The sequence below is a fragment of the Streptomyces sp. HmicA12 genome, assembly GCF_000373565.1.
Classification (GTDB): Bacteria; Actinomycetota; Actinomycetes; order Streptomycetales; family Streptomycetaceae; genus Streptomyces.
In genome coordinates this window covers 1-230,686 of sequence record NZ_KB891842.1, presented here as the reverse complement: position 1 = coordinate 230,686, position 230,686 = coordinate 1, and the positions used below count along the sequence as shown (strand labels likewise).

At 71.3% G+C, this 230,686-nt stretch carries 182 protein-coding genes, 2 tRNA genes and 1 pseudogene (1 of these 185 cut by a window edge); 81 read left to right on the top strand and 104 right to left on the bottom strand.

Annotated features, from left to right (window positions below; genetic code table 11):
- The 4 genes from B072_RS0133955 to B072_RS0133940 all read right to left on the bottom strand — a co-directional run.
- Positions 1-1,101 carry the 5' portion of a 3-hydroxyacyl-CoA dehydrogenase NAD-binding domain-containing protein gene (locus B072_RS0133955; RefSeq protein ID WP_018534436.1) on the bottom strand. The gene continues 1,077 nt to the left of window position 1, outside the view, so the window shows 1,101 of its 2,178 coding nt (coding positions 1-1,101); it begins with the start codon at positions 1,099-1,101; its stop codon lies beyond the left edge, outside the window.
- A gap of 234 nt (positions 1,102-1,335) precedes the next feature.
- The gene (locus B072_RS0133950; RefSeq protein ID WP_018534435.1) at positions 1,336-2,550 is read right to left on the bottom strand and encodes an acetyl-CoA C-acetyltransferase; all 1,215 of its coding nucleotides are present in this window, start codon (positions 2,548-2,550) and stop codon (positions 1,336-1,338) included.
- A gap of 31 nt (positions 2,551-2,581) precedes the next feature.
- Positions 2,582-3,724 carry an acyl-CoA dehydrogenase family protein gene (locus B072_RS0133945; protein ID WP_018534434.1) on the bottom strand — a complete coding sequence of 381 codons (1,143 nt, stop codon included), beginning with the start codon at positions 3,722-3,724 and terminating at the stop codon, positions 2,582-2,584.
- A gap of 8 nt (positions 3,725-3,732) precedes the next feature.
- On the bottom strand, positions 3,733-4,899 hold the full coding sequence (locus B072_RS0133940) for a CaiB/BaiF CoA transferase family protein (protein WP_018534433.1): 1,167 nt from the start codon (positions 4,897-4,899) through the stop codon (positions 3,733-3,735).
- A gap of 207 nt (positions 4,900-5,106) precedes the next feature.
- On the opposite strand from B072_RS0133940, the gene B072_RS0133935 reads away from it, so the two are divergent.
- Positions 5,107-6,315, top strand: coding sequence for a saccharopine dehydrogenase family protein (locus B072_RS0133935; protein WP_018534432.1), 1,209 nt, complete (start codon positions 5,107-5,109; stop codon positions 6,313-6,315).
- On the opposite strand, the gene B072_RS0133930 is transcribed toward B072_RS0133935, so the two are convergent.
- From B072_RS0133930 to B072_RS0133905, 6 genes are all read right to left on the bottom strand, one after another.
- A complete protein-coding gene (locus B072_RS0133930; protein WP_018534431.1) occupies positions 6,312-7,001 on the bottom strand; it encodes an endonuclease V in 690 nt (229 codons plus the stop codon). The two genes, B072_RS0133935 and B072_RS0133930, sit on opposite strands and share 4 nt — an antisense overlap.
- A 21-nt stretch (positions 7,002-7,022) precedes the next feature.
- Positions 7,023-7,574 carry an MSMEG_1061 family FMN-dependent PPOX-type flavoprotein gene (locus B072_RS0133925; protein WP_018534430.1) on the bottom strand — a complete coding sequence of 184 codons (552 nt, stop codon included), beginning with the start codon at positions 7,572-7,574 and terminating at the stop codon, positions 7,023-7,025.
- 93 nt (positions 7,575-7,667) lie between these two features.
- A complete protein-coding gene (locus B072_RS0133920; protein WP_018534429.1) occupies positions 7,668-8,483 on the bottom strand; it encodes an ABC transporter permease in 816 nt (271 codons plus the stop codon).
- Between the two features lie 12 nt (positions 8,484-8,495).
- Positions 8,496-9,356 (bottom strand): ABC transporter permease, encoded by an 861-nt coding sequence (locus B072_RS0133915; RefSeq protein ID WP_018534428.1) that lies wholly within the window; start codon positions 9,354-9,356, stop codon positions 8,496-8,498.
- A 10-nt stretch (positions 9,357-9,366) separates the two neighbouring features.
- On the bottom strand, positions 9,367-10,575 hold the full coding sequence (locus B072_RS0133910) for an extracellular solute-binding protein (protein WP_026246576.1): 1,209 nt from the start codon (positions 10,573-10,575) through the stop codon (positions 9,367-9,369).
- Between the two features lie 27 nt (positions 10,576-10,602).
- A complete protein-coding gene (locus tag B072_RS0133905) occupies positions 10,603-11,652 on the bottom strand; it encodes an ABC transporter ATP-binding protein (RefSeq protein ID WP_018534426.1) in 1,050 nt (349 codons plus the stop codon).
- Positions 11,653-11,824: 172 nt separating this feature from the next.
- Between B072_RS0133905 and B072_RS44760 the strand changes: the two genes are divergently transcribed.
- The 3 genes from B072_RS44760 to B072_RS0133890 are packed head-to-tail and all read left to right on the top strand — an operon-like array spanning position 11,825 to position 16,957.
- Positions 11,825-12,823 carry an ABC transporter ATP-binding protein gene (locus B072_RS44760; RefSeq protein WP_018534425.1) on the top strand — a complete coding sequence of 333 codons (999 nt, stop codon included), beginning with the start codon at positions 11,825-11,827 and terminating at the stop codon, positions 12,821-12,823.
- Positions 12,820-14,196: an ABC transporter permease gene (locus B072_RS0133895; RefSeq protein ID WP_018534424.1), complete on the top strand. Its 1,377-nt coding sequence runs from the start codon at positions 12,820-12,822 to the stop codon at positions 14,194-14,196. The genes B072_RS44760 and B072_RS0133895 overlap by 4 nt, the downstream gene beginning before the upstream one ends.
- Before the next feature lie 4 nt (positions 14,197-14,200).
- The gene (locus B072_RS0133890; protein ID WP_018534423.1) at positions 14,201-16,957 is read left to right on the top strand and encodes an alkaline phosphatase family protein; all 2,757 of its coding nucleotides are present in this window, start codon (positions 14,201-14,203) and stop codon (positions 16,955-16,957) included.
- A gap of 64 nt (positions 16,958-17,021) precedes the next feature.
- Here the strand turns inward: B072_RS0133890 and B072_RS0133885 are convergent, their stop codons facing one another.
- Positions 17,022-18,113 carry a WD40/YVTN/BNR-like repeat-containing protein gene (locus B072_RS0133885; protein ID WP_051127344.1) on the bottom strand — a complete coding sequence of 364 codons (1,092 nt, stop codon included), beginning with the start codon at positions 18,111-18,113 and terminating at the stop codon, positions 17,022-17,024.
- 182 nt (positions 18,114-18,295) lie between these two features.
- Between B072_RS0133885 and B072_RS0133880 the strand changes: the two genes are divergently transcribed.
- The 6 genes from B072_RS0133880 (at position 18,296) to B072_RS0133855 (ending at position 23,378) form a co-directional block, all read left to right on the top strand.
- Positions 18,296-18,712, top strand: a complete 417-nt coding sequence (locus B072_RS0133880) for an SsgA family sporulation/cell division regulator (protein ID WP_018534421.1) — start codon at positions 18,296-18,298, stop codon at positions 18,710-18,712.
- 143 nt (positions 18,713-18,855) lie between these two features.
- Positions 18,856-19,785 (top strand): DUF4129 domain-containing protein, encoded by a 930-nt coding sequence (locus B072_RS0133875; RefSeq protein WP_018534420.1) that lies wholly within the window; start codon positions 18,856-18,858, stop codon positions 19,783-19,785.
- A complete protein-coding gene (locus tag B072_RS0133870) occupies positions 19,782-20,399 on the top strand; it encodes a hypothetical protein (RefSeq protein ID WP_018534419.1) in 618 nt (205 codons plus the stop codon). The genes B072_RS0133875 and B072_RS0133870 overlap by 4 nt, the downstream gene beginning before the upstream one ends.
- Positions 20,396-21,406, top strand: a complete 1,011-nt coding sequence (locus B072_RS0133865) for an AAA family ATPase (RefSeq protein WP_018534418.1) — start codon at positions 20,396-20,398, stop codon at positions 21,404-21,406. Before B072_RS0133870 ends, B072_RS0133865 begins: the two co-directional genes overlap by 4 nt.
- Before the next feature lie 65 nt (positions 21,407-21,471).
- Entirely contained in the window at positions 21,472-22,818 is a 1,347-nt protein-coding gene (locus B072_RS0133860) for a DUF58 domain-containing protein (protein ID WP_018534417.1), read from the top strand.
- Positions 22,815-23,378 carry a hypothetical protein gene (locus B072_RS0133855; RefSeq protein WP_018534416.1) on the top strand — a complete coding sequence of 188 codons (564 nt, stop codon included), beginning with the start codon at positions 22,815-22,817 and terminating at the stop codon, positions 23,376-23,378. The genes B072_RS0133860 and B072_RS0133855 overlap by 4 nt, the downstream gene beginning before the upstream one ends.
- Positions 23,379-23,390: 12 nt before the next feature.
- On the opposite strand, the gene B072_RS0133850 is transcribed toward B072_RS0133855, so the two are convergent.
- The gene (locus B072_RS0133850; RefSeq protein ID WP_018534415.1) at positions 23,391-24,047 is read right to left on the bottom strand and encodes a GOLPH3/VPS74 family protein; all 657 of its coding nucleotides are present in this window, start codon (positions 24,045-24,047) and stop codon (positions 23,391-23,393) included.
- Positions 24,048-24,331: 284 nt separating this feature from the next.
- Between B072_RS0133850 and B072_RS0133845 the strand changes: the two genes are divergently transcribed.
- The 4 genes from B072_RS0133845 to B072_RS0133830 all read left to right on the top strand — a co-directional run bounded on the left by B072_RS0133845 (position 24,332) and on the right by B072_RS0133830 (position 30,319).
- Entirely contained in the window at positions 24,332-25,936 is a 1,605-nt protein-coding gene (locus B072_RS0133845; RefSeq protein ID WP_018534414.1) for an ABC-F family ATP-binding cassette domain-containing protein, read from the top strand.
- Positions 25,937-26,058: 122 nt separating this feature from the next.
- Entirely contained in the window at positions 26,059-28,359 is a 2,301-nt protein-coding gene (locus tag B072_RS0133840) for an ATP-binding cassette domain-containing protein (protein WP_018534413.1), read from the top strand.
- A gap of 98 nt (positions 28,360-28,457) precedes the next feature.
- Positions 28,458-29,234, top strand: coding sequence for a dimethylargininase (gene ddaH, locus B072_RS0133835; RefSeq protein WP_018534412.1), 777 nt, complete (start codon positions 28,458-28,460; stop codon positions 29,232-29,234).
- 107 nt (positions 29,235-29,341) lie between these two features.
- Positions 29,342-30,319: an acyl-ACP desaturase gene (locus tag B072_RS0133830; protein WP_018534411.1), complete on the top strand. Its 978-nt coding sequence runs from the start codon at positions 29,342-29,344 to the stop codon at positions 30,317-30,319.
- Between the two features lie 149 nt (positions 30,320-30,468).
- Here the strand turns inward: B072_RS0133830 and B072_RS0133825 are convergent, their stop codons facing one another.
- On the bottom strand, positions 30,469-33,837 hold the full coding sequence (locus B072_RS0133825) for a hypothetical protein (protein WP_018534410.1): 3,369 nt from the start codon (positions 33,835-33,837) through the stop codon (positions 30,469-30,471).
- Positions 33,838-34,078: 241 nt separating this feature from the next.
- Between B072_RS0133825 and B072_RS0133820 the strand changes: the two genes are divergently transcribed.
- The gene (locus tag B072_RS0133820) at positions 34,079-34,741 is read left to right on the top strand and encodes a YceI family protein (protein ID WP_018534409.1); all 663 of its coding nucleotides are present in this window, start codon (positions 34,079-34,081) and stop codon (positions 34,739-34,741) included.
- Between the two features lie 66 nt (positions 34,742-34,807).
- Positions 34,808-37,279: a hypothetical protein gene (locus tag B072_RS0133815; protein WP_106432990.1), complete on the top strand. Its 2,472-nt coding sequence runs from the start codon at positions 34,808-34,810 to the stop codon at positions 37,277-37,279.
- Here the strand turns inward: B072_RS0133815 and B072_RS0133810 are convergent.
- Both B072_RS0133810 and B072_RS0133805 read right to left on the bottom strand, forming a co-directional pair.
- Positions 37,266-37,508 carry a WhiB family transcriptional regulator gene (locus B072_RS0133810; protein ID WP_018534407.1) on the bottom strand — a complete coding sequence of 81 codons (243 nt, stop codon included), beginning with the start codon at positions 37,506-37,508 and terminating at the stop codon, positions 37,266-37,268. The genes B072_RS0133815 and B072_RS0133810 overlap by 14 nt on opposite strands.
- Positions 37,509-37,585: 77 nt before the next feature.
- On the bottom strand, positions 37,586-38,377 hold the full coding sequence (locus B072_RS0133805; protein WP_026246574.1) for a VOC family protein: 792 nt from the start codon (positions 38,375-38,377) through the stop codon (positions 37,586-37,588).
- Positions 38,378-38,633: 256 nt separating this feature from the next.
- On the opposite strand from B072_RS0133805, the gene B072_RS0133800 reads away from it, so the two are divergent.
- The gene (locus B072_RS0133800) at positions 38,634-39,854 is read left to right on the top strand and encodes a glycoside hydrolase family 64 protein (protein ID WP_026246573.1); all 1,221 of its coding nucleotides are present in this window, start codon (positions 38,634-38,636) and stop codon (positions 39,852-39,854) included.
- Between the two features lie 156 nt (positions 39,855-40,010).
- On the opposite strand, the gene B072_RS0133795 is transcribed toward B072_RS0133800, so the two are convergent.
- Positions 40,011-41,603, bottom strand: coding sequence for a GMC family oxidoreductase (locus B072_RS0133795; protein WP_018534404.1), 1,593 nt, complete (start codon positions 41,601-41,603; stop codon positions 40,011-40,013).
- A gap of 117 nt (positions 41,604-41,720) precedes the next feature.
- Between B072_RS0133795 and B072_RS0133790 the strand changes: the two genes are divergently transcribed.
- Entirely contained in the window at positions 41,721-42,602 is an 882-nt protein-coding gene (locus tag B072_RS0133790; RefSeq protein WP_018534403.1) for a hypothetical protein, read from the top strand.
- Here B072_RS0133790 and B072_RS0133785 read toward each other — a convergent pair.
- From B072_RS0133785 to B072_RS49860, 7 genes are all read right to left on the bottom strand, one after another.
- On the bottom strand, positions 42,589-43,680 hold the full coding sequence (locus B072_RS0133785) for an LLM class flavin-dependent oxidoreductase (RefSeq protein ID WP_018534402.1): 1,092 nt from the start codon (positions 43,678-43,680) through the stop codon (positions 42,589-42,591). The genes B072_RS0133790 and B072_RS0133785 overlap by 14 nt on opposite strands.
- Positions 43,677-44,552 (bottom strand): ABC transporter substrate-binding protein, encoded by an 876-nt coding sequence (locus tag B072_RS0133780; RefSeq protein ID WP_018534401.1) that lies wholly within the window; start codon positions 44,550-44,552, stop codon positions 43,677-43,679. The genes B072_RS0133785 and B072_RS0133780 overlap by 4 nt, the downstream gene beginning before the upstream one ends.
- Complete coding sequence (locus B072_RS0133775; protein WP_018534400.1) at positions 44,549-45,283, bottom strand: ABC transporter ATP-binding protein; 735 nt, start codon at positions 45,281-45,283, stop codon at positions 44,549-44,551. Before B072_RS0133775 ends, B072_RS0133780 begins: the two co-directional genes overlap by 4 nt.
- A complete protein-coding gene (locus B072_RS0133770; RefSeq protein WP_018534399.1) occupies positions 45,280-46,134 on the bottom strand; it encodes an ABC transporter permease in 855 nt (284 codons plus the stop codon). The genes B072_RS0133775 and B072_RS0133770 overlap by 4 nt, the downstream gene beginning before the upstream one ends.
- Positions 46,131-47,126, bottom strand: coding sequence for an NrtA/SsuA/CpmA family ABC transporter substrate-binding protein (locus B072_RS0133765; RefSeq protein WP_018534398.1), 996 nt, complete (start codon positions 47,124-47,126; stop codon positions 46,131-46,133). The genes B072_RS0133770 and B072_RS0133765 overlap by 4 nt, the downstream gene beginning before the upstream one ends.
- 11 nt (positions 47,127-47,137) lie before the next feature.
- Complete coding sequence (locus B072_RS0133760) at positions 47,138-48,157, bottom strand: ABC transporter substrate-binding protein (RefSeq protein ID WP_018534397.1); 1,020 nt, start codon at positions 48,155-48,157, stop codon at positions 47,138-47,140.
- A 130-nt stretch (positions 48,158-48,287) separates the two neighbouring features.
- The gene (locus B072_RS49860) at positions 48,288-48,407 is read right to left on the bottom strand and encodes a putative leader peptide (RefSeq protein ID WP_018534396.1); all 120 of its coding nucleotides are present in this window, start codon (positions 48,405-48,407) and stop codon (positions 48,288-48,290) included.
- A gap of 248 nt (positions 48,408-48,655) precedes the next feature.
- Between B072_RS49860 and B072_RS0133750 the strand changes: the two genes are divergently transcribed.
- Positions 48,656-49,387, top strand: coding sequence for an IclR family transcriptional regulator domain-containing protein (locus B072_RS0133750; RefSeq protein WP_018534395.1), 732 nt, complete (start codon positions 48,656-48,658; stop codon positions 49,385-49,387).
- Between the two features lie 24 nt (positions 49,388-49,411).
- Here B072_RS0133750 and B072_RS0133745 read toward each other — a convergent pair whose 3' ends face one another.
- Complete coding sequence (locus tag B072_RS0133745) at positions 49,412-50,857, bottom strand: purine-cytosine permease family protein (protein ID WP_018534394.1); 1,446 nt, start codon at positions 50,855-50,857, stop codon at positions 49,412-49,414.
- 188 nt (positions 50,858-51,045) lie between these two features.
- Between B072_RS0133745 and B072_RS0133740 the strand changes: the two genes are divergently transcribed.
- Both B072_RS0133740 and B072_RS0133735 read left to right on the top strand, forming a co-directional pair.
- Positions 51,046-51,570, top strand: a complete 525-nt coding sequence (locus B072_RS0133740) for a TetR family transcriptional regulator C-terminal domain-containing protein (protein WP_018534393.1) — start codon at positions 51,046-51,048, stop codon at positions 51,568-51,570.
- A 140-nt stretch (positions 51,571-51,710) separates the two neighbouring features.
- Entirely contained in the window at positions 51,711-53,336 is a 1,626-nt protein-coding gene (locus tag B072_RS0133735; protein ID WP_018534392.1) for an amidohydrolase, read from the top strand.
- A gap of 10 nt (positions 53,337-53,346) precedes the next feature.
- Here B072_RS0133735 and B072_RS0133730 read toward each other — a convergent pair whose 3' ends face one another.
- Both B072_RS0133730 and B072_RS0133725 read right to left on the bottom strand, forming a co-directional pair.
- Complete coding sequence (locus B072_RS0133730; RefSeq protein ID WP_018534391.1) at positions 53,347-53,751, bottom strand: hypothetical protein; 405 nt, start codon at positions 53,749-53,751, stop codon at positions 53,347-53,349.
- Positions 53,752-53,791: 40 nt separating this feature from the next.
- Positions 53,792-54,739: a multicopper oxidase domain-containing protein gene (locus tag B072_RS0133725; RefSeq protein WP_026246570.1), complete on the bottom strand. Its 948-nt coding sequence runs from the start codon at positions 54,737-54,739 to the stop codon at positions 53,792-53,794.
- A gap of 260 nt (positions 54,740-54,999) precedes the next feature.
- Between B072_RS0133725 and B072_RS0133720 the strand changes: the two genes are divergently transcribed.
- Together B072_RS0133720 and B072_RS0133715 are read left to right on the top strand one after the other, a co-directional pair.
- The gene (locus B072_RS0133720) at positions 55,000-57,513 is read left to right on the top strand and encodes a ThuA domain-containing protein (protein ID WP_078506670.1); all 2,514 of its coding nucleotides are present in this window, start codon (positions 55,000-55,002) and stop codon (positions 57,511-57,513) included.
- A 93-nt stretch (positions 57,514-57,606) separates the two neighbouring features.
- A complete protein-coding gene (locus B072_RS0133715; RefSeq protein ID WP_234018991.1) occupies positions 57,607-59,757 on the top strand; it encodes an OmpL47-type beta-barrel domain-containing protein in 2,151 nt (716 codons plus the stop codon).
- Positions 59,758-59,788: 31 nt separating this feature from the next.
- Here B072_RS0133715 and ligD read toward each other — a convergent pair whose 3' ends face one another.
- Positions 59,789-60,835, bottom strand: coding sequence for a non-homologous end-joining DNA ligase (ligD, locus tag B072_RS0133710; protein WP_018534387.1), 1,047 nt, complete (start codon positions 60,833-60,835; stop codon positions 59,789-59,791).
- 73 nt (positions 60,836-60,908) lie between these two features.
- Here ligD and B072_RS0133705 point away from each other — a divergent pair, with 73 nt between their 5' ends.
- Positions 60,909-61,970, top strand: a complete 1,062-nt coding sequence (locus tag B072_RS0133705) for an ATP-dependent DNA ligase (RefSeq protein ID WP_026246568.1) — start codon at positions 60,909-60,911, stop codon at positions 61,968-61,970.
- Between the two features lie 40 nt (positions 61,971-62,010).
- Positions 62,011-62,943, top strand: a complete 933-nt coding sequence (locus tag B072_RS0133700; RefSeq protein WP_106432987.1) for a DUF3048 domain-containing protein — start codon at positions 62,011-62,013, stop codon at positions 62,941-62,943.
- 57 nt (positions 62,944-63,000) lie between these two features.
- On the opposite strand, the gene B072_RS0133695 is transcribed toward B072_RS0133700, so the two are convergent.
- Positions 63,001-63,471 carry a MarR family winged helix-turn-helix transcriptional regulator gene (locus tag B072_RS0133695; RefSeq protein WP_018534384.1) on the bottom strand — a complete coding sequence of 157 codons (471 nt, stop codon included), beginning with the start codon at positions 63,469-63,471 and terminating at the stop codon, positions 63,001-63,003.
- A 167-nt stretch (positions 63,472-63,638) separates the two neighbouring features.
- On the opposite strand from B072_RS0133695, the gene B072_RS0133690 reads away from it, so the two are divergent.
- Genes B072_RS0133690 through B072_RS0133645 form a run of 9 tightly spaced genes read left to right on the top strand, consistent with a single transcriptional unit; the run spans position 63,639 to position 73,083 of the window.
- Positions 63,639-64,403: a CoA transferase subunit A gene (locus B072_RS0133690; RefSeq protein ID WP_018534383.1), complete on the top strand. Its 765-nt coding sequence runs from the start codon at positions 63,639-63,641 to the stop codon at positions 64,401-64,403.
- A gap of 3 nt (positions 64,404-64,406) precedes the next feature.
- Entirely contained in the window at positions 64,407-65,051 is a 645-nt protein-coding gene (locus tag B072_RS0133685; RefSeq protein ID WP_026246567.1) for a CoA transferase subunit B, read from the top strand.
- A gap of 5 nt (positions 65,052-65,056) precedes the next feature.
- Positions 65,057-66,259: a thiolase family protein gene (locus B072_RS0133680; RefSeq protein WP_026246566.1), complete on the top strand. Its 1,203-nt coding sequence runs from the start codon at positions 65,057-65,059 to the stop codon at positions 66,257-66,259.
- A gap of 17 nt (positions 66,260-66,276) precedes the next feature.
- Positions 66,277-67,050 (top strand): protocatechuate 3,4-dioxygenase subunit beta, encoded by a 774-nt coding sequence (gene pcaH / locus B072_RS0133675; RefSeq protein ID WP_018534380.1) that lies wholly within the window; start codon positions 66,277-66,279, stop codon positions 67,048-67,050.
- Between the two features lie 9 nt (positions 67,051-67,059).
- Positions 67,060-67,662 (top strand): protocatechuate 3,4-dioxygenase subunit alpha, encoded by a 603-nt coding sequence (pcaG, locus tag B072_RS0133670; protein WP_018534379.1) that lies wholly within the window; start codon positions 67,060-67,062, stop codon positions 67,660-67,662.
- Complete coding sequence (gene pcaB / locus B072_RS0133665; RefSeq protein ID WP_018534378.1) at positions 67,659-68,963, top strand: 3-carboxy-cis,cis-muconate cycloisomerase; 1,305 nt, start codon at positions 67,659-67,661, stop codon at positions 68,961-68,963. The genes pcaG and pcaB overlap by 4 nt, the downstream gene beginning before the upstream one ends.
- Positions 68,964-69,014: 51 nt before the next feature.
- A complete protein-coding gene (locus B072_RS49470; protein WP_063746484.1) occupies positions 69,015-70,379 on the top strand; it encodes an alpha/beta fold hydrolase in 1,365 nt (454 codons plus the stop codon).
- Entirely contained in the window at positions 70,376-71,056 is a 681-nt protein-coding gene (locus B072_RS0133650; RefSeq protein WP_018534377.1) for a hypothetical protein, read from the top strand. Before B072_RS49470 ends, B072_RS0133650 begins: the two co-directional genes overlap by 4 nt.
- On the top strand, positions 71,053-73,083 hold the full coding sequence (locus tag B072_RS0133645; RefSeq protein WP_018534376.1) for a beta-galactosidase: 2,031 nt from the start codon (positions 71,053-71,055) through the stop codon (positions 73,081-73,083). The genes B072_RS0133650 and B072_RS0133645 overlap by 4 nt, the downstream gene beginning before the upstream one ends.
- Here B072_RS0133645 and B072_RS0133640 read toward each other — a convergent pair.
- The 4 genes from B072_RS0133640 to B072_RS44745 form a co-directional block, all read right to left on the bottom strand.
- Positions 73,077-75,068: an alpha-glucuronidase gene (locus tag B072_RS0133640; protein WP_018534375.1), complete on the bottom strand. Its 1,992-nt coding sequence runs from the start codon at positions 75,066-75,068 to the stop codon at positions 73,077-73,079. The genes B072_RS0133645 and B072_RS0133640 overlap by 7 nt on opposite strands.
- The gene (locus B072_RS0133635; RefSeq protein ID WP_018534374.1) at positions 75,065-78,181 is read right to left on the bottom strand and encodes a glycoside hydrolase family 2 TIM barrel-domain containing protein; all 3,117 of its coding nucleotides are present in this window, start codon (positions 78,179-78,181) and stop codon (positions 75,065-75,067) included. The genes B072_RS0133640 and B072_RS0133635 overlap by 4 nt, the downstream gene beginning before the upstream one ends.
- An 85-nt stretch (positions 78,182-78,266) precedes the next feature.
- Positions 78,267-78,650: an LLM class flavin-dependent oxidoreductase gene (locus tag B072_RS48845; RefSeq protein WP_018534373.1), complete on the bottom strand. Its 384-nt coding sequence runs from the start codon at positions 78,648-78,650 to the stop codon at positions 78,267-78,269.
- Positions 78,651-78,740: 90 nt separating this feature from the next.
- A complete protein-coding gene (locus B072_RS44745; RefSeq protein WP_234018975.1) occupies positions 78,741-79,802 on the bottom strand; it encodes an agmatine deiminase family protein in 1,062 nt (353 codons plus the stop codon).
- A gap of 117 nt (positions 79,803-79,919) precedes the next feature.
- On the opposite strand from B072_RS44745, the gene B072_RS0133620 reads away from it, so the two are divergent.
- Complete coding sequence (locus B072_RS0133620) at positions 79,920-80,975, top strand: lipoyl protein ligase domain-containing protein (RefSeq protein WP_018534371.1); 1,056 nt, start codon at positions 79,920-79,922, stop codon at positions 80,973-80,975.
- A gap of 34 nt (positions 80,976-81,009) precedes the next feature.
- Here the strand turns inward: B072_RS0133620 and B072_RS0133615 are convergent, their stop codons facing one another.
- The 6 genes from B072_RS0133615 to B072_RS0133590 form a co-directional block, all read right to left on the bottom strand.
- On the bottom strand, positions 81,010-81,432 hold the full coding sequence (locus B072_RS0133615; RefSeq protein WP_018534370.1) for a PPOX class F420-dependent oxidoreductase: 423 nt from the start codon (positions 81,430-81,432) through the stop codon (positions 81,010-81,012).
- 184 nt (positions 81,433-81,616) lie between these two features.
- Positions 81,617-82,498: a hypothetical protein gene (locus B072_RS44740; RefSeq protein WP_018534369.1), complete on the bottom strand. Its 882-nt coding sequence runs from the start codon at positions 82,496-82,498 to the stop codon at positions 81,617-81,619.
- Positions 82,499-82,596: 98 nt separating this feature from the next.
- Positions 82,597-83,292 carry a 2-phosphosulfolactate phosphatase gene (locus B072_RS0133605; protein ID WP_018534368.1) on the bottom strand — a complete coding sequence of 232 codons (696 nt, stop codon included), beginning with the start codon at positions 83,290-83,292 and terminating at the stop codon, positions 82,597-82,599.
- 45 nt (positions 83,293-83,337) lie between these two features.
- A complete protein-coding gene (locus tag B072_RS0133600) occupies positions 83,338-84,549 on the bottom strand; it encodes a damage-control phosphatase ARMT1 family protein (RefSeq protein ID WP_018534367.1) in 1,212 nt (403 codons plus the stop codon).
- Between the two features lie 90 nt (positions 84,550-84,639).
- Positions 84,640-85,263: an O-methyltransferase gene (locus tag B072_RS0133595; RefSeq protein ID WP_018534366.1), complete on the bottom strand. Its 624-nt coding sequence runs from the start codon at positions 85,261-85,263 to the stop codon at positions 84,640-84,642.
- Positions 85,264-85,304: 41 nt separating this feature from the next.
- Positions 85,305-86,591, bottom strand: coding sequence for a glycoside hydrolase family 27 protein (locus B072_RS0133590; protein ID WP_234018974.1), 1,287 nt, complete (start codon positions 86,589-86,591; stop codon positions 85,305-85,307).
- Positions 86,592-86,771: 180 nt separating this feature from the next.
- Here B072_RS0133590 and B072_RS44735 point away from each other — a divergent pair, with 180 nt between their 5' ends.
- Complete coding sequence (locus B072_RS44735; RefSeq protein WP_086020436.1) at positions 86,772-87,611, top strand: SIS domain-containing protein; 840 nt, start codon at positions 86,772-86,774, stop codon at positions 87,609-87,611.
- Here the strand turns inward: B072_RS44735 and B072_RS44730 are convergent.
- From B072_RS44730 to B072_RS0133555, 6 genes are all read right to left on the bottom strand, one after another.
- Positions 87,526-89,301, bottom strand: coding sequence for a heparinase II/III domain-containing protein (locus tag B072_RS44730; RefSeq protein ID WP_018534363.1), 1,776 nt, complete (start codon positions 89,299-89,301; stop codon positions 87,526-87,528). The genes B072_RS44735 and B072_RS44730 overlap by 86 nt on opposite strands.
- 13 nt (positions 89,302-89,314) lie before the next feature.
- Complete coding sequence (locus B072_RS0133575) at positions 89,315-90,094, bottom strand: hypothetical protein (RefSeq protein WP_199791120.1); 780 nt, start codon at positions 90,092-90,094, stop codon at positions 89,315-89,317.
- Positions 90,095-90,107: 13 nt separating this feature from the next.
- Entirely contained in the window at positions 90,108-91,019 is a 912-nt protein-coding gene (locus B072_RS0133570) for a carbohydrate ABC transporter permease (protein ID WP_018534361.1), read from the bottom strand.
- Positions 91,016-91,960, bottom strand: coding sequence for a carbohydrate ABC transporter permease (locus B072_RS0133565; protein ID WP_018534360.1), 945 nt, complete (start codon positions 91,958-91,960; stop codon positions 91,016-91,018). Before B072_RS0133565 ends, B072_RS0133570 begins: the two co-directional genes overlap by 4 nt.
- The gene (locus tag B072_RS0133560) at positions 91,957-93,225 is read right to left on the bottom strand and encodes an ABC transporter substrate-binding protein (protein ID WP_018534359.1); all 1,269 of its coding nucleotides are present in this window, start codon (positions 93,223-93,225) and stop codon (positions 91,957-91,959) included. Before B072_RS0133560 ends, B072_RS0133565 begins: the two co-directional genes overlap by 4 nt.
- Positions 93,226-93,310: 85 nt before the next feature.
- On the bottom strand, positions 93,311-94,330 hold the full coding sequence (locus B072_RS0133555) for a hydroxyacid dehydrogenase (protein WP_018534358.1): 1,020 nt from the start codon (positions 94,328-94,330) through the stop codon (positions 93,311-93,313).
- 206 nt (positions 94,331-94,536) lie between these two features.
- Here B072_RS0133555 and B072_RS0133550 point away from each other — a divergent pair, with 206 nt between their 5' ends.
- Positions 94,537-95,703: a substrate-binding domain-containing protein gene (locus B072_RS0133550; RefSeq protein WP_043245251.1), complete on the top strand. Its 1,167-nt coding sequence runs from the start codon at positions 94,537-94,539 to the stop codon at positions 95,701-95,703.
- A gap of 49 nt (positions 95,704-95,752) precedes the next feature.
- On the opposite strand, the gene B072_RS0133545 is transcribed toward B072_RS0133550, so the two are convergent.
- The 4 genes from B072_RS0133545 to oxc form a co-directional block, all read right to left on the bottom strand.
- Complete coding sequence (locus B072_RS0133545; RefSeq protein WP_234018973.1) at positions 95,753-98,710, bottom strand: GH59 galactosidase; 2,958 nt, start codon at positions 98,708-98,710, stop codon at positions 95,753-95,755.
- A 221-nt stretch (positions 98,711-98,931) separates the two neighbouring features.
- Positions 98,932-99,016, bottom strand: a tRNA-Leu gene (locus B072_RS0133540).
- Positions 99,017-99,187: 171 nt separating this feature from the next.
- Positions 99,188-99,272: transfer RNA gene (locus B072_RS0133535), tRNA-Leu, on the bottom strand.
- Positions 99,273-99,380: 108 nt separating this feature from the next.
- Positions 99,381-101,135, bottom strand: coding sequence for an oxalyl-CoA decarboxylase (gene oxc / locus B072_RS0133530; RefSeq protein ID WP_018534355.1), 1,755 nt, complete (start codon positions 101,133-101,135; stop codon positions 99,381-99,383).
- 259 nt (positions 101,136-101,394) lie between these two features.
- On the opposite strand from oxc, the gene B072_RS0133525 reads away from it, so the two are divergent.
- Positions 101,395-102,948 carry a FadD7 family fatty acid--CoA ligase gene (locus tag B072_RS0133525; RefSeq protein ID WP_018534354.1) on the top strand — a complete coding sequence of 518 codons (1,554 nt, stop codon included), beginning with the start codon at positions 101,395-101,397 and terminating at the stop codon, positions 102,946-102,948.
- Between the two features lie 17 nt (positions 102,949-102,965).
- Here the strand turns inward: B072_RS0133525 and B072_RS0133520 are convergent, their stop codons facing one another.
- The 7 genes from B072_RS0133520 to B072_RS0133490 form a co-directional block, all read right to left on the bottom strand.
- Positions 102,966-103,907, bottom strand: coding sequence for a LysR family transcriptional regulator (locus tag B072_RS0133520; RefSeq protein WP_018534353.1), 942 nt, complete (start codon positions 103,905-103,907; stop codon positions 102,966-102,968).
- Positions 103,908-103,986: 79 nt separating this feature from the next.
- Positions 103,987-104,958, bottom strand: coding sequence for a 2-dehydropantoate 2-reductase (locus B072_RS0133515; protein WP_018534352.1), 972 nt, complete (start codon positions 104,956-104,958; stop codon positions 103,987-103,989).
- A 189-nt stretch (positions 104,959-105,147) separates the two neighbouring features.
- Positions 105,148-105,363, bottom strand: a complete 216-nt coding sequence (locus tag B072_RS0133510) for a formate dehydrogenase subunit delta (RefSeq protein WP_018534351.1) — start codon at positions 105,361-105,363, stop codon at positions 105,148-105,150.
- A gap of 1 nt (position 105,364) precedes the next feature.
- Entirely contained in the window at positions 105,365-108,142 is a 2,778-nt protein-coding gene (gene fdhF, locus B072_RS44725) for a formate dehydrogenase subunit alpha (RefSeq protein ID WP_018534350.1), read from the bottom strand.
- On the bottom strand, positions 108,139-109,866 hold the full coding sequence (locus B072_RS0133500; protein ID WP_078506669.1) for a formate dehydrogenase beta subunit: 1,728 nt from the start codon (positions 109,864-109,866) through the stop codon (positions 108,139-108,141). The genes fdhF and B072_RS0133500 overlap by 4 nt, the downstream gene beginning before the upstream one ends.
- Positions 109,867-109,868: 2 nt before the next feature.
- The gene (locus B072_RS0133495; protein ID WP_026246561.1) at positions 109,869-110,342 is read right to left on the bottom strand and encodes an NAD(P)H-dependent oxidoreductase subunit E; all 474 of its coding nucleotides are present in this window, start codon (positions 110,340-110,342) and stop codon (positions 109,869-109,871) included.
- 144 nt (positions 110,343-110,486) lie between these two features.
- Positions 110,487-111,248 (bottom strand): acyl-CoA dehydrogenase family protein, encoded by a 762-nt coding sequence (locus B072_RS0133490; RefSeq protein ID WP_018534347.1) that lies wholly within the window; start codon positions 111,246-111,248, stop codon positions 110,487-110,489.
- A gap of 337 nt (positions 111,249-111,585) precedes the next feature.
- On the opposite strand from B072_RS0133490, the gene B072_RS0133485 reads away from it, so the two are divergent.
- Positions 111,586-113,001: an OFA family MFS transporter gene (locus B072_RS0133485; protein ID WP_018534346.1), complete on the top strand. Its 1,416-nt coding sequence runs from the start codon at positions 111,586-111,588 to the stop codon at positions 112,999-113,001.
- Between the two features lie 158 nt (positions 113,002-113,159).
- Here B072_RS0133485 and B072_RS0133480 read toward each other — a convergent pair whose 3' ends face one another.
- The 4 genes from B072_RS0133480 to sucC form a co-directional block, all read right to left on the bottom strand.
- A complete protein-coding gene (locus B072_RS0133480) occupies positions 113,160-113,846 on the bottom strand; it encodes a GntR family transcriptional regulator (RefSeq protein WP_018534345.1) in 687 nt (228 codons plus the stop codon).
- 261 nt (positions 113,847-114,107) lie between these two features.
- Positions 114,108-115,649 (bottom strand): aldehyde dehydrogenase family protein, encoded by a 1,542-nt coding sequence (locus B072_RS0133475; protein ID WP_018534344.1) that lies wholly within the window; start codon positions 115,647-115,649, stop codon positions 114,108-114,110.
- Between the two features lie 177 nt (positions 115,650-115,826).
- The gene (gene sucD, locus B072_RS0133470; RefSeq protein ID WP_018534343.1) at positions 115,827-116,711 is read right to left on the bottom strand and encodes a succinate--CoA ligase subunit alpha; all 885 of its coding nucleotides are present in this window, start codon (positions 116,709-116,711) and stop codon (positions 115,827-115,829) included.
- Positions 116,712-116,722: 11 nt separating this feature from the next.
- Positions 116,723-117,856 carry an ADP-forming succinate--CoA ligase subunit beta gene (gene sucC / locus B072_RS0133465; RefSeq protein ID WP_018534342.1) on the bottom strand — a complete coding sequence of 378 codons (1,134 nt, stop codon included), beginning with the start codon at positions 117,854-117,856 and terminating at the stop codon, positions 116,723-116,725.
- A 92-nt stretch (positions 117,857-117,948) separates the two neighbouring features.
- Here sucC and B072_RS48425 point away from each other — a divergent pair, with 92 nt between their 5' ends.
- The 5 genes from B072_RS48425 to B072_RS0133445 all read left to right on the top strand — a co-directional run bounded on the left by B072_RS48425 (position 117,949) and on the right by B072_RS0133445 (position 124,407).
- On the top strand, positions 117,949-118,110 hold the full coding sequence (locus tag B072_RS48425) for a hypothetical protein (protein ID WP_018534341.1): 162 nt from the start codon (positions 117,949-117,951) through the stop codon (positions 118,108-118,110).
- A gap of 15 nt (positions 118,111-118,125) precedes the next feature.
- Positions 118,126-119,355 carry a formyl-CoA transferase gene (gene frc / locus B072_RS0133460; RefSeq protein WP_026246560.1) on the top strand — a complete coding sequence of 410 codons (1,230 nt, stop codon included), beginning with the start codon at positions 118,126-118,128 and terminating at the stop codon, positions 119,353-119,355.
- A gap of 3 nt (positions 119,356-119,358) precedes the next feature.
- Positions 119,359-121,512: an acetate--CoA ligase family protein gene (locus B072_RS0133455; protein WP_018534339.1), complete on the top strand. Its 2,154-nt coding sequence runs from the start codon at positions 119,359-119,361 to the stop codon at positions 121,510-121,512.
- Between the two features lie 122 nt (positions 121,513-121,634).
- A complete protein-coding gene (locus B072_RS0133450; protein ID WP_018534338.1) occupies positions 121,635-123,020 on the top strand; it encodes an OFA family MFS transporter in 1,386 nt (461 codons plus the stop codon).
- A 1-nt stretch (position 123,021) separates the two neighbouring features.
- Positions 123,022-124,407 carry an OFA family MFS transporter gene (locus B072_RS0133445; protein WP_018534337.1) on the top strand — a complete coding sequence of 462 codons (1,386 nt, stop codon included), beginning with the start codon at positions 123,022-123,024 and terminating at the stop codon, positions 124,405-124,407.
- Between the two features lie 83 nt (positions 124,408-124,490).
- Here B072_RS0133445 and B072_RS0133440 read toward each other — a convergent pair whose 3' ends face one another.
- The 15 genes from B072_RS0133440 to B072_RS0133370 form a co-directional block, all read right to left on the bottom strand.
- Positions 124,491-125,648 carry a sugar phosphate isomerase/epimerase family protein gene (locus B072_RS0133440; RefSeq protein ID WP_018534336.1) on the bottom strand — a complete coding sequence of 386 codons (1,158 nt, stop codon included), beginning with the start codon at positions 125,646-125,648 and terminating at the stop codon, positions 124,491-124,493.
- A 154-nt stretch (positions 125,649-125,802) separates the two neighbouring features.
- Entirely contained in the window at positions 125,803-127,200 is a 1,398-nt protein-coding gene (locus tag B072_RS0133435) for a nucleotide pyrophosphatase/phosphodiesterase family protein (RefSeq protein ID WP_018534335.1), read from the bottom strand.
- Positions 127,197-128,369 carry a metabolite traffic protein EboE gene (gene eboE / locus B072_RS0133430; protein WP_018534334.1) on the bottom strand — a complete coding sequence of 391 codons (1,173 nt, stop codon included), beginning with the start codon at positions 128,367-128,369 and terminating at the stop codon, positions 127,197-127,199. The genes B072_RS0133435 and eboE overlap by 4 nt, the downstream gene beginning before the upstream one ends.
- A gap of 3 nt (positions 128,370-128,372) precedes the next feature.
- Positions 128,373-129,224, bottom strand: coding sequence for a TatD family hydrolase (locus B072_RS0133425; RefSeq protein ID WP_018534333.1), 852 nt, complete (start codon positions 129,222-129,224; stop codon positions 128,373-128,375).
- A complete protein-coding gene (locus B072_RS0133420; RefSeq protein WP_199791119.1) occupies positions 129,224-129,991 on the bottom strand; it encodes an EboA domain-containing protein in 768 nt (255 codons plus the stop codon). The genes B072_RS0133425 and B072_RS0133420 overlap by 1 nt, the downstream gene beginning before the upstream one ends.
- Positions 129,988-131,094 (bottom strand): sugar phosphate isomerase/epimerase family protein, encoded by a 1,107-nt coding sequence (locus tag B072_RS44720; RefSeq protein ID WP_018534331.1) that lies wholly within the window; start codon positions 131,092-131,094, stop codon positions 129,988-129,990. Before B072_RS44720 ends, B072_RS0133420 begins: the two co-directional genes overlap by 4 nt.
- Complete coding sequence (locus tag B072_RS0133410; RefSeq protein ID WP_018534330.1) at positions 131,091-132,149, bottom strand: SCO3242 family prenyltransferase; 1,059 nt, start codon at positions 132,147-132,149, stop codon at positions 131,091-131,093. The genes B072_RS44720 and B072_RS0133410 overlap by 4 nt, the downstream gene beginning before the upstream one ends.
- Positions 132,146-133,285 carry an inositol-3-phosphate synthase gene (locus B072_RS0133405; protein ID WP_018534329.1) on the bottom strand — a complete coding sequence of 380 codons (1,140 nt, stop codon included), beginning with the start codon at positions 133,283-133,285 and terminating at the stop codon, positions 132,146-132,148. The genes B072_RS0133410 and B072_RS0133405 overlap by 4 nt, the downstream gene beginning before the upstream one ends.
- Before the next feature lie 210 nt (positions 133,286-133,495).
- Entirely contained in the window at positions 133,496-137,227 is a 3,732-nt protein-coding gene (locus tag B072_RS0133400) for a ThuA domain-containing protein (protein WP_018534328.1), read from the bottom strand.
- Between the two features lie 300 nt (positions 137,228-137,527).
- Complete coding sequence (locus B072_RS0133395) at positions 137,528-138,526, bottom strand: sugar phosphate isomerase/epimerase family protein (RefSeq protein ID WP_018534327.1); 999 nt, start codon at positions 138,524-138,526, stop codon at positions 137,528-137,530.
- 12 nt (positions 138,527-138,538) lie between these two features.
- Positions 138,539-139,693 (bottom strand): Gfo/Idh/MocA family protein, encoded by a 1,155-nt coding sequence (locus tag B072_RS0133390; RefSeq protein ID WP_051127359.1) that lies wholly within the window; start codon positions 139,691-139,693, stop codon positions 138,539-138,541.
- 166 nt (positions 139,694-139,859) lie between these two features.
- Positions 139,860-140,921: a substrate-binding domain-containing protein gene (locus B072_RS0133385; protein ID WP_026246559.1), complete on the bottom strand. Its 1,062-nt coding sequence runs from the start codon at positions 140,919-140,921 to the stop codon at positions 139,860-139,862.
- Positions 140,922-140,977: 56 nt separating this feature from the next.
- The gene (locus B072_RS0133380; RefSeq protein ID WP_018534324.1) at positions 140,978-142,000 is read right to left on the bottom strand and encodes an ABC transporter permease; all 1,023 of its coding nucleotides are present in this window, start codon (positions 141,998-142,000) and stop codon (positions 140,978-140,980) included.
- A gap of 100 nt (positions 142,001-142,100) precedes the next feature.
- Positions 142,101-143,588: a sugar ABC transporter ATP-binding protein gene (locus B072_RS0133375; protein WP_018534323.1), complete on the bottom strand. Its 1,488-nt coding sequence runs from the start codon at positions 143,586-143,588 to the stop codon at positions 142,101-142,103.
- A gap of 149 nt (positions 143,589-143,737) precedes the next feature.
- Entirely contained in the window at positions 143,738-144,919 is a 1,182-nt protein-coding gene (locus B072_RS0133370; protein WP_018534322.1) for an ROK family transcriptional regulator, read from the bottom strand.
- Between the two features lie 225 nt (positions 144,920-145,144).
- On the opposite strand from B072_RS0133370, the gene B072_RS0133365 reads away from it, so the two are divergent.
- Both B072_RS0133365 and B072_RS0133360 read left to right on the top strand, forming a co-directional pair.
- Positions 145,145-146,434: a low temperature requirement protein A gene (locus B072_RS0133365; protein WP_018534321.1), complete on the top strand. Its 1,290-nt coding sequence runs from the start codon at positions 145,145-145,147 to the stop codon at positions 146,432-146,434.
- A complete protein-coding gene (locus B072_RS0133360; RefSeq protein WP_018534320.1) occupies positions 146,431-147,027 on the top strand; it encodes a TIGR03086 family metal-binding protein in 597 nt (198 codons plus the stop codon). The genes B072_RS0133365 and B072_RS0133360 overlap by 4 nt, the downstream gene beginning before the upstream one ends.
- A gap of 24 nt (positions 147,028-147,051) precedes the next feature.
- On the opposite strand, the gene B072_RS0133355 is transcribed toward B072_RS0133360, so the two are convergent.
- The 4 genes from B072_RS0133355 to B072_RS0133340 all read right to left on the bottom strand — a co-directional run bounded on the left by B072_RS0133355 (position 147,052) and on the right by B072_RS0133340 (position 150,446).
- Positions 147,052-147,729 (bottom strand): GntR family transcriptional regulator, encoded by a 678-nt coding sequence (locus tag B072_RS0133355; protein ID WP_018534319.1) that lies wholly within the window; start codon positions 147,727-147,729, stop codon positions 147,052-147,054.
- A 174-nt stretch (positions 147,730-147,903) separates the two neighbouring features.
- On the bottom strand, positions 147,904-148,851 hold the full coding sequence (locus B072_RS0133350) for a beta-ketoacyl-ACP synthase III (RefSeq protein WP_018534318.1): 948 nt from the start codon (positions 148,849-148,851) through the stop codon (positions 147,904-147,906).
- Positions 148,852-148,990: 139 nt separating this feature from the next.
- The gene (locus B072_RS48840) at positions 148,991-149,134 is read right to left on the bottom strand and encodes an MFS transporter small subunit (protein ID WP_018534317.1); all 144 of its coding nucleotides are present in this window, start codon (positions 149,132-149,134) and stop codon (positions 148,991-148,993) included.
- Complete coding sequence (locus tag B072_RS0133340; RefSeq protein ID WP_018534316.1) at positions 149,094-150,446, bottom strand: OFA family MFS transporter; 1,353 nt, start codon at positions 150,444-150,446, stop codon at positions 149,094-149,096. Before B072_RS0133340 ends, B072_RS48840 begins: the two co-directional genes overlap by 41 nt.
- A 217-nt stretch (positions 150,447-150,663) precedes the next feature.
- Here B072_RS0133340 and fdhD point away from each other — a divergent pair, with 217 nt between their 5' ends.
- The gene (gene fdhD, locus B072_RS0133335; protein ID WP_018534315.1) at positions 150,664-151,512 is read left to right on the top strand and encodes a formate dehydrogenase accessory sulfurtransferase FdhD; all 849 of its coding nucleotides are present in this window, start codon (positions 150,664-150,666) and stop codon (positions 151,510-151,512) included.
- Between the two features lie 329 nt (positions 151,513-151,841).
- Positions 151,842-153,041 (top strand): DUF4185 domain-containing protein, encoded by a 1,200-nt coding sequence (locus B072_RS0133325; RefSeq protein ID WP_018534313.1) that lies wholly within the window; start codon positions 151,842-151,844, stop codon positions 153,039-153,041.
- Here the strand turns inward: B072_RS0133325 and B072_RS0133320 are convergent.
- Positions 152,977-154,029, bottom strand: a complete 1,053-nt coding sequence (locus B072_RS0133320; RefSeq protein WP_018534312.1) for a bile acid:sodium symporter family protein — start codon at positions 154,027-154,029, stop codon at positions 152,977-152,979. The genes B072_RS0133325 and B072_RS0133320 overlap by 65 nt on opposite strands.
- A 125-nt stretch (positions 154,030-154,154) precedes the next feature.
- Between B072_RS0133320 and B072_RS0133315 the strand changes: the two genes are divergently transcribed.
- Positions 154,155-155,012, top strand: a complete 858-nt coding sequence (locus B072_RS0133315) for a LysR substrate-binding domain-containing protein (protein ID WP_018534311.1) — start codon at positions 154,155-154,157, stop codon at positions 155,010-155,012.
- 274 nt (positions 155,013-155,286) lie between these two features.
- On the opposite strand, the gene B072_RS0133310 is transcribed toward B072_RS0133315, so the two are convergent.
- Positions 155,287-156,258, bottom strand: coding sequence for an Lrp/AsnC family transcriptional regulator (locus B072_RS0133310; protein ID WP_018534310.1), 972 nt, complete (start codon positions 156,256-156,258; stop codon positions 155,287-155,289).
- Between the two features lie 153 nt (positions 156,259-156,411).
- On the opposite strand from B072_RS0133310, the gene B072_RS0133305 reads away from it, so the two are divergent.
- The 6 genes from B072_RS0133305 to B072_RS0133280 all read left to right on the top strand — a co-directional run bounded on the left by B072_RS0133305 (position 156,412) and on the right by B072_RS0133280 (position 165,751).
- Entirely contained in the window at positions 156,412-157,896 is a 1,485-nt protein-coding gene (locus tag B072_RS0133305; protein ID WP_018534309.1) for an MFS transporter, read from the top strand.
- Between the two features lie 253 nt (positions 157,897-158,149).
- On the top strand, positions 158,150-159,976 hold the full coding sequence (locus B072_RS0133300; RefSeq protein WP_018534308.1) for an AMP-dependent synthetase/ligase: 1,827 nt from the start codon (positions 158,150-158,152) through the stop codon (positions 159,974-159,976).
- Positions 159,977-160,109: 133 nt separating this feature from the next.
- Positions 160,110-161,363, top strand: coding sequence for an ABC transporter substrate-binding protein (locus tag B072_RS0133295; protein ID WP_018534307.1), 1,254 nt, complete (start codon positions 160,110-160,112; stop codon positions 161,361-161,363).
- A 22-nt stretch (positions 161,364-161,385) separates the two neighbouring features.
- Entirely contained in the window at positions 161,386-164,052 is a 2,667-nt protein-coding gene (locus B072_RS0133290; RefSeq protein WP_018534306.1) for an ABC transporter permease subunit, read from the top strand.
- Positions 164,049-164,801 (top strand): ABC transporter ATP-binding protein, encoded by a 753-nt coding sequence (locus B072_RS0133285; RefSeq protein ID WP_018534305.1) that lies wholly within the window; start codon positions 164,049-164,051, stop codon positions 164,799-164,801. Before B072_RS0133290 ends, B072_RS0133285 begins: the two co-directional genes overlap by 4 nt.
- Before the next feature lie 158 nt (positions 164,802-164,959).
- Positions 164,960-165,751 carry an aldo/keto reductase gene (locus B072_RS0133280; protein ID WP_051127357.1) on the top strand — a complete coding sequence of 264 codons (792 nt, stop codon included), beginning with the start codon at positions 164,960-164,962 and terminating at the stop codon, positions 165,749-165,751.
- A 16-nt stretch (positions 165,752-165,767) separates the two neighbouring features.
- On the opposite strand, the gene B072_RS0133275 is transcribed toward B072_RS0133280, so the two are convergent.
- Positions 165,768-169,412 carry an AAA family ATPase gene (locus B072_RS0133275; RefSeq protein ID WP_026246556.1) on the bottom strand — a complete coding sequence of 1,215 codons (3,645 nt, stop codon included), beginning with the start codon at positions 169,410-169,412 and terminating at the stop codon, positions 165,768-165,770.
- A 184-nt stretch (positions 169,413-169,596) separates the two neighbouring features.
- Between B072_RS0133275 and B072_RS44710 the strand changes: the two genes are divergently transcribed.
- Positions 169,597-170,943 carry a glycosyltransferase family 39 protein gene (locus tag B072_RS44710; RefSeq protein WP_018534302.1) on the top strand — a complete coding sequence of 449 codons (1,347 nt, stop codon included), beginning with the start codon at positions 169,597-169,599 and terminating at the stop codon, positions 170,941-170,943.
- Between the two features lie 51 nt (positions 170,944-170,994).
- On the opposite strand, the gene B072_RS0133265 is transcribed toward B072_RS44710, so the two are convergent.
- The 3 genes from B072_RS0133265 to B072_RS0133255 all read right to left on the bottom strand — a co-directional run bounded on the left by B072_RS0133265 (position 170,995) and on the right by B072_RS0133255 (position 174,597).
- Positions 170,995-171,924: a class I SAM-dependent methyltransferase gene (locus B072_RS0133265; protein WP_018534301.1), complete on the bottom strand. Its 930-nt coding sequence runs from the start codon at positions 171,922-171,924 to the stop codon at positions 170,995-170,997.
- Between the two features lie 130 nt (positions 171,925-172,054).
- Complete coding sequence (locus B072_RS44705) at positions 172,055-173,410, bottom strand: glycoside hydrolase family 6 protein (protein WP_078506667.1); 1,356 nt, start codon at positions 173,408-173,410, stop codon at positions 172,055-172,057.
- 14 nt (positions 173,411-173,424) lie between these two features.
- The gene (locus tag B072_RS0133255; protein WP_078506666.1) at positions 173,425-174,597 is read right to left on the bottom strand and encodes a cellulase family glycosylhydrolase; all 1,173 of its coding nucleotides are present in this window, start codon (positions 174,595-174,597) and stop codon (positions 173,425-173,427) included.
- Positions 174,598-174,976: 379 nt separating this feature from the next.
- Here B072_RS0133255 and B072_RS0133250 point away from each other — a divergent pair.
- Positions 174,977-176,842: pseudogene (locus tag B072_RS0133250) on the top strand (glycoside hydrolase family 48 protein); the annotation flags it as partial.
- 61 nt (positions 176,843-176,903) lie between these two features.
- Here B072_RS0133250 and B072_RS0133245 read toward each other — a convergent pair.
- Together B072_RS0133245 and B072_RS0133240 are read right to left on the bottom strand one after the other, a co-directional pair.
- Positions 176,904-178,640: a glycoside hydrolase family 6 protein gene (locus B072_RS0133245; protein WP_018534298.1), complete on the bottom strand. Its 1,737-nt coding sequence runs from the start codon at positions 178,638-178,640 to the stop codon at positions 176,904-176,906.
- Positions 178,641-178,713: 73 nt separating this feature from the next.
- Positions 178,714-180,189: a cellulose binding domain-containing protein gene (locus tag B072_RS0133240; RefSeq protein WP_018534297.1), complete on the bottom strand. Its 1,476-nt coding sequence runs from the start codon at positions 180,187-180,189 to the stop codon at positions 178,714-178,716.
- A 244-nt stretch (positions 180,190-180,433) separates the two neighbouring features.
- Between B072_RS0133240 and B072_RS0133235 the strand changes: the two genes are divergently transcribed.
- The 3 genes from B072_RS0133235 to B072_RS44700 all read left to right on the top strand — a co-directional run bounded on the left by B072_RS0133235 (position 180,434) and on the right by B072_RS44700 (position 187,137).
- Positions 180,434-183,337 (top strand): glycoside hydrolase family 48 protein, encoded by a 2,904-nt coding sequence (locus tag B072_RS0133235; RefSeq protein WP_018534296.1) that lies wholly within the window; start codon positions 180,434-180,436, stop codon positions 183,335-183,337.
- 218 nt (positions 183,338-183,555) lie between these two features.
- Positions 183,556-186,216, top strand: a complete 2,661-nt coding sequence (locus B072_RS0133230) for a cellulose-binding domain-containing protein (protein WP_018534295.1) — start codon at positions 183,556-183,558, stop codon at positions 186,214-186,216.
- A gap of 363 nt (positions 186,217-186,579) precedes the next feature.
- On the top strand, positions 186,580-187,137 hold the full coding sequence (locus tag B072_RS44700; protein ID WP_018534294.1) for a DUF6417 family protein: 558 nt from the start codon (positions 186,580-186,582) through the stop codon (positions 187,135-187,137).
- Here the strand turns inward: B072_RS44700 and B072_RS0133220 are convergent.
- Entirely contained in the window at positions 187,128-188,051 is a 924-nt protein-coding gene (locus B072_RS0133220; RefSeq protein WP_018534293.1) for an NADP-dependent oxidoreductase, read from the bottom strand. The two genes, B072_RS44700 and B072_RS0133220, sit on opposite strands and share 10 nt — an antisense overlap.
- 150 nt (positions 188,052-188,201) lie before the next feature.
- On the opposite strand from B072_RS0133220, the gene B072_RS0133215 reads away from it, so the two are divergent.
- Positions 188,202-188,591 carry a YrdB family protein gene (locus tag B072_RS0133215; RefSeq protein WP_043245246.1) on the top strand — a complete coding sequence of 130 codons (390 nt, stop codon included), beginning with the start codon at positions 188,202-188,204 and terminating at the stop codon, positions 188,589-188,591.
- A 151-nt stretch (positions 188,592-188,742) separates the two neighbouring features.
- The gene (locus tag B072_RS0133210) at positions 188,743-189,237 is read left to right on the top strand and encodes a hypothetical protein (RefSeq protein WP_018534291.1); all 495 of its coding nucleotides are present in this window, start codon (positions 188,743-188,745) and stop codon (positions 189,235-189,237) included.
- Between the two features lie 19 nt (positions 189,238-189,256).
- Here the strand turns inward: B072_RS0133210 and B072_RS0133205 are convergent, their stop codons facing one another.
- Both B072_RS0133205 and B072_RS0133200 read right to left on the bottom strand, forming a co-directional pair.
- Positions 189,257-191,128, bottom strand: a complete 1,872-nt coding sequence (locus B072_RS0133205; protein WP_018534290.1) for a rhamnogalacturonan lyase — start codon at positions 191,126-191,128, stop codon at positions 189,257-189,259.
- Between the two features lie 82 nt (positions 191,129-191,210).
- Positions 191,211-192,185 carry a helix-turn-helix transcriptional regulator gene (locus tag B072_RS0133200; protein ID WP_018534289.1) on the bottom strand — a complete coding sequence of 325 codons (975 nt, stop codon included), beginning with the start codon at positions 192,183-192,185 and terminating at the stop codon, positions 191,211-191,213.
- A 68-nt stretch (positions 192,186-192,253) separates the two neighbouring features.
- Here B072_RS0133200 and B072_RS0133195 point away from each other — a divergent pair, with 68 nt between their 5' ends.
- The 5 genes from B072_RS0133195 to B072_RS0133175 all read left to right on the top strand — a co-directional run bounded on the left by B072_RS0133195 (position 192,254) and on the right by B072_RS0133175 (position 196,370).
- Positions 192,254-192,742, top strand: coding sequence for a hypothetical protein (locus B072_RS0133195; RefSeq protein ID WP_026246554.1), 489 nt, complete (start codon positions 192,254-192,256; stop codon positions 192,740-192,742).
- Positions 192,739-193,248, top strand: coding sequence for a hypothetical protein (locus B072_RS0133190; protein ID WP_018534287.1), 510 nt, complete (start codon positions 192,739-192,741; stop codon positions 193,246-193,248). Before B072_RS0133195 ends, B072_RS0133190 begins: the two co-directional genes overlap by 4 nt.
- Positions 193,249-193,330: 82 nt before the next feature.
- On the top strand, positions 193,331-194,314 hold the full coding sequence (locus B072_RS0133185; protein WP_018534286.1) for an aldo/keto reductase: 984 nt from the start codon (positions 193,331-193,333) through the stop codon (positions 194,312-194,314).
- Positions 194,315-194,393: 79 nt separating this feature from the next.
- Positions 194,394-195,626 (top strand): serine hydrolase domain-containing protein, encoded by a 1,233-nt coding sequence (locus tag B072_RS0133180; protein WP_018534285.1) that lies wholly within the window; start codon positions 194,394-194,396, stop codon positions 195,624-195,626.
- A 39-nt stretch (positions 195,627-195,665) separates the two neighbouring features.
- Positions 195,666-196,370, top strand: coding sequence for a TetR/AcrR family transcriptional regulator (locus B072_RS0133175; protein ID WP_106432988.1), 705 nt, complete (start codon positions 195,666-195,668; stop codon positions 196,368-196,370).
- A gap of 9 nt (positions 196,371-196,379) precedes the next feature.
- On the opposite strand, the gene B072_RS0133170 is transcribed toward B072_RS0133175, so the two are convergent.
- On the bottom strand, positions 196,380-196,685 hold the full coding sequence (locus B072_RS0133170; RefSeq protein ID WP_018534283.1) for a 4a-hydroxytetrahydrobiopterin dehydratase: 306 nt from the start codon (positions 196,683-196,685) through the stop codon (positions 196,380-196,382).
- A gap of 38 nt (positions 196,686-196,723) precedes the next feature.
- Between B072_RS0133170 and B072_RS0133165 the strand changes: the two genes are divergently transcribed.
- The 6 genes from B072_RS0133165 to B072_RS0133140 all read left to right on the top strand — a co-directional run bounded on the left by B072_RS0133165 (position 196,724) and on the right by B072_RS0133140 (position 205,188).
- Positions 196,724-197,554 carry a helix-turn-helix domain-containing protein gene (locus B072_RS0133165; RefSeq protein ID WP_018534282.1) on the top strand — a complete coding sequence of 277 codons (831 nt, stop codon included), beginning with the start codon at positions 196,724-196,726 and terminating at the stop codon, positions 197,552-197,554.
- Between the two features lie 129 nt (positions 197,555-197,683).
- A complete protein-coding gene (locus tag B072_RS0133160) occupies positions 197,684-201,370 on the top strand; it encodes a nitrate reductase subunit alpha (protein ID WP_018534281.1) in 3,687 nt (1,228 codons plus the stop codon).
- A gap of 4 nt (positions 201,371-201,374) precedes the next feature.
- On the top strand, positions 201,375-202,985 hold the full coding sequence (gene narH / locus B072_RS0133155) for a nitrate reductase subunit beta (protein WP_018534280.1): 1,611 nt from the start codon (positions 201,375-201,377) through the stop codon (positions 202,983-202,985).
- Positions 202,985-203,581 carry a nitrate reductase molybdenum cofactor assembly chaperone gene (gene narJ / locus B072_RS0133150; RefSeq protein ID WP_018534279.1) on the top strand — a complete coding sequence of 199 codons (597 nt, stop codon included), beginning with the start codon at positions 202,985-202,987 and terminating at the stop codon, positions 203,579-203,581. Before narH ends, narJ begins: the two co-directional genes overlap by 1 nt.
- The gene (gene narI / locus B072_RS0133145; RefSeq protein ID WP_018534278.1) at positions 203,578-204,300 is read left to right on the top strand and encodes a respiratory nitrate reductase subunit gamma; all 723 of its coding nucleotides are present in this window, start codon (positions 203,578-203,580) and stop codon (positions 204,298-204,300) included. Before narJ ends, narI begins: the two co-directional genes overlap by 4 nt.
- Before the next feature lie 27 nt (positions 204,301-204,327).
- Positions 204,328-205,188 carry a helix-turn-helix domain-containing protein gene (locus tag B072_RS0133140; protein WP_026246553.1) on the top strand — a complete coding sequence of 287 codons (861 nt, stop codon included), beginning with the start codon at positions 204,328-204,330 and terminating at the stop codon, positions 205,186-205,188.
- 5 nt (positions 205,189-205,193) lie between these two features.
- On the opposite strand, the gene dnaK is transcribed toward B072_RS0133140, so the two are convergent.
- From dnaK to B072_RS0133110, 6 genes are all read right to left on the bottom strand, one after another.
- Positions 205,194-207,059, bottom strand: a complete 1,866-nt coding sequence (gene dnaK / locus B072_RS0133135; protein ID WP_018534276.1) for a molecular chaperone DnaK — start codon at positions 207,057-207,059, stop codon at positions 205,194-205,196.
- Between the two features lie 102 nt (positions 207,060-207,161).
- The gene (locus tag B072_RS0133130; protein WP_018534275.1) at positions 207,162-208,349 is read right to left on the bottom strand and encodes a Gfo/Idh/MocA family protein; all 1,188 of its coding nucleotides are present in this window, start codon (positions 208,347-208,349) and stop codon (positions 207,162-207,164) included.
- Complete coding sequence (locus tag B072_RS0133125) at positions 208,346-209,998, bottom strand: hypothetical protein (RefSeq protein ID WP_018534274.1); 1,653 nt, start codon at positions 209,996-209,998, stop codon at positions 208,346-208,348. The genes B072_RS0133130 and B072_RS0133125 overlap by 4 nt, the downstream gene beginning before the upstream one ends.
- 54 nt (positions 209,999-210,052) lie before the next feature.
- Positions 210,053-210,979 carry an ABC transporter permease subunit gene (locus B072_RS0133120; RefSeq protein ID WP_018534273.1) on the bottom strand — a complete coding sequence of 309 codons (927 nt, stop codon included), beginning with the start codon at positions 210,977-210,979 and terminating at the stop codon, positions 210,053-210,055.
- On the bottom strand, positions 210,976-211,995 hold the full coding sequence (locus tag B072_RS0133115; protein WP_086020434.1) for an ABC transporter permease subunit: 1,020 nt from the start codon (positions 211,993-211,995) through the stop codon (positions 210,976-210,978). The genes B072_RS0133120 and B072_RS0133115 overlap by 4 nt, the downstream gene beginning before the upstream one ends.
- 290 nt (positions 211,996-212,285) lie before the next feature.
- Entirely contained in the window at positions 212,286-212,711 is a 426-nt protein-coding gene (locus tag B072_RS0133110; protein ID WP_018534271.1) for an OsmC family protein, read from the bottom strand.
- Positions 212,712-213,001: 290 nt separating this feature from the next.
- Here B072_RS0133110 and B072_RS0133105 point away from each other — a divergent pair, with 290 nt between their 5' ends.
- Positions 213,002-214,639 (top strand): DUF6345 domain-containing protein, encoded by a 1,638-nt coding sequence (locus B072_RS0133105; RefSeq protein WP_018534270.1) that lies wholly within the window; start codon positions 213,002-213,004, stop codon positions 214,637-214,639.
- Positions 214,640-214,811: 172 nt separating this feature from the next.
- Here B072_RS0133105 and B072_RS0133100 read toward each other — a convergent pair whose 3' ends face one another.
- From B072_RS0133100 to B072_RS0133090, 3 genes are all read right to left on the bottom strand, one after another.
- On the bottom strand, positions 214,812-216,194 hold the full coding sequence (locus B072_RS0133100) for an amino acid permease (protein ID WP_018534269.1): 1,383 nt from the start codon (positions 216,192-216,194) through the stop codon (positions 214,812-214,814).
- 90 nt (positions 216,195-216,284) lie between these two features.
- Positions 216,285-218,333, bottom strand: a complete 2,049-nt coding sequence (locus B072_RS44695; protein ID WP_234018988.1) for an alkaline phosphatase family protein — start codon at positions 218,331-218,333, stop codon at positions 216,285-216,287.
- 274 nt (positions 218,334-218,607) lie between these two features.
- Positions 218,608-219,027, bottom strand: coding sequence for a hypothetical protein (locus B072_RS0133090; protein ID WP_018534267.1), 420 nt, complete (start codon positions 219,025-219,027; stop codon positions 218,608-218,610).
- A gap of 91 nt (positions 219,028-219,118) precedes the next feature.
- Here B072_RS0133090 and B072_RS0133085 point away from each other — a divergent pair, with 91 nt between their 5' ends.
- Complete coding sequence (locus B072_RS0133085; protein ID WP_018534266.1) at positions 219,119-219,895, top strand: MBL fold metallo-hydrolase; 777 nt, start codon at positions 219,119-219,121, stop codon at positions 219,893-219,895.
- The gene (locus B072_RS0133080; RefSeq protein WP_018534265.1) at positions 219,895-220,521 is read left to right on the top strand and encodes a DedA family protein; all 627 of its coding nucleotides are present in this window, start codon (positions 219,895-219,897) and stop codon (positions 220,519-220,521) included. The genes B072_RS0133085 and B072_RS0133080 overlap by 1 nt, the downstream gene beginning before the upstream one ends.
- On the opposite strand, the gene B072_RS0133075 is transcribed toward B072_RS0133080, so the two are convergent.
- From B072_RS0133075 to B072_RS0133065, 3 genes are all read right to left on the bottom strand, one after another.
- Complete coding sequence (locus B072_RS0133075; protein WP_018534264.1) at positions 220,501-221,559, bottom strand: MBL fold metallo-hydrolase; 1,059 nt, start codon at positions 221,557-221,559, stop codon at positions 220,501-220,503. The two genes, B072_RS0133080 and B072_RS0133075, sit on opposite strands and share 21 nt — an antisense overlap.
- Positions 221,556-222,860 (bottom strand): aminotransferase class I/II-fold pyridoxal phosphate-dependent enzyme, encoded by a 1,305-nt coding sequence (locus tag B072_RS0133070; protein WP_018534263.1) that lies wholly within the window; start codon positions 222,858-222,860, stop codon positions 221,556-221,558. The genes B072_RS0133075 and B072_RS0133070 overlap by 4 nt, the downstream gene beginning before the upstream one ends.
- 218 nt (positions 222,861-223,078) lie before the next feature.
- Positions 223,079-223,846 carry an ANTAR domain-containing response regulator gene (locus tag B072_RS0133065; RefSeq protein WP_018534262.1) on the bottom strand — a complete coding sequence of 256 codons (768 nt, stop codon included), beginning with the start codon at positions 223,844-223,846 and terminating at the stop codon, positions 223,079-223,081.
- Between the two features lie 75 nt (positions 223,847-223,921).
- On the opposite strand from B072_RS0133065, the gene B072_RS0133060 reads away from it, so the two are divergent.
- On the top strand, positions 223,922-225,070 hold the full coding sequence (locus tag B072_RS0133060; RefSeq protein WP_018534261.1) for a PAS domain-containing protein: 1,149 nt from the start codon (positions 223,922-223,924) through the stop codon (positions 225,068-225,070).
- Here B072_RS0133060 and B072_RS0133055 read toward each other — a convergent pair whose 3' ends face one another.
- Entirely contained in the window at positions 225,071-225,889 is an 819-nt protein-coding gene (locus B072_RS0133055) for an RNA polymerase sigma factor SigF (protein WP_018534260.1), read from the bottom strand. It abuts the gene before it with no gap.
- 392 nt (positions 225,890-226,281) lie between these two features.
- Here B072_RS0133055 and B072_RS0133050 point away from each other — a divergent pair, with 392 nt between their 5' ends.
- From B072_RS0133050 to B072_RS0133040, 3 genes are all read left to right on the top strand, one after another.
- A complete protein-coding gene (locus B072_RS0133050; protein ID WP_018534259.1) occupies positions 226,282-226,662 on the top strand; it encodes a DUF2795 domain-containing protein in 381 nt (126 codons plus the stop codon).
- Positions 226,663-226,729: 67 nt separating this feature from the next.
- On the top strand, positions 226,730-227,158 hold the full coding sequence (locus B072_RS0133045; protein ID WP_026246551.1) for a CBS domain-containing protein: 429 nt from the start codon (positions 226,730-226,732) through the stop codon (positions 227,156-227,158).
- Positions 227,159-227,224: 66 nt separating this feature from the next.
- Complete coding sequence (locus tag B072_RS0133040; RefSeq protein WP_018534257.1) at positions 227,225-227,770, top strand: type 1 glutamine amidotransferase domain-containing protein; 546 nt, start codon at positions 227,225-227,227, stop codon at positions 227,768-227,770.
- Positions 227,771-228,062: 292 nt separating this feature from the next.
- Here B072_RS0133040 and B072_RS0133035 read toward each other — a convergent pair whose 3' ends face one another.
- On the bottom strand, positions 228,063-229,040 hold the full coding sequence (locus tag B072_RS0133035; RefSeq protein WP_018534256.1) for an AraC family transcriptional regulator: 978 nt from the start codon (positions 229,038-229,040) through the stop codon (positions 228,063-228,065).
- Positions 229,041-229,355: 315 nt separating this feature from the next.
- Here B072_RS0133035 and B072_RS0133030 point away from each other — a divergent pair, with 315 nt between their 5' ends.
- Complete coding sequence (locus B072_RS0133030; protein ID WP_018534255.1) at positions 229,356-230,390, top strand: hypothetical protein; 1,035 nt, start codon at positions 229,356-229,358, stop codon at positions 230,388-230,390.
- The last annotated feature ends 296 nt before the right edge of the window (positions 230,391-230,686 follow it).

Below are 230,686 nucleotides of genomic sequence, written 5' to 3'. Positions count from 1 at the left end.
GCAGAGCTTCTCGGAGTAGGCCTTGCCCTTGGCCGCGGACTCGGCCGCCACGTCCTTCAGGACGACCTCGATGCCGGCGCGGGCGCAGGAGTAGGCGATGCCCGCGCCCATCATTCCGGCGCCGAGGACGGCGACCTTGCGCACCTTGCGGGGCTCGATTCCCTTGGGGCGGTTGGCTCCCGAGTTCACCGCCTGGAGGTCGAAGAAGAACGCCTGGATCATGTTCTTCGCGGTCTGGCCGGTGACCAGCTCGGTGAAGTAGCGGGCCTCGATGGCCTGGGCGGTCTCGAAGTCGACCTGGGAGCCCTCGACGGCGGCGGCGAGGATGTTGCGCGGCGCCGGGTAGGGCGCGCCGGCCAGCTGCTTCTTGAGGTTGGCCGGGAACGCGGGGAGGTTCGCGGCGAACTTCGGGTGGGCAGGGGTGCCGCCGGGGATGCGGTAGCCGGGCTTGTCCCAGGGCTGCTGCGACTCGGGGTTCGCGTCGATGAAGGCGCGGGCCTTCTCGATCATCTCCTCGCGGGTGGCGGCCAGTTCGTGGATGAGGCCGTTGTCCAGGGCGCGCTTCGGCGTGTATTGGGTGCCCTGGAGAAGGATCTTCAGGAGGGCGTCGGCGATGCCCATGAGGCGGACGGTGCGGGTGACGCCGCCGCCGGCCGGGAGCAGGCCGAGGGTGACCTCGGGGAGGCCGATCTTCGAGCCGGGGGCGTCGAGGGCGACGCGGTGGTGGCTGGCGAGGGCGATCTCGTAACCGCCGCCGAGGGCCGCGCCGTTGATCGCCGCGACGACCGGGACGCCGAGGGTCTCGATACGGCGCAGGCAGTTCTTGATGCCCATGCCGGTCTCGAAGACGCGCTGGGCGTCCTCGGGCCCTGCCTTGACCATGTCCTTGAGGTCGCCGCCCGCGAAGAAGGTCTTCTTGGCGGAGGTGTAGATGATGCCGCGGATCGAGTCGCGCTCGGCCTCGGCGCGGTCGGCGATCGCGGCGATGGAGTCCTTGAAACCCTGGTTCATGGTGTTCGCGGACTGGTTGGGGTCGTCGAGGACGAGGGTGACGATGCCGGTCTCGTCCTGTTCCCAGCGGATGGTTGTGCTGGCGGTCATGGTGTGTCTCCGTGAAGTCAGGTGCGGGGAGTTGGGGGCGGGTACGGGGGTGGGTTGCCGGGGTTCGTCGCCGTCCTGCGGGCCGGTGGGGGCTGGTCGCGCAGTTCCCCGCGCCCCTGAGGCGTGCGCTTCGCGCAGCCTCCCCTGAAGGCCGTAGGCCTTTCAGGGGCGCGGGGAACTGCGCGAGAAGCCCCACCGAGCCGCGGTCGGCGACGAAACGGTGGCCCTACGGCGCTACACCCGCTCCACGATGGTGGCGATGCCCATGCCGCCGCCGACACACAGCGTGGCCAGGCCGTACCGCTTGTCCTGACGCTCCAGCTCGTCGACGAGCGTGCCCAGGATCATCGCGCCGGTCGCCCCCAAGGGGTGGCCGAGCGCGATCGCGCCGCCGTTGACGTTGACCTTGTCCAGCGACAGGCCCATGTCCTTGACGAACCGGAGGACCACCGCGGCGAAGGCCTCGTTGATCTCGACGAGGTCGATGTCGTCGATGGTCAGGCCCGCCTTGGCGAGGGCCTTGCGGGTGGCGGGCGCCGGTCCGGTGAGCATGATGGTCGGCTCGGAGCCGGACACCGCGGCCGAGACGATCCGGGCCCGCGGCGTGAGCCCGTGCCGCTCCCCCACCTCGCGCGACCCGATCGCGACCAGCGACGCGCCGTCGACGATGCCCGACGAGTTGCCCGCGTGGTGCACGTGGTCGATCTTCTCGATCCAGTGGTACTTCTGCAGCGCCACCGCGTCGAAGCCGCCCAGGTCACCGATGTCGGCGAACGACGGCTTCAGCCGGGCCAGGGAGTCCGCCGTCGTCCCCGGCCGCAGGAACTCGTCGTGGTCGAGGACCGTGAGACCGCTGCGGTCCTTGACCGGGACGACCGACCGCTCGAAGCGCCCGTCCTTCACCGCGGCGGCGGCCCGCTCCTGGGACAGCGCGGCGTACTCGTCGACGTCGCGCCGCGAGAACCCCTCGATGGTGGCGATGAGGTCGGCGCCGATGCCCTGCGGCACGAACCCGGTCTCGAAGTTGGTCATCGGGTCGGCGAACCAGGCACCGCCGTCGGAGGCCATCGGCACCCGCGACATCGACTCGACACCACCGGCGAGGACGAGGTCCTCCCAGCCCGAACGGACCTTCATCGCGGCCAGGTTGACGGCCTCGAGACCCGACGCGCAGAAGCGGTTCTCCTGTACGCCCGCGACCGTGTCGGGCAGTCCGGCCGCGATGGCCGCGACCCGGGCGATGTCGGAGCCCTGGTCGCCGACCGGGCCGACGACGCCGAGGACGATGTCGTCGATGGCGGCGGGGTCGAGGTCGGGGAAGCGTGCCCGGATCTCGTGGATCAGGCCGACCACGAGGTCGATGGGCTTGGTGCCGTGCAGCGAGCCGTTGGCCTTGCCCCGGCCACGAGGGGTGCGGATCGCGTCGTAGACGTACGCGTCTGTGGTCACGGAAGTGCCTTTCGTCGAACGAGGGAGGAGGTCAGGACAGCAGCGAGCGGCCGATGATCTCCTTCATGATCTCGGTGGTGCCGCCGTAGATGGTCTGGATGCGTCCGTCGGTGAAGGCCTTCGCGACGCGGTACTCGGTCATGTAGCCGTATCCGCCGTGCAGTTGGAGGCAGCGGTCGGCGACGCGCTTCTGCAGTTCGGTGGCCCACCACTTGGCCATGGAGGCGTGCACGGCGTCGAGCGTGCCGGCGGAGTGGTCCTCGATGCAGCGGTCCAGGAACGTCCGGGTGACGGCGCACTCGGTGGCCATCTCGGCGATCTCGAACCGGATGTGCTGCAGCTTGGCGAGCGGCCGTCCGAAGGCCTCGCGCTCCTTGACGTAGGTCGTGGTGATCTCCAGCAGGTGCTCGGCGGCGGCGATGGCGGCGACGGCGATGCCCATGCGCTCCTGCGCGAGGTTCGTCATCAGGTGGATGAACGCGCCGTTGAGCTCGCCGAGCAGATTCTCCTTCGGGACGCGGACGTCGTTGAAGAACAACTCGGCCGTGTCCTGCGCCTTCTGGCCGATCTTGTCGAGGTTGCGGCCGCGCTCGAAGCCTTCCGCGCCGCGCTCGACGACGAGTAGGGACAGCCCGTGCGCGCCGCCCTCCTGCGTCGTCTTGGCGACGACGATGACGAGGTCGGCGAGGATGCCGTTGGAGATGAACGTCTTGGAGCCGTTGAGCAGCCAGTGGTCGCCCTTGTCCTCGGCGGTGGTGCGGATGCCCTGGAGGTCGGAGCCCGCGCCCGGTTCCGTCATGGCGATGGCGGTGATCAGCGAGCCGTCGCAGAAGCCGGGCAGCCAGCGCCGCTTCTGCTCCTCGGTGCCGAGCGAGGTCAGGTACGGGCCGATGATGTCGTTGTGCAGGCCGACCGCGAGCCCGGCGGCGCCGGCCCGGGTGAACTCCTCGGCGAGGACGGCGCTGTAGCGGAAGTCGGCGTTGCCGCCACCCCCGTACTCCTCCGGAACGGCGAGCCCGAGCAGGCCCTGGCGTCCGGCGGCGAGCCAGGCCTCGCGCGCGACGATGCCGTCCTGCTCCCACTGCTCGTAGTGCGGGGTCACCTCCTTGACGAGGAAGGTGCGGACGGTCTCGCGGAACGCCTCGTGCTCGGCGCTGAACAGGCGTCGTTCCATGCTCGCGATCAACTGCCTTTCTTCGGGAGGTCGGTGGGTTCGTTCAGGTCCGGTACGCCCCAGTCGCGCGCCACGTCGGCGGTGTCGGCGCCCGGCAGGGCGGGGCCCGTGCGGACGGCGGTGGGGGTACGGGTGAAGCGCGGGGCGGGGGCGGGCTGGGTGATGCCGCCGTGGTCGACGAAGGTGCCGCGGGCGGCGAGGTGCGGGTGGCGCGGGGCCTCGCCCAGCGAGAGGACCGGCGCGACACAGGCGTCGGAGCCCTCGAAGACCGCCGTCCACTCGTCTCTCGTCCGTTGCGCGAAGCGCGCGGCGACGGCCTCGCGCAACTCGCCCCAGCGGGACAGGTCCCCCCGTGCGGCAGCGACGTCCTCAAGGCCCATCAGGTGGATGAACTCGTCGTAGAACTGCTGCTCCAGGGCGCCGACCGCCATGTGCAGGCCGTCGGCCGTCTCGTACGTGCCGTAGAACGGGCAGCCGCCGTCGAGGAGGTTGGCGCCGCGGCGGTCCTGCCAGCCGCCGGCCGCGAGCATGCCGTGGATCATCGACGTGAGGTGCGCCGTGCCGTCGACGATGGCGGCGTCGACGACCTGCCCGGTGCCGGTGGCGCGGGCGTGGTGCAGGGCGGCGAGGATGCCGACGACGAGGTAGAGGGAGCCGCCCGCGTAGTCGCCGACGAGGTTGGCGGGGACGGTCGGCGGCTCGTCCGGCCTGCCGATCATGCCGAGGGTGCCGGTCGGCGCGATGTACGCGATGTCGTGCCCGGCACGCTGCGCCAGGGGGCCCTCCTGGCCCCAGCCGGTCATCCGGCCGTAGACCAGCCTGGCGTTGCGGGCGTGGCAGGTCTCGGGTCCGACGCCCAGCCGCTCGGCGACGCCCGGCCGGTAGCCCTCGATCAACACGTCGGCGCAGTCCACCAGTTGGAGCACGCGCTCGGTGCCGCTCCCGGACTTCAGGTCGACGATCACGGAGCGCTTGTTGCGGTTGGTGATGTCGTACTCGGGGTTGATCCCGAGCCCGGCGCCGCCGGGCCGGTCGACCCGTACGACGTCGGCGCCGAGGTCGGCGAGGAGCATCGCGGCGAACGGCCCCGGGCCGATCCCGGCGAGCTCGACCACGCGGACCCCGGCCAGCGGTCCCCCGTGCTGATCGCGGCTCTCCGTGCCTGCCACCGTCATCCCGCAACGCCCCCAGCCCGTCTGTGACACAACTGATGTAACACCAATGATGCTAAGAACGTGTTCCGGTGAGCACAAGCCCCTAACGAGCAAGCGCTTAGACAATCTAGGGCCGCGACGGCCCGCGGGCCCCCGGGCAGGGCGTGTTCGGCCCGCACGCTAGCCTCAGCCACCGACAACGGCGCGGGACGCACGATGAGGGGTGTCATGAACGAGGCCGAGAAGCCCGGGAAGCCCAAGAGCACGGACCGGGCTTACGACGTGGTGCTGTTCGGGGCGACGGGTTTCGTGGGGGTGCTCACGGCCGAGTACCTCGCGGCCCACGCCCCCGAGGGGCTGCGCTGGGCGATCGCGGGCCGCGACACCGCGAAGCTGGAGCGGCTGCGCGAGCGACTGACCGGGATCGATCCGGAGTGCGCCGTGCTGCCGCTGCTGCGCGCGGACGTCGCCGATCCGGCGTCGCTGCGCGAACTGGCCGCCCAGGCGCGTGTGGTGGCCTCCACCGTGGGCCCGTACCTGGAGTACGGGGAGGGGCTCGTCGCCGCGTGCGCCGACGCGGGCACGGACTACGTGGACCTCACCGGCGAGCCCGAGTTCGTGGACCTCATGTACGTGCGCCACGACGCCCGCGCGCGCGAGACGGGCGCCCGCCTGGTGCACGCCTGCGGCTTCGACTCGATCCCGCACGACCTGGGCGCGTACTTCACCGTTCGGCAACTGCCGGAGGGGGTGCCGCTGCGCGTCGACGGGTTCGTCCGGTCCAACGCCCGGTTCTCGGGCGGTACGTTCGCGTCCGCGCTGAACCAGTTCGCGCGCGGCCGGCAGATGCTGGCCGCGCAGCAGGACCGGCGGCGCCACCAGCCGCGGGTCGTCGGGCGCACCGCCTACGCGCCGACGGGGACGCCGCGGTACGCCAAGGAGGTCGGGGCGTGGGCGCTGCCGCTGCCGACGATCGACCCGCAGGTGGTGCAGCGTTCGGCGCGGGCGCTCGAACGCTACGGGCCGGACTTCCGCTACCGGCACTACGCGGCCGTGCGCTCGCTGCCGGTCGCGGTCGGCGGGGTCGCGGCCGTGGGCGTGCTGTTCGCCGCGGCTCAGGTGCCGCCCGCACGGCGCTGGTTGGGCGGGCGGCTGCTGCCCGGCGACGGCCCCGACGAGGAGCGGCGGGCCAAGAGCTGGTTCTCGGTGCGGTTCGTGGGCGAGGGCGGCGGCCGCCGGGTCTTCACCGAGGTGGCCGGAGGGGATCCCGGGTACGCGGAGACGGCGAAGATGCTGGCCGAGTCCGCGATGTGCCTCGTACGGGACGACCTGCCAATCACCGCCGGGCAGGTCACGACGGCGGTGGCCATGGGGGACGCGTTGATCGAACGGTTGCGGGGGGCCGGGATCACGTTCCGGGTGGCGGCGGAGCGCTAGCGCGCGGCGGCCAGCGCGTCCCTGCAGAGGCGGTCCGCTCTGCGGGTCGTCTCCGGTTGGCGGTACTTCGGGGTGAGGGACAGGGTGTGGGCGCAGGCGTTGTCCAGTGACACCCGGTGGCCGACCGAGACGTAGACCGGCTTGACGTGGTCACGGGTGCGCACGGCGCGGCCGACCTCCTCGGCACCGTCGAGGAGCGGGGCCGTGCTGCCGCGCTCCGGGCTCAACACGCCTTCCGCGAACACGAACGGGTTCTTGGCGACGCCCATCGTGGGAAGTCCGGTGAGCACGCCGAGGTGGCTGGCGAGGCCGAAGCGGCGCGGGTGGGCGAGGCCGTAGCCGTCGCAGATCACCAGGCCGGGATCGGTGCGCAGCGCTTCGAGCGCGCCGAGCACCGCGGGGATCTCACGGAACGCCAACAGGCCCGGCACGTAGGGGAAGGCGACGCGTCCCACGGCCGTCGCCTCCTCGATGACCTGAAGGGTGACCGGGTCCAGGACGACCGCGGCCGCGGCGACGACGTCGCGCTCGTCGTCGTAGGCGACGTCGATCCCGGTGAGGGGGCCCGCGCCGGGCGGCGGCCCGGTCTCGTGGCGCACGACCCGGTCGCGCAGCGCGTCCTGCACCGCGCGCGCCGCGGCCTCGTCGGCCGGCCAGCCGTCAGGGATCCCCGTGATCGTCGCCATGGCGCAACCCTAGGGCCTGGGTCATCGGTGGCCCTGGCCCCAGCTCTCCGGGTCCCACAGCCCGGACCGGCGCAGCGACTGCGGGCAGTGCAGATAGATCTCGTCGATGTCCAGGAGCAGGGCGAGGTGCGGCCGTTGGCCTCGCACGGTCATGGCGTCGAAGAACGGCGCGTCGGTGAGGATGCGGGCGCGGCCGTTGACCCGCAGGACGTCCGTGCCGCCGGGTATGAGGAACAGCAGGCCCGCGTGCGGGTTCTGCAGGATGTTGTGGAAGCTGTCGCCGCGGCGGTTGCCGGGGCGGTCCGGCAGGGCGAGGGTGCCCGCGTCGACGATGTGCGCGAAGCCGGGGCCGTCGCCGCGCGGCGAGACGTCGCAGTTGCCCTGCGCGTCGGACGTGGAGACCAGGCAGAACGGCGAGCGGGCGATCAGCTCCCGGTCCCGGTCGTCGAGCCGGTCGTGCACCTTGTCGATCACGATCGGCCACGGCTCGCCGAGGATCTCGCGCAGCTGGGCCGGGTCGCGCAGTTCCACGCGGCCGACGGCCGGTTCGAGGGTTTCGGTGGCGTGCGGCAAGCCGACTCCTGGGGTCGTGCGGGTGGTCACCAAGTAGATGCCGGGCACAGATTAACTGATGTTAGGTTAGCCTCCCCTTACCCCCCTCAGGGCCTAGACCCGACTCCCCGCCGTCGTGTCGGACGACAGCCGCTGGGCTACGTACACGGGGATCACGGACAGCAGGACGAGGACGACGGCGACGACGTTGACCACGGGGGCCTGTTGCGGCCGGGCCATGTTGGAGAAGATCCAGACGGGCAGTGTCTGGACGCCGGGGCCCGCCGTGAACGTCGTCACCACGATCTCGTCGAAGGACAGCGCGAACGCCAGCAGTCCGCCCGCGGCGAGCGCCGAGCGGGTCAGCGGGAAGGTGATGTCGCGGAAGGTGCGGAAGGTGTCGGCCCCGAGGTCCATGGCCGCTTCCTCGTACGTTCCCGAGAGCCGGCGCAGCCGGGCGGCGACGTTGTTGAAGACGACCACGACGCAGAACGTGGCGTGCCCGACGACGACGGTGAACAGGCCGAGGCCGATGCCGATCGGCTCGAGGACCGTGCGGAACGCGGTGTTGAGCGCCACGCCCGTGATGATGCCGGGCAGCGCGATGGGCAGGACGACGGCGAAGGAGACCGCCTCCCGGCCGAAGAAGCGGTACCGGGCCACCGCGAAGGCGATGAGCGTGCCGAGGACGAGCGCGATGGCGGTGGCGCCGAGGCCCGCCTTCACCGAGGTCCACAGGGCGTCGCGGGCGCCCGCGCTGTGCCAGGCGTCGCGCCACCAGTCCAGGGTGAGTCCGGACGGCGGCCAGCCCGAACTGCGGTCCGGGTTGAGGGAGTTGACGACGACGAGGAGCAGCGGCACGTAGATCACGGCGAAGCCGAGCAGCGCGCCGACGCGCAGCGCGATGCGGGCCGGGCGGGACAGATGCACCACGGACTCCCTTCACAGGCTGCCGAGCGCGCCGGTGCGGCGCACGGCCAGCAGGTACAGCACGATCACGACGACCGGGACGGTGCCGAGGGCGGCGGCCAGCGGCAGGTCGAGCGTGATGTTGGAGTAGACGAGGTTGCCGATCAACTGGGTCTTCCCGCCCACGATCTGTACCGCGATGTAGTCGCCGAGGCTGAGCGAGAAGGTGAAGACGGAGCCCGCGGCGACGGACGGCAGGACCATCGGCAGCAGTACGGTGCGGAAGGTGCACCAGGTGCGGGCGCCCAGGTCGGCGGAGGCGTCGAGGAGGCTGTCCGGGACGCGTTCGAGACCCGCGTGGATCGGCAGGATCATGTACGGCAGCCAGAGGTAGGTCAGGACGAGGACGGTCGCCGTCAGGCCGTAGCCGGGCCCTTCGATGCCGAGCGGGCTCAACACCCGGTCGAGGAGCCCGCCTTGGGCCAGCATGACGCGCCACGCGTACGCCTTCACCAGGTAGCTGGCCCAGAGCGGGGTGAGGATCGCGACGACGAGCAGCGGGCGCCATCGGGGGCGGGCGACGCGCGCCGTGTAGAAGGCGATCGGGAACGCGAGCACGACGCACAGCGCCGTGACCGCGAGCGCGACTCCCACGCTGCGCAGGGCGACCTGGCGGTACACGTCGGTCGTGAACAGCGCCTCGAAGTTGTCGAGCGTCCAGGTGCGCACGATGTCCGACGTGAACGGGTCGGTGGTCCACAGGCCGGAGAGGAACAGGACCGCGAGCGAGCCCAGGTAGGCGACGACCAGCCACGTCAGGGGCGCGGCGAGCAGGAGTGCGAGGCGGAGCCGGGGGCTGCGGTGCAGCACCCCGGCGGCTTTTCGCAGGGCCATCCGTACCCTCTCAGCCCTTGATCTCTGTCCAGGCCTGCACCCACTTCGTGTAGGGCACGCATGTCACGTCGGTGCGCCCGTCCAGGCACTGCGGGATGGGCGTGGTCCAGAAGTGGACCTGCTTCCAGTACGCGGCGTCGTCGGCGTGGAAGGTGGCGCAGTGGCTCTTGTCGCTGGTCTCGTCGCAGGCCTTCGCGTTCGCGGGCGCCTCGCCGAAGTACTCGGCGACCTGGGCGTTCACCTTGGGTGAGACGATCCAGTCCAGCCATTTGTAGGCGCAGTTGGGGTGCTTGGCCTTCGCGGAGACCATCCAGGTGTCGGACCAGCCGGTGGCGCCCTCCTTCGGCAGCACGGCCTTCACCGGAGCCTTCTCGCCCTGCGCGGTGTTCACGATGACCTGCCAGCTGGTGCCGACGACGGAGTCGCCGCTCTTGAAGGCGGAGATCTCCTTCAGGTAGTCGCTCCAGTACTCGCCGACGTTGTCGTTCTGCTTCTTCAACAGGGCGACGGCGGCGTCGAACTGCTTCTGGTCGAGCGCGTACGGGTCCTTGATGCCGAGGTCCGGCCGCGTCTTCATGAGGTACAGGGCGGCATCGGCCAGGTAGATCGGCGAGTCGTACGCGGTGACGTGCCCCCGGTACTTCCCCGCGTCGTCGAAGACGGCCTTCCAGCTGTCGGGGGCCGGGGTGACCTTGTCGGTGCGGTACATGAGGAGGTTGGCGCCGCGCCCGTGCGGGATGCCGTAGGCGACCTTGTCGACCGAGTTCCAGGGCTGCATCTTCAACCCGGGGAAGATGTCCCGGTAGTTGGGCACGAGGCCGGTGTTGACGGGGGCCGCGTCGCCGGAGGCGATCAGGCGCAGGGACGCGTCGCCGGAGGCGGAGACGGCGTCGTACTCGCCGGTCTTCATCAGGTTGACCATCTCGTCGGAGGTTCCGGCGACCTTGGTGTCGACCTGGCAGCCCGTCCGTTTCTCGAACGGGGTGACCCAGTCGACCTTCGGGTCGTTCGAGCCGTCCTCCGCGTATCCGGCCCAGGCGATCAGGTTCACCCGGCCCTCGGTCTTGCCGAGGGACTTGGGCGCGGACATCTTCGGCGGGGTGAAGCCCTGCCCGCCGGGTGCGCCGCCGGAGCCCTCGTCGGAGTCGCCGCCGCAGGCGGTGGTGAGCAGCAGCCCGCCGAGTGCGGCGGCGGCCATCAGCGTTCGGGTTGCGCGCACGTGATCTCTCCCGGTGTGTGAGGTGGATCAACTGGCGTGTGTCAGCGGGATGTTGTGGCGTCGGTGCCAGCGCAGCAGGACCCGGGTGCCGGGCAGCGCGTGGGCGTCGGCGGCGGACGTGTCGAGGTTCTGCCGTACGACGACGAAGCGCACCCCGGCGTCGGTGTCGACGACGACACGCGTGTGGTCCCCGAGGTACACGGCGTCGGCCACCGTGCCGTGCACCTCGCTGTGGTCACGGCGATCGTGCTCCGCGTCGGTGTCCAGGACCCGTATCTTCTCCGGTCTGACGCCGAACGTCCCCGGCTTCCCCACGATCAGCTCGGCGGCCCTGCCCGTGACGGTGTTGGTGGTGCCGACGAACGAGGCGACGAATCCGGAGGTGGGCGCCTCGTACAACTCCCCCGGTGTGCCGACCTGTTCGACGCGCCCGGCCTTCATGACCGCCACCCGGTCGCTGAGGGCGAGGGCCTCGGCCTGGTCGTGGGTGACGAGGACGAAGGTGATGCCGACCTCGCGCTGGAGTTCCTTGAGCTCGGTCTGCATCTGTTCGCGGAGCTTGAGGTCGAGCGCGCCGAGCGGTTCGTCGAGCAGCAGGACCCGGGGGTGCACCACCAACGCCCTTGCCAGCGCGACGCGTTGACGCTGCCCGCCGGACAACTGGCCCGGCCGGCGCCCGCCGAACCCTTCGAGGCGTACGGAGGCGAGCGCGGCCCGCGCCCGCTCGGCCTGTTCCTTGCGGGAGGCGCCGCGCACCTTGAGTCCGTAGGCGACGTTCTGCTCGACGCTCATGTGCGGGAAGAGCGCGTAGTCCTGGAAGACGGTGGTGACGTCGCGCTCGAAGGGGGCGCGGCGCGTGACGTCCTCACCCGCGAGCGAGACGGTGCCGCCCGTGGGGGTCTCGAAGCCGGCGATCAGCCGCAGCACGGTGGTCTTCCCGGATCCGGAGGGGCCGAGCAGCGAGAAGAACTCACCCTCGGCCACGTCGAGTTCGACGCCGTCGACCGCCCGGACGTCACCGAACGACTTGCACAGCCCGTGGAGGGTGATCGCGGCGGTCCCGTTGCCCGTAGCCATACGCGTAGATCTTCCACAGTTCAACGACGCCCACAAGACCGCGCGCCCGTTTCCGGCCCTCGGTCCTTGAGACTCCCATTGCCTCTCGTTCCCTGCGGGTTCAACTCACGGACCCTGTGCGTGCCTTATGTCCTCCCTATGGTCCATGAGGCTTGCGAGAGAAGGGTGGCTCATGGACAGACCGCACGCCATACGGGCACGCGGCATCACCAGGACGTTCGGCGACGTCATCGCGCTCGACGGGGTCGACCTCGATGTGGCGCGGGGCCGCATCCACGGTCTGGTCGGGCCGAACGGCGCGGGGAAGACGACGCTGCTCGGGCTGCTCCTGGGCCTCGGCGTCGCGGACGGCGGGACGCTGGAGATCCTCGGGGCACCGGTCGGGCGGGCGCTCGCCGTGCCCGACGCGGTCGCCGGGTTCGTGGACGGTCCCGGCCTGTACCCCTCGCTGACCGCGCGCCAGAACCTCGCCGCGCTCGCCAGGCTCCAGGGCCGCGACGCGCGTACTCCGGCGATCGACGACGCGCTCGGCCAGGTCGGTCTCACCGATGTCGCCGACGACCGCACCCGGGGCTTCTCCCTCGGTATGCGCCAGCGCCTCGGCCTGGCCGCGGCGCTGCTCACCGAGCCCCGGCTGCTGATCCTGGACGAGCCCGCCAACGGCCTGGACCCGGCGGGCACTCGTCATGTGCACCGGGTCCTGACCGGGCTCGCCGCCTCCGGTACCGCCGTCGTCCTGTCCAGCCATCGCATGGACGACCTGGAGGCGCTCTGCTCCGAGGTCACCATCCTGGCGACCGGACGCGTCGTCTTCTCCGGTCCGCTGAGCGAACTGGCTTCGGGGAAGCGTGAGTTGGAATACCGGCTGCTGACCTCGGATCCGGAGGCGGCGCGCAGGGTGGCCACCGACACGGACGGCATCCGTCTCATGGAGACCCGCGGGATCCGGGAGGACCCGGCGCCGCTCGTCGTGCGCGCGCTGGTGCCCGCCCTCGACGACCTGGTGACACGGCTGGTGAAGGCGGGCGTCGCGCTGCGCGAACTGGCGCCCGTGGTCTCGCCGTTGGAGGCGGCGTTCCTGGCGCTCACGGGGTCCGACGGGCCCGGCGGCACGGCGCTGCAGCCCGACGACACCAAAGCCGACGAGAAGGCACAGGAGGCCGCACGATGACGGCGACGCTCGCCCTCGACAACGTTGCCGTGCCACGTCGCGTCCCGGTGACCCGGGGCTACCGCTTCGAGGTCGTCAAACTCGTCGCCCAGTGGCGGATCCGGCTTCTGGTGCTGGTGTGCTGGGTGGCGCCCGCGCTGTTCGTCGCGGCGGTGAGCCGGCAGAGTTCGCTGCCCGTCGACACCCTCTTCGGGCGGTGGATGCACGCGACCGGGTGGGCGGGGCCGTTGGTCATGCTCGGCTTCTCCGGGAGCTGGGCGCTGCCGCTGGTGACGTCCGTCGTCGCCGGGGACGTGTTCGCGGCCGAGGACCGGCTCGGGACGTGGCGGCATCTGCTGGTGGCGGTGCGCTCACCGCGGCGGATCTTCGTGGCCAAGGCGCTGGCCAGCCTCACGATCATCCTGGCCCTGGTGGCGGGGCTCGTCGTGTCCAGCACCTTGGGGGGCCTCGCGACCGTCGGGAACCATCCGCTGGTCGGCCTCGACGGGCATGTCCTGACGGCGTCGGACGCCGCCGGGAAGGTACTCCTCGCCTGGGTCTGCGCCCTCGCGCCGACCCTCGCCCTGTCCGCCATCGGGCTGCTCGGCTCCGTCGCGCTCGGCCGGTCACCGATGGGACTGCTGCTGCCCGCCGTCGTGGCGCTCGTCCTGCAGCTCGGGCAGATGCTGCCGCTGCCGGTCGCCCTGCGGGTGGCCCTGCCCGGCTACGCGTTCATTTCGTGGAACGGCCTGTTCACCGGCCCGCAGCAGCTGGGACCGCTCGTGATCGGCATCGTGGTCTCCCTCGTGTGGGCCGTGGCGGCGACCGCACTCGCGTATCTCCTTTTCGTACGGCGCGACTTCACCAACCCGAGCGCCGACGGCTCGGGGCGCCGCGCCCTCACCGTCGGCGCGCTGCCGCTGCTCGCCATCGGCGCCGTGACGGTGGCCGTCGTCGCGGGCGCGACCCCGGCGAGCGGGTCGGGCATCACCCAGGACAAGGTGCAGCGCTCGGTCGCCACGGCGTTCGCGCACCTCTACGTCGTCCAGACCAGGGAGCTGCACCGGCCCGCCGTCAGCGAGGAGCAGTTGCGGGCCACGGCGGCGTGCAACAAGGGCAGCATCCGCGTCGACGCGGAGGGCCCCGGCAACGACTGGCGCTGCGTCGTGTCCTGGCACCTGCCCGGCATCGACGCCACCGGGCAGGCGATCTACCAGCTCGACGTCACCACCGACGGCCGGTACGTGGCCGACGGCGACGGGCCGAAGGAAGTCAACGGCTACTTCCTGGTCCGCACCCCGACCGGTGACGGCCCCAATCCGCTGTGGCAGTTCGACGCCAACGTCGAGCTGCTGAAGCCCACTTCGGCCGATTCGGCCACTCTGAAGGGATGACCCCATGCAGGTAACACGCCGCAGGCGTGTCGGGAAGGCCCGTACGGGCCTCCTCGCGAGACGCGTCGGCCGCCGCAAACCCCTGGTCGTCACCGGCGTCACGGCGCTGGCTCTCACCGCCGCGGGAGCCGCTTTCGCGAGCACCGAGCAGTTCGGCCACGACCAGGTGGGCCAGGTCACCCGGAACGGCCAGGTGATATCCAGCGACCAGTACATCGCCCCGTACGGCGACCGTCTCGTCCTGAACAGCGGCAAGATCATGTCGTCGTCGGTCAGCCCCGACGGCACGCATCTCGCGGCCTCGGTCACCGACGGCGGCGCCGCGCTGTCCATCGTGGACCTCAAGACGTGGAAGGAGCAGCAGCTCGTCGGCAGCGCCGCCACGTCGAACCCGCGCATCAGCGGCAACGACGTGGGGCAGGAGGGTCCGACGTACTCCCCCGACGGCAAGCAGTTGTGGCTCGGCCGGACCGACGGCTACACCCGCTTCACCGTGAACGACGACGGCAGCGTCGCGAACCCGACGACCGTCACGATCCCGGCGGACGGCGCCAAGCACGCGCTCGTGGGCGAGCCGGTGTTCTCCGCCGACGGCTCGACGGTGTACGCGGCCGTCAACGGGCAGAACCGGGTCGTCGCCCTCGACGCGGCATCCGGCGTGATCAAGCACAGCTGGGCCGTCGGCAACGCCCCGCGCGACATGGCCTGGGCGGACGGCAAGCTCTACGTCAGCAACGAGGGCGGACGCCCCGCGAAGCCCGGCGACACCACCCTCAACTCGTACAACACGCAGGTGCCTGCCGACCCGAAGACCGCGGCCACCACCACCGGCACCGTCAGCGTCATCGACCCGGCGAAGCCGGACGCCGCCGTCGCCTCCATCGACGTAGGACTGCATCCGACCGCCCTGTACGCGCATCACGGCGCGCTGTTCGTCACGAACACCGCCACGAACGACGTGTCGGTCATCGACACCGCGAAGGGCAAGGTCGTCCAGACCATCTCCACCAAGCCGTGGCCGGAGGCGTCCGTCGGCTACGAGCCCGACGCGGTGACGCTCACCGGCGACGGGCATCTCCTGGTCGCGCTCGGCCGCGCGAACGCCGTCGCCGTGTACCGCTACGACTCCCCGCAGGAGCCGGTCAGTTACGTCGGTCTGCTGCCGACGGACTACTTCCCCTCGGAGATCACATCCGTCGGCGACCAGGTCGTCGTCTCCAACACCCGTGGCATCGACGCCCGCCGGCCGACCACGAAGGCCGGGCACGCCACCCACGACACGACGTCGAGCGTGCAGCACTTCACGCTGCCGAGCGACCGCACGATCCGCGCCCAGACGTCGAAGGTCTTCCGGCAGAACGGCTGGACCCACGGCGCCGTCGAGAAGGCCGACAGCAAGCACCCCAAGCCCAGGGCGGTGCCGGTTCCGGCGCGGCTCGGCGACCCGTCGACGATCAAGCACGTCTTCCTGATCGTGAAGGAGAACCGGACCTACGACCAGCTCTACGGCGACATGCCGGAGGGCGACGGCGACCCGGCGCTCGCCGAGTTCGGCGAGAACGTGACGCCCAACCAGCATGCCCTTGCCCGGCAGTTCGGCCTGTACGACAACACGTACGACATCGGTACGAACTCGGCCGAGGGTCACAACTGGCTGATGCAGGCGGACGATCCGGAGTACACCGAGTCCTCCGCCGGTGAGTACGCGCGCAGTTACGACACCGAGGACGACGCGCTCGGCCACCAGCGGACCGGGTTCCTGTGGACCGGCGCGCAGGCCTCCGGCAATTCGGTGCGGGACTTCGGCGAGTTCCAGCAGTTCCTCACCAAGCCGGCCGACGCCAGTTGGCAGAACCTGTACTGCGACGCCAAGAACATGCGCTCCACCGGCCAGGACACCGCGTACGACCTGGTCTCGTCCTCGCCGATCCCCTCGCTCAACGACGTGTCGGCGCACGGCTTCGCGAAGTTCGACACCAGCGTCCCCGACATCTACCGGTCCGAGATCTGGAAGCAGGACTTCGAGAAGAACGGGCCGTCGAACCTCAACATGTTCTGGCTCTCCAGCGACCACACCGGCGGCCCGGCGAACGCGCCCGCGCAGGTGGCGGACAACGACCTGGCGACCGGCCGGATCGTCGACACCATCTCGCACAGCAAGTACTGGAAGGACTCCGCGATCTTCGTGGTCGAGGACGACTCCCAGGCCGGTCTCGACCACGTCGACGGCCATCGCGCGCCGATCCAGATCATCAGCCCCTGGGCGAAGCACGCCTCCGTCGACAGCCGCTACTACTCGCAGATCACGATGGTCCGCACCATCGAGCAGATCCTCGGGATCCACCCGATGAACCAGAAGGACAGCGCGGCCACGCCGATGGCGACGGCCTTCACGAAGAAGGCGGACTACACGCCGTTCACCGCGCTGCCCAACCGCACGCCGCTCACCGACGGTCTGAAGACGCCGCCGTCGTGCGGCGTGGACACCCCGGCGGCTCAGGACACGAAGGCGGCGGCCGTGCCGTCGACGAAGGTCCCGGCGGCGCGGCGCGCGCTGGCGGAGCAGTGGGACGCCTGGAAGTCCAAGCAGCGCCTCACGGGCCCGCACGCCGTGCCCGACTTCGCCAACCCCGCGCAGATGAACCACTTCACGTGGTACGAGACGCACGGCTGGACGAAGCCGTACCCGGGCGAGAAGAAGCTCTACGCGCCCAAGGACGTACCGGGGGCGTTCATCCCGCCGGCCGAGAACGACGGCTGACCCGGCTCCGATCGTTCCCGGGGCCCCGGCGGGCGTACGCGTCCGCCGGGGCCCCGGTCCGTTCTCAGCGCTCCAGCCGGGCCACCCGCCCCTTCTCGCCCGCCGCCCAGCAGGCGCCGTCGCGGGTGCAGTCGACGGTGTCGTACGAGCCGGTGTCCACGGTGCGCCAGGTGCGGCCGCCGTTCGTGGTGAGGTCGGTGCCGGTCGGGCCGACGGCCAGCGCGGCGGCGCTGCTGCGCGGGAGCCAGGCGACGCCGGAGCGGTACGCGGGCGGCGGCTCGGCGGCCTCGGTCCACGTGCGGCCCGCGTCGCCGGTGACCGCGGCGGCCCGCGGTGACGGCTGGTCGGCGCGGTAGTCGCCGCCGACCGCGAGGCCGTGCGTGCGGTCGCGGAAGGCGAGGCCGAAGACGCCGCGCGCCGGGTCGCCCGCGGGGATCGGGGTGTCGGTCGCGGTCCAGTTCAGGCCGCGGTCGCCGGAGTGCAGCACGCGGGACGTGGCCCCGCCGCCCGTCGCCAGCCAGACGTCCTTCGGGCCGGACGCCACCAGGCACTGCCCGGACGCGGCGAAACCCGCCTCGCCGGTCTGCGCGGCCGGCATCCCGGCGCTCGGCAGCACCCGCCAGGAACGGCCGCCGTCCCGCGTCGACAGGATGCGGTACTTGCCGTCGACCGGGTCGCTCATCGCGAGGCCGTGGCGCGGGTCGAAGAACGTGACGCAGTCGTAGAACGCCTTCGGGTCGGTGTTGCGGAACGCTTCCGTCCAGGTCGCGCCGCCGTCGTCCGTGCGGAAGATCCGGGACGCCTCGCCCTCGCCGATCGCCAGGGCCACGGCGCGGCGCCCGTCGAACGCCTCGACGTCCCGCAGCTCCAGGTCCGCCGCGCCGGGCGGGGACACATCGCGCCAGTGCGTGCCGCCGTCGGTGGTGCGCAGCACGGTGCCCTTGGTTCCGGCCACCCAGGCGGTGCCCCGGTCGACGGCGGCGAGCCCTCGGAACCGTACGTCCGCGCGCTGCGTGTCCTTCAGGTGCCAGGACGGTGTGCGCGCTGCGGCGCCGGCGGGTGCCGTGCCCAGCGCGAGGGCTCCCACCAGCGTCGTCACCGCCAGCCCCACGGTGCGCAGAGTTCCCGGTCGCCTCGTTGCCCACAGTCTCCCCATGGCGCGCGAAGCTAGCCCACTGTCACTACCGCGTCCAGAGCCCCCTGCTTGAAACCGGTGACAGAGGTCACTCGTTTTTCGTCCGACAACAGGTGCACGGATTCACCCGTTCCGCCGTCTATTCAAGTGAGGCCATCAGAACGTCCGGCGGCCTCGGTCCGGTCGTCACAAGGGAGCAGGCGTTGTCCAATGTCATCGAGCAAGCCGTAGAGGCCCGTCTCGTCGCCGCCGCGCCGCGCATGGCGAGCATCCCCGCGACGCTGTGCTACGACGCGTGTGACCCGTTCGCCGTCCGGATGTCGTTCCCCGCCGCCGCCACCCTCGAGGGGGTCGACGTGTGCTGGACGTTCGCCCGCGAGCTGATCACGAGCGGTCTCACGGAGTCCGTGGGGGCCGGGGACGTCCGGGTGCGTCCCTACGGGTACGACCGCACCGTGCTGGAGTTCCACGCCGTGGAGGGCACCGCGGTCGTGCATGTCCGCACCGACGATCTGCGGCAGTTCCTGACGGGCACGACCGAGCTCGTGCCGACCGGTGACGAGCACCTGCACGTGGACGTGGACCGGGATCTGGCGGAGCTGTTGCGGGACGCGTACTGACCGTCACGCGACGTTCCGCGTACGACGGAGTTCCGCGTACGGGGCTGTCCGTGCGCCGTACATTCCGTGCGCCCTACTGAAGACGGCTGACAGTGGTGCCCGCGCGTGTGAGGATGCCTGAACTGGCATTCGGGGGAGGCACAGTGCGCGCAGGACGAGACGGCCGCCGGACGCCGCCCGGACCGGCGCTCGCCGCGGGTGCCGTCGCGCTCCTGGCCGTCGCCGCCCTGGTGCTGCGCCCCGGCGAAGGGCTTCTGCACTCCGGCCGGGGCCCGCTCGGCGGCTCCGGATTCCTCGTGGTCGGACTCGCCCTGTGCTGGGCCTACGGCCTCGTCCGCCTGTCCCTTCGCCTGCGGTCGCGGATCGACGGCGACCTGCGGGCGGTGCCGCCGCGCGAGGAGCGGCTGCGACAGGCCGGCGTCCCGCTGCTGATCGCGGGACCCCTCGCGCTCGGTGTGCTCGCCCTGGTGCTGCACCGGTTCCCCACGGGCCGCAAGGAGCCCGCGGGGCCACCTCCGACAGCACCGATGACTCCTTCGCACATCAGAGGGCCCGCGCCCGACGCGCGCTCGGGCCACGGTTCGTCCCTGCCCCTGCAGCTCGTGGCCGGGGTGATCGCCGCGTGCCTGCTGGTGGTCGCCGTCGTGCTCCTGGTCCGCCTGCTGCGCCGGCGCGGCCTCACGTTGCCGCGGGTCCCCGCCCGTCCCGCCACGACCGAGGAGGACGCGGAACGGGAGCTGCTGCTCGCCGCGGTCCGTGAGGGGCGCCGCGCGCTGGCCGACGGCACCGACGCGCGGGCCGCCGTGATCGCCTGCTACGCCGCGATGGAGAACGCCCTCGCCGCGTCCGGCGTGCCGCGCCGCGCCGCCGACAGCCCCGCCGACCTGCTCCTGCGCGCGTCCCGGGCGGGGCTCGCCGCGGGGTCGGCCGCGCCCCGGCTGACGGCCCTGTTCCGGGAGGCCCGCTACTCCACGCACCCGATGGACGACTCCCGCCGCGTGGCCGCCGCGGACGCGCTGGAGGAGATCGCGGAGCTGCTGCGGGAACGGCGGGAACAGGAGGCGTCCCCATGACCGGTCCTGCGCCGGGGCGCACCGGGACGCCGCCGAGCGACACCGGCCCCTTTCCGCGCCGCATGCTTCTGACGGTTCCTCAACTCGTGTCCCTGCTGGGCGCGGTGGCCGTCTCAGGAGTCCTGCTGATCCTTCTCGTCGACGGTCCTGTCCCGGCCGGCGCGACGGCCGCCCTGCTCGCCGCGGGCGCCCTGTTCTTCGCGCGCTACGTCGTCGGCGCGGACGCGCAGGACTCCGGACGGCGGGGCGAGGTACGGCTGCTGCGGACCCGGGCACCGGGCATGGGCGAGTGGCACCGCAACGTACGCATTTCGCTGGGTCCCGACGGCGCCTTGGGCTACCGGGCGGTGCTGAGGCCCGAACTGCGCCGCCTGTTCGCCGCCGCGCTCGCCGAGCACCACCATGTCTCCCTCGACCAACAGCCGGACCGCGCGGCCGAGTTGATCGGCCTCGAGCTGTGGCGCTGGCTGGGCCCCGAGCCGCCCGCGACGGGGCCGGACGGCGCGATCCCGGCCGAGGTGCTCGGCCGCCTCGTCGACCGCCTCGAAGCGCTCGGCGAAAGGGCGCCCCGTACGCGTACCCGCACTCACCCCCGTAAGGAAGAAGCGTCGTGACGAGCCCGTCCGAGACACCCGCCCCGCTCGCGCCCCTGACCCCGCGGGAGGCCGGCGAGCGGGCCTGCGCCGTGCTGCGCGAGGTGGGCCGCGCCGTCGTGGGCAAGTCCGAGGCCCTCGAACTCGTCATGCTCGGCGTCCTGGCCCGCGGGCACGTGCTGATCGAGGACCTGCCGGGGCTCGGCAAGACGCTGCTCGCGCGGTCCTTCGCGACGGCGCTCGGCCTGGACTTCCGCCGCATCCAGTTCACGCCCGACCTGCTGCCGTCCGACGTCACCGGCGCCTCCCTGTACGACCAGCGCGGCGGCGAGATGGTCTTCCACCCGGGACCCGTCTTCGCGCACCTGCTGCTCGCCGACGAGATCAACCGGACGCCGCCCAAGACCCAGGCCGCGCTCCTGGAGGCGATGGCCGAGTCACAGGTGACCGTGGACGGGGCGACGCGCCCGCTGCCCGACCCGTTCCTGGTGATCGCGACCGCCAATCCGGTGGAGTACGAGGGCACCTACTCGCTCCCGGAGGCCCAGCTGGATCGCTTCCAACTCCGGGTCCGCATGGGGTACTTGGCGTCCGACGAGGAACTGGCGATGCTGCGCGCCCGGGTCGACCGCGCCGCGCCCGAAGCGCGCGTCGACCGGCTCGCGGGGCCCGCGGAGGTGGTGGCCTGGCGAGCCGCGGTGGAACGCGTCGAGATCGACGACGACCTCCTCGCCTACGCCGTCGCACTCGTGAACGCCACCCGCGACCACCCCCAGATCAGCATCGGCGCGTCCCCGCGCGGCGGTCTCGCCCTCATCCAACTGGCCCGCGCGCGTGCGGTGTTGGAGCAACGTGACTTCGTGATCCCGGAGGACCTGAAGGCCCTCGCGGTACCGGCCCTGGCCCACCGGGTCTCGCTGCGCCCGGAGTTGTGGGTACGGGAGATCTCCACGGACACGGTGGTGCGCGAGATCGTCGCCACGGTGCCGACGCCGTCGACGCGCCGTACGGAGCCGGTGCGCCCGTGAGCGCCGAACGGCCCCGACCGGGGCGCGGGGAGCCGCGCGACCAGCCCCGTCGACGCGCCGGCCGGATGGCTCGGCGAGGCACCCCGGACGGTGCGCCCGACGCCGCCGTCCTCCGCGCCCTGGAAGGCCGCCGGACCCCGGCCGAACCCCCACCCGCACCCCCGGAGGGCCCCCGCCCCGGCGAGCGCCTCCTCCGCCTCCTGACCGTGACCGCGGTGGCCCTCACCGCGGCGCTGCTCAGCGGCAGGCCGTGGCTGCTCGCCCTCGCCGCCGTCCCCGTGGTGCTGCTCGCCCTGTCCCTGCCCCGCGCCGGTCCGCGCCGCATCGAGACGGCGACGACCGTGGAGCCCCGGCGCTGCTTCGAGGGCGACTCGATCACCGTGCGCATCGAGGTCACCCATGACGGCGACGGCGACGCACGGCTCGACCCGGGCCTCACGCTCGGCCCCGGCGTCCGTCTCGACGAGGTCGTCGCGGGGCGACGGGCGGTCACCCTCCGGTTCACCGCGCTGAGCTGGGGCCGCTGGTCGCTCGGCCCGGTCGATCTCGACGTGTACGACGCCGGGGGCATCGTCCGCCGCACCGTACGGGTGGCGGTGGCCGAGGTGGCGGTGTTCCCGCACGCGGGGCAGCCGCGGTTCACGCCGGTCCCGGCCCGCCTGCCGCAACGGCTCGGGGAGCACACGGCCGCGCAGTACGGGGAGGGCGTCGAGGTCATCGGCGTACGGCAGTGGGAGCCGGGCGAGCGGCAGCGGCGGATCCACTGGCCGTCGACGACGCGGCGCGGCACGGTGCAGTTGCACCGGTTCGCCGCCGAGCGGGCCGCGGACACGGTGATGCTGATCGACGCGTTCGCCGACGTGGTCGACCCGGCGACCGGGGTCTCCTCGCTCGACGAGACGGTGCGCGCCGCGGCCGGTCTCGCCCGCGCGTATCTGCGCACGCACGACCGGGTCGGTGTCGTGTCGACCGGCGGCGCGACGCGCTGGCTGCCACCGCGGTCCGGGGACGCCGCGTTCTACCGGATCGTCGAGAGCGTCCTCGCCGTCCGCAAGGACCGCCGCTTCGACGCGTCCGGGCTGCAGCGCGTCCCCGCGCCCGCGCTGCCCGAAGGCGCTCTGGTCTACGTGTTCACGCCACTGAGCGACGCCCGCATCCTGAAGGTGCTGCGCGACCTCCAGGCACGGGCCAGACGGCCGGTCGTCGTGGAGATCCCGAGCGGCGACCCGGAGGTGCCACCGGGCGACACGGCGGGCGAGTTGGCGCTGCGGCTGTGGCACGCGGACCGGGCGGCGATGCGGTTCGCGCTGCGGGACAGCGGGGTGCCGGTGCTGCGGCACACCGCGGGCGAGCCCCTCGACCTGGCGCTCGCGCCGCTGTTGTCCCGGCGTGTGGGAGGGCGGCCGCGATGACCGTGCCCTGGCGGGAGTACGCCGGCCACGCGGTGCGCACGCTGCCGGTGCGGGTGCTCGGTGTCGCCCTGCTGACGGCGGCGTACCGGCCGTGGGCCGCCGGACACGACGGCACCGGGCTCTTCCTGTTCTGCTGCTCGCTGGTCCTCGGGCTGTGGGCGGCTCCGGGCCTCGATCTGCGGCCGACGCTGCACTCGTTCCGCTGGTGGGCCCGGTTGGCGCGGCACCGGACGACCGCGCTCGCGTGCGCGGCCGTGCTGATCGCCGCGTTCGGTGATCCGCCGCTGTGGCAGGCGGGCTGCACGGCGGTGCTGCTCGCCGGTTACCTCGCGGCGAGCGACGCCTGGTCGACCGGGCTCACCGCCACCCGTCCCGCGCGGCGCACCTGGGGCGAGGCGCTGGCCGCTGCCGCCGCGTCGGCCGCCGTGCTGGCCGCCGCCTGGGTGGACGTGCCGGTGTCCGGGGCGGGCCGGCCGCTGGCGGTGCTGGTGCTCGCGGCGGGCGGAGCCGTCGTCGCGCTGACGGTCCGGGGCCGCGGGCGCGACTCGGCCGACTCGTGAGCTCCCTGGGGCTCAGCCGCCGCCTGACGAGCGGGCCGCCTCGGCGGACTTCACCGCGGCTTCGAGGGCCTTGCGGATCTGCGGCACGTAGGGGCCCGCGCGTCCGGCGAGGTCGGTGAGCCGCTCGGCGTGCTGTCTGCGTTCGCGCCCGGAGAGCAGGCCTCGGAGGTGACCGGCCGCGGCGAGCACGAGGAGGGCCGCCTGGTCGCGGGGCACGGCGTCCGGGGCGGCGGGGCCGGTCAGCGCGGCCCGCGCCTCCATGCGCAGCACCTCCACGTATCCGGAGCGCTCCAGCGTGTGGCGGGTGCCGGGGAACAGACCGAGGACACGGCGCGGCTCGGCGCGCAGGTATCCGTGGGCGACCAGTTCGCGGCGCACGCTGTCGTGGGTGACACGGGCCCGGTGGGTGATCGTGCCGCGCCACGCGCGTGGCCTCGACTCCGCGATGAGTTCGAGGAGCTGGTCGAGAACGGGGTCGTCGGTGCACGCGTCGAGGACCGGCGTCACGACGCCGTCCACCTCGTGGATCAGGTCGCGCGCGGCGAGTTCCGCGAGAGCGCCCGCGCGGACCGCGAGGGGCAGGTCGGGGGCGCCGGACACCCGGTCCTTGCCGGTGTCGTACGCGAGGAGGAGCAGGCGGGCGGGGAGTGCGAGGGAGCCATGGGGCACGTGCCTCACGATAAATACTTTGACGGCCCTCGGACAGCGCCTTACCTTCGATGAAGGTCCTGTTGCCGTCGATAGGAGAAGGACGTTGCTCTTCTGAGGTCTTGAGACACCGCGCATGTCACGCGTACGCAGCTCGTCGCGCGTACCCGCATGTCGTTGTGTGAGACCTCGGCACATGAGCCGTCCTCCCCGCCGGTACAGGCCTTTTTTGTCGCCTCTGGCCCGCGGTGTCTCGAACGCGTCGCATCCCGTCACCGTTCGCACCGAGCAACCGCGAGGCCTTCATGTCACATCCCCAGAGCCACTCCGGCTCCCCCGCCACGTCCGTCGCCGTCACCGGTCTCGACTACGCCTGGCCGGACGGCACCGGCGTCTTCGACGGTCTCCAGGTCGCGTTCGGTCCGGGCCGCACCGGTCTGATCGGCATCAACGGGTCCGGAAAATCAACCCTGTTGAAGCTGATCGCGGGCGAGCTGGCCCCGGCGGACGGCACCGTGCGCGTGTCCGGCGACATCGGCTACCTGCCGCAGAACGTCACCCTCGACACCGCGCTCCGGGTCGACGAGGTCCTCGGCATCGCCAGCACCAGGGCCGCGCTGCACGCCATCGAGGCGGGCGACGTGGCCGAGGAGCACTTCACCACGGTCGGCGACGACTGGGACGTGGAGGAGCGGGCGATCGCTCTTCTCGCCCAACTCGGCCTCGACCGGATCGATGTGGACCGGACGACCGGGGAGGTGTCGGGCGGCGAGTCGGTCCTGCTGCGCCTCGCGGCGCTGCTGCTGCGCCGCCCCGACGTGCTGCTCCTCGACGAGCCCACCAACAACCTGGACCTGCACGCACGACAGCGGCTGTACGCGACCGTCGAGGGCTGGTCCGGCGTCATGATCGTGGTCAGCCACGACCGTGAACTCCTGGACCGTGTGGACCAGATCGCCGATCTGCGCGGCGGCGAGGTCACCTGGTACGGCGGCAACTTCTCCGCGTACGAGAAGGCGCTCGCCACCGAACAGGAGGCGGCGGAAAGGATGGTGCGGGTCGCCGAGTCCGATTTCAGGAAGCAGAAGCGTGAACTGACCGAAGCGCAGGTCACGTTGGCCCGGCGCAGGCGCTATGGGCAGAAGATGTGGGACTCCAAACGCGAGCCGAAGATCGTGATGGGTGCGCGCAAACGGGCGGCGCAGGTCTCCGCCGGCAAGCACCGCATCCTGCACGAGGAGAAGCTCGCCGAGGCCAAGGAGCGGCTCGACGAGGCGGTGGAGGCGGTGCGGGACGACGACGAGATCCGCGTCGACCTGCCGTACACGGCCGTGCCGCCGGGGCGTACCGTCCTCACCCTGCACAACCTCTCGGTCGTCCACGGGGCGCGGGTGAAGGGCGAGTTCGAGGTGCGCGGTCCCGAGCGGATCGCGCTCGTCGGCCGCAACGGCGCGGGCAAGACGACACTGCTGCGCACCGTCGCCGGTGAGCTTCGGCCGGTCGAGGGCGAGGCGGTCGTGCACGTACCGATGCGTCTTCTGCCGCAGCGGCTCGACGTGCTGGACGACACGGCGAGCGTGGCCGAGAACGTGGCCCGGTTCGCGCCCGACGCCTCCAACAACCGGGTCCGGGCCCGTCTGGCCCGCTTCCTGTTCAAGGGCGCCAAGGCCGATCAGCGGGCGGGGACGCTGTCCGGCGGCGAGCGGTTCCGGGCGGCACTCGCCGCGCTGATGCTCGCCGAGCCGGCGCCGCAGTTGCTGATGCTGGACGAGCCCACGAACAACCTCGACCTGGCGAGCGTGCGGCAGCTGACGTCGGCGCTGGAGTCGTACGAGGGCGCGCTGATCGTGGCGAGCCACGACGTCCGGTTCCTGGAGTCGATCGGCGTGACCCGGTGGCTCGAGCTCTAGAGAGGCCGCGGAAGACAGGCCGCTGACGCGGCCGCTCATCGACCGAGCAGCCGCGTCCGAGGCTTCTCGCGGGTCTCAAAGCACGACAAAAGGTGTCCGGTATTCCGCCTAGCGTCGGAGTCATGAGGTACATCCACATCGTCGGAGCCCGCGAGAACAATCTCCGGAACATCACCCTGCGCATCCCGAGGGAAAGGCTCACCGTCTTCACGGGGGTGTCCGGCTCGGGCAAGTCGTCCGTGGTCTTCGGGACCGTCGCCGTCGAGTCGCAGCGCCAGCTGGGCGAGACGTTCACCTGGTTCGTCCGCAACCGGCTGCCGAAGCACGAGAAGCCCCGGGCGGACGCCCTGGAGAACCTCTCCCCCGCGATCGTCGTCGACCAGCGGCCGATCGGCGGGCACGCGCGGTCCACGGTCGGCACGATGACCGACATCCACGCGGTGCTCCGCGTGCTGTTCTCGCGGTGCGGGACCCCGAGCGCGGGCGAGGCGACGGCGTACTCGTTCAACGAGCCGGGCGGCATGTGCCCCGAGTGCCACGGGCTCGGGCGGAGCGTGCGGCCCGACTACGGCCGGATCCTCGACCCGGCGAAGTCCCTCGTGGACGGGGCGATCAGGTTCCCGCCGTTCGCCGTCGGCACCTGGCAGGGGCAGACGTACACGCACACCACCTCGCTCGACACGCACAAGCCGGTGGCCCGGTTCACCGCCGCCGAGCGGGAGTTCCTGATGCGCGGGAGCGGCGCGAAGGTGAACGTCGACAACACGGGCGGCAGCCGCGACATCGACTACGAGGGGCTCGCCGACCGCTTCGAGCGGCTGTACCTGCACCGCGACCTGTCGGCGCTGAGCCGGCGCACCCAGGACGTGGTGCGGCAGTACCTGACGGAGGGCACATGCCCGCTCTGCGACGGGGCCCGGCTGAACGCCGCCGCGCTCGCCACCCGCATCGACGGACGGAACATCGCCGACTGCGCGGCCATGGAGGTCGCCGAGCTGATCCCGGTGCTGCGCCGGATCGACGGCCCGGTGGGCGGGCCGATCGCGGCGGCCGCCGTCGCCGCCCTGGAGCGGATCGAGGCGATCGGGCTGGGCTATCTGAGCCTGGACCGCGAGACATCGACCCTGTCCGGCGGTGAGGGGCAGCGGCTGAAGACCGTACGGCACCTGGGGTCGAGCCTGACCGGGATGACGTACATCTTCGACGAGCCGAGCATCGGCCTGCACCCGCGCGACGTCGGACGCCTCAACGATCTGCTGCTGCGGCTGCGCGACAAGGGGAACACGGTCCTGGTCGTCGAGCACGACCCGGACGTCGTCGCCGTCGCCGACCACGTCGTCGACATGGGGCCCGCGGGCGGCGCGGGCGGTGGGCGTGTGGTGTACGAGGGGACGCCGGAGGGGCTGCGGCGCGCGGACACCCTCACCGGCCGCTGCCTGCGGCGCCGCGGCGGGGTCAAGGAGCGGCCGCGCACGGCCACCGGCTCCCTCCCGATCGAGGGCGCCTCGCTGCACAACCTCAAGAACGTGTCCGTGCGGGTGCCGACCGGGGTGCTCACCGCCGTCACCGGCGTCGCCGGGTCCGGCAAGAGCAGTCTGGTGTCCGGGGCGCTGGTCGCCGCGCACCCGGAGGCGGTGGTCGTCGACCAGTCGGCCATCGGGATCTCGGGGCGGTCCACCCCGGCGACGTACCTCGGGATCATGGACACCGTACGGAAGATCTTCGCGCGCGGGACGGGCACGGAGCCCGGGCTCTTCAGCTTCAACTCGGCCGGTGCGTGCGGGACGTGCCGGGGCCGGGGGATCATCTACAGCGACCTCGCGTTCATGGACCCGGTGACGACGGTGTGCACGGCGTGCGACGGGCGGCGATTCAGGGACGAGGTGCTCGCGCTCACGGTGCGTGGCCGGTCCGTCGCCGACGTGCTCGACATGACGGCGGGGCAGGCGCTCGACCACTTCACCGCGCCGGACGAGGAGCCGGTGCGCCGCCGGCTGCGTGCCCTGAGCGACGTCGGTCTCGGCTATCTCACCCTCGGGCAGCCGCTGAGCACGCTGTCCGGCGGGGAGCGCCAGCGGATCAAACTGGCCACGCAGCTGCACCGGACGGCGGCGGTCTACGTCCTGGACGAGCCGACGACCGGCCTGCACATGGCGGACGTCGACGGGCTCGTGGCACTGCTCGACCGGCTCGTCGACGCGGGCAACACGGTGGTCGTCGTCGAGCACAACCTCGACGTGATCCGGCGCGCGGACCGGATCATCGACCTGGGCCCGGAGGGCGGCCGGCACGGCGGGCGGGTCGTTTTCGAGGGAACTCCCGCCCAACTCCTCGATGCGGAGGGCTCGTTCACCGCCGATCACCTGCGGCGGGCCGTCGCGGGCGCGGGCGGGCCGGGTGAGGAGGCCGTGACAGCCGCGTGACGGGGGATTCCGCCCGGGCTGCCGGGCTGGGCATGATGTGCCCGCCGTCACCCCGCACGCGCGGCACCGCACCCTGCCACGAACCATGGAGAACATCCGTGCCCAGCAAGAAGGCCCTCGTCCGCCGTCCGGGACCGCGACTCGCGGAAGGGCTCGTCACCCACATCGAGCGCACCCCCGTCGACTCCGCGAAGGCGATGGACCAGTGGCAGGGTTATGTCGCCGCGCTGGAGGAGCACGGCTGGGAGACCTTCATCGTGGAGCCGGCCGACGACTGCCCGGACGCGGTGTTCGTGGAGGACACGGTGGTCGTCTTCCGGAACGTGGCACTGATCGGCCGCTCCGGCGCCGCGTCGCGGCACGAGGAGACGCCGGGGGTCGAGCAGGCCGTCGCGCGGCTCGGCTGCTCCGTCAACTGGGTGTGGGAGCCCGGCACTCTCGACGGGGGCGACGTACTGAAGGTGGGCGACACCCTCTACGTAGGACGAGGCGGCCGTACGAACGCGGCCGGGGTGCAGCAGCTGCGCGCCGTCTTCGAGCCGCTCGGGGCCCGCGTGGTCGCGGTCCCCATCAGCAAGGTGCTGCACCTGAAGTCGGCGGTCACGGCGCTGCCCGACGGCACGGTGATCGGCCACGAGCCCCTGGTCGATCACGCCTCGCTCTTCCCACGCTTCCTCCCCGTGCCGGAGGAATCGGGCGCGCACGTCGTGCTGCTCGGTGGAAACCGGCTGCTCATGGCGGCGAGCGCACCGAAGTCGGCGGAGGTGCTGGCGAGCCTCGGCCATGACCCCGTTCTGGTGGACATTTCCGAGTTCGAGAAGCTCGAAGGGTGTGTGACGTGCCTCTCAGTCCGGCTCCGTGACCTCTACGCGTAACCACGGATCTTTATGGAGCGCTTAACCTACGGCAACGTAACCTACGACACCGTAGGTAGAACCACCGCTCGTACCGCTCGCTGTACCTCCGTCCCCCAGGAGCCCCCGTGACCGTCATCTCCCCCCGCCTCGGCTCGTCGACCTCGTGGACCGACGCCCGCCTTCTGTACGCGCTGGAAGAAGTCGTCGAGCAGGAGCTCAACCGGCACCTCAAGGTCGCCAAGGACTGGATGCCGCACGAGTACGTGCCCTGGTCCGACGCCCGCAACTTCCCCGGCCTCTTCGAGGACGGCCAGGCCTGGGAGAAGGAGCAGTCGAAGGTCACCGAGGTCGGCCGGGTCGCGCTGATCGTCAACCTGCTGACCGAGGACAACCTGCCCAGCTACCACCACGAGATCGCGACCCTCTTCGGCCGCGACGGCGCGTGGGGCACCTGGGTGCACCGCTGGACCGCCGAAGAGGGCCGGCACGGCATCGTGATGCGCGACTACCTGCTCGCGTCGCGCGCCGTCGACCCGGACCAGCTGGAAGCCTTCCGCATGTCGCACATGAGCGAGGGCTTCGAGTCGGACAACCGGCACTCGATGCTGCACTCCGTCGCGTACGTCGCCTTCCAGGAGCTCGCCACCCGCATCTCGCACCGCAACACGGGCCATCAGTCCGGTGACCCGGTCTGCGACCGCATGCTGTCGCGCATCGCGACGGACGAGAACCTGCACATGGTCTTCTACCGGAACCTGCTCAAGGCCGCGTTCGAGATCGCGCCCGACCTGACGATGCAGGCCGTGCGCGACGTGGTCGTCAACTTCCGGATGCCGGGACACGGCATTCCCGGCTTCGAGCGGGCCGCCGCGCAGATGGCGATCGGCGAGGTCTACAACATGCGGATCCATCACGACGACGTGATCCAGCCCGTGCTGCGCTTCCTGAAGGTCATGGAGATCGACGGGCTCGGCCCCGAGGGCACGAAGGCCCAGGAGGAGCTCGGCCTGTTCATGAACGGGCTCGACTCGGAGGCCTCAAAGTTCGACGAGAAGCTGGCGGCCCGTAAGGCTCGTATGGCGGCGCGGGCCGCCGCCGTCTAGCCCCGTAAGGGGCGCGGGGAACTGCGCGCTCAGCCACAGACAAGCCGCGGTCGCGTCTGCTCATCAACCGAGCAGACGCGACCGCGGCTTTCGTCGTGGCCGAGCGCGCCCACGCTGCGGAGCCGCACATCGACACAGCCCCGCGCCCCTTACGGGGCTGTACTCACCCGCGCCGAGAAGTCCCGGACGTCCGCGCAGGGGTGCGCCCGCAGCTCCCGGAGGATGTCGCGCCACAGGTCCGGCCACCCCGCGCGCTCGCCCCCGGCACACGTCAGCGCCCAGGCGAACAGGCCCTCCGCGAGGGAGCCGCCCGAGGCCAGGTCCCGCGCCGCCGGCAACAGCACCTCCCCCGGCACCCGCTCCCCGCGGAGCCGGTTCCGCAGTCGGTCGCGGAGGGCGCCCGCCGTCCGCGCGGCGAGTGCGGGGCGGTCGTCGTGCAGCCCGGCCAGCGCCCGCAGTTCGTCACCCGGCGCAGAGAAGTCCAGGCCGGCGAGCCGCACCTGCGCGGCCTGCGGCACGAACGCGTCGTCCTCGGCGAGGACCAGGGCCAGGTCGCGGGCGAGCGGCCGCAGGGCCGGGTCGAGCGTCGCCACGTCGGCGAGCACCCCGGCGACGTTGTCGAGGCGGCGGAGCGCGGGCCGGTCCTGTTCCTCGCCGGCGTCGGGCGCGGTCCCGTGGGCCATGAGCGTGCGCACGGCGCCGGTGAGCGCGTCGGCCGCGGCCGGGCTCTGTCCCGCGGCCGCGACCAGGGTCGATCCGGCCGCGCTCCAGACCCCCGGCGCCCGCCGGTCCAGGTCGGTGAGGAGCCGGGTCAGGGCGTCCAGGGCCTGCGGCGCCCACGGCACCCAGGACGACAGGGCCGACAGCGCGGTGTCGGCGAGTTCGTCGTCGTCCGTCTCGGCGACCCCGGCGACGAGGGCGGCGTAGCGCTCGCGCAGGCCCGGGGCGACGTCGTGCACGTTCAGGCGCAGCGCGGCCCGGCGCAGTACGGACTCGCTGCGCTCGGACGCCGCGTCGGTGAGGATCTCCCAGGCGGCGTCCTCGCGGAGCAGCCGGTACGCGGCGAAGGCGACGCACGCGGCGCGTACGTCGCGGTGGGCGTCCGGGGCCGCGTAGGCGCGGGCGAGGAGGGGCGCGGCCTGCCGCGCGGGGAGCCGGGTCGCGACGAGCCGTGCCGCCTCCTTGCGGCTGGTGACCTTCTTGCCGGGGCCGGTGAGCAACTCGTCGAGGAGCGGGGCGAGTGCGGACGGGCGGGCGTGCCGGGACGCCCGGGAGGCGGCGTACACCGCGACGCGGGCCCGGTCGTCGCCCGCGTGCCCGAGCAGCAGGGGGAGGTCGTCGGGGGTGCGGCCGAGCGCGGCGAGGGCGGCTTCGGCGAGGGTGACGTCCTCGGAGCCTGCCCACCGGCGGACGGACTCCCGGCCGCCGTCCGGTACGTCGGCGGCGCTGCGGATCGCTGCGGTGCGGCGCGCCAGGTCGAGGTCCGCGTCCTCGGCGATCCGCTTCAACTGCCGCAGGTACGCCTGCTGTTGGCGGGGCAGCCAGCCGCGCACCGCCCGCCCGTACGACTCGGCGGGGAAGGCCCACGGGCCCTTGTCCGTCAGGAACCGCCCGTACGGCGGCGGGCCGTCGAGGAAGCGGTCGAGGAGGTCGGTGCGCCGGTACGCCACGGCCCGCGCCACCGAGGGGAGATCGATGGCGGACGGTACGAGGTCGAGGACCTCCGCCACGCGCTCGTCACGGGTCGCCGACGGTTCGAGCCACCGGTCGATCGCGTCCCACGCGGAGGAGTCGTCGCCGCGCTCGATGGCACCGCGCAGCTCGGCCTGGAGTTCCGGAACACCGGCGGCGCGGCTGCCCAGGGAGCGCGCCAGCGAGAGCAGGAGCCGGAAGTCGTTCCGCTTCCCCTCGGCGTCGATGCCCGGGCGCAGCGCCTCGTACACGTCGCGCTCCCGCCCGCGGCGCAAGGTGCGTTCGAGGTCGCCGAGGTACACGGCGCCGGTGTGGCCGTGCGTGGCGACCACGACGTCGAGGGCCCAGCCGACCAGGTCGCGGTCCTGGCCCACCGCCTGGTGACGCAGGATGCCGACGGCGAGCCCGGTGAGCGCGCCCCGGGTGCCGTACGAGCAGTCGCGGGCCTGCAGCGCGTCCGTGACGAGCCGGCCGAGGTGCGGCAGCGCCTCGGCCCGCCACAGCGCGGGGTGCACGTCACCGGCGAGCGACTGCAGGACTGCGCCCCGCACCGGATCCTGCTCGTTGCGCAGCCGACGCGCCAACTCCTCGGTCACGAGCGTCACTTGGCCGGGGTCGGCGGTACGGGCCGCGTTCCGCACGTGGAGCGGCCAGGCGAGGGCGCGGTCGGCGGCGACCGGCCTGCGGGTGGCCGCGTCGAGCGCCTCGCGGACCTCGTCGGGCGGCAGGTAGGACTCGGCGGTCAGCACGGTGTCCCAGGAGTCGGCGCGTTCGCGGGCCGCCCGCGCGGCGGGGCGGGCCACGTCGGCGACGTAGAAGCGGGGCAGCGCGTCGAGCACGTCGGTGTCGACGCCGTCGTGCGCGGCGCCGCGTCCGGCCGTGGCCGCCTCGTACGTGGCGGGCCGGTCGGCGGGGGCCTGGGCGCGCAGCAGCGCGGCGAGGTCGTGGGGCCGGTCGGCGGCGACGGCGGCGTAAGCGGCGAGTTCGGGCGCGCCGCTGCGGGCGACGGCACGCAGCACCGCCGGGGTCAGGGTGCCGCGACCGTGCAGCCGCCCTCGCCAGGGGCCGGTCATCATGCGCAGCACGCGGGCCGGGTCGGCGGCCGCGAGGGCGCCGAGGGCCGGGCGCAGCGGCCACGGGAAGTGCCGGGGCGGGCACGCGTCGAGCAGGTCGAGCACGCGCAGCGGCGCGTCCGGGGCGATCCGGGCGAGTACCGGGCCGTAGTGCTGCCACCAGCCGTCGCGGGCAGCCTCCGGTACCTCGGCGAGCCGGCGCGCGGCGATGTCGAGCACGGCGCCGGCATGCCGCCCGGCGAGCACCTTCCAGCCGCGTACGGCGTGGAAGACGTCCGGCAGGACCCGGGTGACGACCTCCGGGGAACAGCCGGCCAGCAGACGCGCGGCCTCGGCGTCACCCCAGTCGGCGCGCACGGTGGCGACGAGGCGGTCGGCGAGCGCGGTGCGCTCCTGGAGCACGATCGCCCGCAGCAGTTCACGGCGTACGGCCTCGGGCGCGTCGTCGAGGGCGGCCTCGTAGGCGGCGTCGGACACCCCGGCGGTGCGCCGCGCGTGCCCGCGCACGAACGGGTCGGGGTCGGCCAGGTGCGCCGCCGCCCACGCCGCGTCACCGCCCGCGCAGGCGAGCACGGCGCAGACGCTCCGCTCATGAGGGCCCTGGGCGGTCAGCTCCGCGACGACCGGCGCGAGTTCACCGGTTCCGGCGAGTTCGCGCGCCCGGCGGCCGATCTCACGCATGCGGCGCGGATACGGCAGCGGATCGACGCTTTCGAGGAGACGGGCGGCGGTGCTGTTGCTCTGGACGGACATGGCTGGAGTCTGCCCGGCGCGGCGCGCGGGTCCCACTGAATATCGAACAAGTCGCCCTCACATTCCGTGACGACGGACCAGCCGGGCGTGCATCCACATTCATGTCGATCCTGTGCAGCTTTCCGGCCGACCACACATAACCGGGACGAGACCGCCCAACTCACCGTCCGGGGCCCGCCGATGCCGTGATAACACGGAGTGATCAGACACAGTGACCAGAATCGAAGGAGGCTCCGCCCGCATGGGTTTCTTCAGCCGTCGTCCTCAGACCGCGACGCTCGAGCCGGTTCCGGCCGACGGCCCGGCCACGCCGTTCCCGGCCGCCCGGGCGGCCGAGGCCTCGCTCGACCCGGCCCTGCGCGGGCTGACCGGCGAGTGGACCATCGACCGGCCGCACAGCCGCATCGGGTTCTCCGTGCGGCACGCCATGGTCACCACGGTGCGAGGTGCGTTCGCCGACTACGACAGCACGCTGTACTTCGACGGGGCCGTGCCGTCCCGCTCGCGCGCCGAGCTGGTCATCCGGGTCGGCAGTGTCGACACGGGCGTGGAGCAGCGGGACGCGCACATCGTGGGCCGGGACTTCTTCGACGCGGCCCGCCACCCGGAGATGGTGTTCCGCTCCACCGCCGCGATGCACGAGGGCGGCGAGACGTTCCGGATGGCCGGGGATCTGACCATTCGCGGGGTGACCCGCCCCGTGGAGCTCCAACTCGACTATCTGGGCTCCGTGTTGGACCCGTTCGGTTTCGAGCGGGCCGGTTTCGACGGCACCACCACCATCGACCGGACCGAGTGGGGCCTGGTCTACAACCAGCGCCTGGAGGCGGGCGGCACCATGGTCAGCGAGAAGGTCCGCCTCCAGTTCGACATCTCGGCGATCCGGGCCACGCCGCAGACCTAGGCACGCCCCCTCGCCGGTGCCACGGTGCGCCTAGGACTTCTCCAGGGCCCGTGAGGGGTGAACTCCGTGGCGCAGACGCACGAGTGGATGTTCTACGAGGTCATGTGGCGCAGCTGGGCCGGCCGGGCCCAGGTTCCGTATCCCGTGCCCTGGTGGGCGCAGCAGGCCTTCCGGCGGTGGAGCGACGACTTCGACGCGGGAACGTACGACTCGAAGGAGGCGGCGTTCTCCTCGAACGCCCTGTACCGGTACTGGGGCATGGTCGGGGTGAAGGACCACCGGCAGGAGTCGCTGATCGGACAGGCCGGGGAGATCGAGCCGGTCTACGACAAGTACTGCCTGTCGTTCTTCCTCTTCGACCCGGCGACCGGCGCGCTGCACCTGCCGCAGCTGGCCGACGGCGGGACGGTGGAGCAGCGCACGGAGGCGCCGCATCTGCCGGTGGTCCTGACGACCTTCCGTACGGCGGAGGACGTCACGTTCGTGCAGCGCACGTTCGCGACACCGATCGGGGCCAGGCGGCGCGACGCGGTCGTCACCCGGGTGACCGTGGGCTCGCCGACGGGCCAGCTCCGCGAGGGGCTGCTGTGCGCGGCCGTGCTGCCGGCCGGGCCGAGCGGCTTCCAGCGGCACGACCGCAACGGGCGGGAGATCACCGACCGGCGGCTCACCTTCCTGCGCTATCTGCCGGGCGAGCTGCGGGTGGAGACGAACAGCGGCTGGGGTCCCGTCTTCGACACGGCGCCGGACCAGTTCGGCGTGTACGGCAACCCGGACTTCAGCCAGGATCCGGAGACGTACGTCCATCACAGCCCGTTCCGCGATCTGGTGATGGGCGGCAAGCTGAACGGTTCGGCCGAGGCGCAGGACCAGGTGGCCGGGTTGTGCAGCGCGGTGTTCACCTGGCCCTACCGGGTCGCCGAGGACGCGACCGTGGAGATCGACGTCCGGCTCCCCGTCGACCTGTACAGCGGCGCCGACGATCTGGCCGAGCTGCGGGCGAACCCGGCCGGTGAACTGGAGGAGGCCAACCGGGAGTTCTGGACCGGGAAGCTCGTGCGCCAGGGCGTGCAGCCCGAACTGCCGCGCCCGGTGTCGCACTTGACGGACATGTTCCGTCAGGCCCGCTCGCAGCTGCTGATCCTGTCCGACCTCGGTGAGATCCACCCGGGGCCGACGGTCTACGACTCGTTCTGGATCCGGGACTCCTCGGTGGAGGCGACGGCCTGCTCGCTCGTCGGCGATTCCGCGCTGGCAGAGCACCAGTTGGGGACGCACTACCCGCTGAGGTTCAACCGTGGCGGCGGGCGGATCGGGCCGTGCGCCGAGTACGGGTTCTACGGCGGCCCGCACGAGAAGGACGACCGGGAGTGGGACAGCAACGGGCAGGCACTGTGGGCGATCGGCCGCTTCGACCGCACGCGCGGCCGGGCCGCCGCGTTCGGCGCCAAGATGTACACGCCGTACGTCGTCGACGGCGCGCGCTGGCTGCGCGACAACCGGGACGGGAACGGGCTGCTGCACAGCGGCTGGAGCGCCGAGCACCTCGGCGAGCGCGACAAGCCGCACTACTGGGACGACCTGTGGGGACTCGCGGGCCTGTACGAGGCGGCGCGACTCGCGGAGCGGATCGGCGCGCCGGAGGCCGGTGAGCTGTGGGGCGCCTTCGACGACGTGAAGGGGGCGACGGCTGCGTCCGTGCGCTGGGTCCTCGACGAGCAGCGGCGCCGGGGGGCCTGGGAGACGTACATCCCGACGGGGCCCGGTGACGTCGGCCGGCTCGACTCGACGATGATCGGCGCGGCGGCGTACTTCCATCCGCTCCGCCTCCACATGGGCAGCAAGCTCGGCGACGACGTCGACCGGGCGGCGCGGTGCACGCTCGACACGATGTACGCGCACTTCGTGACCGGCGGCTACCGGCACGAGGCGGCCTGGAACGCGTACGGGCCTTATCTGACGCTTCAGTTGGCGCACGCGTACCTGCTGGCGGGGAATCCGGAGCGGGCCGACGAGCTGCTCGGCTGGACCGTCGGGGCGGCGTTCCCGCGCACCCAGGACCGGGCGGCGGCGCTCGGCGCCTGGAACGAGCAGCACGCCTTCCCGATCGCCTCCGACTTCCACGAGGTGCCCGACCGGCACTGGTACATGGGCGACATCCCGCACGGCTGGGCCGCCGCCGAGTATCTGCTGCTGATCCGCGACATCCTCTTCTTCGAGGCGGACGAGGACCGCGATCCGCATCTGTACATCGCGCCGGGTGTGCGCCCGCACTGGGTGCCGGACGGGGAGTCCGTGGCGGTCGAGGACGCGCCGACCCTGTTCGGGCGGCCCTTCGGGTACCGGCTGACGCACGACGCCGGGGCGCGGAGGGTGACCGTGCGGATCGGCTCGGCGCCGGACGGCGTGCGGTACGTGTACCCGTGCCGCTTCGGGGCCGTCCGGTCCGTCGTCGCGGACGGGCGGGAGCTGGACGTCACCGGTGACGACGTCCAGGTCCCCGCCGGAACGCGGGAGTTCGCGGTCAGTTACGCCTGAGGTGGTGCCGCTCCTTCTCGGAGAGGCCTCCCCAGACGCCGAAGCGCTCGTCGTGGGTCAGCGCGTAGTCCAGACAGGCCGAGCGGATCTCGCACATCTGGCAGATCCGCTTGGCCTCTCTGACCGAGCTGCCCGGCTCGGGAAAGAAGAAGTCGCCGCCGGTCTGGGCGCACAGGGCCTGTTCCTGCCAGGTGGGGCCGGCAGGCGTGAGGGTCGTGTTCGCGTACATGTGCCGAGCGTGCCGCGTGGCGGAAAACGTTCGATCAACGCACGATCAACGACCGTCGGAGCAGACGTCTCCGGCGATCACTGCTGGTTCGGGTCACCCCGCAGGACGGCGAACCCGGCGCCGGACGGATCCGCCAGCTTCGCGATCCGCCCCACCCCCGGAATGTTCACCGGAGCCAGGCGGACCGTGCCGCCCAGTTCCTGCGTCCTGTCCGCCACCGCGTCCACGTCCGCGACATGGATGTACGGCGTCCAGTGCGCGCCCGCGCGGGCCTCCACCGGGTCGGCGTCCAGCGGGACGATCCCGCCGAACATCGCGTTCTCGTCCGTGTCCGCCGGGTTGACCGTCGTGTACGTACCACCGGGGAACTCCACGTCGAACGCGCCCCAGCCGAGCACCGTGCCGTAGAACTCCTTCGCGGCGGCCGGGTCGGGGACGTACAGCTCCACCCAGTTCAGCCCGCCGTCCTCCGTCACGTGCTCCAGGCCCCGGTGGACGCCCGGCTGCCAGATGCCGAACGTCGCGCCCGCCGGGTCGGCCAGGATCGCCATGCGGCCGAGGTCGCCGACGTCCATCGGCTGGAGGTGCGCGGTGCCGCCGGCCTGCTCGACCGCCTTGGCCGTGGCGTCCGCGTCGGCCGTCTTGAAGTAGATGCTCCAGGCGGGGCTGCCCTGGTCGGCGGTGACGGTCATGCCGCCGGCGACCGCCTTGCCGTCGAGGTGGAACGTGCCGTACCCGCCGTACTCGGGGCCCGCCGACCGGAACGTCCAGCCGAAGAGTCCGTCGTAGAAGGCGATCGCTCCGTCCAGGTCCGGGGTGCCGAGGTCCAGCCAGTTCGGCGCGCCGTTCACGAAGTCTGTGGTGATCATGGTCATGCCCTCCTCGTCGAGGGTGCCGTCCAAATTCTTCTCCGGACTGACGAGTCTTCCACCGCCCACTGACAATCGCCGTCGCACACACCCTGACCAGGCAAGGTCCGGACCAATGGGCCGTATACGAGTCGCCTTCAACAATTGAACTCAAATATTATCTGGGAGCGCTCCCCGTCATAAGTCTTGACGCTCCCCGTCACTCTCGCCACAGTGGGGCTCCCCCACACACCCCCACATGCCAGGAGTGTCGATCGTGATATCGCGCAGGATGTTTCTCGCCGGTACCGGAGCCACCGTCGCAACTGCCGCCGCTTCCCTGACCGTTCCGTCCTGGACCGCGGGCGCCGCGCCCGCCACCTGCGAACTGGCCCTGGAGAACAAGTCGTTGACCGGTGCCGTCAACGCGTACGTGACCGGCCACGAGCAGTCGACCGGAAACTGGGTCCTCCTCAAGGCCGACGGCAGCGTCTACCGCCCGGAGTCGCCGAGCGCCCCGCAGACGCCGCTGCCCGTCGACTGCGCCATCCCGCTGGGCGCCGCCGGCTCCGCGCCGAAGGTGGTGACGCTGCCTCAGATGTACGGCGCACGCGTCTACTTCGTGCGCGACGACACCCTCGAGTTCTTCCTCAACCCGGGCCCGTCCCTGGTCGAGCCGGCCTTCGCCACCGAGGCCGACCCGAACTACGGGAAGACCTGGTCGTTCTGTGAATTCACCTTCAACTCGGACCAGTTGTACGCCAACATCAGCTACGTCGACCTGGTCACCGCGCTGCCCATCGGGCTGACCCTGGAGGGCGACGCCACCCACACCGTCGCCCCGCTGCCCGACGGCGCCGTGGGCAAGATCGCCGCGGATCTGGCCGCGCAGGCCGCCAAGGACGGGCAGCCCTGGGACAAGCTCGTCATCAAGGGCGGCGACGGCAAGGTGCTGCGCGCCATCTCGCCGCAGAGCTACATGGCGCCGTACTTCGACCGGCCCGACGAGATGCCGTTCCGGGACGTCTGGACCTCGTACGTCGACCAGGTCTGGAGCAAGTACGCGTCCACCGACCTCAAGATCGACCTTCAGGGCGGGCGCGGCGTGTTCACCGGCCGGGTCAGCGGCGACACGCTCACCTTCAACGGCGGCCACACCTTCACCAAGCCGAACGCGAAGGACATCTTCACCTGCAACTACGGCCCGTTCACCAACAACCCGTCGGACTCCGACGACAAGAAGGGCCTGCTGGCCCGGCTGGCCGCCGGGTTCAACCGCAGCATCATGCTCACGCACCCGGACCAGCCGAACGGCGCCTCGTCCGGTGACTACTACCAGGACGCGACGACGAACCACTGGTCGCGGATCGTGCACGCCAACTCGCCCATCGGGTACGCCTTCCCGTACGACGACGTGAAGCCGGACGGCCAGCCCGACGTGTCCGGCGCGGCCAACGACGGGAACCCGCGGCGGTTCACGGTGAGCGTCGGCTCCTGAGCGACGGCGCCACCGGACGGCGGGTGCGGTGGGGGCCGTCATCCCCTCCGCACCGGCCGTACGGCCCCTAGTCCCGTACGGCCCCTAGTCGTCCGCCACGACGACACAGGCGCTGCTGTGGGGCGCTCATCGCGAACGACGAACGCCCCCGGCGCGTCACGGGGCGAGGTTGTCCTCCCGGATCAGCTCCACCGCCTTCTCGGCGAGGGCGACCGTCGGCGCGTGCGTGTGGCCGCGGGTGATGTGCGGCATGACGGAGGCGTCGACGACGCGCAGCGCCTCGGTGCCGCGCACGCGCAGGCGCGGGTCGGTGACGGAGTCCTCGTCGCTGCCCATGCGGCAGGTGCCGACGGGGTGGTAGAGGGTCTCGGCCCCGGCGCGGACGGCCCGGGAGAGCTGCTCGTCGTCGACGACGCCGGGGTAGCCGGCCATGGGGGACGAGTGCAGCGGGCTCAGCGCGGGGTCGGCGAGGAGTTCCTCGGCGCGGCGCACGCCCGCGACGATGGCCCGCAGGTCCTCGTCGGCGGCGAGGTAGTCCGGGTCGATGGCGGGGCCGGAGCCGGACGGGCCCGTCGGGCTGATGCGGCCTTCGCTGCGCGGCTGGAGGAGGACGACGCCGATGGTGATCCCGTGCTCGGTCGGCGGGGTGAGCCCGTGGTTGACGAAGGGCACGGGGGCGAAGACCAACTCGATGTCTGGCGCGGTGAGTTCGGGTCGCGACTTCACGAAGGCCACGGCCTCGCCGACGTTAGAGGTGAGCGGGCCGCGGCCGCCGAGCAGGAAGCGGGCGATGTTGGCGGGGGTGTCGGCGCCGGTGAGGGAGACCGGGCGGGGGCAGCGGACGGTCACCGCGTAGGAGAGGTGGTCCTGGAGGTGGCGGCCGACGCCGGGCGAGGCGACGCGGGTGTCGATGCCCGCGGCGGTGAGGCTGTCGGGGTCGCCGATCCCGGCCTGTTGCAGCAGGTGCGGCGAGCCGATGGCGCCGGCGCAGAGGATGACCTCGCGGGTCGCGCGCAGGGTTCCGGCGGAGACGCCCTCGGCGACGACCCCGGCGGCGCGGTTGCCGTCGAAGTCGAGCCGGGTGACGCGGGCGTCGGTGTAGATGTCGAGGTTGGGGCGGCGCGCGGCGGGCTTGAGGTAGCCGTCGGCGGCGCTCCAGCGGCGGCCCCGGTACTGGTTGACCGGGGTCACCGCGAAACCGGAGTGGTCCGGCTGGTTCAACTCGCCCAGATCGCGCAGCCCTTGGGCCCGGCAGGCGTCGAGGAACGCGGACGTGGTGGGGTTCGGGGAGCGCGGCGGTGAGATGTGCAGCGGGCCGAGCGTGCCGTACACGGACTGCTCGGACCGCTCCCCGTGCCAGCGCTCGGCGCGCTGGAAGTACCGCACGAACCGGTCGTACGCCCACTCCTCGCCCGCGGCCTCGCCCCACGCGTCGTAGTCGTCGCGGTGGCCGCGCACCCACATCATGGCGTTGAGGGACGAGGAGCCGCCCAGGGTGTGACCGCGCGGCCAGTACAACTCGCGGTCGTCCAGGCCGGTTTGCTTGGCGGTGGTGAAGTCCCAGTCGTACGGCGTCTTGAAGAGCTTCGGGAACGCGGCCGGGATCCGTATCTCCGTCTTGCGGTCACGCGGCCCCGACTCCACCAGGGCCACCCTGACGGCAGGGTCCTCGGAGAGTCGCCCGGCGAGGACGCATCCGGCGGACCCGGCCCCGACGATGACGTAGTCGTACGTACGGTCCTTGCTCAACTCGGCTCCCTCTATGGGCTGGTGGCTCCTACAGGTGTTACCGATGGTCTACACCCCGGTGGGGGCGCGCGTACATAACCGGTTGTTCGGGGTGCGGGGGTACCGGACGATCCTCGGGTGACCGAATACTCCCTTCACGCGTACGCCCGGCTGCCGCGCCGCTACCACGACCACCACGTCATGACGTCCACAGTGGACGCGTTCGGGCGGGCGCACTGGCTGCTGCGGGACAGGGGCCGGGACTCGCTGCCCCGGTATGACGCGCTCGTCGTGTCGGTCGGGTCCGGCGCGGCTCCCCACGAAACGCGGCTGAGCGCCGTCACCGCCCGCTTCCCCCACCTCGACGCCCTGCCCGACGGCTGTTTCGTCGTGGCGGACGCACGCAACCGCACCCCCGACGCGGGACAGGTCCAGGTCTTCGACGCGACGGGGTGCTGCGCCCGAACGTTCCGGCTAGGTGACGCGATCGAGCATCTGCTGGTCGACGAGAGCGGGGAGTTGTGGGTCGGATACTTCGACGAAGGAACCTTCGGGGAAGACGAATTGAGCTGCCCGGGCCTGCGCCGGTGGAGTGCGGCGGGCGAGCCGCTGTGGGCGTACACCGCGGTGCCCGGCGCCGACTTCATCACCGACTGCTACGCGCTCAACGTGTCGGGGACGACCGGCTGGTCCTGTGCCTACACCGACTTCGCCCTGGTGGAGAACCGTCCGGGGCGAGCCTCGCTGGCCCGCGCGAACCCGGTCCGCGGCGCGCAGGGGCTCGCCGTGCACGAGGGGCGCGTCGCGTTCTTCGGCGGATACCAGGACGACCACGACCGGCTGGTCGTCTGCTTCCTGGCGGGCCTGGAGGTACGCACGGTCGGGACGGGCCGGCTGACTCGCCCCGACGGCTCCCCACTGAGGTCCGGCCGCCAACGGATCGTCGGCCGTGGCCCCCGCCTCTACCTCCAGCACGCCCCTTGGACGGACTGGTCCGTCTTCGACCTCAGTGTCGTGTGACCACCCCGAGCGCGGGCAGGACCGTCTCGGCCACCCGGTACGCCTCTTCGAGCAGGGGGTTGCCGGAGAGGATGAACGTGTCCACGCCCAGTGCCCGGTATTCCTCCAGGCGCTCCACGACCTGGGCGGTGGAGCCGACGACCGCGGTGCCGGGGCCCGGCCGGAACAGGCTCATGCCGGGCCACAGGTTCGGGTGGGTCTCCAGTTCGCGGGCGCGGGCCGGGACCCTGCCCCCGTGCTGGCGGAACTGGCGCTGCCAGCCGACGCCGTCCTCCCCCGAGCGGTCGCCGAGCTGACGGGCGTACGTCGCCTCGCTGGTGACGTCGAGGAGTCGGTCGGCGGCGGCCCACGCCTCGTCCTCGGTGTCCCGGACGATGAGGTGCAGGCGCAGTCCGACGCGCAGGGTGCGGCCGTACGCGGCCGCGCGCTCGCGGACCCGGTCGAGTTTCTCCTTGAGCAGGTGCGGGGGTTCGCCCCACGTCAGATACACGTCGACGTGTTCCGCCGCCATCTCGATGCCGGGCGCGGAGGAGCCGCCGAACCACAGCGGCACGTGCGGATCCTGCACCGGCTTCAGGTCGCGGAAGGAGGCACCGGCGTTCTTGAGGTCGTAGAAGCGGCCCTTGTGGTCGAAGACCTCGCCCGCCGTGAGGCGTTTGACGATCGACCAGTACTCGGCGCTCAGCTCGTAGCGTTCGTCGTGCTCGACGTGGAGTCCGTACTCCTGGAGGGACTTGGTGGAGCCGTTGACGACGTTGAAGCGGAGCCGGCCGCCGAAGAGCGTGTCGAAGCTCAGCGCCATCTTGGCGAGGAGGGTCGGCGAGATCAGGCCGGGGTGGACGGCGAGCAGCGGCTGGAAGGCCGTGCTCGTGGAGGCGGCGAGGGCGCTGCCGAGCGGCCACACGTCGTACAGGTCGGTGGCGAGCAACGCGCCGGTGTAGCCGAGGCGTTCGACGGTCGAGGCGAGCTGCTGGAGGTAGCCGAGGTCGACGGGGCGGCGGCCCTCGGGCTCCCAGGGGTAGGCGCCCTCGCGCGGGATGATGTACCAGAGGACCTCGGGCGGGGCGGTGGTCGTCACGCCGGCACCTGCCCGGTGCGCGGTACGGCGTCGGCCACCCGGACCGGCCGCTCGACGAACCCGGTCCGTACGAAGATGTCCGCGGCCTGCTGCTGCTCGGCGAGGAACGCGTCCGTGACCTGCTCGATCCGCCAGGGCAGCGCCCTCAGCGCGGTCTCCCAGTCGTCGGCGGTGCCGCCCTGGTGCTCGGCGGCGATCTCGGCGGCCTCGCGCGGGTGCGCCTTCGCCCAGTCGTCGGCGCGCTGGAGGGCGCGGACCAGGGCGGCGACGACGTCAGGGCGCTGTTCGGCGAGGTCGCGGCGGGTGAAGAAGACGGAGCGGTCGGAGATGACGTCGCCGGTGCGCAGCAGTACGCGGACGCCCCCTTCGCGCAGGGCGGCGACGAGCTGCGGACCCTGGGCGACCCAGGCGGCGATCTCGCCCGAGCGCAGAAGGCCGGCGCTGTGTTCGTCGGAGCGTACGGCGGTGATGTCGGTGGCGTACGAAAGCCCGTGGTCGTCCAGGGACTTGGCGATCAGGTGGGTCTGCCAGGAGCCGATGGCGAGGTGCACCGTGGCGCCCTTGAGGTCGGTGACGGTGCGCACGGGACCGTCCTCGGCGACGAGGAGCGCGCCGTGGTCGGGGCGGGGCGCGGAGACGGCCGCGTACACGATGTCGTGTCCCGCTGCCTGCGCGGTGACGGGCGGGGTGGAGCCGGTGCCGCCGAAGTCGATGGTGCCGTCGGTGAGGAAGGCGCCGGTGCGCACGCCGTTGGCGTAGGCGTGGAAGACCGCTTCCTCGCCGACTGCGGCGAGTTCCTCCTGCGCGAAGTCGAGGCGCGAGAGGTAGTAGAGGGTCGGATTGCTGTTGTGCACGCCGATGGTGATGGTCATTCCGGGATCTCCTGTGCGGTGGGGTGGACGCCGAGGTCGGCGAGGAGGCGGCGGCGCAGGGCCGCGAAGGCGGGGTCGCCGGGGTCGCGCGGGTGGTCGACGGCGACGGTCTCGTCGGTGACGAGGCGGCCGTCGCGCAGGACGCAGACGCGGTCGGCGAGCCGTACGGCCTCGTCGACGTCGTGGGTGACGAGGAGGACGGCGGGGCGGTGGACGCGGCACAGTTCGCCGACGAGGTCCTGCATGCGCAGGCGGGTGAGGGCGTCGAGGGCGGCGAACGGCTCGTCCAGGAGCAGGAGTTCGGGCTCGCGGACGAGAGCGCGGGCGAGGGCCACACGCTGGGCCTCGCCGCCGGAGAGGGTGCCGGGCCAGGCGTCCACGTGCCGTTCGAGGCCGACCTCGGCGAGGGCGGCGCGTGCTCTGGTCCGGGTGGCGGCGCCGCGCGGCAGGGCGACGGCGACGTTGGCCAGGACCTTCTTGGAGGGGACGAGCCGCGGTTCCTGGAAGACGATGGTGCGGGCGCGCGGGACGAGCACCTCGCCGTCGTCGGCGGCGTCGAGGGCGCCGAGGATGCGCAGCAGCGTGGTCTTGCCGCTGCCGCTGGCGCCGAGGAGCGCCACGAACTCGCCGCGGGCGATGTCGAGTTCGAGCCCGTCGAGGACGTTCCGGTCGCCGAAGGTGCGGCGCAGCCCTGATATCCGTACAGCGGTCTCGGTGGTCGTCGTGGTCATCGGGCGGCCCCCTGCGCGATACGCCGCCACGGCATCAGGACGCGTTCGAGGAGGCGGACGAGGCCGTCGGCGGTGAGGCCGAGGAGGCCGTAGACGAGGATGCAGACGGCGAGGATGTCGGTGCGCGCGTAGCTCTGCGCCTGCGCCATCAAGTAGCCGATGCCCGCGGTCGCGTTGATCTCCTCGGCCGCGATGAGGGCGATCACGCTGAGCGTCATCGACAGGCGCAGGCCCGCGAGGAGCGACGGCAGCGCTCCGGGCAGGACGACCTCACGGACGATCGCGAGGCGCCCCATGCCGAAGCTGCGCATCGCCTCGACGAGTTTGCGGTCGGCGTTGCGGACGCCGCCGTACGTGGAGACGTACATGGGGAAGGTGGTGGCGACGGCGATGAGCAGGATCTTCGCGGTCTCGTTGATGCCGAACCAGACCATGAAGAGAGGGACGAGGGAGAGGAACGGGATGGTGCGCAGGGTCTGGAGGGAGGAGTCGAGGAGTTCGTCGCCGAGCCGGGTGAAGCCGGTGACGACGCCGAGGGTGAGCCCGGCCGTGAGACCGATGACGAGGCCGACGCCGGAGCGGGTGAGGGAGGTGGCGAGGGCGTCGGGCAACTGTCCATTGCCCCACAACTCCCCCACCGCGTCCAGGACTTCGGCCGGGGACGCGAGGACGTCCTTGGTGAGCAGGCCGGTGGCGGACGCGATCCACCACACGGCCAGCAGGAGGAGCGGGCCGAGGGCGCGGACGGTGAGGGCGTAGCCGCGGCGCCGGGGGCGTTCGCGGGGCGGGCGGGGCGCCACGAGGGTCGTGGGCCGCGCCGGGGCCTTCGCTTCGGTGGTGGTCGCCGTCATGACAGCTTCTCCACGTCGAGGAGGTGCGCGGCGATGTCCACCTTCGTCTTCGTGACCTTCTGGTCGGCGTAGAACCGGGCGACGGCCTCGAAGCGCTCGGTGTCCGCGTCCTCGATGGGTTCGACGGTGCCGCCCTGCCGGGTGATGGCGATCTGGGCCTTCTTCGCGGCGCCGTTCAGGGCCTGCGGTCCGGCGTCCGTGTTCACGTTCAGGTACGCGGCCGGGTCCGCCTTCTCCTTGGCGCTGGCGGTGTGCAGGTAGTCGTAGAGGGCGCGGACGACGTCGGGGTGCTGGTCGGCGAAGGCGGTGCGGACGGCGGTGAGGCTGTAGTTGTCGGAGCGGATCTCCTTGCCGGTGGCGATGAACTCGGCCTTGCCGGTGCCGAGTTCGGCGACGGAGTACGTCGACCAGACGGCCCACGCGTCGACCTTGCCGCTGTTGAAGACGGCGGCCGTCTGGTCGGGGCGCAGGTAGACGCGCTCGACCTTGGAGGCGGGGATGTGGTGCTCGGCGAGGGCCTTGAGGAGGAGGTACTCGCCGGTGCCGCCCTGGTTGACGGCGACCTTCTTGCCGACGAGGTCCTCGACGTCGTCGATGCCGGAGCCCTTCTTGGCGAGGATGCCCTCGCCGGCCGCGTCGGGCGCCGTGGCGGTGAAGAACGTGAAGCCGGGCGTCTGCGCGAGGGAGGTGATGCCGGAGGTGATGGAGCCGGTGGCGATGTCGAGCTGGTCGGCGTTCATGGCCTGGGCGGCGGGCGCGAACGGGCCCGCGCTGCCGGTCCACCGGACCTTCGCGTGCGCCTTGGCGAGTGCCTTGTCGAGGCTGCCGTCCTTCTTGCCGAGGGCGAGGACGCCGGAGTTCCCGGGGTCGGGAATGCGGATCACGACCTGCTTGGCGGCTCCGGCGTCGGCCTGCGAGGTGCCGCAGCCGGTGGCGAGGGCGGTGAGCGCCGCGGCGGCGGCGAGGGCGGCGACGGTGTTCTTGGTGTGCATGGCGGGCGTCCTCACGGTGCTTCGTCGGCGGTCGGCAGCAGGCGGGCCCGGCGCAGCGGCTCGGGGTCGGCCCACTGGTGCACGTCCACGGGTTCGGGCAGGAACCCGTGCGCGCGCAGGGAGCTCTCCTGCTGGGCCAGCAGGTCGAGCCGGTCGGCGGAGAGATCGGGGTGGAGGGTGCGGTGGGTGCCGGGGCGGTAGGCGCCCGCGACGCCTTCGGTGCCGGCGCCGGTCTCGGCGCCGAGGATGCGGGCCACGTCGCCGGGGTGGTCCGCGGCCCAGTCGGCGGCGCGCAGCAGCACGGCGAGGAAACGGTCGACGAGGTCGGGCCGGTCGTCGAGGAGGCGTTGGTGGACGGTGACGGGGCGGGGCGTGCCGTTGTTGACGCGATGCCGGCGGTCCGGCAACTCGTCGAGTTCGAGGGCGACTTGGGCTCCGGAGCGGCGGGCGGCCTCGACGGCGAGTGCGCCCTTGACGTAGACGGCGTCGACGTCTCCGCGGCGCAGCGCGGCCAGTTCGGCGGCCCACTGCCCCTCGTGTCCGTCGGCGGGTACGTCGACGAGGCGGGCGTCGTCGAGGGTGAGCCCGGCGGAGCCGAGCGCGCCCTCGAAGCCGCGCAGCGCCATGGCCCGCCAGAAGTCGATGGCGACGGAGTGCCGGGGTACGGCGAGGCGCAGGCCGCGCAGCCGCTCGGCGCCGCGCACCGCGCTGTCCGGGGCGACCAGGATCGTCTGCCGTTCCTCGATCCAGGTCAGGCCGATGAGCCGGGTCTCCTCGCCGCGCGAGCGGGCCCACAGCGCCGGCACGTTGCCGCCCTCGCGGAACAGTCCCGGCAGGGCGTGCGTGTAGTGGGTCAGACGGTCGACGTCCGGCGCGGCGTCCTGGAGGGAGCGTACGGCGATGCCGTCGGCGGCGAACTCGTCCGCGAGCCAGTGCCGGTCGGCGGCGATGCCGGTGGCCGTGGGCACGGGACAGCGGGTGAACCAGATCGTGTCGGGGGTGGTGCGCGGGGCGGTGACGTGCGGGGGCATGGCGGGTCCCGGGGTCAGGGTGCGGGGCAGGGCGGCGCGCGGGCGGGCGGGCGAGGGCCCACGGGCGGCGAAGAAAGAAGGTGTGCGGGGCGCGCGTCGGGCGACGTGCGGGAAGGCGTCCGGCGACGCGTCAGGCGGCGCGGCGACAGGAGGCGCTGGTCACGCGGGCCAGGTCGATGTGACGGCGCGTCGTGAAGGCGGCCGGTGCGGGGCGGGCGGCGGCCAGGGCGTGGTCGGTGCGACGGTGCACGGCTCGGCTCCCTTCCCGGAATCGACGTGGTGTGGTGCGGTGTGGCCGCAGACTGGCACGGGCTCGAGCCGCGCGGCAAGCGACGTCCCACCATGTGGGAGCGAGTGTGAACGCGTTGTTGCGCCGGGCCGTTGGGGGTGCCCGGAGCCGCCGCGATGTGGGACGTTTCCTGTCGTCCCCCTCGCTCCCTCCCCTCCCCCGGGTCCGCCTTGACCGATCACCCTCGCCCGCCCTCCGGCTCCCAGGCCGTGCGCCGCGCCCTCGATCTGCTGCACTGCTTCCACGACAACGGGCCCGACCTGAGCGCGTCCGACCTCGCCCGGCGCCTCGGCCTCACCGGGTCGACGGCACACCGGCTCGCCCGCACGCTGCTCGCGGCGGGCTTCCTGGAGCAGGACTTCCGCACGGCCCGCTACCGGCTCGGCCCCGCGGTGACCGAGCTGGGCCGGCTCTCCTACCACCAGCGGGGCCTGCACCTGGCCGCGCCGGAACTCGCCGATCTCGCCGAGCGCACCGGCGCGACCGCCGATCTGGCGCTGCGCAGCGGCCCGTACGCGGTGATCGTGGCGGGCGGCTCGGTCACCCCGAAGGTGGGCCTGCGTCGCCCGCTGCACTCCACCGCCCTCGGCAAGGCCCTGCTCGCCTGGCCGCGCCCCGGCGACGGCGACCTCGGCACGCTCCCTCCGCTGCACTCCTTCACCGAGCGCACGATCGTCGAACGGATGGCTTTGGAGCGGGAGTTGGCGTCGGTACGGGCGTCGGGCCACGCCCTGAACGACGGCGAGTCCGCGCTCGGCGTGCGCACCCTCGCCGTCCCGGTCCTGGACCGCGCGGGCCACGCCCGGTTCGCGCTCGCGGTGCGCGGGACCCCGGCGTCGCTGCCCGATGTCCGCATCCCGTGGTTCCTGGAGCGGGCCCGGGCCTGCGCGCGGGCCCTGGAGGTACTTCTGCTGCCACCGGGGGAACGCGGCGGCGCGTGAGGAGGCACGCCCGGGGCCCTGAGGTCAGCCGCGTGCGGCCCCGGCCAGAGTGCGGCGCATCGTCAGCACGTAACAGCCGCAGGAGACCACCATGCCGACGGGCAGCGCGAGGTCCACTCCGTCGAGCGCGGCGGCGATGGGCCCGGTGTAGAGCGTGTTCACGCAGAGCGCGGCCGAGCCCGCACCCGCCAACAGGGAGAAAGCACCTGCCCAGTTGACGCCGCCGCGGTACCAGAAGGGGCTGCCCGGACGCTCGTCGCAGAGCGCGGGACCGTCGTAGCGGTTGCGGCGCAGCACGATGTCGGTGGCGAACACGGCGACGGACGGGCCCAGCAGGACGACGGTGAGCTGCAGGACGTTGTTGACCGTGTCGAGGAAGTTGGAGATCAGCAGCCCGTACAGGGTGAGGGCGACCGCGGCCGTGCCGTCGAAGAGCACGCTCACCGAGCGGCGGATGCGCAGCCCGACGGCCTGGAGGGCGAGGCCCGCGCTGTACGCGGTCAGCGCGTTGAGGGCGATCGTGCCGAGGACGAGGGCGAGCAGGAAGACGGGCGTGAACCAGCCGGGCAGCAGCGACTCCAGGGCCGACTGCGGGTCGGTCATGTCGACGGCGGTCGCGGCGAGGACGCCGATGGCGCAGGTGAGGAAGCTGGAGACGATGCCGCCCAGCGCGGTCCAGCCGAGCACCGCCCGCTTCGACGTCGTCCGCGGCAGGTAGCGGGAGAAGTCGGCGCTGGTGGTGTACGAGAGCGGCCCCGACGCGATGAGGGTGATCCCGGCGATGACCGTGGCCCAGAGGTCGACGCCGGCGAGGCGGTGCTGGGGGACGTATCCGAAGTCCGCGTGCCGTACGACGGCGATCCCGACCACGGCGAAGATCGCGGCGAGGACGAGCGTGATGGGCAGGTACAGCTTCACGATCAGGGCGTGGCCGTACACGCTGATGGTCAGGGTGAGCGCGGCGATGACGGCGATCACGGCGATCTTGACGCCGGTGTTCGCGGGGATGCCGACCTTCTCGACGAGGGAGAAGGCGGCGACGGCCGCGGCGGACAGGTTGAGCGCGAAGTAGCAGACGGAGATCAGCCAGCCGGTGACCGCGTTGTTGACGCGGTTGCCGATGACGCCGAAGAGGGCCCGTGTGATGACTTCGCTGGGGGCGCCGGCGGCCGGGCCCGGTATCGCGAGCAGCCCGGTGAACAGCGAGAACAGGTTGCCGACGAGCAGCACCAGGAACGCCTGCCCCAGCGAGAGCCCCATCAGGATCAGGGCGCCGCCGACCACCAGGCTCAGATAGTTGACGCCGGTCGCGGCCCAGACCGCGAACAGCTCGCGTGCCGCGCCGCGCCGCTCCGCGTCCGGGATGTGGTCGATGCCGTGGGCCTCGATACGGCCGGCCACCGGCTCGGGCGGGGCCACGCCCGCGGCGCCGTCGGTATCGGGGAACGGATCGGGAAGCGTGGACGCCATGGAGCCCTCCGAGGGTGCCGAGCGGTGCCGGTTCTGCCGCCTGCTTGCTTATTGGTCGCACACTCAATAACGTGCGGGGCATGTCGTCAAGCGTTGAGCGCAAGCGAATCCGAAAGTCACCGGCCGAGAGACGTACGGAAATCGTCGCCTCGGCCGCTCAGATTGCGCTTTCCGAAGGTCTGGAGTGCGTGACGCTGCGGCGCATCGGCGAGGAGCTCGGCGTCCGGCCGGGGCTCGTGAGCCACTACTTCCCCTCGGCGGAGGACCTGGTCGCGGAGGCGTTCGGCAGCGCGGCGACGGCCGAACTGGACGCCCTCATCCCGGCGGAGCGTCCGGTCGGCACCCCGACGGAGCACCTGGCCCGCTTCCTGGCACGGACCATCGGCCATCCGGCGTGGGACGACATCAGCGCCCTGTGGATCAACGCCCGCCACCTCAGCCGCTACCGCCCGGCGCTGCGCGCGGAGGTCGCCGGACAGGAGGCCGCCTGGCGCGGCCGCCTCTCCGGCCTCCTCGCGGACGGCGTCGACCGCGGCGAGTTCCGCACCCCCGACCCCGTGGTCGTGGCCCTCCAGATCCTGGTCGTCCTGGACGGCCTGAGCGCGGACGGCACGTCGGCCCCGGAGGAGGTACCACCGGCGGTGGCCCGCATGGCGGTGACGACGGCGGAACGCGAACTCGGCCTGCCGCAGGGGACTTTGGCCGCCCCGTAAAGGGCGCGGGGTAACCACGCGACAAACCACGACGCACCCTGCACGCGCGACCGAACACCGCCACACCACCCCCGTGGGCGCGGGTTACTGCGCGCTCAGCCACGGACAACCCGCACCCGCACCACCCGCACAGGAGCCCCATGCACCCCCGACTCGCCCTGCTGAACGCCCGCCTCCTGGACCCGGCGACCGGCGGGGCCCTCCCGCACACGGCTCTGGCCGTGACGGAGGACGGCCGCATCGCCGCCCTCGGCACCGACCGGGAGATCCGCGCCCTCGCGCACCGGGCGACCACCACGATCGACCTCAAGGGCGCCACCGTCACCCCGGGCCTGGTCGACGGCCACCTGCACCCCGCCCACGGCGCCGAGCTCACCCACGGCCTCGACCTCTCCGGCTGCGCCGACCTGTCCGGCGTACGGGACGCGCTCGACCGGCACCGGCGGACCATCGCGCCCGGGGCGTGGCTGCACGCCTGGGGCCTGGACCCGAACGTCTTCGGTGACCGGCCGGTCGAGGCGGCGGCCCTGTCACCGGTGCTCGACGGTGTCCCCGCGCTGCTCCTGCTCTTCGACGCCCACTCGATGCTGGCGAGCCCGCGCGCGCTGGAGCTCGCCGGGGTGGACGGCCCGCGCACCTTCGACCAGGCCGCCGAGGTGGTCTGCGACGAGCGGGGCCGGCCCACGGGTCTGCTCCTGGAGGACGCGGCCTGCGAACTCGTCGAGCGGGCCGCGCCGCAGCCCACCCGCGCCGAGCGCCGCGACCGGCTCGCGGCGGCGCTGCGCGCCATGGCCGGGGCGGGCCTGACCGGCGGACACGCGATGGACGCGAACGGCGACAGCCTCGATCTGTACCGGGAGCTCGACGAGGCGGGTGAGCTGCCACTGCGGCTGCGCGTCGCGCCCTGGTGCCAGCCGGGCGCCGACGCCGACGCGCTGCGAGAGCTCGTCGAACTCCAGGGAACCGGCGGGCAGTTGTGGTCGGTCGCCGGGGTGAAGCTGTTCATGGACGGCACCATCGACAACGGCACGGCCTGGCTGGAGCGGCCCGACTGCCACGGCGAGTCGACGCACGCCTTCTGGCCGGACCCGGCCGCGTACACGCACGTCATCGGCGAACTGCACCGTGCCGGTGTACAGACGGCCACGCACGCCATCGGTGACGCGGCGGTCCGGCACGTCCTCGACTCGGTGGCGAAGGCGCAGGCCGAGTCACCGGCCCGGCTGCGGCACCGGGTCGAGCACATCGAGACCGTGCCCGACGACACCGTGCGCCGCTTCGCCGAGCTGGACGTCGTCGCCTCCATGCAGCCCACCCACTGCTGCGACTTCACCCGCGCCGACCACACCGACAACTGGTCGCGCCGGGTCGGCGAGGAGCGGGCCGACCGCGCCTGGCGCTGCCGCGACCTGTGGGACGCCGGCGCCCGCGTCGTACTCGGCTCGGACTGGCCGATCGCCCCCTACCCGCCGCTCGGCGTCATGGCGGGCGCCCGCCACCGCCGCCCGAGCCGCGACCTGACCCTGCCGCCGCACGGCCCCGAGCAGTCACTCACCGGCCTTGACGCGCTGCGGGCGATGACCGTGAACGCAGCGTACGCGTCCGGCGAGGAGGGGGTTGCCGGGCGGCTGGCCGTCGGGGCGCGCGCCGATCTGAGCGTGTTCGGCGGGGATCCTGTTGTCACCCCCGCGGTTGAACTGACGGAAATTCCGGTGCGGTTGACGGTGGTGGGCGGCTGGGTGACCCATCGCGCCGCCGATCTGTAGAGCTCCCGCGCTACGGACCCTGGGCATCGGAGCGCGCGGCGGCGGCCGCCTCCAGCAGGCGCCAGCCGTCGACCTCGGCAGGCCGCCGCTGCCCCGGATCCCACCCGCCGGCCAGCGCCGCGTCGAGCAGCGCCCGGACGGCGCCCGGCTCGTGCAGGTTCAGGTCCGCGCCCCGGACGAGGCCCACGTCCCCGGAACCGAAGGGGGCGCCGCCCGGGACGTACCGGCCGGAACCGGCGGCGAAGACGATGCGCAGCGGGCCGCCGGTGCCGGACGGTTGCGGGGTCAGGGTCAGGGTCTCGCGGCAGTCCACGGACCGGCCGTCGCCGTCCTTCCGGTGGCCGTGGCGCAGCGTCCACAGGTACGGGCGCCCGTCGGCGACCAGCCGGCGGGGCTTGTTCGCTCGGCGAGGCATGCCGCCGAGGGTACGCGGCCCGCACCGCGGCCGACCCCGCTCAGGCGTGATGCGGGTCGTCGTACTCCGGGATCGACCCGTCCGCCTTCTTCACCAGGAACAACCCCGCCATCCCCATGTCCGAGTGGCTCTGGACGTGACAGTGGTACATCCACGCCCCGGCCCCCACCCCCTCCCCCGCGATGATCTGGAACCCGAAGGAGTCCGCCGGGCCGCAGATCTTGTTGTCGAGGACCTGGGTGGGGTCGTCGGGTCCGGTGAGCATGCCGGTGCGGTTGTCGGCCCAGCGGTGACCGTGCATGTGGAACGTGTGGTAGTACTCGCCGTGCGTGATCATGACGATCTCGACCCGATCGCCCACCGTGGCTTCGAAGTTGGGGGCTTCGTGGGCGGCCTTGTTGTTGATCGTCATGTCGTTGAAGACGATCGTGAAGGTCTTGCCGGGGTCGGGCAGGATGTCGCCCTTGCGGCGCACGATCACCGGGCCGTAGAGCCCCTTCCTGATGCCACCCGTCCCGTGGTCCGTCCCCACCACGTGGTCGTGGTAGTGCCAGTAGCCGGCCGTACCCGCCCGCCAGGTGCCGTCCTTGCGGCGGCCCGGCGCGTGGGTGCGCCAGGTGTAGGTGCGGGTGCCGCCCGGTTCGACATGGCTGCGGTTCATGCGAGTGCCGTCGCTGGAGATCTCGTAGTCCATGCCGTGGACGTGCAGGCTCGCGTCGACGTCGGTGAGGTTCTCGAACTCGATGTGGAGGGTGTCGCCCTCGTTGAGTTCGATCAGCGGGCCGGGGACGGACGCCTTGCCCTTCTCGAAGCCGTAGCCGAGCTGACCGTCCGCGAGCTTCTCCGCGTACATCTTGATCCGCTTGGTCTCGCCGCCCGCGGGCGCGGTGCGCGGCGGGGTGTCGGCGCCCACCGCCTCGGGGGCCGATGCCGCGAGCGACAACGATGTCACACCGGCCGTCGCGGCCACCGCGCCGCCGATCAGCATGCGGCGGCTCAGCGCTCGCCGGTCCTGCACGGTCGCCTGGATCCGTTCGTCGTCTCGTTCCGTGTCACGTTCCGTCACGGCCAACTCCCCACCCTCGTACGGGCTTTCACGTCGCGCTGAGCACCGTAGCCACGTGATCTTCGTTTATCCACACTCAGGACAAAGTTTGTGCGATTGCGGTCATACCTATTGGCGGACCCAGAAAAGAGGTCTAGCTTTCTCCGCGCTGTTGCTGTGTCCGACGAGGGGTGGGTGAACACATGCGGCGCGTACCGCATCAAAAGCCGTTGCCCGTACGAGAGTTCAGAGCGAGCCGACGGAGACGCGCACGGATCTGGGCAGGGGGCGTCGCGGCCGGCGCGCTCGCCGCGGGACTGCTCAGCGGGCCGAGCGCCAGCGCGTATCCGGACCCGGGTGGACCCGTGACAACGATGTCCGTGAAGTCGCCGCCGGGCGGCGCCACGGTGCGGGTCCTGGTCTTCTACGGGTCCGCGGCGGGCGGCGACGAGTCGCCCGTGGTGAACGCGGGCATCGAGGCGATCGAGAAGATCGGACAGTCGGGGCCCGCGGACCAGCGGTTCACGATCACCGCGACCGACGACGCCTCCGTCTTCACGAACGGCACCAAGATGGGGCGCTTCAACTCCGTGGTGTTCCTGACGGGCGGCGGCGACGTCCTCGACCCGGACCAGGAGGCCGGCCTGGAGGCGTACATGGAGGCCGGCGGCGGGTTCGTCGGCATCCATGACGCGGCGCGCGCCGAGCCGTACTCGGACTGGTTCACCGGTCTGGTCGGCGCCCGGCCCGCCGCCTCGTCGCCGACTGCCGTGCAGCGGGCGACCGTCGAGGTCGGCGACCGCCAGAACCCGGCGACGAAGGACCTGCCGACGCAGTGGAAGCGGCCCGACCAGTGGCTGAACTGGACGAAGAACCCGTCCGGCGACGTCCACACGGTCGCGCGGGTGCGCGAGTCGACGTACAAGCCGGGTGACAGCGCCAACGGCTGGGACCACCCGGTGAGTTGGTGCCGTGACTACGACGGCGGCCGGTCCTTCTACACCGGCATGGGCGGGACCGCGTCGTCGTACGACGAGGTGGACTTCCGCGACCATCTGCGCGGTGCGCTGCTGTGGACGACGCGGCTCGTGCGTGCCGACTGCAAGGCGACGATCAACGGCAACTACAAGGCCGAGCGGCTGACCCAGCCGAACCAGGCCGGGCAGAACGACCAGATCGGCGAGCCGCACGGGCTCGTGACCGCGCCCGACGGGCGGGTGATCTACATCGGCCGTGGCGGCGCGGACTCCTCGCAGCCGGTCGTCACCGACTGGAACGACCCCGACGTCGGCAAGGGCAAGGGGCAGATCCACGTCTACGACCCGAAGACCAAGAAGGTCACCCTCGCCGGGGAGTTGACCGTCTTCGGCAACAAGGGCGGCGGGGACGAGCTGATCAAGGTCGAGGAGGGTCTCCTCGGGATCGAGCTGGATCCGAGGTTCGAGCAGAACGGGTGGGTGTACCTGCACTACACGCCGCACTCGGGCCTCGACCGCGACAAGCAGATGGCCCAGCGTCAGGTCTCGCGCTTCACCCTGGACCTGAACACGAACAAGCTGGACCTGAGCAGCGAGAAGGTGCTCCTCAAGTGGCCGGTGCAGGTGCACAGTTGCTGCCACGCGGGTGGCGGGATGGCCTGGGACTCCAAGGGCAACCTCTACATCGCGACCGGTGACAACAACTCCTCGCAGTTCAGCGACGGTTACTCGGGCAACAACCCGGAGCCGAACTACAAGGGCGTCTCGTTCGCCGACGCGCGCCGCACCGCGGGCAACACCCACAACCTCAACGGCAAGATCCTGCGCATCCACCCGGAGGCCGACGGGACGTACACCCTGCCGGAGGGCAACCTCTTCACCGGCAAGGAGACCGCCGAGGGCGGCGGGAAGACGCGCGGGGAGATCTATGTGATGGGTGTGCGCAACCCCGCGCGCATCTCCATCGACAAGAAGACCGACACCCTGTACGCCGGGTGGGTCGGCCCGGACGCCGGTGAACCGTCGACGACGTGGGGCCCGGCCAAGTACGACACGTTCGCCGTCATCACCAAGGCGAGCAACCGGGGTTGGCCGTACTGCATGGGCAACAAGCAGCCCTACCGCGACCGCAATCTGCCGGACCCGACGAAGCCGCTGGGCTGGTACGACTGCGACCACCCGAAGAACGAGTCGCCGAACAACGACGGTCTCGTGAACCTGCCGCCGGTGACCGGCAACAACATCTGGTACTCGCCGCAGGGCGGGGCGCCCGACTACCCGCGCGACGCGAACGGCGTTCCTTCGTACAAGAAGGAGGAGGCCAAGTACCTGCTGCCGTGGCTGAAGGGCGGCGGGCAGGCGGCGATGGACGGTCCCGTCTACCGGTACGACGCCTCGATCCCGAACGCCGACAAGTGGCCGAGCTACTGGGACGGCAAGTGGTTCGTCGGTGACTTCTACGACTCCGACCAGCCGCGCAACGCGGTGCTCACCGACCCGGCGACGCACGGCGACGGATCGATCCCGATCCACTCCGAGTCGCTGAAGAAGATCGTGCCGATCGGCAACGACGGCATCAAGAACCTCATGGACTGGAAGTTCGGTCCCGACGGCGCGCTGTACGTCCTCGACTACGGGCGCGGCTTCTTCACCTCCGACAGCAAGTCGGCGCTGTGGAAAGTCACTTACACCGGCGGCGAGCCGACTCCGGCGGCCGATCAGCTCGCCAGGAAGGGCTGACCCATGCGAACCGTGCGAACTGTGCGACCCAAGAGATCCCACCGATCCCCCGGCAGGCACAGACACCTGGTGGCCCTGCTCGCCGCGCTGCTCATGCTCCTCGGGCTCGGCGGCACGCAGGCCGCGTACAGCCAGCCGGAGCCGTCCGCGGCGGCCGACCAGGTGCTGACGTGGACGGCCGGCGACGACATCACGAAGTACGGGTCGGCGCCGACGACGGCGGTGGCCGGCAAGGCCACGATCGTCTTCGAGAACAGCGCGGCGACCGGCAACACCATGGGGATGCCGCACACGTTGACGTTCGACGTGTCGGACCCCGAGTACAACAACGACGTCCCGCTGAACATCCTGGCCAACCCGAACGACGACCAGGGCGGCAAGCACACGGCGGAGGTCACCCTCTCCCCCGGCCGCTACCGCTACCACTGCACGATCCCCGGCCACACCTCGATGCAGGGCATCCTCGTGGTGACCGAGGACGGCGGCGGTGACGACACGACGGCTCCGGAGACCTCGGCGAAGGCCGAGGGGACGACCAACTCCGACGGCGCGTTCGTCGGTTCGGCCTCGGTGACGGTCGCCGCGTCGGACGACGGCTCGGGCGTCGACCGCATCGAGTACGCCCTCGACGACGGCGCCTACACGCCGTACACGGCTCCGGTCGTCGTCGACCAGGTCGGCGCGCACACACTGAAGTACAAGGCGACGGACAAGGCGGGCAACGCCGCGGCCGAGAAGTCGCTCGACTTCACGGTCGTCGCGCCGCCGACGGACGACCGGACGCCGCCGGAGACGTCGGCGACGGTGACCGGGGAGAAGAACGCCGACGGCGCGTACGTCGGCATGGCCACGGTCACGGTGAGCGCGTCCGACACCGGGTCGGGGGTCAACTCTGTTGAGTACGCGATCGGTTCGGACGGTGCCTGGCAGCCGTACACCGCTCCGGTCATGGTCCACGACCCGGGCACGTACACGGTGCGCTACCGGGCCACGGACAAGGCGGGCAACCAGGCAGCCGAGAAGTCCGTCGACTTCACCGTCGTCGCGCCGCCCGCGCAGGACACGACCCCGCCCTCCGTCTCGCTGACGGTCGGCGGCGACAAGAACTCCGACGGCGCCTACATCAACAGCGCGAAGCTGACGCTGACGGCGACGGACGACGACTCCGGGGTCGACAAGGTCGAGTACTCGCTCGACGGCGGCCCGTACCTCGCCTACACCGCACCGGTGTCGGTGGACCGCGTGGGCGCGCACTCGGTCGCGTACCGGGCGAGCGACAAGGCGGGCAACACCGCCGAGCCGCAGACCTTCGTGTTCGCGGTCGCGTCCGGCGGCGGGGTCCCGGCCCCCAACTGCCCCGAGCTCGACGAGCGTTCCACCGTCTTCGTGGGTGACACGGACACCGGCATTCCGAACCGGGTCACCAACAATCGCTGCCGGATCGGCGAGTTGATCGAGGACGAGAAGGACTGGACGTCGCACGCGCTGTTCGTGAAGCACGTGAAGACGGTCACCGACAAGCTCCTCAAGGAAGGTGTGATCGACCAGCGCGAGTACAACAAGATCAACAAGGTGGCGAAGGCGTCCCCGATCGGCAAGCCCGGCCAGACCGAGGGCTACACCAAGATCCTGGACGGCACTCAGGAGCAGTTCGCCAAGTGGGAGCAGGTCGGCGGCGGCAGGTTCAACCTGAACGAGGACGGCTCGATCACCAGCCGTACCGATGTGTCGGGCATGGGCATGCTGTGGTTCCCGGCCCGCAAGTACGGCGACTTCTCGCTGAAGCTGCAGTGGCGTGACGACGCGCCGGGCACGGGCAACGCCAACGGCGGTGTGTTCGTGCGCTTCCCGTGGGTGCACGACAACCCCGAGGAGCCGAACCCGGAGTGGGTCGCCATCAAGTACGGGCACGAGATCCAGGTGCTCGACAAGCCCGACGGCGACATGTACAAGACCGGTTCGGTCTACGGCTTCGACCGGGTCGGCCTCGCGGGCGCGGGCGTCACCCAGAAGGGCACGTGGAACGACTACGAGGTCAAGGTGGTGGACCAGCACTTCTCGATCTACCGCAACGGTGTGCTGATCAACGAGTTCGACAACACCGGAGGCCAGGTCTTCGAGCCGCCGCGGGGCGACGACCCGGGCACGGACGGCCGGCGCTACGCCTCCGGCTACCTCGGGCTCCAGGTGCACAGCACGACGGATGTCATCTCGTACCGGGACATCCGCGTCAAGGACCTCTGAGTCGTTCGGTCCGTAGGTGAGTCGAGCCGGGTCAGTCCTCGTGTCTGGCCCGGCTCGGCTGCACCCGCTTGGGCTCGCCCGGCATCTTCGGGTACTCGGGCGGGTACGGCAGATCACCGAGGCCGCGGTCCTTCTCGTCCCTGTCGGCCAGTTCGAGCAGCGCGTCGAGGGAGTACCGCTCGGCGTCCATGTCGGCGTGCACGTCGCCGAGTTCGGCGTACCGCTTGGGCATGGAGACGATGTCGAAGTCCCGGGGCAGCGCGTCGCCGAGCTCGTCCCAGGTGAGCGGGGCGGAGACCGGGGCGTGCGGGCGGGCGCGGACCGAGTAGGCGGAGGCGATGGTGCGGTCCCGGGCGGTCTGGTTGTAGTCGACGAAGATCCGCTCGCCTCGCTCCTCCTTCCACCAGGCCGTGGTGACCGACTCCGGCATGCGGCGCTCCAGTTCGCGGCCGCAGGCGATCGCGGCGCGGCGCACCTCGGTGAAGGTCCAGCGCGGCTCGATGGGCACGAAGACGTGCAGGCCGCGTCCGCCGGAGGTCTTGGGCCAGCCGCGCAGGCCGCCGAACTCGTGGAGCACGGCGCGCAGTTCGCGGGCGGCGTGCACGGCGTCGGCATACTCGGTACCGGGCTGCGGGTCGAGGTCGATGCGGAGCTCGTCGGGCCGGTCGGGGTCGGAGCTCCGCACCGGCCACGGATGGAAGGTGAGGGTGCCGTACTGGGCGGCCCACACCACGGCGGCGATCTCGGTGGGGCACATCTCGTCGGCGGTGCGCCCCGACGGGAAGGTGATGGTGGCCGTCGGGATCCAGTCGGGCAGGTTCTTCGGGGCGCGCTTCTGGTAGAACGACTCGCCGGTGATGCCGTCGGGGTAGCGCTCCAGGGTGGTGGGACGGTCGCGCAGCGCGCGCAGGATGCCGTCACCGACCGCGAGGAAGTAGTTCGCGAGGTCCAGCTTCGTATATCCGGACCCGGCGGCTCCCGACCCACCGCCGTCGGGGAAGAACACCTTGTCGGGGCTGGACAGACGCACCGTCCGTCCGCCCGCCGTCAGCTCCACTGCCGCGCCCTTGCTGCCCATGGGCCCACGCTAGGCCGCCCGGCCGCGGCGCGCATACCGGGCGATACCTGAACGTACGGGACAGAATCGAGGTATGGATCTTCCCGTGATGCCGCCGGTCCGGCCGATGCTCGCCAAGTCCGCCGCCAAGATCCCGGCGGGGATGCACTACGAGGCGAAGTGGGACGGTTTCCGGGCGATCGTGTTCCGCGACGGGCCGGAGATCGAGCTCACGAGCCGCAGCACCAAGTCGCTGACCAGGTATTTTCCCGAGCTGGTCGCGGCGCTGGCGCAGCGGCTTCCGGAGCGCTGCGTGCTGGACGGGGAGATCGTGATCGCGCGGGACGGGCGGCTCGACTTCGACGCGCTGACCGAGCGGATCCACCCGGCGGTCTCCCGGGTGAACACCCTCGCCGAGCGCACACCGGCGTCGTTCGTGGCCTTCGACGTACTGGCCCTCGGCGACGAGTCGCTGGTGGCCCAGCCGCTGACGGAGCGCAGGAAGCGCCTGGAGGAGGCCCTCGCGGACGCCTCCGCGCCGCTGCACGTGGCGCCCGCGACGAACGACACCGAGCTGGCGCAGCGCTGGTTCGAGCAGTTCGAGGGCGCGGGCCTGGACGGCGTCGTCGCCAAGCCGCTGAGCCTGCGCTACCGGCAGGACGAGCGGCTCATGATCAAGATCAAGCACGAGCGGACGGCGGACTGCGTGGTCGCCGGGTACCGCTTCCACAAGAGCGGCCCGGTCATCGGTTCACTGCTGCTCGGCCTCTACGACGACGAGGGCGCCCTGCAGCACGTCGGGGTTTGCGCGGCCTTCACCATGAAGCGGCGCACGGAACTGGTCGCCGAGCTGGAGCCGCTGCGCATGGACGACCCGGCGGGGCATCCGTGGGCGGCCTGGACCGACGAGGCCGCACACGAGACGAAGCGGATGCCGGGCGCGGCCAACCGCTGGAGCGGCAAGAAGGACCTGTCCTGGGTGGCGCTGCGGCCGGAGCGGGTGGCCGAGGTGGCGTACGACCACATGGAGAAGGGCGCGCGCTTTCGGCACACGGCCCGGTTCCGCCGCTGGCGCCCGGACCGGGACGCGGAGAGCTGTACGTACGCGCAGCTGGAGGAGCCGGTGTCGTTCGACCTCTCGGAGGTGCTGCGCTGAAGCGTGGTCATCGGCGGCGCCCGCTGGGTATGCAGGGGCCGTGGACGGGATTCGTAGGCGAGGGTTCGTCGCCGGTGCGCTCGGGGTGTTCGTGGCGGCCTGCACACCGGGCGGCCTGCCCGACGGGAAGGGCTCCGGCACGCCCGGCCAGGCTGCTGCCCTGCTCGCCGTGAAGATCGACAACGTGGGCGCGGCGCGTCCGCAGACCGGCGTCGAGGACGCCGACATCGTGTACGCGGAGCAGGTGGAGGGCGGCCTCAGCCGGCTGATGGCGGTCTTCGGGACGCGGGTCCCGGACGTGGTGGGGCCGGTGCGCAGCGCCCGCGAGACCGACCTGGAACTGTTGCGCCAGTTCGACCGGCCGACACTCGCCTACTCGGGGGCGCAGGGCAGGCTCCAGCCCCTGATCGACGCGGCGCCGCTGCGGGCGGCCCCGCAGGGCAAGGAGGGCGGCGCCTACTTCCGGGGCGGCGGGAAGCCGGCCCCGCACAATCTGTATCTGCGGCCGGAGAAGCTCGGCCGGACGACGTCGGGGGCGGGCGCGGGGGCCGCCGCCGGATTCCGGTTCGCGGCGCGGGCGCCCGCCGGCGGCCGGCCGGAGACGGAGCGCACGGTGCGGTTCCCCTCGGCCCGGTTCACCTTCAACTGGTCGGCGGGGAAGGGGCGTTGGCTGGTGAGCATGGACGGGCGGGCCGCGACGACAGCGGGTGGCACGCGGCTCGCGGCGCCGACGGTCGTCGTCCAGTACGTCGACGTCGAGCCGTCCCGCTTCCACGACAAGCTGGGCAACGCCTCTCCCCTGTCGCGCACCGTGGGTTCGGGGCGGGCGGTGGTGCTGCGGGACGGGCGGGCGTACGACGCGCGGTGGGAGCGCCGGGCGCCGCAGGACGGCACGGAGTTCACGGCGGCGAAGGGCGGAAGCCCGCTGGCGTTCGCGCCCGGCCAGGTGTGGGTGGTGTTCGCGAAGGCTTAGGCCGTGTCCGCGAAGTTCCTCCGTCCGCCGGGGCAGGAGGGACTTTGCGGACACGACCTAGCCCGGCTGCGTCGCCGTCAGCGGCTCGGCCGGGTTGCGCAGGCCCTCCGCCGCGTCGCAGACCCGCTGGATCAGGTCGAAGAAGACGGTCTGCTCGGCGCCGTCGAGCGGCCCCAGGAGGACCTGGTTCATCCGGGCCGTGCGCACGGTCAGCTTCTTGTGCGTGCGCAGCCCTTCCGGGGTGAGCCGCAGCAGGGAACGGCGCCCGTCCTGCGGGTCGCGCACCTTGTCGATCAGCTCGCGCCGGGTGAGCCGGCTGATCACCTCGGCGATCGTCGACCGGTCGAGGCCGACGCGCTCGCCGACCGTGCGCTGGTCCAGGCCCGGCTCGGCGACCAGCGTGTTCAGGACCGCGAACTGCGGGGACGTGATCTCCTCCGAGACCATCGTGTTCCACAGCAGATAGTGCGCCTGCTGCAGCCGTCGGGCGAGGTGCCCGGGATGGGTGGTCAGATCCACCGCGGCCATCACGGCCCTCCTTGCGATACGTCGGTCAGCGCGCCCATTTAAGCCGGTGTACTGAGCAATCGTAGACCCTTGACGGTTCACATACCCAGTGGCAACGTGAGGCCCGCTTCGAAAACACTCAGTGCGCTGAGCAATTCACCCACCTCCTACAGACGGGTCTCGCAGACATGGACAAGGTGGTCGCCACGGCCGCGCAGGCGGTCGCCGACGTCGGGGACGGCGCGTCCCTGGCGGTCGGCGGGTTCGGACTGAGCGGGGTGCCCGGCGTACTGATCAAGGCGCTGTACGAGCAGGGCACCGGGAACCTGTCGGTGGTGTCCAACAACTGCGGCGCCCTGGAGTCCGGACTCGCCGTTCTGCTGGCGGCGGGCCGTATCGCCCGGGTCACCGGCTCGTACATCGGCGCGAACAAGGAGTTCGCCCGGCAGTACCTGGCCGGTGAGATCGAGGTCGAGATGATTCCGCAGGGCACGCTCGCGGAGCGGCTGCGCGCGGGCGGCGCCGGGATCCCCGCGTTCTACACCCCGGCGGGCGTGGGCACCCAGGTCGCGGACGGCGGACTGCCCTGGCGCTACGACGGCAACGGCGGGGTGGCGCTCGCCTCGCCGCCCAAGGAGGTCCGTGAGTTCGACGGCGTCGAGTACGTGATGGAGCGCGCCATCCGCACCGACTTCGCGCTGGTCCGGGCCGCGAAGGGCGACCGGCACGGGAACCTGGTCTTCAACAAGTCGACCCGGAACTTCAACCCCCTCGCCGCGCAGGCCGGCCGGATCACCATCGCCGAGGTGGAGGAGCTGGTGGAGCCGGGCGAGATCGAGCCGGACGCCGTGCACCTGCCGGGGATCTTCGTGCAGCGGGTGGTCGCCCTCACCCCGGAAGAGGCCGTGGACAAGGGCATCGAGAAGCGCACGACCTCGACGGTGGGTGAGTGAGCCATGGCATGGACACGGGAGCAGATGGCGGCGCGCGCGGCACGTGAGCTGCGCGACGGCCAGTACGTGAACCTGGGCATCGGTCTGCCCACGCTCATCCCCAACTACCTCCCCGGTGACGTGGAGGTGATCCTGGAGTCGGAGAACGGGATCCTGGGCACCGGCCCGTATCCCACCGAGGACGCGGTCGACCCGGATCTGATCAACGCGGGCAAGGAGACCGTCACGGTCCTGCCCGGCGCCTCGTTCTTCGACTCGGCGCTCTCCTTCGGGATGATCCGCGGCGGCCACATCGACGTCGCGGTGCTCGGCGCCATGCAGGTGTCGGCGGGCGGCGACCTGGCCAACTGGGCCGTGCCCGGCAAGATGATCACCGGCATCGGCGGCGCGATGGACCTCGTGCACGGGGCGCGCACGGTCATCGTCGTGATGACGCACACCGCGAAGGACGGCTCCCCGAAGATCCTCGACGAGTGCGCGCTGCCGCTGACCGGCAAGGCGTGCGTGAACCGGATCATCACCGACCTCGCCGTCCTCGACATCACCGAACACGGCCTGGAACTGGTCGAGTTGGCGCCCGGCGTGAGCGCCGAGGACGTCGTGACGAGGACCGCCACCGAGGTCCGCATCCCGGAGGAGGCCAAGTGAGCGGGATCAAGGACGTCTACGTCGTCGACGCAGTCCGCACCCCCGTCGGCCGGTACAACGGCGCCCTCGCGGCGGTCCGCCCGGACGACCTGGGCGCCCACGCGATCCGTGAACTGATCTCCCGTACACCGGAGTTGGATCCGTCGCGGATCGACGACATCTACTACGGCAACGCGAACGGCGCGGGTGAGGAGAACCGCAACGTCGCCCGCATGGCCGGGCTGCTCGCCGGGCTGCCGACCTCGGTGCCGGGCGTGACCGTGAACCGGCTGTGCGCCTCCGGTCTGGAGGCCGTGGTCCAGGCGGCCCGCGCCATCGCACTCGGCGACGCGTCGGTCGCGGTGGCGGGCGGCGTGGAGTCCATGACCCGCGCGCCCTATGTCCTGCCCAAGAACGACAAGCCGTTCCCGGCCGCGCACACCGAGCTGTACTCCACCACGCTGGGCTGGCGCATGGTCAACCCGAGGATGGAACCGCAGTGGACGGTGCCGCTCGGCGAGTCGGCCGAGCTGATCGCCGACAAGCACGGCATCACACGCGAGCAGCAGGACGAGTTCGCCCTCGCCAGCCACCGGAAGGCCGCCGCCGCGCAGAAGAACGGCCTGTTCGACGCGGAGATCGTCCCGGTCTCCGTCCCGCAGCGCAAGGGCGACCCGGTCGTGGTCGACGCCGACGAGTGCGTGCGCGCGACGGCGTCCCTGGAGGCGATGGCGAAGCTCAAGCCGTCCTTCCGCCAGGACGGCGGCACGGTGACGGCGGGCAACGCCTCGCCGCTCAACGACGGCGCCGCCGCCCTCCTCCTCGTCGACGAGGAGGGCCTGAGGGCCACCGGCCGCGAGCCGCTCGCTCGGATCTCCGCCTCCGGTGTCTCCGCGCTCGACCCGCACTACTTCGGTCTCGCCCCGGTCGAGGCGACGAACCGCGCACTCGCCAAGGCGGGAAAGACCTTTGACGACCTGTCGACTCTGGAGCTGAACGAGGCGTTCGCCGCACAGGTCCTCGGCTGCGTCGCCGAGTGGCCCGACTTCGACCCGGCGCTGCTCAACCCGCAGGGCGGAGCCATCGCGCTCGGCCACCCGCTCGGCGCGTCCGGCGCCCGGCTCGCCGGCACCGTCGCCCACCAGCTCGCCCGCAAGGGCTCCGGGGTCGGCGTCGCCACCCTCTGCATCGGCGTCGGCCAGGGCCTCGCCCTCGTACTGGAACGCTAGGAAGGCCACGAACTCCCATGACTCTCACGCAACACGACATCGACGCGGAGATCGCGGCCGAGCACGCCGCGTACGAGAAGCGGGTCGCCGACGGCGGGCCCGTCGAGCACCAGCCGCGCCGCGACTACGCCCCCTACCGCTCCTCCACGCTGCGCCACCCGAAGCAGCCGCCGATCAACATCGACGTCAGCAGGGACCCGGAGCTGGTGGAGCTGGCCTCCCCCGCGTTCGGCGAGCGCGACATCACCGAGATCGACAACGACCTCACCCGGCAGCACACCGGTGAGCCGATCGGTGAGCGCATCACCGTCTCGGGCCGCCTCCTCGACCGTGACGGCCGCCCGCTGCGCGGTCAGCTGGTCGAGATCTGGCAGGCCAACTCGGCCGGCCGCTATGCCCATCAGCGCGAGCAGCACGACGCACCGCTGGACCCCAACTTTACCGGCGTGGGGCGCATGCTGACGGATGATCAGGGCCAGTACCGGTTCACGACCGTCCAGCCGGGCCCGTATCCGTGGCGCAACCACGTGAACGCCTGGCGCCCGGCCCACATCCACTTCTCGATGTTCGGCTCGGCGTTCACGCAGCGTCTCGTGACACAGATGTATTTCCCCGCCGACCCGCTGTTCCCCTACGACCCGATCATCCAGTCCGTCACCGACGACGCCGCTCGGCAGCGCCTGGTCGCCACCTACGACCACAGCCTGTCCGTGCCGGAGTTCTCGATGGGCTACCACTGGGACATCGTGCTCGACGGCCCGCAGGCCACCTGGATCGAAGAAGGGCGCTGAGCAGCCACCATGACGAAGATCGACACGAGCAATCCGGCCGCGGTCCTGCCGACGCCGTCCCACACGGTCGGCCCGTTCTACGGCTACGCGCTGCCGTTCCCCGGCGGCGCCGACATCGCGCCCGCCGGTGACGGACACGAGGTCGTCGTGCGCGGGTACGTGTACGACGGCGAGGGCACCCCCGTGCCGGACGCGTTCCTGGAGATATGGGGCCCCGACCACGAGGGGAACCTGCCGCAGGTCGACGGCTCGATCCGGCGCGACCCTGCCACCGGCGGCTATCTCGGCCGCAACGGCGTGGAGTTCACCGGCTGGGGCCGCAGCCAGACCGACGCAGGCGGCCACTGGTACGTGCGGACGCTGTGGCCCGGAGCGCGCGGCGACAACGCCCCGTACCTGAGTGTGTGCGTGTTCGCGCGCGGGCTGCTCGTCCACCTGTTCACGCGGATCTACTTCGAGGGCGACCCCGCGCTCGCCTCGGACCCGCTGCTCGCGCGCCTCGCACCGGAGCGCCGCGACACGCTGGTCGCCCGTCCGCAGGCCGACGGCACGTACCGTTTCGACGTGCGCCTTCAGGGCGAGGGCGAGACGGTCTTCCTGGAGTTCACGTGACGTTGTTCGACCCCGGCAGCGAGGACGCGCCCACCGAGCGCACCACCTCCGAACAGGCTTTCCTTCAGGCCTTGTTGGACGCGGAGGCGGGCCTGACCCGCGCACAGTCCTCGCTCGGTCTGGCGCCCGCAGCGGCCGCCGACGCGGTGACCGCGGCCGCGGTGGCCGACCGCTTCGACGTCCGGGACCTGGCGCGACGGGCCCGGACCGGCGGCAACCCGGTGATCCCGCTCGTCGCCGACCTGACGGCGGCGGTGCCGGCGGAGTACGGCGCGTACGTGCATCGGGGCGCGACGAGTCAGGATGTGCTGGACACCGCGCTGATGCTGGTCGCGGCGCGGACCCTGGAAGTCGTCGTCGGTGAACTCGATGACGTGGCTGAGGTGTTGGCGGGTATCGCCGCCGAGCACCGGGACACCGTCATGCCCGGTCGTACGCTGACGCAGCACGCCGTGCCGACGACGTTCGGGCTGAAGGCGGCGGGCTGGCGGTCGCTGGTGCTGGACGCGCGGGACCGGCTGCGGGCTGTCGTGCTGCCGGTCCAGCTCGGCGGCGCCGCGGGAACCCTGGCGGCGTTCGAGGCGTACGGCGCCACCGATCCGACGGCGCTCGTCGACGCGTACGCGACGGAACTCGGCCTGTCAGCACCGGAGTTGCCGTGGCATGTGCTGCGCACTCCGGTCGCCGATCTGGGCGGGGCGCTCGCCTTCGCGGCGGGTGCGCTGGGCAAGACGGCCGTGGATGTGCTCATCCTCTCCCGTACGGAGATCGGGGAGCTGGCGGAGGGCGCGGGCGGTGGTTCGTCCGCGATGCCGCACAAGGCGAACCCGGTGCGGGCCACGCTCATCGCCGCCGCGGCGCGGCGGGCGCCCGGTCTCGCGGCGACGCTGTACGGGTCGCTGCCGGCCGAGGACGAGCGGCCCGCCGGGGCGTGGCATGCCGAATGGGCCACGCTGCGGGAGCTGTTGCGGCTGGTGGGCGGAGCGGTGCGGGATGCCTCCGAGCTGGTCGGCGGGCTCGTGGTGCGGGGCGGTGTGATGCGCGCGCATCTCGGGCTCACCGGGGGCGCGATCGTCTCCGAGCGGTTGTCCGTCGAGCTGGCGGGGTTGCTCGGGCGGGGGCGGGCCAGGGCGTTGCTCGCGGATGCGGCCAAGTCGGCGCGAGGGCGCGGGTGTTCGTTGCTGGACGTCCTCGCGGAGGAACCCGACCTCAAGAGGGTCGATCTCGGTGAGTTGATGGATCCGGCTCGGTACGTGGGGGCCGCGGGGGTGTTGGTGGATCGGGCGCTGGCCCGGTTGTGAGATGTCCCCCGACCCGCCCCCTTCCCGGACTTTCCCTTCCCTGGAGTTCACATGAACCGCCCCCTCCTTCATCACCGTGCCGAAGGCTCCCCCACCGCGCCTCCCCTCCTCCTCGGCCCCTCCCTCGGCACCTCGCTCGCGCTCTGGGACCAGGTCGCGCCCGAGTTGTCGGTCGCGCATCGCGTGGTGCGGTGGGATCTGCCGGGGCACGGCGGGTCCGCGCCCGGGCTGATCTCCGCGGGGGCCACCGTCGGTGAGCTCGCCGGGCTCGTCCTCGCGCTCGCCGACGACCTCGGGATCGAGCGATTCGCCTACGCTGGTGTGTCATTGGGCGGCGCCGTCGGCCTGCATCTCGCCGTGCATCATCCGGAGCGGGTCGGCGCGCTGGCCGTGCTGTGCTCCTCCGCGCACTTCGGCGGGGCCGGGGCGTGGCAGGAGCGGGCCGCGCTCGTGCGCAAGGAGGGCACGGCGGGTGTCGCCGACAGTGCGCCGGCGCGGTGGTTCACGCCCGGGTTCTCCGTGCCGCGTCTCGTGCGGGACAACCGGGACGCGGATCCCGAGGCGTACGCCGCCTGCTGTGACGCGCTCGCCGCCTTCGATCTGCGGGAGCGGCTCGGGGACATCGCCGTTCCCACGCTGCTGATCGCCGGCCGCGACGATCCCGCGACGCCGCCCGCGCATCTGCGGGAGATCGCCGACGCGGTGCCGGGTGCCGAGCTCGCGGAGCTGTTCAACTCCTCGTACCGGCCGGACAACCCCGTCCACGACACCGCGTTCCACGCCGCGTATCTGGCGCCGGTCGTGGCCGCGGGCGGGGATCTCGTCGACTCCTTCTCGTACTGGACGTTCAGCGACATGTTCGAGGAGGAGGGCGTGCCGACGGCGCTCTTCCACGGCGGCTTCGGGCTGCTGACGCACCGCCAGGTGAAGAAGCCCACGTACCACCTGTACGCCTTCATGGCGCGGATGGGCGAGGAGGTACTGGGCCGCGGCGACGACCATCTCGTGACGCGGCACCCGGACGGCCGGGTGACGGTGCTCGCGTGGGCCCCGGTCGACCCCACCGGCGTGGCGCCGGGGCCCGGCCTGCACACCCTTCGCCTCCACGTTCCCCTGTCCGGCGGCACCGCCTTTCTGCGCCGCTCCAGCGTGGACGAGGAGCGCGGCAACGCGTACACGGCGTGGCGACGCATGGGCAGTCCCCGGTCGCCGCGCCCGCGCCAGGTCGACGTTCTGCACGAGGCCGCCGAACCCGCGCGGTCCCATCATCGCCTCCCCGTCGGCGAGTTGGGCGTCACGGTCGACCTCACTCTGGAGCGCCACGAGGTGACGCTCGTCGAGGTGAGCCCGGTCGAGGACGAGACGCCTGCGTGGTGGGACGCGGGACGGCTGCTCGGGGACGGTGAGCCGCGATGAGCACCGCGCAGGCCGCGTTCGGCCGGGGGCCGCTGTCCCGCGGCGCCGCCCTGGTGCACACCCTGCTCACGGTCGAGGCACTGTTCCTGGCCACGCTGGCGCCGAGCCTGGCGGGGCTGCTCCTGCTGGGCGGGGACCCGTCCAATCTGCCGCTCGCCGGGGTGTGCCTGGTGCCGCTTGGTCCGGCGCTCGCGGCGGCCCTGTACGCACTCCAGCAGCGCGGCACCGATCTCGCGGACCTGCGGCCGGCGCGCGCCTTCCTTCACGGTCTGCGCGTCAACTCCAGCGCCGCGCTGCGGCTTTGGCTGCCGTTGCTGGCCTGGCTGAGCGTCATCGCGTTCACGCTCACGCACTTCGCCGCGGCCGGGCTGCCGGGCTGGTGGGCCGTGCTGCTCGCCGTCGTCGGCGTGGGATCTCTGCTGTGGGGCGCCAACGCCCTCGTCCTGACCGCCCTGTTCACGTTCCGTACTGCCGACACGGCTCGGCTCGCCGGGTACTTCCTGCTGCGCCGGAGCGGGGCGTCGCCGGGCGCCGCGAGCCTGCTCGTGCTCGCGGCCGCGGGCACGCTGTGGCTCACCGAGGCGCTGCCGCTGCTGCTCGCCTCGCTCCTGCTGCTCTCCCTGCTGCGCGGCAGCCACCGGATGATCACCGAGACCCGGGAGGACTTCACCGCATGAACCCGTCGACCGGCGCACCCGCCAAGGTCCTGTACGGCGGCGACTACAACCCGGAGCAGTGGCCGGAAGAGGTCTGGGACGAGGACCACCGGCTGTTCACCGAGGCCGGGATCGACACGCTCACGGTGGGCGTGTTCGCGTGGTCGGTCCTCCAACCGGCCGAGGACGCCTACGACTTCGCCGTTCTGGACCGGATCGTCGAGCGTGCCGCCACCGAGGGCCGACGCGTCGTGCTCGCCACCGGCACGGCGGCCGTGCCGCCGTGGCTCGCGCACGCCTACCCCGAGGTGAACCGCACCGACTTCGAGGGCCGGCGCCACGGCTACGGCCAGCGGCACAACTTCTGCCCGAGCTCGGCCGCGTACCGGCGACTGTCCACGGCGCTGGCGTCACGCGTCGCCGAGCGGTACGCGGGCCATCCGGCGCTGCTCGCCTGGCACGTCAACAACGAGTACGGCGGCGCCTGTTACTGCGAGCGGTGCGCCGCCGCGTTCCGCGACTGGCTGCGCGAGCGGCACGGCTCGCTCGACGCGCTGAACGACGCCTGGTGGACGACGTTCTGGTCGCACCGGTACACGGACTGGTCGCAGATCGAGCCGCCGAGCGCGCTCACCGAGCACTGGCGCGGCCCCGACCACACCGCGTTCCAGGGCATCACCCTGGACTACCAGCGGTTCATGACGGACGCGCTGCTCGGCTGCTTCGTCGCCGAGAAGGAGGCGATCAGGGCCCACGACACGGGTGCCCCCGTCACGACCAACTTCATGGGCGCGTACCGGCCGCTGGACTACCACCGCTGGGCGCCGCACCTCGACTTCGCGTCCTGGGACAGCTATCCGCCGCTCGGCGCGCCGCCCACGGTCCCGGCCCTCGCGCACGACCTGATGCGCGGGCTCAAGGGCGGCGCCCCGTTCTGGCTGATGGAGCAGACGCCGTCGACGACCGCGTGCCGGGACGTCAACCCGCTCCGCAGACCGGGCGAGTTGAGGCTCGCGACGTGGCAGGCGATCGCGCACGGCGCGGACGCGGCCCTGTACTTCCAGATGCGGGCCTCGCGCGGCGCCTGCGAGAAGTACCACGGCGCGGTCATCGGGCACGCGGGCCGCGACGACACGCGTGTGTTCCGCGAAGTAGCCCACGTGGGGGAGGAGTTGACGGATCTCGGGCCGCTGACGCTCGGTGCCCGCACCCCCGCCCGCGTCGCGCTGCTCTTCGACTGGGACAGCTGGTGGGCCCTGGAGATCTCGGACGGCCCGTCCCGCCTTGTGCGCTACCAGGACGTCGTGCACGGCTACTACCGGGCGGCCCGCGCGGCGGGCGCCGACGTGGACGTGGTCCCGGTCTCCGCCGACCTCGCGCCGTACGACGTGGTCCTCGCTCCCGTGCTGCACCTGGTGAAGGGCGACCTCGCGGAGCGCCTGGAAGCCGTGGCCGAGCGCGGCGGCACGGTTCTGGCCACGTTCCTCTCCGGGCGCGGTGACGCGCACGGCCGCGCCTTCCTCTCCGATGTGCCGGGCCCGCTCGGGCCGCTGATGGGCGTACGGATCGACGAGTGGGACTCCCGGCCCGCCGACGTCACCCACCCGGTCCGCATCGGCGACCGCGCAGTGGACGCCGGCCTGGTCTTCGAGATCGTGGTCCCGCAGGGCGCCGAGCCGGTCGCGACGTACACCGCCGACTTCTACGCGGGCACCCCGGCCGTCACCCGCCACCGATTCGGCGGTCGCGGCGGCGAGGGCTGGTACGTGGCCACATGCCTCGACGAGGCGGGCACGGACGAGGTGGTGCGCCGGGTGCTCGACCGGCACGGGCTCGTCGGCCCGTACGCCGGGCACGCGGGCGTCGAGACCGCGCACCGGGTCGCTCCGGACGGCACGCGTCTCCTCTTCCTCCTCAACCACACCTCCGTTCCTGTCCAGTTGGCGGCGCACGCCGCCGCGACCGATGCCCTGACCGGCAAGCGGTACGAGCCCGGCGAGCCGCTCGCGCTCGCCCCGCTGGGCGTCGCCCTGCTGCGCCTTCAGTAGATGCGCCGCCCGTGCGCGTCCGGCACCCCGGACTTGCGCAGGAAGTAGCTGTTCACGTGGTCCCGCCACTCGCGGGCGCCGCTCAGCTGCTCCTCGTACAGCTCGGCGACCCTGGCGTGCCGGGCGGGCGCCACGAGGCCGGTGAGGGAGGCCCAGACGTCGCGCGCCGCCGCGACCTCCTCGACGCCTTCGAAGTGGGTGTCGTAGATGTGCTGGATCACGGTGCTCCCGCTGCGCAGGACGTGGTCGTACGGCACGTGGTGGAAGAAGAGCAGCAGCTCGTCGGGGCAGCTCTCGACCCGCTCGTAGGTGTCGGCCCACGCCTTCGCGTACTGCGCCGCGTATCCGGTGCCGGTGGCCCGGGTCCGGTCGACGCCGACGCCGTCGCGGTCGGCGAGGTGGTAGGTGCCCCAGGGGCTGTACTCGTACCCGTCGACGCTCGGCCCGTAGTGGTGCCCGGGCTGCACCATGAACCCGACGCCGAGCGGCGCGGTGTACTTCTCGTACGTGGCCCACGAGCCGTGCAGCACCGCCCGCAGTCCGGAGCGCAGCCGCTCGGGATCCGGGGAGAGGTCGGGGCTGAAGGTCGACTCGGCCCATTCGTCGAGGAGTCGGAGCGGATCGGCGGCCGGGTCCCAGGCGAGGCGGCCGTACGTGTAGAGGTTGGCCTGGGCGAGCGGGTGCCGGGTCCAGAACGCGTCGTCGCCGACGTTCGACACGGCCACCAGGCCACCACCGGAGGCGAGTTGGCCGACCGCGGGCCCGGACTCACCCTCCGGCCGGAACGTCAGCGCCTCGGACCACATCGGCGCGAGCGCGCACACGTGCCGCTGCTGTCCGGTGTACTCCTGGGTGGCCTGCAGCTCGACGGCGACCCGGGTGCGGGGCAGGGCGCCGATGACGGGCGAGACGGGTTCGCGGGCCTGGAAGTCCATCGGCCCGTGCTTCACCTGAAGGATCACGTTGTCGGCGAACTCCCCGTCCAGCGGGGCGAAATGGTCGTACGCGGCGCGCGCCCGGTCCGTCGTGCGCTCGCGCCAGTCCTGGATGTGGTCGTAGACGAAGGCCCGCCAGTGGACGGTGCCGCCGTGCGGGGCGAGCGCGTCGGCGAGGAGGTTCGCGCCGTCGGCATGGCTGCGACCGTGGGCGAAGGGTCCCGGCTGCCCCTCCGAGTCGGCCTTGACGACGAAGCCGCCGAAGTCGGGCACGGCGGCGTAGACGCGGTCGGCGGTCTCGCGCCACCACGCGCGCACGGACTCGTCGTACGGGTCGGTGGTGTCGAGCCCACCGAGCAGCCGGGGCGCGGCGAAGTTGACGGAGAGGTGGGTGCGGATGCCGTAGGGCCGTAACTCGGCCGCTATGGCGGTCACTTCGGCGAAGCGGTCGGTCAGGAGGTGGGTCTCGGTCGCGTGGACGTTGACGTTGTTCACGGCGACGGCGTTGATGCCGCAGGCCGCGAGCAGTCGGCCGTACGCGCGGATCCGCGCCAGGTCGGCCAGGTCCGCACGCGCCCGCCCGTCCCGCCAGAACAGGGAGCCGCCCGCGTAGCCGCGCTCGACCTGCCCCATCACGGGGTGCACGTCGACGTTGTCCCAGTGGTCGAGCATCCGCAGGGCGAGGGCGGGCCGGTGCGTCTCGTCGGCGGCCTCCGCGAACGCGGCCTCGCCGAGCCGTACGACGTGGAAGAAGCCGTACAGGAGCCCGGCCGGGGCGGCGGCCGTGACGGTGGTGCGCCGCGCTGTCCGCCGCAGGGTGAATCCCTCGGGTCCCTCGTCGCCGTCGGCGGCCACCGCCAGCAGCAGGTCGCAGTCCGTGCCCTCGCCGACCACGCTGCCACCGAACTCACGGCAGGCGTAGGTGACTTCGGCCCACACCGTGTCGACGAGCGGCCCTTCGCCCCGCACCCGCACGCGGCGCGCGCCGACCCCGCGCAGCGCCTCGTCGGGCAGCCACGCGGGGTCGACGCGGTCGTCGGGACGGGTCACGACTCCGCCACGTCGAGCGCGGCGATGCCGAAGGCTCCGTCGGCCGCACCGGGGTTCCGGCTGGTCAGGTCGAGGCGCACGCGTCGGCCGCGTACGGCGTCGAAGGTGAGCACGGTCGGTTCGCCGGAGGCGGTGGCCCACTCGATGTCGACGTCGGGGACGGCGGTGTACCGGTCGCCGTCCCCCACGGACACGTCGATCGTCCTCGGCAGGGAGTGCCGGTCGTCGACGGTGAAGGAGACCTCGACGCGGCCGACCGTCCGCGCCTGGTCCCACTCGACGGACACCCAGTCGGCGGGCCGCGCCCCGCTGAAGGCGGGCAGCAGGGCGGTGGCGGACTTCTGGAAGGCGTTGGACCACTGGGTGGCCGCGTCGCCGTCGAGCATCGCGGCGGGCAGGGTCTTGACCGCGCCCGAGTAACTGGCGTCCGCGAGAGGGTACGTGGGCGCGCCGGGGCCGGGGTCGGGGGTGAACGGCTCGCGCGGGGTGACGGGGGCGCCCGCTGGGCCGGTCGCGCGCACCGACACCTGCCCGGTCCGCAGCCCGGCCGACTTCGCGGTGACGGTGAGCCGCCCGGGTTTCGTGCCCGCCCGGACCATCGCGAGCGCGAGGCCGTGGAAGGCGGTGCGGGTACTGGCCTGGTAGCGCTCGGCGCTCTCCTGCCGCCCGTTGTCGAGCCCGGCCACCTGCCCGCCGTCGACGGCGAACTCCAGCAGGTGCTCGGCGTCGGGCACCACGACACCCTTGGCGTCGACGACCTCCGCCGTCACGAAGACCAGGGAACGGCCGTCCGCGGCAAGGGCCTTGCGGTCCGCGCTCAGCCGCACGGCGTGCGGTCTGCCCGCGGTGCGCAGCACATCCGTCGCCACCGTCCTGCCGCCCTTGCGGGCCACGGCCTTCAGCTCACCGGCGGCGAACGGCACCTTCCACATCAGGTGCAGCTTGCCCGCGCTGCCGTTCGGAGAGGTGTAGCTGCCCGGGTAGGTGCCGGAGGTGACCGTCTTGTCGTCACCGGTCGCCTCCGTCGTCTCCAGGTAGGTCCGCCCGTCGACGGTCTTCTTCTCGTCGAAGGAACGCACGCCCAGGGAGCGGCCGTTGAGGAACAGCTCGACCTCGGCGACGTTCGCGTACGCCCACACCTCCACCTCCGCGCCTTCCTCGTGCGTCGTCCAGTCCATGGGCAGCAGGTGCACCATCGGCTCGTCGGCCCACTGGCTGCGGAAGAGGTGGTACATGTCCTTCGGGAACCCGGCGGTGTCGACCGCGCCGAAGAACGACGCCTTCACCGGGAACACGTCGTACGGCGTCGGCTCGCCGATGTAGTCGATGCCGGACCACAGGAACTGGCCGGCGAACCAGCGCCGGTCGCGGTCCTTCTTGTGGCCGTACTCGCCGCTCATCGTCCAGGAGGCGAGGTTGTTGTCGTAACTGGAGGTCGCGCGCCTGCCGGGAGTGTGGTTCTCGCCGGTGTTGAGGTGCTCCGGCTCCTGGTACGTGCCCCGGGTCGACGTCTCCGACGAGGACTCCGACTCGAAGAGGAACAGGTGCGGATAGCGGGCGTGCAGGGCGTCGACCGAGGCGGCGGTGTTGTAGTTGAGGCCGAGCCCGTCGAGCCCGGCCAGGATCAGGTCGGCGGGCGAGCCGACGGCGGGCAGCGAGCGGTACTTGTCGGAACCGATGACGACCGGCCGTGTCGTGTCGAGCGCCTTGATGTCGGCGACGAGGCGCCGGGCCATCGCGACGCCCTCGGTGCGGGTCGAGTCGGGGATCTCGTTGCCGATGGACCACATCAGGACGGCGGGCGAGTTCCGGGCGGCGCGCACCATCTCGGCGATGTCGTCGTCGCTGTGCGCGTCGAAGAAGCGGCCGTAGTCGTAGGTGTTCTTGCCGGTGCGCCAGCAGTCGAACGCCTCGACGAGCATGATGATGCCGAGGTCCTCGCAGGCCTCGATCACCTCGGGCGCGGGCGGATTGTGCGAGGTCCGCAGGGCGTTGACGCCCATGGACTTCATGATCGTGAGCTGGCGGCGCACGGCGTCGGGGTGCACGGCCGCGCCGAGCGCGCCGAGGTCGTGGTGCAGGTCGACGCCCTTGATCTTCACGTACGTCCCGTTGAGCGAGAAGCCGTCGGCCGGGTCGAAGACGGCATGCCGGACGCCGAAGCGGGTGCGGTACGTGTCGACGGTGACGCCGTTCACGCGCAGGTCGGTGACGAGGGTGTAGCGGTGACCGGGCGTCTCGATGGACCACAACTGCGGTTGCTTGAGGGTGAGTTGCTGGTGCGCCGCCTTCGTCGCGTCGGCCGTCACCGAGTCGACGACGGTCTCGGTACGGGCGACGCGGCGGCCCTTGGCGTCGCGCACCGTGGAGACGACGGTGACGTCCCGCGCGGTGCCGGACGCGTTGGCGACGCTCGTGCGGACGTCGACGGTCGCGTAGCCCTTCTTCAGGGTGGCGGCCAGGTCGGGCGTGGTGACGAACGTGCCCCAGCGTTCGACGTGCACCGGCTCGGTGACGACGAGGCGGGCATGGCGGTAGATGCCGCTGCCGGAGTACCAGCGGCTGCTGGGAAGCCGGTTGCGGACCTCGACCGCGAGGACGTTCGCCGTCGCGCCGTCGACGTGGAGGAGATCGGTGATGTCGAGCGCGAACCCGGTGTATCCGTACGGGTGGTTGGCGACGAGCTCGCCGTTCACGTACACGTTCGCGTCCATGTAGACGCCGTCGAACTCGACCGAGATCCGCTTGCCCGCGTAGCCGGTCGGCACCGTGAACTTCTTTCGGTACCAGCCGAGTCCGCCGGGCAGAAAGCCGGTGCCGCTGGTGGTGTGGTGCTCGGTGGTCGGGGTCTGCTCGATGCTCCAGTCGTGCGGGACGGCGACCGTCCGCCACTGCCCGTCGTCGTACCCCGGCTGCTCGGCGTCGGCGTAGGCGCCGGTCGGGTCGGTGATGCCGTCCGGGCTGACGAGCGCGAACCGCCAGCCGTCCGCGAGGTCGACGGTGCGACGGCCGACGGCCCCGGTACGGTCGGCGGCCGCGGCGGGCGTGGCGAGCGCCCCGGCCAGCGGGGTGGCCGCGCCCGCGGCCAGGACGGATCTGCGGGTGACGGACATGTCGAGGCGGCCCCCTTGGAGCGAACACGTTTCACCAGAAAGCAACTTGATGTAACGGATTCTTTCGGGTGCCGCACTGTATTCGTCAAGGGCCTTTCCGAATATGCCTGTTGAGGGGCGGGAGGTCCCTGAGACTTTCCGCCACCGCCGCGGCGATGCGGGCGTGCCCTTCGTCGCCGGGGTGCACGCCGTCCACCAGGTGCTCCGCGCCGAGCAGACCACCCCCGCGCACCAGCCGGACGTGCGGGTCCGCACCCTGCGCCTCCTCATCGGGCGCGGGGCAGTGCGAGCGACCCTCGCGGAAGTGGTGCTCGACCGCCCACACCGTGCGGAAGCCCATCTTGTCGGCGAGCCGGATCTGCTCGACGGCCTCGCGACAGGCACGCTGCTCGGCGGCGCGCTGGCCGTGCGGATGGGAGCCCTTCCAGGGCTTGGGTACGTCGATCTCGTACAGCACATCGAGGTCCATTGCCACGCTCCTTCGCGGTGGGCCGGCCCAACGCCCGTGGACGATGCGGGAGATCTGACGAAGAGTCAAGACGTTTTGATGGCAGGCGACTTACGCGTCCGGGTGGCCCGGCTGTTCACGGGTGGCGCAGTGGATGCCGCCGCCGCCCGAGGCGATGGCGTCGATCCGTACGGGCACGATGTCCCGGTCGGGGAAGTGGTCCTGAAGGATGCCGCGGGCGCGATCGTCGGCCTTCGTGTCGCCGAAGCGGGGCATGAACACCGCGTCGTTGGCGACGTAGAAGTTGGCGTACGTGGAGACGAAGTCGTCGCCGTCGCCGGTGATCTCGTCCAGGTCGGGCTGCGGCAGGTCGGTGACCTCAAGTCGCCTGCCGCGGGCGTCCGTTGACTCCTCGATGACGCGCCGGGCCTGGTCGGCGGCGCGGGACCAGACGTCGGGCGGGCTGCCGGGGAACGCCTGGTCGACGAGGACGACGCCCGGCGCGGCGAACCGGGCGATGCTGTCGACGTGCGCGTCGGTGATGTCCTGCCCCTTGACGCCCTTCAGCCAGATCACACGCGTCACGCCCAGGCTGCTCCTCAGCTCGGCCTCGACGCGGTCGCGGCTCTTGCCGGGGTTGCGGTTCCTGTTGACGACCGAGCTCTCGGTGACCAGCAGGGTGCCCTCTCCGTCGGTCTCGAAGGAGCCGCCCTCGGCGACCAGCGGCGCCACGGTCCGCGCGATGTCGTACGCGGCGAGCAGGCGCCGCCCGACGAGCGCGTCGTGCTCGTGCGTCTGCTGGCCACCCCAGCCGCTGAAGTTGAGGTCGACGCCCAGCACCCGGTCCGCGGACTCCCCGGACTCCTCCGGCTCCCCCGGCTCCTCGGCGAACACCGGCACCGTGTCCCGGGCCCACAGGCCGTCCACCATCAGCGGGATCACGTCGACCTGCGCCCCGCAGGCCCGCTGGGCGGCGGCCCGCTGCTCCGGCCTCGCCATCATCACGACGGGCTCGTACGCGCCGATCGCCCGGGCCACCCGCGCGATGTCCGCGCGCACCGCGTCCAGGTCCTCGTCCCACACCGACGCGAGCGCCGGCCAGGACATGAACGTACGGGCGTGAGGCTCCCACTCGGCAACGAAGCGACGACGCGACTGCGGCTCCTGGGACACCGGCTGAATTCTGCCCGATCACCGCCGCCCTCGCTCCCGCGGCACATGATCCGTTCCGCGGAGTTACGGTGAGATCAGTGATCGCCGCTCCCTCGCGGCGGGCAGGGAAGGTGTGCGGTGCACGGCGAATACAAGGTGCCCGGCGGCAAGCTGGTGGTGGTGGATCTCGACGTCGAGGACGGAGTCCTCCGTGACGTCCGGGTGTCCGGTGACTTCTTCCTGGAGCCCGACGAAGCGCTGCTCGACATCGACGGCGCACTGGAGGGCGCCCCGGCGGACACCGACGCGGCCGGTCTCACGGCCCGCATCCAGGCGGCGTTGCCCCCTTCGGCGGTGCTCTTCGGCTTCACCGCGGAGAGCGTCGCCACCGCCGTGCGCCGGGCGCTCGCCCGGGCCACCGACTGGCGGGACTACGACTGGCAGCTCGTCCACGACGCCCCGCAGTCCCCGGTGCTGCACATGGCCCTCGACGAGGTGATGACGGAGCAGGTCGCGCTCGGGCACCGCCCGCCGACGCTGCGGGTGTGGGAGTGGGACCGCCCGGCGGTGATCATCGGCAGCTTCCAGTCGCTGCGCAACGAGGTCGACCCGGAGGGCGTGGCCCGGCACGGCGTCACGGTCGTCCGGCGGATCTCCGGCGGCGGCGCGATGTTCGCCGAGCCGAAGTCCACGATCACGTACTCCCTCGCGGTGCCCCGGGCGCTGGTCTCCGGGCTCTCCTTCCAGGACTCGTACGCCTATCTCGACGACTGGGTGCTCGGCGCTCTCGCCGACATGGGCATCAAGGCCTGGTACCAGCCGCTGAACGACATCGCGACGGACGTCGGCAAGGTCGCGGGCGCCGCCCAGAAGCGGGTCGCCACCGGGCAGGGCGCGGTGCTGCACCACGTGACCATGTCCTACGACATCGACGCGGACAAGATGGTCGAGGTGCTGCGGATCGGTCGCGAGAAGCTCTCCGACAAGGGCACGAAGAGCGCGAAGAAGCGCGTGGACCCGCTGCGGCGCCAGACGGGCCTGCCGCGCGAGGAGGTCATCGCCCGCATGATCGGCTCGTTCCGGGGGCGGTACGGGCTGACCGAGGGGGCGGTGACCGAGGCGGAGCTGGCACGGGCCGAGGAACTGGTGCGCACGAAGTTCGGCACCGAGGAGTGGACGGCCCGGGTGCCGTAGTCCCGTGACAGCCCCCTGGTAGCCCCCTGCTCGGCTACGCGCCGGCCTGGTCGCTGTCGCGGAACGTGCCCCAGCCGTGCCACCGCTCGATCTCCATCACGGCGGTGACGCGGCTGCGCACCCGGTCGGGGTAGGGCCCGCCGGTGTAGTGCCGGGCGATGCGGTCGATGTCGGCCAGGCCCTCGTCCGGGCGGAGCTCGACGGCCCGCCCGATGAGGCTGACGTGCGTGTACCAGTCGTTCTCGTCGAGCACGGTGAGCGTGAGCCGCGGATCGCGGCGCAGGTGCTTCAGCCGCACCCGGCCCTCGTCCATGTTGAGCAGGACCCGGCCGTCCTCCCACAGGTACCAGGTGGCGGTGGAGACGGGCGCTCCGTCGGAGCGCAGCGTGGTGACGGTGCAGGGGTTGGCACGGCTCAGCATGGTGACGGCGTCGGCGGGGAGCGGGGGCCTGGACACGGTGTCTCCTGTCCTGCGGGGTGACGGAAGGGGCCCTTCGACGGTAGTCGGCATCGCGGCCGGTCGCCTCGGCAGCGGATCTGCTCCACTCGGTCGGTGCGCCGGCCGGTGTACCGGCCAGGGGCCCCGGAGATGCCCTCGGACCCGCAGCCAAAGATGAACGTGTGGGTCCGACCGGCGTCCCTCACATGCAGCCCACGGGCTCCTTCGTCCCGGGCCAGCGCTCCACCGCGCCGTCCGCGGACCGTGCGTACGCGTGGGTCCTGTCCCGCGCCAGCCACAGTTCCCGGCCGTCGTGCCGGTAGCCCGTGTCGACGGCGTCGGCGGGCAGCTGCACGTCCTTCGCGTACGTCGACCTGAGGCCCCGAAGGTCCGTCAACTTCCCTTCCGGGTCCCGGAGATACTCCTGCCCGCGCAGGCGCCCGTCGTTCCCGCGGTCCAGCGTCACGAACTCCACGGACTGCCAGTCGCAGTGCTCGGCCCCCATCCAGCTGACGACCTTCGTGGTGGACACGGCCCGCCCCCGCGCGTCCTCCCACACGTTGATGCCGAGCCGGTCCCGTTCCTTCGCCCGGAACTCCGACGGGTCGCACTGCGCGTGCGTCTCCGCGAACCAGCCGCGCTCGTCCTCGGCGACGATCACCGCGGCGCGGGTGCGGGCCGCGACGTCGTAGGAGTACAGGACGCGCTGCTTCGTACGGGCCTCGACGCGGTAGCCGCGGCCGGGCTCCGATTCGCCCGCCTGGTCGGCGACGTACGCGGCGAGCGCCTCGTCCGCCGAGTCGGCCCCTTCGTCGCCCGAGCCCTCGTCGGCGACCGAGCCCGCCTCGTGGGGTTTCCCGGCGCACTCCAGCGTCAGCACCGCGGCGCCCCCGCCCTCCAACAGACCGTCCTCGCCCACCCACGAGGGCGTCTTCGCCTTCAGCGGGCCGCTGTACGGGGCCGGGGGCGGCGACGCCGACTCCCCGACCACGAGCCCCTCGGGCACCTCCGTGCCGCATCCCGCCAGTGCCAGCGCCAGCAACGCCACGAGTGCCGGCGCCACCTGCCGTGGTCCGTTCCGCATCCCCGCCCCGTCCTCCCCACGCGGCGCCTCGCGCGCCGTACCGCCCTTGGACGCCGAACGCCGCGCAAACGTTCAACGCAGGCTTCCAGCGCGGCGGTTCACCGCGTGACCGGCACCGGACGCAGCACCATCAGCTCCTCCCCCTCCTCGTCCGTCTCCCGGCGAGCCACCATCGCGAAGGGGAACCGGTCGACCTCCACGCAGAGCTCGACATCGTCCGGGTGGAACCCGCTGCGCAGCCCGGCGGCGAGGTCCGCCGCGGCACGGGAGTTCCGCGCGCGGTGGAGGTACGGAGCGGCGTCGACCTCGTCCCCGGCCGCGCGTCGACCGATGTACTCGGCGCAGGCCAGGTCCTCGTCGGCACGGCCGTCCTCGCCGGTGACGACGAACGTCACCGGACCCGCGGCCGCGTTCCGCAGAAACCGCGCGGTCGGTCCCGCCACCACGAAGCTCGCGCACAGGATCAGCGGCGCGTCGGCGACGGCCAGCGCGCCCACGGTTCCCGCCGTCGTCTTCTGCACCAGAGTGCGGCCGGCGAAGTCGCGTGATCCGAGCAGGCCGGGTGAGTTCACCGCGTCGAAGCCCTCCGCCGGAGCCCCGTCCTTCAGCGCGAGCCATCCCGGGTGGCTCTCCTTCAGAGCGAGTGCGTCGCGCAGCGTCGACGCCAGGACGATCTTCTCGACGCCGCGGGAGAACGCCCAGGCGGCCGTGGTGAAGGCGCGCATGACGTCGATGACGACCGCGACACGGGGTACGTCGGTCAACTCGGGTATGCCTACGAAGTGATGATCCATCGCGTCATCCTGCCGCAGGCCCGGCCGGTCACGCGCGGGATTTGTTCACGGCCCGACGCGGGTCTGGATCACGGCGTGGGTCCCGCCGGTCCGCCAGCCCCCGTCGGGCGTCGCCGCGTCGAGAGCCTGTTCCGTCCGGGCGTCGAGGCCCACGATCACCTGCGACTTGAGCGTGCGCAGAGCGGCCACCGGACCGGGGAAGTACGCCGTGCGCCCGGCGAACGACGTGGTGGCGAGCCACAGCCGATCACCCACCAGGCGACGGTAGTTGAGGTCTCCCTTGAAGACGGTGACGGTGGCGGCGGCGAAGTCCTCGCGCAGATCGTCGGGCATGTCCGCGTACGGCAGCGGAGCGCAGGAGAACGGGTGCGCGCGCACCTCCAGCAGGCCGCCGCCCATCGCCGCCCACAGCCGCTCGCCCGCCGCGCGGGCGGCGCCGTCGGCGCCCGTCAGATGACGCAGGGCGTCGAGCACGTCGGAGGTCGTGGCGTCGGAGACGTAGTAGGGGTACGGCTTGACGTGCAGGACGACGCGCGCGGCGCGGCCGTGTCGCAGCAGATGGTCGACGAGGAGGAGGTCGGGGACGAGTTCGCGGCCCGCGTTGTCGGCGACCAGGCACACGGTGTGCCCGGCCTCGTGCACGCTGTTCCCGGCCCCGGTGGGCAGCAGTTCCCACAGCGTGTCGGAGTCGTCCACGATCACGGGCGAGTCTCCACCGTCGGTCGCGCCGCCCGCGGACCCCATGCGGAACCCGAGGTCGGCGCGGTTGCCCCACAGGGAGCCGTGCAACAGTGCCGCGGCCTGTTCCTCGACCGGCAGCGCGGCGAGGCGGTCCAGGGCGGCGAGTTCCTCGTCGGCCTCGGCCGTGCGCAGTTCCGCCAGCTTGAAGGGGCGGAACGGGTCGACGCCCTGCCAGGGCCCCGGCGCGAAGTAGCCGACGGCGTCGAGGAGTTTGCGGTAGAAGCAGCTCTCGGCCCACAGGAACGGCGCGTCGAGCCACCCCTGCCCGAAGTGCTCGGGGCGCCACGCGTCCCACTGCTCACGGCCGGGCGCGTCGGCGGCCAGCGGTTCGATCACCCCGCCGGTGCTCTCCTCCAGCAACGCGTCCAGCGCGCAGCGCTGTCCGGGCCCGTACGGGAAGGCGTCCCGCACGCGGCGGATCAGCGCCGGGTGCCGTTCGAGGAACACGCTGCGGGGGAAGGAGCCGGGTTCGTCGCTCACGATGACGGGGGCGTCGGGGGCTGGGTCGCGCGTCATGAGGCCTCGTCGTACGTCGTCGTGCTGCTGCGGGTGGCGGAACGCCGATGCTACTTGCGCGGGCGCGGGCGACGGTCGGGGCGCTCCGGGTCACGCCGTCGAACGCACCGCGATCAGCAGGCCGCTCGACCAGTCGAGCCGTGTCGTGCGGAAGCCGTCGAGCCCTTCCACGGTGCGCAGCAGGTCGTCCACCGCCGCCCGATGGCTCTCCGGCCAGTCGGGCCGTGGCGCCAGGTCGTCGATGAGGTAGGTGCCGCCGGGCGCCACCAGGTCGAGGGCGCGGTCGAGGTGGGTGAACTTGCCCGGCCAGGTGTCGGCGAAGACGAGGTCGAACGGCGGCCCGTCGTACGTCTCCAGCCACACCCCGCCGTCCTCCGCGACGAAGGAGACCCGAGGGTCGGCGCCGAGCTCCCGACGGGCCACATCCTGTACGGCGTGGTCGAGTTCGACGGTGATGAGGTGCGCCTTGACGTCCATGCCGTCGAGCAGCCAGGCGGTCCCCTCTCCCACCCCGGTGCCGAGCTCCAGGATCCGGCCGCCGGGTTGGGCGGCCGCCAGCGTGGCCAGGAGACTGCCGGTGCGCTCGTCGCAGGACATTTCGAACCCGGCGGCGCGGGCGGCGTCCCGCAGTGCGGCGAGGCGTTCGGGCCGCGAGGCGGGCGTGTCGTCGAACGCGCCCGCGCCGTCGGGCACTTCGGATTCCGTACCGGTCATGGCGCCCCTCCCCCCACTCTGGGTCGCTGATCACCGCGAGCCTATCCCCGCGGCCGGGACAACCGGTACAGCGCGGCGCCGTGCGCGGGCAGCTCCGCCGCGAGGGCCCGGCCGTCGTGGGGGACGTCGCCGCGGGTCCACAGCTCGCGGACGCGATCGTCGGGCCTCCCGCCGAGCGAGCCGAGCGGCACCGTAACCGGCCGGGCCTCGTCGGCCAGGTTGAACACGGCGGCGTAGCGGCTGTGCCCGTCGCTGTCGCGCGCCGTCCACACCACGAGGCCCGCCTCGCGCAGGACTTCGCGGTTGTCGTCGCTGTGCCACAGCACGGCGAGGGCTTCCTCGTTGGTGAGGAGGGCGATCGTCCCGGGCGGGGTGGTGGGCAGGTCGCCGCCCATCATGAGCGGTGAGCGGGCGATGCACCACAGGGTCAGCAGGCTGACCTGCTCGGCGTGGGTGAGGCGGCTCAGCCGGTCGCCGCCGCGCTCGGCGCGGATGCCGATGTGGCCGAGGGGCAGCATGTCGGCGTCGGCCCAGCCCTGCCGGCCCTGCCAGGGCGCCCAGCGGGCCATGCGCGCGAACTGCCGCTCGACGTCGTCCCAGCGGTCCCACAGGTCGTCGCAGACGCGCCACATGGTGGCGTTCGCGCGCAGGTGGTCGAGGTGGGCCACGGAGACGTCCGTCCCGGGCGACAGGCTCAGCTCGATGGCGCGCCCCGACCGTTCGACGGCCCGGGCGTACGCCTCGATCTCGCGCTCGTGGTACGGGAAGAGCATGTCGTCGGCCTTGATGAAGTCGACGCCCCAGTCGGCGAACCGGGCGACCTGGGAGTCGTAGTACGCCTGGGCGCCCGGGTGGTCGTGGTCCAGGCCGAAGTTGTCGGAGTTCCACGGGCAGACGGAGCCGGTGTCGGCGATCTGGTCGGCCGTGAACTCCGTTCCGTGAACGGGCAGTCGCCGCTCCACCGCGCGTCGGGGTATGCCCCGCATGATGTGCAGACCGAAGCGCAGGCCGAGGGCGTGCACCCGCTCGGCGAGCGGCTTGAAGCCGGCGCCGTCGGCCGCGGACGGGAACCGGTTCGGGGCGGGGAGCTGGCGTCCGTGGGCGTCCAGGACGAGCGGGGCGTCGGTGTTGTATCCGTGGGCGCGGGCCGTCGGCTCGTACCACTGGATGTCGACGACGACGGTGTCCCAGCCGTACGGCAGCAAGTGGCTCCGCAGGAAACGGGCGTTGGCGAGCACCTCGTCCTCGGTGACGGTGGTGCCGTAGCAGTCCCAGCTGTTCCAGCCCATGGGCGGGCGGAGGGCGCGGGGCGGGAGCGGTCGGGTCATGGTGGGGTACCTCGTTCCTGGGTCGGCGGGACCGGTGGCGTCGGGCCGGGCGCGGTCCGGCCGGCCCGCGTCGAGTACCGTCCTGGGAGAACACGCAGGTGAGTGAACTGCGCTGAACAGCCCGGGGGGGCCATGAGTAGGACACGTGACACGCACGTCACAGACGTCACGCATCCGGCTGTGTTGTCGACGTCATCGACGTCATCGACGGCGCACGGGGTCGAGGGCCAGCCCGACTGCTGGACCCGCGCCGCCGAGATGGCCGTGCGGCACCGGGCGCTGCTGCCCCAGCGCGGCGAGCGCGTCGCCGTCGTCGGATCCGGTGCCTCCTTCTCGATGGCCCAGGCCTACGCGGCGCGCCGCGAGGCGGACGGGCACGGCGAGACGGACGCGTTCAGCGCGTCGGCGTTCCTGTACGGCCGCGAGTACGACCGCATCGTGGCCCTCACCCGCACCGGCACGGCGCCGGCGATGCTGCGCCTGCTCGGCAAGGTGCACGACAACGTGCCCAGCGTCGCGATCACCGCGTCGCCCGACGCCCCCGGCATCGCCGACCACACCCTGCGTCTCGACTTCGCCGACGAACCGCGGGCGGCGGTGGCCACCCGGTTCCCCACCACCGCGCTGGCGCTGCTCCGCGCCCACCTCGGCGAGAACCTGGACGACGCCACCGACGACGCGTACGAGGCGATCGAGGAGACCCTGCCGTCGGTCCTGCTCGGGGCGAGCCGGTTCACGTTCCTCGGCTCCGGCTGGACGTACGGCATCGCGGAGGCCGCGGCCCAGTTGATGCGGGACAACGCGGGGACCTGGGCGCAGGCGTACCAGGAGCTGGAGTACCGCCCGCGGCCCGCCGCCGAGCAGCAGGTGACGTGGGTGTTCGGGGACGTTCCCGACCGGCTCACCGAGGCGGTGCGCGAGAGCGGCGGCACCCTCATCGCCTCCGCACGCGATCCGCTCGCCGAGCTGGTGCGGGTGCAGCGGCTGGCGATGGCGGCACTCGGCCGGGCGGCGGCCTGACGTCCGACCCTCCGACACCGAAGCGGAACGCCAGCCGCGTCCGCCCCTCGGGCACGTCGAACGCGAGCCGCAGGAGGTGCACGGTGTCGGGAGCGCCGTCGTGGTCGGTGACGTGCTCTTCCTCGGTGTGCACGGTGCAGCCGTCGGGCAGGACGAGCCGGGCCCACGCCGCGGCGCCCCGCCACGTCACTGAGCCCTCGACCGGTTCGGGCCGCAGCCGACTGACGAAGACCTCCTCCAGCGTCATCGGGCGCTCCGTCTCCACCTCGTCGACGAGCAGCAGCTCCCCCGCGTCCGACCGGCCCGCGCGGCGCCAGGAGAAGCCGCGGCGCAAGGCCGTCAGGCCGTCCACCTCGTAGGCCCGGGTGAGGTCGAGCGTCAGGTCGACGCCCTGCGGCAGCGGTTCCTGGTGCAGCACCCGCGCGGCGTGGGCGCTGCCCGCGGACTGCTCGCGGGAGTCGACGCGGGGAACGGAGTGCCCGCGGGAGGAGGTGTGCAGGTACGCGTAACGGGTGGCGTCGTCGAAGTACCCCTTGCGGTACTCGCCGCCGCCCAGGTCCGCGAGGAGCACCTCGCCGGCGGCGGCCAGGACGAACTGGCCGAGGTCGTTGTGGTTGTGCGGCTCTCCGTTGTGCCCGCCCTTGGCCGCGAAGGCGACGCCCGCTCCCCGGTCGACCGTCCAGGCCAGGTCGGGAAGGAAGGTGGTGGCGGGTTCGGGTTCGGGGTCGCTCACGGGTGCGGGGCCCCGGTCCGGTGTGCCCCGGCGCAGGGTCCTGGAGATGTCGCCCCAGTCCCGCGACGCCAGCGCACCGGCCTCGACGGCTTCCTCGGGGAGGCGCACACCGAGCCGATCCGAGAGCAGGCCCGCGAGGCCGACGGGCACGCGGGGTCTTTCGTCGGCGTCCGAGAAGGCGGGGAAGAGCCCACCGCCCAGGTGCACGGCCGAGGGGAACCGGGCGACGGCCGCCACTTTGGGATGCGCCAGCAGATCCTCGCCGGTCGCCTCCCTCAGCCCTTCGGCGAAGTAGACGAAGTGCGCGAACCCGAACACCCAGTAGCCCACTCCCTCCGCGCAGCCGCCGTCGTCCCCGAAGCCACTGAGGTACGTGAGTTGGGCGGCGCGGCAGCGGTCGAGGACGCGGGTCAGCCGTGGCCCCGGTTCCCACAGGGCCAGGGCCGCGAGCCCCGCGGCGCCGCCGCACACGGCGGCCCAGTTGTGCGCCCAGTCCTCCCACAGGAGCGGCCGTTCGTCGTCCGCGAGGAGGCGGAGCACGCGGTGGTCCACCTGGGCACGCACCCGGTCGGCGACGCGCCGGTCGAGCCGCTCGCCGCAGAACCGCACCGTCTCGGCGAGCAGTTGCGCGGTGAGCGCGGCGAACAGGTCGAGACACTGGTCCATGCCCCGGCCGAAGCGGGTGGCGTGCATCTCGTGGGCGGGCAGCGCCCAGGTGTACTCGCCGCAGACCTCCCACAACGCGTCGGCCAGGGCGTCGAGTTGGGCGTCCGGGTCGATCAGGGCCTCGGCGGCCAGCGCGGTCACGTGCGCGCGGCGCCGGAAGTACAGCTCCTCGTAGGCCAGACGGTCCCCGTCGTCGTCGAAGCGACGGTACGCGGAGAAGGGCAGGGCGGGCATGGGCTCGCCGCGCGCGGCGTCGGCCGCCGCGCGGATCTCGGCCACCTGGTCGGTCAACTCAGCTGCCTCCTTAGACTGTTGGGCGTACGGCGACGGGCCCGAGGGTGTCGGCGACATCGCGCCTCCCCTCTCGTACGACGCTGCTGCCGGACTGCGCGCGATCATCCATGGTCGCCATCACCTGGCAGTTGCGCCACACCACGAACAGCGCGCATCCCGGAAGCACCGCGAGCCCCAGCAGCGGCGCCTGGTTGACGAGGAGGAGCGCCACGGCGCCCAGCACCAGGTTCATCAGGGCGAGCAGCCCGTGCCGGACCACCGCGTACGGCGCCAGCAGGAACAGCCGCCGCTCCACCGGCCCTCCCCCGGCCACCCGGGCGAGCGCGACCGGCCAGGCGGCGACCGCCACCACCGCGACCACCACCGCCATCGGCACAACGGCCGCCCCCAGAGCGGACGTTCGCAGGGTCACGACGTCCGCGACGGCCGCGATCACGAGCAGCACGAAGGGGGCCGAGACCAGCACGGCCCGCCGGAACAGCCGCCGGCAGGCCGAGACGAACAGTCGTACCGACGCCTGCTCGTCCGCGACCTCCGACGACGTGCCGAGGGACGACGAACCGAGATACGCGAACGCGGCCGCGATCGACGGTCCGGGCAGCACCATCAGCAGCAGCCCGAACAGGAGCGGGTGGCGCCACGGCTGATGGGTCAGTTGCAGGGCGGCGAACAGGGGCAGGTTCGCCACCGCCATCCCGAGATTGACGACCAGGACGCGGTGGACGTGCGACCAGATCAACTCCCATGAACCGTAGGCCACGTTGAGCCGCGGGCGCCGACGTGCCTCCATCGATCCCATCCCCTCAGCCCTTCACACCCGTGGTCGCGATGCCCCGTACGAAGTAGCGCTGGCCGAGCAGGAACACCGCGAGGACCGGGACCACGGAGAGCACCGAGCCCGTCATGATCATCGCCGACTCGGCGTCGTACTGGCCGATGAAGGCGCGCAGGCCCAACTGCACGGTCCACAGGCGGTTGTCCGTGAGGTAGATGAACGGGCCCATGTAGTCGTTCCACGTGTTCACGAACGTCAGCAGCGCGAGGCTGGCGAGGGCCGGCTTGGACAGCGGGAGCACGATCCGTGCCCAGATGCCGTACTCGGTGAGGCCGTCGAGGCGAGCCGCCTCGCTGATCTCGTCCGGGATCGTCAGATAGAACTGCCGCATCAGGAAGACACCGAACGCGCCGAAGGCCTGCAGCAGGATCAGTGACGTGTACGAGTTCACGAGGCCGAGCTTCTGCATGATCACGTACTGCGGCACCATGTACGCCTGCCACGGCACCGCGATCGTCGCGATGTAGCCGGTGAACAGCAGGTCCCGGCCGGGGAAGCGCATCTTGGCGAAGCCGTACGCCGCGAAGCTGCCGGTGAGGACCTGGAGGAACGTGATCACGACGCTGAGGAAGAACGAGTTGCCGAGGTAGGCGGCGAACGGCACCCGCGTCCAGATGCTGGAGAAGTTGCTCCACCGGAACTCGTCGGGGATCCACTGGATCGGCACCGTGAACACGTCACGGTCGTCCTTGACCGACGAGATCAGCATCCAGAGGAACGGCAGCAGGACCGCTACCGCCACCACGGCGAGCAGGACGTACAGGGCGATCCGTGCGGCGACCGCCCGCGCGCCGCCGCTCTTGCGGTCCGGGGCCGGGGCGTCGGCGGGAGCCGGGCCGGCGGCCGCCTCGGCGTCCTTGTGCAGCACGGTGGTGTTCATCGCTCGCTCCTTCGCTGCATCTGGAACTGGATCACGGTGATCACCAGACAGATCAGGAAGAGCGCGAGGGAGACCGCCGAGGCGTAGCCGAAGCGGCCCTGCGTGATGCCCTCACGGAAGATCAGCTGGGACAGGACGAGGGTGGACCGTCCGGGACCGCCCTCGGTCATGACCTGCACCAGGTCGAAGACCTTGAAGCTGGAGACCGTGATCATGACGGTGACGAAGAAGGTGGTGGGCCGCAGCCCCGGCAGGGTGACGTGCCAGAACCGCTGCCAGGGGCCCGCGCCGTCCATGCGGGCCGCCTCGTACAGCTCGGCCGGGACGGTCTGCAGTCCGGCGAGGAACAGGACCATGTAGTAGCCCATGTCCCGCCAGACGCTCGCGAGGATCAGCGCGGGCATCGCCCAGTCCTGGGAGCTGGTCCAGCCCGGCGGGTGGTCGACGCCGAGGAACGACAGGAACTGGTTGACCGGGCCCGCCTCGGGGCTCAGCAGCATGTTCCAGACCACGGCGACGGCGACGAGCGAGGTGATGTACGGGAAGAAGAACGCGGTCCGCAGGACGCGCACGCCGCGCAGCTTCTGGTTGAGCAGCACGGCGAGGCCGAGCGAGACCACGAGGGTGAGCGGGATGTGACCGGCCGCGTAGTAGAAGGTGTTCTGCAGGGCGGCCCAGAAGTTCGAGTCGTTCCACAGCCGCTGGAAGTTGGCCAGGCCCACCCACTTCGGGGTGGAGTAGGAGTCCCAGTCGGTGAAGGAGATCGCGAGCGCGCCGATCACGGGGACGAGGGTGAGGGCGGCGAACCCCAGGAAGTTGGGGAGGATGAACGACCAGCCGATGAGGGTGGTCCGGCGCCGCCGGCGCTTCACGGCGGCCCGGTGGGCCGCGGAAGCGCCGACAGGCGTGTCCTGCTGGGTGGGCGGGGCGGCGACACTCACTGGACTTCGTCCTTCACGCGGTCGTCCATCTCCTTGATGCCCGCGTCGACCGACTTCTCGCCGCTCATGATCATCTCGTGTTCCTCCTTGAGGATCTGGTCGATGTCGGAGGACTTGTCGCTGACCGGCATCTCCAGCTGCACCTTGGCCGGCTGCATCGCCTTGCGGGACACCTCGTCGGACGGCATCCCGTCGACGGAGAAGAAGGTGTCGAGGATCTTTCCGCTGGTGTAGGCGGGCGTGACGCCGATCTTCGCGATGGCGGCGGCGCCGTCGGGGCCCGAGGCCCAGGTGACGAACTTCTTGGCGGCGTCCGCGTTGCGGGCCTTCTTGTTGACGGCGAACGCGGTCGGCGAACCGAAGGTGACGGCCTTGCCGTCGTTCTTGACCTGCGGCATCGGCGCCATGCCCCACTTGACGTCGTTCTTGCCCTGCTTCGCCTCGGCGAGCAGCGCCGCCGCCCACCACGACCCCATCGGGACCATCGCGGCCTTGCCGGTGGTCAGCTGGGAGTCGTACGTGATCTGGTTGCTGGAGGCGGTGGCGAACGGCAGCGTCGCCTTCGACTTCTGCAGGTCGAGGGCCATCTCGTACTGGTCCTTGAAGAACGCGTAGTCGCCGCCGAGCTGGTCGCCGCCGGTCTGCGCGGAGGAGATCGCCTGGACGACGGAGCGCCAGGTGTGCAGGTAGGTGCCGTAGACCTTGTCGGCGCCGGAGCCCTTGGTGAACTTCTTGGCGAGCTTCGCGTAGTCGTCCCAGGTCAGCTTGGACATGTCGGTCTTGCCGACCATGGCCTTGTTGTAGAAGAGCACCCAGAAGTCCGAGCGGTACGGCAGCGCGTAGTACTTGCCGTCGAGGTCGTAGTCGCTGAGACCGGAGTACGACGCCTTGTCCAGCTTTGACGCCTCGTCGGTCAGCGGCAGGAGCTGGCCGCGGGTGCCGTAGCGGGCGTAGTCGGTGACGTTCTTCATCGTCAGGACGTCGGTGGTGTCACCGCCCGCCAGCATCGTGGTGATCTTGTCCGGGTAGCTGTCGGCGAGGATGTCGACCGGCTGTATGTCGATGTCGGGGTTCGCGGCCTCGAACCCGTCGAAGAGCGCCTTGAACTCGGGCGTCGTCTTGTAGTTCCACAGCGCGACCTTCACGACGGTCTTGCCGCCGGACGACGAGGAGTTGTCCGTACCGCTGGCGTCGCAGGCGGTGGCGGTGAGTGTGGCCGCGACGACCAGCGGCGCGATGCGGGCGAGGTTCTTCTTCAACTTCATGGCGGCGGCTCTCCTTTGAGCTCACGGACGGAGCGGTTGAGGACGGAAGGTGACAGGCGATGTGGGGGGATCGGGCGGGGCGGTTTCAGGCGCTGAGGCCCAGGGCCCAGCTCTCCGCGGTGATCTCGGCCCGCAGCGGCTTGCGGGCGACCCAGCGGGCGAGTTCGTCGAGGACGTGGTCGGTGAGCCGGCCGATCTCGGAGCCCAAGGATCCGGCGATGTGCGGCGTGATCATGACGCGGGCGACGCTGCGCAACGGCGAGTCGGCGGGCAGCGGTTCGGGGTCGGTGACGTCGAGGATCGCGAAGAGCCGGCGGGCGGCGCACTCGGCGGCCAGCGCGTCGGGGTCGACGAGCGAGCCGCGCGCGGTGTTGATGACCGTGGCGAAGTCGGGGAGCAGCTTCAGCTGTTCGGCGCCGATGAGGTGATGCGTCTCGGCCAGCTCGGGGGCGTGCACGGACAGCACGTGCACGCGCGGCAGCATCTCCTCCAGCGGTACGAGCGTCGCCCCGGCGCGGGCCACCTCGTCCGGGTCCGCGTACGGGTCGGCGACCAGGCAGGTGGTGCCGCGCAGCACCTTGAGCAGTTCGACGACCTGCCGCCCGATCCGCGAGAAGCCGACGATGCCGACGGTCCGCCGGAAGTTGGACAGGTCGCCGTAGCCGGTGACCGAGCCCCAGCCGCCGTAGGCACGCTGCTCGTCGGCGGCGAGGAACGGGGCCTTCTTCCCGGCGAAGATGATCGCGGCGAGGGTGTATTCGGCCACCGGTACGGCGTTGGCGTCGGCGGCGCTGGTCACGCGGATCCCGCGCCGCCACACCTCCTGGCCGATCAGGTCGCGCACACTGCCGGCGCCGTGCAGCACCGCCCGCAGCCGGGGCGCCGCCGCGAGCCGCTGCGGGGTGAGGGCGGGTGCGCCCCAGGACGTGAGCAGCACTTCGGCACGGGCCAGGCGTTCACGGGACCGGGCGCTGTCGAGGTCGTCCGTCCAGCAGGGCTCGTCCAGGGTCACGAGGTCGGCGAGGCGGCGCAGCCGGTCCTGGTCGAAGTGTGCCTCGAAGCTGGACCTGCTCATCACGAGCAGAGCTCGGGCCTTGGTCTGCATGCGGTGCGGGCTCCTCTGCCTCCGGGCACCCGCTGGCGCGGCGGGTGCCATTCGTGTTTCCGGCGAGTTCCAGCCAGAAGACGCTGAGTCAGAGATAGTGGTCGCCCACACAGACCCACCAGAGCTCGATCACGTAAGAAACGACCTGAACAGATTCGAACATCCCGCTGGGGCGAGGGCCGGGCGGGACCGGGAGGGGACGCGCCATGGAATCCGCTGGAGAAGACAGACCGACGGGAGGGGACCCGCTCTTCGCCCTGCAACGCCGTGAACGCCTGATGGATCACCTGCGGCTGCACGGCGCCGTTCGCGTTCGCGATCTCGCTCAGGACCTGTCGGTCAGCGAGCTGACGATCCGGCGCGACATCGCGGCTCTGGCCGATCGCGGCCTGCTGACCCGTGTGCACGGCGGGGCGACGCTTCCCTCGCCCCTGGAGCAGGAGCCGGTGCGCAGGAGGCGCATGGCGACGCCCGCGTTCACGATCGGGATGGTCGTTCCTTCGCTCGACTTCTACTGGCCGCACATCGTGAGTGGCGTCCGCAACGCCGCGGCGGCGCACGGGGTCAACGTCCAGCTGCGGGGATCCAGTTACGACCAGGCGGAGGACCGGCGCCAGATCGTCCGGCTGACCGAGTCGGGCCGGGTCCAGGGGCTGCTGCTCGCCCCGAACCTGGAGGGCCCCGGCATGCACGAGATGATCGACTGGATCGGCAAACTGCCGGTGCCGGTGGTCTTCGTGGAGCGCCAGACGCCCGAGTGGACGCCGACGCCGCACCAGCTCGAATGGGTGCGCAGCGACCACGCGACGGGCCTGGAGATGGCGGTCCGGCATCTGCACTCGCTCGGCCACCGCAACATCGGGCTCGTGCTGTCCAAGGGCAGCCCCACCTCCGCCCATCTCGCCGTGGGCTGGCATCGCGCCTGCGCCGAGCTCGGGCTGCCCGACGACTTCCTGATACGCGAGAGCGTCGCCCTCGACGTGCCGGGGCACCGCCGGATCATCGCCGACATCCTCGAGGGCTGCCGCCGCTCCCGCATCACCGCACTCATCGTGCACAGCGATCCCGACGCGCTCTCGATCGTCCAGTACCTGACCGAGCAGGGCATCCGCGTCCCGGACGACCTGGCGCTCGTCAGCTACGACGACGAGGTCGCGCACCTCGCCGATCCGGCGATCACGGCCGTGCGGCCGCCGAAGGCGCTCGTGGGCCGTACGGCCGTGGAGATGATGGTGGCGCGCCTCCTGGAGGGCAGTCGTCGCCCCGCCCAACGGGCTCTGATCCTGCCGGAGTTGATGATCCGCTCGTCGTCGCTCCCGGCCGCGCCGCCGCCGCTGCCGGCACCCGCGCCCCGGCGCCGCGAAGCGGTCTGAGCGACCCCGGCGGTGTGACCTCCGGGGCCGCCCTTCGTGCTCGTCGCTCCTACCGCGCGTCGGCGTCCGCTCGCACCAACTGCCCGTACGCCGCCCGCAGCCGGTCCGCGACCTGCTGAACACCCTCGGTGTCCAGCCCCTTCTGCCCATCGAGGGCGGCCCGCGCGGCGGCGAGCGAGCGGGCGAACAGGGGCCAGGACTCGGCGGTGCTGTCGCCCTTGTCCGGCGTCCCGACCTCGGTCAGGGCGCTGCGGATCGGGGCCGTGTCGACCACGCCGCCGACCCGGTCACCCGGTGCGGTGTCGAAGGCGTCGAGGACGAGTTTGCCGGACTTCAGGACGAACCGTGCCTCGTGCTTGCCGTCCGGCAGACCGCGCAGCGCGTACGTGGCGAGCCGCTTGTCGGAGACGGCGGTCTTCGCGTCCTTGGCGACGAGTTCACCGTCCACGTACACATCGACGACGGCGCTGCCGTCGTTGCCGCCGATGACATCGAGGCCCGTGCCGCGGAACGGGACGGTGAAGGACGCGCCGGCCGTCGTGCTCGTCGACGTCGACCGGTACCAGTCCATGGCGTCGCCGTTGGACGCCTTCCTGCTCCAGGTGCCCTCGTACGTCACCGCGCTGTCCATGTTGTCCGTCTGTGCGGTGGAGTACGGCGCGTACCCGGCGACCTTCTCGACCTTCAGGTTGTCGAAGCCCGTCTTGTGGAAGTCGCTGCCCAGCTTGACGCGCCCGGCCGTCTCCGGGGTCGGATCCTCGTACGTGGCGACGGACTCGCCGTCGACGAGGGCGGTGACGGTCGCGCCCTTCGCCTCGACGGCCAGCCGGTAGTGGTCGGCGGCCGCGACCTTGCCCTGTGCGCGGGCGGTGCCGTACTCGTAGAACGTCCAGCCGCCGTCCGGTCCGATCCGCAGGTTGTAGGCGGCGTCGCTGATCGCCATGCCCTTCTGCTGGCGCACGCCGAGCGCGGCGAGACCGCCGTCCGGGTCCGGGAACGAGACGTCGACGGACGCCTTGTAGTTCTCCCAACGGAAGTCGCCGACCGTGGTGTTGGGCGTGTTCTTGTTCCAGGCGGCGGTGTCCTTCATGGAGGGGTCCATGTACTGGTACAGCACGCCGTCGCCGACCTCCCACGCGCCGGTCTGGTCGACCATGTAGCGGGGCTGGTTGCCGCGCGAGGCGAGATAGGGCCGGTACGACGTCCCGACCCGGACCCTGCCCTCTTCCGCGTACCCGAAGTCGTCCGCGTACAGGTACGTGTCATGGGTGTCGCGCCGCTTGCCACCCCGGTCGGTGTCGAGGACGGCGCGCTCACCGGACTCGGGCAGCCGCCGCTTCGTGGCCGCGTCACTGCTCTTGTCGAGCGTCGTCAGCGTGGTGACGGACCGCGGCTTCACCGTGTACGTGTACACGCCGTCGCCGTCGGGCCGGAACTGCGCGGCGAGGTGCTTGAAGTCGGCGTCGTACCGCTGCCCGGCGTCGGCGGCGCGGGTCTCCCACGCCTCCATGGTCGTATCGCGACCGAGGCTGAGCCCCTCGGCCTTGATCCGATAAGTCTTCGGCTGATCACTGTCGTTGACGACGACGGTCGAGAAGTCCTTCTTGGCGGGATCCGCGAGCGTCATGTAACTCGGAGCGCCGTTGGAACCGTCGAGATTCTCGGTGCCGCTCACACCGCTGTAACTGGCCTCGGGAACGGTGCGCCAAATACCCGCGGTATTCGTGTCGTTCTCCCAGCCGGTCTTCGCGAACTGGGTGAAGTGCTGCATCACATAGAGCGCCGCGTCGTAATGCAGATATCCCGACCAGGGGTCGCGCGCGCTGACGAGTTCCTTGTGACTGTACTGAGCACCCTCGTAGAACGACCCGATGGCCGGCTGGAAAATATAATGCGTGCGCTTGGAGTTCGCATAGCTCTTGACGACACGGTTGGCGATGTCCAGAGCACTCTGCACACCACCGATCCCCGTACTCGCCCCGCCCGGCCCCTCGGTGTTGTTCACGCGATAGTCGGTGAACCCGAACGACCCGGTCCCCTCGCTGTACCAGACCTCCTTGTCCTGCCCGTACTTGTTCTCCCCGGTCGCCAGCTTCGTGTACGGCAGATACGTGTCGGCGTCGGCGGCACCGTCGCGCCGGTCCTCGGTCGTGTAGTGGTAGCCGGTCGCGTCGACGATCCCGAAGAGATCGGCGTCGCTGAGCATGTTCGGCCCCATGTTGAGGGTGTTGTTCTCGTCGGAGGCAACGATCTTGATGCGATGGTAGGCAGCCGCCACCTTTTCCTGCTCCCGCGCGGGAATCCCGTAGCGAGCGTCCGAGAAATCCGTGTCGCTGACGATGGCGTTCTTGTACCACTTGATGAACGACACGTCAGGCGACCGTGTCTCGTTCTTGTCGGGGTTCACATAGTCGACCATGTACCCGTACTTCTGGTACACGTCGAGAATGGTCTCCTTGTACCACCGGTACATCTCATCGGTGCCGGTCCCCTTGTTCCATTCCTGCTGCACCCACTGGGGCATCTCCCACCGCAGAACGGAGACCTTGAGCCGCGGATTGACCGTCTTGGCGTCGGCGGCGAGCTGGAAACCGGGGGAACGGGACGCGTCCGCGATCTCGCTCGCCGTCCGCATGGTCGCCGGGTCGGCACCGGTGGAGGTGTTGGTGTCCGAACCCATCTCCACCTTGACGTGATTGATGAGGGGGTTCGGGCCGCCGAACATGGTCCGGATGAGCTGCCAGTACCGCTCGGGGTGCTCGGCCTTGTAGTCCATCAACAGGTTGCTCGTACTGTTGCAGCTGAGAATGCCGAGGCCTTTGTATGTCAGGCCGTTGACGTTGTCGGCTCGTATGTCGTCACCGTCGACCACGATGTTGACGGGGTCGGTCGCGTCGGCATGGGTGGGCGGCGCGGAGATCATTCCCGCCCCCAGCGTGACGGCGGCCGCCGCGAGCACGGCCCACCTCGGTCTCCCCAGCGCACGCATCTTCGTCTCTGAACGCATCCAGCATCGATTCCTCTGCCTCGTGTGCCTCGTCCTGGCTCAGGCGCGGGAACATGACACAACGACGCGGTTCGGAACCTCTACGGATCACCCGCACCCGACCGCAGTCGTTCGGACCCGAACATGGGCGGGTCGCGGCTCTGGCGCGGGCCAACGCAAAAAGTGCCGGTCGAGACGAATCTCAACCGGCACTCTTCGGTATCCCGTGCATCACGGGGCGGTGTCCGAGGGGGGACTTGAACCCCCACGCCCGATAAAGGGCACTAGCACCTCAAGCTAGCGCGTCTGCCATTCCGCCACCCGGACAAGGTGTGCGCCGCCTTCGTGCGGGGTGTTCCCGCGGCGACGTGGATAACCATATCAAGCTTTCAGGGCGCCTCTCACCTGCATAAACGCCCCCGAACGGGCTGCCGTCGGGGGCTACGCAGAAGTGCCGGTCGGAAGGGTTTCCGACCGGCACTCTGTGATTACGCTCTGTGTCCGAGGGGGGACTTGAACCCCCACGCCCGATAAAGGGCACTAGCACCTCAAGCTAGCGCGTCTGCCATTCCGCCACCCGGACCAGGTGTCTGTGCCGTCGCGAGTGATCCCCGCGGCGACACGGACAACAATACCAAGGTTTCGGGGTGGCTTTCACCTGCGTATCCGCGCTCTCGCGGAGCGCCCGGGGTCAGCTCTTGGCGGGGCCGATGTTCCCGACGCCCTTGGGGTTCAGGTGGGCGATGTGGCCGCTCTCCGTGCCCGCCGACGGGTCGATGACACAGTCGATCAGCGCCGGGCCGCCGGACTCCAGGGCCTCGGTGAGGGCCGCGGTCACCTCGGCAGGGGTGGTCGCGCGGTAGCCCTTGCCGCCGAAGGCCTCGATCATGCGGTCGTGGCGGGCCGCCGTCATGAGCGCGGTCGGGGCAGGGTCGTCGGGGCGGCCACTGGCCTCGTCGCCGCGGTAGACGCCGCCGTTGTTCATGATCACGGTGACGACGGGCAGGTTGTAGCGGCAGATCGTCTCCAGTTCCATGCCGGAGAAGCCGAAGGCGCTGTCGCCCTCCACCGCGACCACCGGCTGGCCCGTCTCCACCGCCGCCGCGATCGCGTAGCCCATGCCGATGCCCATGACGCCCCAGGTCCCGCTGTCCAGGCGGTGCCGCGGGACGGACATGTCGATCACGTTGCGTGCCATGTCGAGGGCGTTCGCACCCTCGTTGACCAGGTACGTCTCCGGGCGCGGGCGCAACACGTCGCGCACCGCCCTCAGCGCGCCCATGAACTGCATCGGGTGCGGGTCGGCCTCCAGCCGCTTGGCCATCTTGGCGACGTTCTGGGCCGAGCGGGCCGCGAGCTCCTCCTTCCAGGCCGCCGGCGCCGCGATCTGGCCGGGCTTGGAGCGCTCGGCGATCGCGTCCAGGACCGACTCGATGTCGCCGACCAGCGGGGCGGCGATGGGCTGGTTGCTGTCCATCTCCCTGGGCTCGATGTCGACCTGGATGAACTTGGCGTCGGGGTTCCAGCCGCGCTCGCCGTGGTTCAACAACCAGTTCAGGCGGGCGCCGACCAGCATCACCACGTCGGCCCGCTTGAGCGCGAGGGAGCGGGCCGTCGCCGCGGACTGCGGATGGTCGTCGGGGAGCAGGCCCTTCGCCATCGACATCGGTACGTAGGGAATGCCCGTGGACTCGATGAAGTCGCGGAGCTTGGCGTCGGTCTGCGCGTACGCCGCACCCTTGCCGAGGAGGACGAGGGGGCGCTCGGCCGAGGCGAGCAGCTCGATCGCGCGGTCCACCGACTCGGGCGCGGGCAGCTGGCGCGGGGCCGGGTCGACCAGGCGGCTCAGCGTCTTCGCGCCCTCCGCCTTGTCCATGATGGAGCCGAGGACCGCGGCGGGGATGTCCAGGTAGACGCCACCGGGGCGGCCGGAGATCGCCGTGCGCAGAGCCCGGGCGATGCCGCGGCCGATGTCCTCGACGCGGCTGACCCGGTAGGCGGCCTTGACGAACGGCTGGGCCGCGGCGAGCTGGTCCATCTCCTCGTAGTCGCCCTGCTTGAGGTCGACGAGGTGGCGCTCGCTGGAGCCGGAGATCTGGACCATGGGGAAACAGTTGGTGGTGGCGTTGGCGAGGGCCACCAGGCCGTTGAGGAAACCGGGGGCCGAGACCGTCAGGCAGATGCCCGGCTTCTTGGTGAGGTAGCCGGCGATCGCGGCGGCGTGCCCGGCGTTTGACTCGTGGCGGAAGCCCACGTAACGGATGCCCTCGGCCTGCGCGAGGCGGGCCAGGTCGGTGATCGGGATGCCGACCACGCCGTAGATGGTCTCGATGTCGTTCATCTTCAGCGCGTCGACGACGAGGTGGTATCCGTCGGTGGGCTCGGCCGGCACGTTCGCTGCGGCCGCGGTCCCAGCGGTGTTCTCAGCGTTCGAGGGGGCGGTCATGGTCCGGATCCTCCTTGGGCAGGTCCTGCCGGAGCGGCTACTGACCCCACCTTCGACAGCCCCTGGGCCCGCGTCCAAGACCCATCGGCTTCCAGCCGATAAACGGTGTCTATCGACTCGCCTCCGACCCCTGTGGCCTGCGCGGACGTGCTCGATAAGCGGCTGCTATCAGGTGTTCGGCAGTGCGTATTGGACGCGGGACGCGCGGCCTCGCACGCTCGCTGAGTAGCGCTGGGCAGGGAAGGAGGGAGGAGGGGGCATGGCCATGTCGGCCGCGGCATCCGCGCGCGATGTCCACACCTACCGGCCGCCCGCGATCACGGGCCTGGCCGACCTCGTCGACCGGCCGGTGCGGGATCGACCGGACGCTCGCGCGCTCGTCGTCGGTGCGGACCGGCTGCCGCTCTCCTACCGCGACCTCGCCGCCCTCTCCGACCGGGTGGCTTCCGGTCTCCTCGCGGCGGGGCTGCGCCGCGGCGATCTGGTCGGCCTGGTGTCGCGCGACGTCGTCGAGTTCGTGGTCGCCCTGCTGGGCGCCGCGCGTGCCGGGCTCGTCACCGCGCCGCTCGATCCGTCCCTGTCCGACAGTGAACTGGCAGCGCGGACGAGGGAGTTGGGAGCTCGGGCGGTGCTGTGTCGCGGCGACGGTCCTGGGTGGGCGGTACGCGTGGACGTACGGTCCGACGGTACGAGTACGGTCGCGCTGCGCACCGGCGCCCTCGCGCCGAGCCCGGGTCCGGAGCGGGGAATCGTGTCCGACGACGCCCTCGTGCTGTTCACCGCCGGCACGATGGGGCGGGCCCGCCGGGTGCCGCTCACGCACGCCAACGTGGCCGCCTCGGTGCGCGGCATCTGCGCCACGTACGAGCTCGGACCGCGGGACGCGACGGTGGCCGTGATGCCGTTCTTCCACGGGCACGGGCTGTTCGCCACGCTGCTGTCGACGCTGGCGAGCGGAGGCTGCGTGCTGCTGCCCGCCGGCGGGCGCTTCTCGGCGGAGACCCTCTGGGAGGAGCTGCGGGCCGCGGGCGCCACCTGGTTCACCGCTGTGCCGACGCTCCACGAGGCACTGCTCGACCGCTCCGAGACGCAGCATCCGGGGCCGCGTCCGCTGCCGCTGCGCTTCGTCCGCAGTTGCGGCGCGCCACTGAACGCGGCGACGCAGCGCGCCCTGGAACGGATGTTCGGGGCGCCGCTGCTGTCCGCGTACGGGACGACGGAGTCCGCGCATCAGATCTCCAGCGAGCCGCTGCCGCAGCGCGGGCCGCTCAAGCACGGGTCGGTCGGCCGGGCGACCGGGGTGCGGCTGCGCGTCGTCGGCCCGGACGGGCAGGTCTGTCCCGCCGGGGTGCGCGGGGAGGTGTGGGTGCAGGGGCCCACCGTCGCGCGCGGGTACCTCGCCGAACCCACCCTTACAGCGCGGGGGTTCACCGCCGACGGCTGGCTGCGCACCGGCGATCTCGGCTCCCTGGACGAGGAGGGCTATCTGTCGCTCGCGGGGCGGATCGGCAATCTCATCGAGCGCGGGGGCCGGACGCTCTCGCCCGAGTACGTGGAGGACGTGCTCGCCGGGTGCCCGTCCGTCGTCGAGGCGGCCGTGTTCGGGGTGGCCGACGCGGCGGGCGGGCAGCGGGTGGGGGCGGCCGTGGTGGTGCGGGGCGAGGAGTGCGCGGGGCCGGAGGAGATCCTGCGCTACTGCCGCGACCGGCTCGCCGCCTTCGCGGTGCCGGAGCGGATCGTGCTGGTGACGTCGCTGCCGCGGACCGCGCAGGGCGGACTCGACCGGCTCGCGGTGCGGGACCGGTACGCGTGAGGGCGACGGAGCCCGGATCAACGGGCCCGCTCCGGCACCGGCATCGGTTGCTCGAAGACCTCGTCGAGGTTGAGGGCCGTGGCCGCGCTGACGAAGGCGCGGGCCGCGACCGAGCCGGGGGTGCCCGCGTGGATGGCGACCGAGACCTGCGCGCCGGCCGCCGGGTCGACCAGCGGCAGCGCCCGCGCCCTGCCGACCACGGGCATCGCCCGCAGCCAGGTGTGCGGCACGATGCTCGCCCACTCGCCGCCGCCCACATGCGCGTACAGGGAGGCGATCGAGTCGGTCTCGACCTGCGGGGTCACCTCCAGGCCCTTGTCGACGAAGACCTTGTCGACGATCTGCCGGATGCGCATGTCGGGCGTCAGGAGCGCGAGCGGGAGCTGGGCCGCGTCCGCCCAGGTGAGGCTGCCGGTCGTCGACTTGAACTGGTCGACGGTCCTTTCGGAGACCAGCAGCATGTAGCGCTCCTGGTAGAGGGGGACGACCTGGAGGCCCTCCTGGTCGTACGGATCGAAGTGGGCGATGGCGACGTCGAGTTCGAAGTCGCGGAGCTGGCGGTGGAGTTCCTTGGTCGACAGGCGCGAGCGGACCTGCACCTTGGCCAGCGGGTGCGCCGAGCAGAAGGCGGCCACCGGGAGGGCGAGCGTGGTGGACGCCGTGGGGTCGGTGCCCAGGCGCAGGGTCCCGGTGATGCCCGACTGCACGGCGGCCACCTCGGCCTTGAACGCCTCCTGCTCGGCGAGGATCCGCTTCGCCCAGACGACCAGGCGCTCGCCCTCGGCCGTGAGGCCCTGGTAGGTGTGGCCGCGGTTGATGAGGGTGACGTTCAGTTCGCGTTCCAGTTTGGCGATGGCCGCCGAGAGCGCGGGCTGGGAGACGTAGCAGGACTCCGCGGCCCGCGCGAAGTGCCGCTCGCGCGCTACCGCCACGAAGTACTCCAACTGCCTGAACAGCATGTACGACTCCTTTCCCGCGATGAGCCTGCGATGATCCTCGGCGGCCCGCGCCTCACGGGCAAGACCCGCTACGGACCCGCTACGGCACCACCGTGCGGGCCAGCAGGTCGGTGGCGGCGTGCACCGTGCGCAGCGTCGGTGCCTCGGCGCCGGTGATGTCGGCCATCTCCACGACGGCCGTGACGATGGCGTCGAGTTCCAGCTGCTTGCCGGCCTCCAGGTCCTGGAGCATGGACGTCTTGTGGGGGCCGACTCCCTCGGCGCCGCGCAGCCGCTTCTCGATGGAGATGTCGGGGCGGGAGCCGACGCGGGCCGCGATGTCGAGGATCTCCTCCATGACGCGGGTGACCATGGTGCGGGTCGGCGGGTGGCGGCAGATGTCGACCATGGTGGCCCGGGTGAGGGCGCTGATCGGGTTGAAGGCCGCGTTGCCCATCAGCTTGATCCAGATGTCGTCGCGGAGGTTCTCCTCGACCGGGCACTTCAGTCCGCCCGCGATCATGGCCTCGCTCAGTGCCGCGCACCGCTCGGAGAGCTCGCCGCCGGGCTCGCCGACGGAGAATCGGGTGCCTTCCAAGTGCCTTATGACGCCCGGGGATTCGATGACGGTGGCCGGGTACACGACGCAGCCGATGGCGCGCTCCGGGGGCAGTACCTTGCTGGTGGCTCCGCCCGGGTCGACGGCCTCGATGCGGCGCCCCTCGTAGGGCCCCTTCAGCTGGTGGAAGTACCACCAGGGGATGCCGTTCTGTCCGGCGACGACGGCGGTGCGCTCGCCGAGGAGCGGGCTGATCAGGGCGCCGCTGGTGGGGTACGCGTGCGCCTTCAGGCCGAGGAAGACGTAGTCGACCGGGCCGATCTCGTTCGGGTCGTCGGTGGCGTGCGGGTGGGCGGTGAAGTCCCCCCGGGCGCTGAGGACTTGGACTCCGTTCCGCTGGATGGCGCGCAGATGGTCGCGGCGGGCGACGAGGTGGACCTCGGCGCCGCCGCGATGCAGTGCGGCTCCGACATAGGCGCCGATGGCTCCGGCGCCGACAACTGCGATCTTCATCGTGACTCCTCCGGGCATTCGAGGGTGTGGGGAGTTACTGGTGGATCACTGGGGAGTTGCTCGGCAGAACGTGCAGGCTGAAGCCGGTGGGGCGACGCGGTTGCACAGCCGCGTCGCCCCACCTCCTGCGGGAAGCCCTACGGGAAGGTCGTACGGGAAGGTCGTACGGGAAGCTCTTACGGGAGCGTGTCAGCGCATGAGCTTCACTGCCGCCGCGACGAGCGGGTCGAGCCCGTCGGCGCCTTCGTCCACGTACACGTGGAGCCGTTCGCGCATCCGCGGGTCCCAGAACTTGGTGAGGTGGCCCGCGATCACCTCGGCGGCCCGGTCGGCCGGCAGGTGGGCGTGGTGTGCGGCGATGTCGTTGGCCATGCGGAGTTCGGCCGGGACGGCGGTGTGGGTCATCTCAGTCCACCGCCGCGGTGGCGAGTGCGCGCCGTACCTGTACGGCGGTCACCTTGTACTCGGGGCAGTTGGTGGCCCAGTCCGAGTTCTCGGTGGTGACCACGTTCGCCCCGGTGACCGGGTGGTGGAACGTCGTGTAGACGACGCCGGTCGGCATCCGGTCCGAGAGCCGCGCCTTGAGCGTGGTGGTGCCGACGCGGCTGGACAGGGTGACGACGTCGCCGTCGGTGATGCCGCGCTCCTCGGCGTCGTGCGGATGCAGTTCGAGGATGTCCTCGGGGTGCCAGGCGACATTGCCGGTGCGCCGGGTCTGCGCGCCGACGTTGTACTGGCTGAGGATGCGGCCCGTGGTGAGGACCAGCGGGAAGCGTCGGGTGCTGCGTTCGTTGGTCGGCACGTACGAGGTGACGACGAACCGGCCCTTGCCGCGTGTGAAGGCGTCGGTGTGCATGATCGGGGTGCCTTCGGGGGCCTCTTCGTTGCACGGCCACTGGATGCTGCCGAGCTTGTCGATGCGGTCGAAGGAGACTCCGGCGAAGGTCGGCGTGACCTGGGCGATCTCGTCCATGATCTGCGAGGGGTGGTCGTAGGACATGGGATGACCCATCGCGGTCGCGATGTCGCAGACGATCTCCCACTCGTGCTTGCCCGACTTGGGTGCCATCACCTGGCGGACCAGGTTGATGCGGCGCTCGGCGTTGGTGAACGTGCCGTCCTTCTCCAGGAAGGAGGCGCCGGGCAGGAAGACGTGCGCGAATTTCGCGGTCTCGTTGAGGAACAGGTCCTGGACGACGACCAGTTCCATCGCTTCGAGGGCGGCCGTGACGTGCTTGAGGTTCGGGTCGGACTGGGCGATGTCCTCGCCGTGCACGAACAGCCCGCGGAAGCTGCCGTCGATGGCCGCGTCGAACATGTTGGGGATGCGCAGGCCGGGCTCGGCGAGGATCGTGCCGCCCCACAGGTTCTCGAAGACGGAGCGCACCGCGTCGTCCGAGACGTGACGGTAGCCGGGCAGCTCGTGCGGGAAGGAGCCCATGTCGCAGGAGCCCTGTACGTTGTTCTGCCCGCGCAGCGGGTTGACGCCGACTCCGTCGCGGCCGATGTTGCCGCAGGCCATCGCCAGGTTGGCCATCCCCATGACCATGGTCGAGCCCTGGCTGTGCTCGGTGACGCCGAGGCCGTAGTAGATGGCGCCGTTGGGCGCCGACGCGTAGAGGCGTGCGGCGGCGCGGAGTTCGGCGGCCGGGACGCCGGTGATCTCCTCGGTGGCCTCGGGGCTGTTCTCCGGCCGGCCCACGAACGCGGCCCATTCGTCGTAGCCCTCGCAGCGCTGCGCGACGAACGCCTTGTCCACCAGGTCCTCGGTGACGACGACGTGCGCCATCGCGTTGACCACGGCCACGTTGGTGCTGGGCCGCAGCTGGAGGTGGTGGCTCGCCTCGATGTGCGGGGAGCGCACCAGGTCGATGCGGCGCGGGTCGACCACGATGAGGCGGGCGCCCTCGCGCAGGCGGCGCTTCATCCGGGAGGCGAACACCGGGTGGCCGTCGGTGGGGTTGGCGCCGATGACGACGATGACGTCGGCCTCGGCGACCGAGCGGAAGTCCTGGGTGCCGGCCGATTCGCCGAAGGTCTGCTTGAGCCCGTAGCCGGTGGGCGAGTGGCAGACGCGGGCGCAGGTGTCGATGTTGTTGTTGCCGAAGGCGGCGCGGACCATCTTCTGGACGACGTACACCTCTTCGTTGGTGCACCGCGAGGAGGAGATGGCGCCGATGGCGCCCTTTCCGTGCCGGTCCTGGATCTCGCGCATGCGGCGGGCGACGGTGCCGATGGCCTCGTCCCACTCGACCTCGCGCCACGGGTCGGTGGTCTTCTCCCGGACCATGGGCTTGAGCCGGCGGTCGGGGTGGGTGGCGTAGCCGAAGGCGAAGCGGCCCTTCACGCAGGAGTGGCCCTCGTTGGCTCCGCCGTCCTTGTACGGGACCATGCGGACGATCTCGTCGCCGCGCAGCTCGGCCTTGAAGGAGCAGCCGACACCGCAGTACGCGCATGTGGTGACGACCGAGCGGGTCGGCATGCCGAGGTCGACGACCGAGCGTTCCTGGAGCGTGGAGGTCGGGCAGGCCTGGACGCAGGCGCCGCAGGAGACGCACTCGGAGTCCATGAAGGACTCCCCCGCGCCCGCCGCCACCTTCGACTCGAAGCCCCGGCCCTCGATGGTGAGCGCGAAGGTGCCCTGCACCTCGCCGCAGGCCCGCACGCAGCGCGAGCAGGCGATGCACTTGGACGGGTCGAAGTCGAAGTAGGGGTTCGAGGTGTCCTTCTCGGCTTCCAGGTGGTTCTCGCCCTCGTAGCCGTAGCGGACCTGGCGCAGTCCCACCACGCCCGCCATGTCCTGCAGTTCGCAGTCGCCGTTGGCGGGGCAGGTCAGGCAGTCGAGGGGGTGGTCGGAGATGTAGAGCTCCATGACGCCCTGGCGCAGCTTCTCGACCTTGGGGGTCTGGGTGCGCACGGACATGCCGTCGGAGCAGGGCGTGGTGCAGGAGGCGGGGGTGCCGCGGCGGCCGTCGATCTCCACGACGCACAGGCGGCAGGAGCCGAACGCCTCCAGGCTGTCGGTGGCGCACAGCTTGGGTATGTCGACGCCCGCCTGGGCGGCGGCGCGCATCACCGAGGTGCCCTCGGGCACGGTCACCGGCATGCCGTCGATCTCCACGGAGACGGTGGCCGGTCCTGGGCGCTCGGGTGTGCCGAAGTCGGGTTCCTTGAGGAGCGTCATGCCGTGCCCTCCGTCCGTGCGGTCACGGAAGTGTTGACGGGGTGGATGTCGAGCAGCTTGCGGCCGCCGAGGAAGTCGTCGGGGAAGTGGGCGAGCGCGCTGCGCACCGGCATGGGGGTCAGTCCGCCCATCGCGCACAGCGAGCCGTCGGTCATCAGGTCGCAGAGGTCTTCGAGGAGTGCCAGGTTCTCGTCCCGGTGGGTGCCCGCCACGATCCGGTCGATGACCTCGACGCCGCGGACGGCGCCGACGCGGCAAGGGGTGCACTTGCCGCAGGACTCCTCGGCGCAGAACTCCATCGCGAAGCGGGCCTGCGCGGCCATGTCCACGGAGTCGTCGAAGACCACGACACCGCCGTGCCCGAGCATCGCGCCGGCCTCGGCGAACGCCTCGTAGTCCATCGGCAGGTCGAACTGCTCGACCGGGAGGTACGCGCCGAGCGGCCCGCCCACCTGGACGGTGCGGACCGGGCGGCCGCTGAGGGTGCCGCCTCCGTAGTCCTCGATCAGCTCGCGCAGGGTGATGCCGAAGGCGGTCTCGACGATGCCGCCGCGCTTGATGTTGCCGCCGAGCTGGAAGACCTGGGTGCCGCGGGAGCGGCCGACGCCGAGATCCTGGTACGCCTTCGGTCCGTCGGCGAGGACGACGGGGACGGTCGTGAGGGTCAGGACGTTGTTCACGACGGTCGGCCTGCCGAAGAGGCCCTCGATCGCGGGGATCGGCGGTTTCGCGCGGACCATGCCGCGCTTGCCCTCCAGGCTCTCCAGCATGGAGGTCTCCTCGCCGCAGATGTACGCGCCCGCGCCGACCCGGACCTTCAGGTCGAAGTCGAGCGACGAGCCGAGGATGCCCTTGCCGAGCCAGCCCTGGGCGTGCGCGATCTCGATGGCCGCGTTCATCGTGGCGACGGCGTCGGGGTACTCCGAGCGGAGGTAGATGTAGCCCTCGCGCGCGCCGACCGCGTGCGCGGCGATGGCCATGCCCTCGATGAGCAGGAACGGGTCGCCCTCCATGACCATGCGGTCGGCGAAGGTGCCGCTGTCGCCCTCGTCCGCGTTGCAGCACACGAACTTGAGGTCGTCCCCCTCGGCCGGGCAGTCGAGCACCGTCTTCCATTTGATGCCGGCCGGGAATCCGGCGCCGCCTCGGCCGCGCAGTCCGGACTCGGTGACCTGGGCGACGACGTCGGCGGGGTCGAGCGCGAGGGCGGCGCGCAGTCCGCGCAGGCCACCGTGGGCGACGTAGTCCTCGGGCGAGAGCGGGTCGATGACGCCGACGCGGGCGAAGGTGACCCTGTTCTGCCGTGCCAGCCAGGGGAGTTGGTCCATGAGGCCGAGCCGCAGGGGGTGTTCGCCGCCGTTGAGCATCCCGGCGGCGAGCAGTCCGGGCACGTCGTCGGGGGTCACCGGGCCGTAGCCGATGCGGCCCTGCTCGGTGACGACCTCGACGAGGGGTTCGAGCCAGAGGGCGCCGCGCGATCCGTTGCGTACGACCTCGATGCCGAAGTTGTCGAACTCGTCCTGCCACCCTGCCTGTTGGAGCGCGGTGGCGACTTCGTCGGCGCCCACCGAGCGGGCGGCGGAGTCGCGCGGAACGTACACGAGGGTCGGGTTCGCGCTGAGAGGGTTCGCGCTGGTGGGGTTCGCGTCGGTGGCGTTCGCGTCAGCGGGGTTCGCACTGGTGGGGTTCGCGTTGGTGGGGTTCGCGTTGGTGGGGTTCTGCATCGTCACACCGTTCCGTTGAGAAGCGTGCCGAGCCGCTCGGGGGTGACGCGGCCGTGCAGTCGGCCGTTCACCTCCACCGACGGGCCGAGGGCGCAGTTGCCGAGGCAGAAGACCTGCTCGACGGTGACCGCGCCGTTCGCGGAGGTCTCCCCGACGGGCGTGCCGGCCTCCCGTGCGTAGGTGACCAGGCGCTCGGAGCCGAGGGCCTGGCAGGCCTCGGCTCGGCAGATGCGGACCGTGCCGCGGCCCGCGGGCTCGCGGCGGAAGTCGTGGTAGAAGGTCACCACTCCGTGGACGTCGGCGCGGGAGAGGTTGAACTCGTCGGCGAGGACGGGGACGGCCTCCTGCGGTACGCAGCCCAACTCGGCCTGGACGGCGTGGAGTACGGGCAACAGTGCGCCGCGCTCCTCGCGATGGGCGGCTGCCACTCTCCTGACCACGCTCTCGACCGAAACGTCCGTCCCGCTGGTCGTCATGATCGCTTCGCCTCCGTCATGCGGGTCCCCGGCGAAAGTTGCAGGAGACTGGACAGTACCCCATACAGACTTCTGTATACAGAAGCCGAACGTAAAGAGCCCGGACCGGATCCGCGCCCCAACACCCTTGGATCTATTGGTTGTTCACGACGCGGCCAGAGTGACCTGCGGATCACCGGCGGCCCGCGACTCCATGAGCCACGGCAGCACCGTGCGCAGCAGGATGTCGAGGCCACCGCCGTCCTCACCGAGCAGCGCCTCGGCCGGCACGAACGTCGGGTCGGCGAGCACCGTGGAGGTGGCACTGCCGGGCGGGCCCGAGCGGCCGGGGCGCGCGGGGACGAACAGATCGGGGGCGTGCGCGGGAACCGCCCACAGGCTCAACCCCTCCCGCTCCGTGGCCGGTTGGGACGACCACAGGTACATGTCGGCCTCGCCCGCGGCGACGACCTGGCGCTTGCGGGCACGCAGCGCCACCACCCCGCCGCCCTGTTCGGCGGTGCCACGCGGCGCGAGAAGCGGGGTGCCGCCGAGGCCCGGGGCGCCGGGATCCTGCCCCGCCTCCCCGTCGGCGAGCGCGAGACTGCAGAGATGGCGGCCCGCGGCGATCTCGCCGCGCAGCCAGGGATCGCCGTACTCCTCGACGACGGCCACGGCCGCGTAGTGGGCCTGGAGCACGGCTCCGGTCGCCGGGCAGATGCGGGCGGCGCTTTCGACGACGTCGGCCGCCTCGGTCAACCCCCTTCCCCCACCGCCCAGTTCGGCGGCGACGGTGAGGCCCAGGAGTCCGGCGCGTCCGAGCTCCGTCACGGCGGAGCGCGGGAACACGCCTTGCGCCCGCGTCAATTCGGCGCGGGGCGCGACGACGTCGGACAGAACGTGTGTGAGTGCGGTGCGGTACGACACGGGGTGACCCCCTCGTAGCGATGTCTGGTCGCTGCCATACGGCGGGCGTTGATTGCATACAGTATTTCGGATGCACAGGACAACGCCAGGGGTACGGCGGACCCTTTTGGATTTCCTCGCCCCGCACGCGGGCGACGACAACCGCCCCATGCCTGCTGCGCGCTAAGTACGTGTAATGCGCAACCCAAAACTCGCGCAGCCCCCTGGACATCACCCACCGCACGAGAGTAACCATCCTCATACAGTATTCGTCGACTGTATGCAATCTCCCCGGCCGGGATGGCACCGCTGGCACCGCACATGAAGCAACCCGCAGCTCTGTGAGGGACGGCCCGAGATGACTTTGAACCGCAGCACGGAGAACGGGGTACCGGAGCGATCCGGAGCGACCCCCCGCACGTACCGCGAAGTGACCGACGCGCGCGGCCGCGTCTACCGCATCGGAGAGACCGACCGCGACATCCTCGGTCACTCCCGCCGCCTGATGGTGTACCTGCCCTGGGTGGCGATGATGGCCATCAGCGTCTTCGAGTACGCGTACGGCTCGGCGGAGGACACGCTGTCCCACGCGCACGGCTGGACGCAGTCCAACACCTTCTGGATCCTCAGCGTCTGGATCTTCTTCCAGGCAGGCGTCTCGTTCCCCGCCGGATGGATGCGGGAGAAAGGCATCCTGACGGCCCGTCGGGCCATGTTCGTCGGCTCGGGGATGTGTCTGATCGGGTTCCTCGCCCTGTCGCACGTCAGCGAGGTGCTGCTCGCCATCATCGGCTTCGGCGTGGTCGGCGGCATCGGCTCCGGGCTCATCTACTCGACCTGCGTCAACATGGTCGGCAAGTGGTTCCCGGAGCGGAAGGGCGGCAAGACCGGCTTCGTCAACGGCGGCTTCGCGTACGGGTCGCTGCCCTTCATCTTCATCTTCAACTACGCCTTCGACACCGGGAACTACCACCGCGTCCTGGACCTGATCGGCGTCTACGTCATGGTCGTCGTGTTCGCCTGCGCGTTCTTCTTCAAGGACCCGCCGAAGAACTGGTGGCCCGGCCACATCGACCCGCTCACCCACGGCGGCACCGGGAAGAGCGCCGCGAGCCTGAGCAAGAACCCGCCGGCGGTCCGGCAGTACACGCCGATGGAGGCCATCAGGACCGGCATGCTGCCGCTGATGTGGATCGCCCTCGTCATCACCGCCGGAGTCTCCATCTTCGGCATCTCCTTCCAGGTCGACTACGCGAAGGAGATCGGGTTCGGGCCGCTCGTCGCGGCCTCGTCGATGGGTGTCATGGCGGTCATCAACGGCGTCGGGCGCGGCGTCGTCGGCTGGGCGTCCGACGCCTGGGGGCGCAAGCCGACGCTGGTGATGGTCATCCTCGTCCTGGGGCTCGCGCAGTTCGGGGTGATCTGGGCCGGTGACGTGAAGAGCGAGGCGCTGTTCCTGTTCTTCGCGTTCCTCTCCGGGTTCGGCGGCGGCGCGTTCTATCCGCTGTTCGCGGCGCTCACGCCGGACTACTTCGGCGAGAACTACAACGCCTCCAACTACGGCCTGGTGTACAGCGGCAAGCTGATCAGCGGTCTGTTCGGCGGCGGGCTCGGCTCCATGGTGGTCGGCGCGTGGGGCTACGACGGCGCGTACGCCCTGGCCGGGGGTACGTCCCTGATCGCGGCGCTGATCACTCTGCTGCTGCGCCAGCCAGGACGGCCGACGCCGGGCCGCGGCGGAGCTCCCGTGGCACAGCCCCGAACGGCCTCCTGAACACGACGGTTCGACCGCGCGGCCCACGCGGATGACACGGGCCGCGCGAGCCGCGCAGGAGGCATGCAGGAGATGGCTCTCCCCGACGCCCACCGGGGAGAGCCATCTCCTGCATGCCTCCTGCGTTCCGTGCCCTCCTCCGCGCCCGCCCGGCGACCTCAGCGCTCGCGCTCGTGGTACGACCTGCGCGTGTGTTCCGTGTGGGCGTGCATCACCGACGCGGCCCGCTCCGCGTCGCCGGCGGCCAGTGCCGCGATCAACTCCCGGTGTTCCAGCCAGGATCGCTTTCCGCGCTGGCGTGCCACGGGTGTGTAGTACCAGCGGACCCGGCGGTCCACCTGAGCCGAGAGATCGATCAGGACGCTGTTGCCGGCCAACTCCCTGATCATGCCGTGCAGTCGGGCGTTGAGCACGACCACACCCTCCGGGCCGTCGACGTCGTCGACGGCGACGGCGCGCTCGCCCGCCGCGCACAGTTCCTCGAGCACGGCGACGGCCTGGGCGTCCACGCGGGCCGCGGCGAGCCGGACCGCCTCGGCCTCCAACAGTGAGCGGACACCGAGGAGTTGATCGGCCTCCTGCTCGGTCGGCTCGTGCACGAAGGCGCCCTGCGCGGGTCGCAGATCGACCCAGCCCTCGGTGTTCAGCCGCTGGAGCGCCTCGCGTACGGGCTGCCGTGAGACGCCGAGCTCTCCGGCGAGTTCGGTCTCGACGAGGTGCGCGCCGGGTGGCAGCGTGCGCGTGACGATGAGTTCGAGGAGCGTGTCGTAGACCCGCTGACGCAACGGCCCGGGCCGATCCAGCTTGGGCACGGCACTCCGCGACAGTCCCGCGGTCGGCAACATCCCAGCCCCCTTTCCGAGTTGGGCACCCTACGCGACGGTGTACCCGGCAAGAGCCCAACTGCTGCGACATCTCTTGCCGCCACCTGACCCATCCTGTACACAGTATCCCGTCGACACGTTTCGGCCTTGTCCGAAAGACATCGATCATGAAATCCCCAGAAGCGTGTACGCAGGCGGCCGGTGGGCCGCCCCGCGGCACGGCGACGGGGTCCGGCGGCGGGGAGCGCCCCCTGCGCCGCGCGGACCCCGTCGCAGCCGCTGTCAGACCTCCGGTGTCGTCGTGTAGGCCGGGAAGTTGCCGGGGAGGCGTTCTCCGGCCGGGCCCTGGGTGACCGCGCGGACGAGCAGCTCGCCGCCGACGAAGGCGCCCCGCCAGGAGGCGCCGAATCCGCCGAACAGCTCCTCGCGGTCACCGCGTGAACGCGGCTTGCCCTGGCCGACCTTGAACGCCCTGATCTGCGGGGCCAGCCGCCCGAAGGTCGCCTCGTCGTCCGTCGACAGCGTCGCCACCAGCGCACCGTTGGAGGCGTTCATCGCCGCGAGCAGCTCCGCCTCCGTGTCCACCAGCACGATCGTGTCCACCGGGCCGAACGGCTCCGCGTGGTGCAGCGGCGACGACGCCGGCGGCCCGAGCAGCGTGACCGGATGGACGTACGCGCTCGTGTCCTGCCCCGGAAGGAAGCGATCGGGGTCGGGCGCGGAGCGGTGCAGCGGTACGGCTCCGCGGTCGATGGCCTCGTTCACCTGGTCGGTGAGTTCCTTCGCCTTCGCCGCGTTGATCAGAGGCCCGAAGTCCAGCTGCGGATAAGGGTCTTCGGGATGTTCCACGGCGAGCGGGTGGCCGATCCGCAGCTGTCGGACGGCCGGGAGGTAGGCGTCGAGGAACGCGTCGAAGGCGTCCCGCTGCACGACGAACCGCGGGTAGGCGGTGCAGCGCTGCTTGCCGTAGTCGAACAGCTTGGGGATCACCGCGGTCAGCTTGTCCCAGTCGCTGAAGTTCCAGATCCCCCAGGTGTTCAGGCCCTCCTGCTCCAGGATGTGCCGCTTGCCCAGGTCGGCGACCGCCGTGGCCACCGCCGCACCGGTGTCCCGACCGCCCACGAACGACACGCACCCGATCTCCGGCGCCCGCACCAGCGCCTGCGAGAGCTCTCCCCCGCTGCCGCTGACCAGCGTGAACGGCAGTCCTTCACGGACGGCCAGCGCGCACGCCAGCGTCAGACACGCGACACCTCCGTCCGTCGGCGCCTTGGCGATCACCGCGTTGCCGGCAAGGGCCTGCACCAGCATCGCGTGCACCAGCACGCTCATCGGATAGTTCCAGCTCGCGACGTTCGACACCGGGCCGTCCAAGGGCGTCCGCTCGCCGAGCATCTCGTCGGCGTGATCCACGTACCAGCGGACACCGTCGATCGCCCGGTCCACATCCGCCGTCGCCAGCCGCCACGGCTTGCCGATCTCCCACACCAGCAACAGCGCCAGCAGGTCGCGGTGCTGGGTGAGGGCGTCCAGGGTGGCGGCGACGCGGGCGCGGCGTTCGGGCAGGGCGATGTGGCGCCAGGCGCGGTGCTGGTCCAGTGCGGCGCGTACGGCCCGGTGGGCGGTGTCCGCGTCGAGCCGCGGCGGGCCCGCGATCGGGCTGCCGTCGACGGGGCTGGTGGCCGGCAGCGCGCGGCCGTCGGCGTGCCAGACGCCGTTCCAGAGGTTGAGGACGCGGTCCTCCTGGAACGCCTCGGGCGCGACGGCGAGGCACCGCCGCCAGGCGTCGTCCCAGGACGTTCCGGCTTTGAGGGTGGTGGCCATTGTTCTCTCCGCTCTCGGTGCACATTCGGGGGCGGTCAGTTGCATGGCTTGGTCGGCTGGTGAGCTTCCCTTGAGGGTTCGCTTGCGGGTTTCGCTCGTGGACGGGAGGTGCCCCAGGGACACCTCCCGTATGCGAACTCCCTCATAAATATGTGGCGTTGACGGCTATGAAAAGCGTCACTGTTCGGCCGCGAGCCGGTCCAGGACGAGGCGCGCGGTCTCCGTGGGTGTCGAGCCGACGCGTACGCCGACGGCCTCCAGGGCCTCCTTCTTCGCCTGCGCCGTGCCGGACGAACCGGAGACGATGGCGCCCGCGTGCCCCATGGTCTTGCCTTCGGGCGCGGTGAACCCGGCGATGTACGCGACCACGGGCTTGGTGACGCTGTCGCGGATGTAGGCGGCCGCGCGCTCCTCGGCGTCGCCGCCGATCTCCCCGATCAGGACGATGAGTTCGGTCTCGGGGTCGCTCTCGAACGCGGCCAGGCAGTCGATGTGCGTAGTGCCGATGACGGGGTCGCCACCGATACCGACGCACGAGGTGAAGCCGATGTCCCGCAGCTCGTACATGAGTTGGTAGGTGAGCGTGCCCGACTTGGAGACGAGTCCGATCCGGCCCTGCTTGGTGATGTCGGCCGGAATGATGCCCGCGTTGGACTGCCCGGGCGAGATCAGCCCGGGGCAGTTGGGGCCGACGATCCGGGTGCCCTTCTGTTTCGCGTACGCGGTGAAGGCGACGGAGTCGTGGACCGGGATGCCCTCGGTGATGACGACGGCGAGCGGGATGCCCGCGTCGGCGGCCTCGACGACGGCCGCCTTCGCGAAGGCGGGCGGCACGAAGACGACGGTGACATCGGCGCCGGTGGCCCGCATGCCCTCGGCGACGCTGCCGAAGACGGGGACCGCGCGGTCGTCGAAGTCGACCTGGGTGCCGGCCTTGCGGGGATTGACCCCGCCGACCACGTTCGTTCCCGCGGCGATCATGCGGCGGGTGTGCTTGGTGCCCTCGGCCCCGGTCATGCCCTGGACGAGGACCTTGCTCTCCTCGGTGAGATAGATGGCCATGTCCGGGCTCCTCAGGCGGTCGCGGTGGCGAGGTCGGCGGCGCGGCGCGCGGCACCGTCCATGGTGGTGGCCTGCTGGATCAGCGGGTGGGCGCACGTGTCGAGGATGGCGCGCCCGCGCTCGGCGTTGTTGCCGTCGAGGCGGACCACGAGCGGCCTGGTCAACTCCACGCTGTCCAGGGCCCTGACGATGCCGTCGGCCACCGCGTCGCAGGCGGTGATCCCGCCGAACACATTGACGAAGACGGACTTGACGGCCGGGTCGGAGAGGATGACGTTCAGCCCGTCGGCCATGGTCTCGGCGGACGCGCCGCCGCCGATGTCGAGGAAGTTGGCGGGCCGGGCGCCGCATCCCGCGACGACGTCGAGGGTCGACATGACGAGCCCCGCGCCGTTGCCGATGATGCCGACCTCGCCGTCGAGCTTGACGTAGTTGAGGCCCTTGGCGGCCGCCTCCGCCTCCAGCGGGTCGTCGTGCGCGACATCGGCCGCCCCCCAACGTGCCTGCCGGAAGCGGGCGTTGTCGTCGAGGGTGACCTTGCCGTCGAGCGCGAGGATCTGCCCCTGCCCGGTGCGCACGAGCGGGTTCACCTCGACGAGGACGGCGTCCTCCCGGGTCAGTACCTCCCACAGACGTACGAGGACGTCGACGGTCTGCGACGGCAGGCCGGCCGCCTCGGCGATCTGCGCGGCCTTGGCGGTGGTGACGCCCTTGGCCGGGTCGATGGGGACACGGGCCACGGCCTCGGGCCGGGTGGCGGCGATCTCCTCGATCTCCATCCCGCCCTCGGCGGAGGCGATGGCGAGAAAGGTGCCGGCCGCGCGGTCGAGGACGTAGGAGACGTAGAACTCGCTCTCGATGTCGACGGGTTGGGCCAGCATCACCGTGCGGACGGTGTGGCCCTTGATGTCCATGCCCAGGATCTGGCGGGCCGTGAGCTCGGCGGCGGCCGGGTCGGCGGCGAGCTTGACGCCGCCGGCCTTCCCGCGGCCTCCGGTTTTCACCTGCGCCTTGACGACGACCTTGCCGCCGAGCCTGCGCGCGATCTCCCTGGCTTCCTTCGCCGAGGCTGTGACCTCGGCCTGCGGCACCAAAATGCCGTGTTCCGCGAAGAGTTCCCTTGCCTGGTGTTCGTACAGGTCCATTCTCGGCTCCTGAAATAAGTGCCGCACGCCCCCTGGACATCACCATCGGATGCGGGATACCAAGTTCATACAGTATTCGAGCACTGTATGCAATGTACGAGCGACAGGCCATGCACCGGGGCCGCGGTCCTCCGCGCCCCTGTCCCGGCGCGGCACGCAACTCCCAGGACGCGCAAGCGATCCACGCCGTGCACGCCGGGTCGGCACCACCGCTGGTCGACGACGGAACCACGAACCGCAACCCGTACAAGTAGTGAGGTGAGTCGGCAGTGACCAAAGCTCTTGAAGGTGTGCGCGTCCTCGACATGACGCATGTGCAGTCGGGTCCGTCCGCCACGCAGTTGCTGGCGTGGCTGGGCGCGGACGTGATCAAGCTGGAGGCGCCGTCAGGGGACATCACACGCAAGCAACTGCGTGACCTCCCCGACGCCGACTCCCTCTACTTCACGATGCTCAACTGCAACAAGCGCAGCATCACCCTCAACACCAAGACCGACCGCGGCAAGGAGCTCCTCACCCAGCTCATCCGCACCTCCGACGTCCTGGTCGAGAACTTCGGCCCCGGCGCGGTCGACCGCATGGGCTTCACCTGGGACCGCATCCAGGAGATCAACCCGCGCATCGTCTACGCCTCGATCAAGGGCTTCGGCGACGGCCCCTACACCAACTTCAAGGCCTACGAAGTCGTGGCCCAGGCCATGGGCGGATCCATGTCCACCACCGGCTTCGAGGACGGACCACCGCTGGCCACCGGCGCCCAGATCGGCGACTCCGGGACCGGCATCCACACCGTCGCCGGCATCCTCGCCGCACTCTTCCAGCGCGAGAACACCGGCCGCGGGCAGCGCGTCAACGTCGCCATGCAGCACGCCGTCCTCAACCTCTGCCGCGTGAAGCTCCGCGACCAGCAGCGCCTCACCCACGGCCCCCTCAACGAGTACCCCAACGAAGACTTCGGCACGGAGGTCCCGCGCTCCGGCAACGCCTCCGGCGGCGGCCAGCCCGGCTGGGCCGTCCAGTGCGCGCCCGGCGGGCCCAACGACTACGTCTACGTCATCGTCCAGCCCGTCGGCTGGCAGCCGCTCAGCGAACTCATCGGACGCCCCGAGCTCGCCGAGGACCCCGAGTGGGCGACCCCGGAGGCGCGACTGCCCAAGCTCAACAAGATGTTCCAGCTCATCGAGGAATGGTCCTCGACGCTGCCCAAGTGGGACGTCCTGGAGAAGCTCAACGCCCACAACATCCCGTGCGGCCCCATCCTCTCCACCAAGGAGATCATCGAGGACCCCTCCCTCATCGCCAACGAGATGGTCGTCGACGTGCCGCATCCCCAGCGCGGCACCTTCAAGACCGTCGGCTCCCCCCTCAAGCTCTCCGACTCCCCCGTCGACATCACCAGCTCACCCCTCCTCGGCGAACACAACGAAGAGGTCTTCATCGGTGAACTGGGCCTTGGCGACGAGGAGTTGCGCCTCCTGAAGTCGAACGGAGTGATCTGATTGATGGCACAAGACCGGACCGCGACGGTACGGGCGCTGCTCGATGCCGTACGGGCGGAGGGCCGCACCGCGCTCACCGCACCCGAGGGCAAGGTGATCGCCGACGCGTACGGGATCGCCGTGCCCGGCGAGGAACTCGCACCCGACGCCGACGCGGCCGTGGCGGCCGCGGCACGCTTCGGAAAGCCCGTCGTACTGAAGATCGTCTCCCCGGACATCCTGCACAAGACGGATGCCGGCGGCGTCATCGTCGGTGTGCGGGGGGACGCCGACGTGCGCGCCGGATTCGACAAGATCATCGAGAACGCCCGCGCCTACGCGCCCGACGCCCGCATCGAGGGCGTACAGGTGCAGGAGCTGCTGCCCACCGGGGCGGAGTCCCAGGAGGTCATCGTCGGAGCGGTCACCGATCCGACGTTCGGCAAGGTGGTCGCCTTCGGGCTCGGCGGGGTGCTGGTGGAGGTCCTCAAGGACGTCACCTTCCGGCTCGCGCCGCTGGACGCCGACGAGGCCCTGGGCATGCTCGACTCCATCAAGGCGGCCGAGATCCTGCGCGGGGTGCGGGGCGCCCGCGGGGTCGACCGGGAGGCGCTCGCCGAGCAGATCCGTCGCGTGTCCCAACTGGTCGCGGACTTCCCGGAGATCGCGGAGATCGACCTCAACCCGGTCATCGCGACCCCCGAGGGCGCCGTCGCCGCCGACATCCGCGTGATCCTCGCCGAGGGCGAGCAGAAGCAGCGCCGCACCTACACCCGGGAGCAGATCCTCGCCACCATGAACCGGCTGATGCAGCCGCGCTCGGTGGCGGTGATCGGCGCCTCCAACGAGCAGGGCAAGATCGGCAACTCGGTCATGCGCAACCTGATCGACGGCGGCTTCTCCGGAGAGATCCACCCGGTGAACCCCAAGGCCGACGACATTCTGGGCCGCAAGGCGTACAAGAGCGTCACCGATGTGCCCGGCGAGGTGGACGTGGCGGTCTTCGCCATTCCCGCCAAGTTCGTCGCCTCGGCCCTGGAGGAGGTCGGCCGCAAGGGCATACCCAACGCGGTGCTGATCCCCTCCGGCTTCGCGGAGACCGGGGAGCACGAGCTCCAGGAGGAGATCGTCGGCATCGGCGAGCGGTACGGTGTGCGGCTGCTCGGGCCGAACATCTACGGCTACTACTCGACGTGGCAGGACCTGTGCGCCACGTTCTGCACGCCGTACGACGTGAAGGGCGGCGTGGCGCTGACCTCGCAGTCCGGCGGCATCGGGATGGCGATCCTCGGCTTCGCCCGGACCACCAAGACAGGTGTGTCGGCCATCGTCGGACTCGGCAACAAGTCCGACCTGGACGAGGACGACCTGCTGACCTGGTTCGGCGAGGACCCCAACACCCAGTGCATCGCCATGCACCTGGAGGACCTCAAGGACGGGCGGGCCTTCGTGGAGGCCGCGCGCGCGACGGTGCCGAAGAAGCCCGTCGTCGTCCTCAAGGCGGGACGGACCGCCGCCGGCGCGAAGGCCGCCGGCTCGCACACGGGCGCCCTCGCGGGCGACGACGCCGTGTACGACGACATCCTCAAGCAGGCCGGTGTCATCCGGGCCCCGGGCCTGAACGACATGCTGGAGTACGCGCGGGCGCTGCCCGTGCTGCCGACGCCGCAGGGCGACAACGTCGTGATCATCACCGGTGCGGGCGGCTCGGGTGTGCTGCTCTCGGACGCGGTGACGGACAACGGGCTTCGGCTGATGGAGATCCCGGCCGACCTGGACGCCGCCTTCCGGAAGTTCATCCCGCCCTTCGGGGCCGCGGGCAACCCCGTCGACATCACGGGCGGCGAGCCCCCGTCGACGTACGAGGCGACGATCCGGCTCGGCCTGGAGGACCCGCGCATTCATTCGCTCGTGCTCGGCTACTGGCACACCATCGTCACCCCTCCCATGGTCTTTGCGGAGGTAACGGCCCGCGTCGTGCAGGAGTTCCGCGAGCGCGGGATCGAGAAGCCGGTGGTCGCGTCGCTCGCCGGGGACGTCGAGGTCGAGGAGGCGTGCCAGTACCTGTTCGAGCGCGGGGTGGTCGCGTACCCGTACACGACCGAGAAGCCGGTGGCCGTGCTCGGCGCGAAGTACCGGTGGGCGCGGGCCGCGGGGCTGATGGGGGGCGGTCGATGAGGTGACCCGGTAGCGGTTCCGGCCGGCGGTGCGCGCCGGCCGGGCCAGGACCCATGCGCACGCGAAAGCAATTTGGACAGGGGGCGCTGCCCAGATCTTTCGACGCAAGGGGTACGACAGTCATGACCACCACGGATCTTCCGAGTTCAGTCCCCTACCGGGAACTGACCGACAAGAACGGACGCGTCTATCGCGTCGGTGAGTCCGACATCGACATCATGGGCCGCAAGCGGAAGTGGATGGTCATCCTTCCGTGGGTCGGCATGATGGGCATCAGCTCGGCGGAGTACGCGTTCGCGTCCGCCGAGGACGCACTGCACGACGCACATCACTGGTCCTCGGGAAGCATCTACTGGATGCTGACCACCTGGGTCTTCTTCCAGGCGGCAGTGGCCTTCCCGGCCGGACGACTGCGGGAGAGCGGCAAGCTGCCGGCCCGGCAGGCGATGGTCATCGGAGCGTTCGGAACGCTCTGCGGTTACCTCTCGCTGGCCTTCGCCCCGCATCCTGTGCTCGCCTTCATCGGCTTCGGCATGTTCAGCGGTATGGGCGCGGGCATGGTGTACGCCACCTGCGTCAACATGGTCGGCAAGTGGTATCCGGAGCGCAAGGGCGGCAAGACCGGCTTCGTCAACGGCGGTTTCGCCTACGGGTCCGTGCCCTTCGTCTTCCTGTTCACGACCGTGATGGACGTGTCCAACTACGCGGTCATCCTGGTCTCGGTCGGCGTCTTCCTGGCCGGCATGGTGGCTGTCGCCGGGTACTTCTTCAAGGACCCGCCGAAGAACTGGTGGCCCGCGGAGGTCGACCCGCTCAACCCGCCGGACGACCCGCGCGCGCGTCGCGCAATGGAGAAGAACCCGCCGGCGGTGCACCAGTACAGCCCCATGGAGGCCTGGCGGACCGGCCGGGTGGCGCTGATGTGGTTCTGTCTCGCCTGCACCTCGGGCGTGAACATCTTCGGCATCTCGTTCCAGGTGGACATCGGTGAGCACGCGGGATTCGCCGGCGGCATCGTGGCCACCGCCATGTCCCTCAAGGCGGTCGTCAACGGCACCGGGCGCGGCGTGATCGGCTGGCTCTCCGATCTCTACGGCCGCAAACAGTGCCTGCTCGCCGTCTGTGTCATTCTCGGCCTGGCCCAGTTCGGCATCCTCTGGTCCGCCGAGCAGAAGATCCTTTCCCTGTTCCTGATCTTCTCCGCGATCTCCGGTTTCGGCGGCGGTGCCATCTTCCCGATGTTCGCGGCGATGACCGCGGACTACTTCGGCGAGAACAACAACGCGACCAACTACGGGATGGTCTACAGCTCGAAGCTGGTCTCCGGGCTCGGCGCGGGAATGGGTTCCTTCGTCGTCGGCGCCTGGGGGCTGGACGGCGCCTTCATCCTGGCCGGCTGCATCTCGTTCTTCGCGGGCATCGTCGCTCTCTTCCTGTCCCCTCCGGGCAGGCCCAAGTCCCGTGGCATTCAACCCAACCCGCAACCGCTCGGTGAGGAGATGGCTTGATATGACGGCGGAGCCCATCGCCGCAGGAAGTTCGACACCGTCCACCGGCACCACGTACCGAGAAATCACCGACGAGAACGGCCGGGTCTATCGCATCGGCGAGACCGACCGCGACATCCTCGGCCATTCCCGTAAGTTCATGGTGTACCTGCCATGGGTCGCGATGATGGCCATCAGCGTCTCCGAGTACGCGTACGGCTCGGCGGAGGACACCCTGTCCGCCGCCCATGGCTGGACGCAGTCGAACACCTTCTGGATCCTGAGCGTCTGGGTGTTCTTCCAGGCAGGTATCGCGTTCCCGGCCGGCTGGCTGCGGGAGAAGAACATTCTCCCCGCCAAGCGAGCGGTCATGCTCGGCGCGTTCATGTGCATGATCGGCTTCCTCGCCCTCTCGCACATGCACAATGTATGGCTGGCCATCCTGGGATTCGGCGTCATCGGCGGATTGGGCTCAGGCCTCGTCTATTCGACGTGCATCAACATGGTCGGCAAGTGGTTCCCGGAACGTAAGGGCGGAAAGACCGGGTTCGTCAACGGTGGTTTCGCCTACGGGTCGCTGCCCTTCATCTTCATCTTCAACTACGCCTTCGACACGGGCAATTACCACCGGGTGCTCGACATGATCGGCGCGTACGTGCTGGTGGTCGTGCTGGTCTGCGCGTTCTTCTTCAAGGACCCGCCGAAGAACTGGTGGCCGCACGACGTCGACCCGCTCGACAAGACCGGTTCCAGCAAGCGTGCGAGGTCGCTCGCCAAGAATCCGCCGGCGGTACGCCAGTTCACGCCGATGGAGGCCGTCAGGACCGGAATGCTGCCGATCATGTGGGTGAGCCTGGTCCTCACGGCCGGTGTGTCGATCTTCGGGATCTCGTTCCAGGTGGACTTCGCCAAGGAAGTCGGCTTCGGTCCCCTGGTCGCCGCGTCGTCGATGGGTGTCATGACGGTCATCAACGGCGTCGGGCGTGCCGTCGTCGGCTGGCTCTCGGACATCTGGGGCCGCAAGTCGAGCCTGGTGTTCGTGATCGTCGTGCTGGGTCTCGCGCAGTTCGGCGTGATCTGGGCCGGGAACATCAAGAGCGAATGGCTGTTCCTGGTCTTCGCGTTCCTGTCGGGCTTCGGCGGTGGCGCGTTCTACCCGATGTTCGCGGCCCTGACCCCGGACTACTTCGGGGAGAACTACAACGCCACCAACTACGGCCTCGTGTACAGCGGAAAGCTGATCAGCGGTCTGTTCGGCGGCGGGCTCGGCTCGATGGTGGTCGCCGCCTGGGGCTACAACGGGGCGTACGCGCTGGCCGGTGCTATATCGATCGTCGCTGCCGCGTTCGCGCTGCTCCTGCGGCAGCCGGGGCGCAAGGAGGCGGAGAAGGTGACGGCCACCGCCTGAACCACCTGCTGCGCGTCCACACATCAGAGGGCCCGGCCGTTTCGGCCGGGCCCTCTGATCGCGTCATGCGTATGGCGGGACGGTCACTTCTTGCGCAGCGCCGCCAGGTTGTCGTAGCCGATCCTCGCGTACTTCAGGGACTGGCCGAGGTCCGTGTCACTGGGCGCGTTGTCCTGCTCGACCATGGGGTTGTGGTAGTTCTTCGCGCCGACCCGGCCGAAGAACCTGGTGTAGTCGATGACGCCCTCACCGAACGGGACCATGTCGTAGCCCTGGCCGCTGGTGTCGTTGCGGGTGCCGTCCTTGGCGTGGAACAGCGGGTAGCGCTTGTTGTGGGCGCTGACCAGGCCGGCCGGGTCGAAGACCTTCTCCCGCTGGGAGCCGTCGTGCGCGGTGTACGTGTGGAACTTGTACTGGGCCACGTGCGCCCAGAAGATGTCCATCTCCAGCCACACCGTCCTCGGGTCGGTGACCTTGAGGAAGTACTCGAGCTTGCGGATGCCGGAGCTGCGCGTCGGGCGTCCCTGCGCGTCCAGCGGGCCGCCGTCGAGGAGGAAGCCGTACGCCGCGTCGTGGTTGTGGGTGTAGAGCTTGATCCCGGCGCGGTGGGCGATCTCGCCCAGGGCGTTCCACTTGTCGGCGGCGACGTCCCAGTCCGCCTTGTACGAGCTGTTGGTGGGGTCGCCACCGGTGCCCATGTGGTCCATGCCGAGGATGTTGGCAATCTCCAGGTGCTTCTTGAACGTGTCGAGGTCGGCCTGGCTGAGCGGCCACGACGACGGGATGAAGCCGTGGTTGCCCTGGGCGCGCAGACCGTACGCGTCGAGCCACGAGCGCAGCAGTTTGGCGCCCTGCGCCGATTCGAGGTTGGCGCCGCCCGGGGCGTTCGCGTGCTGGCCGTAGCCCGCGAACTCGACCTGCCGGTAGCCGTACCGGGCCAGCTCCTTGAACACCTCGCGGAAGCCGGAGGGCAGGTCGGTGGAGAGCGGGTCACGGCCGGTCGCGTCGCGGACGGTGTAGAGGATGATGCCGCGCTTGTCGGCCGGCACGAGGTCGTGGCCCCGGCCGTGGCCGCCGTCCCCGTGCGACGGCTGGGCGAAGGCGGGTGCGGCGCCGAGGACGGGTGCGGCGACCGCGCCCGCGGCGACAGCGGTGCAGGTGCTGAGGAAGCGGCGACGGTTGATGCCGAGGCGCTGTCTGAGGGCGTCGTCGGTGGCGGGGGTGTCGTGGAAGTCGGTCACGGGTGCCTCTCTCCGGTTCTCGTGCGGGGTTCGTCGGGGTGTCGCCCGGTGTTCTCCGGCGTGCGGGTCGGACGCCACTGGCGTGTTGTCGGTGGCGTGCGCTTCACTCTCTGTAACTGCTTCTCTGTGGGCGGGACTTGGGGTGGCGTGTGCCTCAGCCCAGCCCTGCCAGCTTGAGGAGCAGGGATTTCACGGCGGTCGCGGCGACGCGATCGGGGAACGCGTGGGGGGTGGAGCTGATGAGGACGGGTCCGTCGTCACTGTCGGTGTCTGAGGGAAGGCGGCCGTGGCTGCCGCGAATAGGTGAGGGGTCGAGCGGTACGACGGCCATGCGGTAGCGCAGGCCGAGCTTCTTGCGGGCGAGCGCGCTCGCGGCCTTGACCTTGACGTAGGGGTCGCGAGGGTCCATGAACAGTTCGACCGGGTCGTAGCCGGGTTTGCGGTGGATCTCGACGAGCTGCGCGAAGTCGGGCGCACGGTCGTCGTCGAGCCAGTAGTAGTACGTGAACCAGGCGTCCGGTTCCGCGACGGCGACGAGTTCGCCGGAGCGCGGGTGGTCGAGGTGGTGGGCCTTCTTGCCCTCGTCGTCGAGGAGTTGCTCGATGCCGGGCAGGTCGGCGAGGGCCGCACGGGTGACGTCGAGGTCCTCAGGGCGGCGCACGTAGATGTGGGCGATCTGGTGGTCGGCGACGGCGAAGGCGCGCGAGGCCATCGGGTCGAGGTACTCCATGCCGTCCTGGGTGTGCACTTCGAGCAGGCCGGCGCGGCGCAGTGCCCGGTTGATGTCGACGGCCCGCTCGACGCGGGTGATGCCGTACTCGGACAGGGCGACGACGGTGCGGCCCTCGGCCTTGGCGTCGTCGAGCAGAGGGGCGAGGGCCGCGTCGAGTTCGGCGGCGGCCCGCAGGGAGCGCGGGTCGTCCGGGCCGAAGCGTTGCAGGTCGTAGTCGAGGTGCGGGAGGTAGCACAGGGTCAGGTCGGGGTGCCGGGTGGAGATGACGTGGCGGGTGGCGTCGATGATCCACTGGCTGGAGACGAGGTCGGCGCCGGGGCCCCAGAAGTGGAAGAGGGGGAACGTGCCGAACTTCTCGGTGAGTTCGTCGTGCAGGGCCGGCGGCCGGGTGTAGCAGTCGGGTTCCTTGCGGCCGTCGGCGTAGTAGACCGGACGGGGGGTGATGGTGATGTCGGTGTCGGCGCCCATGGCGTACCACCAGCAGATGTTGGCGACCGTGTAGCCGGGGTGGGCGCGGCGGGCGGCGTCCCAGAGTTTGTCGCCGGCGACCAGGCCGTTGTGCTGGCGCCACAGCAGGACGTCGCCGAGTTCGCGGAAGTACCAGCCGTTGCCGACGATGCCGTGTTCGGAGGGCATGGTGCCGGTGAGGAACGTGGACTGGGCGGCACAGGTGACGGCGGGCAGCACGGTGCCGAGGGACGCTCGGGTACCGGACTGGCCGAGTGACTTGAGGTGCGGCATGTGGTCGAGGAGGCGGGGGGTGAGACCGACGACGTCCAGGACGAGGAGGGGTGTCGGCTTCGGGGGCGTGTCCGTCATGGCAGTTCCTTCAGGCCGAGGTCCGTCAACAGGTCGCGGGCGAGCGTGAGTTCGGCGGCGATGCCGTCGGCCAGCTGAGCGCGGGCGCGGGGTCGCAGCTGCGGCGGCAGGGCCTGCCAGGTGTAGGTCTCGACCTCCAGGTGGCGGGTGCGCGGGTGCGGGCCGCCGACGAGTCGGGTCAGCGTGTCCTTGAGGACGCCGAGGGTGGAGGTGAGCGGGGCGGCGGGGGCCGCGTGCAGGGGGACGTGGAAGTGGGCGCGCCAGGCGGTGGCGTCCGGCAGGGCGGCACCGTTCAGGGCGGGGCCGAGGTCGTCGGTGCCGCGCAGGCCGTCGCCGGTGACGGTGCGGGTCTGGTGAAGGAAGCGGGGTTCGTCGAAGGCGGCAAGTGCCCTGCGTACGGCGGGAGTTCGGGGGTTATCGGCATGCAGGGCGGCGGAGAGCTGCGATTTGACGACGGGGATGTGCGCGGCGGCCAGGCCGTCGAGTGCGGTCCGCGGGTCTTCGAAGGAGGTGGCGAGGTGGCAGGTGTCGAGGCAGAGGCCGATCCGGTCGGGCCGGTCGACGGCGGTGAGCGGGGCGATGGCGTCGGCGGTGGTCTCGACGACGCAGCCGGGTTCGGGTTCGAGGCCGATCCGGATCGACTTCCCTGTCAGCTCTTCGAGGGCGTCGAGGCGTTCGGCGAGGGTGACGAGCGCCGTGCGGGCGGTCTCGGCGCGCTCCGTGTCGTACGCCGTGCGCCAGGCGAGCGGGAGCGTGGAGATGGTGCCCTCGGTGACGTCCGCGGGGAGCAGCGCGGCGAGCAGGCGGGCCAGGTCGCCGGTGTGGGAGAGGCGTTCCGGGTCGGCCCAGTCGGGCTGGTAGACGCGGTACTTGACCTCTTCGGCGCCGAAGCCTTCATAGGGGAAGCCGTTGAGGGTGACGACTTCGAGGCCGCGCCGTTCGAGTTCGGTGCGCAGTCCGCGCAGGGCGGCCGGGTCGGTGGTCAGGGAGCGGGCGGCGTCCTTGGCGAGCCACAGGCCGATGCCCAGGCGATCACGGCCGAGTCGTTTGCGGACGGGTTCGCAGTGGTCGCGGAGCTGTGCGAGGACGCCGTCGAGGGTCTCGGCGGGGTGCACGTTCGTGCAGTAGGCGAGGTGGACGGTGGATCCGTCGGGGTGGCGGAAGCGCATGGGTCACGCCCCGCCGCGCAGGATGGAGTTGCCCTCGTGGGTCGCGGCATCCGTCGGTGGCGCGTCGAGTTGGAGGCGGCCGCTGAGCGAGTAGAAGGCCACGGGGTTGCGCCACAGGACCAGGTCGACGTCATCGTCGTCGAAGCCGGCCTTCAGCATCGCCTCGGCGACCTTGCGGGTCTTGAGGGGGTCGCTCTTTCCCCAGTCGGCCGCGGAGTTGACCAGGACCTTCTCGGTTCCGAAGGTGCGCAGGATCTCGACCATCCGGTCCTCGTCCATCTTGGTGTCGGGATAGACGGAGAAGCCGAGCCAGCTGCCGGCGTCCTTGGCCTCCTTGACCGTGGTCTCGTTCAGGTGGTCGATCAGGACCCGGTCGACGGGCAGGGCGGATTCCCGGACGACGTCGAGGGTGCGGCGCAGGCCCGCGAGCTTGTCGCGGTGCGGGGTGTGCACCAGCGCGGGGAGGTCGTGGTCGGCGGCGAGTTGGAGCTGGGTGGCGAGGGCGGTGTCCTCGGCCGGGGTCATCGAGTCGTAGCCGATCTCGCCGACGGCGACGACGTTGTCCTTGACGAGGTAGCGCGGCAGGGCGTCGAGGACCGGGGTGCAGCGGGGGTCGTTGGCCTCTTTGGGGTTGAGGGCGATGGTGCAGTGATGGGTGATGCCGTACTGGGCGGCGCGGAAGGGCTCCCAGCCGAGCAGGGCGTCGAAGTAGTCGAAGAAGGAGGCGGGCGAGGTACGGGGCTGGCCCAGCCAGAAGGCGGGCTCCACCAGGGCACGGACTCCGGCCGCGTGCATGGCCTCGTAGTCGTCGGTGGTGCGGGACGTCATGTGGATGTGGGGGTCGAAGATGCGCATCAGGACTCCTTCGCCGTGGGGGACGCGGGGGACGTCAGGGCCAGGACGCGGTGCAGGTCGTCGGGGACGGGCCGGCCGGCGGAGGTCCGCTCCGCCGCGAAGTCGCCGAGCATGCGGGCGAGTTCGCTGTCGCCGTGGGCGCGCTCCGGCAGTTCGGCGACGGCCGCGACGGGGACGCCGGTGAACAGGCACTTCAGGACGGCGTGCCGCCACTGGTGGGCGGGCAGGTGTGCCGCGGCGTACAGGCCGACGGCCGCGGCGACGAGCCGGGTGTCGTTCGTCCGCAGCGCGTCCTCGATCAGCGGCAGTCCCTCGGGGCCGGGGACGAGGGCGGGCAGGGCGTGCAGGACAGCGCGGCGTTCGGCGGCCGAACCCTGGGCGTACAGGCGCGTGAGGGTGTCCGTGCCGGCGCGGGCGGTGTGCAGCAGGAGCACGCGGGTGGCGTCGGCGTGGTCGTGCCCGGTGCGGCGGCCGGCTTCGGCGAATCTCAACTCCCATACGGGCGGCTCGGTTTCCCGACCGTCACCGCTGTCGGCGGCTGCTTCGGCCAGCGCCTGGTCGAGCCAGGCACGGGCGCTTCCGGGGAGGGACGCGTCGAGCTCGGCGCGGAGGGCGTCCGAGGCGCTGCTCGGGCTGCTCGGGCTGCTCGGGCTGCTCGGCAAGGGTGTGGCTTCGGGGGGCGGAGAGGTCACCGACGCACCGGTGCCGTCCGGGGTGTTGGGACTCGTCGGCGCTTCTGGGTTGTCCGCGTGCTTCGGGCTTGTCATGAGGTGCCTCCTCCCGCGATCCGGCCGCTCGTCGTTGTCCGGAGCCCGCTCCTGGCCGGGTCGGCCGTCTTCGGGTGGAGGCCGGGCTCGTTCCGGTCGGCGGGTTCGGGGCTCGAACCCGTCGTCCCCGGTGGGCTGCTCGACGCCGCGCTGTCGGGGGCCTGCGCACGAGGTCCGGCGCCGGTCCCGGCACCCGGGTGGGTCTGCGCCTCCTCCCCCGACCAGGCCACGGTTGGCGCGCCCGCGCGTGCCGCTGCACGGAGGAACCGGAGCGATTCGGCGGCGAGTTGAGGGCCGGCGTGGGAGTGGCGGGGCAGTTCGACGACGGTCAGGCCCTGATAGCCGGTGGCGGACAGGGCGTCGAGGACAGGGGGAAAGTCGATCTCGCCGTCGCCGAACGGCAGGTGCTCATGGACGCCGCGACGCATGTCCTCGATCTGGACATGGCGCAGCCAGGGGGCCGCCGCCCTGATGCAGTCGGCGGGCGACTCGGGCTCCAGGCACTGGCAGTGGCCTATGTCCAGGGTGAGGCCGAGAGCCTCGGGGCTGCCGAGGGTGCGGCGCAGGTGGTGGAAGTCGGCGAGTGTGGCGAGGAGATGGCCGGGTTCCGGCTCTATGGCGAGCGGGACGCCCGCGCCGGTGGCCGCGTCCAGCACGGGGCCCAGTTCATGCGCCAGGCGCTGCCACGCGATGTCCGGGTGGGTGCCGGCCGGGGTGATGCCGCTGAAGCAGTGCACCGCGTGCGCTCCGAGATCGGCGGCGACCTGGACCGCGCGGACGAGTAGTCGGACACGGGCCGCGCGGGCGTCCGGATCGGGGTCGAGGAGGGAGGGGCCGTGTTTGCGGCGCGGGTCGAGGACATAGCGGGCGCCGGTCTCGACGGTGGCGGTGAGGCGGTGCCGGTGCAGGGTGCGGGCGACCTGGCGGGTACGGGTCGCGAGGTCCGGGGCCTGCGGGTCGAGGTGCATGTGGTCGAGGGTGAGGCCGACGCCGTCGTAGCCGAGGTCGGAGAGGAGAGCGAGGGCGTCGTCGAGGCGAAGGTCGGTGAGGCCGTTGGTGCCGTAGCCCCAGCGCGGGGCGGGGCGCGTCAGACGGGGGGTCATGTGACACTCACCCGCTTCGCGAAGCGACGGGCGAGCGGGGCGAGCGCCGCGGTGACGAGGGCTGTTCGGGGAGCTCCGGCCCGGGCGGCCAGTGCCGCCTGGAGGGGGATCATCGCGCGGATCCCGGCGCCCACGGCGCTTTGGGTGAGGGGTGGGGAGGGGTTGAGCGTGGCGTGGAGAAGGGGGCGGGCCGTGGTGACGGCGTATGCGGTGGGACCCGGTAGGCCGAGGGGGGCTGCGGCGCCTCGGCCCACCGGGGGTCTGAGGAGAGCGGTGGTCAGGGCTGCTGTGGTGGCCAGCGCCGCCGCCGGCGCCAGAACGTTCCCACCCGTCGTCTCGTGGCGGGACACCGTGGTGACGGCGACGGTGTGGGTGGCGAGGACCAGAGCGGCGGTCGCGGCGGCGCGCAGGGGCCGCGGAGCGTCGGCGCCGCGACCACCGGTCAAGGGCGGCGCGGCCGCGGAAGTCGAGCGGCGGGGCCGGGACGGCGTGGCAGGTTGTCCGGTCGCGCCGACAGGGCTCGACGCCGCTCGTCCTGCCGAGGCCGACGCCGCAGGTGCGGGCGCACGTCCACTCGCGCGGTGCGACTTCACGGAGTCGTGGTGGGCGGCGCCTGCGCCGAGGAGGACGTCGAGGCCGCGGGCCGCGCCCATGGCGGCCGGACCCGCCGGGGTGTGCTTCAGGCCCAGGTCGTATGCCCACACCGTCGCCGCGAGGGCGGTGCCCAGCAGGCCGGGGGTGCGGCCCGCGCGGAAGGCCAGGGTCACGCCGGCCGCGGTGAAGGCTCCGGCCGCGGCCAGGGCCGCGGCGGGGCGGATGCGGCCCGACGGGATGGGGCGATGGGGGCGGTCGACGGCGTCCTCGGCACGGTCCGCCCAGTCGTTGAGGGCCATGCCCGCCTCGTACAGGCAGAGCGAGGAGCCGATGGCGAGGAAGGTGCCGCGGCCAGGGGGTGTGCCGACCGCCGCCGCTCCCGCCAGGGCGTCGCCGGGGACGGTGAACAGGGCCGGCAGGCGCAGGAGTTCGGCCCAGGCGCGCAGGGCTGAGCTGCTCATACTGCGCCTCGCAGGCGGGCCGCGAAGTCCACCAGTGTGGCGTACTGCTCGCCCAGGGCCGCGGACGACCCGGGGTCCGGGTCCTTGAAGTAGAAGGCCAGCTCCGGTCGCGGGCCGGTCAGTCCGACGGCCCGGGCGCGCAGCAGCAGCCGGGCCAGGTCCAGGACCAGGGGTGCGGCGAGTGCGGAGTCGCAGCCCTGCCAGGTGGTCTGGAGGACCATGCGGGCGCCGAGGAAGCCGTCGAACGCGATGTGGTCCCAGGCGGTCTTCCAGTCACCGAGGGCGGGGACGTCGTCGATGTGGACCTCGCCCTGCGGGGTGGTGCCGAGGGTGTCGGTGAGGACGCGTTCCTTGCCGGCGTTCTTGGCGGCGGCCGCGGCCGGGTCGGCGAGGGCGGCGCCGTCGCCGCCGCCGAGGAGGTTGGTGCCGGACCAGGCGCGTACGGCGAGGGCGCGCTGCAGGAACATCGGGCCGAGCACGGAGCGCAGGAGGGTCTGCCCCGTCTTGCCGTCGCGGCCCGCGAAGGGGACACGGGCCGACGCGGCCGGCTCCGCGAGGGACGGATGGTGCAGGCCTGACGAGGGGGTGAAGTTGACGTAGGGGCAGTCGGCGCACAGAGCGGCCGCGGCGTAGAGGGAGCTGGGCGGCAGGGCGCCGTCGGTGGGGACGGGTTCGGTCGAGGCGACGTTCACGACGACCGCGCCGGCGAGGCCCTGGTCCCGTACGAAAGCGCGGATATCGGCGGCGAAGGTGTCGATCAGCTCGTCCTGCGAGCGGGTGTCGTCGCGGCCGGGCAGCGGGCCGCCGGGGCGGATCTCCCGGTCGGCGGCGGCCAGTTCGGCGTGGACCGCGGCGGGGAGGCCGTGCGGCAGGACACCGCCCGCGGCCAGTTGTTCGGCGCGTTTGGGCAGCGGACAGGAGGTGGTGTCGTGGCCGCCGAAGACGAGCGACGACAACGTTGGCAGACCGGAGTCGGTGAAGGGGGTGGTCTCGGTGACCATGCCGGTCGGCGGGTGCAGTCCCGCGGCGACGGCGGCGCAGCCCGCGACGGCGGTCGTGGCGACGGAGCCGCGGGCGCCGATGAGCCAGACACCGAAGCGGGGCGAGGTGGTGGGGAGGGACGGTTCGGCGGACATGGGCAGCCTCCTTGTCGAACACGAACCGGGGGTGAGCCTGGAATGAGCGGTGCCGGACGGGGTGGGGTGGGACGGCGGGCGGAGGTCCGGCGTCCTCCGCCCGCCGCCGTTCGATGGCCCGGGGGCCATGGCGGCGGATCCGGTCGCGGGTGCGGGTGCGGGTCGAGGGCGTGCCGTCGCCCTCGTGCGACCGGATCAGCCGGGTGGGCCCTAGTCGGGCAGTTGCTTGAGCTGGATGTCGCGGAAGGAGACCTGGTCGTCGGCGCCGTGGTTCTGGATGCCGACGTAGCCGTCGGTCAGGCTCCGCTCGGGGTCCTTGTTGGTGAAGTCGTTGATCTTGACTCCGTTGAGGAACACCTGGAGGCGTTCGCCCTGGACCCTGATCTCGTAGGAGTTCCACTGGCCGGGCGGGCGCAGGGCCGCGTCACGGGCCTTGATGTTCGCCGCCTTGAACGTGTAGATCGAACCCGTGGTGCGGTCCGCCGCGTCGGTGGCGTCGATCTGGATCTCGTAGCCCTTGTTCACCGCGGACCAGGGGTCGTCGGAGGCCGGGAAGCCCACGAAGATCCCGGAGTTGTCATCGCCCTGCATCTTCCAGTCGAGCTTGAGGGAGTACGACTTCAGCTCCTTGGCCTGGTACCAGAGCAGGCCCATGCCGCCCTCGGACTCCAGGGTGCCGTCCTTGACGTTGAACTTTCCGGGGCCTGCCTGCTTCCAGCCGTCCAGGGACTGGCCGTTGAAGATCGGCCGGTAGTCCTTGTTGGGCCTGCAGTCCGCCTTGACCTGTCCGGCGGCGTACTTGAGGCCGCCGAGGAGGTGGGTGCGGAAGGCCTCGTCGGCGTAGGACTCCTTGGTGTGGCCGAGGCCGGTGTAGAAGGAGCGGCCGCCGCCGTAGCTCTGGCACCAGGCGATCGGGTGGTCGCCCTTCATGGTGCCGCCCGAGTACGTGGTCTCGTCCAGGTTGGCGAGGACGTGGACCTTGTCGCGCGGGTTGGTGCGGTAGTTGTACAGCTCGTCGGTCTTCTCCCAGGCGCCGCCGAGGTGCGCGGTGGCCGGGTTGGCCTGGTCCTCGACGCGCACGGTGGCCTTCTGGACGGCCGGGTGCGAGTCGAAGTAGGCGCCGACGAGGCCGCCGTAGTAGGCCCAGTCGTACTCGGTGTCGGCGGCGGCGTGGATGCCCATGTAGCCGCCGCCCTTGGCGATGTAGTCCTCGAACGCCTTCTGCTGGGTGTCGTTGAGGACGTCACCCGTGGTGGACAGGAAGACCACCGCGTCGTAACGGGCGAGGTTGTTCGTGGTGAACTGGTCGGCGGACTCGGTGGCGTCGACGGTGATGTCGCTCTTCGCGCCGAGTTCCTTCAGGGCGGCGATGCCCTCGGGGATCGCGTCGTGGCGGAAGCCGGCCGTCTTGGAGAAGACGAGGACCCGCTTGGCGCCCTTCACCGGGGCGTCGCCGGTGATCTCGAAGTCGTCGACGTCGTAGAGCGCGCCGTCACCGCCCTTGAACACGAGGTACAGGTCGGTGGTCTTCTTCGGGACGTTGCGCAGCGCCACGTCGACGTTCTGGAACGTCTCCCAGCCGCCCGTCACCGGGACCGGGGTGGAGCCCAGCAGGGTGCCGGTCGCCGACCCGGTGCGCACCTCGAGGAAGCCGCCCGCGCCGCCGGAGGAGATCCGGGCGGTGAGCTTGTTGGCGCCGGTGAGGTTGTACGGGGTGAAGGAGATCCAGTCGCCGTCGTTGATGTCGCCGACGGTCTTGCCGCCGTTGGCCTCGGTCTTGTTCTGCAGCGTGGTGCCCTGCTGCTTGGTGTAGTGCTCGGCCTGGCGGTGGCGCGGCTGGAGCTGGACCTGGTCGTGCGAGGTCAGCGCGGCCTGGCCGCCGCCCCCGCCGTCGGTGTACTCGGCGTCGAGCACGCCGTAGATGTTGGCGTTCGGGTCGTGCTCGGAGTCCGCGGGCACGGTGATGGTGCCTTCGCAGCCCTTGACCGAGGTGAGCTCGTGGGCGTGGTTGTCGTGGCCCAGGAGGTAGCGCACGGTGACCTTGGAGCAGTCGATCGTGCCGTCCTCGGGGTCGCTGACGGCGACCTTGAACGGGATGGTGTCACCGAACTTGAACAGCGAACCGTTCGCCGGGGACTGGAAGTCGACCGTCGGGGCGGTGTTGCCGACGACCACACGGACGTTGGCGGATCCGGTGCGTCCCGTGCCGTCGTCACCGGTGACGGTCACGACGTACGTGCCGTCCTTGCGGTACGTGTGGCTCGGGTTGGCGCCGGTCCCCTTGGTGCCGTCGCCGAAGTCCCAGCTGTAGGTGATGGGATCGTCGTCGGCGTCGGTGCCGGTCGCCGTGAAGGTCGTGCGCAGCGGCGACTGACCGGAGGTCTTGCTGGCCTTGGCCTCGACGATCGGCGAGTGACCGCCGGTCGCGTTCTCGATGCGGTAGAGCGCGGAGTGCTCGTCGCCGCCGAACCAGGAGAGGCCGTAGTCGAGGACGTAGAGCGCGCCGTCGGGGCCGAAGGCGCTGTCCATGACCTGGGTGCCGGACCACGGGAAGTCGTTGATCTTCGAGACGTTCCCGTCGCCGTCCTGCTCGATCCGCTTGATCCACTGGCGGCCGAACTCGCCGGCGAAGAAGTCTCCGTCGTACTCCTCGGGGAACTTCACCGGGGAGTCGAGGTTCGCGTCGTAGCGGTAGACGGGGCCGGCCATCGGCGACTCGGACCCGGTGCCGAACTCGGGCACGGACGGGCCGTCGTACGGGATCCAGGCGGGCTGGGCCGCGGGCAGGTCGGTGATGCCGGTGTTGTTCGGCGAGGTGTTCTTCGGCGCGGCGCAGTCGAAGGTGGCGCCGGACGCCTTGGTGGCGAAGTCGTAGTCGACGTAGGCGTCGTTCTTGCCGGTGCAGTACGGCCAGCCGAAGTTGCCCGCCTTGGTGATCTTGGCGAACTCGACCTGGCCCGCCGGGCCGCGCTTCGGGTCGGCGGCGCCCGCGTCCGGGCCGTAGTCGCCCACGTAGACGGTGCCGGTGGGCTTGTCGACGCTGATGCGGAACGGGTTGCGGAAGCCCATCGCGTAGATCTCGGGGCGGGTCTTCTCGGTGCCCGGCGCGAAGAGGTTGCCCTCGGGGATGTCGTACGTGCCGTCGGCCTTCACCTTGATGCGGAGCACCTTGCCGCGCAGGTCGTTGGTGTTGCCGGAGCTGCGCTGCGCGTCGAAGGCGGGGTTGCGGTCGGCCCGCTCGTCGATCGGGGTGTAGCCGTCGGAGGCGAAGGGGTTGGTGTCGTCGCCGGTCGACAGGTACAGGTTGCCGTCGGCGTCGAAGTCGATGTCGCCGCCGACGTGGCAGCAGGTGCCGCGGGAGGTCTTGACCTCGAGGATGTTCTTCTCGCTGGCCTTGTCGAGGGTGCCGTCCTCCTTGAGGACGAAGCGGGCCAGGCGGTTCACGCCGTCGAACTTGGCGAAGTCGGCGGCGGTGCCGTTCTCCGGGGCGTCGCCGGACGGGGTGTCCAGGGGCGGCGCGTAGTAGAGATAGATGAACCGGTTGTCCTTGAAGCCCGGGTCGATACCGACGCCCTGCAGGCCCTCCTCGTCGTGGCTGTACACGTCGAGCTTGCCGGCGACGGAGGTGCTGCCGCCCGCGTCGGTCAGGCGCAGGGTGCCGTCACGGGAGGTGTGCAGGACGCTGCGGTCCGGGAGCACGGCCAGCGACATGGGCTCGCCGGTCTCGTCCGCGCCCTTGGCGAGGGTGACCTGCTGGAAGTCCGATGCGGCGGCGGGCTCGTCCGGGTGGTCCGGGTGGGCGCTGGCCGTGCCCGGCGCGGCCAGCGCCAGGGACGAGCCGATCAGGACGGAACCGGTGAGCAGAGCGAGGGTGGTGCGAAATCTGGAGCGCCGTGTGGTCCCGGCTCCGGTTCTGCTGCGGGTTCTACTGCTGCTGTGCACGAAAATCCCTCCGGGAACGGGGTGGGCCGTACGGGATGGGTGCGTAGACGTGCGGTGCGGGCGCCGGGGTGCGCCGTCACCCCGGAGGCGTGCCATGACTGAGCGCCATGAACTGTGCGCCATGAACTGTGTGCCATGTACACGGCAGGAAGTTAGCCGCGTTTGTCTTGCTCGGATAGACCTTGTGCGCAGGTTCGTTGAGCTTTCTCCTGCACGTGGACAAAGGGGGTTTTGGGCAGGGTGCAGCGACTGCGCGTCCGTTGTGGCTGGTCGCGCAGTTCCCCGCACCGCTACGGGGCGCTAGCTGCTGAACGCCGAATCGAACGACGAGGTGGGCGGCTCGAAGTCGAACGCCTTCAGGCTGCGCAGCGCCTCCGGGGCGCCCTGGAGGCGATCCATGCCCGCGTCTTCCCACTCCACCGAGATCGGGCCCGCGTACTCGATCGAGCGGAGCATGCGGAACACGTCCTCCCACGGCACGTCACCGTGGCCGGCCGAGACGAAGTCCCAGCCGCGTCGCGGGTCGCCCCACGGGAGGTGGGAGCCGAGGCGGCCGTTGCGGCCGTCGAGGCGCTTGCGCGCCTCCTTGCAGTCGACGTGGTAGATGCGGTCGCGGAAGTCCCAGAGGAAACCGACCGGGTCGAGGTCCTGCCACACGAAGTGCGACGGGTCGAAGTTGAGGCCGAAGGCCGGCCGGTGGTCGACCGCGGCGAGCGCCTTGTGCGTCGTCCAGTAGTCGTACGCGATCTCGCTCGGGTGGACCTCGTGCGCGAAGCGGACGCCCTCCGCGTCGAAGACGTCGAGGATCGGGTTCCAGCGCTCGGCGAAGTCCTCGTAGCCGCGCTCGATCATCGACTCGGGCGCGGGCGGGAACATCGCGACCAGGTGCCAGATCGACGAGCCGGTGAAGCCGATGACCGTGTCGACGCCGAAGGCCGCCGCCGCGCGGGCCGTGTCCTTGATCTCGGCGGCGGCCCGCTGCCGTACGCCCTCGGCCTCGCCGTCGCCCCAGATCCGGGCGGGCAGGATCGCCTCGTGGCGTTCGTCGATGATGGCGTCGCAGACGGCCTGGCCGACCAGGTGGTTGGAGATCGCCCAGCACTTGAGGCCGTACTTGTCGAGGACGGTGTGGCGGCCCTTCACGTAGTCCGGGTCGGCGAGCGCCTTGTCGACCTCGAAGTGGTCGCCCCAGCAGGCGAGTTCCAGGCCGTCGTAGCCGAAGTCGCGAGCCAGTCGGCAGACCTCCTCCAAAGGCAGGTCCGCCCACTGGCCGGTGAAGAGAGTGAACTGACGTGGCACGGAAGGGCCTCCTCAGACCGGTACGGGGGTGTAGACGGAGTTCTTCGCGGCGCTCTCCTCGACCGCGGCGAGGACGCGCTGCACCTGCAGCCCGTCGGCGAACGACGGTGCGGGCGGGGTGCGTTCGGCGATCGCGTGCACCAGGTCGCGGGCCTGGTGCACGAAGGTGTGCTCGTAGCCGAGACCGTGGCCCGGCGGCCACCACCCCTCCAGGTAGGGGTGGTCGGGCTCGGTGACCAGGATGCGGCGGAAGCCGGCGCTGTAGCCCGGTTCGGTCTGGTCGTGGAAGTAGAGCTCGTTGAGTCGCTCAAGGTCGAAGGCCAACGAGCCTCGCTCACCATTGAGTTCGATCTTCAGGGCGTTCTTGCGGCCGGTCGCGAAGCGGGTCGCCTCGAAGGAGGCGAGCGCGCCGGAGGCGAAGCGGCCGGTGAAGAGCGCGGCGTCGTCGACCGTGACCTGGCCGAGGCCCCGCTCCCCCGCGCCGGCCGCGGACAGGCCCGCCGAGGCGCCGTCGAGCAGCGGACGCTCCCTGACGAACGTCTCGGTGAGCGCCGAGACCCCCGCCACCGGCTCGCCCGCGAGGAACTGGGCGAGGTCGACGGCGTGCGCACCCAGGTCGCCGAGTGCGCCGGATCCCGCGTACGCCTTCTGCAGCCGCCAGGTCAGCGGGAAGGCCGGGTCGACGAGCCAGTCCTGGAGATAGCTGACCCGCACGTGCCGCAGGGCGCCGACGCGCCCCTCGGCCACCATGCGGCGGGCCAGGGCGATGGCCGGAACACGCCGGTAGTTGAACCCGGTCATCGCCAACTGTCCCCGCTCGGCGGCCCGTTCGGCCGCCTCCGTCATCGCCTCCGCCTCCTCGACGGTGTTGGCGAGCGGCTTCTCGCACAGCACGTGCTTGCCCGCCTCGAGCGCGGCGATGGCGATCTCCGCGTGGCTGTCGCCGGGCGTGCAGACATCGACGAGGTCGACGTCGTCCCGGGCGATCAGCGACCGCCAGTCGGTCTCCGCCGCGGCCCAGCCGAGCCGGTCGGCCGCGGCCCGCACGGCCTGTCCGTCGCGTCCGCAGACCGCGGCGAGCCGCGGCGTGAGCGGCAGGTCGAAGACACGGCCGACGGTGCGCCACCCCTGTGAGTGGGCGGCGCCCATGAACGCGTAGCCGACCATGCCGACGCCCAGGACGCGCCGCGGACCCGGGGGCGATGCCGGTTTCGCCTCCCCTTCGTTGTCACCACCCGGTTCACGGGCCGTCGTGCCGGTGCTGCTGCCTGCCATGCGGAAGTCCTCCTCGTCCACGCCGAGTTCGCCAGGTGCGCCGTGCCCGCGGCGCGGATCACTTGAAGCCGGTGGGCATGTACTTGTCGACGTTCGTCTTGTCGACGACGGCCGAGTACAGCGTCACGTGGGCGGGGATCTCGAACTCGGCCATGCCGCTGATCCCCTTGCCCTGGCCGAGGGCGCGGGCCAGGTCGATGGCGGACGCGGCCATGGTGGGCGGGTAGAGGACGGTGGCCTTCAGGACGCCGGAGCCCTTCTCGATCTCCTGGAACGCGGAGAGCGCGCCCGCGCCGCCGACCATCAGGAAGTCGTCGCGGCCCGCCTGCTGGATGGCGCGCAGGGCGCCGACTCCCTGGTCGTCGTCGTGGTTCCAGAGGGCGTCGAAGTTCTTCTGCGCCTGCAGGAGTTGGGACATCTTGGCCTGTCCCGACTCGACCGTGAACTCGGCCGCCTGACGGGCGACCTTCTCGATGTTCGGGTAGTTCTTCAGCGCGTCGTCGAAGCCCTGGGTGCGCTGCTTGGTGAGTTCGAGGTTGTCGAGTCCGGCGAGCTCGACGACCTTGGCGTTCTTCTTGCCCTTGAGCTTCTCGCCGATGTAGTTGCCGGCGCTCAGACCCATGCCGTAGTTGTCTCCGCCGATCCAACACCGGTACGCCTGGGGGGTGTTGAAGATCCGGTCGAGGTTCACGACGGGGATGCCGGCGCGCATCGCCTTCAGGCCGACCTGGGTCAGCGCCTTGCCGTCGGCGGGCAGGATGACGAGGACGTCGACCTTCTTGTTGATGAGGGTCTCGACCTGGCCGATCTGGGCGGCGGTGTCGTTCGAGCCCTCGGTGGCCTCAAGTGTGACGTCCGCGTACTTCTTCGCCCGCTCCTTCGCGTTGTCGTTGATCGCGTTGAGCCAGCCGTGGTCGGCCTGCGGGCCCGCGAAGCCGATGGTGACCTGCTTGCCGGGCTTGTCGTCGGCGACCGGCTGGTCGGCGGCCTTGCTGCTGTCGTTGCCCTTGTCGCTGGGCTCGTTGCTGGTGCAGGCCGTGAGCAGGCCGCCCGTCGTGACGGCTGCGGCCGCGCCGAACAGAAGGCTTCTGCGGCTCGACACGCTTGTCGACTCTGGCATGGCGTCGTCCCTTCCCGAACTTACGAGGCTTACGAGGCTTACGAGGCTTACGAGGCTTACGAGGTGGTTTTTGCCGTACGTCGCTGGACCAGGACCGCCGCGACGATGATCGCTCCCTTGGCGATCTGCTGCGTCGCGGTCTCCAGGTTGTTCAGCGCGAAGATGTTCTGGATCGTGATGAAGATCAGGACACCGAGGACGGAGCCGACGATGCTGCCGCGGCCGCCGGTGAGCAGCGTGCCGCCGATGATGGCGGCGGCGATGGCGTCGAGTTCGTACAGGTTGCCGTTGGTGTTCTGGCCCGATCCCGCGAGGATGAGCAGCAGGAACGCGGCGATGCCGCAGCACAGGCCGGACAGCAGGTACAGGTACAGGCGCTGCCGGCGTACGTCGATGCCGGCGAGCCGCGCCGCCTCCGCGTTGCCGCCGACCGCGACGGAGCGGCGGCCGAACGTGGTGCGGTTCAGGACGAGCCAGCCGATGACGGTGACCGCGGCGAAGACGAGGACCAGCGGGGGGATGCCGAGGATGAAGGAGTCGGGTTCACCGAGCTTCAACACGCTGTCCACGGTGACCATTTGGGTGTTGCCGTCGGTGATCTGAAGGGCGAGGCCGCGGCCCGACGCCAGCATCGCGAGGGTGGCGATGAAGGGGACTATGCCGCCGTACGCGATGAGGAGACCGTTCACCAGACCGCAGCCGACGCCGACGAGGATCGCCGTGAGCAGGATGCCGGTGAAGCCGTACTCCTGGGTCGCGACGGTGGAGGCCCACACGCTGGCGAGTGCCACGATCGCGCCGACCGACAGGTCGATGCCGCCGGAGATGATCACGAACGTCATGCCGACCGTGACGATGCCGATGACCGAGGCCTGGGTGAGGATGAGCTGGACGTTGTCGGTGTCCAGGAAGCTGTCGGGCTGGGTGATGCCGCCGATCAGGACGAGCGCGGCGAGGACGCCCAGCAGGGAGAGGGTGCGGACGTCCACCCGGAGGGTGCTCAGGGTTTTGGGGCGGTGCTTGGAGGTCTCGGCGCGATGGGGCTCCGCCGGGCGGGTGGGTGAGGCGGGCTGCGTCATGGCGCCGGGTCCCTTCTTGTGGGGTGGGTGTCGTGGCTCTCGTCGGGTGCGGGTTGTGGGTGATTGCTCGCGCCGTTCCCCGCGCCCCTTGCGGGGCTTCTCACGTCGGGGTGCCTTCCATGACCAGGTCCAGGACTCGGTGTTCGTCCAGGTCGCGGGCCGGGGCCTCGTGGACGACGCGACCCTCGCGCAGGACCAGGACGCGGTCGGCCAGGCCCAGGACCTCGGGAACCTCGCTGGAGACCAGGAGGACGGCCAGGCCCGCGTCGGCCAGTCGGCGGATCACCGCGTACAGCTCGGCGCGGGCTCCTACGTCCACGCCGCGCGTGGGCTCGTCCAGGAGCAGGACCTTGCAGCCGCGCAGCAGCCAGCGGGCCAGGACCGCCTTCTGCTGGTTGCCGCCGGAGAGGGTGCGGACCGGGACCGAGGGGTTGTCCGGACGGATGTGGAGTTCGCGGGTGGCTTCGAGCGTCGCGGCGCGTTCGCCGCGCCGATCGAGCCAACCCCCGTACGCGAAGCGGGACATGGAGGAGACGGAGACGTTGCGGGTCACCGATTCCAGCATGAGGAGCGCTTGCGCCTTGCGCTCCTCGGGAGCAAGGCCGAGGCCGGCCCGGACCGCGGCCCGGACGCTGCCGGTGCGCAACTCCCTTCCCCCCAGGGTCACTTGTCCGGTCTTCGGTTTACGGGCGCCGTAGATCGTCTCCAGGATCTCGGAGCGGCCCGAGCCGACCAGGCCCGCGATGCCGACGATCTCGCCGGGCCGCAGGGACAGGTCCAGCGGCTCGAACTCGCCCTCCCGGGAGAGGCCGCGGACCGTGAGGACCGGTTGCGCGGGGGCGATCGTCGCGGGCCGGTCGGGGAAGACGTACTCCACGTTGCGGCCCGTCATGAGGGAGACGACGTCGCGCGTGGGGGTGTCCTTGGCCGGGAGGCCGCCGGCCACCGCGCGGCCGTCCTTGAGGACCGTGACCCGGTCGCCGATGCGGCGGATCTCCTCCAGGCGGTGCGAGATGTAGACGACGGCGACGCCGTCGGCGGTGAGGCCCGCGACGATGCGGAAGAGGTTGTCGACCTCGTCGGGGTCGAGCGCGGCAGACGGCTCGTCCATGACGATGAGGCGGACGTCGTGGGAGAGGGCGCGGGCCATCGAGACGATCTGCTGACCGGCCGCGGAAAGGTCGCCGACCAGGGTGTCCGGGTCGATCTCTCCGTGCCCGAGCCGCTTGAGCAGCGCGGCGGTCGATGCCTTCGCGTCCCGTCGGCGTACGACGAATCCGGCCGCCGTCGGCTCATGGCCGAGGTGGACGTTCTCCGCCACCGACAGGTGCTCCACCAGGTCGAGTTCCTGGTAGATGGTGGCGATGCCGAGGCGCATCGCGGCGATCGGCGAGCGCAGGGTGACCGGCTCCCCGCGCCAGGTGATGGCGCCCTCGTCGGGCTGGTGGGCGCCCGCGAGAACTTTGATCAGGGTGGACTTGCCGGCGCCGTTCTGGCCCAACAGGCAGTGCACTTCTCCTGGTTGGACCTCCAGGTCGACGCCGTCGAGGGCGCGTACGCCGGGGAACGACTTGGTGATGCCGGACATGGTGAGCAGCGGTGATTCTGGTGCCGAAGGTGCCATGGCGGTTCCCCTATGAACGGGTGCGGGCCGGTTTCAGGGCAGGGCAGAGCAGGGCGCTGTGCGAAGGTGCTGTACGCGGGTGCGATACGCAGGTGCTGATCCCGCGGCGGTGACTACGCGGGCGAGAACAGGTGGTCGCTGATCAGCCGGGCCCCGCCGATGACGCCCGCGGTGGGGCCCAACTCGCCGAGGACGATGGGGAGATTGCCGGTCGCCAGCGGGAGGGACTGACGGTAGACCTGGGTGCGCAGCGCGGCGAGGAGCGTGTGGCCGAGGCCGGTGACACCGCCGCCGATGACGACCAGGCCGGGGTTGAAGAAGCTGACGAGTGAGGCGATGACCTGGCCGGTGCGGTTGCCGCCCTCGCGGATCAGATCGAGGGAGGTGCCGTCGCCGGCGGCGGCCGCCACGGCGACGTCGGCCGCGCTGAGCCTGCCGGACGCCTCCATGCGGGTGGCCAGTTCCGGTGACCGGCCGTCACGGGCGGCCTCCTCGGCGTCGCGCGCCAGTGCCGCGCCGCTGAAGTAGGCCTCCAGGCAGCCCTTGTTGCCGCAGGCGCACTGCCGGCCCTCCGCGACGACCTGGATGTGCCCGATGTCGCCGGCCGAGCCGGTGGTACCCCGGTAGACCTCGCCGCCGACGACGATGCCGCAGCCGATACCGGTACCGATCTTGACGCAGAGGAAGTCGCGGGCGGTGCGGGCGACACCCGCGTGCTGCTCGCCCATCGCCATCAGGTTCACGTCGTTGTCGACCATCACCGGGCAGCCCAGCTCCTGGCTGAGTGCCTCACGGACCGGGAAGCCGTCCCAGCCGGGCATGATCGGTGGAGCGACCGGCACACCTTCGGGGAAGCGGACCGGGCCGGGGACGCCGATCCCCGCTCCGTCGAACCCTTCGGCGAGCCCGGAGGCCCTCAACTTCGCGGCCATGGCGAGGACTTGCTCGAAGACCGCGACCGGTCCTTCGCGCACGTCCATCGGCTGGTTGATGTGCCCGAGGACCTCCAGCTCCGCGTTGGTGACGGCGACGTCGACCGAGGTCGCGCCGATGTCGACGCCGAGGAAGCGCAGTTGGGGTGCGAGCCGGATGTTGTGGGAGCGGCGGCCGCCGCGCGAGGCGGCGAGTCCGTCGGCGACCACGAGTCCGGTCTCCAGGAGCCGGTCCACCTCGACGGCCAGTTTCGACCGCGAGAGGTCGACCTGATCGCCCAGCTGGGCACGGGAGTTGGGCCCACCGTCACGCAGCAGCCTCAGCAGCCGCGCCTGGTGCGCGTTGGCGGGTCGAGCCGTCATGCGCCTCACGTGCCCCTCCCCGCCTCTTCGGGCCCCATCACCATGTACCTGGTCCGGCTTTCGATGGGGAACGTAGCAGCGCCTGCCGGGACTGGGAAGAAGTTGAGCAGGAATTACCCATGACTTTCTCCCGTCACAGGACAAAGCCGGGAGCGCCCCGTGTCCCCGGGCCCGCGCCGTAGGCTGTCCGCCGCCACAACGCACCACGTCGGAGGGGGTCCGGACATGACACCGGAGGCGGCACGGCCGCAGCGCACGGACATACCGTCACAGCACAAGGACGGACCGCCGCGGGAGACGGACACACCGCCGCGGCGCACGGGGACATCGGCCGCGCGGAACCCGGAGGTACCGCAACGCGTCACGTCGCTCGAGCTCTTCTTCGACCTCGTCTTCGTCTACACGCTGACCCAGCTCACCGTGGTGATCGCGCACGACCTCACCTGGGCCACCGCGGGCCGCGTCGCGCTGGTCTTCGTCGTGCTGTACTGGATGTACTCGGCCTACGCGTATCTCACCAACCAGGTGCCGCCGGACCGCCCGTCACGACGGCTGCTGATGCTGTGCGGCATGGGCGCGTTCCTGATCTGTGCCCTGTCGATCCCGCACGTCTTCGACCCCGACTCGAACGCCGGTGTCGTCTTCGGTCTCGGCTTCCTGCTGGTCGTCGTCGTGCACAGCGTGCTCTACACGCGCAGCCACGGTCGGGACGTCATCTGGTACGCCGTGCCCAACTCCCTCGCGGCGCTGGCCGTCACCGCGGCCGGTCTGTGCACGGGGCCGCTCGCCGACGGGCTGTGGATCCTGGCGATCGTCCTGCAGTTCCTGACGCCGCGCCTGGCGGAGTACGGTCCGGCTCGCCGCAGCGGCCGCTCCACCTCCGAACTCCGCATCCAGATGGGCGAGTTGCATCCCGGTCACTTCGTGGAACGGCACGGCCTGCTGCTCATCGTGTCGTTCGGCGAGTCCGTCATCGCGATCGGCGTAGGCATCGGCGACCTGCCGTTCACCGCGAGCGTGTTCACGGGGGTGTTCCTGGCGCTCACGCTCGCCGGCGCGCTGTGGTGGACGTACTTCGTGCGCGACGAGGGCGGCGCCGAGCACGCGTTCGCGGCGACGCCGCCGGACCGCCGCTGGTGGCTCGCGATGACCGCGTACTACTACGCGTTCCTGCCGATGCTGCTCGGCGTCGCGTTCCTGGCCGCCGGGATCAAGAAGTCCCTCGGGCACATCGGCGAACATCTGCACACCGGGCCCGCCCTGGCCCTGGCCGGCGGTGTGGCACTGTTCCTCGTCGGTGACGTGGCGTTCCGCGCGGCGATGCGGCTGTTCCCCGTGGGGTACCGGGCGGCCGCCGTGCCGGTCGTGCTCGCCACCGCACTGCTCGGCGTGCACGTGTCCGCACTCGCTCAACTCCTCGCCCTCGTCGTGGTGTTGGTGTCTATGCTGGCCGCCGAGGCACGCTGGTCGCCTTGCGCTCGACGAGCGGTGACCCCTGAGGAGTTGACGTCATGAACCCTGTCGATGGCTCTGTCGACGGCCACAAGGTGATGCGGCAGGCCCACGACTACCTGCTGGCCGCCGTGCGCGGCGTGCCCGCGGACGGCTGGGGGCGGGCCACCCCGTGCAGCGCATGGACGGTTCGGCAGGTGCTGAACCACGCGCGGCTCGATCAGCTGGGGCTCGTGGCGCAGATCGTCGAGGTCGCTCCCGACGGCGATCCGTTCGAGCCCGTGGACGCGCTCGGTCCCGACCCGGTGGGCGAGCTGGAGCGGGTGCTCGCGACGGCGCAGGCCGGGTGGGCGTCGGTGGGGCCCGACGCCGAGGACGTGCCGACGCCGTTCGGTCCCGTGCCGGGATGGCTCGGCATGGCGGCCGCCGCCCTCGACGCGGGCGTGCACGCCTGGGACATCGCCCGGGCCACCGGCCAGGACCTGCCCCTCACCGACGAGTTGGCGGCGGGGCTGCAGGTCCCGGCGGACCGGTTCGTCGATTTCGTACGGGACACCTTCCAGAAGTACGCCCCGGCCGTGCCGGTCTCCGGGCAGGCGGGCGCGGCGGCCCGCCTGCTGGCGTTCACCGGGCGCGATCCGGAGTGGACGCCGTAGGCATCCGGAGACCGGCGGGCGAGATCAGTCGCGGTCGCGGTGGTGGTACGTCTCGCGGGTGTGCTCGGTGTGCGCCCGCATCACCGCCGTGGCCCGCGCCTCGTCGCGCGCCGAGATCGCCGCGATGAGCTCGCGGTGCTCGATCCACGACTGCTTGCCGCGCTGGCGGGCGACCGGCTGGTAGTACCAGCGGACGCGGGCGTCGACCTGGCCGGCGAGTTCGGCCAGGACCACGTTGCCCGCGAGTTCCATGACCTTCGCGTGGAACTCGGCGTTCGTCGCGACGACCACGTCCACGTCCCCGTCTGCGACGGCCTGCTCACCCTTGGCGCAGAGTACCTCCAGGGCGGTGATCCCGGTCTTGCCCGCGTTGGCCGCGGCGAGCCGGGCGGCCTCGGCCTCCAGCAGCGTACGGACGGTGAGGAGTTGGTCCGCCTCCTCCTCCGTCGGCTCGTGCACGAAGGCGCCCTGGGCCGGGCGCAGATCCACCCAGCCCTCGGTGTTGAGCCGCTGCAGCGCCTCGCGCACCGGCTGGCGCGAGACGCCCAGGTGCCCGGCGAGCTCGCTCTCGACCAGGTGCTGGCCGGGCTGCAGCGCGCGCGTGGTGATGAGTTCGAGCAGCGCCTCGTAGACCCGCTCGCGCAGCGGCCCCGGGCGCTCGAGCTTGGGCACCGCCCCCTGCGGCAGTCCTGTGGACAACATCGCGGTCCCCCTCCTGGGCTACGGGCTCCTCGGCCCCTGGGCCTCGGTACGTCCGGCAAGCCGATTCCGACGGATTGTCTTTGGAATACAGTTTACCGAGCACAATCGCTACAGCTAGGGGGAGTTGGCCTCGTCACATCTCCGGCACCCCGGATACCCCTTCGGGCCCGTGTGTCACGGGCAGCGGACGACCTGTCCGGCGTACGAGAGGTTCCCGCCGAAGCCGAAGAGCAGTGCGGGCTCCCCGCTGCGCAGTTCGCCGCGCTCGACGAGCTTGGACAGGGCCATCGGGACGCTCGCGGCGGAGGTGTTGCCGGAGTCGACGACGTCCCGGGCGACCACCGCGTTCACGGCGCCGATCTTCTCCGCGAGGGGCTCGATGATGCGCAGGTTCGCCTGGTGGAGCACGACGGCGGCCAGGTCGGCCGGGGCCAGGCCCGCCTTCTCGCAGGCCTCGCGGGCCAGCGGGGGCAGGAAGCGGGTCGCCCATCGGTAGACGGACTGGCCCTCCTGGGCGAAGCGCGCGGGCTCGCCCTCGATCCGGACCGCGTTGCCCATCTCCGGCACCGAACCCCACAGGACCGGGCCGATGCCGGGCTCCTCCCCGTCCGGGCACGGCTCGATCACGACAGCTCCCGCGCCGTCGCCGGTCAGGACGCAGGTGGTGCGGTCGGTCCAGTCGGTGACGGCGGACATCTTGTCGGCGCCGACGACCAGGGCACGGCGTGCGGCCCCGGCGCGCAGCGTGTGGTCGGCGGTGGCGAGGGCGTGCGTGAAGCCGGCGCACACGACGTTCAGGTCGAGGGCCGCCGGGGACGGGACACCGAGGCGACGGGCGACGCGCGACGCCATGTTCGGGGAACGGTCGACCGCGGTGGAGGTGGCGACGACGACCAGGTCCACGCTGTCGGCGGTCAGGCCTGCCGCCGCCAGGGCCTTGGCGGCGGCGTGCGCGGCGAGTTCGTCGACCGGTTCGTCGGGTCCGGCGATGTGCCGGGTGCGGATGCCGACGCGGGAGCGGATCCACTCGTCGTTGGTGTCGACCATGCCCGCCAGCTCTTCGTTGGTGAGGATCCTGGCGGGCTGGTAGTGGCCGATACCGACGATGCGCGAACCGTTCATGGAGGGTCCCCTCGTTGCCTTGCCCGTGGGCCCTGCGTCCCGTGCGAGCTGCGGACATTCCAGTCTGGCCAGCGACCCGCGAGTACGGGATGACGTAAGCGACAGGAATGCGCCGCAAGGCTTGGAGAGTTCCGCCCGATCAGCCCGTGAACAGCTGTGTCGCCTTTTGCACCAGTTCGTACAAGCCGTAGGCGAGCGGCGCCCCGACCCACAGCCAGGCGAAGGCGATCAGGGCCCTGCGCTCAGGCGGATTGCTGACGGTCTCGGGCGGCGGCTGCGTCATCGGAGGACTCCCTGGGGGCGGGGACGAGGTGGTGGCGGTGGTGGACCGGGCGGACGAGTTCGTTGGCGACGAAGCCGACGACCAGCAGGCCGATCATGATCATGAACGAGAGGCCGTAGAGGTCCTGTCCATGCTTGCCCGCGTCTTCCTGGCTGTCGGCGATCCGGTTCACGATGAGCGGGCCGAGCACGCCCGCCGTGGACCAGGCGGTGAGCAGGCGGCCGTGGATGGCGCCGACCTGGTGGGTGCCGAAGAGGTCCTTCAGGTAGGCGGGGATCGTCGCGAAGCCGCCTCCGTAGAAGGAGAGGATCACGAGGGCGCAGAGCACGAAGAGGGGTTTCGAGGAGTCGCCCCAGAGGGCGATGAGGAGGTACATCAGGGCGCCCGCGCCGAGGTAGAGGCGGTAGACGTTCTTGCGGCCGATGAGGTCGGAGGTCGAGGACCAGCCGATGCGGCCCGCCATGTTCGCGGCGGACAGCAGGGCCACGAAGCCGGCGGCGGCCGACGCGGAGACCGGGGTGCTGGTGTCCTGGAAGAAGTCGGTGATCATCGGCGCCGCCTTCTCCAGGATGCCTATCCCGGCGGTGACGTTCATGCAGAGCACGACCCACAGGCACCAGAACTGCGGCGTGCGGATGGCCTGATTCGCCGTCACCTGCGGTCCCGTGGGTGTGGAGCGCGCGGTTCCCCGCGACTCCGCCCGCACGTCCTTGCCCGGCACCCTGACAAGGAGCACGCCCAGCGACATGAAGACCGCGTACACGAGGCCGTGCACCAGGAACGCCAGTTCCAGGCCGCCGTTGCCGTCGCCGAACGACTCCAGCATCTGCGCGCTCCACGGTGAGGCGATCAGCGCGCCGCCGCCGAAGCCCATGATCGCGATGCCGGTGGCCATGCCGGGGCGGTCCGGGAACCACTTGATCAGGGTGGAGACCGGGGAGATGTAGCCGATGCCCAGGCCGATGCCGCCGACGAAGCCGTAGCCGAAGACGATCAGCCAGTACTGCTCCAGGCCGGCGCCGAGCGCGGAGAGCAGGAAGCCGAGCGAGAAGCAGACGAGGGAGACGGACATCGCCCAGCGCGGCCCGTTGCGTTCGACGAGCGTGCCGCCGAACGCGGCGGACAGGCCGAGCATCACGATGCCGAGCTGGAACGGCAGCGCGCTCTGTGTGCCGCTGAGGTGCAGCGACGATTCGAGAGCGGGTTTGAAGACGCTCCAGGCATAGGCCTGGCCGATGGAGAGATGGACGGAGAGAGCGGCCGGGGGTACGAGCCAGCGGCTCCAGCCAGGTGGCGCGACAGGGAGCTTCATGATCCCGAAAGGTAGGCAGAGCCAAGGGAGTTGGGAAGAGCGCCTGCGGAAAGAGCCGGGCGGACCGCCCGCGCCGCGGACCCTTGTCGGCTCGGCATCCATACTGTAGACAGTATTCCATCGGCACTCTCCGCCCGCGCCCGCCGCCTCGCACTCGATGTGCAGGACAATGAACTCGTCGGCAACCAGCACGGACAGAACCGGGACTGATCAAGCTATGGGACGTGTCACGGAACGACGCAAGGTGATCCGCATACGGGACGGGCACGTCACGTCCCGGCCGGACACCCTCGTCGCCGAGGAACCCCTGGAGATCCGGCTGAACGGCAAGCCGCTCGCCATCACGATGCGCACCCCGGGCGACGACTTCGCGCTCGCGGCGGGCTTCCTGGTCAGCGAGGGGGTGCTCGGCGCCGCCGCCGATCTGCAGAACATCGTGTACTGCGCGGGCGCGACGCAGGACGGCTCGAACACGTACAACGTGGTGGACGTGCGGACGGCCCCCGAGGTCGTGCTCCCCGACATCACCCTCGAGCGGAACGTGTACACGACCTCGTCGTGCGGGCTGTGCGGCAAGGCGAGTCTCGACGCGGTGCGCACCACGGCCCGGTTCCCGATCTCCGACACTCCCCCGGTCCGGCTCACCCCGGAGCTGCTGTCCTCGCTCCCCGACCGGCTGCGCGAGGCCCAGCGCGTGTTCGACCGGACCGGGGGTCTGCACGCCGCCGCGCTCTTCGACGAGGAGGGGACGCTCGTCGACATACGGGAGGACGTCGGCCGGCACAACGCGGTCGACAAGCTGGTCGGGCGCGCGCTGCAGAGCGGCGACCTGCCCCTGTCCCGGTCCGTCCTGCTGGTCTCCGGCCGCGCCTCCTTCGAGCTGGCGCAGAAGGCGGTCATGGCGGGCATCCCGGTGCTCGCGGCGGTCTCGGCGCCGTCGTCGCTCGCGGTGGACCTGGCCGCGGAGACCGGGCTCACGCTGATCGGCTTCCTGCGGGGTCCCCACATGAACGTGTACGCGGGCGAGCACCGGGTCGACCTGCGGGTTCCGGCCGCGCGGAGCTGACCGGCGCGCAGTTTCCCCTACGGGGCGGCCACCACCCTGCGCAGCATCTCCAGGAACTGATCGCGTTCGGCGGGTTCGAGCGGGGCGAGGAGATCGTCGTTCGCCACGCGGGCCGCGCGGGCGCAGTCCGCGACCAGGCGGGTGCCGTTCCGCGTGATCGTGACCGCGTTCTTGCGTCGGTCCTTGGGGTCCGGGGCGCACTCGACCAGGCCCGCGTGGTGCGGCGCGGTTTACCCGGGGTGCGGGGGACGTTAGCGTCGCCTTCCGTGTGGGGTCGTGAGCGATCGTCGGCGGCTCGCGGTCCGTGGGGGCTGATCGCGCGGTCCCCCGTGCCCCTGATCGTTCTGCTGCTCGCCGTCGTCTGCGGGCTGGTGCTGCTGATCGCCCTCCCCGGCGGGGAAGGCGGTTCCCGTTGCGGGGCTCTGGCCGTCTCGTCCTGGTCCTCCGACTCGCGCCTGAACGACGAGTTCGTACGGTACGGGGACGACGCCTCCCGTACCGACGACTGGACCGGCGGAGACGGGTCGCACTCCGTGCGGCTGCCCGACGGGCGGGTGCTGTGGCTGTTCTCCGACACGTATCTGGGGGCCGTGCACCCGGCGCCGAACCCGGCCGGGCAGGACCACTCCTGGCGGGACGGCAGCGCCCCCTTCGTACGCAACTCGGCTGTGGTGATGGGGCGTTCGGGCCGCCTTCAGCGGACGGTCGCCGCGCCGCTGTTCCCGGACACGGGCGTCGGCGAATGGCGGTGGCCCGTCGCCGCGCGGGTGGAGGCGCGCTCCCCCGGGTCCGCTGAGAAGGTCGTACGGGTGCTGCTGTGGACGCGGGCCGAGGGCAGCGGATCCTGGCTCTACGGGGTGCCCACCGCGACCGAGGTCGCCACCTTGTCGCTGCCCGATCTGCGCCTCGAAGGGATCACCCAGATCCTCGATCAGCGACAGGTGCGCGACCCGGCGCGGCGGGTGCTGTTCGGGACGACCCTGGTCGCGGGCGGGGACGGATGGACGTACGTCTTCGGCGGCGACGACGGGCAGCGGCCCGTGCACCGGGCCTACGTCGCGCGCGTGCCGGACGGGCGGCTCGGGGACGCCGCGGCCTGGCGGTACCGGGACGGGAAGCGGTGGGGCACGCGCCCCGCGCCGGTGCTCGGGGACGGGGAACGGCGCGGGGTCGGCAGCGCGTTCAGCGTCGTACGGCGGTCGGGGACGTACGTCCTGTTCACCACGGCGGCGGGGTCGGGCGGACTGCGGCAGGTCACGTCGTACTGGGCGTGTTCGCCGGCCGGGCCCTGGCACGGGCCCGCGAAGGCGTTCGCGCCGCCCCTGCCGCGGGACACGGACGCCGGGCGCGGGCTCGCCGCGTACAACCCGCAGGCGCATCCCGAACTCGGCGGCGGCGGGCGGCTCGTGCTGAGCTACGACGTCAACTGGCTGGACCCCTCGCCCGCCGCCGCGCAGGCGCAGCTCAGCCGGAACGTGTCGCTGTACCGACCGCGGTTCGTGTCTCTGCGCCTCGGACCTCCCGGCTGAGCCGGTTGTCCGCGGGCTCCTCGGGGTCCTTCGCGCGGCGCTTGGCGATGACCGCGCACACCATCAGCTGCATCTGGTGGAACAGCATCAGGGGCAGCACCGCGAGCGAGGCGTGCGCGCCGAACAGGACGCTCGCCATGGGCAGTCCGGACGCCAGGGACTTCTTGGATCCGGCGAACTGGATCGCGATCCGGTCGCCCCGGTCGAAGCCGAGCGCCTTCGCTCCGTACCAGGTCGCCGCCAGCATCACGGCGAGCACCACCGCCTCGACCACCAGGAGCCCGGCGAGCCGGACGGCGCTCACCTGGTGCCAGATGCCCTGCACCATGCCCTCGCTGAACGCCGTGTAGACGACGAGCAGGATCGAGCCGCGGTCCACGTAGCCGAGGATCTTCTTGTGGCGCGCGATGAAGCCGCCCACCCAGCGGCGCAGCAACTGCCCGGCCACGAACGGCACGAGGAGTTGCAGCACGATCTTCACCAGGGAGTCCGTGGAGAAGCCGCCGCCGCTGTTGCCGAGCAGGGCCGCCGCGAGGAGTGGGGTGATCACGATGCCGGCGAGCGAGGAGAAGGAGCCCGCGCAGATCGCCGCCGGGACGTTGCCGCGCGCGATCGAGGTGAACGCGATCGACGACTGGATGGTCGACGGGACGAGGGTGAGGAAGAGCAGGCCCTCGTACAGGTTCTGCGGCAGCAGGACCGGGACGAGGCCGCGGGCCGCCAGGCCGAGCAGCGGGAAGAGAACGAAAGTGCAGGCCAGGACCGTGACGTGGAGCCGCCAGTGGCGCAGGCCGTCCATCGCCTCGCGGGTGGAGAGTCTCGCCCCGTAGAGGAAGAAGAGGAAGGCGACGGCGGCGGTCGAGGCGCCGGAGGCCACGTCGGCCGCGGCGCCGCGCGCCGGGAGGAGCGCGGCGAGGCCCACGGTCCCTATCAACGCCAGGATGTACGGGTCGATCGGCATCCAGCTCGGCCAGCTCAGGCGTTTCATTGGTTCCTTGCTCTCGGTTCAGGTCGTGCCCTCTCCATCGTCCACCTCTCACGCTTGATCGGGAATCCTGCATACCGCTCTGACTGTGATCGTGCTCCGTGATGAGCGGGGGTAGGGTCGGCGGTATGTACGACCCCGGGCAGTTGAGGACGTTCCTGGCCGTCGCGCAGACGCTGAGCTTCACGCAGGCCGCGCGACGCCTCGGCCTGCGGCAGTCGACGGTCAGCCAGCACGTACGGCGCCTGGAGGACGCGACGGGGCGGACCCTGTTCACCCGGGACACGCACTCCGTGGAGCTCACGCAGGACGGGGAGGCGATGCTCGGGTTCGCGCGGCGGATCCTGGAGGTGCACGAGCAGGCCGCCGCGTTCTTCACCGGGACGCGGCTGCGCGGGCGGCTGCGGTTCGGCGCCTCCGAGGACTTCGTGCTGACCCGGCTGCCGGAGATCCTGGAGGCGTTCCGGGTGGAACACCCCGAGGTGGACCTGGAGTTGACGGTCGAGCTGTCCGGGACGCTGCACGAGCAGCTCGACGCGGGCAAGCTCGACCTCGTGCTCGCCAAGCGGCGGCCCGAGGATCCCGGCGGTCAGTCCGTGTGGCACGACCGGCTGGTGTGGATCGGCTCCGAGCGGCTGCGGATCGATCCGGAGCGGCCGGTGCCGTTGATCGTGTATCCGCCGCCGGGTATCTCCCGGGCGCTCGCTCTGGAGGCGCTGGAGCGGCAGGGGCGGGCGTGGCGCATCGCCTGTACGAGTGGGTCCCTGAACGGGCTGATCGCGGCGGCCAGGGCCGGGCTCGGGGTGATGGCGCACTCCCGTGGACTCATCCCGCCGGGCCTCGTTCGGGTGCCCGAGCGGGTGGGGCTGCCGGAGCTCGGGGAGGTGGACTTCGTGCTGCGGGGTGCCGCGGGGCCGGGGCCGGGGGCGGTGCTGGCGCAGGCGATTCTGGGGGGCGGGGAGCGGTTGCATCGGGCTGTGGGGTAGCGGCCTCTCGCCGTTGATCCGGCGGCCCGGCGGTGGAGTGCGGGTTTCGTCGTGGCTGGTCGCGCGGTTCCCCGCGCGCCCCTGAAGCGAGCTTCGCTCGCCCAGGAGGCTGCGCGGAGCGCATACCTCAGGGGCGCGGGGAACTGCGCGAGAAGCCCCATCGGCCCGCACCCGCCCGCACGACAACAGCCCGGCAGACGCGAAGGCGACACGGGGCGCGGGGAACCGCGCGACCAGCCACGACGGAACCCGCACCAGGCGCCCCAAGAACACGTCACCGCATCGGCGGCCGATACGTCAGCTGCTTCACGCGGCGCATGTACGGCGCCGTCTCCACGTGCTCGACCCCCTCAAGGCGGCCCAGCTTCCCGCTCACGTACGCGTACAGGTCAGCCGTGTCGCGGGCCAGGGCCGTGGCCACCAGGTTGGACGGGCCCGCCGTCGCAGCCGCGTGGGCGATCTCCTGGTGGTCGGCCAGGGCGCGGCCCACGGCGTCCAGGTGGCGCGGGGCCGCGGTGATCCAGAGGATCGCGGCGACGTCGTAGCCGAGGCGCTGGGTGTCGTACTCGACGTCGATGTAGAGCGCCCCGGAGCCGAGGAGCTGGGACAGGCGGCGTTTGACCGCAGACTCGGAGCGGCCCGAAGCCCGCTGCAGTTCGGGATGGCCGGCGCGGCCGTCGCGCTTGAGGACGGCCAGCAGCGGGGCGTCCTCCGGGGTGATCGTCACCGGTTCCGCCGACACGGGCGGGGGCCGGAGCGCCGCGACCTGGTCCTCGGCGAGCGGGCCGTACTTGCGCAGCCAGCCCTCGGGGCCGCCGAAGAAGCGGTGCAGGAGGAGGTGCGCCCGGATCTCCACGATGTGCGGGGTGCGGGGCAGCTTGCCGAGCAGGAGGTCGTCGTGGTCGCCGGGGGTGCGCGGCACGGTGCCGCAGACGATCTCGGTGCCGCCCGAGGTCAGACCGATCCAGGACGTGTCGGGGCGGCGGGCCAGCGCCGCGGCGATGGTCTCGGCGCCCTCCGGCGCGCAGCGCAGCCGCAGCATCCAGTTGTCGTAGCCGAGGACCTCGCTGTCCTGGAGGCCGACGACGCGCAGGCCGCCCTCGGCGACGAGTCGGCGGTAGCGGCGGGCCACGGTCTGGTCCGAGACGCCGATGACGTCCGCGATCCGGCTGAACGGCGCCCGCCCGTCCGCCTCCAGGGCCTGGAGGATCCGGAGGTCCAGCTCGTCGTACCGGGTGGATTCCATCTCCAGGGTCCGCCTTCGTGTCGGATTCCGTCGCGTCGAGGGCCGTGAGCATCGTGATCGGCCGCCTCCCCCGCATCGTACGGAGCGAGACGCGCACGGCGACGAGACGTGCGCGACGGGACGACGAGTCGATGACGAAAGGTCGGAACCGACATGCGTACATGGGGGACCCTGACGGCGGTCTGCCTCGGCACGTTCATGCTGCTGCTGGACGTGTCGATCGCCGTCGTCGCGCTGCCCGACATGGCGGGCGCGCTGCACGCCTCGCTCAGTGATCTGCAGTGGGTGATGGACGGATACGCGCTGGCGCTCGCCGCGCTGCTGCTCGGCGTCGGCGCCGCCGCCGACATTCTGGGACGGCGGCGGGTGCACGTCGTGGGGGTCGTCGTCTTCGCGGCGGCGTCCCTCGCGTGCGGGCTCGCGGGCGGGCCGACGGCGCTCGTGACGGCCCGGGTGGTGCAGGGCCTCGGCGCGGCGGCGATGTTCGCGACGACGCTGCCGATCATCGGCGCCGTCTATCAGGGGCGGCAGCGGTCGGCGGCGCTCGGTGTCTTCGGCGCGGTGAGCGGCGGCGCCGCCGCGATCGGGCCGGTGCTCGGCGGGCTGCTCACCGAGGGGCCGGGGTGGCGGTGGATCTTCTGGGTCAATCTGCCGGTGAGCGTCGCGGCGGTGTGGCTGACCCTGCGGTACGTGCCCGAGTCGCGCGGGCCGAAGGAGCGGCGGATCGACTGGGCCGGGACGGCCGCGTTCGCGGCCTTCGCGGGCGCGGCGACGTACGGCGTGATCCGGGCGGGCGAGCGGGGCTGGGGCGAGCGGGGTGCCCTCGTGTCCTTCCTCGTCGCCGCTGTCGCGCTCGGCTGCTTCGTGGGCGTCGAGCGGCGGTCGGCGCACCCGATGCTCGATCTCGGGCTGCTGCGCCGTCCGGCGTTCGTGGGGGTGATGGTGGGGGCCTTCGCGTTCAACGCGGCCGCGTTCGGCGTGCTGCCCTACACCTCGCTGTGGCTGCAGACCCTGCTGGGCATGAGCCCGGTCCACGGCGGCCTGGTGTTCCTGTCGCTCTCGGGGGCGTCGATGGTGGTGGCGATCGCGGGCGGGAAGCTGCTGCACGGGGTGCCCGCGCGGATCACGGTGGGCGGCGGCCTCGTCCTCATCGGGGTCGGCGCCTGCTGCCAGGCGGTGCTCGGCGCCGGGTCGACGTGGACCGCGCTCGTGCCGGGGCTCGTGCTCGCCGGGATCGGGGTGGGCCTGGTCTCCCCCGGGATCGCGGGCGCCGCGCTCGCCACCGTGGAGCCGGCGCGGGCCGGGATGGCGGGCGGTTCGCTGAACACCTTCCGGCAGCTGGGGTACGCGCTCGGCATCGCCGCCTTCGGGACCGTGCTGATCTCGCGCATGCAGGACACGCTGCCGCGCGGGGCCGCGCACGCGCTCGCGGGCGGCGGGGCGGACGGTCTGCGCGGCCAGGTGGCGGAGCGGGCGCTGCGCACGGCCTTCGCACAGGGGCTCAACTCGGCCTCGGTGCTGGCCGGTTGTGTGGCGATCGTCTCAGGATTCCTGGTGCTCGTCCTGGTACGGTCGCCCAAGACGCCCGTAGTGGAACCGACCACTCCGCCCAAAAAGCCGGTGAGCGCCCCGCGGTGATCCCGGCGACCCCGGTGGCCTCTCCGTACAGATTCGGTGCAGACCGATGAGGAACGGTGAAGAGCGCCGGGAGATTACGGAACCGAAACTTACCGAAGCGTAAGTATTCTGTCCCGCCGCTTCCCTTGTGGCCGTATTTAAACGGCTGACCTGTGCATATTCCGCGTGCTCCCGGCGAGTTGGCACCCCTCCCGTCGGGGCGCGCGGTCGGGTACCGTCACCGACGCTGTGCGGAGCGCCACAAGGAGCAACATTGCGTGAGTTCACCACCCCCGCTCTGGCGACGGCGCCGCCGGTGGGCGGCCTGGCCGACGCCGTGTTCGACCATGCCCTGGACGACCCGGGCCACATCGCCTTCGGCCGCAAGGACGCCGACGGCAAGTGGCACGACGTCACGTCGGAACAGTTCTGCGCCGAGGTCCTCGCCCTGGCCAAGGGACTGCTCGCGCAGGGCATCAGATTCGGCGACCGCGTCGCCATCATGTCCCGTACGCGCTACGAGTGGACGCTGTTCGACTTCGCGCTGTGGACCATCGGCGCGCAGGTCGTCCCGATCTACGCTACGTCCTCGGCCGAGCAGGTCTTCTGGGCGCTCTACGACGCCCAGGTGTCGGCGGCGGTCGTGGAGCACGAGGACCACGCGATGACCATCGCCACGATCATCGACCGGCTGCCGCACCTGCACCGGCTGTGGCAGCTGGACGGCGGCGCCGTCGAGGAGGTGACCGCGTCGGGCACCCACATCGACGACGACACGGTGCACCGCCACCGCCGGGCGGTGACGCCCGACTCGATCGCCACGATCATCTACACGTCCGGCACCACGGGCCGCCCCAAGGGCTGCGTCATCTCGCACGCGAACTTCATGTTCGAGGCGGACACGATGGTGAAGCGCTGGGAGCCGGTCTTCGCCTCCAAGCGGGAGCGGGTCGCCTCCACCCTGCTGTTCCTGCCGCTGGCCCACGTCTTCGGGCGGATGGTGCAGGTGGCGGCGGTGCGCGGCGGCGTGAAGATGGGCCATCAGCCGCAGCTGAACGCGGCCGCGCTGCTGCCCGACCTCCAGGCCTTCCGGCCGACGTTCATCCTCGCCGTCCCGTACATCTTCGAGAAGGTGTTCAACGCGGCCCGCAGAAAGGCCGAGAAGGAAGGCAGGTCCGGTCCTTTCGACAAGGCCGTGGAGTGCGCCGTGAAGTACGCGGACGCCCAGGAGGCGAAGGCGTTCGGCACGGGTCCCGGACCGTCCGCCTCTCTGCGGATGCAGCATTCGCTCTTCGACAAGCTCGTCTACTCCAAGGTGCGCGAGGCGATGGGCGGCCGGGTGCGGCACGCGATGTCCGGCGGCAGCGGCATGGACCGGCGGCTCGGGCTGTTCTTCGCCGGCGCGGGCGTCGCGATCTACGAGGGTTACGGCCTGACCGAGTCGACCGCGGCGGCCACCGCCAACCCGCCCGAGCAGACCCGCTACGGCACGGTCGGCAAGGCCATTCCGGGCACCACCGTGCACATCGCCGACGACGGCGAGGTGTGGCTGTACGGCGGCAACGTCTTCCAGGGCTACCTCAACGACCCGAAGTCGACCGACGCCACGCTGCACGACGGCTGGCTCGCCACCGGCGACCTGGGCGCGCTCGACGAGGACGGCTATCTGACCATCACCGGGCGCAAGAAGGAGATCCTGGTGACCTCCGGCGGCAAGAGCGTCTCGCCGCACCAGCTGGAGGAGCGGGTGCGCGACCACCCGCTGGTCGCCCAGTGCATCGTCGTCGGCAACGACCGGCCCTACGTCGCCGCTCTCGTCACGCTCGACGCGGAGGCCGTCGAGCACTGGCTCGGCATGCGCGGCAAGCAGATGATGCACCCGGCCGAGCTGGTGCGCGACGGGGACCTGGAGATGGAGGTGCGGCGTGCCGTCGTGGCCGCCAACACCCTGGTCTCGCAGGCGGAGTCGATCCGTACGTTCCGGATACTGGCCCACCAGTTCAGCGAGGAGCACGGCCTGCTCACTCCGTCCCTGAAGCTGAAGCGCAAGGCGATCGAGACGGCGTACTCGGCGGAGGTGGAGGCGCTGTACCGGGCGTGAGCCGCACCGGTCCCGGCCCCTGACGGTCACCTCGAACGTTTCTGACGGTTCATCAATTACCGATGCGTCAGTTATTGACGGTTCATCAGGTCGCACACAGAATCACCCTCACTTCGACGGAGGGGGCCCGACCGTGTCGCGACCGATCCGCGCCATCACCGCCACCGTGGCGGCACTCCTGCTCGCCACCGCCTGCAACTCCACAGCAACCAGCACCTCACCCGACGACAAGGGGAGTTCGGTACGCGGAGTGACCGACGACTCGATCAAGGTCGGCGGCATCGTCTCCATGACGACGGCGAGCGGGTACAGCAAGAAGGACACCGACCTGGGCGCGAAGGCCCGTTTCGACCGCGCCAACGCCGAGGGCGGTGTCAACGGCCGGAAGATCGACTACCTGGGCGCGGAGGACGACGGCCAGGACCCCGCGAAGAATCTCGCGGCGGCCCGCAAACTCGTCCAGCAGGACAAGGTGTTCGCCATCGCGCCGATGAGCTCGGTGACGTTCTCCGGGGCGGACTTCCTGCAGAAGCAGAAGGTGCCGACGTTCGGCTGGGGCACGCTGCCGTCGTTCTGCGGGCCGACGTACATCTACGGTTTCGGCGGCTGCATGGTGCCGATGCCGGGCGGCACCATCTCGCAGACCTGGCCGGAGGGGCTCAAGAACGTCACGGGCGGCTCGCGGGGCAAGTCGGTCGCGATCCTCGCCAACGACAACGACGCGGGCACCTTCGCGATCCGCACGTACAAGCAGTCGTTCGCGTCGGCCGGCTTCAAGGTGACCTACGCGAAGGCGTCCGTGCCCGCGACGTCCGTGCCGAGCGACTGGTCGGCGTACACGAAGGAACTGCTGCGCAGCGACGGCGGCAAGGCGCCCGACGTCGTCGTCTCCGTGATGCAGACCCCGTACAACATCGGGCTGTTCACGGCCGTCAAGCGCACCGGCTTCCAGGGCGTGCTCACCGACCCGACCGACTACGACCCGGGACTCCTCGCCAAGAGCGCGACCAAGCAGGCGCTCGACGGAGTGCACGTACTGCTGTCCTTCGAGCCGTTCGAGTCGACGAGCCCGCGGATGAAGCAGTTCAAGGCCGACATCGAGAAGGCCGCGGGCAAGAAGGTCCCGCTCAACATGCACATGATGACCGGGTACATGAGCGCCGATCTCTTCCTGGCCATCGCCAAGAGGACGGGCAAGGACCTGACCGCGACGTCGTTCCAGAAGGCCGCCGACGGGTTCTCGGACTCGGAGACGATGGTCGGCGACCGGCGATTCCCGGCCGGACACGCGGAGTCGTTCGGCTGCGGGGCGCTGGTGGAGCTCAAGGGCGGGGCGTACCGGGTGTCGTCACTGTTCAAGTGCTACGCGCCCATTCCCTTCAAGTAGGCCTGTCCGAGGGGGACTTCCTATGGCTGACCTGCTGGCCTTCGTGCTGAGCGGGCTGGTGTCGGGCGCGCTGTACGCGCTGCTCGCCACCGGGCTCGTGCTCTCCTACTCGGCGTCGGGACTCTTCAACTTCGCGCACGGCGCGACCGCCTACCTCTGCGCGCTCGCCTTCTACGAGCTGCACTCGGGCTTCGGCTGGCCCGCCGTGCCGACGGCGCTGCTGCTCGTCCTCATCATGGCTCCCCTGCTGGGGTGGGGACTTGACCGGCTGATGTTCCGCAAGCTGGCGCGGGTCGGGGAGACCGCGCAGATCGTCGCGACGATCGGGCTGCTCGTGGCGCTGCCCGCGCTCGGCCTGTGGGTGGTCGAGCTGCTCGACGACGCGGGGGCGTCCGTACTGCCCGCGGAGAACCAGTTCGGCCTGCCGGGCGTCGGGCCGAGCCCGGCGAGGAACTGGCAGTTGACGGACGGGGTCGGCATCGACTCCGACCAGCTGATCACCTGGGTGGTGACGGCCGTCGTGGCGCTCGGGCTGTGGGTTCTGCTGCGCCACACGGTACTTGGGCTGAAGCTGCGGGCGGCTGTCGACAACCGGTCGCTCGTCGAACTGCGCGGGATGAGCGCGGACCGGCTGTCGTCGGTGGCGTGGATGCTGTCGTCGGGTCTCGCGGGGCTCGCCGGGGTGCTCGCCACTCCCCTGCTCGGCCTGTCCTCGCACGACTTCACGCTCTTCCTGTTCGTGTCGGCGACGGCGGCGGTGCTCGGCCGCTTCCTGTCGATCCCGCTGGCCTTCGCGGGCGGGCTCGGTCTCGGCGTGCTGCAGAACCTGGTCGCGGGGTACGCCTCGTTCGCCGAGCGGATCACCGGGTTCCGTACGGCGGTGCCGTTCCTGATCCTGTTCGCGGGTCTGCTGCTGCTCACCCGGCGCCGGCGCACGGCGGGCACGGCCGCGGCGGACGCGCCGCCGGTGGACTATCTGGCGGGGCGGTCGTGGGCGCGGCGGTGGGGGCCGTGGGCGGGGGCGGGGGCCTTGCTGGCCCTCGCCTTTTACACGGTCACGACACCTTTCTGGAGCGGGATCCTCGCCCAAGGGCTCGCGATCTCCCTGGTGTTCATGTCGTTCACCGTCGTGACGGGGCTGGGTGCGATGGTGTCGCTGGCGCAGGCGACATTCGTGACGGGCGCGGCGCTGGTGGCCGGGCTGCTGATGAGTCACGGGGTGCCGTTCCTCGGGGCGGCGCTGATCGGGACGTGCGCGGCGGCCGCGCTCGGGGCGCTCGTGGCGCTGCCCGCGCTGCGGCTCGGCGGCCGCTCCCTGGCCCTGGCGACCCTCGCCCTCGCCTTCCTGGCCGATCAAGTCCTTTTCCAGATCGGCTGGTTGAGGAACGGCGACACCGGGTGGGAGATCCCGCGGGCCGTCTTCGGCCCGGTCGACCTGGGCGACGACCGGGCGATGGGTGTCGCGATGCTGGTGCTGTGCGCGGCGGGCGTGGCGGCGCTCAGCGCGCTGCGCGGTTCGCGGGCCGGGCGGGCGATGCTGGCGGTGCGTTCGGCGCCGGCGGCGGCGATGGCGTCGGGCGTGTCCGTGGTCCGCACGAAGCTGCTCCTCTTCACGCTCTCGGCGGGGCTCGCCGGGTTCGGGGGCGTGATGTACGCCTCGTACAACACCCGTGTCACGGCGACCGACTTCACGGCGATGACGGGTCTGATCTGGCTCGCGGTGGTGGTCGCGGCCGGGGTGCGCAGGCCGCAGTTCGCGGTGGTCGCCGGGCTCACCTTCGCGGTCGTCCCCCATCTCATCAGCGACTACGTGACCGAGTCGGTGCAGCTTCCGGTGATCCTGTTCGGGCTCGCCGGGCTGGCGCTCGCCAACGATCCGGACGGGTACTGCGCGGCGTTCTCGGTCCGCAGGCATCGCTGGAAGGCGGCCGTGACGGCGGCGCCTCCCGAGGCCGACCACGGCGCCCCGGAACCCGGTGCCGCGCTCCAACTCCGCGGTGTCCGGGCCGGATACGACGGCGCGCCCGTCCTCCAGGGCGTCGATCTCACCGTCCGCCCCGGCGAGATCGTGGCACTGCTCGGCCCCAACGGCGCCGGCAAGTCGACCACGTGCAGGGTGGCGGCCGGGCTGCTCACCCCGCTGCACGGGCACGTGTACGTGGCTGGGGACGCGGTGGGACGACAGGGCGCGGTGCGCCGGGCGCGGGCGGGGGTGGTTCTGGCACCTGAGGGCCGCGGCATCTTCCCCTCGCTCACGGTCGACGAGAACCTGGCCCTCCAACTCCCCGCCAAAACCGACAGGTTGGCGGTGTACGAGCGGTTCGCGGGGCTGGCCGCCCGGCGGAGCGTGACGGCCGGTTCGCTCTCCGGCGGCGAGCAGCAGCTCCTCGCGCTCGCGGCGCTGCTGCACCGGCCGCCGCGCGTGCTGATCGCGGACGAGCCGTCGCTCGGGCTCGCGCCCCGCGTCGTCGACGAGGTGTACCGGCTGCTCGCCGAACTCCGCGACGCGGGAACGGGGTTGCTGCTCGTGGAGGAGAAGGCGTCCGAGATCCTCGGCGTCGCCGACACCGTGGCGTATCTCGCGCAGGGCCGGGTCACGTGGTGCGGGCCGCGCGAGAAGGTCGAGGAGCGGCGGCTCACGGACGCGTACCTCGGGATCGCCGCGGCCAAGGAGGCGGAGCGCTCATGAGCCACGTACTGGAGGCCGAGGGCGTCGGCGTGCGGTTCGGCGGCGTGCGGGCCCTCGACTCGGTGGACCTGCGCCTCGCCGCCGGCGAGGTGTGCGGGCTGATCGGGCCCAACGGCGCGGGCAAGACGACCTTCTTCGACGTCGTCTCCGGGATCCGGCGCCCGGACGCGGGCCGGGTGCTGCTCGACGGGGTGGACGTCACGCGGCGCTCGCCGGTGTGGCGGGCGCGGCACGGGATGCGCCGCACGTTCCAGCGCCAGCAGCTGTTCGGTCAGCTCACGGTCGCGGACAACCTGCTCGTCGCGCAGGAGTGGCGGCGCGGCGGCGCGGACGCCGAGCGCGCGGGCGAGCTGCTGCGCGCCTGCGGGCTCGACACGCTCTGCGACGCGTACGCGGGAACGCTGCCGGTCGGGCGGGCCCGCATGGTGGAGCTGGCGCGGGCCGCGGCCGACCGGCCGCGGGTGCTGCTGCTCGACGAGCCCGCGTCCGGCATGACGGCCGAGGAGCGCGGGCTGCTCGCGGCGGCGGTGCGGCGGCTCGCCGAGGAGGACGGCTGCGCGGTGCTGCTCGTCGAGCACAACGTGGCGTTCGTGATGGAGCTGTGCTCCCGGGTCGTGGTCCTCGATCTGGGCGGCGTGCTCGCGGAGGGGACTCCGGAGAGCGTGCGGGCGGACGAGCGGGTGCGCGAGGCGTACCTGGGAGCGGCACCCTCTGCCGGTCCACTCCCGGACCAAGGTTCACATACATGACCGGCAACGTGACTGGCATGCTGGGGAGAGAAAGAAGTCCGCCATTGGAATGCGCGTGCGCCCGTGATCGTTGACCATGGGAGTACCAACCGACGACTTAAAAGGATCGACACCTCGTGAGCAAGGTTCCCCCGATCATCCTGAACAACGGCGTCGAGATGCCGCAGCTCGGCTTCGGCGTGTGGCAGGTGCCGGACGACGAGGCCGAGACGGCCGTCGCGACCGCACTTCAGGCCGGGTACCGCAGCATCGACACCGCCGCGATCTACGGCAACGAGAAGGGCACCGGCAAGGCGATCGCCGCGTCGGGCCTGCCCCGCGAGGAGCTCTTCGTCACCACCAAGCTGTGGAACGCGAACCAGGGCTACGACGCGACGCTGAGCGCCTTCGACGAGTCCCTCGGCAAGCTCGGCCTCGACTACGTGGACCTGTACCTGATCCACTGGCCGCTGCCGTCCAAGGACACGTACGTGGACACGTACAAGGCGTTCGAGAAGATCTACGCGGACGGCCGCGCCAAGGCCATCGGCGTCTCGAACTTCCTGCCGGAGCACCTGGACCGGCTGACCGGCGAGACGTCGATCATCCCCGCGGTCAACCAGATCGAGCTGCACCCGCACCTTCAGCAGCACGCGTCCCGCGAGAAGCACGCGGAGCTGGGCATCGCGACCGAGGCCTGGTCGCCGCTCGGCCAGGGCAAGGGCCTCCTGGAGGTTCCCGCCATCGTCGCGATCGCGCAGAAGCACGGCCGCACGCCCGCGCAGGTCGTCCTGCGCTGGCACGTCCAGCTGGGCAACGTGGTGATCCCCAAGTCCGTGACCCCGTCGCGGATCGCGGAGAACATCGACGTGTTCGGCTTCGAGCTCGACCCCGAGGACCTCGGCGCGATCTCGGCACTGAACGAGGACCGCCGACTCGGCCCGAACCCGGCGGAGTTCGACGTCGCCTGATCCTGGCCACACCTCCTCAGCACACCTCCCGATAAGGGAGTCCGGGCAGATACGTCTGCCACTCCGTACGACCGGGGCCACCGGCGCGGGCACACACGGTGTCCGCGGCGGTGGCCTCGTTCATGAGATGGGTGCGCCGGGATCCGCGGGCGGTGGCGACGCGGAGGGCGTCACCATCCGGGGTGAAGGCGAGGCCGAGCACGGGACTCGGCGCGGGTGCGGGCAGCGGGGTGCCGGAGAGGTGGGGCGCCTCGGTCTCCCACACCTGTACGTCGCCGTCGGCGCCGCCCGCCGCGAGCCGCCGGGAGTCCGGGGAGAAGGCAAGGACCGTGCCACCCTCCCGGCCGTCGGGCCTGCGGAGTACGCCGAGGCGGTTGCCCGCGCGCCACAAGGTGACGCGGCCCTCGCCGTCCACCGCGGCGACCAGACGGCCGTCGGGGCTCGACTCGGCGGCCCGGAGCCTGCCTTCACCGTGGACGACCCGCCGGGTCCGGCCACCCTCCAGGTCGTGCAGCACGCCGTCGGAGGTGAGGACCGTGTCGCGGGTGAGGGCGATCGCTTCACCGCCGGTGGACTTGCGCAGGAGTCGCTCCCCGGTGCCGCCGGCCTTGAGCCGCCAGGCTTCGACGCGCGGGTGGTCGTTGTCGCCGATGCCGGCCGGCTGTCCGGCGGCGACGACCGAACGGTTGTCGCCGCCGACCGCGAACAGCCAAGCGTTGAAGTCCAGTCGAGCGTGGAGCAGTTCGCGTCCCGTGCGGACGTCGACGAGGCGCACCTCGTGCGGGTCGCCGTACGCGAGGGTGCGCCCGCCCGGCCCGAACCCGAGCATCGGCGAGTCTCCGCAGTCGGCGCAGGCCCGCCCCGGCAGAGTGCGCCGTAGGGAGCCGTCGGCCGCGGAGCGCAGCCGGACGCGGCCGTTCTCCACCGTGACGAGGGTGCGGCCGTCGGGGCTCCACCTGGCCCGGTCGTACGCCGATCGGCGGGCATCGGATCCGAAGGTTGCTGTGCTGACGACGGTGGCGCCCGCGCCGTGCTGGTAGCGCACGGCGTGACCCGCGCTGTCGATCCGCACCTCGCTGGTGGAACTGACGAGGCCGGCGATGCGCGCGACGCTCCGGCCGTCGGAGGTGCGCCGGACCGTGATCTCGGGGTGGGAGAGGATCACGGCGTACCGCCCGTCCGCGCTGAACCGGAACGCGCCGGGCGGGCCCTGGGTGGCCAGGGCCTGGCGGGGGCGCCGGGTACGCAGGTCCCAGATGTGGACGCCGTCGTGGAGTGCGTAGGCGATGCCGTGTCCGTCCGGGGTGAAGCGGTAATCGGGGTCACCGTTCGCGCACACGTCCATGGCCACCGACTCCGGGGCGACACGCGGTCGCTGCCGGCGTTCCCCGACGTCCCAGAAGCGGAGTCCCTGGCGCGTGCAGACGGCGAGCAGGCGGCCGTCCGGGCTGAGCGAGGGATAGGGGCGGCTTCCGGTGCGATAGCCCGGGACGGTCAGCAGGCGGCGACCGGACGCCGTCTCCCACAGCTCCGCCCCACTCTTCCCCGCCACGATGAAGAAGCGGCCGTCGGGGGTCAAATCCGATGGGCCGTCGCCGAGTTCACTGATCGGAAGCGTGGTCGTACGTCCACTCGGCAGGTCCCGGAGCGTGACGGCGCCGTCGGTCCTGTAGGCGAGGCGGCGCCCGTCCTCGCTCAGACTCAGGAACCCGTCGGACACGCCGGGCACGGTCGCCGACCACAACCTCCGGTGCCGGGGCACGTCCCACTGCGTGACCTTGTCGTGCTCGACCGCGGTGGCAAGCCGCCCGTCCGCGCTGAGCACGGAGACCTGGCCCGGCACGGTGACCGCGTCCCGGCCGGGCTGCGCCGCCGCGGCCCGTACCGCGGAGCGGGTCTCCGGGGTGTCGGCGATCCGCCACGCGGCGACGCTCAGCCGCTGGGCGAGGCGCGGGTCCGACGTGCGCAGGCGGTCCGCGAGCGCGGCGGCGGAACGGGCCTCGGCGGCCGCGCGCTGCCGGTCGGCCGCGCGGGACTGCTGCCGGGCGACCCCGGCGGCGACCAGCGCCACGCACAGCAGTCCCGCGAGGGCGGCGGACAGGGTGCGCAGGCGGCGGGTGGACCGGACGGCGGCACGCAGCTCCCGCTCGTGCGCCGCGACGCTCGCGCCGAGGAACTCCCTCTCCAGGTGCGTCAGTTCGAGGTGCACCACCCCGAACACCTCTCGCGCGGAGGCCAGCCGTGCGCCCCGGTACAGCGCGCCGGCGTCGCGCTCCAGGTCCGCCCAGGCGCGGGCCGCCTCGGTGAGGGCCCGGTGAACGCGAAGCCGTCCCCGGTCGGCGTCGACCCACCTGCGCAGCCGGGGCCAGGACGTGATCAGCGCCTCGTGCGCGAGGTCCACCAGGTCGCCGTCGACGGTCAACAGGCGTGCGGTGACAAGGCGTTCGAGAACGATTCCGGAGCCCGGGGCGAGTTCGGCGCGGTCGACGGGTCGCCGGGTGTCCGGAGTTCCGTCGCCCGGTGCGACCATGCGCAGCAGCAGGGCCCGGGCGGCTGCCGCCTCGTCCGCGTCCAGCCGCCCGTACACGTCCTCCGCAGTGTGCGCGACGGCACCTTCGAGTCCGCCGACAGCCTCGTACGCGGCGAGGGTGAGGAAAGTCCCGTTGCGGCGCCGCCACACCTCGCGCAGCGCGTGCGCCATCAGAGGCAGGCCGCCGGGGCGCCCCTCGGTGTCGGCGACGACGCGTGCGGTCAACGCCCTTTCCACGACGAGCCGTTCGGTGGCCGCCGGGCGGACGACGGCCTCCCGCAGGGCGTGCGCGGGCATCGGCCCGACGAGCAGCGTGGCGTCGCGCAGGGCGTCGGCGAGCGGGCCGTGCTCGGCGAGCCGCCCGTAGAAGTCGGCGCGTACGGCGAGCACGACGCGCAGCCGGTGCTCGGGCCGCACCGCCCGCAACAGCAGGGCGATGAAGGCGTCCCGTTCGGCCGTGTCGTGGCAGAGCGAGAAGACCTCCTCGAACTGATCGACCACGATGACGGTGTCGCCGGGTCCGTCGACCGGGGCGAACCGGTCCCGGTGGGTGCGGGCGGGCCGCCCACCGGGGGCCAGGATGCGGATGCCCGCCGGGCGGTCCACGGTCTTCTCCGGTGAGCCGCCCGCCCGCAGCAGCGGCACGAGCCCCGCCCGCAGCAGCGACGACTTGCCGCTGCCGGAGGCGCCCGTCACGGCGCAGATCCGGCGGCGCGCCACCAACCCGGCAAGCTCGCGGATCAGTTCGTCCCGGCCGTGGAAGTGGGCACGGTCGGCGGGGTCGAAGCGGGCCAGGCCGGGGTAGGGCGAGGCGCTGTCGTCGGGGTCCGGGGCGGACCGCTCCGCGACGGCCGCGCGCCAGCGTTCCTCCCACTCCCGCGCGTCGCCGCCGCACGCGGCGACGTACCCGAGCAGTACCGGCAGGGACGGCAGCTTCTCTCCCGCGGCCGCCCCGGAGAGGGTCGGCGCGGAGAAGCCGGCCGTCTCCGCCATCGCCCGGTACGTCGGTGAACCCGCCTCCGCGCGCAGCTTCCGCAGCGCGTACGCGAACCGCTGCACCGGTCCGGCCGCGGGGTCGAGCTCCTTCTCCGGACGCCCTCCCGCACCGGCCCCTCCGCCCCGTCTCGTCATGAGCGCCCACGGTACAAGGCCCCTACCTGGCAGGGAGGTTGATAGGCGGCCCAGAGCAGGGCTGCCCATCAACCATGGCACGTCTTGACTCGGCTCTCGTCCGGCATCGTTCGCCCCACGGGAGCCCGCCATCACCTCCGTCGCCGCAGCAGAACCGTCCACGCTGTCCGCTCCCGCACGCCGTGTGCCGCGGCGAGGATCCCGCACCTGGGCGCCCGCCCTGCCCGGCTGCGGGCTCGCCCTCGCGCTCGGTGTGTGGGGCGTGCGGCGCGGCGGCACGATGTGGCGCGACGAGGCGGTGACGTACGACGTGGCGCGGCGCCCGCTCGCCGATCTGTGGCGGCTGCTCGCCGACGCGGACGCCGTGCACGGCGTCCACTACCTCCTCGTGCACGGCCTGTTCGCCGTGCTGCCGTCCGGCGCGGATCCGCTCCTCGTGCTCCGCGTTCCGTCGGTACTCGCCACTGTCGTCGCGGCCGTCGGGGTGACCAGGCTCGGCGTACTGCTAGCGGGCCCGTCGACGGGCGCCTGGGCCGGCGTGGTGTTCGCGGTCCTGCCGCAGGTGCAGCGGTACGCGCAGGAGGGCCGGTCGTACGCGGTGGTCTGCGCGCTGGTGGTGTGGGCGACGTACGCGCTGCTGCGGGGGCGGTGGATCACGTACGCGGCGCTGCTGCTCGCCGCGTGCGCACTGCATGAGTTCGCGGTCCTCGCCGTCGTCGCGCACGCTCCGGTCGTGCCGCGGGCGCGGTGGCGGCCGTTCGCCCGGTCGGCCGGTGCGGTGGTGGCGGGGGTCGCGCCCCTCGCCGGGTTCAGCCTGACGCAGTCGGCGCAGGTGGAGTGGATCGCCGCCGTCGACGGCTGGGGGCTGCTCTGGTTCGGCGTCGCGGCCGGTGTGAGCGTGATCGGTGTACGGGCGGGGGCTCCGCGCCCGCTCGTACGGCTCGGCCGGGGCCTGGCGCTGCTGCCCGCCGCGCTCCTGATGGCCGCCGCCCCGCTGAAGCCGCTGTACGTCGACCGGTACGTGCTGTACGGGTGCGCGGGGCTCGCGCTGCTCGCGGGCGCCGCGCTGGCCCGGCTGCGGTGCCGCTCGCGCGCGGCCGTCGCCGTGGTGTGCGTGCTGGCGCTGCTCCCGGTCGCGTGGGAACTGCGGACGCCGGGCGGCCGCAAGGACGACGTGGCCGCCGTCGCCGCGGCCGTGCGGGAGGTGTCGCGGCCCGGGGACGCCGTGGTGTACCTGCCGTCGCGGCGACGCGTGTGGTCCGTGACGGGTGGCTCCGCCGGGTTGCGGGACATCGGGCTCGCCGCGTCACCGGTCGCGTCCGGAACGTTGTACGGGGTCGAGGTGCCCGCCCCTGTCCTGCGGGAGCGGATGCTGCGGGAACCGCGGATCGTGGTCGTGGGGGATCGCGGGGAGGTGCCGGGGCGGGGGTTCCGGGCTTGCCGAGTGCTGCGGCCGCACGGGGGTCAGGTGGCGTTGTACGCGCGCAGGGGGGTTGGGGGTGGTGGCTGTTGCGTGGGTGAGTGCGGGTGATTGGGAACTACGCGACCAGCCCCCACCGGGCCCGCACCCGTCGACGTCCCCTTACGCCTTCACAGCGATGTGCACCGTATTCGCCGTCAGCAGGAAGACGTCCTTCCGGTTCTGCAGGCTCTGCGGGTCGTCCGGGTCCACCAGCCGACCGATCACGTCGAGATCCTCCGCCGGGACGACGTCCGCGTACGCGTCCCGCCTGCGCTGCCAGAGGTCGACCAGGACACCGCGGGCCTCGTCGGACAGTGGTGCCGGGAGGTCCAGCAGGAACGTGCGGGACCGTGCGGCGGTGAGGCCCGCGTCCGTGAGCAGCGCGGCCCAGTCCTCGGTGTCCTGCTTGGCGCCGGGCAGGGAGCGCCGCATCTCGTCGAACCATTCCTCCTCGATCGCCTCGGCCCGCGACTGCAGGCCGGGCTTGCCGAGGCCGAAGTCGCGCGGCAGGCAGCGCGTGGGCAGGCCGCCCTCGACGAGCGCGAGGGTGCCGCCCGGGGCGAGGCGTCCGGCGAGCGCCGCGATCGCCGCCCGCTGGTCGCCGACGTGGTGCAGGGAGCGCGCCGCCCAGATCAGGTCGGCGTGCGGCAACTCGCCGATGTCGTCCGGCAGTTCGACGCGCAGGGTGTCGGTGCGGTCGGTGAGCCCGGCGGCCGCGAAGCGTTCCGTGGCGCGGGCGAGGAGCGCCTCCTCCGGGTCGGCCGCGATGATCCGGGCCTCGGGGAAGGCCGCGGCCAGGTGCAGGGAGACCGCGCCGGGGCCCGCGCCCGCGTCGACGATCAGGCCGGTGCCGTCGGGGCGCGTCCCGCGCAGCCAGGTCAGGGCCTCGGTGTAGAGGGGCTCGTAGACCGCCGCGCCGTGCTCCAGGTGCGGGATCATCGTGGCCCAGTCCAGGTCCTTGCTGCCGTGCTGGTGCCCGTGGCCGTGACCATGGCCGTGGCCCTGCCCGTGCTCGTGTCCCTGGCCCTGCTCGTGGTGGCCGTGTGCCATGAGTGTGTTCGCCGCCCTTCGTACTGCCGCGTCGCGGTGTGTACGTCCAGCGTGCGCGGGCCCCGCCACGACAGGCAAGTCGAGTTGCCGATCGAGCAAAAGGGAGGGGGCGGGGCCCGCGCGGCATCGGCTAGAGCGCCGGGTACGCGTTCTTCAGGAGCTCCTGGAACTGGGCCGAGAACCAGTGCCCGGACAGCGGCGCGTCCGGCAGGGCACCGGACAGGTTGTTGCCGTTACGGGCGTTCCCCGTGTACGTGGGATCGCACATGCGGTCGAAGCCCTTGCCCTCGTCGTTGTCGATCGCCTCGCTGGCGCCGTCGGACTCCCCCGGCGGCTTGACCCAGACGTAGGCGTCGATCCCGGCCTCCGGCGAGGCCTGCGGGCGTTCGCCGAGGCCCGCGCCCGCCTGGTTGCACCAGTTGCCGATGTGGATGCGACGGTCGACGCGGCCGCCGTCGACGTACGTGTCCACATCCGTCGACGCGCCGGGTCCGGTGGGCCGATCGGAGCCGCCCCAGCCGTTGCGCGACGTGTCGATCAGCATCCCGACGCCCGAGTCGAAGCCGACCGAGACGAGTTCCTCGCGGAAGGCCTGCGCGAAGGAGAGTTCGTCGGTGTAGCGGTTCCAGTCGACCCACTTGGACTCGCGCACCGACTTGCCGGCGACGGTGTCGTCGATCGTGAAGTTCTCTTCCTTCAGCGCGCTGTAGTTGGCCGTGTTGGTGATGAAGCCCGCGACGTCGTCGACCGTGGCGCCCTCGGCGGTGGCCGCCTCGTGCAGGACCTCGGCGGTCGCGGCGAAATTGTCGTCCCAGCCGATCCAGCCGTGGTGCCCCGCGTCCACGTAGTTGTAGACGTTCGGGGAGTCGCCGAGCTTGTTCAGGGCGTAGCCGACGCCCTTCACGTAGTTGCCGTTGGCCTTCATCGTGTCGCACTCGGGGGTGGCGGTGGCGCGACTGCCGGTGTTGGTGACGAGGTTGGGCAGCGAGTCGATCTCCACCGTGTTCACGATGCGCAGGCTCGCGTACTTGGCGTCGGCGAGGATCGCGGCGATCGGGTCGATGTAGTCGTGCTCGTACGCGTCGATGTCGGTCGGGCCGAGTTCGCCGTTGGAGGCGAGGGCCGCGCAATCGCGTCCCGGCAGGTTGTAGATGACCAACTGGACGACGTCCGCGCCCTGTTCGAGGGCGGCGTCGAGGTGGTCGCGCAGGCCCATGCCGTCGCCGACGCCCTCGATGGCGGCCGTGCGGTCGAGCCAGACGGCGGTCGGCTGGTCGGCGATCGCGTCACCGCCCGGCTCGGCGGCGGCCTTCGCGGACCACTCGGGATTGACGTAGACCTGGGCGCCCTCGTACGGGTTGTCGACGCGTTCGGCGGCCTGGGCGGTGCCGGTGAGGGTGACGGCCGCCGTGGCGGTGCCCGCGGCGACGAGGGTGCTCATCGCGAGGAACAGACTGCGGCGGCTGGTGCGTGCTCTGCGGCTCATGGGGGGGGTGCCTTTCAGTGGGAGGTGCCGGCGGTCACGGCGGCGAAGTGGTCACGCAGACCCGCGCCGAACCCGGTGGGGGTGCCGGAGTAGTCGGAGATGAGGGCCGGGCCCGAGGAGCAGTCCCAGGTGTTCCAGGTCCAGCCGAGGTAGGAGGCGTCGTGCTCGTCGAGCCACGCCATGGCGGTGTCGATGAAGGAGTGGGCGCAGGTGTTCTCGCCGATCTCGCCCGCGACGAGCGGCACCTCGGCGGCGACGGGCGCCAGCGTGGAGTCCCAGCACGACGTACTGGCACAGGTGTTGAAGTTGTAGACGTGCCAAGCCGCGGCGAGATTGCCGGTCGGGTCGTCGGGCTTGTGCGCGAGCCACTGGCTCAGGTCGTTGGAGTACGCGATCCCGGCGGCCAGGATCAGGTTCTCGGCGCCCGTGGCGCGTACGGCGTCGACCAGGTCCTGCATGCCGGCGACCTCGTAGCCGATGCCGGGGCAGGTGCCGCCGTCCTTCCAACAGGCCCACGCGGCCGCCGTGTCGGAGGTGGCGCGGTCCGGGTACGGCTCGTTGAACAGGTCGAAGGCGACGACCCGGTCGCCCTTGAAGGTGTTCGCCACCGACGTCCAGAAGTCCGGCGTGTACTGCGCGTCCGGCATGGGTTTCTGGCAGGTGGCGTGGACGTCGGAGCAGCCGGCGCTGTTGCCGGTGTACTGGCCGTGGGTCCAGTGCAGTTCGACGACCGGGGTCATGCCGTGGTCGATGACGCCCCGCACCAACTCCTGCACCGCGGTGCGGTAGTTGGCGCCCGCGTACGCGGGATCGATGTTGTCGAGGCCGAGCCAGCACTCCTCGTTGAGCGGGATGCGGACCGTGTTGGCCTTCCAGTCCGCGATGGCCTGGATCGCGGCGTCGTCGACGGGACCGTCGAAGATGCCGTAGCCCTGGACGCAGGCGAACTCGCCGCCGGAGCGGTTGACTCCGAGCAGCCGGTGGGGGTTTCCGTCGGCGTCGACGAGCTGGTTGCCCTCGACAGTGAGCACGGGTGGGGTCGCGGCGGCCTGGGCCGCGCCCGCCGCGGGGAGGAGCGAGGGCACCGTCAGGCCGGCGGCCGTGAGCAGCACGCCCGCGAGCACGGCGAGCCGTCTCCTCAGGCGGCCTGCGCGGTGCCGTCGTTCGGGGGGTGGTGGGTGACGCATGAGCGAGTCCTATCCGGTCTCGGTGTGCCACGAATGTGCACTTCACACGGGCGGATTCACCCCTCAAGTCGCCCCGGACACAGGGAAGGTTGCCGCGCTTCTCAGAAATTGTTTGTCGAATTGATTCGACAGCCGAATACCGGTGGACCCTCTTGACATCATTCCGCACCGGCGGTTTCTTGGGAGCGCTCCCAACCACCCCACAGGAAGGGGCACCCGCATGCCCTCAAGACGTCGGCCCCCGCATGCCCGCGGCACGCTCAGCCGCCGCAAGCTGCTCGCGATCGCGGTCGCCACCGTGGCGGCACCGGCCACCATCACCCTCACCACCGCAGCTCAGAAGGGTTCTGCGGCCCCGGCAGCGGTCGCGGCCACCGCGTACGAGCAGCGGTTCCTCGACCTGCACGCGAAGATCACGGCGGCGTCCAGCGGCTACTTCTCGCCGGACGGAATTCCGTACCACTCGGTCGAGACACTCATCTGCGAAGCACCGGACCACGGGCATGAAACCACCTCGGAGGCGTATAGCTATCTCATCTGGCTGCAGGCCATGTACGGCAAGGTCAGTGGCGACTGGGCGCCGTTCAACGACGCGTGGGAAACCATGGAGAAATTCATGATTCCCACCCATGACGACCAGCCCACCAATAGCTTCTACTCTCCGTCCAAACCGGCGACCTACGCCCCGGAATGGGACGAACCCGCGCAGTATCCGGCACAGCTCGACCCGTCGGTCACCGCGGGCGCCGACCCGATCGCGGCCGAGCTGAAGAGCGCGTACGGCACCGACGACATCTACGGCATGCACTGGCTGCAGGACGTCGACAACACGTACGGCTACGGCGGGGACGGTGCGACCCCGACGTACATCAACACCTTCCAGCGCGGCCCGCAGGAGTCGGTCTGGGAGACGGTGCCGCAGCCGTGCCGCGACGAGTTCGCGTACGGCGGGAAGAACGGGTACCTGGATCTGTTCACCGGCGACGCCTCGTACGCGAAGCAGTGGAAGTACACCAACGCCCCGGACGCCGACGCGCGCGCCGTGCAGGCCGCGTACTGGGCGCACGTCTGGGCGTCGGCGCAGGGCAGGGAGGCGGACGTCGCGGCGACCGTCGCGAAGGCCGCGAAGATGGGCGACTACCTGCGCTACGCGATGTACGACAAGTACTTCAAGGAGATCGGCGAGTGCACCTCGCCGTCCGGGTGCACCCCCGGCAGCGGCAAGAGCAGCTCGCACTATCTGCTGTCCTGGTACTACGCGTGGGGCGGCGCCACCGACACCTCGGCGGGCTGGGCCTGGCGCATCGGCTGCAGCCACGCGCACGGCGGCTACCAGAACCCGCTCGCCGCGCACGCCCTCGCCTCGTACGACGCGCTGGCCCCCAAGTCGGCCACCGGCAGGGCGGATTGGGCGGCCAGCCTGAAGCGTCAGGTCGAGTTCTACCGTTGGCTGCAGTCCGCCGAGGGCGCGATCGCGGGCGGCGCGACCAACAGCTGGAAGGGACGGTACGGGGAGGCGCCCGCCGGCACACCGACCTTCTACGGCATGTACTACGACGAGGCGCCGGTCTACCACGACCCGCCGTCCAACCAGTGGTTCGGCTTCCAGGCGTGGTCGATGGAGCGTGTCGCTGCGTACTACCACGAGACCGGCGACGCGGACGCGAAGACGGTCCTCGACCAGTGGGTCGCCTGGGCGCTGTCGGAGACGAAGGTCGCCGACGACGGTACGTTCACGATCCCGTCGACGCTGAAGTGGTCGGGCGCCCCGGACACCTGGGACGCGTCAAATCCCGGTGGCAACACGGGCCTTCACGTCTCCGTCGCCGACCACACGGACGACGTCGGGGTGGCGGCCGCGTACGCGAAGACGCTCATCTACTACGCGGCGAAGTCCGGCCACGCCGCGTCGAAGACCACGGCGAAGGCGCTGCTCGACGGCATGTGGGCGAACAGCCAGGACGCGCTGGGGATCGCGGTGCCGGAGAAGCGCGCCGACTACAACCGGTTCGACGACGCGGTGTACGTGCCCTCCGGCTGGACCGGCACCATGCCGAACGGCGACACGATCGACTCCACCGCGACCTTCACGTCCATCCGGTCCTTCTACAAGGACGACCCGAACTGGGCTGCTGTAGAAGCCTACTTGGCGGGAGGCGAGGCGCCGACGTTCACGTACCACCGCTTCTGGGCGCAGGCGGACATCGCGCTCGCGATGGGGGTGTACGCGGAACTGTTGGAGTAGCACGCCAGCGTCCGGCCCCCGCCACGCACGCGCGGGGGCCGGACGGCCGTGGCCTACGGCGTCACAGTGCCGGGTAGGCGTTCTTCATCAGTTCCTGGAACTGGGCGGAGAACCAGTGCCCGGACACCGGGGCGTTCGGCAGCGCGCCGGACATGTTGTTGTTGTTCCGCGGGTTGCCCGTGTACGTCGGGTCGCACATCCGGTCGAAGCCCTTGCCCTCGTCGTTGTCGATGGCGGTGCTCGAACCGTCGGACTCACCCGGCGGCTTCATCCACACGTAGGCGTCGATCCCGGTCGCGGGGTTGGCCTGCGGCCGCTCACCGAGGCCGGCACCGCTCTGGTTGCACCAGTTGCCGAGGTGGATGCGGCGGTCGTAGCGGCCCCCGTCCACGTACGTGTCGACCGTGGTCTTGGCACCCGGTCCGGTGGGCCGGGCGGCGCCGCCCCAGCCGTTGCGGGAGGTGTCGATCAGCATGCCGAGGTTCTGGTCGAAGCCGAGCGAGACCAGCTTGGTGCGCATGGCCTGGGCGTACGACAGCTCGTCGGTGTAGCGGTTCCAGTCGACCCACTTGGACTGGCGGACCGAGGTCCCGTTGACCGAGTCGTCGATCGTGAAGTTGTTCTCCTTGAGGGCGCTGTAGTTGGCCGTGTTCACGATGAAGCCGTGGACGTCGGACAGCTTCGCGCCGTTGCTGGAGGCGGTCGACTTGAACAGTTCGGCGGAGGCGCCGAAGTTGTCGTCCCAGCCGAGCCAGCCGTGGTGTCCCGCGTCGATGTAGTTGTAGACGTTCGGGATGTCGCCGAGCTTGTCGAGGGCGTAGCCGACGCCCTTCTGGTAGTTCCCGTTCGCCTTCATCACGTCGCAGTTGGGGGTGGCCGTGGGGCGCCCGCTGACGTTGGTGACGAGGTTGGGCAGCGAGTCGATCTCGATCGTCGTGACGATGCGCAGGCCCGCGTACTTGGGGTCGGCGAGGATCGTGGCGATCGGGTCGATGAAGTCGCTCTTGTACTTGTCGATGTCGGTCGGGCCGAGCTCACCGTTGGAGGCGAGCGCGGCGCAGTCGCGGCCGGGGAGGTCGTAGACGACGAGCTGGACGACTTCCTCGTTGCTGCCCTTCTGGGCGAGGGCCGCGTCCAGGTGGTCGCGCAGGCCCATGCCGTCGCCCACGCCGTTGATGGCGGCGATCCGGTCGAGCCAGACACCGGTGGGCTGGCTGGAGATCTTGCTGCCGCCGGGTTCGGCGTCGGCCTTGGCCTTCCACTCCGGGTTCACGTAGACCTTGGCGCCGGCGTACGGGTTGTCGACGCGGCCGCTCGGGTCGGTCGGGTCCGTGGGATCGGTCGGATCCGTCGGGCCGGTGTCCTCGTTACAGGTGACGCCGTTCAGCTTGAACGCGGTCGGCAGGGCGTTGGTGCCGCTGTACGTGCCGTTGAAGCCGAAGGAGGTCGAGCCGCCGGTGGCCAGGGCCCCGTTGTAGGAGAGGCTCTTGGCGGTGACGGCGGTGCCGGACTGGGAGATGTCGGCGTTCCAGCCGCTGCTGACCTTCTGGTTGCCCGCGAAGGACCAGGTGAGGTTCCAACTGCTCACCGCGGCACCGTTGTTGGTGACGCTCACGGAGGTGGTGAAGCCGGTGTCCCACTGGTTCTGCACCTTGTAGTCCACGGTGCAGGCGGCCGCGGCGGCGCTGTCGGGGGCGGCGACGGCGGTGCCGACACAGGCGGCGCCGGAGAGGACGAGCGCCGCGGCCAGCGCGGTACTGCCTCTCAGTCGGGTTCGGTCGGTACGGGTACGGCTCATGGTGGGGGTGTCCCTTTCGGTGATGGACGTGCGTAGATGGACGTGCCTAGATGGACGTGCGTACTTCCGGGGGTTACTTGGTGACGGCTTGCAGGTGATCGCGCAGGCCGGCGCCGAAGGCGGTCGGCGTGCCGTCGTAGTCGCTGATCAGCGAGGGGCCCGAGGCGCAGTCCCAGGTGTTCCAGGTCCAGCCGAGGTACGACAGGTTTCGGTCGTCGAACCACTTCATGACCCGGTCGATGAAGCCGTGGGAGCAGGTGTTCTCGCCGATCTCCCCTGCCACCAGCGGGACCCCCGCCGCGACGGGCGCGAGCTGCTCGTCCCAGCAGCTCTCACTGGCGCAGGTGTTGAAGTTGTAGACGTGGTAGGCGGCGGCGATGTTGCCGGCCGGATCGGACGGCTTGTGCTGCAGCCACTGGCGCAGGTCGTTGGAGTAGGCGAGGCCGCCGATCAGGATGAGGTTCCCGGCGCCCGCCGTGCGGATGGCGTCGACGAGGTCCTGCATGCCCGCGACCTCGTAGCCGATGCCGGGGCAGGTGCCGCCGTCCTTCCAACAGGACCATGCGTCGGTCAAGTTGGAGGTGGCGCGGTCCGGGTAGGGCTCGTTGAACAGGTCGAAGGTGACGGCCGGGTCGTCCTTGTACTCGCCGGCGACCGACGACCAGAAGGCGGGCGTGTACTGGGCGTCCGGCATCGGCTTCTGGCAGGTCGCGTGGACGTCCGAGCAGCCGGCCGAGTTTCCCGTGTACTGGCCGTAGGACCAGTGCAGTTCGAGGATCGGCGTCATGCCGTGCGCCTTGACCTTGGCGACCAGGTCCTTGATGGCGGACCGGTAGGTGGCACCTCCGTACTCGGGTTTGATGTTGTCGAGGCCGAGCCAGCACTCCTCGTTGAGCGGGATACGGACCGCGTTCGCCTTCCAGTCGGCGATGGCTTTCACCGACGCGTCGTCGACGGGGCCGTCGAAGATCCCGTATCCCTGTACGCACATGAACTCGCCGCCCGAGCGGTTCACGCCGAGGATCCGGTGGGTGGCGCCGGAGTCCGCGTCGACGAGCTTGTTCCCGGACACCTTCAGGGCCGGGGCACTGCCGTCACCGGGGTCCGTGGGATCGGTCGGATCCGTCGGGTCGGTGATGTCCTCGTTGCAGGTCACGCCGTTCAACTTGAAGGTCTTGGGCACGGTGTTGGCGCCCTTCCACGACCCGATGAACCCGGCGGACACGCTCCCGCCGGAGGCGAGCGCGCCGTTCCAGGACTCGTTGGCCGCGGTCACCGTCGTACCGGACTGGGACCACTTGGCACTCCAGCCCTGGGTGACCTTCTGACCGTCGGCGAAGTCGAAGGACAGGCTCCAACTATCCTTCGCCGCACCGTTGTTGGTGACCTTCACGGCTCCCTGGAAGCCACTGTCCCACTGCCCGGTGACGGCGTACTCCACCGAGCAGGCGGGGGCGGCCGCGGACGCGGCGGAGGTCAGAGGGACGAGCGCGGCCGCCGCGAGTGCGGCGCACGCCCACATGGACAGGTAGCGCGGGGGGTGTCGCATGAGCGACTCCTTGCAGCTCTGGCGCGACGGCGGAGGCCGGCGCGTCGACTGATGGAATCGCTCCCACTGGTTGCTGGGTGGACTGTAGAGAAGGAACTCCCGTCAAGCAACAGAGGGGTTCCGAAAAGCCACTGTCGAATTAATTCGACTCTTCAAGTCTCTTGACCCCCATTTGACTCCTCCCCATCCTGGGAGCGCTCCCACTGGTTCACAGGTTGTCGAGCCGCACCAGGAGGAACCCCCCATGCCCAAGAGACCGGCCCGGCGGTTGTGGACCGCCGCAGCGGCCGCACTGGCACTACCGCTCGCCACACTTGCAGCACTGCCAACTACCGCTGAGGCAGCGGCAGTTGAGTGCAGCGTCGACTACAGAACCAACGACTGGGGATCCGGCTTCACGGCCGATCTGACGATCACCAACCGCGGCAGCGCGGCGATCGACGGCTGGACCCTCACCTACTCCTACGCCGGTGACCAGAAACTCACGAACGGCTGGAACGGCACCTGGTCGCAATCCGGCAAGAACATCACCGTGAAGGACGCCGGATACAACGGAAAGATCGCGGCCGGCGCCGCCGCCTCCACCGGGGCGCAATTCACTTACAGTGGCTCGAATTCAGCGCCCACGAATTTCGCGATCAATGGCACGACGTGTGCCGGCGCCCATCAGCCGCCGGTCACCGTCCTCACCAGCCCCAAGGCGGGCGCGGTCTACACGGCCGGGGACGCCGTGCCGCTCGCGGCGACCGCGGCGGCCGCCGACGGGGCGAGCATCGCGAAGGTCGAGTTCTACGACGACACGAAGCTGCTCGGCACCGACGCCACGTCCCCGTACGAGCTCGGCACGGACTCCCTCGCGGCCGGCACCCACTCGCTCTACGCCAAGGCGTACGACAGCACGGGCGCCTCCGGCGAGTCGACGCCGGTCGGCATCACGGTCGCGACGGGCCCCGCCGTGGTCGCGACACCGTCCCAACTCGGCGTCCAGCAGGGCAAGTCGGGCACATTCGACGTGAAGCTGTCGACGCAGCCGTCCTCGAACGTGACGGTGACGGCGGCCCGGTCCGACGGCAACACGGGCCTGTCGGTCTCCTCCGGCGCGAGCCTCACCTTCACCCCGTCGAACTGGAACACGGCGCAGAAGGTGACCGTCGCGGCGGACTCCTCCGGGACCGGCGCCGCCACGTTCACGGTCACCGCGCCCGGCCACAGCAAGGCGACGGTCACGGTCACGCAGCTCGCGGCCGGCAAGGAGTACGACACCCGCTTCCTCGACCTCTACGGGAAGATCACCAACCCGGCGAACGGCTACTTCTCGCCGGAGGGCGTCCCGTACCACTCGGTCGAGACGCTGATCGTCGAGGCGCCGGACCACGGCCACGAGACGACGTCCGAGGCGTACTCGTACCTGCTGTGGTTGCAGGCCATGTACGGCAAGGTCAGTGGCGACTGGTCCAAGTTCAACGGCGCCTGGGAGATCATGGAGAAGTACATGATCCCCACACACGCGGACCAGCCGACGAACTCGTTCTACAACGCGTCCAAGCCCGCGACGTACGCCCCCGAGGAGGATCTGCCGTCGCAGTACCCGGCGAAGCTCGATCCGTCGGTCTCCGTCGGCAGCGACCCGATCGCGGCCGAGCTGAAGAGCGCGTACGGCACCGACGACGTCTACGGCATGCACTGGCTTCAGGACGTCGACAACGTCTACGGGTACGGCAACGAACCCGGAAAGTGCGAGGCCGGCCCGACGGCGACCGGCCCGTCCTACATCAACACTTTCCAGCGCGGCGCGCAGGAGTCGGTGTGGGAGACGGTGCCGCAGCCGACCTGCGACGCCTTCAAGTACGGCGGGAAGAACGGGTACTTGGACCTGTTCACCGGTGACGCGTCGTACGCGAAGCAGTGGAAGTTCACCAACGCCCCCGACGCCGACGCGCGGGCCGTGCAGGCCGCGTACTGGGCGGACATCTGGGCCAAGGAGCAGGGCAAGGGCTCCGAGGTCTCGGCCACCCTCGGCAAGGCCGCGAAGATGGGCGACTACCTGCGCTACGCGATGTACGACAAGTACTTCAAGAAGGTGGGCAACTGCGTCGGGCCGACGACCTGCCCGGCCGGCACCGGCAAGGACGCCTCGTTCTACCTGATGTCCTGGTACTACGCGTGGGGCGGCGCCACCGACACCTCGGCGGGCTGGGCCTGGCGCATCGGCTCCAGCCACACCCACGGCGGTTACCAGAACCCCCTGGCGGCGTACGCGCTCTCCTCGGTCGCCGACCTGAAGCCCAAGTCGGCCACTGGGCAGGCGGATTGGGCCAAGTCGCTCGACCGGCAGCTGGAGTTCTACCGCTGGCTGCAGTCGGACGAGGGCGCCATCGCGGGCGGTGCGACCAACAGCTGGTCCGGCCGGTACGCGACCCCGCCGTCCGGCACGCCGACCTTCTACGGCATGTACTACGACGAGGCGCCCGTCTACCACGACCCGCCGTCCAACCAGTGGTTCGGCTTCCAGGCCTGGTCGATGGAGCGCGTCGCCGAGTACTACCAGCAGACGGGTGACGCCGACGCCAAGGCCGTCCTGGACAAGTGGGTCGACTGGGCCCTGTCCGAGACGACCGTCAACCCCGACGGCAGCTTCCAGATCCCCTCCACCCTGAAGTGGTCGGGCAAGCCGGACACCTGGAACGCGTCAAGTCCAGGCGCGAACAGCGGACTTCACGTCACGGTCGCCGACTACACGAACGACGTCGGGGTGGCCGCGGCCTACGCAAAGACCCTCACCTACTACGGCGCCAAGTCCGGCGACGCGGAGGCGAAGTCCACGGCGAAGGCCCTGCTCGACGGCATGTGGAAGAACAACCAGGACGCGCTCGGCATCGCGGTGCCCGAGACGCGGGCCGACTACAGCCGCTTCGACGACGCGGTCTACGTGCCGTCCGGCTGGACCGGCACCATGCCGAACGGCGACGCGATCAACTCCTCGTCCACCTTCGCCTCGCTCCGCTCCTTCTACAAGGACGACCCCAACTGGTCGAAGATCGAGGCCTATCTGGCGGGCGGCGCGGCGCCGACCTTCACGTACCACCGGTTCTGGGCCCAGGCGGACATCGCGCTCGCCATGGGTTCCTATGCGGAGCTGCTCGAGTAGGCCTGGTCGCGGCGCTGGCGTCGTCCGCCCGAAGGGCGGGCCGGGCGGCGTCTCGAGCGTGCGTGCCAGGCACCGCCCGGCAGACGCCAGCGCCGCGACCAGGCCGGGGCCCCGCCCGGCAGTGGCTCCGCAGAGGGTCGGGTCGTCCTCCTCCCCGAGGGCGGCCCGGCCCACCGCCCTGCACCCCCGCTCCCCCTTCTCACCCCCCGGGACCCTCCATGCGCACACCACGAAGAACGAGGCTGCTCGTCGCGGCCGTACTCGCCCTCACGGCGGGGTTGTTGACGGGCACTCAGAGCGCGCAGGCGCAACCGAAGCCCCACATCGCCGCCGACACCTACACCTGGAAGAACGCCCGTATCGACGGTGGCGGCTTCGTGCCCGGCATCGTCTTCAACCGCTCCGAGAAGAACCTCGCCTACGCCCGCACCGACATCGGCGGCGCCTACCGCTGGGAGCAGGACACCAAGTCCTGGACGCCGCTGCTCGACTCGGTCGGCTGGGACGACTGGGGCCACACTGGCGTGGCCTCTCTCGCCACCGACTCCGTCGACCCGGACAAGGTGTACGCCGCCGTCGGCACGTACACGAACGACTGGGATCCCGGAAACGGCGCGATCCTGCGCTCCGCGGACCGCGGCGCGACCTGGAAGAAGACGGACCTGCCGTTCAAGCTCGGCGGCAACATGCCGGGCCGTGGCATGGGCGAACGCCTCGCGATCGACCCGCACGACAACAAGGTCCTCTACCTGGCCGCGCCCAGCGGCAAGGGCCTGTGGCGCTCGACGGACGCGGGCGTGAGCTGGTCCCGGGTGACCGCCTTCCCGAACGTGGGCAACTACCAGCAGGACCCGTCCGACACGTCCGGCTACGCCTCCGACAACCAGGGCGTGGTGTGGGTGACGTTCGACGAGTCGACGGGCACCGGCACCGGCCGCACGCAGACCGTCTACGTCGGCGTCGCGGACAAGGACAACTCCGTCTACCGCTCGACGGACGCGGGCGTGACGTGGCAGCGGGTGGCGGGCCAGCCGACCGGCCACCTGCCGCACAAGAGCGTGCTGGACGCCGAGAACGGCTACCTGTACGTGGCGTACAGCGACACCGGCGGCCCGTACGACGGCGGCAAGGGCCAGGTCTGGCGGTACGCGACGAAGACCGGCGAGTGGAAGGACATCAGCCCGGTCGCGGAGGCCGACACCTACTACGGCTTCAGCGGTCTGACCCTGGACCGGCAGCACCCCGGCACGGTGATGGTCTCGGGCTACAGCTCCTGGTGGCCGGACACGCTGATCTTCCGCTCCACGGACAGCGGCGGCACCTGGACGAAGGCGTGGGACTACACGTCGTACCCGAACCGCGCGAACCGCTACACGATGGACGTCTCGTCCGTGCCCTGGCTGACGTGGGGCGCGAACCCGTCCCCGCCCGAGCAGACGCCGAAGCTGGGCTGGATGACGGAGGCGCTGGAGATCGACCCGTTCGACTCGGACCGGATGATGTACGGGACGGGCGCGACGGTCTACGGCACCGAGGATCTCGGCAAGTGGGACACGGGCGGCACCTTCTCGATCTCCCCCATGGTCAAGGGACTTGAGGAGACGGCGGTCAACGACATCGCGTCGCCGCCGTCCGGTGCACCGCTCCTGTCCGCTCTGGGCGACATCGGCGGCTTCCGGCACACGGACCTGACGAAGGTCCCGTCGATGATGTTCACGTCCCCCAACTTCACCTCGTCCACGAGCCTGGACTTCGCCGAGAGCAAGCCGGACGTCGTGGTGCGCGCCGGGAACGTCGACTCGGGCGCGCACGTCGCGCTCTCGAACGACAACGGCGCCAACTGGTACGCGGCCGGCACGGACCCCTCGGGCGTCACGGGCGGCGGCACGGTCGCGGTGTCGACGGACGGCGGGCGGATCGTGTGGAGCCCGGACGGCGCGGCCGTACAGACCGGCACGGGGTCCTCGTGGACGGCGGCGAGCGGGGTGCCCGCGGGCGCCGTCGTGGAGTCGGACCGCTCCGACGCCAAGATTTTCTACGCCTTCAAGTCCGGTACTTTCTTGGCCAGTTCGGACGGCGGGGCGAGCTTCACCGCGAAGGCGTCGAGCGGGCTGCCGACGGAAGGGCCGGTCCGGTTCAAGGCGGTGCCGGGCGCGAAGGGCGACATCTGGCTGGCGGGCGGCGCGGCCGACGGCGCGTACGGGCTGTGGCACTCGACGGACGGCGGCGCCACGTTCACCAAGCTGTCGAACGTCCAGCAGGCCGACACCATCGGCTTCGGCAAGGCGGCGCCCGGTGCCACGTACCAGACGCTCTACGCGAGCGCGAAGATCGGCGGGGTGCGCGGCATCTTCCGTTCGACGGACGCGGGCGCGTCGTGGACCCGCGTCAACGACGAGGCGCACCAGTGGGGTTGGACGGGCGCGGCGATCACGGGCGATCCGCGCGTGTACGGCCGGGTGTACGTGTCGACGAACGGCCGGGGGGTCGTCTACGGCGACACGGCGGACACACCGACCACGCCGGGTGACGGCGACGGCGGCTCCGGCGGCACGGCCGCCTGCACGGTCGCGTACAAGGTCACGAACGAGTGGTCGGGCGGCTTCCAGGCGGACGTGACCCTGACCAACACGGGCTCCACCGCCTGGAACGGCTGGTCGCTCGGCTGGTCCTTCGCCGACGGCCAGAAGGTCTCGCAGCTGTGGAACGCCTCGTACAGCCAGTCCGGTACGGCGGTCACGGCGAAGAACGTGAGCTGGAACGGGACGGTGGCGGCCGGGAGTTCGGTGGCGTTCGGCTTCACGGGGTCGCGGCCCGGGACGGCGAACGCGAAGCCGACGGCGTTCAAGCTGGGTGAGCAGAGCTGTGCGGTGAGCTGACGCCCGGGCACGGGGAACGACGTGGCAGGGGGTGCGCGCCGACAGCGGGCGCGCACCCCCTTCTACGATCTGCCCATGCCCGGAGATCGCCCCTGGGCAGATCGACCACGCACAGTCGCGGACCGGCTGCGGTGGTACTGGACCGAGGACGCGGGGGTTCCGCTTCAGCGCGTACGGCCGCAGCGAGCAGGCCCTGCGCCGGCACAGCGAGAGACGTCGGGCCTGTACCGGAAACGGCACCAGGGGGCGCGCCCGTGTCGCGTGACGCCCCCATTTCGAGGGGTGCCTGACGCAACGCGCCCCGCCCGGAGGACACCGCGCGCTAACGTCTCGCCATCGCACAGGTCGGCGGGAGGGGCAGGGATGGGTCGTTCCGAGGGGCACTTCGCTCTGTTGCGGCGCGTGGCGGACGCCCAGCGCGAACCGGACGGCTGGGCCACCGAGGGCCCCGGCCTCGACGAACGCACCGCGGCGCCTCTGGTGGGACTCGGCCTGGCCCGGTCGGCGTCCACGGAGGAACGAACGGAGCTCTCCGCGCGGGCGGGCCACCCGGTCCCCTGGGCGGTCCGGCTCACCGCGGACGGGTGGGACGTCCTGCTCTACGCCCAGGTGCGGGCCACGCCCTCGGCGGTCGACGAGCCGCCGGAGCCCGGGCTGCAGAAGGTGGCGCTGCGCCGCTCGGACCTCGACGTGCTCAAGCGGTTCGTCGCCCTGGGCGAGCGTCTGCGCGACGGCCCGGCGCACGGTCTGGGGACGGCCGTGGAGACGGCGCGGTTCAGTGCCGCGGCCAACCGGTGGGTCGTGCACGTGACCGGGGAGCAGATGCGGTCCATGGCCCGCGCGTTCTTCCTGGAACGGCTGGGCGGCTCGGCGGCGCCCGCGAACCGGTTCGCCCGGGTCTACGGGGTGCTCTACCCGTAGACCCCGGCCGGGGCGACGACGAGGACGAGCTTCCCGCGCGCGTGGCTGCCCGCCTTGCTGACGCGGTGCGCCTCGGCGACCTCGTCGAGCGGGAAGGTCCCGGCGACCGGCAGCGAGAACCGGCCGCTCTCGATCAACTCCCCGATCTCGCCCAGCACATGGACCGCGCGCCCCTCGTCCCCACGGCTGAACCGGACCCCGTGCTCCCGCGCACCGGCGAAGTCGGCGACCGTCACGACGTGCTCCGCGCCGCCCGCGAGGCCGATGAGTTCGGGCAGCACACCGCTCCCCGCGACGTCGAGGGCGAGGTCGACGCCGTCGGGGGCGAGCGCGCGGACCCGCTCGCCGAGCCCTTCCCCGTAGGCGACGGGCTCGGCGCCGAGCGAGCGCAGGTACGCGTGGTTACGGGGTCCCGCGATGCCGATCACGTGTGCGCCCCGCACCACGGCGAGCTGCACCGCGGCGCTGCCGATGCTGCCCGAGGCGCCGTTGACGAGGAGCGTGCATCCGTGCCGCACACCGAGCTGGTCCAGCGCCCGGGTGGCGGTCTCGATCGCGGCGGGCAGCGCGGCGGCGTCGGCGAAGTCGAGTGACGGCGGGATCGGCGCGTAGAAGGACAGCACGGCCAGCTCGGCCTGGGCGGCCCCCGCGCCGGCGAGCCCGAAGACACGGTCGCCGACGCCCACGTACGTGACACCGGCTCCGACGACGTCGACCACGCCGGCCGCCTCGTACCCCAGGGTCTGCGGGAGCTCCTCGTCCATCAGGCCCTCGCGCTTCTTCCAGTCGCTCGGGTTGACCCCGGCGGCGCGCACCGCGATACGGACCTCGCCGGGGCCGGGCCGCGGATCGGGGAGCTCCACGATCTCCAGCACCTCAGGCCCCCCGAACCGGCTGAACCGCACCGCCTTCATGACCCACTCCGCTCTCGACCGCGCACGCGGGCCGCTGTGATCACCGTAGAACTTCCTTCGCGATACCGCCCCCGGCCCACTCGAACGCGTGATCTGATCGCGTACGGCGTTCTGCCGAGGAGCTGTCGGTATCGGGGAGAGGATCCATCCATGTCGTCTTGGTCGTCCGGGTACGGCTTTCATCCGGGAGCGCTGGCCGTGCGCTTCGCGCTGGAGCTCGCGGCGCTGGCGTCCTTCGGCGTCTGGGCCTGGGCGGTCTCGTCCGGGGCCCTGCGGTACGCCCTCGTGGTCCTGGTCCCGCTGGCGGTGGCCATGGCGTGGGGCGTCTTCGCCACCCCCGGGGACGCGTCCCGTTCCGGCGACACGGTGATCGCCACGCCGGGCGCCCTGCGCTTCCTGCTGGAACTCGCCGTCTTCTTCGGCGGCGCGGCGGCGCTGTACGCGGCGGGAAGGCACCTGCCGGCGGTGATTCTGGCCGGTGTGCTGGTCGTCTACCACCTGCTGTCGTGGAACCGGGTGGTGTGGCTGTTCCGCAACTGACGAACCCCACCGAGCAACGCCGAGCACCGCCGAGCACCGCCGAGCACCGCCGACCGTGAATCACATGTTCATCACTTAGGCTTCACATCTCCCCCACATTCCGGCGGAGCGCATTAACCTCCCTCTTCTCACCAAGAAGCAGGGGGACCGCATGACCAGCCCGTACACACCCGTGCCGCGTTGGGCACGTAAGCGCATCGTGATACCCGTCGTCGGCGTCGCCTTCCTTCTGGGCGGCGCCCTGGGCACCGCCGGTGACGGCGGCCAGGACAACGGCAGCACCAAGGTGGCGGCGAGCCGGCCGCAGCCCACCGCCACGGTCACCGCGACCGCCACGGCGACGGAGTCGGCGAGGCCCGAACCGGCGCCCACGGTGACCGCGACCAAGACGGTGAAGGTCAAGGTCACGGTCACCACGAAAGCCGCCGCCGGCTCCGGCACCGGCGGCTCCACGACCACGGGCGGAGGCGGAGGCAGCGGTCAGGCCGCCTCCGGCACCTGCTCGATCGTCTCGAACTCCGGCAACTGCTACGCGGCCGGGCAGTTCTGCCGCAACAGCGACCACGGCGCCTCCACCACGAACGCCGGCGGCACGGCGATCACCTGCCGGTACAGCTCCAACGCCTGGCGCTGGAGCTACAGCTGACCGCGCGGGCCGGGTGCGGCTACGGCGTCGTGATCGTCGGCCGTGGTGCCGTCGGCATCTTGTTGCCGATGAAGAAGCTCGGGTGCGGGGGCTGGTTGTAGGCCGTGTTCTGCCAGGCCAGGCCCGTGCGGTACATCGTGTCGTGGAGCAGTGTCGTGATGCGGGTGCTCGTCTCGATCGGGGTCGAGTAGATGCGCAGGGCCGTGTTGTTCGTCGTCGGCCAGACGACCTCCTCGCGCCAGTCGCCGAGGATGTCGCCGGACAGCGACGGGGTGGCCTTGGTGGTGTTGTTGGAGTGGACGCCGGAGGCCGTCAGGAGACGGGTGTCGGCGGAGGGGCCGTACTTGTCGATGTGGGTGCCGTCGAGGAGTTCGCGGGTGGTGTCGCCGTCCCACCAGGACAGGAAGTTGACGGAGGACGGTTCGCGCCCCTTCGTCGCGCCCGCCTCGTCGCGGATGTACGTGTCGGACGCCGACCACGCCTCGGCACCGTCGTTGCCCGCGTAGATGTCGTCGGCGACACCGCGGCCGTTGTCGCAGCAGGCGGCGAGCTTCCACTTCACCGTGCCGCCGGCCGGGTCGATGTACAGCTCGGCCGGCTGCGACGTCGACTCGGACACCTTGAAGTATTCGAGGCCGGGCGAGGACGGGTCGAGGTCGGCGAGGTGCTGGGCGTCGCCGTGGCCGGTCTTGGTCGTCCACAGGCCACTGCCGTTGTCGTCCACGGCCATCGCGCCGTACACGATCTCGTCCTTGCCGTCGTTGTCCACGTCACCGACGGAGAGGGAGTGGGAGCCCTGACCGTCGTACCCCTTGCCGGAGTTGGTGGACGCGTTGGTGTCGAACGTCCAGCGGCGGGTGAACTTGCCGTCGCGCCAGTCCCAGGCCGCGATGACGGTGCGCGTGTAGTAGCCGCGGGCCTCGATGAGGGAGGGACGGGAGCCGTCCAGGTAGGCGGTCCCGGCGAGGAAGCGGTCGACGCGGTTGCCGTACGAGTCGCCCCACGAGGAGACCGTGCCGCGCGCGGGAACGTAGTCGACGGAGCCCATGGCGGCGCCGGTCTGCCCGTTGAACATGGTCAGGTACTCGGGGCCGGAGAGGATGTACCCGCTGGAGTTGCGGTAGTCGGCGGACGAGCTGCCGATGACCGTGCCCTTGCCGTCGGTCGTCCCGTCGGCGGTCTTCATGGCGACCTCGGCCTTGCCGTCGCCGTCGTAGTCGTACACCTGGAACTGCGTGTAGTGCGCGCCCGAGCGGATGTTGCGTCCCAGGTCGACGCGCCACAGGCGGGTGCCGTCGAGCTTGACGGCGTCGACGATGGTGTTGCCTGTGTAGCCGGACTGGGAGTTGTCCTTGGCGTTCGTGGGCTGCCACTTGAGGACGAACTCGAGGACGCCGTCGCCGTCGAGGTCGCCGACGGACGCGTCGTTGGCCTCGTAGGTGTAGGCGACGCCGTCCGGTGTCGTGCCGCCCGCGGGCGGTGTGATCGGTACGTCCTTGTAGCCCGTGCGGAACTGGACGGCGTGCGCCGAGTCGGCCTGCTCGGTGCCGTTCACGATCGCGCGGACCGTGTAGTCGGCGGAGCTGGGGGCGTCGGCGTGGAAGAAGTTCGTGGAGCCCGTGACGGGCGTCGAGTTCACCTTCGTACCGGCCCGGTAGACGTTGAAGGAGACGTCGTCCGGGTCGGTGCCGAGCCACCGCCAGCTGACCAGGTTCCCGGCGTCGGTGTGCACGCTGACCAGGCCGCGGTCCAGCTTCTCGGCCTGTCGCGCGGTGGCGGCGGAGGCGTCGTCGCCGGGCAGGAAGGTGATGCCGGTGACGGCGAGGGCGGCGGCAGCGGCGGTGGCGAGCAGCAGACGGCGGCGTCTGCGGTGGGGACGGGAGCGGGACATGGGTGGGCTCCTGGGGGTGAGGAACGTGCGGGTGACTTACGTTCCGTCAGTTGCCGCTGCTCGCCGATCAGTTGCCGCCCACCTAAAGTCGCTTGCCGCCCGCGTACAGCCGCGCCAGGGCCGCCGCCGTGGCGGCGATACGGTCCCGCAGCGCGGCCGGTTCCAGGACCTCGATGTCCGCGCCGAGCCGCAGGAAGTCGTCGTGCGCGCGGTCCTGCGACTCGACGGGCAGCACGGCGCGCGTCCAGCCGTCGGGTTCGGCGCGGCCGGTCGTGCGGGCGGCGCGGGCGGCGGCCCCGGACAGCCGGTCCGCGGCGCCGGGCGCGAGCCGCACCACGGCCTCGCCGGTGTGCAGTCGCCGGTGGAAGTCGTCCTGGTACGCCTGCCAGTACGCGGCGAGATCGAAGTCGTCCGGCGGCGCGAACTCGTCCTGCGTGCAGCGGAGTTGGAGGATCTGGTCGACGCGGTAGGTGCGTGGCCCGGCGCCGTCCGCCCGGGCCACGACGTACCAGCGGCCCGCCTTGAGGACGAGTCCGTACGGTTCGAGGCGGCGCTCCACATCGGTCGGCTCGCGCCAGCGGCGGTACGTGACGTGCAGGACCCGGCGCTCCCAGACGGCGGCCGCCACCGCGGGCAGGTGCTCCGTGGTGTCCTCGTCCGCGTACCAGCCGGGGGCGTCGAGGTGGAAGCGGGCGCTGATCCGGTCGGCGTGGGCACGCAGCTCGGTGGGGAGCGCGGCCCGGACCTTCAGCTGGGCGGCGGCGAGCACGGGGCCGAGCCCGAGGTCGGCGGCGGGTCCCGGGGCGCCGGAAAGGAAGAGGGCCTCGGCCTCGGCGGTGGTCAGGCCGGTGAGGCGGGTGCGGTAACCGTCGAGGAGGCGGTAGCCGCCCGCGTGGCCCGCGTCCCCGTACAGCGGGACGCCCGCCGCGTGGAGCGCCTCGACGTCGCGGTAGACGGTGCGCACGGACACCTCCAGTTCGGCCGCGAGCTGGGCGGCGGTCATCAGCCCCCGGGTCTGCAGCAGGAGCAGGATCGAGACGAGTCGGCCGGCCTTCACGCGAGCTCCCGCGACTTCCGTGACATCACTGACACAGGATGTCAGTGGACCCGTCCTACCGTCCCGTCATGGCCTTCGAGGAGAAACTGCTGACGGTTCCGCCGCCCATCGAGGTGGCGGGCCGCCGCGTCAAGCGCTACCACGTGACCACCGACCCGCGCGGCATCGCGCCCGACGTCGAGAAGGCGGCGTACGCGATCCTGCCCGAGCTGCTGCCCGAGCCGGACGGCACGCCGCCCGCCACGTTCGTCGTGCTGCACCGGGGCGGCGACGACGGCGCGTACCTCAACGCGTACAGCTGGGTGTGGGACAACGTCCTGCATTTCCGGGGCGCCGCCGCGGGGCAGCCGGTGCTCGGCTGCCCGGACCGCGACCCCGCCCACTTCATCGTGACGGACCCGGCGGACCGGCCGTGGATCGGCTGCGTGTGGGAACTCCCGCCGCTGCTGCACGAACGCGACGCCTGGGTGCGGCACATGCTGGCGCCCGAGCTGCCCGACCTCGACGGCTACGTACGCGACGCCCTGCCCGAGGGCACCACCGGAGGACGCTCATGAGCACCGCCCACGACTTCGACTTCTTCTTCGGCGAGTGGGACGTCACCCACCGCCGGCGCCTCGACTTCCTCGACCCGGAGAGCGGCTGGGAGGAGTTCGGCGCGACGAGCAGCTGCCGCCCCCTGTTCGGCGGGGCGGCGAACATCGACGAGATGCCGGTGCCGGCGCGGGGCTGGACCGGTATGACCCTGCGCCTGTTCGACCCGGTGACCCGGCTGTGGTCCCTGAACTGGTCCACCGACCGCACGGGCCGCCTCTTCCCGCCGGTGCACGGCCGGTTCGCGCCCGACGGGCGCGGCGAGTTCGTCGGCGCCGACACCCACGACGGGAAGGACGTGCGGGTGCGGTTCACGTGGTCCGGGATCAGCGCGACGACGGCCCGCTGGGAGCAGGCGTTCTCGGTCGACGGGGACGTGTACGAGCCCGACGAGGACAGGACGTGGCTGGTGAACTGGTCGATGGACTTCACCCGGCGCGCCACCGGTGCGGCTCCCCGACTGCCTTGACTTCGCGTGCACTTCAACGCGTTGACTCCCTTCCGCAGCCCGGCGCGCACCCGGCGGCCGGGCCCATCGAGGGGGAACTCCCATGAAGTACCGCACCATCGGCGGCGACCCGGCGCGGCGCCGCGAGGTCAGCGCGCTCAGCCTCGGCGCCATGCTGTTCGGCACCGTCACCGACGAGAAGACGTCGTTCGCGATCCTCGACCGGTACGTGGAGGCGGGCGGCACGTTCGTCGACACGTCCGACAACTACGCGTTCTGGATCGACGGGACCGTCGGCGGCGAGAGCGAGACGCTGCTCGGCAACTGGCGGCGCAGCCGCGGCATCGGCGACGAGATCCTCATCGCCACGAAGCTGGGCGCGGTACCGCTGGCGCCGGGCACCGGGTACATCGACAACCCGGAGGGTCTGTCGGCGGCCGCGATCCGCTCGGCGGTGGAGGGCAGCAAGGCACGGCTCGGCATCGAGAGCCTGGACCTCCTGTACGCGCACATCCCGGACCCGAAGGTCGAACTCGCGGAAACGGTCCGGGAGTTCGGGGCTCTCGTGAGCGAGGGCACGGTCGGTCTGCTCGGTGTGTCCAACCACTGGGCGTGGCAGGTGGAGCGGGCGCGGGGCATCGCGCGGGCCGAGGGGCTCGCCGGGTACGAGGTGCTCCAGTACCAGCACAGCTATCTGCGGCACCGTACCGATCTGCCCTCCGAGCTGTCGCCGGACGGCGTCTGCGCCACCGCCGACGGCAACCTCCTCAGCATGGTCCGCGCCGAGAAGGACCTGACGCTGGTGGCCTACTCGCCGCTGATCGGCGGTGCCTACGTGCGCGACGACAAGCCGCTCGGCGCCGGGCACGACCACGGCAGCACCCAGGCGCGGCTCACGGCGCTGCGCGAGGTCGCCCGGTCCTGTGGCGCCACCGTCAACCAGGTCGTGCTCGCCTGGATGCTGGCCGCGGACGTCCCCGCGATCCCGCTGGTCGGCGCGTCCTCGGTCGCGCAGCTGGAGGAGAGCCTCGCGGCGGTGGACCTGGAACTGACCGAGGAGGAGCGGGCCCGCCTGAACGAGGCGTGACGGACCCTCTTGCCTCCGTGAACCCCTGGTGTCACCATTGGTCCGAAATTACGGCGAGCGGCGGCGCGACGGAGGACACATGGGCACGGGCACTCGGCGGACTCCGCGCGGGCGGGCGGGCGGCGCCCTGGCGGTCGGGGCGGCGGTCGCCGGCCTCGGCGCCGGGGCGAGCTGGCTGTGGCGGCACCAGGCCGACATCGCGTTCTCCCGGCCGGTGAACGAGTGGGCGTTCACGCACATGTCCGCGGTGCTCCCGACCGACCCGGTGCCCCGAGCGTCGGCGCCCCGCCCGCTGCCGTACGAGCCGGGGCTGCGGGGATTCACGTACGGGTTCGGGGGCGAGCGGCGCACTCTGGCGGAGCTGCACCGGCGCACCCACACGACGGGATTCGCCGTGCTGCACCGCGGGGTGCTGGTGGGCGAGGACTACCCGGGCCGGTTCGCCTCGCCGACGGCCAGGTTCCAGCTGTTCTCGCTGACCAAGTCGGTGACGTCGATGCTCCTCGGCATCGCGCTGGAGGAAGGGGCCCTCGGCTCGACGGCCGACAAGGTCGTCTCGTACGTCCCCGACCTGGCCGGCAGCGCGTACGACGGCCCCACGGTCGAGGACCTGCTGCACATGAGCAGCGGCGTGGAGTTCGTTGAGGACTACGCCGACCCCGAGTCGTCGTTCGGCCGGTTCGAGCGGGCGGTGTCGGGCGGCGGTTCCCTGCTGGAGGTGGTGCGCTCGCTGCCGCGTGCGGCGGAGCCGGGCGGCACCTTCAACTACTCGACGGTGGACTCCCAGGTCCTCGGCTGGGTCCTGGAGTCGGCGACGGGCATGCCGCTCGCGCGGTACGCGCACAGCCGCCTGTGGAGCCGCATCGGCGCGGAGCGCGACGCGTACTACTTCCTCACCCGGGGACGTCCGCGCACCGCGCTGGGCGGCGGCTCGCTCAACGCGGCCGTGCGGGACATGGCCCGGGTGGGCCTGCTGATGGCCCGCGGCGGCGCCCTGGACGGACGGCAGATCGTGCCCGCGGCGTGGGTCGAACGGAGCCGGGGCGCGGACCTGCCGCACCTGGCGGCCGGAGCGCTCGGGGCCGACCTCCCACGGCACTACGGGTACGCGAACCAGTGGTGGACGCTCGACGGGGAGCGCCGCTCGTTCACCGGGATCGGCATCCACGGGCAGTACCTCTGGGTCGACCCCGAGGCGGACGTCGTCGTGGTCAAGACGAGTGCCTGGAACACGGCGGAGGACGAGGACCGGGACGCGGAGACGGTGGCCGCGCTGACGGCGCTGGTCGCGCACCTGGAGGCGACCGCTTGATCCCCGGGCGGCCGGGCCCCGCTCGATAGAATGCCGGACATGACCGCACCACGGGCCGAAGCGACGCCGCAGAGCAAGGCCCGGCGCGGTCGTCCGCCGTCCACCTCGCTCAACCAGGACGTGATCCTGGACGCCGCGTTCGCCCTCGTCGACCGCGAGGGGCCCGACGCACTGACGCTCCGCCGCCTCGGCGCCGACCTGGGCGCCAACCACACGGCGGTGCTCCGGCACTTCGCCGGCAAGGACGAGATCCTGCTCGGCCTCGCCGAGCGCCTGATCGCGCGGGCCATGGACGGCTTCGCCCCGGCCGACGGCTGGCGCGAAACCCTGGAGACGCTGGCCCGCCGCATGCGCACGGCCTGCCTCGCCCATCCACAGGTGGCCGTACTCGTCGCCACCCGGGTCGCGCGGCGCGAGGCGGAGTTCCACGGCGCGGACGTGGTCATCGGCGCGCTGCGCTCGGCCGGCTTCGACGACCGCGACGCGGCCCGCTACTACCGCTCTTTGGTCGACACGGCCCTGGGCCTGGCCGCGTACGAGGCCTCGGTCGTCGCGCTCGGCAGCGCGTCACGGGAGGGCGACCGCAGGGCGTGGCGCCGCGAGTACCTGGCCGTCTCCCCCGACCGCTACCCGGATCTGGCCGCGGTGGCCCCGCATCTGGCCGCCGCTGACGAGGACGACCAGTTCGAGACGACGCTGGGCCTGATCCTGGACGGGGTGGAACTCCGGGCCGGCAAGAACTGAGCCGCAGGCTCAGGAGGCTCCGTGCCCCGGCGCCAACTCCTCGACCCTGCGCGCGAGTTCGAAGTCCTTCACGGTGACGGCCCCGCCCGCGTCGTGCGTGTTCACCGCGAGGCTGACCGTGTTGTAGCCGAGGGTGAGATCGGAGTGGTGGTCCAACTCCTCCTGGGTCTGGGCGATGTGCACGACCAGGGCGGTCGCCGCGAAGTGCGTGCCGAGGCGGTAGGTGCGGGTGATCCGGGCACCGTCGAGGGACCAGCCGGGCAGTTCGGCGAGACGGTCCTCGATCTCCTTAAGGGACAGCGGCTCTGTAGGCATGACTCCAGCCTGCCACCACTTCCGGTTACGGTCTCCCCATGACAACCCGGGCGATACCCGCGACGCGCACCGCGCCGCGCAAGAACACCTCGGAAGTGGGCCGTCTGCTGCGGGGCTGGCGGGAGCGGCGCAGGGTCAGCCAGCTGGAGCTCGCGCTGCGCGCGGACTCGTCGGCGCGGCACATCAGCTTCGTGGAGACGGGTCGCTCGCGCCCCAGCGAGGACTTGCTCCTGCGCCTCGCCGAGCATCTCGACGTGCCGGTGCGGGAGCGCAACGCCCTTCTCCTGGCGGCCGGTTACGCCCCGCGTTTCACCGAGACCTCGCTCGACGACCCCTCGCTCGGCTCGCTGCGCGCGGGCCTCGACCAGCTGCTGCGCGGCTACGAGCCGTATCCGGCGCTGATCGTCGACGCGACGTACAACGTGATCGCGGCGAACCGCGGCATCGCGCTGCTGACGGAGTCCCTTCCCGATCACCTGCTCGCCCCGCCCCTGAACGCGATGCGCCTCACGCTCCACCCCGAGGGCCTCGCACCCCGGATCCGGAACCTGCCCGAGTGGCGCGGGCACCTGCTGGCACAGATGGAGCGGCAGATCGCGCTGGTCCGGTCGGACGCGTTGCGGGAGCTGTACGACGAGGTGTCCGCGTACCCGATGCCGCACCAGGACCCGCCCCCGGAGCCGACCGCGCCCGTGCCGTGCTTCGCGCTGCCGATGATGGTCGAGCACGACGGGCACCTGCTGTCGTTCGTGTCGTCGATCTCCACGTTCAACACCCCGATGGACGTGACGGTGGCGGAGCTGGCGATCGAGACGCTGCTCCCGGCCGACCCCGCGACGGTGAAGTTTCTTCAGGAAGCGTTGAGCTGACCTCGGGCGCTCCGGCTGGTCGCGCAGAACCGAGGTAATGACTGGTACCCACCCATACGGCCCCTGCCCGAGGGTGCTCCCGCCCCCGTCCCCCTAGCGTGCGAAGGACGGAGACCGAGGGAGCAGACGGTGACTGACACGACGGGCGCTCCGGCCGAGCCGGAGGCGGCGCTGCTGAAGGCCGGGCGGTTCTTCCGGCGCGGGAAGGCCGCGGCGGACCTGCACAGTGTGCGGATCAAGGGCGGCAGGGACGGGGACGTCTTCTACCGGGACCGGTGGAGCCACGACAAGGTCGTGAACTCGACGCACGGGGTGAACTGCACGGGCTCGTGCCGCTGGAAGGTGTACGTCAAGGACGGCATCATCACGTGGGAGACCCAGCAGACGGACTACCCGAGCGTGGGCCCGGACCGCCCCGAGTACGAGCCGCGGGGCTGTCCGCGCGGTGCGGCGTTCTCCTGGTACACGTACTCGCCGACGCGCGTGCGCTACCCGTACATCCGGGGTGTGCTCCTGGAGATGTACCGGGAGGCGAAGGCGCGGCTGAAGGACCCGGTGCTCGCCTGGGCCGACATCCAGAACGACCCGGAGCGCCGCCGAAGGTATCAACTCGCGCGCGGCAAGGGCGGGTTGGTGCGCGCCACGTGGGACGAGGCCGTCGAGATCGTCGCCGCCGCGCACGTGCACACCATCAAGACGTACGGGCCCGACCGCGTCGCCGGGTTCTCCCCCATTCCCGCCATGTCGATGGTGTCGCACGCGGCCGGGGCCCGTTTCATGTCGCTGATCGGCGCTCCGATGCTGTCGTTCTACGACTGGTACGCGGATCTGCCCGTCGCCTCGCCGCAGGTGTTCGGCGACCAGACCGACGTACCGGAGTCGGGTGACTGGTGGGACGCGGCGTATCTGATGATGTGGGGCTCGAACGTCCCCGTGACGCGTACGCCCGACGCGCACTGGATGGCGGAGGCCCGTTACCGCGGGCAGAAGGTCGTGGTCGTCGCGCCCGACTACGCGGACAACGCGAAGTTCGCCGACGAGTGGCTGCACCCGCACCCGGGCACCGACGGGGCGCTGGCGCTCGCCATGGGGCACGTCATCCTCAAGGAGTTCTTCGTCGACCGTGAGACGCCGTTCTTCACGGACTACGTCAAGAAGTTCACCGACCTGCCCTTCCTGGTGACGCTGGACGAGCGCGACGGCGCGTACGTCCCGTCGAAGTTCCTGCGCGCCGCCGATCTCGGTCAGGGCGGCGAGGGCGCCGACTGGAAGACGGCCGTGCTCGACGAGGCTACCGGGCAGCCCGCCGTACCGAACGGCTCCCTCGGCTTCCGCTGGACCGAGTCGGGCGCCGGTAAGTGGAATCTCGAACTGGGCAACATCAAACCGCAGTTGAGCCTGCACGGCAGTGACGTCGCCAGCGGGGTCGAGGTGCTCCTGCCGCGGTTCGACACCGACGGCGGCACCCACGGGCAGGGCCGCGGCGACACCGTGCGGCGCGGCGTGCCCGCGACCCGGCTCGGCGGGCCCGGCGGCCCGCTCGTCACCACCGTCTTCGATCTGCTCCTCGCCCAGTACGGCGTCGGCCGCGACGGCCTGCCCGGCCAGTGGCCCGCGTCGTACGAGGACGGGGAGTCGCCCGGCACGCCCGGCTGGCAGGAGGCGCACACCTCCGTGCCCGCCGCCAAGTGCGTCAAGATCGCGCGGGAGTTCGCGCAGACGGCGGAGAAGTCGCGCGGGCGCTGCATGATCCTCATGGGCGCGGGGACCAATCACTGGTTCCACTCCGAGACCATCTACCGGGGCTTCCTCGCACTGCTCCAGCTCACCGGCTGCCAGGGCAGGAACGGCGGCGGCTGGGCGCACTACGTCGGCCAGGAGAAGTGCCGGCCGGTGACGGGGTGGGCCTCGCTCGCCTCCGCCAACGACTGGTCGCGGCCGCCGCGGCAGATGATCGGCGCCGCGTACTGGTTCCTCAACACCGATCAGTGGCGCTACGACAAGTTCGGCGCCGACGTGCTCGCCTCGCCGCTCGGCAAGGGCGCCTTCGAGGGCATGACGGGCGCCGACTGCCTCGCGCTGTCGGCCCGTTCGGGGTGGATGCCGTCGTACCCGACGTTCGACCGCAACTCGCTCGACCTGGGGCAGCAGAGCGTCGAGGACACCGTCGCCGAGCTCAAGTCGGGCTCCCTGAAGTTCGCCTGCGAGGATCCGGACGCGCCGCAGAACTGGCCGCGCGTGCTCACCCTGTGGCGGGCCAACCTGCTCGGCTCGTCCGCCAAGGGCGCCGAGTACTTCACCAAGCACCTCCTCGGCACCCACTCCTCCCTGCGGGCCGAGGAGGCCTCACCCGACGAGCGGCCCACGACGGTCACCTGGCGCGACGAGGCCCCCGAGGGCAAGCTCGACCTGCTCCTCTCCCTCGACTTCCGGCAGACGTCGTCGACGCTCCTGTCCGACGTCGTGCTGCCGGCCGCGACCTGGTACGAGAAGCACGACCTGTCGTCGACGGACATGCACCCGTACGTGCATTCCTTCACCCCGGCCGTGGACCCGCCGTGGCAGGCCCGCACGGACTTCGACACGTTCAAGGCGCTGGCCGAACGGCTCAGCGAGCTGTCCGTCGACCACCTGGGGACCCGCAAGGACCTGGTGGCGGCGCCGCTGCAGCACGACACCCCGGGCGAGATCGCGCAGCCCGGCGGCGTCGTCCTGGACTGGCGCAAGGGCGAGTGCGAGCCGGTGCCCGGCAAGACGCTGCCGAACCTGGTCGTCGTCGAGCGGGACTACACGGCGATCGGCGCCAAGTTCGCCTCGCTCGGCCCGCTGGTCGAGCAACTCGGCCTGCCCGCCAAGGGAATCACCCTGAAGCCGGACCAGGAGGTCGAGGAGCTGCGCGAGCGCAACGGCGTCGTGCGCGGCGGTCCCGCCGACGGGCGTCCCCTGCTCGACACGGCGGTGAAGGCCGCCAACACGATCCTCGCCCTGTCCGGCACCACCAACGGCCGGCTCGCCACGCAGGGCTTCCACACCCTCGAAGCCCGTACCGGCCAGGGCATGGCGCATCTGTCCGCCGAGCACGAGGGCAAGCGCATCACGTACGCGGACACGCAGGCCGCCCCCGTCCCGGTGATCACCTCGCCGGAGTGGTCGGGCAGCGAGTCCGGCGGGCGGCGCTACACCGCGTTCACCCTCAACACCGAGCACCTGAAGCCCTGGCACACCCTCACCGGGCGCCAGCACTTCTTCATCGACCACGACTGGATGCACGAGCTGGGCGAGGCGCTGCCGGTCTACCGGCCGCCGCTCGACATGAACCGGCTGTTCGGCGAACCGAACCTCGGGCCCGACGGGGAAAAGGAGGTGACGGTCCGTTACCTCACGCCCCACAACAAGTGGTCCATCCACTCCGAGTACCAGGACAACCTGTTCATGCTCGCCCTGTCCCGCGGCGGCCAGTCGATCTGGATGTCGCCGCAGGACGCCGACTCCATCGGCGTCAAGGACAACGACTGGATCGAGGCGGTGAACAGGAACGGTGTGGTCGTCGCCCGTGCGATCGTCTCGCACCGCATGCCGGCGGGCACGGTCTACATGCACCACGCGCAGGAACGCACGGTGAACGTCCCGAAGGCGGAGACCACCGGCAAGCGCGGCGGCATCCACAACTCGCTCACCCGGCTCATCCTCAAGCCGTCCCATCTCATCGGCGGCTACGCCCAGTTGAGCTGGGCGTTCAACTACCTCGGCCCGACGGGCAACCAGCGAGACGAAGTCACCGTCATCCGGCGCCGCTCCCAGAAGGTGGAGTACTGATCCCATGCGCATCATGGCTCAGATCGCGATGGTCATGAACCTCGACAAGTGCATCGGCTGCCACACCTGCTCGGTCACCTGCAAGCAGGCGTGGACCAACCGCAACGGCATGGAGTACGTCTGGTTCAACAACGTCGAGACCCGCCCCGGGCAGGGCTACCCGCGCCGCTACGAGGACCAGGAGAAGTGGCGCGGCGGCTGGGAGCTGAACAAGAAGGGCGCCCTGCAACTGAAGGGCGGCGGCCGCTTCAAGAAGCTGCTCGGCATCTTCTCCAACCCCAAGCTGCCGGAGATCAAGGACTACTACGAGCCCTGGACGTACGACTACAAGAACCTGACCGACGCCCCGCTCGGTGACGACTACCCGGTGGCGCAGCCGCGCTCGCAGATCACCGGCAAGCCGATGAAGATCGAGTGGTCGTCGAACTGGGACGACAACCTCGGCGGCGCCACGGAGTACGGCGATCTCGACCCGATGGTGGAGAAGACCCGCCAACAGGCCGCGGACAAGGTGAAGTTCGCGTTCGAGCAGACCTTCATGTTCTATCTGCCGCGGATCTGCGAGCACTGCCTGAACCCGTCGTGCGTGGCGTCCTGTCCGTCGGGCGCGATGTACAAGCGCGAGGAGGACGGCATCGTCCTCGTCGACCAGGACAGCTGCCGCGGCTGGCGGATGTGTGTGACGGGCTGCCCGTACAAGAAGGTCTACTTCAACCATCGCACCGGCAAGGCCGAGAAGTGCACGATGTGCTACCCGCGCGTCGAGGTCGGCCTGCCGACGGTCTGCTCCGAGACCTGCGTGGGCCGGCTCCGCTACCTCGGGGTGATCCTCTACGACGCCGACAAGGTGACGGAGGCCGCGCGGACAACGGACGACAAGGGGCTGTACGAGGCCCAGTTGGGTGTCTTCCTCGATCCGGAGGACCCGGAGGTGCGGCGCGCGGCCGAACAGGCGGACATCCCCTACGACTGGATCGAGGCGGCCCGCCGCTCCCCCGTGCACGCGCTCATCAGCAAGTACAAGGTGGCGCTTCCGCTGCACCCGGAGTACCGGACGATGCCGATGGTCTGGTACATCCCGCCGCTCTCCCCCGTCGTCGACGCGCTCACCGAGACCGGCCACGACGGCGAGGACGCGGAGAACCTCTTCGGTGCCATCGACACCCTGCGCATCCCGCTCGAATACCTGGCGGAGATCTTCACGGCCGGTGACGTCGGCCCGGTGAAGTCGTCGCTGGAGAAGCTCGGCGCGATGCGCTCCCACATGCGCGCCATCAACCTCGGTGACCGGCCCGACAGTTCGATCGCCGAGCGGGTCGGCATGTCGGCGGTCGAGATCGAGGAGATGTACCGCCTCCTCGCCATCGCCAAGTACGAGGACCGCTACGTCATCCCCACCGCGGCCGTCGGCGACGCGCAGCGCCTGGAGGAGTCCGCGCTCCCCGACTCGTGCTCCCTCGACTACGAGGACGGTCCAGGCATGGGCGGCGAGGGTCCCTTCGGCGGCGACTCCGGGTCCACGACCGGCGGCCGCAAGCTGCTGCCCGTCGTGTCCGTGGAGAGCTTCCACCTCACCAAGAACCGCCAGACCGCCGACGACCCGGAGGAAACCTGATGACCGACCGGACCTCCCTGCTCTTCCAGGCGGCGGCGCTCTGTCTCACGTACCCGGACGAGGAGCTGTACGAGCGGCTGCCACTGGTGCGCGCCGCCGCGCCGGAGCTCGCCCCGTTCGTCGACCACGCCGAGGCGACCGCGCTCCCGGACCTGGCCGCCCACTACGTGCAGGTCTTCGACTTCAAGAACCGGCACAGCCTGTACCTGACGTGGTGGCGCGACGGCGACACCCGCAGGCGCGGCATGTCGCTGGTGGAGATGAAGCAGGTCTACCGCGAGCACGGTCTGGAGTTCACCGGCGAGGAGCTGCCGGACTATCTCCCGGCGGTGCTGGAGTTCTCCGCGCAGGCGGGACCGTTCCTGCTGGAGGAGCACCGCAGCGGCATCGAGCTGCTCCGCCTCGCCCTCACCGAGCACGGCACCCCGTACGCGGGCGTGCTGGACTCCGTGTGCCGGGCGCTGCCGGGTCCGTCCCCCAAGGACCGGGCCGCGGCGCTCGCGCTGGCCCGGTCGGGTCCGCCGCGCGAGGAGGTCGGCCTCGAACCGTTCGGCACGCTGCCGCTGCTGGAACTGGAGAAGGAGCACGCCCCGTGACCACGCTCATCTGGGGCGTCCTGCCCTACGTCGCCGTCGTGCTGCTCGTGGTGGGCACGATCTGGCGCTACCGCTACGACAAGTTCGGCTGGACGACGCGCTCGTCCCAGGTCTACGAGTCGAAGCTCCTCAACATCGCCTCGCCGGTCTTCCACTACGGCATCCTGTTCGTCCTCGTCGGCCATCTCGTCGGCCTGTTCATCCCGATGTCGTGGACCGAGAACGTGGGCGTCAGCGAGCACACGTACCACCTGTTCTCGCTGATCGGCGGCACGTTCGCGGGCGTCCTGACGGTCCTCGGCATCTTCATGCTGCTCTTCCGTCGCCGCTTCAAGGCCCCGGTGTTCCGGGCCACGACGCGCAACGACAAGCTGATGTACCTCGTGCTGCTGGCCGCCATCGTGCTCGGCATGGTCGCCAAGCTGACCCACTCCTCCGGCAACGGCTACAACTACCGCGAGACGATCGGCCCCTGGTCGCGCAGCCTGTTCACGCTCAGTCCGGACATCGACCTGATGCACGGAGTGCCCGTGCTCTATCAAATTCACGCAGTAGTGGGCATGTCACTGATCGCGCTGGTACCGTTCACCCGGCTCGTTCATATGTTCAGCGCGCCGGTGCAGTACCTGTTCCGTCCGTACGTGGTCTATCGCAGCCGCGATCAGCGGCGCCTGGCCGCGCGGCCGGAGCGACGGGGGTGGGAGCGCACTGGCTCCTGATTCCTGACTTTCTTGGGGGCTGGAGAGGTGAGTGAACGACGGCCCGCTCCCACCGTGGGCCAGGTCGTCCTCGGCAGACGGCTGCGCGATCTGCGGGAGGCCAAGGGCCTCAAGCGGGACGAGGCGGCCCACGCACTGCGCGTGACCGGGGCGACGATCCGCCGGATGGAGACCGCCGAGGTCGCGCTCAAGATCCCGTACGTGCAGATGCTGCTCGAACTGTACGAGGTCCCCGAGCGGGAGATTGAGGCCTTCGTCGCGCTCGCCGAAGAGGCGAACCTGCCCGGCTGGTGGCAGCGCTACCACGACGTGCTGCCGGACTGGTTCAGCCTGTACGTGAGCCTCGAGGGCGCGGCCGAGATGATCCGCTCCTACGAACCGCACTTCGTGCCGGGCCTGTTGCAGACCGAGGACTACGCGCGCGCGGTCTTCGACGCCGGCACGGTGGGCCGCTCCAGGCCCGAGGAGATCGAGCGGCACGTCGCGCTGCGCATGGCCCGCCAGTCGCTGCTCACGCGGGAGGACGCGCCGCACCTGTGGGCCGTCATGGACGAGACGGTGCTGCGCCGCCCGCCCGGCGACCCGGCCGTGCTCCGCGGCCAGCTGGACCGGCTGATCGAGACGGCCCGGCTCCCCCATGTGACGCTCCAGATAGCCGAGTTCGCCTCGGGACCGCACCCGGCGACCTTCGGCCCGTTCACCCTGTTCCGCTTCCCCGTCCGGGAGCTGCCGGACATGGTCTACAGCGAGTACGTGACCGGCGCGCTGTACCTGGACTCCCGCGAAGAGGTCGGCGTGCACCTGGAGGTCCTGGACCACTTGGCGGCCCAGGCGGCGAGCGCGGAGCGGACGCTGGAGCTGCTGCGCAAGATGCGGGCCGAGCTGTAGGGCTCTTAGGCGGCGCCCCCTTTGCCGTCCTTTTTGCCGTCCTTGTCGTCGTCGACGATCTCGGCGTCGACCACGTCCTCGGGCGGTGCCTCGGTGTCCTGCGCACCGCCGGAGGAGGCCGCCTGCGCGTACATGGCCTGCCCCATCTTCTGGCTGACCGTGGCGAGCTTCCGCACCCCTTCGCGCAGGGCGTTGGTGTCGGGCTGCTCTGCGGCCAGGGTCACCTTCAACTCCGCGGCGGCGGACTCCACTTCACCCTTCGTCTCCTCGGGGATGCGCTCCGCGTTGTCCCGCAGGAACCGCTCGGTCTGGTAGACGAGCTGCTCGGCCTCGTTGCGCGCCTCGGCCGCCTCCCGCCGCTTGCGGTCCTCCTCGGCGTGCGTCTCGGCCTCGCGCACCATCCGGTCGATGTCGTCCTTGGGCAGCGCGGAGCCGCCGGTCACGGTCATCTTCTGCTCGCGCCCGGTCGCGAGGTCCTTCGCCGAGACGTGCATGATCCCGTTGGCGTCGATGTCGAAGGTGACCTCGATCTGCGGGACGCCGCGCGGCGCCGGCGGCAGCCCGGTGAGGTCGAAGACACCGAGTTTCTTGTTGTACGCGGCGATGTCCCGCTCGCCCTGGAAGACCTGGATGCCGACCGATGGCTGATTGTCGGTGGCGGTGGTGAAGGTCTCCGAACGCCGGGTCGGAATGGTCGTGTTGCGCTCGATGAGTTTGGTCATGACGCCGCCCTTGGTCTCGATACCGAGGGACAGGGGCGTCACGTCGAGCAGCAGTACGTCCTTCACGTCGCCGCGGATCACCCCCGCCTGCAGTGCGGCCCCGACGGCGACGACCTCGTCGGGGTTCACGCCCTTGTGCGGGTCCTTGCCGGTCAGCTCCCGCACGAGGTCGGAGACGGCGGGCATCCGGGTCGACCCGCCGACGAGGATGACGTGATCGACGGCGGACAGTTCCACCCCCGCGTCCTTCACGGCCTGGTGGAACGGCTTCTTGCACCGGTCGAGCAAGTCGCCCGTCAGTTCCTGGAACTGAGCGCGCGTCAGTTTCTCGTCGAGGTGCAGCGGACCCTCCGCGGAGGCCGTGATGTACGGCAGGTTCACCGTCGTCTCGCTCGACGACGACAGCTCGATCTTCGCCTTCTCGGCGCCTTCGCGCAGCCGCTGCAGCGCCATCTTGTCGTTGCCGAGGTCGATGCCGTACGCGTTCTTGAACTGCCGTACGAGATGGTCGACGACGCGCTGGTCCCAGTCGTCGCCGCCGAGTTGGGTGTCGCCGTTGGTGGCCTTGACCTCGATGACCCCCTCGCCCATCTCAAGGAGCGAGACGTCGAAGGTGCCGCCGCCGAGGTCGAAGACGAGCACCGTCTGCTCGTCGCCCTTGTCGAGCCCGTACGCGAGGGCGGCGGCGGTCGGCTCGTTGATGATGCGCAGCACCTTCAGACCGGCGATCTCACCGGCCTCCTTGGTGGCCTGCCGCTGCGCGTCGTCGAAGTAGGCGGGCACGGTGACGACGGCGTCGGTGACGTCCTCGCCGAGATACGCCTCGGCGTCCCGCTTCAGCTTCTGCAGGACGCGGGCGGACAGTTCCTGGGCGCTGTACCGGTGCCCGTCCACGGAACCGCTGTCCGGGAAGTGCCAACTCCCGTCGCCCATATGCCGTTTGACGGAACGCGCGGTGCGCTCGATGTTCGTGACGGCCTGCCGTTTGGCGACCTCTCCTACGAGAACTTCCTTGTTCTTGGCGAAGGCGACCACGGAAGGCGTGGTGCGGGCGCCTTCCGCGTTGGCGATGACGGTGGGCTCACCGCCCTCCAGCACGGCCACCACCGAGTTCGTCGTACCGAGGTCGACACCGACCGCACGCCCCATGACGCGCCCCCTGTCCCCTGAGTAGGCCCGCTCACGTTGTCCTGGATTCCAGCACAAAACTTGAGCGGGCCTATGTCAAGGGGGCATCGGGACGGACGGGGTCTACGCCGGTCGAGGGGAGACCTGGCCGCTCGCGAAGTAGGCGACGAGTTCCGGGTCGAGCGGCGGCACGTCGTACGGGGTGCCGCCGTCCCGCAGCGAGCGCGTGGCCAGGGCCCCCGCGGCCACGCTCATCCGGGCCGCCACCGGGTCGGTGTCGGTGACTCCGCCGTCCCGGGCGAAGCGGCAGAACTCGCCGATGATGCTCGCGTCGGCGCCGCCGTGCGAACCGGCCGCGTCCGGCACCCGGTGGACGACGTCGGCGTCGGCGCGGTAGCCGCTCGGGCCGGTGTTCCACACCCGTACCTCGTCGCCCGGCCGGTCGCCGAAGTTCTCCAGGCGGCCCTCGGTGCCGATGACGGTGTAGTTGCGGAAGTAGTCGGGGCTGAAGTGGCACTGCTGGTAGGCGGCGATGACGCCGTTGTCCAGGCGCATGTTCATCACGGACACGTCCTCGACGTCCACCACGTGGTGCAGGTCCTTGCGCTGCGCCGGCGGCCAGTCGAACTCGCGCAGCCAGCCGTCGGGGCGCGGGGTGTCGGGCTCCCGCCGCGGCAGGTCGCCGTAGACCATCAGGTCGCCGAGGGCGTTGACGCGGGTGGTGTAGCCGCCGGCCAGCCAGTGCACGACGTCGATGTCGTGCGCGGCCTTCTGCAGCAGCAGACCGGTGGTGCGTCGCCGGTCGGCGTGCCAGTCCTTGAAGTAGTAGTCGCCGCCGTAACTGACGAAGTGCCGCACCCAGACGGTCTTCGGCTCGCCGATGTCACCCCGCGCGATGATGTCGCGCATGGTCCGCACGACACCCATGTGCCGCATGTTGTGGCCCACGTAGAGGCGGGTGCCGGTCTCGTGGGCGGTGCGCAGGATCGTGTCGCACTGCTCGACGGAGATCCCGAGCGGCTTCTCCACGTAGACGGGCTTGCCGGCGCGCAGCGCGTCGCAGGCGATGGCCTCGTGGGTGTCGTCGGGGGTGGCGACGATGACGGCGTCGACGTCCGGGGTGTCGAGGAGGGTGCGGTAGTCCTCCACGGCCACGGCTCCCTCGTAGGCGTCCGGCACCGTGGCCCGTACGGCCGGATCGAGGTCGGCGACCGCGACCACCACCGAGCCCCGGCCGGGGCGGTGGGCGGCGGTGGCCAGGTTCTTGCGCAGGCCGAGGCCGATGACGCCGATGCGGAGGTCGTCGCTCACTTGGTGCCCTTCTCGATGGCCTGCTCGTACTCGTGGCGCATGGCGTCGCCCGCGGTGCGCCGCCACTTGGGCAGCACTTCCTTCTTGAAGGAGGAGAGCGGCTTGCGGCCGGCGACGATGTCCTTGATGGCCGTGTACACCTCGTCCTTCGCGGACGCGCCCTTCTGCGCGAAGGTGTCCGAGAAGTAGCCGATCGTCGGGTCGACCTTGGCTATCTTCATCAGCTCCGACTGTGCCTGGTGGATGGAGCGAGTGACGTCGGGCTTGTTCGGCAGGTACAGGGTCTCGGGGGCGTTGCCGAAGAAGTTGATGGCCTGCCGTGTCGTGAGGACCTCGGCGTTGCCCTTCTTCGTCAGCATCACGTCACCGTCCTTGGACCGGGTGTGGTGCGTACCTTCGAGGCCGTTGTCCAGGAAGAGCCGCTCCTCGGTACCCATGGGGGCACTCAGGTAGTCGAGGACCTTGAGGAGCGTGGGGATACGGGACTTGGGGACGTTGTTGTTGATGGCGGTGAAGCCGACCGAGCCGAAGCCGTAGGCCCAGGAGGGGGTCATTCCCTTCTCCGCGGCGAAGGGCACGACGACCTTCTCCGGCCAGTCGTACATGTTGCTGTCGTTGAGGAAGCCGGGGAAGGACTGGACGTGGAGGCCGAGGAAGCCGCCCTCCATCTTCTCCAGGGTGGTGGGGAGGTTCGGGTCCGGCCAGAAGAGCTCCGCCTGCTGGCATTTGAGCGCGAACTCGATGGCGGCCAGGTACTCCTCGGTCTCGAAGAAGTAGGTCAGCTTGCCGCCGTCGAGGCTCCACGTGTTCGGCGCTCCGTGCCAGTACGCGAACTGCTGGATGTGATTGGCGTACGCCGGCTCCAGTACGTACTTCTTGCGCTTGGTGTCCAGGAGTTCCTTCGCCTTGTCGAAGAAGTCCTGCGCGCTCTCGAAGTCCGTGCCGCCGACCGGCTTCCAGAAGTCCTCGTTGGCCACGTACACCTGGCCGCTGCGGCCGTACGGGACGGCGTAGCCCCAGATCCGGCCGTTGATGACGGCGGTCTTCCAGGCGTAGTCGGGGATGTTGGCGAGGTTGGGGTACTTCTTGACGGCGTCGCCCGAGAGGTACGGGGTGAGGTCGTGGAACTTCGCCCGCAGCAGGTCGGGGACGTTCTTCAGGCCCTGGTTCGGTGGGAACCACATCAGGTCCGGCAGGTCGCCGCCCGCGATGGTGGCGTTGAACTTCTCGCGGTAGACGCTGTCCGCGCCGAGGCCGTTGACGATCGTCAGCCTCAGCTCGGACCCGACGCGCTTGTTCAGCTCCTGCCAGTACGCGTTCCGGTTCATCGCCGGGGCGGGCGTCGTGAACGTCTCCGTCAGACAGGTGACCGGCTTGCCGTCGCCGGGCGCCTTCGCCACGCTCTTGACCAGGTCCTTGGGGTAGCGCAGATAGGCCGGGTCCAGGCCCTGCGCGGTGCCCGCCAGGTCGGGTGCGGGCACCTTCGCCGGTACGTACGTGGGCAGCTTGAGCTTGGCGGAGGCCTCCGCCCCGCCTCCCGTCGTTCCACCGTCACCGCACGCGGTGAGCAGGCCGCCGCCCGCGACGGTCAGGCCGGCCGCACCGGCGGCGCCGAGGAACCCTCTGCGGTTGAACTTGCTGGAAGGCATGGTTCTCCTAGGGAGCGGTGAACAAGGTGATTGAAAACGGGACTTGACGGGCCGTCAGGCCTTGACGGCTCCGGTGAGCACGCCCTTGACGAAGTACTTCTGCAGGAAGGGGTAGACCACGACGATCGGCAGCACGGCGAGGATGAGCACCGCCATGGACAGTGCCGTGGTCGCGGGCAGGACGCTCACGCCCAGCGCCTTCGCGTTGAAGGTGTCGCCCTGGATGACGTACGAGCGCAGGATGACCTGCAGGGGAAGCTTGTTGGAGTCGTTGATGTACAGCATCGCGTTGAAGAAGCTGTTCCAGTACGTGACGGCGTAGAACATGCCGACGACCGCGATGACCGCCTTGGACAGCGGCAGCACGATGCGGCACATGATGGCGAGTTCGCCCGCGCCGTCGAGCCGGGCCGCTTCGTGGAGTTCGTCGGGGATGCCCTGGAAGAAGGCCCGTACGACGATGACGTTGAAGGCGTTGAGCATGATCGGCAGGACCATGGCGCCGTAGGAGTCGATGAGCCCGAGTTCCTGCACGACCAGGTAGCTGGGGATGACACCGGGCGTGAAGAGGAACGTGCCGACGACCACGAGCAGCAGCGGCTTGCCGCCGAACGTCCCGGGCCTCGACAGGCCGTACGCCAGGCACACCGTGCACAGCAGGCTCAGCGCCGTGCCGATGAGGGTCACGCCGACGCTGACCAGGGCGGCCCGGGTGACGACGCCGCCGGCCAGGACCACCCGGTACGCCTCCAGGGTGGGGTGCTGCGGGAAGAGTACGTAGCCGCCGTTCGCGGCGAGTTCGGCCTTGCTGGAGAGGCTGGTGCCGATCGCGAGCAGGAACGGATATCCGACGGCCACGATCATGGCCACGATGACGACCAGCTTGACGGCCTGCCCGGCGGGGCTGGGCGGCTCCATCCAGGCGGGCCGGTCGGGACGGCGACGGCGGCGCAGGAACTGCGGGGCGAATGCGGTGCTCACTGATAGACCCCTTGCTCGCCGAGCCGGTGGGCGACCTTGTTGGCGACGACGATCAGGACGAAGCCGATGACGCCCTTCATCAGGCCGGCGGCGGTGGACATGCCCCAGTCGCCGTCCACGACGCCGTGGAAGTAGACGTACGTGTCGAGGACTTCGGAGGCGTCCGCGCCGACCATGTCCCGCTGGAGCAGGACCTGCTCGAAGCCGACGGAGAGGATGTCGCCGAGGCGCAGGATGAGCAGCATGACCATCACGGGGCGGATGCCCGGCAGGGTCACGTGCCACATGCGGCGCAGCCATCCGGCGCCGTCCATGGCCGCCGACTCGTAGAGCCCGGTGTCGATGGAGGCCATCGCGGCGAGGAAGATGATCGCTCCCCAGCCCGCGTCCTTCCAGATGGACTCCGAGGTCAGGAGCAGCATGAACGTGTCGGGGTTGTTCATGATGTTGCCGACGTGCACCCCGTGGTCGTTCAGCACGCTGCTGATGGTGCCGACGCCGCCGAACATCTGCTGGAAGAAGCTGACCACGACGACCCATGACAGGAAGTGCGGCAGGTAGACGACGGTCTGCATGAGGCGCCGTGTCTTGGTGCTGATCAGCGAGTTCAGGAAGAGCGCGAGCAGGATCGGCGCGGGGAAGTAGAGCAGCAGCTGGACGGCGCTGATCTGGAGGGTGTTCCACACCGCGGTCCAGAACTCCGGTTCCTGGACCAGGGCGCTGAAGTTGTCCACGCCGACCCAGAGGCTGTGCATGAAGCCCAGGTACGGCTGGTAGTCCTGGAAGGCCGTGATGTTGCCGGCCAGCGGCAGATAGAAGAAGACCGCGAAGTAGACGATGCCCGGCACGCACAGGAGCAGCAACATCCGGTCGCGCCGCAGCCGTTGACGCAGCGGTGCCTTGCGCGTCGTGGCCTTGGTGTCGTGGTCCTGCCGTGAATCCGGTGGATCGGCGGGCCGGGACACGACCTGGGCGGGCGATGTGGACGCAGGGGACGTCACATACACCTCCGGCATCGAGGGTGGCGGGGTGGGTGGAGCTGAAGGGGCGGCTGCGCCGGTCCCCGAAGCTGGCTGAATCTTGCACCACGCAGGCCGATCGTGACAATAGGTGCTTGAAGTAGGCGTGAATCTTGCAGCTTCGATCACCACATCGTGATGAACCCCAGAGGTGAACCCAGAGGTGAACCCCAGAGGTGACCCGGAGGTGAACCCAGAGGTGAACCCCGCTCCCGCACATGACTGCGCCCCGGAACCCATCCCGGGTCCGGGGCGCGGTCACGCACGCCCGAGGGCGCGTCAGGTGCTCAACCCAGCTTGGCCGTCAGCGTGATCGACGTACCCGCGAGCGCCTGGCTCACCGGGCAGTTCTTCTTGGCGTCCTCGGCCGCGGCCTGGAAGCCCTGCTCGTCCAGGCCCGGGACGGTGCCCTCGACGGTGAGGTGGATGCCGGTGATGCCCTCGCCCGGCTGGAACGTCACGTCGGCCGAGGTGATCAGCTTGGTGGGCGGGGTGCCCGCGCCGGACAGGCCGTGCGACAGGGCCATGGAGAAGCAGGACGAGTGCGCGGCCGCGATCAGCTCCTCCGGGCTGGTCTTGCCGTTCGCCTGCTCGGCGCGGGACGGCCAGGACACCGCCTGCTCGCCGATGCCGGACGAGTCGAAGGTGACGGTGCCGCTGCCCTCGGCGAGGTTGCCTTCCCACACGGTGTGCGCGGAGCGCGTGGTTGCCACGATGGTTCCTTTCGGTTTCCGGAGCCCGACTCGGCTCCCGGTCGGCTGTGGCCACCATCCGATCACATCTGGTCCGCGCGCACGCGCCGACAACGCTCCGGTCCCGGCCGGAAGTTCCACGGTCCCCGCGATTGCCGGCGGCGGCGTCGCAGAGGCGGGAGGGGCCCCGGACTCCGCCCGTGGCACGGTCACCATGGCCGGAATGCGCGCTGGGCAAGACGGCACCGCGGTGACACTTTGAGGCCTCCCGACCAGGGGGGTCCGCACGGGGATCCGCAGGGGGTTTGACCATGCGCATGATCTACGCGGACCGCGGTCCGTCACCACTGGACTCCGGCAAGCCGGGCGCGGCCGACCGGGATTCGACCTTCGGCTGGTGGGGTGCGTTCAGCATCCAGAGGTTCGTGGACCAGAACCCGCTCTCGCACACGCACGAGGACGCGACGGGCTGGCTCGCCTATCTGCAGCAGTTCTACGACCGCAACTTCTGGTTCGCGGACAGCGGCGCCCAGGTGTGGGCGTACGAGGAGACGTACGACAACTGGCAGGACCGGTACGGCATGGACGCCGTCGTCGCCGTCTACCACTCGGGCCACGGCGGCATGGACGGCAACGGGGTGTTCTTCGCGCCGCTCGGCGCCAAGTGGGACAACCGCTCGGACGCCGTGTCCAACCGCATGGCCTTCGGCAACGAGCGGGCCAACTACGTGTTCTGGTCGACGTGCAGCTCCCTGCGCGTCCTCGACGGACACTCCCCCGTCCGCACCTGGGCGGGTCCCAACCTCGGCTCTCGGATGATCTTCGGCTTCGAGACGACGAGCATCGACAGCGGCGACTACGGCAAGAAGTTCTGGGAGAAGTGGCGGGCCGGGCAGACGTACTGCGACGCCTGGCTCAACGCGAGCTGGGACATCTACCACGGCCAGGCCCCGTCCGTCGCGGCCACGGGCCCCACGCAGGCCGACGCCGTCAACCGGCTCAACTCCGAGCGGAACTTCTACCGCGAGCACGTCGCCGACTCCTGGTACGCCTGGCGCTGGTACAACGCGCGCGAAAGCCTGCGCGAGGCGCTCACCCAGGCGCCGCCGAACCCGCGGATCGTGCAGCTCGCGCCGCGCGACCCCAGCCACGAGCTGGCGACGCTCGGCCGGCTCGCCCACTTCCCGCAGGCCGCCCTGCAAGAGGTGCAGGTCGAGCGGCAGGGCGTGATCGGCGCGAGCTCCGGCGACCGGTTCATCTCGACGGCGCCGCAGGCGGTGCGCTGGGTGAAGCTGGCCGAGGCCAACCACCGCAACACGCAGCCGCTGGCGACCGAGCGAGCCGTGGAACTGGCCCGGCAGTTCATGCAGCAGCACCCCGAAAGCACGGACGGTGCCGAGCTGGTCGTCGACGGCGTCCACGACCTGATGCAGAACTCCGGCACGAAGGACGGCTCACAGATCGGTGAGCCGGTGTCGCTGCAGACGCACGTCACGTTCCGGCAGGCCTTCGACGGCGTACCGGTGATCACTCCGGGGCGCGGCGAGTTCCGCGTGGTCCTCGACAACGACGGCACCGTCGTCCAGGCGACGCTCTCGACGCGGCGGCCCACCGGCGACACCCGCGTCCCGAGTTCGGCGGTCGCGCCCCCGTCGGGCAAGGGCACGCAGGCGCTCTCCTCGCCGGGGTCCCGTGACCCGCGCCAGGCGCTGGACGAGGCGCAGCAGCGGCGGATCGCGCATCTGACGGCGATGGCGGCGGACAGTGAGCGTTCGGCGGCCGACATCGAGGCGCGGCTGGAGATCAGGGACGTGCCGGGGACCTTCCAGGTCGGTTACGAGATCGAGGGCAACGAGGCGTATCCCGCGGCGCGGAAGCTGATCGAACTGGGTTCGCGCGACTCCATGTTCAAGAAGCTGAGGTGGGTTGTGGCGCCGGTCGCGCGGTGACGTCTGCGGGGCTGCTCCGGTTTCGGCGGCTGCGGCCCGGTGGGGCTTCTCGCGCAGTTCCCCGCGCCCCTGAGGCATGCGCTGCGCGCAGCCTTCCCTGAGCGAGCGAAGCTCGCTTCTTAGGGGCGCGGGGAACTGCGCGATCAGCCCCCACCGGCCCGCAGCCGAACCACTACGCCGAAGCGTCGGCCCGCTGCTTCCGGGCCGCCATCCACGCGTACACGAGCACCCCCACGAAGAGGAACAGCACACCCTGGTACACGGCCGCATACCCCGCGCCGCCGACCAGCCACATCGAGAAGCCGAACGCGGCGAGGGCCAGCACCATGTCCCGGACCAGACGGGACCCCCGCACCCGCTCCCCCTGCCCCGACAGCAGGAAGTAGATCTGCGCGGCGGTGGCCAGGAGGTACGGCACGGTCGCGGTGAACGTCGTGACGAGGACCAGGGTGTTGAAGACCGCGGCGGAACCGGCCGTGTAGTTGTAGATCGTCAGCAGCGAGGCCAGCGACACGGCGACGAGCACGCCGAACGTCGGCACCCCGCGCCGCTTCCGCTCGAACGCCTTCGGGAAGAGGCCGTCCTTCGCGGCGGCGTACGGCGTCTGGGCGCTGAGCAGCGTCCAGCCGTTGAGCGCGCCGACCATCGACACGAGCGCGGCGACGGCGACGGCGGTGCCGCCCCAGGTGCCGCCGAACATGGCGTTGACGGCGTCGGAGAACGGGGCCGTGGAGTTCACCAGGTCGTCGTGCGCGACGGTGCCGAACACGGCCACGGTGCACAGCAGGTAGAGCAGCGCGGCGAGCCCCGTGCCGAGGACGGTGGCACGCCCCACGTTCCGCTCCGGGTCGCGGACCTCCCCGGCGCTCACGGACGCCGACTCGACGCCCAGGTAGCTGAAGAGCAGGATCGCGGCGGACGCCGAGATCGCGCCCATGGCCGAGTCGCCGCTCGCCCGGAACGGCCCGAGGTTGTCGCTCTGGAAGAAGAAGAGCCCGCCGACGGCGACCAGCAGCAGCGGCGCGAACTTCAGCACGGTCGAGACGAGTTGGACGGCGCCCACGTACCGCGTACCGGCCAGGTTCGCCAGCGCGGGCAGCCACTGGCAGGTGAGCGCGGCGACGATGGTCCAGAAGGTGGAGCCGTGGATCGGGAGGAGCACGTCGAGGTAGCCGACCGCCGCGACGGCGAGCGCCGCGTTGCTCACCCACGTGGTGATCCAGTACGACCAGGCCGCGAGGAACCCGGCGAAGTCGCCGAACGCCTCACGGGCGTAGACGTACGGGCCGCCGGTCTGCGGATGCCGGTTCGCGAGCCGTCCGAAGACGAGCGCGAGCGCGATCGCGCCGACCGTCAGGACGCCGAACGCGACGAGCGCGATCGTGCCGTACGGGGCGACGGACGCCGGAAGGAGGAAGATGCCGCCGCCGATGATGTTGCCCATGACCAGGCAGGTGGCGATCGGCAGCCCGAAGCGCCGGGCGTGCTTGCCGTCGCCGTGCCGCGCGGGGCTGTCGGCCGGAGCCGGCTGGGGGTCGGTTCCGGTGTCGTGCATGTGGGGGGTGTGCCTCTCGGTCGTGCTGACGCCGCCACGGGATCGCCGGGCGACGCCACATCGTCCGGTGAGCGGACACCCTGATCCAAATCAGGCAGGTTTGTCCTGCGGCTCGTGGGGCGTGGCCGCAAATGATGCAGCACCCGGGTCTTGACGTAGCGAATTCTCCAGGGGTCCGGGAGGCGCCGCCAGCGGAACCTGCGGGCCGTGCCCCTCGCGCAGCCAGCGGCGCAGTACGTGGTGGACCTGTTCGGCTCCGACGAGGTCACCGCCGCCCTCGACCGGTTCGGAGAGCGCGAGCGGCGAGAGCAGGAAGGGGCGGCCCTGCGCGCCGCCGAGCCCGCCGTGCGAGCCGATCTGCTCCTCGAACGCGAGGACCTCGCCGTCGAGCGGGTCGTACATGGAGTTGACCATGAGGTCGGCGGTGTGCGGGAAGGAGTCGGTGCGGCGCACGGCATCGGCGGCACCGGGCCCGAAGTCGGCGAGGGGGCCGTGTCCGTCGGCCAGTTCGGCCACCGGCACCTCGGTGCCCTGGGCGCCGAGGACCACCGCGCCGTGTTCCTCGCTGCGTACGAGGAGGAAGCCGATGCCGGGATGGTTGGCGAGGGTCGCGAGCAGGGCCGGGTGGCGGGCGTCGATCTCCTCCTTGCTCATCCGGTGCGGGACGTCGGGGAAGGAGACGAGGCCGAGGTTGCCGGAGGCGAGCACGACGGGCTCGCTGCGCCGGCCGCCGCCCGCGCCCTCCTCCACGGGCCGGTGCAGGGCGGCGCGCACCGCGGAACGGGCCTCGGCGCCGGAGCGGGTGCGGCGCGCCCGGCGCGGCACGGGCAGCCCGCAGCCGGCCCGGACCAGGTCCTGCAGGGTGAGCCCGTAGCGGGAGCGGAAGGTTTCCCCGGGGCTCTGTCCGTGGTCGGACAGGACGACGATGCGGTACGGGCGCGGGGCGTGCTCGGCGACCTTCGCGATCAGCGCGAGCGACCGGTCGAGGCGGGCGAGGACCTGCTCGGCGTCCCGGCTGAACGGGCCCGAGTGATGGGCCACCTCGTCGTACGCGACGAGGTCGGCGTAGACCGCGCTGCGCCCGGCGAGCATGTCGCCGATGACGGCCGCGACGACGACGTCCCGCTCGACGACGGTCGCGAACGCGCGGATGAACGGGTAGAGCCCGCCGCGGGAGACGCGCGGGCGGTGCTTGCGGATCCGGGCGTGGCTGGACTGGCCGATCTCCCGGCCCACCTCGGCGCAGAAGGAGAGGGCGGTGCGCACGGCGTTCGCGGGGTCGCAGAAGTAGGCGAAGTATCCGGCCCGGGACCGGTTCTCCTTGCCGCGCCGGGCGGCCACGGACAGCACCAGGGCGACCTGTTCGGCGCCGCCGCTGAAGAGGTTGCCGCGGCTGGCGCCGTCGACGGTGAGCAGTCCGCCGTCGCCGGTGCGCTCGATGGCGCGGCGCTGCAGTTCGGCGGCGCTGGTCGGGCGGTTGGAGACCTGGGTCTCGCCGGTTTCCTTCTCGTACCAGCGGAAGGCGGGCACGTCGTGGTTGGAGCCGTGCAGGATGCCGAGCTGGCTCGCCCCCGTCTGGCTCGACCAGTCGGTGCGCCACGGGACGAGGCGGTGGCTGCCGTCGCGCAGCCAGGTGTTGACGGTGGGCATCAGGTCGTCGCGGGCCACGCGGCGCAGCACCTCGTGGCCGACGCCGTCGAGCTGGAGGAAGACGGTGCCGGGGGTCGGCGGGCAGGCGTCGGCCTCGTCGCTCTTGCGCCGCCTGCGGGCGGCGAGCCGGTACAGGCGGCGCCGGTACGCGTCGTCGTCGCGGACCGCGAGGGCACCGCCGGTGGCGGAGGCGACGGCGGACATGACGGCGGCGACGACCACGGCGGTCTCGGGGCCGACCTCGCCCCGGTTCTCGGGGACCAGTTTCAGGGCGAAGAAGAGCAGCGCGCCGTTGAGGAAGAAGACGACGAGGCCGAGGACGAGCGCGGGCACGAGGAGCAGGGCGCGCACGAGGACCGGCCACACCAGGGCCGAGAGCACCGCGAACGCGCCGGCCGCCAGTGCCGCGGTGAGCGCCACGCGGGTCAGGCTGTCGCCGTCGTCGGACTGGAGCTGGAAGTCCGGCAGGAGCCCGGCGAGGATCATCATCGTCAGCGTGCTCGCCGCCCAGACGGTCAGCGACCGCCACGCCTGGCTCGCCGCCCGCCGCCACCACCGGCCTCCGGCCACTTTCGGCTCCCCTCGCCCTGAGCTGTCTAGGTCTGGCTTCGGGCAAGGGTTTCATACCTTTTGCACGGGATACTCAAGCGGCTCCGGCCAATCAAGCGGCTCCGGACCCTCAAACCCTTCCGGCGATTGAGGAGCGGGGTCCGGGTCGGAGCCCCGTGACGGCACGCCCGACGGGGCGCACCTCAGATTTCACCTAACACCCGTCGTATCCCGCCGTGGGCATCGACAACCGGCGATGCACGCGAGCCTTCATGTCCGCGTCGTAGCGGGGCTCCGCGAGTCCCGCCCGCTCCAGCCGCACTCCCCGACGTACGCACTCCGCCGAGAACGCGTCCACCGAACGGAGCGCGACCCTGAGGACCCGGTCGCTGGGCGCGACGAACAGGTCGACGAGCCCCGCGTCGACGTCCGCCCACAGCACCTCGTGGTCGGGGCGCAGGTCGTGCACGAGAAGCTGGCGGGTGACGACGTAACCACGGTCCGCGGCCCAGCGGGCGCACATCGCGTACTGGCTGCGCGAGTCCACCAGGAAGGGGTCGGCGTCCAGCTGCTCCAGCGGGGTCAGCCCTGCGATGGCCGTGACCCGCACGGCACCCGCCCGCGCTCCGCCCATGGTGTCCCCCTCACCTCCAGCTTTCGGCGTCGACCCTACTCCTGCACGTAGGCTCGGGGGAGTCGTAAGAAGGAGCCGAAGGAGACAGCGCGTGCCGGTGGAGATCACCTGGTGGGGTCATGCCACCTGCACGGTCCAGGATTCGGGCACGCGTGTGCTCACGGATCCGCTCTTCGCCCGGCGCCTCGCGCATCTGCGGCGCCGCCGCGGCGCTCCTCCGCCGCCGAGCGCCGCGCTCGCCGATGTCGTGCTCGTCTCGCATCTGCACGCCGACCACCTGCACCTTCCGTCCCTCGCCCGGCTCGCGCCGGGCACCCGCGTGCTCGTACCGAAGGCCGCGGCCCGCTCCGTGCCGGGGCTGCGGCGGCTGCGCACGCTGAAGATCATCGAGGTCGAGGCCGGCTCCCGGGTGGAGGTAGGGAACGTCGTCATAAGAGCCGTGCGCGCCGACCACGACGGGCGCCGGCTGCCCGTCGGACCGCAGCGCTCGCCGGCGCTCGGTTATGTCGTCGACGGCGAGGCCCGGACGTACTTCGCGGGCGACACCGGACTGTTCGAGGGGATGGCCGACGCCGTGGGCGACGTGGACGTGGCGCTGCTCCCGGTGGGCGGCTGGGGCCCCAATCTCGGGGCGCACCATCTCGATCCGGCGCGGGCCGCCGTGGCGCTGGCCCGGATCGCGCCGCGCGCCGCGGTGCCCGTGCACTACGGGACGTACTGGCCGATCGGCATGGACGCGGTGCGGCCGCACGAGTTCCACACGCCGGGCGACGAGTTCGTACGGCAGGCGGCGCTGCACGCGCCCGGCGTGGCGGTGCACCGGCTCGAACACGGCGAGAGCGTGCGGCCGAAGGTGGCGGGCCGGTGATGCTCGCCGCGACGACGGTCGTGACACCCGAGTCGACGCAGCAGGCCGTCGGCTATCCCACCCTGTTCCTGCTCGTCTTCATCGGCGCGCTCGTGCCGGTGGTGCCGACGGGCGCGCTGGTCAGCTCCGCCGCGGTGGTGGCCTTCCACCAGACGCTGCCGTTCTCACTGCTGCTCGTGTTCGCGGTGGGCGCGATCGCCGCGTTCCTCGGGGACCTGGCGCTGTACTGGCTCGGGCAGCGCGGCATGCGCTCGAAGAACGGGTCGAAGTGGCTGGAGGCCATCCGCAGCCGCGCCCCCGAGGAGCGGCTCGCGCAGGCGCAGGACAAGCTCGCCGACCACGGGGTGATGGTGCTCGTGCTGTCGCGCCTGGTGCCCGCCGGGCGGATCCCGGTGATGCTGGCGTGCCTGATGGCCAAGATGCCGCTGCGGCAGTTCGCGCGCGGCGACATCCCGGCCTGCCTCGCCTGGGCGGCGACATACCAGGTGATCGGGATCCTCGGCGGCTCGCTGTTCGACGAGCCGTGGGAGGGCGTGGTCGCCGCGATCGCGCTGACCCTGCTGCTCAGCGTCATCCCGTCGGTGTGGCGGAAGCTGCGGCGGCTGTCAGGCAGTCAGCACGCGTGAGCCGCCGACCGGCAGGTCCCACAGCGCCGTGCGCGGCAGGCCCGCCTTCTCCCAGGCGGTGCGCAGGCGGGTGAGCGGTTCCAGGACCGGCTCGGCCGAGAGCAGGAACGTGGCCCAGTGCATCGGCGCCATGAACCGGGCGCCCACGTCCCGTGCCGCCTGCACCGCGTCCTCCGGCGAGCAGTGCACGTCCTCCAGCCACCAGCGCGGGTCGTACGCGCCGATGGGCAGCAGGGCCAGGTCGATGCCCGGGTAGCGCATGCCGATCTCGGCGAACCAGTGGCCGTAGCCGGTGTCGCCCGCGAAGTAGAGGCGCTGCCCGTCGCGGTCGGTGAGGACCCAGCCGCCCCACAGGGTGCGGCAGGTGTCGGTGAGGCTGCGCTTGGACCAGTGGTGGGCCGGTACGAAGTCGAAGCGGACCCCGCGCAGTTCCGCCGCCTCCCACCAGTCCAGCTCGGTGACGTGCGTGAAGCGGCGCCGGGTGAACCAGCGGCCGAGGCCCGCGGGCACGAGGACGGGCGTCTCGCGCGGGAGCCTCTTGAGGGTGGGCCAGTCCAGGTGGTCGTAGTGGTTGTGGCTGATGACGACCGCGTCGACGGCCGGCAGGGAGCTCCAGGCGACACCGACGGGCGTGATCCTGGCCGGGGTGCCGAGGATCTTCCTGGACCACACCGGGTCGGTGAGGACGGTGAGGCCGCCTATGCGCACCACCCAGCTGGCGTGGCCCGCCCAGGTGACGGCGACGGTGCGGGTGTCGACGTCCGGGAGCGGGCCGGGTGCGAACGGCAGGTTCGGGATGTCGGCCAGGCCCTCGGCCGAGGGGCGCACCTTGCCCTCGCGGGCGAACCGGGCGAAGGCCCGCAGGCCCGGCAGCGGTGCGGTGAGGCGGTCGGCGAAGGACTTGGGCCAGCGGCGCGGCACGAATCCGGTGCCTCCCCCGCCGAGCGGCCGTGGCTCGACGAGGGGTCTCGTGGACGCGGTGGCATCAGCCCGCCGCACACCGCTGTCGTCGGTCGTCGCTCCGGACGCCTGCGTCATCGCTCGGACTCCCATCCTTCGCCGGCCGCACCCGTGCCTTCCGGGCCCGCGCGGTCACCGAGTTCGCACAGATCGCCGAACACCGACTCCACCATGCTCAACACCCTTGCCACATGCGGCAATTCCAGGGGCTCCGGTGAGGTGAGAGACGCCCTGCGTTCGTCCGGGGTTGAGCCGATCAGCGGCCCCGTGCAGAGCCGGACGCGCAGCGCGCCCAGGTCGTCGCCGAAGCGGTGGCCGCCGGGCGCGGGCATGCCGAGCCGGTCGCCGAGGAAGTCCTCCAGATCCTGGGCGTCGGTGACCCCGCGGGCCGACAGGCGTGGGCGCAGCCGCTCCAGGTCGACGTAGAGATGGCGGCCCGCGGCCGGTGGCCTGGCCACGCCGCCGGCCGCGAGCACGATGCGGTGCAGGGCCGCGGCGACCCGACCGTGCAGGGCGACGGCGGCGCTGCGGCGGGCGGTGACCTCCTCGCCCTCGTCCAGGACGTACGTCGCCGCTGCCGCGACCGGCGCGGAGAGACCGGCGCCGGTCGCGGTGAGGACGTCGAGGACCCGGGCGGCGAGCCGGTCGCCCTCGGCGGTCGGCGGGAAGCGGGCGCAGGCCGCGGGCAGCGACGGCGGCAGGTAGGCGCCGGTCAGGTCGGTGAGGACGGTGACCAGGGCCGGGAACATCTCGGCCGGGCTGAACAGGACGGTCCCGCCGGCACCCGGGTGCACGGTGTCGCGCCAGGTCTCGTCGCTGACGACGTGCAGGCCCTCCCCCGCGGCGGCCTCCACGGCCTCGTGCAGCACCTCGGGCGGCGGCACGGTCGCCGTCGGGTCGTCGGCCACGGAGACGACGAGCAGCCGGGGGTCGCCGCCCTCGGCTCTGACCCGGCGGACGGTCTCCAGGAGGGCGTACGGGTCGGGGACGCCGCCGCACTCGGCGGGCGTCGGCACGGAGAACACGTCACGGCCGAGCAGCCGGGCCTGCGGTCCCCACCAGGCCGGGCAGGGACGCGGCACGAGGACGTCGCCGCCGAGCGCGGCCGTCAGAGCGAGCAGCAGCGGGGCGCCGCCGGGCGCCGCGGTGACCTGGGCGCGCTCGGGAGCGAGGCCCCGGCGCTGCCAGTGGCCGCGGGCGGCCTCGAGGAGGGCGGGCGGGCCGCCCGGTGGTTCGGGGTGGCTGCGGCCCGCGGTCGAGGCGACGACCGCGGCGAGCTCGGGCAGCACCGGCAGACCGGGCTCGGGCAGCGGTGGCCCGTAGCGCACGGGGCCCCGCCCTTCGCTCCGCTCGGGAACCGTGGAGTCCGGGTGCCGCATGGTGCCTCCGTGCCGTGTCCGTCGCAGCGTGGTGGTTTCGCTGCAACCAGACTCACATCCGGGGCCACCTTTGCGCGCGCCGTGCTGCGCCGTTGCCGGTCGGGGGTGCGTGGTCGGGTGCGGCTCCGATGGGGGCTGGTCGCGCAGTTCCCGGCGCCCCGCTCGCTTCAGGGGAAGCTGCGCGCAGCGCATGTTTCAGGGGCCACCCCCACAACACGTCACCGTTTCAGCGCGGCGAACTCCCGCTCCAGACCCCGGCCCCGCTTGTCGACGACGGCGGACGCCACGTCGGCCAGTTTCCGGTTGCTGGCCTGCGAGATGCGGCGCAGCACGGTGAACGCGGCGTCCGCGTCGCAGCCCAGCACATGCATGACGATGCCGCACGCCTGGTCGACGACGGGCCGGGTGCGCAGCGCAGCGCCCAGCTGGTCGAGCTCGGTGAGCGCGGCCTGATAGGAGCGGTCCCGCACCAGACAGGTCGCCGCGAGGTCGCCGAGGGCGCGGACCGGGCCGTGCGGGGCGTCCGCGAGGGTGCCGGGGCGGAAGCCGTACAGGCTGAGCGTGACGGTGAGGTCGGCGCTGCGGAAGGGGATGGTCACGCTGGAGCGCACCCCGGCGTCGAGCGCGAGCGCGCGGTACTCCGGCCAGCGCCGGTCCCGCAGCAGGTCGGTCGCGTCGACCGGGCTGCCGCACTCCTCCGCGACGGGGATGGGCCCCTCGCCCGACCGCAGTTGGAGCGAGACCAGGGCGGTCAGATCGGGATGGGTGGCGGCGGAGGGCCGCTCGTCGGTGCCGTCGCTCACCGTCGCCACCGCGCCGCAGCAGTCCGCGGTGCAGCGCACCGCCTCCTCCACGAGCTCGGACAGACGACGGGCCGGCAGCCCCGGCTCCGGCGCTTCGGGGGCGGCCTGGGCCGGCTCGGCGGGGTAGGTCCCGTCGGCGTCCTGGGTATCCCTGACGATGTCGGTCTGCTCGGACTTGCGCATGGGATGACGCCTCCTCACCGCTTCGGCTTCCCCCACGGTGTCCCGGGAAACGGCCGGACGGGATACGTTCTCGGCATGGCGCAGATGGAAGAGTTCGGTGAGGAACTGGCGGACTTCGTGCGCCGGGTGACTGAGTTGAAGGCGGCTCGTTCCGTGCCCACCGATGAGCTCCCGGCCGTGCTGGACGCGGCCCTGTTCGAACTCGACCACGCGGTGCGGAAGTTGTGGCCGTGGTACGAGCAACTCAGCACCGAGCCGGCCGGATCGGGGGGCCGCGGCGCGGCGGCCGACCGGCAGGAGCAGCAGCTGCTGCGCGCCGTCTTCCAGCGGATTCCGCTGCCGGTGGCCCTGGTGGACCGGGAGTCGGTGGTCCGGCGCCTGAACTTCGCCGCGACGCACTTCACGGGGGTGCGCGCCGGATACGCGACGGGGCGTCCGCTGACCGGGCTGCTGGCCCACGCGGACCGGGCCGCGTTCCGTTCGCAGGTCGCCGCGGTGGCCCGGGGCGAGGGGGACCGCGGCCTCACCGTGCATCTGCAGCAGGACGCGCGGCATCCGGTCCGCGCGACGCTGACGGGACTGCGCCCGGGCAACGAACCGCGCACCAGCGTCCTCGTGGTGCTCCAGCCCGACGACCCGGTCGACGCGGACGCGGGCGCCGAGCGGGGGCAGTCCCGGCGCGCGGCGCGGGTTCCCGACCTCACGGAGACCAGCCGGCACCAGGCCCTGATGGATCTGATGGACCTGATGACGCGGGAGCTGCTCGGCGCGCCCGCCGACGATCCGGCCGAGCCGCTGCGGCGTGCCGCACACGTCCTGCACGGCCGGTTCTCCGACTGGGTGGTGGCGGACGCGGGCGCCGCCCGTCTCAGCCGTACCTGCGTGCTCGGCGCCGACGACGACGCCGTACGGGACATCGCGGCGCAGGACCCGGCCACCGCTCCGCTGATCGTCGAGGCGACGCGGGGCGGTGGTCCCACGCTCCTGGTGCGCCCCGAGGACAGCACGTCACTGGGGCTGGACGCGTCCGGCGCGCAGGTCCTGGTCCGCGCCGACGTCACGTCGCTGCTGTGCGTGCCCCTCGTCCCGTCCCCCGGCGAACCGGTCCAGGGCATCCTCACCCTGTTCCGGTCCGCGGGCCGCCTGGCGTTCTCCATGGCGGAGGCCCAGGCGTTGGACGTGATGTCCCGCCACATCGCGCTGGCGATGCAGCGATGCCGCTAGCTAGGCCGCGTCGGTGAGCACCTGGTCCCGCAGCCGGTCGCAGCAGCGGCTGATCAGCCGCGACACGTGCATCTGCGAGATGCCCAGCTGCTCGGCGATCCGGCTCTGCGTCATGTCCCCGAAGAACCGCATGTACAGGATCTGCCGCTCCCGCTCGGGGAGCGCGGCGATCCGCGGCTTGACGGCCTCGCGGTCGACGACGATGTCGAGCGCGGGGTCGGCGGAGCCGATCGCGTCGGACAGCGAGTAGCCGTCGTCACTGCCCGGCAGCTCCGCGTCGAGGGAGAGCGCGGTGAAGCTCTCCAGTGCCTCCAGGCCGGTACGCGCCTCGTCCTCGGTCATGCCCGCGTGCTCGGCGATCTCGGTGAGGGTCGGGGCGCGCCCCGAGATGGTCTGGGCGAGCTCGTGCCGGGCGAACCGGACGCGGTTGCGCAGGTCCTGGACGCGGCGCGGCACGTGCAGGGTCCACATGTGGTCACGGAAGTGGCGCTTGATCTCACCCGTGACGGTCGGCACGGCGTAACTCTCGAAGGCGTTGCCGCGCTCCGGGTCGTACCGGTCGACGGCCTTGACCAGGCCGAGGGCCGCGACCTGACGCAGGTCGTCGAGGGATTCGCCACGGTTGCGGAAACGGCCCGCGAGCCGGTCGGACATGGGCAGCCAGGCCTCGACGACCTCACGGCGCAGTTCGTCGCGCTCGGGCCCGTCGGGCAGATCGCAGAGCTTGGTGAAGGCCTCGGCGGTGTCGGGGGCGTCGTCGTGCGGGTGGCGCTTTCCGGACTTCACCGGGTTCAAGGGCGTGTCGGTTCGCGTGCGCATGGGCTCGCAACTCCCTGATGGTGCGTCATGGTGCTTGGTTCGGGGTCACCGTGGGAGTCACGCCTCTGGGCGGAGTCGGACACACCCGGGGCCGGGGCAGCGGTGCGCTGTTCCCGTGGACGGATACGCCGTGCGTACCTGTCCCTCCCACGGACGTGCCTTCTGTCCGAAGCACTGACTTTCGCCTGCCCCTGCCATGCCGGGCCAAACACCGCGGCACCCGTAGGGCTTTCGGAGGGATCTTCGGTGGACGGGCGCGGTGGGCCCGAGCGCGTCCACATCCTCCGGGCGCCTCACGGGTCTCCCCGGAAACGCCGGGCAAACCCGTACGTGTCAGCCAGGACCGGTCGGGTACGCGGTCGGCCACCACCGAGTGACTGGAGGGACGACAGATGCAGCGAGGCAGCGACCGGCACAGCGCACACCGCGACGACGAGATGAAGCACGAACTGCAGGGACTGCTGCGCTCCGGCCATCCCACGCGCACCGCGGAGTGGCACGACCCGGAGCCGGTGGCGGACGACGATCCGGAGGTGGCGGGCGGCCCGGTGCTGCCCGGCAGTGGCCCGGGCCGGCTCGAAGCGGTCCGCCTCGAGGTGGGAAGGCTGCTCGGCCGCACCGCGTTCCCCGCGGGACCCGCCGCACTCGCCGCGGTGCTGCGCGAACGGTCCGCGCCCGACGGGCTCGTCGACCGGGTGGCCGCGCTGCCGCCGGAGTCGACGTTCCGTACGGCGTCGGAACTGGCCGGGGCGCTCACCGGCGACCGGGCATGAAAGCCCCTCCCTCGGGTACTGCGGCCGGGGCCATGGAGGAACCGAGGGAGCAGAAAGGCCGACAGTCATGGCCGATTTGGTGAGGGAAGTCATGACACCAGGTGTGGTGGCGGTACGTCCCGACGCCTCGCTCGTCGAGGCCGCCCAGCTGATGCGGGCCCAGGACATCGGTGATGTCCTGGTCGCGGACGAGGTGGGCCTTGTCGGCGTACTCACGGACCGGGACATCACGCTGCGCGCGGTGGCCGACGGCGCGGATCCGCTGACCGTGAGCGCCGAGGCCGTGTGCACGCCACACCCGGTGGCGGTCGGCCCGGACGACGAGGTGTCCGCCGCGGTGACGCTGATGCGCGAGCACGCGGTGCGTCGGCTGCCGGTCGTCGAGGACGGCCGGGCGGTGGGCATGGTGAGCCTGGGCGACCTGGCGCTCGCCCAGGACCCGGCCTCGACGCTCGCCGACATCAGCGGGGCGGTGCCGGACACCTGGCGGGACTGAACCCGGTCCGGGTTCGGACTCGTGACGATCAACATACGCAAGTCGTGCAAGGGAGTTGAGCAACTGATGCGCATCGCGTTCCTGGTGGCACCCGAGGGCGTCGAACAGGTGGAGCTGACCGATCCCTGGCAGGCCGTGCGGGACGCGGGCGGTGAGCCCGTGCTCGTGTCGACGCGGCCGGGCGAGGTGCAGGCGTTCCACCACCTGGACAAGGCGGACACGTTCCCGGTGGAGAAGACCGTCGCGGAGCTCGCGGCGACCGGAGCCGAGGGCTTCGACGCGCTGGTCCTGCCGGGCGGCGTCGCCAACCCCGACCACCTGCGCACGGATCCCGACGCCGTGGCGTTCGTCCGGGACTTCTTCACCCGCGGCCTGCCGGTCGCGGCGATCTGCCATGCGGCGTGGACGCTGGTGGAGGCGGATGTGGTACGCGGCCGCACTCTGACGTCGTGGCCGAGTCTGGCCACCGACATCCGGAACGCCGGGGGCACCTGGGTGGACCAGCAGGTGAAGGTCTGCACGGGCGGACCGAACGTGCTGGTCACCAGCCGCAGGCCGGATGACCTGAAGGCCTTCGACGCGGCCCTGCTCGAACAGGTCAGCGGGGTCTGAGCCGACCGGGTCGGCAGGGCCGGGAGCCGAAGCAGGCGCCGGCCCGGCGGGGTAGAGCCGGGCCGGAACGTCTTGGAGACCCATAGCGGTCACGATCCCGGAGACGGCAAGTACCCAAGACCGAGGACCAGTTCCCCGCGACATACCGACGGTAGATCGTCCGTGGGCGGCGGAACGATCCGCTGAGCGCGAGCGCTGTCCGGTCAGCGCGTCGAGCGCCTCGTCCTGCTGAGTCGTCGAACCGGCTCGTCGTGCGGTTCTCCTCGTGCGGCCCGGCCGTCCCGTCCCGTTGTCACGGGGAGCCGCCGACTCCTTCCCGCAACGTGCGGGACGGCACCTGGCCGTACTTGGTCCGGTACTGCTCCGCGAACCGGCCCAGATGCCCGAAGCCCCAGCGGTACGCGATGTCGCTGACGGTCGTGACGTGCGAGTCCGCGACCAGCAGATCGGCGTGCGCCCGCTCCAGACGGACCGAGCGCAGGTACGCCATCGGGGGCATGCCCACGTAACGGGCGAACGCCTCCTGGAGCCAGCGGACGCCGACCCGGGCCTGCGCGGCCAGTTCGGCGGTGGTGAAGGGGTGTTCGGGGCGCTCACGCATGGCGTCCATCGCCCGCTTGACCGGGGTGGGGCGCAACTCTCCTACGGGGTGCTCCACTTGATCGCGATAGGTGTGACCGGCCGACAGGAGCAGACCGTTCAGCACCGCGTCTCTCAACGGTGCTGCCACCAGCGGATGTTCGAGCAGGCGGGCCTCCCTGCCCAGATCCTCGACGAGGGTCCCGACGAGTCCGGCCCACGCCTTGCCGCGTCCACGCGTCAGATCGAGCGCGGAGTCGAGGACGACGGGTCCGCGCGGGGCCCGGCCGGTCAACTCCTCGATGCGCCGCTCCAGAAGGGGCCGTTCGATCTTCAGGGCGACGATCCTGCCGTGACCCGCCCAACGGTCCACGACCGTGGTGCCGACCGGCTGGAAGAGCGCGGCCGTGCCGGGCGCGGTGATCATCTCGGGCCGGCTCGACTGGTGCCAGGAGAAGGAATCGCCGACGGGGATGTTCACGTGGTAGGAGCCCAACTCGCCGCAACGCACCCGGACATCGGCCCCGCACGTCAGATCGCCGACCGTGATCCCGCCGAGTTCGAGCACCTCGAACGAGGCGCCGAACCGTTCGGGGCGTGCCAGCACGTCCAACCGGTTGGTGTAGAAAGCGTCCTTGATCGCTTCCATGGCCCGGTCGACGTCATCCGTCCGGAAGGACGTCCTCGTCACCGCTTCTCCTCGTGATCATCGTGATGGTCCGTCATGATCGGCCGTACACAGGGGATTCCGCTGTGTTTCCGACGACCTAGCAGCGTACGACGGCCGCCGATGCGTGGCGACGGCACCCGCGACGTACGCCCGGACGCGGGCGTACCTGTGATATCGCGCGTTCCCGCCGGTACCGCAGTCACTCGGCATCCGATGCCCCGCCGCTCGTCTTTCACTCGTGCGCGTCACGGGGTGCCTGTCCGCGTGTGCGCCGGGTATCCGCACCGAACGCGGCATTCCGCTCCCCGCCGCGCCCACGAAACTCGGAAGGCAGACATGGACCTCGCGTTCCTCTCCCCGCTGTTCGACCGGCCCGGCCCCTGGGCCTCCGTGTACGTCGACGCGGCCCGGCACCGCGAGTCCACCGACGAGGAGCGCACGCAGGAGGCGCTCGGGGTGCAGCGCGCGCTCGCCGCGGCCGGGGCCGACGAGGCGACGTGCCACGCGGTGCGGTTGGCCGTGGACGAACTGCGCCACACGGGGGAACCGGTCGGCCGGGCCTTCTTCGCCACGCGCGGCGAGGTCGTGCTCGATCCGGCGCTGAGCACGGCGCCGCCCGGTACGTCGGCGTGCTGGGCGGCGCTGCCGCACACCACTCCCCTGCTCGATCTGGCCGGCGCGGATCCGCTCTGTCTGGTCGCGTACGTGGACCCTCGGGGAGTCGAGCTCGAACTGCGCTCGGCGGGCGGGATGACGGGATGGCCGGAGCGGCACGTCGAGCTCCGGGTTCAGGACACCGAGGAGGCGGACGCCGCCGAGATCGCGGAGGCGCTCACGCGCTGCCGGGCGGAGACGCGGGCCGATGTGGTGGTTCTGGTCGGCGGCGAGCGTGCGTGCGAGGCCGTACGGGACCGGCTGCCCGGCGCGGTGCGGGAGCGGGCGCTGCGGACGCGGCACGGCGCCGGGAGCCGGCTGCGGGACGCCGAGGTCGCGGCCGCCAGGGCCGAGTACGTGGGGCTGCGCGCGGCGCACGAGGTGGAGCTGTTCGACGAGGGGCGGGGGTGTGACGGGGTGGCCGCGGAGGGGGTGCCCGCGGTGGTCCACGCGGCGCGCGGGCACCGGATCTCCGAGCTGCTGATCCGGGCCGACGGGGACGATGCGGGGCGGCAGGTGTGGGTCGGGGCGGAGCCGGACCAGGTCGGGGTGCGGCGGGAGGATCTCGTCGGGCCACGGGCGGCGGCCGCGCGGGCCGACGACGCGTTGATGCGGTGCGCTGTCGCCGGTGGGGCCGGGGCGGTGTCGGTGGCCGGCGTGGAGTCGGGGGGTGGGCCGGTCGGGGGGTTGGGGGCGTTGTTGCGGTGGGGTGAGTGAGGGGGCCTCCGGCGGGGTGCGGTTCGTCGCGACTGGGCGGGCTGCCCGTCGCGGCCCGCGCCTCTCGGCAGGCCGCCGTTGCCGGGTGCGGTTGTGTCGGCGGGTGGCGGCTCGTCGTGGCTGGGCGTGAGGTTCCCCGCGCCCCCTGGCGCCACCTCGCCGTTACCGGTGCGGTTGTGTGTCGGCGGGTGCGGGTTCGTTGTGGTTGCTCGCGCAGCTCCCCGCGCCCCTCGGCAGCCCTCCGTCGCCGGACGGATACGTTGCCGAGTCGCGGCTCGTCGTGGTTGCTCGCGCAG

What these genes read in the sequence shown, in the direction of transcription:
- B072_RS44705 (WP_078506667.1), bottom strand. Translation starts at nt 173,410, where the DNA reads ATGAGCCGCAGAGCACGCACCAGCCGCCGCAGTCTGTTCCTCGCGATG.
- B072_RS0133425 (WP_018534333.1), bottom strand. Translation starts at nt 129,224, where the DNA reads ATGCGCATCTTCGACCCCCACATCCACATGACGTCCCGCACCACCGAC.
- B072_RS0133455 (WP_018534339.1), top strand. Translation starts at nt 119,359, where the DNA reads ATGGCACAAGACCGGACCGCGACGGTACGGGCGCTGCTCGATGCCGTA.
- B072_RS0133605 (WP_018534368.1), bottom strand. Translation starts at nt 83,292, where the DNA reads ATGGATCATCACTTCGTAGGCATACCCGAGTTGACCGACGTACCCCGT.
- pcaH (WP_018534380.1), top strand. Translation starts at nt 66,277, where the DNA reads ATGACTCTCACGCAACACGACATCGACGCGGAGATCGCGGCCGAGCAC.
- B072_RS0133945 (WP_018534434.1), bottom strand. Translation starts at nt 3,724, where the DNA reads ATGGAACGACGCCTGTTCAGCGCCGAGCACGAGGCGTTCCGCGAGACC.
- B072_RS0133845 (WP_018534414.1), top strand. Translation starts at nt 24,332, where the DNA reads ATGTCACATCCCCAGAGCCACTCCGGCTCCCCCGCCACGTCCGTCGCC.
- B072_RS0133305 (WP_018534309.1), top strand. Translation starts at nt 156,412, where the DNA reads ATGCGTACATGGGGGACCCTGACGGCGGTCTGCCTCGGCACGTTCATG.
- B072_RS48840 (WP_018534317.1), bottom strand. Translation starts at nt 149,134, where the DNA reads ATGACGCAGCCGCCGCCCGAGACCGTCAGCAATCCGCCTGAGCGCAGG.
- B072_RS0133055 (WP_018534260.1), bottom strand. Translation starts at nt 225,889, where the DNA reads ATGCGCACGCGAACCGACACGCCCTTGAACCCGGTGAAGTCCGGAAAG.
- B072_RS0133190 (WP_018534287.1), top strand. Translation starts at nt 192,739, where the DNA reads ATGAGCACCGCCCACGACTTCGACTTCTTCTTCGGCGAGTGGGACGTC.
- B072_RS0133040 (WP_018534257.1), top strand. Translation starts at nt 227,225, where the DNA reads ATGCGCATCGCGTTCCTGGTGGCACCCGAGGGCGTCGAACAGGTGGAG.
- B072_RS0133080 (WP_018534265.1), top strand. Translation starts at nt 219,895, where the DNA reads ATGCTCGCCGCGACGACGGTCGTGACACCCGAGTCGACGCAGCAGGCC.
- B072_RS44740 (WP_018534369.1), bottom strand. Translation starts at nt 82,498, where the DNA reads ATGCGGAACGGACCACGGCAGGTGGCGCCGGCACTCGTGGCGTTGCTG.
- B072_RS0133775 (WP_018534400.1), bottom strand. Translation starts at nt 45,283, where the DNA reads ATGACCACGACGACCACCGAGACCGCTGTACGGATATCAGGGCTGCGC.
- B072_RS0133890 (WP_018534423.1), top strand. Translation starts at nt 14,201, where the DNA reads ATGCAGGTAACACGCCGCAGGCGTGTCGGGAAGGCCCGTACGGGCCTC.
- B072_RS0133635 (WP_018534374.1), bottom strand. Translation starts at nt 78,181, where the DNA reads ATGTCCGTCACCCGCAGATCCGTCCTGGCCGCGGGCGCGGCCACCCCG.
- B072_RS0133480 (WP_018534345.1), bottom strand. Translation starts at nt 113,846, where the DNA reads ATGTTGCCGACCGCGGGACTGTCGCGGAGTGCCGTGCCCAAGCTGGAT.
- B072_RS0133340 (WP_018534316.1), bottom strand. Translation starts at nt 150,446, where the DNA reads ATGAAGCTCCCTGTCGCGCCACCTGGCTGGAGCCGCTGGCTCGTACCC.
- B072_RS44720 (WP_018534331.1), bottom strand. Translation starts at nt 131,094, where the DNA reads ATGACCCCCCGTCTGACGCGCCCCGCCCCGCGCTGGGGCTACGGCACC.
- B072_RS0133385 (WP_026246559.1), bottom strand. Translation starts at nt 140,921, where the DNA reads ATGCCAGAGTCGACAAGCGTGTCGAGCCGCAGAAGCCTTCTGTTCGGC.
- B072_RS0133855 (WP_018534416.1), top strand. Translation starts at nt 22,815, where the DNA reads ATGACCGTGCCCTGGCGGGAGTACGCCGGCCACGCGGTGCGCACGCTG.
- B072_RS0133185 (WP_018534286.1), top strand. Translation starts at nt 193,331, where the DNA reads ATGAAGTACCGCACCATCGGCGGCGACCCGGCGCGGCGCCGCGAGGTC.
- B072_RS0133510 (WP_018534351.1), bottom strand. Translation starts at nt 105,363, where the DNA reads ATGACCCACACCGCCGTCCCGGCCGAACTCCGCATGGCCAACGACATC.
- B072_RS0133355 (WP_018534319.1), bottom strand. Translation starts at nt 147,729, where the DNA reads ATGTTGTCCACAGGACTGCCGCAGGGGGCGGTGCCCAAGCTCGAGCGC.
- B072_RS0133730 (WP_018534391.1), bottom strand. Translation starts at nt 53,751, where the DNA reads ATGCCTCGCCGAGCGAACAAGCCCCGCCGGCTGGTCGCCGACGGGCGC.
- B072_RS0133105 (WP_018534270.1), top strand. Translation starts at nt 213,002, where the DNA reads ATGCGCATGATCTACGCGGACCGCGGTCCGTCACCACTGGACTCCGGC.
- pcaG (WP_018534379.1), top strand. Translation starts at nt 67,060, where the DNA reads ATGACGAAGATCGACACGAGCAATCCGGCCGCGGTCCTGCCGACGCCG.
- B072_RS0133215 (WP_043245246.1), top strand. Translation starts at nt 188,202, where the DNA reads ATGTCGTCTTGGTCGTCCGGGTACGGCTTTCATCCGGGAGCGCTGGCC.
- B072_RS0133930 (WP_018534431.1), bottom strand. Translation starts at nt 7,001, where the DNA reads ATGGCGACGATCACGGGGATCCCTGACGGCTGGCCGGCCGACGAGGCC.
- B072_RS0133210 (WP_018534291.1), top strand. Translation starts at nt 188,743, where the DNA reads ATGACCAGCCCGTACACACCCGTGCCGCGTTGGGCACGTAAGCGCATC.
- B072_RS0133065 (WP_018534262.1), bottom strand. Translation starts at nt 223,846, where the DNA reads ATGCGCAAGTCCGAGCAGACCGACATCGTCAGGGATACCCAGGACGCC.
- B072_RS0133290 (WP_018534306.1), top strand. Translation starts at nt 161,386, where the DNA reads ATGGCTGACCTGCTGGCCTTCGTGCTGAGCGGGCTGGTGTCGGGCGCG.
- B072_RS0133590 (WP_234018974.1), bottom strand. Translation starts at nt 86,591, where the DNA reads ATGACCCGACCGCTCCCGCCCCGCGCCCTCCGCCCGCCCATGGGCTGG.
- B072_RS0133595 (WP_018534366.1), bottom strand. Translation starts at nt 85,263, where the DNA reads ATGACCGGTACGGAATCCGAAGTGCCCGACGGCGCGGGCGCGTTCGAC.
- B072_RS0133515 (WP_018534352.1), bottom strand. Translation starts at nt 104,958, where the DNA reads ATGAAGATCGCAGTTGTCGGCGCCGGAGCCATCGGCGCCTATGTCGGA.
- B072_RS0133030 (WP_018534255.1), top strand. Translation starts at nt 229,356, where the DNA reads ATGGACCTCGCGTTCCTCTCCCCGCTGTTCGACCGGCCCGGCCCCTGG.
- B072_RS0133570 (WP_018534361.1), bottom strand. Translation starts at nt 91,019, where the DNA reads ATGAACACCACCGTGCTGCACAAGGACGCCGAGGCGGCCGCCGGCCCG.
- B072_RS0133715 (WP_234018991.1), top strand. Translation starts at nt 57,607, where the DNA reads ATGCTCCTCGGGCTCGGCGGCACGCAGGCCGCGTACAGCCAGCCGGAG.
- B072_RS0133450 (WP_018534338.1), top strand. Translation starts at nt 121,635, where the DNA reads ATGACCACCACGGATCTTCCGAGTTCAGTCCCCTACCGGGAACTGACC.
- fdhF (WP_018534350.1), bottom strand. Translation starts at nt 108,142, where the DNA reads ATGACGCTCCTCAAGGAACCCGACTTCGGCACACCCGAGCGCCCAGGA.
- B072_RS0133905 (WP_018534426.1), bottom strand. Translation starts at nt 11,652, where the DNA reads ATGGCTACGGGCAACGGGACCGCCGCGATCACCCTCCACGGGCTGTGC.
- B072_RS44760 (WP_018534425.1), top strand. Translation starts at nt 11,825, where the DNA reads ATGGACAGACCGCACGCCATACGGGCACGCGGCATCACCAGGACGTTC.
- sucD (WP_018534343.1), bottom strand. Translation starts at nt 116,711, where the DNA reads ATGGCCATCTATCTCACCGAGGAGAGCAAGGTCCTCGTCCAGGGCATG.
- B072_RS0133940 (WP_018534433.1), bottom strand. Translation starts at nt 4,899, where the DNA reads ATGACGGTGGCAGGCACGGAGAGCCGCGATCAGCACGGGGGACCGCTG.
- B072_RS48425 (WP_018534341.1), top strand. Translation starts at nt 117,949, where the DNA reads ATGTACGAGCGACAGGCCATGCACCGGGGCCGCGGTCCTCCGCGCCCC.
- B072_RS49470 (WP_063746484.1), top strand. Translation starts at nt 69,015, where the DNA reads ATGAACCGCCCCCTCCTTCATCACCGTGCCGAAGGCTCCCCCACCGCG.
- B072_RS0133820 (WP_018534409.1), top strand. Translation starts at nt 34,079, where the DNA reads ATGGGTTTCTTCAGCCGTCGTCCTCAGACCGCGACGCTCGAGCCGGTT.
- B072_RS44700 (WP_018534294.1), top strand. Translation starts at nt 186,580, where the DNA reads ATGGGTCGTTCCGAGGGGCACTTCGCTCTGTTGCGGCGCGTGGCGGAC.
- B072_RS0133275 (WP_026246556.1), bottom strand. Translation starts at nt 169,412, where the DNA reads ATGACGAGACGGGGCGGAGGGGCCGGTGCGGGAGGGCGTCCGGAGAAG.
- B072_RS0133650 (WP_018534377.1), top strand. Translation starts at nt 70,376, where the DNA reads ATGAGCACCGCGCAGGCCGCGTTCGGCCGGGGGCCGCTGTCCCGCGGC.
- B072_RS0133255 (WP_078506666.1), bottom strand. Translation starts at nt 174,597, where the DNA reads ATGCGTCACCCACCACCCCCCGAACGACGGCACCGCGCAGGCCGCCTG.
- B072_RS0133245 (WP_018534298.1), bottom strand. Translation starts at nt 178,640, where the DNA reads ATGAGCCGTACCCGTACCGACCGAACCCGACTGAGAGGCAGTACCGCG.
- B072_RS0133745 (WP_018534394.1), bottom strand. Translation starts at nt 50,857, where the DNA reads ATGGCGTCCACGCTTCCCGATCCGTTCCCCGATACCGACGGCGCCGCG.
- B072_RS0133475 (WP_018534344.1), bottom strand. Translation starts at nt 115,649, where the DNA reads ATGGCCACCACCCTCAAAGCCGGAACGTCCTGGGACGACGCCTGGCGG.
- B072_RS0133370 (WP_018534322.1), bottom strand. Translation starts at nt 144,919, where the DNA reads ATGACGGCTCGACCCGCCAACGCGCACCAGGCGCGGCTGCTGAGGCTG.
- narH (WP_018534280.1), top strand. Translation starts at nt 201,375, where the DNA reads ATGCGCATCATGGCTCAGATCGCGATGGTCATGAACCTCGACAAGTGC.
- B072_RS0133380 (WP_018534324.1), bottom strand. Translation starts at nt 142,000, where the DNA reads ATGACGCAGCCCGCCTCACCCACCCGCCCGGCGGAGCCCCATCGCGCC.
- B072_RS0133050 (WP_018534259.1), top strand. Translation starts at nt 226,282, where the DNA reads ATGCAGCGAGGCAGCGACCGGCACAGCGCACACCGCGACGACGAGATG.
- sucC (WP_018534342.1), bottom strand. Translation starts at nt 117,856, where the DNA reads ATGGACCTGTACGAACACCAGGCAAGGGAACTCTTCGCGGAACACGGC.
- fdhD (WP_018534315.1), top strand. Translation starts at nt 150,664, where the DNA reads ATGGGACGTGTCACGGAACGACGCAAGGTGATCCGCATACGGGACGGG.
- B072_RS0133695 (WP_018534384.1), bottom strand. Translation starts at nt 63,471, where the DNA reads ATGGCCGCGGTGGATCTGACCACCCATCCCGGGCACCTCGCCCGACGG.
- B072_RS0133600 (WP_018534367.1), bottom strand. Translation starts at nt 84,549, where the DNA reads ATGACGCGCGACCCAGCCCCCGACGCCCCCGTCATCGTGAGCGACGAA.
- B072_RS0133770 (WP_018534399.1), bottom strand. Translation starts at nt 46,134, where the DNA reads ATGACGGCGACCACCACCGAAGCGAAGGCCCCGGCGCGGCCCACGACC.
- B072_RS0133285 (WP_018534305.1), top strand. Translation starts at nt 164,049, where the DNA reads ATGAGCCACGTACTGGAGGCCGAGGGCGTCGGCGTGCGGTTCGGCGGC.
- B072_RS0133230 (WP_018534295.1), top strand. Translation starts at nt 183,556, where the DNA reads ATGCGCACACCACGAAGAACGAGGCTGCTCGTCGCGGCCGTACTCGCC.
- B072_RS0133205 (WP_018534290.1), bottom strand. Translation starts at nt 191,128, where the DNA reads ATGTCCCGCTCCCGTCCCCACCGCAGACGCCGCCGTCTGCTGCTCGCC.
- B072_RS0133780 (WP_018534401.1), bottom strand. Translation starts at nt 44,552, where the DNA reads ATGACCATCACCATCGGCGTGCACAACAGCAATCCGACCCTCTACTAC.
- B072_RS0133435 (WP_018534335.1), bottom strand. Translation starts at nt 127,200, where the DNA reads ATGACGGACACGCCCCCGAAGCCGACACCCCTCCTCGTCCTGGACGTC.
- B072_RS0133860 (WP_018534417.1), top strand. Translation starts at nt 21,472, where the DNA reads ATGGCTCGGCGAGGCACCCCGGACGGTGCGCCCGACGCCGCCGTCCTC.
- B072_RS0133315 (WP_018534311.1), top strand. Translation starts at nt 154,155, where the DNA reads ATGTACGACCCCGGGCAGTTGAGGACGTTCCTGGCCGTCGCGCAGACG.
- B072_RS0133310 (WP_018534310.1), bottom strand. Translation starts at nt 156,258, where the DNA reads ATGGAATCCACCCGGTACGACGAGCTGGACCTCCGGATCCTCCAGGCC.
- B072_RS0133365 (WP_018534321.1), top strand. Translation starts at nt 145,145, where the DNA reads ATGACACCGGAGGCGGCACGGCCGCAGCGCACGGACATACCGTCACAG.
- B072_RS0133885 (WP_051127344.1), bottom strand. Translation starts at nt 18,113, where the DNA reads ATGGGGAGACTGTGGGCAACGAGGCGACCGGGAACTCTGCGCACCGTG.
- B072_RS0133070 (WP_018534263.1), bottom strand. Translation starts at nt 222,860, where the DNA reads ATGCGGCACCCGGACTCCACGGTTCCCGAGCGGAGCGAAGGGCGGGGC.
- B072_RS0133735 (WP_018534392.1), top strand. Translation starts at nt 51,711, where the DNA reads ATGCACCCCCGACTCGCCCTGCTGAACGCCCGCCTCCTGGACCCGGCG.
- B072_RS0133840 (WP_018534413.1), top strand. Translation starts at nt 26,059, where the DNA reads ATGAGGTACATCCACATCGTCGGAGCCCGCGAGAACAATCTCCGGAAC.
- B072_RS0133825 (WP_018534410.1), bottom strand. Translation starts at nt 33,837, where the DNA reads ATGTCCGTCCAGAGCAACAGCACCGCCGCCCGTCTCCTCGAAAGCGTC.
- B072_RS0133685 (WP_026246567.1), top strand. Translation starts at nt 64,407, where the DNA reads ATGGCATGGACACGGGAGCAGATGGCGGCGCGCGCGGCACGTGAGCTG.
- B072_RS0133075 (WP_018534264.1), bottom strand. Translation starts at nt 221,559, where the DNA reads ATGACGCAGGCGTCCGGAGCGACGACCGACGACAGCGGTGTGCGGCGG.
- ligD (WP_018534387.1), bottom strand. Translation starts at nt 60,835, where the DNA reads ATGGGCAGCAAGGGCGCGGCAGTGGAGCTGACGGCGGGCGGACGGACG.
- B072_RS0133060 (WP_018534261.1), top strand. Translation starts at nt 223,922, where the DNA reads ATGGCGCAGATGGAAGAGTTCGGTGAGGAACTGGCGGACTTCGTGCGC.
- B072_RS0133445 (WP_018534337.1), top strand. Translation starts at nt 123,022, where the DNA reads ATGACGGCGGAGCCCATCGCCGCAGGAAGTTCGACACCGTCCACCGGC.
- B072_RS0133915 (WP_018534428.1), bottom strand. Translation starts at nt 9,356, where the DNA reads ATGGCCCTGCGAAAAGCCGCCGGGGTGCTGCACCGCAGCCCCCGGCTC.
- B072_RS0133115 (WP_086020434.1), bottom strand. Translation starts at nt 211,995, where the DNA reads ATGCCGGAGGTGTATGTGACGTCCCCTGCGTCCACATCGCCCGCCCAG.
- B072_RS0133690 (WP_018534383.1), top strand. Translation starts at nt 63,639, where the DNA reads ATGGACAAGGTGGTCGCCACGGCCGCGCAGGCGGTCGCCGACGTCGGG.
- B072_RS0133545 (WP_234018973.1), bottom strand. Translation starts at nt 98,710, where the DNA reads ATGCGTTCAGAGACGAAGATGCGTGCGCTGGGGAGACCGAGGTGGGCC.
- B072_RS0133485 (WP_018534346.1), top strand. Translation starts at nt 111,586, where the DNA reads ATGACTTTGAACCGCAGCACGGAGAACGGGGTACCGGAGCGATCCGGA.
- B072_RS0133125 (WP_018534274.1), bottom strand. Translation starts at nt 209,998, where the DNA reads ATGCCTTCCAGCAAGTTCAACCGCAGAGGGTTCCTCGGCGCCGCCGGT.
- B072_RS0133720 (WP_078506670.1), top strand. Translation starts at nt 55,000, where the DNA reads ATGCGGCGCGTACCGCATCAAAAGCCGTTGCCCGTACGAGAGTTCAGA.
- B072_RS0133805 (WP_026246574.1), bottom strand. Translation starts at nt 38,377, where the DNA reads ATGATCACCACAGACTTCGTGAACGGCGCGCCGAACTGGCTGGACCTC.
- B072_RS0133045 (WP_026246551.1), top strand. Translation starts at nt 226,730, where the DNA reads ATGGCCGATTTGGTGAGGGAAGTCATGACACCAGGTGTGGTGGCGGTA.
- B072_RS0133175 (WP_106432988.1), top strand. Translation starts at nt 195,666, where the DNA reads ATGACCGCACCACGGGCCGAAGCGACGCCGCAGAGCAAGGCCCGGCGC.
- B072_RS0133765 (WP_018534398.1), bottom strand. Translation starts at nt 47,126, where the DNA reads ATGCACACCAAGAACACCGTCGCCGCCCTCGCCGCCGCCGCGGCGCTC.
- B072_RS0133280 (WP_051127357.1), top strand. Translation starts at nt 164,960, where the DNA reads ATGCCGCAGCTCGGCTTCGGCGTGTGGCAGGTGCCGGACGACGAGGCC.
- eboE (WP_018534334.1), bottom strand. Translation starts at nt 128,369, where the DNA reads ATGCGCTTCCGCCACCCCGACGGATCCACCGTCCACCTCGCCTACTGC.
- B072_RS0133575 (WP_199791120.1), bottom strand. Translation starts at nt 90,094, where the DNA reads ATGGAGGCACGTCGGCGCCCGCGGCTCAACGTGGCCTACGGTTCATGG.
- B072_RS0133195 (WP_026246554.1), top strand. Translation starts at nt 192,254, where the DNA reads ATGGCCTTCGAGGAGAAACTGCTGACGGTTCCGCCGCCCATCGAGGTG.
- B072_RS0133320 (WP_018534312.1), bottom strand. Translation starts at nt 154,029, where the DNA reads ATGAAACGCCTGAGCTGGCCGAGCTGGATGCCGATCGACCCGTACATC.
- B072_RS48845 (WP_018534373.1), bottom strand. Translation starts at nt 78,650, where the DNA reads ATGGACCTCGATGTGCTGTACGAGATCGACGTACCCAAGCCCTGGAAG.
- B072_RS0133360 (WP_018534320.1), top strand. Translation starts at nt 146,431, where the DNA reads ATGAACCCTGTCGATGGCTCTGTCGACGGCCACAAGGTGATGCGGCAG.
- B072_RS0133180 (WP_018534285.1), top strand. Translation starts at nt 194,394, where the DNA reads ATGGGCACGGGCACTCGGCGGACTCCGCGCGGGCGGGCGGGCGGCGCC.
- B072_RS0133235 (WP_018534296.1), top strand. Translation starts at nt 180,434, where the DNA reads ATGCCCAAGAGACCGGCCCGGCGGTTGTGGACCGCCGCAGCGGCCGCA.
- B072_RS0133645 (WP_018534376.1), top strand. Translation starts at nt 71,053, where the DNA reads ATGAACCCGTCGACCGGCGCACCCGCCAAGGTCCTGTACGGCGGCGAC.
- B072_RS0133525 (WP_018534354.1), top strand. Translation starts at nt 101,395, where the DNA reads ATGGCCATGTCGGCCGCGGCATCCGCGCGCGATGTCCACACCTACCGG.
- B072_RS0133405 (WP_018534329.1), bottom strand. Translation starts at nt 133,285, where the DNA reads ATGTCCGCCGAACCGTCCCTCCCCACCACCTCGCCCCGCTTCGGTGTC.
- B072_RS0133170 (WP_018534283.1), bottom strand. Translation starts at nt 196,685, where the DNA reads ATGCCTACAGAGCCGCTGTCCCTTAAGGAGATCGAGGACCGTCTCGCC.
- B072_RS0133240 (WP_018534297.1), bottom strand. Translation starts at nt 180,189, where the DNA reads ATGCGACACCCCCCGCGCTACCTGTCCATGTGGGCGTGCGCCGCACTC.
- B072_RS0133810 (WP_018534407.1), bottom strand. Translation starts at nt 37,508, where the DNA reads ATGTACGCGAACACGACCCTCACGCCTGCCGGCCCCACCTGGCAGGAA.
- B072_RS0133350 (WP_018534318.1), bottom strand. Translation starts at nt 148,851, where the DNA reads ATGAACGGTTCGCGCATCGTCGGTATCGGCCACTACCAGCCCGCCAGG.
- B072_RS0133220 (WP_018534293.1), bottom strand. Translation starts at nt 188,051, where the DNA reads ATGAAGGCGGTGCGGTTCAGCCGGTTCGGGGGGCCTGAGGTGCTGGAG.
- B072_RS0133410 (WP_018534330.1), bottom strand. Translation starts at nt 132,149, where the DNA reads ATGAGCAGCTCAGCCCTGCGCGCCTGGGCCGAACTCCTGCGCCTGCCG.
- B072_RS0133560 (WP_018534359.1), bottom strand. Translation starts at nt 93,225, where the DNA reads ATGAAGTTGAAGAAGAACCTCGCCCGCATCGCGCCGCTGGTCGTCGCG.
- B072_RS0133100 (WP_018534269.1), bottom strand. Translation starts at nt 216,194, where the DNA reads ATGCACGACACCGGAACCGACCCCCAGCCGGCTCCGGCCGACAGCCCC.
- B072_RS0133390 (WP_051127359.1), bottom strand. Translation starts at nt 139,693, where the DNA reads ATGGTCGGCTACGCGTTCATGGGCGCCGCCCACTCACAGGGGTGGCGC.
- B072_RS0133495 (WP_026246561.1), bottom strand. Translation starts at nt 110,342, where the DNA reads ATGACGACCAGCGGGACGGACGTTTCGGTCGAGAGCGTGGTCAGGAGA.
- B072_RS0133500 (WP_078506669.1), bottom strand. Translation starts at nt 109,866, where the DNA reads ATGCAGAACCCCACCAACGCGAACCCCACCAACGCGAACCCCACCAGT.
- B072_RS0133725 (WP_026246570.1), bottom strand. Translation starts at nt 54,739, where the DNA reads ATGCTGATCGGCGGCGCGGTGGCCGCGACGGCCGGTGTGACATCGTTG.
- B072_RS0133420 (WP_199791119.1), bottom strand. Translation starts at nt 129,991, where the DNA reads ATGACAAGCCCGAAGCACGCGGACAACCCAGAAGCGCCGACGAGTCCC.
- B072_RS0133550 (WP_043245251.1), top strand. Translation starts at nt 94,537, where the DNA reads ATGGAATCCGCTGGAGAAGACAGACCGACGGGAGGGGACCCGCTCTTC.
- B072_RS0133165 (WP_018534282.1), top strand. Translation starts at nt 196,724, where the DNA reads ATGACAACCCGGGCGATACCCGCGACGCGCACCGCGCCGCGCAAGAAC.
- B072_RS0133520 (WP_018534353.1), bottom strand. Translation starts at nt 103,907, where the DNA reads ATGCTGTTCAGGCAGTTGGAGTACTTCGTGGCGGTAGCGCGCGAGCGG.
- oxc (WP_018534355.1), bottom strand. Translation starts at nt 101,135, where the DNA reads ATGACCGCCCCCTCGAACGCTGAGAACACCGCTGGGACCGCGGCCGCA.
- B072_RS0133870 (WP_018534419.1), top strand. Translation starts at nt 19,782, where the DNA reads ATGACCGGTCCTGCGCCGGGGCGCACCGGGACGCCGCCGAGCGACACC.
- B072_RS0133265 (WP_018534301.1), bottom strand. Translation starts at nt 171,924, where the DNA reads ATGGCACACGGCCACCACGAGCAGGGCCAGGGACACGAGCACGGGCAG.
- B072_RS0133895 (WP_018534424.1), top strand. Translation starts at nt 12,820, where the DNA reads ATGACGGCGACGCTCGCCCTCGACAACGTTGCCGTGCCACGTCGCGTC.
- B072_RS0133760 (WP_018534397.1), bottom strand. Translation starts at nt 48,157, where the DNA reads ATGCCCCCGCACGTCACCGCCCCGCGCACCACCCCCGACACGATCTGG.
- B072_RS0133555 (WP_018534358.1), bottom strand. Translation starts at nt 94,330, where the DNA reads ATGCAGACCAAGGCCCGAGCTCTGCTCGTGATGAGCAGGTCCAGCTTC.
- B072_RS0133705 (WP_026246568.1), top strand. Translation starts at nt 60,909, where the DNA reads ATGGATCTTCCCGTGATGCCGCCGGTCCGGCCGATGCTCGCCAAGTCC.
- B072_RS44695 (WP_234018988.1), bottom strand. Translation starts at nt 218,333, where the DNA reads ATGATGATCCTCGCCGGGCTCCTGCCGGACTTCCAGCTCCAGTCCGAC.
- B072_RS0133090 (WP_018534267.1), bottom strand. Translation starts at nt 219,027, where the DNA reads ATGGGCGGAGCGCGGGCGGGTGCCGTGCGGGTCACGGCCATCGCAGGG.
- B072_RS0133375 (WP_018534323.1), bottom strand. Translation starts at nt 143,588, where the DNA reads ATGTCCGGCATCACCAAGTCGTTCCCCGGCGTACGCGCCCTCGACGGC.
- dnaK (WP_018534276.1), bottom strand. Translation starts at nt 207,059, where the DNA reads ATGGGGCGTGCGGTCGGTGTCGACCTCGGTACGACGAACTCGGTGGTG.
- B072_RS0133935 (WP_018534432.1), top strand. Translation starts at nt 5,107, where the DNA reads ATGAACGAGGCCGAGAAGCCCGGGAAGCCCAAGAGCACGGACCGGGCT.
- narJ (WP_018534279.1), top strand. Translation starts at nt 202,985, where the DNA reads ATGACCGACCGGACCTCCCTGCTCTTCCAGGCGGCGGCGCTCTGTCTC.